This window comes from Erythrobacter sp. BLCC-B19 (assembly GCF_028621955.1).
Classification (GTDB): domain Bacteria; phylum Pseudomonadota; class Alphaproteobacteria; order Sphingomonadales; family Sphingomonadaceae; genus Erythrobacter.
This window is the reverse complement of the sequence record NZ_CP117516.1, coordinates 227,946-458,631: the sequence shown is the minus strand read 5'-3', so window position 1 is coordinate 458,631 and position 230,686 is coordinate 227,946. Positions and strand designations below refer to the sequence as shown.

General features: G+C 64.6%; 191 protein-coding genes and 2 tRNA genes (2 of these 193 only partly in view). 102 read left to right on the top strand and 91 right to left on the bottom strand.

Translation table 11 applies throughout. The features are described from left to right. Together PS060_RS01925 and PS060_RS01920 are read right to left on the bottom strand one after the other, a co-directional pair. Window positions 1–311: the 5' portion of an HlyD family secretion protein gene (locus PS060_RS01925; protein WP_273985076.1), read on the bottom strand. The gene continues 745 nt to the left of window position 1, outside the view; the window shows 311 of its 1,056 coding nt (coding positions 1–311); it begins with the start codon at window positions 309–311; the stop codon falls past the left edge of the window. 2 nt (window positions 312–313) lie between these two features. Beyond that, complete coding sequence (locus tag PS060_RS01920) at window positions 314–2,041, bottom strand: ABC transporter transmembrane domain-containing protein (RefSeq protein ID WP_273985074.1); 1,728 nt, start codon at window positions 2,039–2,041, stop codon at window positions 314–316. Window positions 2,042–2,312: 271 nt separating this feature from the next. Between PS060_RS01920 and PS060_RS01915 the strand changes: the two genes are divergently transcribed. From PS060_RS01915 to PS060_RS01900, 4 genes are read left to right on the top strand one after another with little or no spacing between them, the layout of a single operon-like run. Then, window positions 2,313–3,449, top strand: coding sequence for an FAD-dependent oxidoreductase (locus PS060_RS01915; RefSeq protein ID WP_273985072.1), 1,137 nt, complete (start codon window positions 2,313–2,315; stop codon window positions 3,447–3,449). 51 nt (window positions 3,450–3,500) lie between these two features. Further along, a complete protein-coding gene (locus PS060_RS01910) occupies window positions 3,501–5,642 on the top strand; it encodes an FAD-dependent oxidoreductase (protein WP_273985071.1) in 2,142 nt (713 codons plus the stop codon). A 4-nt stretch (window positions 5,643–5,646) separates the two neighbouring features. Beyond that, the gene (locus PS060_RS01905; RefSeq protein WP_273985070.1) at window positions 5,647–6,921 is read left to right on the top strand and encodes a NupC/NupG family nucleoside CNT transporter; all 1,275 of its coding nucleotides are present in this window, start codon (window positions 5,647–5,649) and stop codon (window positions 6,919–6,921) included. Window positions 6,922–6,927: 6 nt separating this feature from the next. Further along, the gene (locus PS060_RS01900; RefSeq protein WP_273985069.1) at window positions 6,928–7,533 is read left to right on the top strand and encodes a CDP-alcohol phosphatidyltransferase family protein; all 606 of its coding nucleotides are present in this window, start codon (window positions 6,928–6,930) and stop codon (window positions 7,531–7,533) included. On the opposite strand, the gene PS060_RS01895 is transcribed toward PS060_RS01900, so the two are convergent. Continuing rightward, window positions 7,523–8,386: a DUF1499 domain-containing protein gene (locus PS060_RS01895; protein WP_273985067.1), complete on the bottom strand. Its 864-nt coding sequence runs from the start codon at window positions 8,384–8,386 to the stop codon at window positions 7,523–7,525. The two genes, PS060_RS01900 and PS060_RS01895, sit on opposite strands and share 11 nt — an antisense overlap. A 174-nt stretch (window positions 8,387–8,560) precedes the next feature. Between PS060_RS01895 and PS060_RS01890 the strand changes: the two genes are divergently transcribed. Further along, window positions 8,561–9,058, top strand: a complete 498-nt coding sequence (locus PS060_RS01890; RefSeq protein ID WP_273985065.1) for a c-type cytochrome — start codon at window positions 8,561–8,563, stop codon at window positions 9,056–9,058. Between the two features lie 85 nt (window positions 9,059–9,143). On the opposite strand, the gene PS060_RS01885 is transcribed toward PS060_RS01890, so the two are convergent. Both PS060_RS01885 and PS060_RS01880 read right to left on the bottom strand, forming a co-directional pair. Beyond that, complete coding sequence (locus PS060_RS01885) at window positions 9,144–10,667, bottom strand: tryptophan halogenase family protein (RefSeq protein WP_273985064.1); 1,524 nt, start codon at window positions 10,665–10,667, stop codon at window positions 9,144–9,146. A 23-nt stretch (window positions 10,668–10,690) separates the two neighbouring features. Next, window positions 10,691–11,425 carry a DUF6445 family protein gene (locus PS060_RS01880; protein ID WP_273985063.1) on the bottom strand — a complete coding sequence of 245 codons (735 nt, stop codon included), beginning with the start codon at window positions 11,423–11,425 and terminating at the stop codon, window positions 10,691–10,693. A gap of 372 nt (window positions 11,426–11,797) precedes the next feature. Between PS060_RS01880 and PS060_RS01875 the strand changes: the two genes are divergently transcribed. Further along, the gene (locus PS060_RS01875) at window positions 11,798–14,614 is read left to right on the top strand and encodes a TonB-dependent receptor (RefSeq protein WP_273985062.1); all 2,817 of its coding nucleotides are present in this window, start codon (window positions 11,798–11,800) and stop codon (window positions 14,612–14,614) included. Window positions 14,615–14,807: 193 nt separating this feature from the next. On the opposite strand, the gene PS060_RS01870 is transcribed toward PS060_RS01875, so the two are convergent. Genes PS060_RS01870 through PS060_RS01855 form a run of 4 tightly spaced genes read right to left on the bottom strand, consistent with a single transcriptional unit; the run spans window position 14,808 to window position 20,857 of the window. Beyond that, on the bottom strand, window positions 14,808–16,331 hold the full coding sequence (locus PS060_RS01870) for a tryptophan halogenase family protein (protein WP_273985060.1): 1,524 nt from the start codon (window positions 16,329–16,331) through the stop codon (window positions 14,808–14,810). Beyond that, window positions 16,328–17,362 carry a LacI family DNA-binding transcriptional regulator gene (locus PS060_RS01865; RefSeq protein ID WP_273985059.1) on the bottom strand — a complete coding sequence of 345 codons (1,035 nt, stop codon included), beginning with the start codon at window positions 17,360–17,362 and terminating at the stop codon, window positions 16,328–16,330. The genes PS060_RS01870 and PS060_RS01865 overlap by 4 nt, the downstream gene beginning before the upstream one ends. 7 nt (window positions 17,363–17,369) lie before the next feature. Beyond that, complete coding sequence (locus tag PS060_RS01860; RefSeq protein WP_273985058.1) at window positions 17,370–19,025, bottom strand: alpha-amylase family glycosyl hydrolase; 1,656 nt, start codon at window positions 19,023–19,025, stop codon at window positions 17,370–17,372. After that, window positions 19,025–20,857: an alpha-amylase family glycosyl hydrolase gene (locus PS060_RS01855; protein WP_273985057.1), complete on the bottom strand. Its 1,833-nt coding sequence runs from the start codon at window positions 20,855–20,857 to the stop codon at window positions 19,025–19,027. The genes PS060_RS01860 and PS060_RS01855 overlap by 1 nt, the downstream gene beginning before the upstream one ends. Window positions 20,858–21,169: 312 nt before the next feature. Here PS060_RS01855 and PS060_RS01850 point away from each other — a divergent pair, with 312 nt between their 5' ends. The 5 genes from PS060_RS01850 (at window position 21,170) to PS060_RS01830 (ending at window position 27,602) form a co-directional block, all read left to right on the top strand. Further along, a complete protein-coding gene (locus PS060_RS01850) occupies window positions 21,170–22,747 on the top strand; it encodes an MFS transporter (protein ID WP_273985056.1) in 1,578 nt (525 codons plus the stop codon). After that, window positions 22,744–24,114, top strand: coding sequence for an alpha-amylase family glycosyl hydrolase (locus PS060_RS01845; protein ID WP_273985054.1), 1,371 nt, complete (start codon window positions 22,744–22,746; stop codon window positions 24,112–24,114). The genes PS060_RS01850 and PS060_RS01845 overlap by 4 nt, the downstream gene beginning before the upstream one ends. Before the next feature lie 38 nt (window positions 24,115–24,152). Continuing rightward, the gene (locus PS060_RS01840) at window positions 24,153–26,225 is read left to right on the top strand and encodes a glycoside hydrolase family 97 protein (protein ID WP_273985053.1); all 2,073 of its coding nucleotides are present in this window, start codon (window positions 24,153–24,155) and stop codon (window positions 26,223–26,225) included. Window positions 26,226–26,450: 225 nt separating this feature from the next. Further along, the gene (locus PS060_RS01835) at window positions 26,451–27,077 is read left to right on the top strand and encodes a cytochrome b/b6 domain-containing protein (protein WP_273985052.1); all 627 of its coding nucleotides are present in this window, start codon (window positions 26,451–26,453) and stop codon (window positions 27,075–27,077) included. A gap of 9 nt (window positions 27,078–27,086) precedes the next feature. Next, window positions 27,087–27,602, top strand: a complete 516-nt coding sequence (locus PS060_RS01830) for a helix-turn-helix transcriptional regulator (RefSeq protein ID WP_273985050.1) — start codon at window positions 27,087–27,089, stop codon at window positions 27,600–27,602. A gap of 313 nt (window positions 27,603–27,915) precedes the next feature. On the opposite strand, the gene hemA is transcribed toward PS060_RS01830, so the two are convergent. From hemA to bchF, 14 genes are all read right to left on the bottom strand, one after another. After that, complete coding sequence (hemA, locus tag PS060_RS01825) at window positions 27,916–29,136, bottom strand: 5-aminolevulinate synthase (protein ID WP_273986984.1); 1,221 nt, start codon at window positions 29,134–29,136, stop codon at window positions 27,916–27,918. Between the two features lie 29 nt (window positions 29,137–29,165). After that, window positions 29,166–29,960: a putative photosynthetic complex assembly protein PuhE gene (gene puhE, locus PS060_RS01820; RefSeq protein WP_273985049.1), complete on the bottom strand. Its 795-nt coding sequence runs from the start codon at window positions 29,958–29,960 to the stop codon at window positions 29,166–29,168. Beyond that, window positions 29,954–31,015 carry a magnesium-protoporphyrin IX monomethyl ester (oxidative) cyclase gene (gene acsF / locus PS060_RS01815; protein ID WP_273985047.1) on the bottom strand — a complete coding sequence of 354 codons (1,062 nt, stop codon included), beginning with the start codon at window positions 31,013–31,015 and terminating at the stop codon, window positions 29,954–29,956. The genes puhE and acsF overlap by 7 nt, the downstream gene beginning before the upstream one ends. Then, window positions 31,012–31,314: a hypothetical protein gene (locus PS060_RS01810; protein WP_273985046.1), complete on the bottom strand. Its 303-nt coding sequence runs from the start codon at window positions 31,312–31,314 to the stop codon at window positions 31,012–31,014. The genes acsF and PS060_RS01810 overlap by 4 nt, the downstream gene beginning before the upstream one ends. Window position 31,315: 1 nt before the next feature. Next, entirely contained in the window at window positions 31,316–31,813 is a 498-nt protein-coding gene (puhC, locus tag PS060_RS01805) for a photosynthetic complex assembly protein PuhC (protein WP_273985045.1), read from the bottom strand. Next, entirely contained in the window at window positions 31,810–32,586 is a 777-nt protein-coding gene (gene puhB / locus PS060_RS01800; RefSeq protein ID WP_273985044.1) for a photosynthetic complex putative assembly protein PuhB, read from the bottom strand. Before puhB ends, puhC begins: the two co-directional genes overlap by 4 nt. Further along, window positions 32,577–33,383, bottom strand: coding sequence for a photosynthetic reaction center subunit H (puhA, locus tag PS060_RS01795; RefSeq protein WP_273985043.1), 807 nt, complete (start codon window positions 33,381–33,383; stop codon window positions 32,577–32,579). The genes puhB and puhA overlap by 10 nt, the downstream gene beginning before the upstream one ends. 79 nt (window positions 33,384–33,462) lie before the next feature. After that, a complete protein-coding gene (locus PS060_RS01790; RefSeq protein WP_273985042.1) occupies window positions 33,463–34,908 on the bottom strand; it encodes an MFS transporter in 1,446 nt (481 codons plus the stop codon). Further along, window positions 34,905–35,609 (bottom strand): magnesium protoporphyrin IX methyltransferase, encoded by a 705-nt coding sequence (bchM, locus tag PS060_RS01785; RefSeq protein WP_273985041.1) that lies wholly within the window; start codon window positions 35,607–35,609, stop codon window positions 34,905–34,907. The genes PS060_RS01790 and bchM overlap by 4 nt, the downstream gene beginning before the upstream one ends. Then, entirely contained in the window at window positions 35,609–36,505 is an 897-nt protein-coding gene (gene bchL, locus PS060_RS01780) for a ferredoxin:protochlorophyllide reductase (ATP-dependent) iron-sulfur ATP-binding protein (RefSeq protein ID WP_273985040.1), read from the bottom strand. The genes bchM and bchL overlap by 1 nt, the downstream gene beginning before the upstream one ends. A gap of 17 nt (window positions 36,506–36,522) precedes the next feature. Next, on the bottom strand, window positions 36,523–40,164 hold the full coding sequence (locus PS060_RS01775; RefSeq protein ID WP_273985039.1) for a magnesium chelatase subunit H: 3,642 nt from the start codon (window positions 40,162–40,164) through the stop codon (window positions 36,523–36,525). Then, window positions 40,154–41,734 carry a ferredoxin:protochlorophyllide reductase (ATP-dependent) subunit B gene (bchB, locus tag PS060_RS01770; RefSeq protein ID WP_273985038.1) on the bottom strand — a complete coding sequence of 527 codons (1,581 nt, stop codon included), beginning with the start codon at window positions 41,732–41,734 and terminating at the stop codon, window positions 40,154–40,156. The genes PS060_RS01775 and bchB overlap by 11 nt, the downstream gene beginning before the upstream one ends. 4 nt (window positions 41,735–41,738) lie before the next feature. Then, window positions 41,739–43,043 carry a ferredoxin:protochlorophyllide reductase (ATP-dependent) subunit N gene (locus PS060_RS01765; RefSeq protein ID WP_273985037.1) on the bottom strand — a complete coding sequence of 435 codons (1,305 nt, stop codon included), beginning with the start codon at window positions 43,041–43,043 and terminating at the stop codon, window positions 41,739–41,741. Beyond that, entirely contained in the window at window positions 43,040–43,588 is a 549-nt protein-coding gene (gene bchF / locus PS060_RS01760) for a 2-vinyl bacteriochlorophyllide hydratase (protein ID WP_273985036.1), read from the bottom strand. The genes PS060_RS01765 and bchF overlap by 4 nt, the downstream gene beginning before the upstream one ends. 364 nt (window positions 43,589–43,952) lie before the next feature. Between bchF and PS060_RS01755 the strand changes: the two genes are divergently transcribed. From PS060_RS01755 to PS060_RS01725, 7 genes are all read left to right on the top strand, one after another. Next, window positions 43,953–44,723 (top strand): cobalamin B12-binding domain-containing protein, encoded by a 771-nt coding sequence (locus PS060_RS01755; RefSeq protein ID WP_273985035.1) that lies wholly within the window; start codon window positions 43,953–43,955, stop codon window positions 44,721–44,723. Window positions 44,724–44,735: 12 nt separating this feature from the next. Next, a complete protein-coding gene (gene ppsR / locus PS060_RS01750; protein ID WP_273985034.1) occupies window positions 44,736–46,157 on the top strand; it encodes a transcriptional regulator PpsR in 1,422 nt (473 codons plus the stop codon). A 287-nt stretch (window positions 46,158–46,444) separates the two neighbouring features. Further along, window positions 46,445–47,371: a chlorophyll synthase ChlG gene (gene chlG / locus PS060_RS01745; protein WP_273985033.1), complete on the top strand. Its 927-nt coding sequence runs from the start codon at window positions 46,445–46,447 to the stop codon at window positions 47,369–47,371. Beyond that, the gene (locus tag PS060_RS01740) at window positions 47,371–48,729 is read left to right on the top strand and encodes a BCD family MFS transporter (protein WP_273985032.1); all 1,359 of its coding nucleotides are present in this window, start codon (window positions 47,371–47,373) and stop codon (window positions 48,727–48,729) included. Before chlG ends, PS060_RS01740 begins: the two co-directional genes overlap by 1 nt. Next, window positions 48,726–49,919, top strand: a complete 1,194-nt coding sequence (locus tag PS060_RS01735) for a geranylgeranyl diphosphate reductase (protein ID WP_273985031.1) — start codon at window positions 48,726–48,728, stop codon at window positions 49,917–49,919. Before PS060_RS01740 ends, PS060_RS01735 begins: the two co-directional genes overlap by 4 nt. 68 nt (window positions 49,920–49,987) lie before the next feature. Then, a complete protein-coding gene (locus PS060_RS01730; protein WP_273985030.1) occupies window positions 49,988–50,470 on the top strand; it encodes a TspO/MBR family protein in 483 nt (160 codons plus the stop codon). A 42-nt stretch (window positions 50,471–50,512) separates the two neighbouring features. Next, entirely contained in the window at window positions 50,513–50,803 is a 291-nt protein-coding gene (locus PS060_RS01725) for a hypothetical protein (RefSeq protein ID WP_273985028.1), read from the top strand. Between the two features lie 129 nt (window positions 50,804–50,932). Here the strand turns inward: PS060_RS01725 and pufM are convergent, their stop codons facing one another. From pufM to PS060_RS01680, 9 genes are all read right to left on the bottom strand, one after another. Continuing rightward, window positions 50,933–51,910, bottom strand: a complete 978-nt coding sequence (gene pufM / locus PS060_RS01720) for a photosynthetic reaction center subunit M (RefSeq protein WP_273985027.1) — start codon at window positions 51,908–51,910, stop codon at window positions 50,933–50,935. Window positions 51,911–51,924: 14 nt separating this feature from the next. Continuing rightward, the gene (gene pufL / locus PS060_RS01715) at window positions 51,925–52,749 is read right to left on the bottom strand and encodes a photosynthetic reaction center subunit L (RefSeq protein WP_273985026.1); all 825 of its coding nucleotides are present in this window, start codon (window positions 52,747–52,749) and stop codon (window positions 51,925–51,927) included. 99 nt (window positions 52,750–52,848) lie between these two features. Next, on the bottom strand, window positions 52,849–53,034 hold the full coding sequence (gene pufA, locus PS060_RS01710; protein WP_086608772.1) for a light-harvesting antenna LH1, alpha subunit: 186 nt from the start codon (window positions 53,032–53,034) through the stop codon (window positions 52,849–52,851). Window positions 53,035–53,129: 95 nt separating this feature from the next. Next, a complete protein-coding gene (gene pufB, locus PS060_RS01705) occupies window positions 53,130–53,276 on the bottom strand; it encodes a light-harvesting antenna LH1, beta subunit (protein ID WP_273985025.1) in 147 nt (48 codons plus the stop codon). 177 nt (window positions 53,277–53,453) lie between these two features. Further along, window positions 53,454–54,899: a chlorophyllide a reductase subunit Z gene (gene bchZ, locus PS060_RS01700; RefSeq protein ID WP_273985024.1), complete on the bottom strand. Its 1,446-nt coding sequence runs from the start codon at window positions 54,897–54,899 to the stop codon at window positions 53,454–53,456. After that, window positions 54,896–56,425, bottom strand: a complete 1,530-nt coding sequence (gene bchY / locus PS060_RS01695; protein WP_273985023.1) for a chlorophyllide a reductase subunit Y — start codon at window positions 56,423–56,425, stop codon at window positions 54,896–54,898. The genes bchZ and bchY overlap by 4 nt, the downstream gene beginning before the upstream one ends. Beyond that, window positions 56,422–57,417, bottom strand: coding sequence for a chlorophyllide a reductase iron protein subunit X (locus tag PS060_RS01690; protein ID WP_443112398.1), 996 nt, complete (start codon window positions 57,415–57,417; stop codon window positions 56,422–56,424). The genes bchY and PS060_RS01690 overlap by 4 nt, the downstream gene beginning before the upstream one ends. Beyond that, complete coding sequence (gene bchC / locus PS060_RS01685; protein WP_273985019.1) at window positions 57,411–58,358, bottom strand: chlorophyll synthesis pathway protein BchC; 948 nt, start codon at window positions 58,356–58,358, stop codon at window positions 57,411–57,413. The genes PS060_RS01690 and bchC overlap by 7 nt, the downstream gene beginning before the upstream one ends. Window positions 58,359–58,485: 127 nt before the next feature. Then, window positions 58,486–59,610 carry a methyltransferase gene (locus PS060_RS01680; RefSeq protein ID WP_273985018.1) on the bottom strand — a complete coding sequence of 375 codons (1,125 nt, stop codon included), beginning with the start codon at window positions 59,608–59,610 and terminating at the stop codon, window positions 58,486–58,488. 95 nt (window positions 59,611–59,705) lie between these two features. Here PS060_RS01680 and crtD point away from each other — a divergent pair, with 95 nt between their 5' ends. Both crtD and PS060_RS01670 read left to right on the top strand, forming a co-directional pair. Then, the gene (crtD, locus tag PS060_RS01675; protein ID WP_273985017.1) at window positions 59,706–61,283 is read left to right on the top strand and encodes a 1-hydroxycarotenoid 3,4-desaturase CrtD; all 1,578 of its coding nucleotides are present in this window, start codon (window positions 59,706–59,708) and stop codon (window positions 61,281–61,283) included. A 23-nt stretch (window positions 61,284–61,306) separates the two neighbouring features. Next, the gene (locus PS060_RS01670; protein WP_273985016.1) at window positions 61,307–62,122 is read left to right on the top strand and encodes a hydroxyneurosporene dehydrogenase; all 816 of its coding nucleotides are present in this window, start codon (window positions 61,307–61,309) and stop codon (window positions 62,120–62,122) included. A 13-nt stretch (window positions 62,123–62,135) separates the two neighbouring features. On the opposite strand, the gene PS060_RS01665 is transcribed toward PS060_RS01670, so the two are convergent. The 6 genes from PS060_RS01665 to PS060_RS01640 all read right to left on the bottom strand — a co-directional run bounded on the left by PS060_RS01665 (window position 62,136) and on the right by PS060_RS01640 (window position 68,426). Next, complete coding sequence (locus tag PS060_RS01665; RefSeq protein ID WP_273985014.1) at window positions 62,136–62,780, bottom strand: hypothetical protein; 645 nt, start codon at window positions 62,778–62,780, stop codon at window positions 62,136–62,138. A gap of 166 nt (window positions 62,781–62,946) precedes the next feature. Then, window positions 62,947–63,111: a hypothetical protein gene (locus tag PS060_RS01660; protein WP_273985012.1), complete on the bottom strand. Its 165-nt coding sequence runs from the start codon at window positions 63,109–63,111 to the stop codon at window positions 62,947–62,949. Between the two features lie 12 nt (window positions 63,112–63,123). Continuing rightward, entirely contained in the window at window positions 63,124–63,996 is an 873-nt protein-coding gene (gene bchO, locus PS060_RS01655) for an alpha/beta fold hydrolase BchO (protein WP_273985011.1), read from the bottom strand. Beyond that, on the bottom strand, window positions 63,993–65,690 hold the full coding sequence (locus tag PS060_RS01650; protein ID WP_273985010.1) for a magnesium chelatase subunit D: 1,698 nt from the start codon (window positions 65,688–65,690) through the stop codon (window positions 63,993–63,995). The genes bchO and PS060_RS01650 overlap by 4 nt, the downstream gene beginning before the upstream one ends. Beyond that, on the bottom strand, window positions 65,687–66,688 hold the full coding sequence (gene bchI / locus PS060_RS01645; RefSeq protein ID WP_273985008.1) for a magnesium chelatase ATPase subunit I: 1,002 nt from the start codon (window positions 66,686–66,688) through the stop codon (window positions 65,687–65,689). Before bchI ends, PS060_RS01650 begins: the two co-directional genes overlap by 4 nt. Before the next feature lie 70 nt (window positions 66,689–66,758). Next, window positions 66,759–68,426: an ABC transporter permease gene (locus PS060_RS01640; protein WP_273985007.1), complete on the bottom strand. Its 1,668-nt coding sequence runs from the start codon at window positions 68,424–68,426 to the stop codon at window positions 66,759–66,761. A 23-nt stretch (window positions 68,427–68,449) separates the two neighbouring features. Here PS060_RS01640 and PS060_RS01635 point away from each other — a divergent pair, with 23 nt between their 5' ends. The 3 genes from PS060_RS01635 to PS060_RS01625 all read left to right on the top strand — a co-directional run bounded on the left by PS060_RS01635 (window position 68,450) and on the right by PS060_RS01625 (window position 71,536). Continuing rightward, window positions 68,450–69,472, top strand: a complete 1,023-nt coding sequence (locus tag PS060_RS01635) for an ABC transporter ATP-binding protein (RefSeq protein ID WP_273985006.1) — start codon at window positions 68,450–68,452, stop codon at window positions 69,470–69,472. 63 nt (window positions 69,473–69,535) lie between these two features. Next, window positions 69,536–70,588, top strand: coding sequence for a Fe(3+) ABC transporter substrate-binding protein (locus PS060_RS01630; protein ID WP_273985004.1), 1,053 nt, complete (start codon window positions 69,536–69,538; stop codon window positions 70,586–70,588). A 132-nt stretch (window positions 70,589–70,720) separates the two neighbouring features. After that, entirely contained in the window at window positions 70,721–71,536 is an 816-nt protein-coding gene (locus PS060_RS01625; RefSeq protein WP_066525084.1) for a ferredoxin--NADP reductase, read from the top strand. A gap of 207 nt (window positions 71,537–71,743) precedes the next feature. Here the strand turns inward: PS060_RS01625 and PS060_RS01620 are convergent, their stop codons facing one another. Continuing rightward, complete coding sequence (locus tag PS060_RS01620; protein WP_273985003.1) at window positions 71,744–72,214, bottom strand: hypothetical protein; 471 nt, start codon at window positions 72,212–72,214, stop codon at window positions 71,744–71,746. Between the two features lie 160 nt (window positions 72,215–72,374). On the opposite strand from PS060_RS01620, the gene PS060_RS01615 reads away from it, so the two are divergent. The 5 genes from PS060_RS01615 to PS060_RS01595 all read left to right on the top strand — a co-directional run bounded on the left by PS060_RS01615 (window position 72,375) and on the right by PS060_RS01595 (window position 76,446). Beyond that, window positions 72,375–73,517: an acyl-CoA dehydrogenase family protein gene (locus PS060_RS01615; protein ID WP_273985001.1), complete on the top strand. Its 1,143-nt coding sequence runs from the start codon at window positions 72,375–72,377 to the stop codon at window positions 73,515–73,517. A 1-nt stretch (window position 73,518) separates the two neighbouring features. Next, window positions 73,519–74,259, top strand: coding sequence for an SDR family NAD(P)-dependent oxidoreductase (locus PS060_RS01610; protein ID WP_273984999.1), 741 nt, complete (start codon window positions 73,519–73,521; stop codon window positions 74,257–74,259). Between the two features lie 107 nt (window positions 74,260–74,366). After that, the gene (locus PS060_RS01605) at window positions 74,367–75,041 is read left to right on the top strand and encodes a response regulator transcription factor (protein ID WP_273984998.1); all 675 of its coding nucleotides are present in this window, start codon (window positions 74,367–74,369) and stop codon (window positions 75,039–75,041) included. Window positions 75,042–75,460: 419 nt separating this feature from the next. After that, the gene (locus PS060_RS01600; protein WP_273984996.1) at window positions 75,461–75,895 is read left to right on the top strand and encodes a DUF4442 domain-containing protein; all 435 of its coding nucleotides are present in this window, start codon (window positions 75,461–75,463) and stop codon (window positions 75,893–75,895) included. Further along, window positions 75,892–76,446, top strand: coding sequence for a TetR/AcrR family transcriptional regulator (locus PS060_RS01595; protein ID WP_273984994.1), 555 nt, complete (start codon window positions 75,892–75,894; stop codon window positions 76,444–76,446). The genes PS060_RS01600 and PS060_RS01595 overlap by 4 nt, the downstream gene beginning before the upstream one ends. Window positions 76,447–76,661: 215 nt before the next feature. Here the strand turns inward: PS060_RS01595 and PS060_RS01590 are convergent, their stop codons facing one another. After that, window positions 76,662–79,391 carry a TonB-dependent receptor domain-containing protein gene (locus tag PS060_RS01590; protein ID WP_273984993.1) on the bottom strand — a complete coding sequence of 910 codons (2,730 nt, stop codon included), beginning with the start codon at window positions 79,389–79,391 and terminating at the stop codon, window positions 76,662–76,664. 100 nt (window positions 79,392–79,491) lie between these two features. Then, on the bottom strand, window positions 79,492–81,057 hold the full coding sequence (locus PS060_RS01585) for a hypothetical protein (protein WP_273984992.1): 1,566 nt from the start codon (window positions 81,055–81,057) through the stop codon (window positions 79,492–79,494). Between the two features lie 311 nt (window positions 81,058–81,368). Between PS060_RS01585 and PS060_RS01580 the strand changes: the two genes are divergently transcribed. The 11 genes from PS060_RS01580 to PS060_RS01530 all read left to right on the top strand — a co-directional run bounded on the left by PS060_RS01580 (window position 81,369) and on the right by PS060_RS01530 (window position 93,722). Next, window positions 81,369–81,770: a tetratricopeptide repeat protein gene (locus tag PS060_RS01580; protein WP_273984991.1), complete on the top strand. Its 402-nt coding sequence runs from the start codon at window positions 81,369–81,371 to the stop codon at window positions 81,768–81,770. Between the two features lie 203 nt (window positions 81,771–81,973). After that, complete coding sequence (locus tag PS060_RS01575; protein ID WP_273984990.1) at window positions 81,974–82,588, top strand: lytic transglycosylase domain-containing protein; 615 nt, start codon at window positions 81,974–81,976, stop codon at window positions 82,586–82,588. Window positions 82,589–82,624: 36 nt separating this feature from the next. Further along, window positions 82,625–82,936, top strand: a complete 312-nt coding sequence (locus PS060_RS01570; protein ID WP_273984989.1) for a TrbC/VirB2 family protein — start codon at window positions 82,625–82,627, stop codon at window positions 82,934–82,936. Window positions 82,937–82,940: 4 nt separating this feature from the next. Further along, entirely contained in the window at window positions 82,941–83,225 is a 285-nt protein-coding gene (locus PS060_RS01565; RefSeq protein WP_264392494.1) for a type IV secretion system protein VirB3, read from the top strand. Beyond that, the gene (locus tag PS060_RS01560; RefSeq protein ID WP_273984988.1) at window positions 83,215–85,638 is read left to right on the top strand and encodes a VirB4 family type IV secretion/conjugal transfer ATPase; all 2,424 of its coding nucleotides are present in this window, start codon (window positions 83,215–83,217) and stop codon (window positions 85,636–85,638) included. Before PS060_RS01565 ends, PS060_RS01560 begins: the two co-directional genes overlap by 11 nt. Beyond that, window positions 85,635–86,837, top strand: a complete 1,203-nt coding sequence (locus PS060_RS01555) for a type IV secretion system protein (protein WP_273984987.1) — start codon at window positions 85,635–85,637, stop codon at window positions 86,835–86,837. The genes PS060_RS01560 and PS060_RS01555 overlap by 4 nt, the downstream gene beginning before the upstream one ends. Beyond that, entirely contained in the window at window positions 86,834–87,649 is an 816-nt protein-coding gene (locus PS060_RS01550; RefSeq protein WP_273984986.1) for a TrbG/VirB9 family P-type conjugative transfer protein, read from the top strand. The genes PS060_RS01555 and PS060_RS01550 overlap by 4 nt, the downstream gene beginning before the upstream one ends. Window positions 87,650–87,701: 52 nt before the next feature. Then, window positions 87,702–88,841, top strand: coding sequence for a TrbI/VirB10 family protein (locus PS060_RS01545; protein ID WP_273984985.1), 1,140 nt, complete (start codon window positions 87,702–87,704; stop codon window positions 88,839–88,841). Between the two features lie 4 nt (window positions 88,842–88,845). After that, the gene (gene virB11 / locus PS060_RS01540) at window positions 88,846–89,856 is read left to right on the top strand and encodes a P-type DNA transfer ATPase VirB11 (RefSeq protein WP_273984984.1); all 1,011 of its coding nucleotides are present in this window, start codon (window positions 88,846–88,848) and stop codon (window positions 89,854–89,856) included. A 123-nt stretch (window positions 89,857–89,979) separates the two neighbouring features. Next, window positions 89,980–92,184 carry an RNA degradosome polyphosphate kinase gene (locus PS060_RS01535; RefSeq protein WP_443112397.1) on the top strand — a complete coding sequence of 735 codons (2,205 nt, stop codon included), beginning with the start codon at window positions 89,980–89,982 and terminating at the stop codon, window positions 92,182–92,184. Then, window positions 92,181–93,722 carry a Ppx/GppA family phosphatase gene (locus tag PS060_RS01530; protein WP_273984983.1) on the top strand — a complete coding sequence of 514 codons (1,542 nt, stop codon included), beginning with the start codon at window positions 92,181–92,183 and terminating at the stop codon, window positions 93,720–93,722. Before PS060_RS01535 ends, PS060_RS01530 begins: the two co-directional genes overlap by 4 nt. A gap of 39 nt (window positions 93,723–93,761) precedes the next feature. Here the strand turns inward: PS060_RS01530 and PS060_RS01525 are convergent, their stop codons facing one another. Further along, window positions 93,762–94,640 carry a queuosine precursor transporter gene (locus PS060_RS01525; protein ID WP_273984982.1) on the bottom strand — a complete coding sequence of 293 codons (879 nt, stop codon included), beginning with the start codon at window positions 94,638–94,640 and terminating at the stop codon, window positions 93,762–93,764. A gap of 61 nt (window positions 94,641–94,701) precedes the next feature. Here PS060_RS01525 and PS060_RS01520 point away from each other — a divergent pair. The 3 genes from PS060_RS01520 (at window position 94,702) to PS060_RS01510 (ending at window position 97,431) form a co-directional block, all read left to right on the top strand. Further along, window positions 94,702–94,778: transfer RNA gene (locus tag PS060_RS01520), tRNA-Arg, on the top strand. A 305-nt stretch (window positions 94,779–95,083) separates the two neighbouring features. Beyond that, window positions 95,084–96,277, top strand: coding sequence for a toll/interleukin-1 receptor domain-containing protein (locus PS060_RS01515; protein WP_273984981.1), 1,194 nt, complete (start codon window positions 95,084–95,086; stop codon window positions 96,275–96,277). Further along, window positions 96,265–97,431, top strand: coding sequence for a tetratricopeptide repeat protein (locus tag PS060_RS01510; RefSeq protein WP_273984980.1), 1,167 nt, complete (start codon window positions 96,265–96,267; stop codon window positions 97,429–97,431). Before PS060_RS01515 ends, PS060_RS01510 begins: the two co-directional genes overlap by 13 nt. Here PS060_RS01510 and PS060_RS01505 read toward each other — a convergent pair. The 3 genes from PS060_RS01505 to PS060_RS01495 form a co-directional block, all read right to left on the bottom strand. Then, entirely contained in the window at window positions 97,418–99,121 is a 1,704-nt protein-coding gene (locus tag PS060_RS01505; RefSeq protein ID WP_273984979.1) for a RyR domain-containing protein, read from the bottom strand. The genes PS060_RS01510 and PS060_RS01505 overlap by 14 nt on opposite strands. Before the next feature lie 75 nt (window positions 99,122–99,196). After that, window positions 99,197–101,467, bottom strand: coding sequence for a hypothetical protein (locus PS060_RS01500; RefSeq protein ID WP_273984978.1), 2,271 nt, complete (start codon window positions 101,465–101,467; stop codon window positions 99,197–99,199). 168 nt (window positions 101,468–101,635) lie between these two features. Next, window positions 101,636–103,198, bottom strand: coding sequence for an aldehyde dehydrogenase (NADP(+)) (locus tag PS060_RS01495; protein ID WP_273984977.1), 1,563 nt, complete (start codon window positions 103,196–103,198; stop codon window positions 101,636–101,638). 123 nt (window positions 103,199–103,321) lie between these two features. Here PS060_RS01495 and PS060_RS01490 point away from each other — a divergent pair, with 123 nt between their 5' ends. From PS060_RS01490 to PS060_RS01480, 3 genes are read left to right on the top strand one after another with little or no spacing between them, the layout of a single operon-like run. Then, entirely contained in the window at window positions 103,322–104,725 is a 1,404-nt protein-coding gene (locus PS060_RS01490) for a sugar porter family MFS transporter (protein WP_443112428.1), read from the top strand. 25 nt (window positions 104,726–104,750) lie between these two features. Continuing rightward, window positions 104,751–106,274, top strand: coding sequence for a tryptophan halogenase family protein (locus tag PS060_RS01485; RefSeq protein WP_443112396.1), 1,524 nt, complete (start codon window positions 104,751–104,753; stop codon window positions 106,272–106,274). Continuing rightward, on the top strand, window positions 106,271–107,740 hold the full coding sequence (locus tag PS060_RS01480) for a tryptophan 7-halogenase (RefSeq protein WP_273984975.1): 1,470 nt from the start codon (window positions 106,271–106,273) through the stop codon (window positions 107,738–107,740). The genes PS060_RS01485 and PS060_RS01480 overlap by 4 nt, the downstream gene beginning before the upstream one ends. Here the strand turns inward: PS060_RS01480 and PS060_RS01475 are convergent. Genes PS060_RS01475 through PS060_RS01465 form a run of 3 tightly spaced genes read right to left on the bottom strand, consistent with a single transcriptional unit; the run spans window position 107,718 to window position 111,825 of the window. After that, entirely contained in the window at window positions 107,718–108,734 is a 1,017-nt protein-coding gene (locus tag PS060_RS01475) for a cupin-like domain-containing protein (RefSeq protein WP_273984974.1), read from the bottom strand. The genes PS060_RS01480 and PS060_RS01475 overlap by 23 nt on opposite strands. Beyond that, window positions 108,731–110,269 carry a tryptophan halogenase family protein gene (locus PS060_RS01470; RefSeq protein WP_273984973.1) on the bottom strand — a complete coding sequence of 513 codons (1,539 nt, stop codon included), beginning with the start codon at window positions 110,267–110,269 and terminating at the stop codon, window positions 108,731–108,733. The genes PS060_RS01475 and PS060_RS01470 overlap by 4 nt, the downstream gene beginning before the upstream one ends. Then, window positions 110,266–111,825 carry a tryptophan halogenase family protein gene (locus PS060_RS01465; protein ID WP_273984972.1) on the bottom strand — a complete coding sequence of 520 codons (1,560 nt, stop codon included), beginning with the start codon at window positions 111,823–111,825 and terminating at the stop codon, window positions 110,266–110,268. Before PS060_RS01465 ends, PS060_RS01470 begins: the two co-directional genes overlap by 4 nt. 290 nt (window positions 111,826–112,115) lie before the next feature. On the opposite strand from PS060_RS01465, the gene PS060_RS01460 reads away from it, so the two are divergent. After that, the gene (locus PS060_RS01460; RefSeq protein WP_273984971.1) at window positions 112,116–115,424 is read left to right on the top strand and encodes a TonB-dependent receptor; all 3,309 of its coding nucleotides are present in this window, start codon (window positions 112,116–112,118) and stop codon (window positions 115,422–115,424) included. A 152-nt stretch (window positions 115,425–115,576) separates the two neighbouring features. Here PS060_RS01460 and PS060_RS01455 read toward each other — a convergent pair whose 3' ends face one another. Both PS060_RS01455 and PS060_RS01450 read right to left on the bottom strand, forming a co-directional pair. Continuing rightward, a complete protein-coding gene (locus tag PS060_RS01455; protein WP_273984970.1) occupies window positions 115,577–116,782 on the bottom strand; it encodes an endo-1,4-beta-xylanase in 1,206 nt (401 codons plus the stop codon). Then, window positions 116,779–119,187 carry a glycoside hydrolase family 3 N-terminal domain-containing protein gene (locus tag PS060_RS01450; RefSeq protein WP_443112395.1) on the bottom strand — a complete coding sequence of 803 codons (2,409 nt, stop codon included), beginning with the start codon at window positions 119,185–119,187 and terminating at the stop codon, window positions 116,779–116,781. Before PS060_RS01450 ends, PS060_RS01455 begins: the two co-directional genes overlap by 4 nt. Before the next feature lie 188 nt (window positions 119,188–119,375). On the opposite strand from PS060_RS01450, the gene PS060_RS01445 reads away from it, so the two are divergent. Genes PS060_RS01445 through PS060_RS01435 form a run of 3 tightly spaced genes read left to right on the top strand, consistent with a single transcriptional unit; the run spans window position 119,376 to window position 123,255 of the window. Next, on the top strand, window positions 119,376–120,491 hold the full coding sequence (locus tag PS060_RS01445) for a LacI family DNA-binding transcriptional regulator (protein ID WP_273984969.1): 1,116 nt from the start codon (window positions 119,376–119,378) through the stop codon (window positions 120,489–120,491). After that, entirely contained in the window at window positions 120,488–122,272 is a 1,785-nt protein-coding gene (locus PS060_RS01440) for an IlvD/Edd family dehydratase (protein ID WP_273984968.1), read from the top strand. Before PS060_RS01445 ends, PS060_RS01440 begins: the two co-directional genes overlap by 4 nt. After that, a complete protein-coding gene (locus PS060_RS01435) occupies window positions 122,272–123,255 on the top strand; it encodes a family 43 glycosylhydrolase (protein WP_273984967.1) in 984 nt (327 codons plus the stop codon). Before PS060_RS01440 ends, PS060_RS01435 begins: the two co-directional genes overlap by 1 nt. On the opposite strand, the gene PS060_RS01430 is transcribed toward PS060_RS01435, so the two are convergent. The 6 genes from PS060_RS01430 to PS060_RS01405 form a co-directional block, all read right to left on the bottom strand. Continuing rightward, complete coding sequence (locus PS060_RS01430) at window positions 123,252–124,100, bottom strand: aldose 1-epimerase (RefSeq protein ID WP_273984966.1); 849 nt, start codon at window positions 124,098–124,100, stop codon at window positions 123,252–123,254. The two genes, PS060_RS01435 and PS060_RS01430, sit on opposite strands and share 4 nt — an antisense overlap. A 23-nt stretch (window positions 124,101–124,123) precedes the next feature. Beyond that, window positions 124,124–125,452: a glycoside hydrolase 5 family protein gene (locus PS060_RS01425; RefSeq protein WP_273984965.1), complete on the bottom strand. Its 1,329-nt coding sequence runs from the start codon at window positions 125,450–125,452 to the stop codon at window positions 124,124–124,126. Next, window positions 125,449–127,362 carry a sialate O-acetylesterase gene (locus PS060_RS01420; protein WP_273984964.1) on the bottom strand — a complete coding sequence of 638 codons (1,914 nt, stop codon included), beginning with the start codon at window positions 127,360–127,362 and terminating at the stop codon, window positions 125,449–125,451. Before PS060_RS01420 ends, PS060_RS01425 begins: the two co-directional genes overlap by 4 nt. Next, window positions 127,362–128,240, bottom strand: coding sequence for an SMP-30/gluconolactonase/LRE family protein (locus PS060_RS01415; RefSeq protein ID WP_273984963.1), 879 nt, complete (start codon window positions 128,238–128,240; stop codon window positions 127,362–127,364). The genes PS060_RS01420 and PS060_RS01415 overlap by 1 nt, the downstream gene beginning before the upstream one ends. Further along, the gene (locus tag PS060_RS01410; RefSeq protein WP_273986978.1) at window positions 128,237–128,995 is read right to left on the bottom strand and encodes an SDR family NAD(P)-dependent oxidoreductase; all 759 of its coding nucleotides are present in this window, start codon (window positions 128,993–128,995) and stop codon (window positions 128,237–128,239) included. Before PS060_RS01410 ends, PS060_RS01415 begins: the two co-directional genes overlap by 4 nt. Before the next feature lie 102 nt (window positions 128,996–129,097). Continuing rightward, window positions 129,098–130,222: a fumarylacetoacetate hydrolase family protein gene (locus tag PS060_RS01405; protein ID WP_273984962.1), complete on the bottom strand. Its 1,125-nt coding sequence runs from the start codon at window positions 130,220–130,222 to the stop codon at window positions 129,098–129,100. Between the two features lie 94 nt (window positions 130,223–130,316). Between PS060_RS01405 and PS060_RS01400 the strand changes: the two genes are divergently transcribed. Beyond that, a complete protein-coding gene (locus tag PS060_RS01400) occupies window positions 130,317–131,966 on the top strand; it encodes a glycoside hydrolase family 43 protein (RefSeq protein WP_273984961.1) in 1,650 nt (549 codons plus the stop codon). 15 nt (window positions 131,967–131,981) lie between these two features. Here the strand turns inward: PS060_RS01400 and PS060_RS01395 are convergent, their stop codons facing one another. From PS060_RS01395 to leuC, 11 genes are all read right to left on the bottom strand, one after another. Then, on the bottom strand, window positions 131,982–134,138 hold the full coding sequence (locus PS060_RS01395) for a glycoside hydrolase family 5 protein (protein ID WP_273984960.1): 2,157 nt from the start codon (window positions 134,136–134,138) through the stop codon (window positions 131,982–131,984). A 58-nt stretch (window positions 134,139–134,196) separates the two neighbouring features. Continuing rightward, window positions 134,197–136,725 (bottom strand): glycoside hydrolase family 3 protein, encoded by a 2,529-nt coding sequence (locus PS060_RS01390; RefSeq protein WP_273984959.1) that lies wholly within the window; start codon window positions 136,723–136,725, stop codon window positions 134,197–134,199. Between the two features lie 251 nt (window positions 136,726–136,976). Next, on the bottom strand, window positions 136,977–137,759 hold the full coding sequence (locus PS060_RS01385; protein ID WP_273984958.1) for an NUDIX hydrolase: 783 nt from the start codon (window positions 137,757–137,759) through the stop codon (window positions 136,977–136,979). A gap of 556 nt (window positions 137,760–138,315) precedes the next feature. Beyond that, complete coding sequence (gene grxD / locus PS060_RS01380) at window positions 138,316–138,642, bottom strand: Grx4 family monothiol glutaredoxin (RefSeq protein ID WP_273984957.1); 327 nt, start codon at window positions 138,640–138,642, stop codon at window positions 138,316–138,318. A 38-nt stretch (window positions 138,643–138,680) separates the two neighbouring features. After that, on the bottom strand, window positions 138,681–138,914 hold the full coding sequence (locus tag PS060_RS01375) for a BolA family transcriptional regulator (protein ID WP_273984956.1): 234 nt from the start codon (window positions 138,912–138,914) through the stop codon (window positions 138,681–138,683). A gap of 3 nt (window positions 138,915–138,917) precedes the next feature. Further along, entirely contained in the window at window positions 138,918–139,241 is a 324-nt protein-coding gene (locus PS060_RS01370; RefSeq protein WP_273984955.1) for a DUF1476 domain-containing protein, read from the bottom strand. A gap of 89 nt (window positions 139,242–139,330) precedes the next feature. Next, window positions 139,331–140,329 (bottom strand): NADPH:quinone oxidoreductase family protein, encoded by a 999-nt coding sequence (locus tag PS060_RS01365; RefSeq protein ID WP_273984954.1) that lies wholly within the window; start codon window positions 140,327–140,329, stop codon window positions 139,331–139,333. Window positions 140,330–140,354: 25 nt separating this feature from the next. Then, window positions 140,355–140,957, bottom strand: a complete 603-nt coding sequence (gene leuD / locus PS060_RS01360) for a 3-isopropylmalate dehydratase small subunit (RefSeq protein ID WP_273984953.1) — start codon at window positions 140,955–140,957, stop codon at window positions 140,355–140,357. Between the two features lie 25 nt (window positions 140,958–140,982). After that, complete coding sequence (locus PS060_RS01355) at window positions 140,983–141,162, bottom strand: isopropylmalate isomerase (protein WP_273984952.1); 180 nt, start codon at window positions 141,160–141,162, stop codon at window positions 140,983–140,985. A gap of 27 nt (window positions 141,163–141,189) precedes the next feature. Beyond that, window positions 141,190–141,948 (bottom strand): hypothetical protein, encoded by a 759-nt coding sequence (locus PS060_RS01350; protein WP_273984951.1) that lies wholly within the window; start codon window positions 141,946–141,948, stop codon window positions 141,190–141,192. Beyond that, window positions 141,948–143,378, bottom strand: coding sequence for a 3-isopropylmalate dehydratase large subunit (gene leuC, locus PS060_RS01345; protein ID WP_273984950.1), 1,431 nt, complete (start codon window positions 143,376–143,378; stop codon window positions 141,948–141,950). The genes PS060_RS01350 and leuC overlap by 1 nt, the downstream gene beginning before the upstream one ends. Window positions 143,379–143,508: 130 nt before the next feature. Here leuC and PS060_RS01340 point away from each other — a divergent pair, with 130 nt between their 5' ends. Genes PS060_RS01340 through PS060_RS01330 form a run of 3 tightly spaced genes read left to right on the top strand, consistent with a single transcriptional unit; the run spans window position 143,509 to window position 145,471 of the window. Then, window positions 143,509–143,925: an acyl-CoA thioesterase gene (locus PS060_RS01340; protein WP_273984949.1), complete on the top strand. Its 417-nt coding sequence runs from the start codon at window positions 143,509–143,511 to the stop codon at window positions 143,923–143,925. A gap of 49 nt (window positions 143,926–143,974) precedes the next feature. Further along, window positions 143,975–144,799 carry a hypothetical protein gene (locus tag PS060_RS01335; protein WP_273984948.1) on the top strand — a complete coding sequence of 275 codons (825 nt, stop codon included), beginning with the start codon at window positions 143,975–143,977 and terminating at the stop codon, window positions 144,797–144,799. Window positions 144,800–144,811: 12 nt separating this feature from the next. Beyond that, window positions 144,812–145,471 (top strand): HAD family hydrolase, encoded by a 660-nt coding sequence (locus PS060_RS01330; protein ID WP_273984947.1) that lies wholly within the window; start codon window positions 144,812–144,814, stop codon window positions 145,469–145,471. Here the strand turns inward: PS060_RS01330 and PS060_RS01325 are convergent. Continuing rightward, window positions 145,468–147,516, bottom strand: coding sequence for a GMC family oxidoreductase N-terminal domain-containing protein (locus PS060_RS01325; RefSeq protein ID WP_273984946.1), 2,049 nt, complete (start codon window positions 147,514–147,516; stop codon window positions 145,468–145,470). The genes PS060_RS01330 and PS060_RS01325 overlap by 4 nt on opposite strands. On the opposite strand from PS060_RS01325, the gene PS060_RS01320 reads away from it, so the two are divergent. Both PS060_RS01320 and PS060_RS01315 read left to right on the top strand, forming a co-directional pair. Then, window positions 147,515–148,468 carry a fatty acid desaturase gene (locus tag PS060_RS01320; RefSeq protein WP_273984945.1) on the top strand — a complete coding sequence of 318 codons (954 nt, stop codon included), beginning with the start codon at window positions 147,515–147,517 and terminating at the stop codon, window positions 148,466–148,468. The genes PS060_RS01325 and PS060_RS01320 overlap by 2 nt on opposite strands. Continuing rightward, complete coding sequence (locus PS060_RS01315) at window positions 148,465–149,001, top strand: sterol desaturase family protein (RefSeq protein WP_273984944.1); 537 nt, start codon at window positions 148,465–148,467, stop codon at window positions 148,999–149,001. Before PS060_RS01320 ends, PS060_RS01315 begins: the two co-directional genes overlap by 4 nt. 108 nt (window positions 149,002–149,109) lie before the next feature. On the opposite strand, the gene PS060_RS01310 is transcribed toward PS060_RS01315, so the two are convergent. From PS060_RS01310 to PS060_RS01260, 11 genes are all read right to left on the bottom strand, one after another. Next, window positions 149,110–149,520, bottom strand: a complete 411-nt coding sequence (locus PS060_RS01310; RefSeq protein WP_273984943.1) for a SufE family protein — start codon at window positions 149,518–149,520, stop codon at window positions 149,110–149,112. A 42-nt stretch (window positions 149,521–149,562) separates the two neighbouring features. After that, window positions 149,563–149,739, bottom strand: coding sequence for a hypothetical protein (locus PS060_RS01305; RefSeq protein ID WP_273984942.1), 177 nt, complete (start codon window positions 149,737–149,739; stop codon window positions 149,563–149,565). Further along, window positions 149,736–149,987: a hypothetical protein gene (locus tag PS060_RS01300; protein WP_273984941.1), complete on the bottom strand. Its 252-nt coding sequence runs from the start codon at window positions 149,985–149,987 to the stop codon at window positions 149,736–149,738. The genes PS060_RS01305 and PS060_RS01300 overlap by 4 nt, the downstream gene beginning before the upstream one ends. After that, window positions 149,984–150,304: a hypothetical protein gene (locus PS060_RS01295; RefSeq protein ID WP_273984940.1), complete on the bottom strand. Its 321-nt coding sequence runs from the start codon at window positions 150,302–150,304 to the stop codon at window positions 149,984–149,986. The genes PS060_RS01300 and PS060_RS01295 overlap by 4 nt, the downstream gene beginning before the upstream one ends. Next, on the bottom strand, window positions 150,304–150,660 hold the full coding sequence (locus PS060_RS01290) for a hypothetical protein (RefSeq protein WP_273984939.1): 357 nt from the start codon (window positions 150,658–150,660) through the stop codon (window positions 150,304–150,306). The genes PS060_RS01295 and PS060_RS01290 overlap by 1 nt, the downstream gene beginning before the upstream one ends. Next, window positions 150,660–150,971 carry a hypothetical protein gene (locus PS060_RS01285; RefSeq protein ID WP_273984938.1) on the bottom strand — a complete coding sequence of 104 codons (312 nt, stop codon included), beginning with the start codon at window positions 150,969–150,971 and terminating at the stop codon, window positions 150,660–150,662. The genes PS060_RS01290 and PS060_RS01285 overlap by 1 nt, the downstream gene beginning before the upstream one ends. Beyond that, window positions 150,971–151,285, bottom strand: a complete 315-nt coding sequence (locus PS060_RS01280; protein ID WP_273984937.1) for a hypothetical protein — start codon at window positions 151,283–151,285, stop codon at window positions 150,971–150,973. The genes PS060_RS01285 and PS060_RS01280 overlap by 1 nt, the downstream gene beginning before the upstream one ends. 30 nt (window positions 151,286–151,315) lie before the next feature. Then, the gene (gene pspC, locus PS060_RS01275; protein WP_273984936.1) at window positions 151,316–151,693 is read right to left on the bottom strand and encodes an envelope stress response membrane protein PspC; all 378 of its coding nucleotides are present in this window, start codon (window positions 151,691–151,693) and stop codon (window positions 151,316–151,318) included. After that, window positions 151,690–152,001 carry an envelope stress response membrane protein PspB gene (gene pspB / locus PS060_RS01270; protein WP_273984935.1) on the bottom strand — a complete coding sequence of 104 codons (312 nt, stop codon included), beginning with the start codon at window positions 151,999–152,001 and terminating at the stop codon, window positions 151,690–151,692. Before pspB ends, pspC begins: the two co-directional genes overlap by 4 nt. A 3-nt stretch (window positions 152,002–152,004) precedes the next feature. Next, window positions 152,005–152,736: a phage shock protein PspA gene (pspA, locus tag PS060_RS01265; RefSeq protein ID WP_443112394.1), complete on the bottom strand. Its 732-nt coding sequence runs from the start codon at window positions 152,734–152,736 to the stop codon at window positions 152,005–152,007. 241 nt (window positions 152,737–152,977) lie between these two features. Next, window positions 152,978–153,163 (bottom strand): hypothetical protein, encoded by a 186-nt coding sequence (locus tag PS060_RS01260; protein WP_273984934.1) that lies wholly within the window; start codon window positions 153,161–153,163, stop codon window positions 152,978–152,980. Window positions 153,164–153,321: 158 nt separating this feature from the next. Between PS060_RS01260 and pspF the strand changes: the two genes are divergently transcribed. The 9 genes from pspF (at window position 153,322) to rbfA (ending at window position 162,150) form a co-directional block, all read left to right on the top strand. Further along, window positions 153,322–154,365: a phage shock protein operon transcriptional activator gene (gene pspF, locus PS060_RS01255; RefSeq protein WP_273984933.1), complete on the top strand. Its 1,044-nt coding sequence runs from the start codon at window positions 153,322–153,324 to the stop codon at window positions 154,363–154,365. A gap of 432 nt (window positions 154,366–154,797) precedes the next feature. Then, window positions 154,798–155,094: a hypothetical protein gene (locus PS060_RS01250; RefSeq protein WP_273984932.1), complete on the top strand. Its 297-nt coding sequence runs from the start codon at window positions 154,798–154,800 to the stop codon at window positions 155,092–155,094. A gap of 75 nt (window positions 155,095–155,169) precedes the next feature. Continuing rightward, entirely contained in the window at window positions 155,170–155,589 is a 420-nt protein-coding gene (locus PS060_RS01245; protein ID WP_273984931.1) for a PilZ domain-containing protein, read from the top strand. Between the two features lie 157 nt (window positions 155,590–155,746). Continuing rightward, entirely contained in the window at window positions 155,747–156,328 is a 582-nt protein-coding gene (rimP, locus tag PS060_RS01240; protein ID WP_273984930.1) for a ribosome maturation protein RimP, read from the top strand. Continuing rightward, the gene (gene nusA / locus PS060_RS01235; protein WP_273984929.1) at window positions 156,328–157,956 is read left to right on the top strand and encodes a transcription termination factor NusA; all 1,629 of its coding nucleotides are present in this window, start codon (window positions 156,328–156,330) and stop codon (window positions 157,954–157,956) included. Before rimP ends, nusA begins: the two co-directional genes overlap by 1 nt. Then, on the top strand, window positions 157,937–158,716 hold the full coding sequence (locus PS060_RS01230) for a DUF448 domain-containing protein (protein WP_273984928.1): 780 nt from the start codon (window positions 157,937–157,939) through the stop codon (window positions 158,714–158,716). Before nusA ends, PS060_RS01230 begins: the two co-directional genes overlap by 20 nt. A gap of 9 nt (window positions 158,717–158,725) precedes the next feature. Then, window positions 158,726–161,287 (top strand): translation initiation factor IF-2, encoded by a 2,562-nt coding sequence (gene infB, locus PS060_RS01225; RefSeq protein ID WP_273984927.1) that lies wholly within the window; start codon window positions 158,726–158,728, stop codon window positions 161,285–161,287. A gap of 21 nt (window positions 161,288–161,308) precedes the next feature. Then, window positions 161,309–161,752, top strand: a complete 444-nt coding sequence (locus PS060_RS01220) for a PaaI family thioesterase (protein WP_273984926.1) — start codon at window positions 161,309–161,311, stop codon at window positions 161,750–161,752. Continuing rightward, the gene (rbfA, locus tag PS060_RS01215; protein ID WP_273984925.1) at window positions 161,752–162,150 is read left to right on the top strand and encodes a 30S ribosome-binding factor RbfA; all 399 of its coding nucleotides are present in this window, start codon (window positions 161,752–161,754) and stop codon (window positions 162,148–162,150) included. Before PS060_RS01220 ends, rbfA begins: the two co-directional genes overlap by 1 nt. A gap of 40 nt (window positions 162,151–162,190) precedes the next feature. Here the strand turns inward: rbfA and PS060_RS01210 are convergent, their stop codons facing one another. Next, a complete protein-coding gene (locus PS060_RS01210; RefSeq protein ID WP_273984924.1) occupies window positions 162,191–162,742 on the bottom strand; it encodes a YceI family protein in 552 nt (183 codons plus the stop codon). A gap of 114 nt (window positions 162,743–162,856) precedes the next feature. Between PS060_RS01210 and PS060_RS01205 the strand changes: the two genes are divergently transcribed. The 5 genes from PS060_RS01205 to PS060_RS01185 all read left to right on the top strand — a co-directional run bounded on the left by PS060_RS01205 (window position 162,857) and on the right by PS060_RS01185 (window position 167,906). Then, on the top strand, window positions 162,857–163,432 hold the full coding sequence (locus PS060_RS01205; RefSeq protein WP_273984923.1) for a thymidine kinase: 576 nt from the start codon (window positions 162,857–162,859) through the stop codon (window positions 163,430–163,432). Continuing rightward, the gene (gene truB / locus PS060_RS01200; protein ID WP_273984922.1) at window positions 163,429–164,403 is read left to right on the top strand and encodes a tRNA pseudouridine(55) synthase TruB; all 975 of its coding nucleotides are present in this window, start codon (window positions 163,429–163,431) and stop codon (window positions 164,401–164,403) included. Before PS060_RS01205 ends, truB begins: the two co-directional genes overlap by 4 nt. A 12-nt stretch (window positions 164,404–164,415) precedes the next feature. Continuing rightward, window positions 164,416–164,685 (top strand): 30S ribosomal protein S15, encoded by a 270-nt coding sequence (gene rpsO / locus PS060_RS01195; protein ID WP_066524809.1) that lies wholly within the window; start codon window positions 164,416–164,418, stop codon window positions 164,683–164,685. 177 nt (window positions 164,686–164,862) lie between these two features. After that, complete coding sequence (pnp, locus tag PS060_RS01190; RefSeq protein WP_273984921.1) at window positions 164,863–167,151, top strand: polyribonucleotide nucleotidyltransferase; 2,289 nt, start codon at window positions 164,863–164,865, stop codon at window positions 167,149–167,151. A 74-nt stretch (window positions 167,152–167,225) separates the two neighbouring features. Beyond that, window positions 167,226–167,906 (top strand): spermidine synthase, encoded by a 681-nt coding sequence (locus tag PS060_RS01185; protein ID WP_273984920.1) that lies wholly within the window; start codon window positions 167,226–167,228, stop codon window positions 167,904–167,906. On the opposite strand, the gene PS060_RS01180 is transcribed toward PS060_RS01185, so the two are convergent. Both PS060_RS01180 and PS060_RS01175 read right to left on the bottom strand, forming a co-directional pair. After that, entirely contained in the window at window positions 167,894–168,859 is a 966-nt protein-coding gene (locus PS060_RS01180; protein ID WP_273984919.1) for a DUF481 domain-containing protein, read from the bottom strand. The genes PS060_RS01185 and PS060_RS01180 overlap by 13 nt on opposite strands. Window positions 168,860–168,966: 107 nt before the next feature. Beyond that, window positions 168,967–169,671 carry a GcrA family cell cycle regulator gene (locus tag PS060_RS01175; RefSeq protein ID WP_273984918.1) on the bottom strand — a complete coding sequence of 235 codons (705 nt, stop codon included), beginning with the start codon at window positions 169,669–169,671 and terminating at the stop codon, window positions 168,967–168,969. Between the two features lie 140 nt (window positions 169,672–169,811). Between PS060_RS01175 and PS060_RS01170 the strand changes: the two genes are divergently transcribed. Continuing rightward, on the top strand, window positions 169,812–170,660 hold the full coding sequence (locus tag PS060_RS01170; protein WP_273984917.1) for an ABC transporter permease: 849 nt from the start codon (window positions 169,812–169,814) through the stop codon (window positions 170,658–170,660). Here PS060_RS01170 and PS060_RS01165 read toward each other — a convergent pair. Next, the gene (locus tag PS060_RS01165) at window positions 170,650–171,273 is read right to left on the bottom strand and encodes a hypothetical protein (protein ID WP_273984916.1); all 624 of its coding nucleotides are present in this window, start codon (window positions 171,271–171,273) and stop codon (window positions 170,650–170,652) included. The genes PS060_RS01170 and PS060_RS01165 overlap by 11 nt on opposite strands. A 26-nt stretch (window positions 171,274–171,299) precedes the next feature. After that, window positions 171,300–171,680: a heat shock protein HspQ gene (gene hspQ / locus PS060_RS01160; RefSeq protein WP_273984915.1), complete on the bottom strand. Its 381-nt coding sequence runs from the start codon at window positions 171,678–171,680 to the stop codon at window positions 171,300–171,302. 179 nt (window positions 171,681–171,859) lie between these two features. Between hspQ and PS060_RS01155 the strand changes: the two genes are divergently transcribed. Together PS060_RS01155 and PS060_RS01150 are read left to right on the top strand one after the other, a co-directional pair. Beyond that, a tRNA-Ser gene (locus PS060_RS01155) sits at window positions 171,860–171,949 on the top strand. Between the two features lie 159 nt (window positions 171,950–172,108). After that, window positions 172,109–173,422, top strand: a complete 1,314-nt coding sequence (locus PS060_RS01150) for a tyrosine-type recombinase/integrase (RefSeq protein ID WP_273984914.1) — start codon at window positions 172,109–172,111, stop codon at window positions 173,420–173,422. Window positions 173,423–173,427: 5 nt separating this feature from the next. Here PS060_RS01150 and PS060_RS01145 read toward each other — a convergent pair whose 3' ends face one another. Continuing rightward, window positions 173,428–174,204 carry a helix-turn-helix transcriptional regulator gene (locus PS060_RS01145; protein ID WP_273984913.1) on the bottom strand — a complete coding sequence of 259 codons (777 nt, stop codon included), beginning with the start codon at window positions 174,202–174,204 and terminating at the stop codon, window positions 173,428–173,430. A gap of 46 nt (window positions 174,205–174,250) precedes the next feature. Here PS060_RS01145 and PS060_RS17020 point away from each other — a divergent pair, with 46 nt between their 5' ends. From PS060_RS17020 to PS060_RS01120, 6 genes are all read left to right on the top strand, one after another. Beyond that, complete coding sequence (locus PS060_RS17020; protein WP_443112393.1) at window positions 174,251–174,823, top strand: transposase; 573 nt, start codon at window positions 174,251–174,253, stop codon at window positions 174,821–174,823. A 495-nt stretch (window positions 174,824–175,318) separates the two neighbouring features. After that, a complete protein-coding gene (locus tag PS060_RS01140; protein WP_273984912.1) occupies window positions 175,319–176,383 on the top strand; it encodes a hypothetical protein in 1,065 nt (354 codons plus the stop codon). Window positions 176,384–176,518: 135 nt separating this feature from the next. Continuing rightward, window positions 176,519–176,959, top strand: a complete 441-nt coding sequence (locus PS060_RS01135; protein ID WP_273984911.1) for a hypothetical protein — start codon at window positions 176,519–176,521, stop codon at window positions 176,957–176,959. After that, complete coding sequence (locus PS060_RS01130; RefSeq protein WP_273984910.1) at window positions 176,956–179,616, top strand: relaxase/mobilization nuclease domain-containing protein; 2,661 nt, start codon at window positions 176,956–176,958, stop codon at window positions 179,614–179,616. The genes PS060_RS01135 and PS060_RS01130 overlap by 4 nt, the downstream gene beginning before the upstream one ends. 589 nt (window positions 179,617–180,205) lie before the next feature. Beyond that, window positions 180,206–181,150 (top strand): DNA N-6-adenine-methyltransferase, encoded by a 945-nt coding sequence (locus PS060_RS01125; protein ID WP_273984909.1) that lies wholly within the window; start codon window positions 180,206–180,208, stop codon window positions 181,148–181,150. A gap of 139 nt (window positions 181,151–181,289) precedes the next feature. Continuing rightward, on the top strand, window positions 181,290–182,027 hold the full coding sequence (locus PS060_RS01120) for a hypothetical protein (RefSeq protein ID WP_273984908.1): 738 nt from the start codon (window positions 181,290–181,292) through the stop codon (window positions 182,025–182,027). 143 nt (window positions 182,028–182,170) lie between these two features. On the opposite strand, the gene PS060_RS01115 is transcribed toward PS060_RS01120, so the two are convergent. Then, window positions 182,171–182,383 carry a hypothetical protein gene (locus tag PS060_RS01115; protein ID WP_273984907.1) on the bottom strand — a complete coding sequence of 71 codons (213 nt, stop codon included), beginning with the start codon at window positions 182,381–182,383 and terminating at the stop codon, window positions 182,171–182,173. On the opposite strand from PS060_RS01115, the gene PS060_RS01110 reads away from it, so the two are divergent. The 5 genes from PS060_RS01110 to PS060_RS01090 all read left to right on the top strand — a co-directional run bounded on the left by PS060_RS01110 (window position 182,374) and on the right by PS060_RS01090 (window position 186,770). Next, window positions 182,374–183,294, top strand: a complete 921-nt coding sequence (locus PS060_RS01110; protein ID WP_273984906.1) for a 3'-5' exonuclease — start codon at window positions 182,374–182,376, stop codon at window positions 183,292–183,294. The two genes, PS060_RS01115 and PS060_RS01110, sit on opposite strands and share 10 nt — an antisense overlap. Before the next feature lie 83 nt (window positions 183,295–183,377). After that, the gene (locus tag PS060_RS01105) at window positions 183,378–184,283 is read left to right on the top strand and encodes a hypothetical protein (RefSeq protein ID WP_273984905.1); all 906 of its coding nucleotides are present in this window, start codon (window positions 183,378–183,380) and stop codon (window positions 184,281–184,283) included. A gap of 213 nt (window positions 184,284–184,496) precedes the next feature. Next, window positions 184,497–185,258, top strand: a complete 762-nt coding sequence (locus tag PS060_RS01100) for a hypothetical protein (RefSeq protein ID WP_273984904.1) — start codon at window positions 184,497–184,499, stop codon at window positions 185,256–185,258. Beyond that, window positions 185,251–186,051, top strand: a complete 801-nt coding sequence (locus PS060_RS01095) for a hypothetical protein (RefSeq protein WP_273984903.1) — start codon at window positions 185,251–185,253, stop codon at window positions 186,049–186,051. The genes PS060_RS01100 and PS060_RS01095 overlap by 8 nt, the downstream gene beginning before the upstream one ends. Window positions 186,052–186,218: 167 nt before the next feature. Continuing rightward, a complete protein-coding gene (locus PS060_RS01090; protein WP_273984902.1) occupies window positions 186,219–186,770 on the top strand; it encodes a hypothetical protein in 552 nt (183 codons plus the stop codon). 312 nt (window positions 186,771–187,082) lie between these two features. On the opposite strand, the gene PS060_RS01085 is transcribed toward PS060_RS01090, so the two are convergent. Further along, window positions 187,083–187,685 carry a hypothetical protein gene (locus PS060_RS01085; protein WP_273984901.1) on the bottom strand — a complete coding sequence of 201 codons (603 nt, stop codon included), beginning with the start codon at window positions 187,683–187,685 and terminating at the stop codon, window positions 187,083–187,085. A gap of 449 nt (window positions 187,686–188,134) precedes the next feature. On the opposite strand from PS060_RS01085, the gene PS060_RS01080 reads away from it, so the two are divergent. Next, window positions 188,135–188,788, top strand: coding sequence for a recombinase family protein (locus PS060_RS01080; RefSeq protein WP_273984900.1), 654 nt, complete (start codon window positions 188,135–188,137; stop codon window positions 188,786–188,788). Between the two features lie 309 nt (window positions 188,789–189,097). Here PS060_RS01080 and PS060_RS01075 read toward each other — a convergent pair whose 3' ends face one another. After that, on the bottom strand, window positions 189,098–189,757 hold the full coding sequence (locus PS060_RS01075) for a hypothetical protein (RefSeq protein ID WP_273984899.1): 660 nt from the start codon (window positions 189,755–189,757) through the stop codon (window positions 189,098–189,100). 147 nt (window positions 189,758–189,904) lie between these two features. Here PS060_RS01075 and PS060_RS01070 point away from each other — a divergent pair, with 147 nt between their 5' ends. The 3 genes from PS060_RS01070 (at window position 189,905) to PS060_RS01060 (ending at window position 195,668) form a co-directional block, all read left to right on the top strand. Next, window positions 189,905–193,978 carry a HigA family addiction module antitoxin gene (locus PS060_RS01070; RefSeq protein WP_273984898.1) on the top strand — a complete coding sequence of 1,358 codons (4,074 nt, stop codon included), beginning with the start codon at window positions 189,905–189,907 and terminating at the stop codon, window positions 193,976–193,978. Next, entirely contained in the window at window positions 193,978–195,003 is a 1,026-nt protein-coding gene (locus PS060_RS01065) for a hypothetical protein (protein WP_273984897.1), read from the top strand. Before PS060_RS01070 ends, PS060_RS01065 begins: the two co-directional genes overlap by 1 nt. Window positions 195,004–195,233: 230 nt before the next feature. Further along, window positions 195,234–195,668 carry a hypothetical protein gene (locus tag PS060_RS01060; protein ID WP_273984896.1) on the top strand — a complete coding sequence of 145 codons (435 nt, stop codon included), beginning with the start codon at window positions 195,234–195,236 and terminating at the stop codon, window positions 195,666–195,668. A 215-nt stretch (window positions 195,669–195,883) separates the two neighbouring features. Here the strand turns inward: PS060_RS01060 and PS060_RS01055 are convergent, their stop codons facing one another. The 3 genes from PS060_RS01055 to PS060_RS01045 form a co-directional block, all read right to left on the bottom strand. Next, window positions 195,884–198,586 carry a DEAD/DEAH box helicase gene (locus PS060_RS01055; RefSeq protein WP_273984895.1) on the bottom strand — a complete coding sequence of 901 codons (2,703 nt, stop codon included), beginning with the start codon at window positions 198,584–198,586 and terminating at the stop codon, window positions 195,884–195,886. Continuing rightward, window positions 198,549–205,742, bottom strand: a complete 7,194-nt coding sequence (locus PS060_RS01050) for a sacsin N-terminal ATP-binding-like domain-containing protein (protein ID WP_273984894.1) — start codon at window positions 205,740–205,742, stop codon at window positions 198,549–198,551. The genes PS060_RS01055 and PS060_RS01050 overlap by 38 nt, the downstream gene beginning before the upstream one ends. An 88-nt stretch (window positions 205,743–205,830) precedes the next feature. After that, window positions 205,831–206,604 (bottom strand): hypothetical protein, encoded by a 774-nt coding sequence (locus tag PS060_RS01045; protein WP_273984893.1) that lies wholly within the window; start codon window positions 206,602–206,604, stop codon window positions 205,831–205,833. 176 nt (window positions 206,605–206,780) lie between these two features. Here PS060_RS01045 and PS060_RS01040 point away from each other — a divergent pair, with 176 nt between their 5' ends. From PS060_RS01040 to PS060_RS00970, 15 genes are all read left to right on the top strand, one after another. Continuing rightward, a complete protein-coding gene (locus PS060_RS01040) occupies window positions 206,781–207,491 on the top strand; it encodes a HEPN domain-containing protein (RefSeq protein WP_273984892.1) in 711 nt (236 codons plus the stop codon). 40 nt (window positions 207,492–207,531) lie between these two features. Continuing rightward, window positions 207,532–209,013, top strand: a complete 1,482-nt coding sequence (locus tag PS060_RS01035) for a DUF2779 domain-containing protein (protein WP_273984891.1) — start codon at window positions 207,532–207,534, stop codon at window positions 209,011–209,013. A 175-nt stretch (window positions 209,014–209,188) separates the two neighbouring features. Next, entirely contained in the window at window positions 209,189–212,470 is a 3,282-nt protein-coding gene (locus PS060_RS01030; protein WP_273984890.1) for an AAA family ATPase, read from the top strand. Then, window positions 212,467–213,210 carry a PGN_0703 family putative restriction endonuclease gene (locus PS060_RS01025; RefSeq protein ID WP_273984889.1) on the top strand — a complete coding sequence of 248 codons (744 nt, stop codon included), beginning with the start codon at window positions 212,467–212,469 and terminating at the stop codon, window positions 213,208–213,210. Before PS060_RS01030 ends, PS060_RS01025 begins: the two co-directional genes overlap by 4 nt. Further along, window positions 213,207–214,535: an McrC family protein gene (locus tag PS060_RS01020; RefSeq protein ID WP_273984888.1), complete on the top strand. Its 1,329-nt coding sequence runs from the start codon at window positions 213,207–213,209 to the stop codon at window positions 214,533–214,535. Before PS060_RS01025 ends, PS060_RS01020 begins: the two co-directional genes overlap by 4 nt. A gap of 7 nt (window positions 214,536–214,542) precedes the next feature. Then, window positions 214,543–215,520 carry a helix-turn-helix transcriptional regulator gene (locus tag PS060_RS01015; protein WP_273984887.1) on the top strand — a complete coding sequence of 326 codons (978 nt, stop codon included), beginning with the start codon at window positions 214,543–214,545 and terminating at the stop codon, window positions 215,518–215,520. A 69-nt stretch (window positions 215,521–215,589) separates the two neighbouring features. Next, window positions 215,590–220,704: a DEAD/DEAH box helicase gene (locus PS060_RS01010; protein ID WP_273984886.1), complete on the top strand. Its 5,115-nt coding sequence runs from the start codon at window positions 215,590–215,592 to the stop codon at window positions 220,702–220,704. Beyond that, a complete protein-coding gene (locus tag PS060_RS01005; protein WP_273984885.1) occupies window positions 220,701–223,502 on the top strand; it encodes a DEAD/DEAH box helicase in 2,802 nt (933 codons plus the stop codon). The genes PS060_RS01010 and PS060_RS01005 overlap by 4 nt, the downstream gene beginning before the upstream one ends. Further along, window positions 223,502–226,957 (top strand): Eco57I restriction-modification methylase domain-containing protein, encoded by a 3,456-nt coding sequence (locus PS060_RS01000; protein WP_273984884.1) that lies wholly within the window; start codon window positions 223,502–223,504, stop codon window positions 226,955–226,957. Before PS060_RS01005 ends, PS060_RS01000 begins: the two co-directional genes overlap by 1 nt. Window positions 226,958–227,037: 80 nt before the next feature. Then, window positions 227,038–227,349: a hypothetical protein gene (locus tag PS060_RS00995; protein WP_273984883.1), complete on the top strand. Its 312-nt coding sequence runs from the start codon at window positions 227,038–227,040 to the stop codon at window positions 227,347–227,349. Continuing rightward, on the top strand, window positions 227,346–228,119 hold the full coding sequence (locus PS060_RS00990) for a PD-(D/E)XK nuclease family protein (protein WP_273984882.1): 774 nt from the start codon (window positions 227,346–227,348) through the stop codon (window positions 228,117–228,119). The genes PS060_RS00995 and PS060_RS00990 overlap by 4 nt, the downstream gene beginning before the upstream one ends. Further along, window positions 228,116–228,730: a hypothetical protein gene (locus PS060_RS00985; protein ID WP_273984881.1), complete on the top strand. Its 615-nt coding sequence runs from the start codon at window positions 228,116–228,118 to the stop codon at window positions 228,728–228,730. The genes PS060_RS00990 and PS060_RS00985 overlap by 4 nt, the downstream gene beginning before the upstream one ends. Before the next feature lie 67 nt (window positions 228,731–228,797). Continuing rightward, window positions 228,798–229,130 carry a hypothetical protein gene (locus PS060_RS00980; protein WP_273984880.1) on the top strand — a complete coding sequence of 111 codons (333 nt, stop codon included), beginning with the start codon at window positions 228,798–228,800 and terminating at the stop codon, window positions 229,128–229,130. Window position 229,131: 1 nt separating this feature from the next. Further along, window positions 229,132–230,316, top strand: coding sequence for an ImmA/IrrE family metallo-endopeptidase (locus PS060_RS00975; RefSeq protein WP_273984879.1), 1,185 nt, complete (start codon window positions 229,132–229,134; stop codon window positions 230,314–230,316). 171 nt (window positions 230,317–230,487) lie between these two features. Beyond that, window positions 230,488–230,686, top strand: partial view of an Abi family protein gene (locus tag PS060_RS00970; protein ID WP_273984878.1) — the start only. 716 nt of this gene lie beyond the right edge of the window; only the first 199 of its 915 coding nucleotides appear in the window; the start codon lies at window positions 230,488–230,490; its stop codon lies off the right edge, out of view.

Genomic DNA, 230,686 nt, shown 5'->3' with positions numbered 1-230,686 from the left:
AGCAGATTGGGGTCGATGTCGGCGATGCGGACGATGGGATCGCCCTTCTTCACCGAAGAGCCATCGCGGACATACCATTCCTCGATCCGGCCCGGCACCAGCGCGTTGATATCCTGCCGCCGCTCGTTCGGGCTCAATGTCGTCACCACGCCCCGGCCCGAGGTGGTCTGCACCCAGGGCACATAGAGCAGAAAGGCAACCGCGATGACGATCGCGGCCAGCAGCATCACGAACACCGCCCGCATCACCCGCGGCGTCTTGATCGACGCCAGCGTGGTGAAATGCGCCATGTCTTCCTTGCGCGTTGCCATGATCATTCGCCTCCCGTGGTGAGCAGGCGGCCGGCAGTGGCGGCGGCGAACTGGTCGAAGTTGGTGAACACGCGCTGGCGGCTGGCCTCAAGATAGAGGAAGCGGTCGAAGCCCAGATCGGTGCGGCGGTTGGAGAAGTAGATCACGGTCGTATAGGCCTGCGCGCGCAGTTCGTTGACCGCGCGGGCGATGGGTTCGGGATCGAGCAGGTCGAACAGGCGGCTGAGCACCAGAATGCGCGGGCGTTCGAGCAGCGCATTGGCGAGCTTCAGCTGCTGCAATTCGACCGCCGAGAGCGGATAGCCGGTCGAGGCGAGCGGGGTGTCGAGACCCTTGTCGAGCGTGGCGATCATGTCGGCAAGGCCAACCGTTTCCAGCGCGCCGATCATCCGCTGCGGGGCAGTGTCGGGGCAGGACAGGGCGAGATATTCGCGGATCGTCATTTCCACCGTGCTCGGGCGGTCGAGCACGTGGACATTCTTGCGCAGGTGGTGCGGCTCGATCGCCTTCATGTCGATGCCGCCCAGCGTCGCGATCCCGCCTTCGGGCAAGACATGGAGCTTCAGCAGGTTGGTGAACAATCGCTGGATGCCGTGCTGGCTGGCGGCGGCCATGATGATCGAGCCGCTCGGGATTTCGAGATCGAACTGCACCTCCTCGTGCCGGGCGCGCCCACGCACGCCCTTCATCACGATGGTGTGATCCGGCCCGTCGAAGGGATCGGCGCCCTTGGGCTGTTCCTGCTCGACATCGTAGAACTGCGAGATTTCCTCGACCGCGGCGAACAAGTCGTAGAAATAGCCGAGGTAGCTGCCGAGCTGCGCAACCCCGGCAAAGGCGGCCGACAGCACCAGCTCGGCCGCGACCAGCTGGCCCAGCGTCAGCTGGTTCTGGATCACCAGCCACCCGCCCAGCCCCAGCAGCGCCGCGCTGGCGGCAGCATACATCAGCAGGAAGGCGATGGTCTGCGAGAACAGGTGGCGGAAGTGCCGCTTGCGATCCTTGATGTAGGAGGCGGTGTAATCGTCGGTCTTGTCGAGCGCGTAGTCGATCCGGCGCTGCGACTTGAAGAAGCCGTTCGAGCTGCCGAGCGTATCCAGCCACGCCGCCGTCGCGTGCTTGGCATGGCTGAGGTCGACCCCGGTGCGCAGCGCGCGGCTGCCCCATGCCAGCCAGACCACCCAGATCAGCGCGATCATCACCAGCGTGAAGCCGAGGAAATAGGGGTGATAGAGGCTCACCAGCACGAACCCGACCGCGATCTGCAACAGCACGGTAAAGCCGCCGATGAACAGGATCGGGATTGCGGTCTGGACATAGACCACATCGAAATAGCGGTTGAACAGCGCGCCCTTCTTGGCGTCGGAGAAGAAAGGGTTCTGGGCATAGACCGCGATCAGCGAAATCTCGGCCACCATGCGCGCGTAGAAACGGCGGGCGAACAGCTCCATGAGGTGGACGCGCAAGGCGTAGATCATGCTGGAGATGAACAGGAGGCCGAACAATGTCAGCGCCAGCACCACCAGCGGCGCGGTGAGTGCGGTGTTGGCGATGGTGTTGATCAGCATCTGCACCGAAATCGGTGTCGCCAGCGAAAGCAGGCTGATGCCGATGCCATAGACCGCCGCGAGCCAGTAGAAATTCGCCTCGGGCTTCAGGATGTCGAAGAAAATCCTGAAGAATTTCACGAGGCTGATCTGCGACCCGTAACTCTGGCCTTCGCCTGCCATGACAGCCTTTCCGTTGCCAAACCTGTGTTTGCGCGGTTCGCCCCCTTCGGCCGGATGCCGGAGGTGGGAGCCGCTTTGCATTGTGTGCAACATTGCCGCGCCGCAAGCGATTAATCATCCAGCGGCCCTGCGGTTCCAGCGCCGGAAGAATACCTGCAACTTCTTGAAGATGCATAGCTATCAGAAGCTATTGCGAGGCAATGTCGTGTTGCAGCCCCGTTAGCGCGCAAAGCTTGCGGATAGCTGAACCAACCGCGATGATGCGCCTCCCATGGCACCGCGCAGCGCAGAAAATGCAACCGACACCCGAACGCTGCTGCTGGTCGGCGGCGGGCACGCCCATGTTGCGGTGCTGGCCGACTGGGCAAGGGCAGGGCCGCCGCCGGGGGTGCGCACGCTGCTGCTCACTCCTGACCGGCACCTGCGCTATTCCGGAATGGTGCCCGGCTGGCTGGCAGGGCAGCACGGCCCGCGAGAAGGGCGGGTCGATCTGGCAGCGCTCGCCGCCCGTGCCGATGTGACCTTGATCGCCGACCGCTGCGCTGCGCTCGATCCCGAGGCGCGGGTGGTGACGACCGCCAGCGGCGCGCGGATCGCTTTCGACCATGCCAGTGTCGATACCGGCGGGATCGGGCGCGCCGCCGCGGTGCTGGGGGATGACCCGCGCCTCATCGACGTGCGCCCGATCGGCGCCTTTGTCGATCAGGTCGCGGCCCGGCGTGCGGGGCTTGCCCGTGTGGTCGTGGTCGGCGGCGGAGCGGCAGGCGTGGAGCTGGCCTTCGCCCTTCGCAACCTTGCCGGCGCAGCGGTGCGGCCCGACGTCAGGCTGGTGACGGGCACGGGCGGGCTGCTCCCCGGCTTTGCCGCCAGCGTCCAGCGCCGCGCGGCGGCAGCGCTTGTGCGGCAGGGCATTGTCCAGATAGCGGGGCCAGCCCGCTTCGCGCATGGCGCGTTGATGGCGGGCGGGCAGAGCCTCGAACCTGCCGATGCCATCATCGCCGCAATCGGCAGCGCAGCGCCGCAATGGGCGCGGGCAAGCGGACTGGCGGTCGATCCTGACGGCTTCATCGCCGTCGATGCGCGCCAGCAATCGCTCTCCCACCCGCATATCTTCGCGGTCGGCGACGTCGCTGCCCGCCGCGATCGCCCGCTCGCCCATGCGGGCGTTCATGCGGTGATGACGGGGCCGGTGCTCGCTGCGAACCTGCGCAGCGTGCTGACAGGCCGCGCCCCCGCGCGTGCCTATCGCCCGCGCCGCCACAGCCTTTACCTGCTCAACACCGGCGATGGCTCTGCAATCCTCAGCTATGGCCCGCTCGCAGCGCAAGGGGCATGGGTGCTTGCCCTCAAGCATCGGATCGACAAAGGCTGGATTGCGCAATACGCTGCTGTCACAGGCACAGTGTAACCAGCCGCCGTGCCGGGGCGAATGGCCTGCCAAAAGGGATCGGGACTGCTCGTGAAAAAGCTCGCCATCATCGCCGTTCTGGCCGCGCTGGTCATCGCCTATTTTGCGCTTGGCCTGGGCCAATATCTCTCGATTGCGGGGATCAAGGCGGTCGCTGCGCAGGCTGCCGCGATCCAGCAGGACAATCCGCTGGCGGTGGCGGCGGGGTTCTTTGCGATCTATGTCGCGGTCACCGGCGCATCGCTGCCGGGCGCTGCGATCCTGACGCTGGCGGCAGGCGCGCTGTTCGGGGTGCTGTGGGGGACTGTAATCGTCTCCTTCGCCTCGACCATCGGCGCGACCCTGGCCTTCCTGTCCTCGCGCTATGTGCTGCGCGACAGCATCGAGGCGCGGTTCGGCGAGCGGCTGAAGGCGATCAACGCCGGGCTTGAGCGTGACGGGGCGTTCTATCTGTTCAGCTTGCGGATGATCCCGGCCTTCCCGTTCTTCATGGTCAATCTGGTGATGGGCCTCACCCGCATCCGCACGCTGACCTTCGTGTGGGTCAGCCAGTTGGGGATGCTGCTGGGAACGGCGGCCTATGTGAATGCGGGCACGCAGCTTGCCCGGATCGAAAGCACCAGCGGGCTGCTGTCGCCCACGCTGATCGGCAGCTTCGTGGCGCTCGGCATCGTGCCGTGGATCGCCAAGGGCATCATCGGGGTAATCAAGCGCCGCCGGGTCTATGCCGGGTTCAAGCGGCCCGCAAAGTTCGATCGCAACATGGTGGTGATCGGCGCAGGCTCGGCGGGGCTGGTCTCGGCGCTGATCGCGGCGACGGTGAAGGCCAAGGTGACGCTGGTCGAGGCGCATCAGATGGGCGGCGATTGCCTCAACACCGGCTGCGTGCCGTCCAAGGCGATCATCAAGAGCGCCAAGATCGCGCACCAGATGCGCCATGCCGACAAGTATGGCCTTGCCGCCACCGCTCCGCAAGTGCCGCTCAAGGCGGTGATGGCGCGGGTGCTGGAGGCGATCAAGACCATCGAGCCGCACGACAGCGTCGAACGCTACACCGGCCTCGGCGTCGATGTGGTCGAGGGCTATGCGCGGATCATCGACCCCTGGACGGTCGAAATCGCCCGCAATGATGGCGGCACCCAGCGGCTGACGACGCGCTCCATCGTGATCGCGTCGGGCGCAGAGCCGGTGGTGCCCGACATTCCGGGGATCGAGGCCAGCGGCTATGTCACCAGCGAGACGCTGTGGACCACCTTCGCGCAGATGGACGAAGCCCCGCGCCGGATTGCGGTGCTGGGCGGCGGGCCGATCGGGTGCGAATTGTCGCAGGCCTTTGCGCGGCTCGGCAGTGAGGTCACGCAGATCGAGCGCGGCGCGCGGGTGCTGGCGCGCGAGGACGACGATGTCAGCGCGCTCGCGCGGGCGGCGCTCGAAGAATCGGGCGTGCGGGTGCTGACGGGGCACAAGGCGCTGCGGATCGAAGACCGCACGCTGATTGCCGAGGCTGGCGGGCAGGAGGTGCGCGTGCCCTTTGACGCGCTGATCGTGGCGGTGGGCCGCAAGGCGCGGCTGACGGGCTTCGGGCTGGAAGATTTGGGCGTGGACACGGCCAAGACCGTGGTGACCGACGAATTCCTCGCCACCAAGTTCCCCAATATCTTTGCCGCAGGCGATGTCGCCGGGCCGTATCAGTTCACCCACACCGCCAGCCATCAGGCGTGGTATGCGAGCGTCAACGCGCTGTTCGGCACCTTCCGCAAGTTCAAGGCCGATTACCGCGTGATCCCCGCCGTCACCTTCCTCGATCCCGAAGTCGCGCGCGTCGGCCTTAACGAGCGCGAGGCGGCAGAGCAGGGCATCGCGGTCGAAGTCACCCGCTATGACCTCGACGATCTCGACCGCGCGATCGCCGAGAGCGAGACCAAGGGCTTCGTCAAGATCCTCACCCCGGCAGGCGGCAAGGACACGGTGCTGGGCGTGACCATTGTGGGCGCGGGTGCGGGCGAATTGCTCGCCGAATATGTGCTGGCGATGAAGCACGGGCTGGGCCTCAACAAGATCCTCGGCACGATCCACGCCTATCCCACGATGGTGGAGGCCAACAAGTTTGCCGCGGGCAACTGGAAGAAGGCGCACAAGCCCGAAGGCCTGCTGCGCTGGGTCGAGCGCTATCACGGTTGGATGCGCGGCTGACGCGATGGAGCTGTTCGACCAGTTGCGCGGCGCGATCGGCATTGCCGCCTTGATGCTGGCGGCATGGGCGATCAGCGAGAACCGCAAGGGCCATCCCGGCTGGCGCTGGATGGCAGGCGCGCTCGCCTTGCAGGGGTTGCTGGCGCTGCTGATCGTGCGCGTACCCATTGTGTGGGAGGCGGTCGGCCTCGTGAACAATGCGGTGAGCGCGGTTGAGGCAGCGACGCTCAAGGGCTCGGCCTATATGTTCGGCTATCTCGGCGGGGCGGAGCTGCCCTTTGCGCTGAAGCCGGGCGCGCAGCCGCCGCTGGTGATCGCCTTCCAGATCCTGCCGCTGGTGATCGTGTTTTCCGCCCTGTCGGCGCTGCTGTGGCACTGGGGCGTGCTGCGCTGGATGGTGAACGGCCTCAGCTTCCTGCTGCGCCGCAGCCTTGGCGTGTCGGGCGTGGTCGGCCTGTCGGGCGGGGCGAGCGTGTTTCTCGGCGTGGTCGAGGCGCCGCTGGTGACCCGCGCCTATTTCGCCCGCGTCTCGCGTAGCGAGCTGTTCCAGATCATGACCCTGACGATGGCGACCATCTCGGGCGCGATCCTGATCCTCTATGCGACCACCCTCAAGGCGACCGTCCCCGATGCGGTCGGCCACATGATTGCCGCCTCGCTGATCTCGCTTCCCGCCGCGCTGCTGATCGCGCGGCTGATGGTGCCCCCGGCGCAGGGCGACAGTGCGACCGAGGTGGAGCAGGAAGACCCCGGCCTTCGCTACGAAGGCGCGATCGATGCCATCGTCAAGGGCACGATGGACGGGATGCAGCTGTTCCTTGCGGTGATAGCGGTGATCATCACCGTCTTCGCGCTGGTGGCGCTGGTCGACGGGATGCTCGCCGCGCTGGTGCCCTCCGTGGAGGGCGCACCGCTCACGCTCAAGCGGATGCTGGGCTGGGGGCTTGCGCCCGTCATGTGGCTGCTGGGCGTCCCCTGGGGCGAGGCGCAGGCGGCAGGCGCACTGATGGGCACCAAGGCGGTGCTCAACGAATATGTCGCCTATCTCGAACTCGCCGCGCTGCCCGCAGGCACGCTGGGGCCGCGCGCGACGCTGATCGTCACCTATGCCCTGTGCGGGGTGGCGAACCTTGCCAGCGTCGGCCTGCTGGTCTCGACCATCGGCACCCTGTGCCCCGAACGCCGGGCCGAGGCCGCGGGGCTGGGGATGAAGAGCTGGATCAGCGGCAACCTCGCCAGCGCCATGACGGGGGCGTGGATCGGGCTGGTGACATGGTGAGACGCCATGCTTGATGCCCGCCTGCGCCCCCTGATCGACCCGCCGCTCAACCGCGCAGGCGCGGCGCTGGCGCGGGCGGGCGTGACCGCCAATGCGCTGACCTTCACCGGGCTTGCGCTGGGGCTGACGGGCGCGGGGGCGATTGCGCTGGGCCACATCGGCTGGGGGCTGGCGCTGATCATCGCCAACCGGCTGCTCGACGGGCTCGACGGAGCGGTGGCACGGGCGCGCGGGCCATCCGACCTTGGCGGCTATTTCGATATTGTCGCGGATTTCGCTTTTTATGTCGCGGTGCCGCTCGGTTTCGGCATCCTCAATCCCGCCAACACGCTGCCTGCGCTGGTGCTGGTCGCCAGTTTCGTGCTGACCGGGGTGAGCTTCCTCGCCTTCGCGGTGATCGCCGCCAAGCGCGGGGCGAGCACCGAGGCGCATGGGCGCAAGAGCTTCTTCTATTCCACGGGGCTGGCCGAAGGCGCCGAGACCATCGCCGTGTTCATCGCCATGTGCCTGTGGCCCGCATCGTTCGGCTGGATCGCCTATGCCTATGCGGGCCTGTGCGTGCTGACCGTGTTCCAGCGCAGCGCGATGGCGGCGCGCGACTTTAGCGGCTAGCCGTTCCCAGCAAGGTTTCGGTGCGGTTGCGCAGATCGTTGATGCGCGCGGTGTTGGCGCCGATGTCGCTCACGCCCACCCGGCTGACCGAGCGGAAGTCGATCTGCGTCTCGCCGACGCGCGCCACGATATCGTCCTTGAAACCGAACCAGAAGGTCTCGGCCACGCCCTCGACCGTGCCGGCGGCTTCGTCGGTGCGGATGTCGGTAAGGCCCATCGCCGTCATCGCCGCCTTGACCGCAACGATGCCTTCCGCCTTGCCTGCGCCGCCGAGCGGCAGCGGGGCCGGGCGGTCGGGCTTGGCGGTGATGATCTGGGCGAGGCTCTTGACCTTCAGCTCGTCCGAGACCCGCTCCTTGTACGGCTCGATCTGGCCAAGCGGGGTCTGATAATCATTGACCGGATTGGCCCCGCTCTTGGTGCGTTCGGCCATGACTTGGGCGGAAAAGACCGGCGGGTTGCCGGTGTCGGTGGCAATGTCGCTGATCGGGTTTTCGCCCGCCTTGCCGCCAGCGCTCATGAACATCACCAGCGCCGCGCCCGGCACCGCAAGCCCGAGGATTGCTGCCGCGATCGGCGCATTGGTGCGCGGCTTGGCCCGCGCGGCGAGGATCAGCGAGACAAGCGCTGCAAGTGCAGTGACCCCCAGCACGATCATGCCGCCTGTAAAGGTCAGGGTGAGCAGGCCGAACTGCCAGCTCCAGATGCCGAGCTTGGTGCCGAAGGCGGCGATCACGAAGAACACCGGCAGGAAGGCCAGCAGGGCGAGGACGAGTTTGGTGTGCTTGGGCAAGGTCATCATGCGCCAAGCATAGCGTCCGGTCTCGTCATGGCAATCATTGCAGACGCACATTGCAGGCTGAGGCAATTTCGGCGGAAACCCTTTTGGGTCATCTGCGTTGGAAGGGTTGGCGGAGTTGGGGAGAGGGCGGCGCAAATGCATGAAGTCCCGCTTTCCACGCCCCAGAATCTCGGTTATGGCCCGCTGGGATGCGGGAGGAACAAGTTGTTCAGAGGACAAACGACTATGAAGCGTAATTTCCTGATGGGCGCGGCCGCGCTGGCGGCACTCGCTACTCTTTCGGCGTGCGGTGGCAAGAAGGCTGAAGAGCCGGCGGCTCCGGCTGCGACCGAAACCGCGGCTGCCGAACCGGCGGCTGCCGAGACCCCGGCTGCGGCGGCTGACGCCGGTGCCAAGGTCGAATATGCCAGCTTCACCACCGATGTCGCTGCGGGCGAAAAGGTGTTCGCGCTGTGCCGTTCGTGCCACGTCCTCGACGAAGGCGTGAACCGCGTCGGCCCGTCGCTCTACAACGTCGTCGGCCGCAAGTCGGGCTCGGTTGCAGGCTTCGCCTATTCGGACGCCAACAAGGCGAGCGGCGTGACCTGGACCGAGGAAGTCCTGTTCGAATACCTCAAGGACCCCAAGGGCTTCATGCCGGGCACCAAGATGGCGTTCCCGGGCGTCAAGGGCGATCAGGATCGCGCGAACCTGGTGGCCTATCTCGCCAGCACCAAGAAGTAAGCTTCACCGCCTTCGGGCGTGAACGGGGCGGCGCAAGGGTTTCCTTGCGCCGCCCTTTTCTCTTGCCGCGTCTCTAGGCCGCGCGTCAGGCAGCCAGCAGGCGTTCGTCGACCGGGCAGTGGCGGGCGAGATATTGCTCGTGGGTCGGAAGGCTGGCGACGGCGCGGGTGATCAGCGTCTTGAGGTTGGCAAGGAATTCATTGAGCTGCGCGGGCGCGATCTGATCGGCCATCGGGTCGTAATCGGCTGGCATCACGCCTTGCCCCAGCATCACCTGCACCCAGCTCGCATCGCGGAACAGATCATCGACATCGCGCCCAACCCTGCCTGACGCGGCGAACAGCGCGATCTTGGCCGTGAGGCTGTCGGGCACGTCCATGTGCTTGCAATAGCGCCAGAATTCCGAGTCCTCGCGCGCGGTCTGATGGTAATGCAGGATCAGGAAGTCGCGGATCTGGGCAAATTCCGCCGCGCAGCGCCGGTTGTATTCATCGCGCATCGCCGAAGGCTCGCCGCGGCGCGGGAAGAGCTGGATCAGCCGGCTGACATGGGACTGGATGAGGTGGATCGAGGTCGATTCGAGCGGTTCGAGAAAGCCGCTCGAAAGGCCGATGGCGACGCAATTGTGCGCCCAGAACGCCTGCCGCCGCCCGGTGGTAAAGCGGATCGGCCGCGGATCGCCCAGCGCCTTGGTGTCGAGCCCCGCCATCAGCACATCGGCCGCCGCGTCGTCGGTGGTAAAGCCTGAGGAATAGACGTGCCCGTTGCCCGTGCGGTGCTGGAGCGGGATGCGCCACTGCCAGCCGGCATCCCTCGCGGTAGCGCGGGTGTAGGGGACAAGGGTCGGCAGCCGCTCGGAGGGCACCGCCAGCGCGCGGTCGCAGGGGAGCCATTTCGACCAGTCGTCGTAGCCCACCCCCAGCGTCTCGCCCAGCAGCAGGCTGCGAAAGCCCGTGCAGTCGATGAAGAAATCGCCCGCGACCACTGTGCCGCCCTTGAGGGTGATCGCGGTGATATCTCCGCTTTCCCCATCGCGCGCGACGCTTTCGACGATCCCCTCGGTGCGCGTCACCCCGCGCCCTTCGGCATAGGCGCGCAGGAACAAGGCGTAGCGGCTGGCGTCGAAGTGGTAGGCATAGGCCAGCCCCGTCATCGCGGTGTTGCCCACCCGGTCGAGCTTGCCGAAGCGCGCCTGATCCGCCGCCAGCTGGTGCAGCGAGAAATCCCACAGCCCCTTGGGATCGCCCGCATCCCCGGCATGGCGCCGCCAATAGTGGTGGAAGGCGACATTGCCGAGGGTCATCCCCGTGTCGCCGAAGGTGTGGAGATAGCGGCTGCCCTTGCGCCCCCAGTCGACGAACTCGATCCCGAGCTTGAAGGTGCCCGAGGTCGCGCGCAGGAATTCGTTCTCGTCGAGGCCGAGGATCGCGTTCAGCCGGATGATCTGCGGGATCGTCGCCTCGCCCACGCCGACCGTGCCGATCGCCTCGCTCTCGACCAGTTCGATGCTGAGTCGCTCGCCCAGCAGGCGGGCAAAGGCCGCCGCCGTGATCCACCCCGCGGTGCCGCCGCCGACGATTACCAGCTTCCTGACTTCTGGCCGCTCCATCCTCTGTGTCCCTTGTCTGCGCGCTATCCCGCCGCCGGGCGGAAGAAGGCATTGATCGTCAGCCGCCCCGCGCGCGGATCGGCGCTCAGTGGCGTGTGGTTGTCGATCACCCCGCTATGCAGGATGTTCCCGCGGTAGAACACCGCCTGGTTGAAGTGCCCCGGCACCACATGGGTGCGCGCGAAATGCGGCGCGCCATCGGTGGTGTAGGCCGCGGGCGGCAGGCCGGTCTTGGCGACATCGGCCTGCAAGGCGCTGGCATAGCGCGGGAAATCGGCCGCTGTCAGCGCCTCCAGCCCGGTGCTCTGATGGCGGAAGAACGCCGTGCCGCCGTGACCGGTGGTGTGGAGGTAGAGCATCATCGCGATCTGGGTCGGATCGGTGCCGTCGACATGGGGCAGGCGCTGGATCGGGAGGAGATCGGCGGGCGGCGTGGTGACGAGCGAATACCACGCCTGCATCTCCCACGGGCGGCCATAGGGGCCGAACCACTGGTCGAGCAGCGGCGCAAGCTGGGCCAGCCACATCCGGCACACCCCCGGATCAAGCGGGGCACGCTCGCCCGGATATTGCGGCGTGATTTTTGCAAATTTTTGCAAAACCGCAGCGGAGATTGCGGTCTCCGGAGATTCGAGGAAGCCATCGACATTCACAAGCGTATGATTGTGCGATGAAAACCGCTCGACCCGCGCAGAAGCGAGCGCAATTTCCCACCCCGCAAGGGGCGCGTGAGGGGGCGAGGCGGGGGTGGCGGCCATGAACGGGAGCCTATCAAATCGCGTTCCACAGTCCACGAGGATTACATAGTGCGTTGTTTATAAGCGTGAAAAAATCCGGCGCTCGGGATTCGAGGGAGCGATCCGGACTGTGGCGCTGCTGGCGCGCCTGACAACGCACGCGGGCAGGGGAAAACTGTGTCAATCCAGCCACAATCTGGTGCACAAGTCGCGGCAAGGCGTTCGTCCTTGCGGCAATCGTGTCACTCAAGGCATTGAAGTATATCAAAAATGTTGCGGAATGTCGATCCCTCGACGGTTCTGTCATTTGCCCGTTTACCTGAGGTTCAGGTTGGTCTATGAAAAAACCTGCAAAAGCGCACGCTCAGGGGCGCTTGCAGGAGGGGACTTCTGATGAAAACGAACGGGATCAATGCAAGCGCGCGTCTGCTCTGCGGGGCCGCTACCTTTCTGGCGCTCGCGGTAACCGGCGCGCCGGTGATGGCGCAGGACGCGGAAGAGCCGGCCGCGGTCGAGGGTGAGGCCGAAGGTGAGGCGATTGTCGTCACCGGTATCCGCCAGTCGATCCAGTCCTCGCTCGATGCCAAGCGCGAAGCCACCTCGATCGTCGAAGTGATCACCGCCGAAGACCTCGGCCTGCTGCCCGACCTGTCGATCGCCGACACCCTCGCCCGCCTGCCCGGCGTGACCGCCCAGCGCGTGCGCGGCCGTTCGCAGCAGGTCTCGATCCGCGGCCTCGGCCCGGACTTCTCGCTCTCGCTGCTCAATGGCCGCGAAATCGTCTCGGCGGGCAACAACCGCGGGATCGAGTTCGACCAGTTCCCGTCCGAACTGATTGGCACGGGCGTGGTCTACAAGACCGGTGACGCCCAGCTCGCCGCCATCGGCATTGCCGGCGCGGTCGACCTGCGCACCGTCAAGCCGCTCGATTCGAACAAGCGTCAGCTGACCGTCTCGGGCACCTACACCATCAATGACAGCGGTTCGCTGAACCCCGATTTCGCCGCCGATGGCTACCGCTTCTTCGGCAGCTACATCGACCAGAACGAAGCCGGCACGGTCGGCTGGTCGCTCGGCGTCACTGTGCAGTCGGTGCCGACCCAGTTCATCAGCCGCGAGCTGAAGACCCAGGACAACCGCGACAACAACGACCGCACCAACCTCGTCGGGCAGGTGCGCCGTGATGCCAATGGCGTGTTCTACCCCGCCGACAACCCGCGTCAGGGCGTGGTCAGCCGCAGCTTCGAGCGCACCTCGGTTGCCGGGAGCCTCCAGTTCGAGCCGACCGACCGCTTCCAGCTGACCCTCGACGGCTTCTACACCGACACCAGCGACAGCGGCATCTTCCGCGGCAGCGAAACCCCGATCGCCTCGTGGAGCGGCGCGACCTTCCAGGGCGCGACCGGCACCCGCGATTCCTTCGCCACCAGCGCGACCTATTCGGGCGTCGTGCCGATCCTGCGCACCGACACCGAAGGCAGCGAGGCTGAAATCTTCGCGCTCGGCGGCAACCTTGAATGGCAGGCGACCGACAACCTCGGCTTCGTGCTCGACTACGGTTACTCGACGCTCGATCGCAACGACATCGACTACGAAAGCTACGCCGGCACCGGCCGCGCGCGTTCGGGGCCGCAAGACCGCATGGTCTTCACCTTTGCGCCTGATGGGCAGTATTCGATCGACACCCAGCTCGATTACACCAACCCGGCCAACGTGCTGCTCACCGATCCGGGCGGGTGGGGCCAGGTCGGCTTCATCAAGCAGCCGCAGATCAATGACGAGCTGCACCAGCTGCGCGCGGAAACCTATTGGCAGTTCGATGGCGGCTTCATCGACCGCATCACGATGGGCTGGCTCTACACCGACCGGTCGAAGGACTTCGACTCGAACGAAAGCTTCCTGCGTCCCACCGCCGCCTTCGGCAACGGGCTGCGGGTGCCCACCAATGCCATCGTCGGCACGACCAACACCAAGAACCTCGGCTTCGATATGCTGGCCTACAACCCGGCCAGCTTCCTGACCGATGGCACCTATCTGGTCGAGAAGGCCACCTTTGACACCCAGTGGGTGGTCGAAGAGCAGATCCACAACTTCTACATCCAGGCCGATATCGACGGTGATCTGGGTTCGGTGCCGGTGCGCGGCAATATCGGCCTGCGTTATGCCGATACCGAACAGGGTTCGACCGGCACCATCGCGGGCGGGGTCAACTCGGTCAGCACCAGCTATGACAACTGGCTGCCGAGCATGAACCTCTCCTTCGAGATCATGCCCGACACCTTCATCCGCATCGCTGCGGCCAAGACGGTGACCCGCGCACGTCTCGATCAGATGACGGCGAACCAGAACATCGGCTTCAACCCGCTGGCCTGTGCCGATACCAACGCCGACCAGCGCCCCGATGTGCTGCTGCCCGGCTTCAACCCGCCCGCGCAGGTGTGCTTCAACCTCAGCGGCGGCAACCCGCTGCTGCAGCCCTACCGGTCGACCTCCTACGACATCTCGTTCGAGAAGTACTTCTCGCCGGGCACCGCGATCATCATCGCCGGTTTCCACAAGGATCTGTCGGACTGGATCATCGACTTCAGCGCGATTGCCGACATCTCGCAGTCGATCCGCAACTTCGGTGCCGGGTCGATCCTGCAGGGCAATCCCGACGCCGGGATCGGGATCATCAACGGGCCGGTCAACTTCTCGGATGGCACGATCACCGGGGTCGAAGGCACGGTGCGCCTCAACTTCGGCGATTTCAGCGATACGCTGGACGGGTTCGGCGGCTTTGCCAGCGTGACCTATGCCGATGCGCAGGTGCTCAACCAGAACAGCGTTCCGATCGACATTCCGGGCTATTCGGATGTCACCTGGTCGGGCGACGTGTTCTACGAAAAGTACGGCTTCCGCGCCAAGCTGGCAGCCCGCTATCGCAGCGGCTTCCTGTCGGAAGTGCAGAACTTCGACGGCTCGCTCTCGGGCGCGCGGGCGCAGCCTGAAACGATCCTCGACGCGCAGATCGGTTACACCTTCGAAAAGGAAGGCAGCTTCCTCAACGGGGTGCAGGTGCTCGCCGAAGTGTTCAACCTGACCAACGAGCCGTTCGTGACCGAAAACGTTCTCCAGAACGCGGCCGGAACCGCGGTGGTCGGCACCTTCCCGAGCCGCCACGAGCTCTACGGTCGGACGTTCCAGTTCACGATCCGCAAGAGCTTCTAAGCCACACGCCCTCGGGTCGCATTGAGGGTTGCAGGAAGGGCTCGCCAGTCATGGCGGGCCCTTTCTCTTTGGCGGCCGAAAGCGTGCCGGGGTTTACGCAAGTCTTAGCAGGTTTTGCGCAGGCGGCAGCGGGCCGTGCCCGCGCGCATCCGATGTTCCACGTGGAACAACGCGGCTTGTGCGGCAGTGCGGATCAGGCCGTGATCGGCGGGGCGGGGCAGTGGCGGGCGATGAACTCGCCGTGGCTCGGCATGGCGGCAACCGCTTCGTTCATCGCCTGGCGGATCTGGGCGAGCCGCTGTGCCACCGGCACCTGGGGCCGCATATCGGCAAACGGCGGGGCGCGCTCGGGGACGATCCCCTGACCCAGATAGACCGCGATCCAGCTGGGATTGGCGAACAGCTCGTGGCTCTCGGCCACCAGCGTGCCGTGGGCGCGGAAGTGGTCGATCTTGTATTGCAAGCTGTCGGGGATCGGCATGGCGGCGCAATAGCGCCACAGCTCGGAATCGTCCCGCTCGCAGGCCTTGTAATGGAGGATCAGGAAGTCCCGGATCAGCTCGTATTCCCTTGATGTCTGGGCATTATATTCGCGCACCAGCAGCGGCGACATGGCGGCATCGGGCAGCAGCGCGATGAGGCGCAGGATGCCGTATTGGATGAGGTGGAGGCTGGTCGATTCCAGCGGCTCCATGAACCCCGCCGACAGCCCGATGGCGACGCAGTTCTTCTTCCAGAATTCGCGCCGCTTGCCGGTCACGAAGCGCAAGGGACGCGGGTCAGCCAGCGCCTTGCCGTCGAGATTGGCGAGCAGCGTGGCGGAGGCCTCGTCCTCGGAGATGAACTGCGAGCAGTGCACATAGCCGTTGCCGGTGCGGTGCTGCAGCGGGATGCGCCACTGCCACCCCGCCGCGCGCGCGGTCGAGCGGGTATAGGGGGTGAACTCGCGGCGCTCGCAGGGAACGGCCACGGCACGATCACACGGGAGCCAGTGCTGCCAGTTGTCATAGCCCGCGTGCAGCGCCTCCTCGATCAGAAGCCCGCGGAAGCCGCTGCAATCAATGAAGAATTCGCCGCCAATTTGCGTGCCGCTGTCGAGCGTGACGCTCTCGATGAACCCGTCTTCGCCGCGCAGCGCGACGTCCACCACCTTGCCCTCGATCCGCCGCACGCCCCGGGCTTCGGCGAACCGCCGCAGGTAGGCGGCATAGAGCCCGGCGTCAAAGTGGTAGGCATAGTCGAAGGTCGACTGGATCAGCCGCCGGTCGGGCGAGGGGTGGGCGAACTTGCCCGCCTTCGCCATCGCCCAGCACATCGAAAAGTCGTCAATCGGGCCTTCCACCCGCTCCGCGAGATATTCGCGCATCCAGTGGTGATAGAAGGGAACCTGATCAAATTCAGCGCCATACTGGCCGAAGGGGTGGAAATAGCGGTGCCCCAGTTTGCCCCAGTCGACGAATTCGATCCCCAGCTTGAAGGACCCTTGCGTCTCGCGCACGAAGGTCGCCTCGTCGATGCCGAGCCGCTGGTTGAAATTGCGGATCGGCGGGATCGTCGCCTCGCCCACGCCGACCGTGCCGATCGCCTCGCTCTCGATCAGCGTGATGGCGCAGGCCTCGCCGACCGCATGGGCGAGCGCGGCTGCCGTCATCCATCCTGCGCTGCCGCCACCGACAATGACGATGCTTTTGAGCGGGTTGGCGGGCGTTGCTGTCATCCCCCGCAGCTTTCGCGGATCAGCAGGCTGGTTTCAAGCCGCTGCGAAATCGCCGGACCATCGCCCTTGTCGATCAGCTTCGACACCAGCATCCGGCCTGCCAAATTGGCGTCCTGATCGATGGTGGTGAGCTGCGGGGTGACGAGGCGGGCGGCCGGAATATTGTCGTATCCCACCACCGAGACGTCCTCGGGCACCCGCATCCCCGAGCGCGTCAGCGCCCGGATCGCGCCGATGGCGATAAGGTCGGACGCGGCGAACACCGCGTCGAAGCGCAAGCCCCGCGCAACCGCGCTGCGCACCGCGGCCTCGCCCGAATGGACTTCGAAATGGGCGGGCACGATCAGGTCGTCGTCGAAGGCGATGCCCGCCTGATCGAGCGCCTGACGATAGCCGCGGAAGCGCTGTTCGGCCTCGGGCGCTTCGGTGTCGCCAAGGAACAGGATGCGCCGCCGCCCGAGGCGCGCGAGGTGCGCGGTTGCGCGCCTGCCGCCTGCGAGGTTGTCCGATCCAATCACGCAATACTGCGCGTCGGGGAACTCCGCGCCCCACACCACGAAGCGGTTGTCGCGCGCGGCCAGCGCATTGAATTCGTGGTGCAATGATGACTGGCCAATGAAGATCACGCCCGTCGCCCGGCTGGTGCTCATAGCGTAATCGAGATCGCCGCCCGCGCGGGGGGAGAGGTGGCTGATGATCAGGTCAGCGTTGCGTTCCCGCGCAGCCTCGGCGATGCCGGCCAGCAGTTCGAGGAAGAAGGGGTCGGACACCCGGCTGTCGCGCGCCTGCGGGGCGGGGACGACCACGGCAAGGGTCGCATCGGCGCCGATCGGGCCGCTCGGCATCGAAGCGCGGAACTCGTAGTCATGCGCGCGCGCGATCTGCCAGATCTGCTGCTTGGTGCGCCGCTTGACCGAGGGGCTGTCGTTCAGCGCGCGGCTGACCGTCGAGATCGACACCCCCGCCTCGCGCGCAATATCCTCAAGCGTCGCGCTGCGCCGGGATTGCGGGGAAGAAGGGTCGTCGGCCATCGGTTCCTCAGCTGCCCGTGACAACCGCCCAATAGCCGGTGCCGGGAGCCAGATCGTGCGGCAGATCGTCGGCTGTGTCGACAGCGCTGGTGGTGGCAATCACCCGCGCATTGCCGAGCGCGGCAGGCGGGGCAAAATGGCTGGGCGCATCGCCGAGGTTATAGACACACAGCACATCGCCGCTCTCGTGATGGCGCAGGAAGGCGAGAACCTCCTCCGGGCTGTCGAGCAGCGTGATCCCGCCCACGGCCAGCGCCGGATGACGGCGACGCAGCGCCAAGAGGTCGCGGGCATAGGCGAGGGTCGAGGCGGGGTCGGCTGCCTGCGCGTCAGCCGCAAAGTCGATATGCGCCGGGTCAAGCTTCAGCCAGGTGCGGTTGGCGGTCGAAAAGCCTGCCTGCGGAGCGTTCGCCGCCCACGGCATCGGGGTGCGCGCGCCATCGCGGCCCAGCGTATGCGGCCAGTTGGTGATCGCCTCGGGGTCCTGCAGATCCTCGAAGGCGACATGACCCTGCGGCAGGCCCAGTTCCTCGCCCTGGTAGATGATCGGGTTGCCGCGCAGCGCCAGCAGCACCAGCAGGTTGAGCCGCGCCATCCGGCCCATGTCGCCATCCAGCGTCCAACGGGTGATCGCGCGCGGGGCATCGTGGTTGCTGAACGCCCACGACGGCCAGCCTTCGCCCGGCGTATCGTCCCACTGCGACAGGCTCGCCCGCACCAGCGGCGCGGTCAGGCGCGGGGCGTAGAGGAAGTCGAAATTATAGGCGCTGTCCAGCCGCTTGCCGCCCTCGGTAAACGCCTTCATTTCCGCCAGCGGCTCCGGCCCGCCGACTTCGGCGACGGTAAACCGGCCGGGGAATTCGTCGATCGTCTGCCGGATGCGTTCGAGGAAGGCGACGATATCGGGGTGCGACTGGTTGAATTGCTTGACCTGCATATCGAAGGGCCGGGTGACCAGTTCCATCGGCACACCCGAGGGCGGATTGTCGCGCAGCTCGGGGTCATGCATCGAGAAGTTCAGCGCATCGAGGCGGAACCCGTCAACACCCCGACCCAGCCAGAAGCGCGCGACATCGAGCAGCGCGTTCTGCACGTCCGGGTTATGGACGTTCAAATCGGGCTGCGAGGTCAGGAAGTTGTGCAGGTAATACTGCTTCCTCGGCCCATCCCATTGCCATGCCGATCCGCCGAACACCGACTGCCAGTTCGACGGGGGCGAGCCGTCGGGCTTGGCATCGGCCCAGACATACCAGTCGGCCTTGGGATTGGTGCGATCGCTGCGGCTTTCCCGGAACCAGGCGTGTTCATCCGAGGTGTGCGAATAGACCTGATCGATGATGACCTTGAGGCCGAGGCTGTGGGCCTTGGCGATGATCCGGTCGAAATCGGCAAAGGTGCCGAAGCTCGGGTCGATCCCGCAGTAATCGGCCACATCATAGCCGAAATCCTTCATCGGCGAGGTGAAGAAGGGGCTGATCCAGATGCCGTCCACGCCAAGGTCGGCGATGTAATCAAGGCCGTCGGCGATCCCTGCAAGGTCGCCGATCCCGTCGCCATTGGTGTCGCGGAACGAGCGCGGATAGATCTGATAGATCACCGCGCCGCGCCACCACGCCAGCGGGTGAGCGGTCTCGGCGGCGGTGCTGGCAAGAGCGGTTGCCATTAGTCGTCAGTCTCCAGAATGCAGGCGGCAAAGCCGAAGGCGGGCAAGCTGACCGTGACCGATCCGGGCGCTGCGAGCGCGGCGGGGCACTGCCCCACCAGCCCGCTCACCCGGCGCGCGCGGTAGCTGACCTCAACGGCCTGAGAAAGTGGCTTATCGCCGGTGTTGAACAGCGCCAGCACGCGCTGTCCGGTTTCGGGATCGTGGCGTTCCACCGCGAGCAGGCCGGGGGCGGCTTCCTCGAAGGCGCGCACCGTGCTGAGGCCGCGCCGCAGGGCGGGGCTGGCCGTGCGCGCCTGCGCGAGATCGGCGATCAGGCGGTAGAGCGGGTGGCTGGTGTCGAAATTGTCCTCAGCCGTGGTCGCGTCCGAGCCGATCAGATTGTTGTCGTTGTAGAAATCGACCTTCGATGGGAACATATCCTCGCGCGCCAGCTGGTCGTTGCCGTCGGAGATGAAGCCCTGTTCGTCGCCGTAGTAGATCGTCGGCACCCCGCGCAGCAGGAACATCATCGCATGGCCGAGCTTGACGCGCGCGAGCAGCGCCTTCTCGTCGGCATTGCCGCTCATCTGCGCCACGAACATCGAAAAGCGCCCGAAATCATGGTTGCCGAGGAAGGTCGGCAGGCCCAGCGCGGTCTTTGCGCCGCCGGGATAGATCGCATCCTGTTGCAGGAATTCGGCCATCAGCCGGGGCGGGCTCTTGCCGCTGGCAACCATCTGTGCGGCCTTGGCGAAGCCCATGTCGAGCGCATAGGGCAGCTGGCTCTCGGCCATCACCTGCGCGGCGAGGGTGGCGGTGGGTTCTTCGTAGGCGATCTCGCCGAAGATGTGGAAGTGATCGATCCCCTTGGCCTTGGCGCGGGCCAGGATCGCCGGGGTGAAGGCGCGCCAGAATTCGGGGTTCACGTGCTTGGCGGTGTCGATGCGGTAGCCGTCGATCCCGTAATCGTCGATCCACTGGCCGAAGATATCGATCATCCCTTCGACAACCCGCGGGTGCTCGGTCGCAAGGTCATCAAGCCCCGAGAAATCGCCATAGACGCTGCTTTCGCCGATCCAGTGCGAATTGCCGCGGTTGTGGTAGAGCGTCACGTCATTGAGCCAGGCGGGCACCTTCACGTCCTTTTCCGCCTCGGACACCACCGGGGTGTAGGCGAAGGCGGGATCGGTGAGCTTGGCCCAATTTGCCGGATCGGGGTTGTCATCCCCGGTGAAGCCGTCGTTCACGGCCTTCCCGTCGCGGCGCGAAAAGGGGTATTCGCCCTTGCTGCGATAGCGATAGCCGGTCGCCTCACCTTCGGCATAGTCGATCACATCGGCGGTGTGGTTGATGATGATGTCCATATAGACCTTCATCCCGCGCGCGTGGGCGGCATCGACGAAGGCCTTGAATTCAGCATTGGTGCCGAAATGCGGGTCGACGCTGGTGAAATCGGTCACCCAATAGCCGTGATAGCCCGCGCTCTCCTCGCCCGGCTTGCCCTGCACCGGCTTGTTCTTGAAGATCGGCGCGAACCAGATCGCGGTGACGCCCATGCCCTCGATATAGTCGAGCTTCGCGGTCAACCCCTTGAGGTCGCCGCCGTGGTAGAAGCCCTTGTGCGCGGGATCGAAGCCGTGCTGGAGCGGGCCGCCTTTCAGGCCGCCGCGATCATTTGCCGGATCACCATTGGCGAATCGGTCGGGCAGGACGAAATAGATGATCTCGTCTTCGAGCTGCCGCTCGGCAATCGGGGCGGGCTTGGCGGGCGGCTCGGGCGCGACTGGCCCTCCTGCCAAAGCGGTTCCTGCCCACAGCACAGCCGCAAGGCTCACGAAGATTCGCGTCATGATTTAGGTTCCCTCCAGCGTCAGTTGTGACACCATGGGAAAATTTTTGCAAATCTTTGTGATGGGCCATGCGACCAACCGTTTTGTCCGTCAAATCTCGAAAAAACCGATATAAATTTTGAGCCGCTACCTCGATATCGGGAAATTTTGACGCGGTAGCTGAAAGTTTCTTGCAAATTTTTGCAAGGCGTCCAGACTATGCGGCGGCCGCGCAAGCCATGAATGGACGCCAGATCCAGAGGGCTTAGCGCTTGGCAGCGCCGCGTCACGCCCGCGAGGCCGGGCGGCGGACGGGAGAGGGATGATACAAGCATGACGCATAGCGGCCAAAAGCCGAGCCTTGGCGCCGGCCAGATCTGGAACATGAGCTTCGGCTTTCTCGGAATCCAGATCGGCTTCGATCTCCAGAACGGCAATGTCAGCCGCATCTTCCAGACCTTGGGCGCCGAGGTCGATGAGCTGGCGATTCTGTGGATTGCCGCGCCGATGACCGGGCTGATCGTGCAGCCGATCATCGGCCACTTGTCCGACAAGACCTGGATGCGCTTTGGCAGCGGCTATGCGCGCCGCCGCCCCTATTTCCTCGTCGGCGCGCTGCTGGCGAGCCTTGCGCTGTTCATCATGCCCAATTCGCCTGCCCTCTGGATCGCGGCCGGCACGCTGTGGCTGATGGACGCCTCGCTCAATATCACGATGGAGCCGTTCCGCGCCTTCGTGGGCGACAATCTGCCCGATCGCCAGCGCACCATGGGCTATGCGATGCAGAGCTTCTTCATCGGTGCGGGTGCGGTGATTGCTGGCGCTTTGCCGTGGGTGATGACCAACTGGCTCGGCCTTTCCAATGTCGCGCCAGAAGGGCAGATCCCGCAGACGGTGCATTGGGCCTTCTACCTCGGCGGCGCGGCGCTGCTGGCCGCTGTCGCCTGGACGGTGCTGACAACGCGGGAGTATTCGCCCGAAGACCTCGCCCGGTTCGAGGACGCGCGCCGCGACGCGCTGGGCGCAGCCGGCACCGTGCCTGCCGCCACGCCGCGCAGCGCCGCACAATTCCGCGCCGGCGGGATCGGCTGGATCGCGGCAGGCGCAGTTCTTGCGGTATTCGTGATGGTCGCCCGCGGCGATCCCCGCCCGGCATTTCTGGGCGGAATCGAACTCGCCAAGGATCTCTATGTGCTCGCGGCATTGCTCGCCGGGTTCGGGGTGATCCAGCTGATCGCGGCGGCCTTGCGCGGGCAGGGCCGGGACGACAGCGGCTTCATGGAGGTCGTGTCCGATCTCTTCGCCATGCCCAAGACCATGCGCCAGCTGGCAGTGGTGCAGTTCTTCAGCTGGTTCGCGATGTTCGCGATGTGGATCTACGGAACGCCTGCGATTGCCGAATACCACTTCGCCTCGCCCGACCCTGCGACCCGCGGCTATCAGGATGCGGCCGACTGGTGGAGCCTGCTGGGATCGGTGCGCAACGGCCTTGCCGCTCTTGCCGCGCTCGGGTTCATTGTGGTTGCAGCGCGCTTCCACCGCTGCCGCCTGCACGCGGTCAACCTGCTGCTGGGCGCGGCGGGCTTTGCCGGGATGCTGCTGATCCGCGACCCGGGGCTGCTGTGGATCCCGATGGTCGGCATCGGCATCGCCTGGGCCTCGATCGTGTCGCTGCCCTATGCCATCCTGGCGGGCTGCGTTCCCGCGGAAAAGATGGGCATTTACATGGGGGTGTTCAACGTCTTCATCGTCGTGCCGCAGCTTCTGGCGGCAACGCTGCTGGGCTTTCTCGTGACCAACCTGTTCGGCGGCGCGCCGATCTATGCGATGGCGATTGCGGCGGTCAGCTTCGTGCTGGCGGCGGGCGCGACGCTGCTTGTCAGCGATGGTGAGGCGGCGGGGCAAGCATGATGCGCCTTGCCGCTGTGTTGCTCGCAACCACGCTCGCCGCCGCCGCCCCTGCGCTGGCCGCGCCTGACTACGCCCCGCGCGATGTGGTCGAGGTCAAGAACGCCGCGTGGACAGCGGATGCGGTGATCTACCAGATCAACACGCGCCAGTTCACGCCCGAGGGCACCTTTACCGCCGCGCAAAGGCAACTGCCGCGGCTCGCGCAGATGGGGGTCGACATCATCTGGCTGATGCCGATTCATCCCATCGGCGAGGCGAACCGCAAAGGCTCGCTCGGCAGCCCCTATGCCGTGCGCGACTATCGGGCGGTCAATCCCGAGCTGGGCACCGAGGCCGATTTCCGCGCCTTCGTGGACGAGGCGCATCGGTTGGGGCTGAAGGTGATCCTCGATTGGGTCGCCAACCATTCGGCCACGGACAACCCGCTCACGCAAAGCCATCCCGAATGGTACAGCCGCACGCCCGAGGGCGCGTTGATGAGCCCGGTCGGCACCGACTGGTCGGATGTTGCCGATTTCGATTACAGCCAGCCCGGCCTTCGCCGCTACATGACCGAGAGCCTCGCTTTCTGGGTGCGCGAATACGGGATCGATGGCTACCGCGCCGATGTGGCCGGATACGTCCCGACCGATTTCTGGGAGACGGCACGGGCCGAGCTGGACGCGATCAAGCCGGTCTTCATGCTGGCCGAATGGGAACAGCGCGATCTCCACGCCCGCGCCTTCGATGCGACCTATGGCTGGGGTTGGAAGGAGGCGATGCAGCGTCTCGTGAAGGACGGTAGCGGGGCGGGCGCAATGCGCGATTACTACGCCAAGCAGACCGAAACCTGGCCCCATGCGGCGATGCGCATAGTCTATACCGAGAACCACGACCAGAATTCGTGGGACGGGCCAGCGGCTGCGATCTACGGCCCGGCCTATGAGGCGGCGATTGCGCTGTCCTTCGTGGGTGGCGGGATGCCGCTGATCTATAACGGGCAGGAAGCGGGCAATAACCGGCAGCTCCAGTTCTTCGATCGCGACCCGATCGTCTGGAAGGAAGGCGAGCATTCGGCGCTGTTCCAGACGCTGATCGCGCTCAAGTCCAGCCACCCGGCGCTCCACAACGGGCGTTTCGGCGCGGGGATGATCGAGGTGCCGACAAGCGCCACCGCCGACGTCTATGCCTTCACCCGCGGCACGGGGGGCGAGCGGGTTTTCGCGGTGTTCAACCTCTCGCCCCGGCCGCAAGCTGTCACTTTCGCGCAGGCGCGCCACCACGGTGCCTACAACGACGCGCTGACCGGTGCCCCCGTCACCTTTGCAGGCGGCGAGACGCTCGAACTGCCCGCCTGGGGCTACCGGATCTACACGCAGACCAAGTGAAGCGGGCCGCCCCGATCGGCCTGCAAGGAGAGGGACGCATGACCAAGCACTGGAAACCGCTCGCGGCGCTCGCCGTGATCATGTGGGCTGCCGCGCCCGCTGCCGCCGAGACCCTGACGCTCGCTTCGCCCGATGGGCGGATTACCGTCACCGTCAAGGATGATGGCGGGCTGGCGACCTATGCGATCGCCTATGATGGCAAGCAGGTGATCGCCCCCTCCAAGCTCGGGATGCTGTTTGCCGAACATCACGGCTTCGAACGCGGTCTGGCCATCGCCGGATCGGCGCGCGCTGCCAAGGATACGACCTGGGAACAGCCCTGGGGCGAGCGCCGGTTGGTGCGCGACCAGCACAATGAACTCGCCGTCACCTTCAAGCCTGCCGACGGCCCCGACCGGCAGCTGGTGGTTCGCTTCCGCGCCTTCGACACCGGGATCGGCTTCCGATACGAGCTGCCCGAGCAAGCCGCGCTTGCAGGTGATGTCGCCATCACCGAAGAGCTGACCCAGTTCGGCGTCGGCGAGACAACCACGATGTGGTACACCCCGTCGGACGAGTTCAACCGCTACGAATACCTCACCCGCACCGCGCCTGCCGGCGAGGTCGACGATGCGCACACCCCCGCGACCTTCCGCAACGCCGACGGCATCTACTTCAGCATCCATGAAGCCGCGCTGGTCGACTATTCATCCATGTCGCTCGACCAGCTGCGTCCCGGCAATTTTGAGTCGAAGCTGCGCAATTGGACGGGCGGGCCCAAGGTCAAGACCAGGGCGCCCTTCACTTCGCCGTGGCGCACCATTCAGGTCGCGCCCAATGCCGTGGGCCTCATCAATTCCGACATCATCCTCAACCTCAACGAACCCAACAAACTGGGCGATGTGTCGTGGGTGGAGCCGGGCAAATATGTCGGCATCTGGTGGGCCATGCACATCAACGACCGCACCTGGGGCCGCGACCGGATCCACGGCGCGACAACGCAGGAAACCAAGCGCTACATCGATTTCGCCGCCAAGCACGGCTTTGCCGGCGTGCTGGTCGAAGGCTGGAACATCGGCTGGGACGGCGACTGGTACAATAATGGCGACCTGTTCGATTTCACCAAACCCATGCCCGATTACGACATCGAGGAACTGGGCAAATACGCACTCTCCAAGGGCGTGCGGATCATTGGCCACCACGAAACCTCGGCCAACATCACCAATTACGAAAACCAGTTGGGCGCGGCGATGGACCTCATGCAGAAGGTCGGCGTGCGGCAGGTCAAGACCGGCTATGTCGCCGACGCGGGCGATGCGGTGCGGATCGACGAGAACGGCATCCGCCGCTACGAATGGCACGACAGCCAGTTCATGGTGCGCCATCATCTCAAGGTCGTGACCGAGGCCGCCAAGCGCCAGATTGCGATCAACGCGCACGAGCCGGTCAAGGACACAGGGCTCCGCCGCACCTATCCCAACTGGATCGCCCGCGAAGGCGCGCGGGGGATGGAGTACAACGCCTGGGGCACGCCGCCCAACCCGCCCGAGCACGAGGCGATGCTGGCCTTCACCCGGATGCTGGCCGGCCCGATGGACTTCACCCCCGGCATCTTCGATCTGAAGCCCAACGAGCGCGCGCCCTTGCGCCCCGATATGCCGCGCGGCGATCCGTCGAACCGCCCGGAGACGACGCTCGCCAAGCAGCTTGCACTTTACGTGGTGCTCTATTCCCCGATCCAGATGGCCGCCGACCTTCCGGAGAATTACGAGGCGCGGATGGATGCCTTCCAGTTCATCAAGGATGTCGAAACCGACTGGGAAGAATCGATCGCGCTCGCAGGCGAGATCGGCGATTACGTCGCCTTCGCGCGCCAGGGGCGCAAGTCGAAGGAATGGTTCCTCGGCGCGGTGACGGATGAAACGGCGCGTGATCTGTCGGTGCCGCTGAGCTTCCTCGAAACGGGCCGGAAATACCGCGCCCAGATCTACCGCGACGGGCCGGATGCCGACTGGAAGACCAACCCCTATGCGATGGTTATCGAGGAGAAGACCGTCACCGGCGGCGACACCTTCGCCGTGCGGATGGCGCCGGGCGGCGGATTTGCGGTGCGGTTCATTCCGGTGGGGTAAAGGCAAGGCGTGGAATGTGATGGGGGGATGGCAGGCCGTCCGCCCCAGCAAACGGCTTCTGCCGGTCGGCAAACAATGCCTAAGCAGCCGCTTAGGCAGCCCCGGATAAGCAGATCGCCAATCGCGCCGCCGACCTTTCAGCGCCATTTGCGGCGGGTCAGCGGCTTGCTTTGTCGTCCCCCTTGATCAGGGCGGTCGCTGGCACCTTTTTGCAAAGGAAGCGCCATGACCGAAACGACCACGCCCGCCCGCCGCCGCTGGGATCCGATTGTCCGGATCACCCATTGGTCGATCGCCCTTGCCGTGCTGGCCAATGCGGTCGTCACCGAAGAAGGCTCCGGCCCGCATATATGGGTCGGCTATGGCCTGGCCGCGATCCTTGGCCTGCGGCTGTTGTGGGGTCTGGTCGGCCCTGCCGAGGCGCGCTTTAGTGCCTTCTGGCCCAGCCCGCGCAAGGCACTTGCCCACCTGCGCGATATCCGGACTGGCAAAGTGGTGCACCACACCTCGCATAATCCGCTCGGCGCGATGATGGTGTACGCGATCTGGGGTTGCCTGCTCACCATCATCGGCACCGGCATTGCCATGGCCGGGCCGCCTCCATGGAATGGCGCATCCGAGGCTGCCGAGTACCGCACCACGGCGGACGCTTCCAAAAGCCAGGAGGAAGCGGACGAAGAGGAAGGCGAGGAGGACGAAGGTGGGGAGGAAGAAGGCCCGCTCGGCGAAATCCACGAGACGGCTGCCAATCTGCTATATGTGCTGATCCTGCTCCACATCGGCGGGGTGATCTTCGAGACACGGCGCAGCGGCAAGCAGGTTCTTGTAGCGATGGCCCCGATCGGACGATAGGCACACAGCATGAATACAAGAGTGCGCAGCATCGAACGCAAGGCCACCGGGATCAGCATCCTTGTGGCCTTGCAGGCTTTGGCGTGTAGCTTCTTTCTCGCCGATCTTGTGGGCGACGTGGTGGCCGAAGGGATCGGCTGGCACCTTGTGATCGAAGGCATGGCGGCCATTGCCCTGTTGGCCGCGGTCGTGCTGGGGGCGTTGCAGGTGCGAAGCCTGATCGCCGCAGCCCGGCGCGACGAGACCGCGGTTGCGGCAGCGAAAGGCGCTCTTGCCGATCTGATTGCCTTGCGCTTCGCGGAATGGAAGCTCACCGCCGCCGAAGCTGACGTGGCACTCTTCGCGCTCAAGGGCTGCGATATTGCCGAGATCGCAGGATTGCGCGGCTCGGCGGCGGGCACGGTTCGCGCACAGCTTGCCCGCGTCTACGCCAAGGCGCAGGTCGATTCCCAATCAGGCCTGATCGCGCAGTTTCTCGAAGAGCTGATCGCCTTGCCCGATCGGGAGCCCAAGGGATCGGCCTGAAGCGGTCAAGCCGCCTGCCGCCCACGCGCCGCCAGTCGCACACCCTTTCGGTTTGCCGCTAGGGGACGCTTCGCGCTCTTTCCGACGCGGGGCAAAGGCACGCAATTGCGGGACGCTCCTTCACATCGTCATGGCTGGAGGGGGGCTGTGCCCGCCCGCTGAAGAGCGAAACCGCGGCGACAGACTGCCAACTTTGAATTCTTCGTCCGTGTCCCGCAATGCCCAACGCAAAGAGGGCGGCCGCCACCCCCATGGCGTCCGCCCTCACTCCCGTCCAAGGGAGAGCCGGTAGTCCTGTCAGTGAAGGGGTGCGTTAAGCAGCCTTTTCCATCCGGGCGAGCTCGCAATGCGACCAGATCTCGCTCAATGCCTTGATCAGCCGGTCGATGTCGCCATCCGAATGCACCGGCGAGGGCGTGACCCGCAGCCGTTCCGTGCCGACGGGGACGGTCGGGTAGTTGATCGGCTGCACATAGATGCCGTGGTTGTCCATCAGCCAGTCGCTGATCATCTTGCACTTCTTGGCGTCGCCAACCATCACCGGGATGATGTGGCTCGGGTTGTCGAGGTGCGGGATGCCCATGATGTCGAGGCTGCGGCGCACCTGCGCCACGCGCTTCTGCTGAAGCTCGCGCTCGGCGCTGCTGGTCTTGAGGTGGCGGATGCTTGCCGCCGCGCCCGCCGCGATGGCAGGGGGCAGGGCGGTCGAGAAGATGAAGCCGCTGGCAAAGCTGCGCACGAAATCGACGAGGTTGGCGCTCGCCGCAATATAGCCGCCCATCACCCCGAAGGCCTTGCCGAGCGTCCCTTCGATCACGGTAATCCGGTCCATCAGGCCTTCGCGCTCGGCGATCCCGCCGCCGCGCGGGCCGTAGAGGCCGACCGCATGGACTTCGTCGATATAGCTCATCGCGCCGTGCTTTTCGCACACGTCGAGGATGTCGGAGATGGGTGCGATGTCGCCGTCCATCGAATAGACGCTCTCAAAGGCGACCAGCTTGGGCACTTCGGGGCCATACATGGAGAGCAGTTCGTCGAGGTGCTCCGCGTCATTGTGGCGCCACACCTTGTAGGGCGCGCGGCTGTGGCGGATGCCTTCGATCATCGAGGCGTGGTTCAGCGCATCCGAGAACACGACGCAGCCCGGGATCTTGCTCGCCAGCGTGCCGAGGCCCGCCCAGTTCGAGACGTATCCGCTGGTAAACAGCAGGGCGGCTTCCTTGTTGTGGAGGTCGGCGAGCTCGGCTTCGAGTTCCACATGGTAGTGATTGGTGCCCGAGATATTGCGCGTGCCGCCCGCGCCCGCACCGCATTCGTCGAGGCAATTGTGCATCGCTTCGAGCACATCGGGGTGCTGGCCCATGCCGAGATAGTCGTTCGAGCACCACACCGTCACCGCCTGCGTCTCGTCGGCGATGAAGCGGGTGGCGTGGGGGAAGCGGCCGCGGTGGCGCTTGATATCGGTGAACACCCGGTAGCGGCCATCGGCGCGCACGGCGTCCAGCTCGCCGGCAAAAAAGGCTTCGAAATCCATGCGCATTCCCTCTGTCGTATTCATTGTCTTCAATCTCTTTGCGGTTCAGCCGCCGCGCGGCGCTTCGGCAAGGCCCAGCCCCACAGCATCCCGTCCCGGAAGGGCAGGGCCAGAAACAGGTGTTCGAGAACGCCCAGCAGCGCGAGCGTGGTGATCAGGCTTGCGCCAACCATTTCCGCGCTCCCCACCGGGGCGGCGAGCGCCAGCGCGGCTGCCCAGATCGTCACGCCCGTCAGCATCGCGACCGACATGATCAGCAGCCGCGTCATCCGGTTGGGGCCGAAATAGGTTTTCAGATAGGCGAGTTGCTCCGGCAGCATCTCGGCGGTCGAATTGGGGACGCCGACGAAAAGGTTGATCTTCGAAATGAGCCGCATGGCGAACATCAGCACGAATACTGTCGCACCGATCTGATTGGGTGCATTCCATGACAGTGAAATCAGCAGCAGCGCCGTCACCGCCAGCGCGACCTCGTGATGCATCACGGTCGCAGCGGCCTGCCGAAAGCGGGCGACGCCGCTGAGCCGCCGATCGGCTGGCCCCCGGCGCGGGCCGGCTGAAGCGCCGGTCAGGAAGGACAGCTCGTGCCAACCCCACACCATCAGTGCGCCGATGAAGGACAGGTATACCGCCCAGACCTCGGCCGAAAGCGAGGAGCCAAGGATCACCAGCAGCCCGGCGATGCCCGCGGCGCTGCCGATCATCAGGCTGCGGCTGAAGGTGGCGCGTTCACGGTTGTCGGCCCAGGCAATCAGCCCGGTCGCGACAAACCAGATCGCCACCGTCACGATGAACGGCACAATATGGCCACTCCAGCTTACCATGCCGGTTGCAACCGGATCGAACGGGGGAGGGTGTTCGCCTTGGGGCGCTGGAGGTACATCCGCGCAAAGGCAAGCCCTGCGCCCGCCATGCCTGATGCACGCGCGATCATCCCGCCGATTCCGCCACGCGCCTTGCCGTCTTCGATGCGGGCGGCGGCGAGCCGCAGCTTTTCCATCTGGCGGCGGAAAGCGGGGCTGTCGATATCGAGTTCGACCGGGAAGACCTGCCGGGCGATCTGGTTGCAGATCGCGAAGACCTTGTAATCATACTCGGTCGGATCGACGCCCAATGCGGCGTGGAACACCGGCCGGTTGTGATCGCGCACATACATGGTCGCGTAAACCGAGAGCAGGAAGAAGCGCACCCACAGCTTGTTGGCGCCTTCGAGCAGCTTGGGGTCCGCGCGCAGCAGCATGGCAAAGGCCTCGCCGTGGCGGAACTCGTCGTTGCACCATTCCTCGAACCAGTCGAAGATCGGGTGGAACTTGTGCTGCGGGTTGCGCGCAAGGTGGCGGAAGATCGTGATGTAGCGCGCATAGCCGATCTTCTCCGACAGGTAGACCGCGTAGAAGATGAACTTCGGCTTGAAGTAGGTGTATTTCTTGGTCTTGGTCAGATAGCCCAAGTCCACCCCGATCCCTGCATCCTTGAGGCTTTCGTTGATGAAGCCGGCATGGCGGCTTTCATCGCGCGCGAGCAGGCGGAAGAGCTGCTTCACGTCCGGGTTCTTGGTGCGCCGCGCGATCTCGGCATAGAGCACGCAGCCCGAGAACTCGCTGGTCATCGAGCTCACCATGAAATCGGTGAATTCCCGCCGCAGCGCCGGCTCCAGCCCCTCGATCACGCCCTTGAAGCTGTCATTGTGCTTGAAGTGGAGCTTGTTGGGATCGCCCACCATGTCGGCGATCAGCTGGTCCCATTCGGCGCGCACGGGGGTGACGTCGATCGCATCCAGCGCGTCGTAATCGGTAGTGTAGAAACGCGGGGTCAGCATCGTGTCCTGCGTCGCGATCGCCATCGCCTCTTCGCTGGTCATCGGCTTGTAGGCGTTCATTTGATCCTCCCGGCGTTGAAGCTGACTTCGTAGAGTTCGCTGAGGTCGAAATAGGCGGCGAGCTTGGTGAGGCTGCGCTTCAGCGGGCTGGCGCGGGTCACGGTGGCGCGGCGCTCGAACACCTCGCGGGTGCCGAAAGGGATCGCGATGGGGGCGCCGTGGACGCGCACCTTGTCACCCGGTTCGATGGCGATGTCGCCGTCCAGTTCGACATGGGCGTGGAAGTGCTCCGAACTCTGTTCGACCGTGACGGTGCACGGCGTCTCGAAACTGGTGGTGGCAAGGAAAGCGAGAGCCATGTCAGCGCGCGTCCTTGTCCGTGGTTCTGGCCGGCAGCAGATCGGCATAGACGGCCTGGTTCATCGACCCAAAGGCGGTGATCTCGATGTTCACCCCGGTTTCGGGATCGCGCAGCGTCAGCTCGCCGTTTTCCCAGCGCGTCAGAGTAAAGGGCACCTCGGGGCCGATGTTGCGGATGCGGCGCTGGTGGACGAGGCTGCGCACGCTGGCGCGAATGAAGCCCCCTTCACCCTGGCCGTGGCGGGCCAGCACTTCACCGGTTACGCCGTCCTCGATCCGCACGGTGCCATCGGCCTCGTCGAAGAACTTGAGGGTGCGCTCTTGCGCCGGCTCGACCCCGGCAGCAGCGCGCGCCTCGGTCGGGACGGACTGGCGCGGGAGAAAGCCCAGCGTCACCGAGGCGGTGAGCAGCACCGAAATCGCGATCATCCCGCCCATCAGGTAAAGCGGCACCTTGTGGACGGTGACTTCGTCCTTCTCGTACTCGCGAACGATCATGCCGGTGCTCCTTCCAGACCCGCATCGCCGAGGTGGCGGGACGGGGCGATGCGGCCGGATGAACCGGCAACCTGAGGCTCGGTGTGGCCGGAAGCCGGGGTGGCTTCCTTGATCTCAGTCAAATTCCGGGCGATCGCGCCATATTGCGCACGGGTGGCGGCGATCAGCTGGGCGAGGCTCGCCGCTTCGGGCACCGCGCGCAGCATCGGCTGCGGACGGGCGTAGTGCCAGGGGCGGACATGAGGCCACAAAAGCGCGACGCCGAGCATCCGTTCACCCGCCAGATCGAAGGCGATATCGCCGAAGCCGCTCTTGCCGTGGAGGCGCAGATTGGCGGCGGTGACCTGCTTCAGCGGCACGTTGATCCGCGTCTCGATCGCCATGCCGATGCGCATGATCAGGCGCGTGTCGGTGAGGATGTAGAGCGTGCTGCGCGCGCTCGCCCAGGCGAGGGCATAAAGCAGCGCGACCAGCACCACGCCGAGGCCAGCCGCGACGATGGCGGCGGTCTCGTTGCCGATCGCAACCGCGATCACGGCCAGCGCAGCCATGTAGAACCCGAGCTTGTGGGCATGGAACGCCGTGCGGGCCAAGAGGCCGATGGCCGGACGGCCCTTCCACAGCACCTTCTCGTTCGCGGCGGGCGTGCCCATCCGGTCACCGAAGGCCTTGGGCCCGTCATTCTCGAGTGCGGCATGATCGAGCCCGTCAGGCAGCGGCGTTGCCGCCGCTGCCACAGGGTTCGTCAGGCCGGCGGGATCGTTCAGATCCATGCCTCTGCCCTTTCCGGTGTTGCATACATATAGCCGCCGCCAAAGTAGGCCTGGATGCGGTCTTCCTCGAAGCGTGTGATGACCCCAGCGGTCTCGAGCGCAGGCACATCCTCGAACTGTGCGGCGGTGATCGCGTCGATCTCGACATACTTGGGCTCGTCGCTGGTGATCGGCAGGATCGCCGCCAGCAGGCTGTTGCCATGCACCACGGCAACCATCATCGGGGCGAGCACCTTCTTGCCGCTAGTGGTCTCGACTTCGAGATAGCGGATGATGTGCTCGGCCTGATCGACCCAGATGTCGCTGACCTTGCCGGCGGTGACGCCATCGGCAGCCACCACCGGATAGCCGATCAGCTGCGGATCATTGGGCGAAACGATGAGCTCGTGGCTATCGCCGATCGGCACGATGCGCGGGCGACCGTCGAAGGTGACATCGGGATACTTGGCGCGGTTGGCATAGGCAGCCGGGCCCATGCCGTCCTTCATCGGATCGCCGGTCGGCACCCAGGGGGCACCAGCCGCCTTGAAGGCCTGCACACCGGCAACCTTCACATCATCGCGCGCGACGTCTTCAGGCGTGTAGGTGCCGCGGCCGTTGGGCAGGTTGAAGGTCTTCTTGCCAGCATCGAACAGGCTACCGGGGTGAACCCTGCCGGTTTCCTCATCCTCAAGCGGGTAGCCTTCGCGGCGGCTTTCGCGGTTGAGGTAGAAGACCAGTGCGACAAAAAAGCCGAAAAACAGCAGGAAAGCGAGTTCGGCAGCATCGAATGAGCCGACGATATAGGCAGCGTTCATTTCATATTCCTCTCATGGAACGGCCCGGCTGAGGCGAAGCCGGGGCAATGGGACGGGATGGTCAGGCGGGCACGGGTAATCATGTCGGAAACTCCGCAAGTCCGAACGGCCGCGCGAGGGGATCCCCTTCCCCCGAGGCAGGATGGCGCTGGTAGCCCACGAGAGGCCCGATGGCGGCGAGGCCGGCCAGAAGCAGCGCGATTTCGAGAACATAGACCGAGGCATAGCCGGTGGCGCGCATCGCCATGCTGGCAGCCGGCGCGTCGCTCTGGATCAGCGCCGCGACCCCGTCGCGCAGCAGGCCGCCGACCGCGATGCCGAGGCCTGCGCAGCTCGCCTGCACCGCGCCCCAGGCGCCCAGCGCCAGGCCCGTGGCCTCGCCATCGGCAAGGTTCATCGCCTCCATCAGCGTGCCGACCGAGAACAGCCCGAGCCCGAGCCCGATCCCCAGTGCCCCGGCATAGAGCATCAGCGCGGCCGAAAAGGGGCCGGCGAACAGCACCAGCAGGAAGGCGTTGATGCCAATTACCATGCCCGTACCGGCGAGCCGCAGCGGATCCCAGCCGCGCCCGAGCATCGCGCCGGACACGGTGAAGCCGATCAGCGAACCCAGCGCCCACGCCCCGGTCAATCCGGTGGTCGCCCCGACCGAGAGCTGCAGGATTTCCCCGCCATAGGGTTCGAGCAGCGCGTCCTGCATGGCAAAGCCCGCCGCGCCGATCCCGATCGCGGTGAGCAGGCGCGCGTTGCGGCCGCTCCTCACGAAATCGCGCCACAGCTGCGAGAAGGTCGGCGCGCCCGGCTCCACGCCCTTGGTGATCGCCGGGTTGCGGGCTTCCTGCTTCCAGATCGCGGCGGTGTTGAGCACCACGGTCAGCACCGCGCAGCCCTGGATCACCTGCACCAGCTTGGTCGAGGAGAAATCTGCCAGCACTCCGCCGATGACGAAGGCGGCGAACATCATGCCGATCAGCAGCGTAACGTAATGCAGCGCCACCGCGCGCGGGCGCTTGTCCTTGGGGGCAAGGTCGGTGACCAGCGCGAGGCCCGCAGTCTGGGTCATGTGGAAGCCCACGCCAGTCAGCAGGAAGGCTGCCGCCGCCGCCGCCAGCCCGAGCGTGAAGCGCCCCTCGACGTCGAGCAGCAGTAGCGCGAAGGGCATGATCGCGAGGCCGCCGAACTGCATCATCGAGCCAAACCAGATGTAGGGCACCCGCCGCCAGCCGAGCACCGAGCGGTGGGTGTCGGACTTGTAGCCCATCAGCGCGCGGAAGGGCGCAGCCAGCAGCGGCACCGCGATCAGCAGCGCTACCAGCCAGGTGGGCGTGCCCAGCTCGACCACCATCACCCGGTTCAAGGTGCCATTGAGCAGCACCGTCGCCATCCCGACGCTGACCTGAAACAGCGACAGCCGCAGCAGGCGCGGCAGGGGCAGATCATCGCTCGCCGCGTCCGCGAAGGGCAGCAGCCGGAACACCATCTCGGCAAAGCTCTTTGGAGCAGGGGGGCGAGCGGGGCGGTTCATCCGTGTCTCACCAGCTCCAGCGCCTGTGAGGTGTAGAACCCGCTCGAAATGCGCTGCGTGCGTCCGATGCTCCAGCCGCCCAAGCGGGCGAGGCGTTCGCGCAGATCGTCTTCGGCGGTCGGCACGATCGCCGGGCTGCGGTCCGATTTGGGGAAGAACTTGCCCACTTCATGCATCGCGCTCAGCAACCGCGTGCGCGGCGCGAAGGTGAACAGGATCGATCCGGTGGTGCGGCTGGCGAGCTGGGTCAGCGCATCGACGAGGTCTTCGGGCTGATAGTGGATCAGCGAATCCATCGCCACCACATGGGCAAAGGTGCCCAGCTCCGGATCGAGCATATCGCCCGAGCGCCAGTGGATCCGGCCATGACCGATGAACGACGGCGTGCGCTGGCGCGCGACCTCGACGAGGCCCGCCGCGACATCGATCCCCGTCACTTCCGCGCCCCGGCAGGCCGCCGCCACCGCCAGCGATCCGGTGCCGCAGCCGGCATCGAGGATCTTGGTGCGCCTGAGGTCGTTCGGCAGCCAGCCCAAAAGCGTTTCCCGCATCGCATCGCGACCGGCGCGCACCGTGGCGCGGATGCCGGAGACCTTGGTGTCCGAGGTGAGATCGATCCACGCCTGACGGGCGGTGCTGTCGAAATAAGTCGCCAGCGCCTCGCGGCGGGTGTCGTAATCGGATGAAGCCTGGCTCGCCATCACTCGAACCCCAGGAAGTCGAAAATGTCGCGGTCCTTCATCGGCTGGGCCACCGAAGGCTCGACACCGGCCCACAGCATGGCCGCAAGCCGCAGATATTCGTTCTGCGCGGCGATCACCTCGGGATCATCGCCCATCTCGAACAAGGTGCACTTCTTGAGGCGCGAGCGACGGATCGCGTCGACATCCTTGAAGTGGGCGAGGCGCTGCATCCCGATCTTGTCGCAGAAGCGGTCGATCTCGTCGGTCTCGCGGCTGCGATTGGCGACCACGCCGGCAAGGCGCACGTCATAATTCTTGGACTTCGCCCCGATGGCCGCGACGATGCGGTTCATGGCGAAGATGGAGTCGAAATCATTCGCCGCTACCACGATCGCGCGTTCGGCGTGCTGGAGGGGCGCTGCAAACCCGCCGCACACCACATCGCCCAGCACGTCGAAGATCACCACGTCGGTCTCTTCGAGAAGATGGTGCTGTTTCAGCAGCTTGACCGTCTGCCCCACGACATAGCCACCGCAGCCCGTACCTGCCGGCGGCCCGCCCGCCTCGACGCACATCACGCCGTTATAGCCTTCGAACATATAGTCCTCAGGCCGCAGTTCCTCGGAATGGAACTCGACCGTCTCGAGCACGTCGATCACCGTCGGCATCAGCTTCTTGGTGAGCGTGAAGGTGCTGTCATGCTTGGGATCGCAGCCGATCTGGAGCACGCGGTGGCCAAGCTTGGAAAAGGCGGCCGAAAGGTTCGACGAGGTGGTCGACTTCCCGATTCCGCCCTTGCCGTAGACGGCGAAAACCTTGGCGCCCTTGATCTTGTCGGCCGGGTCGAGCGCGACCTGCACCGATCCCTCGCCATCGGGCGGCGTGAAGCTGGAGCGGGGGTTGTGCAGGTTCATGTTGGTTTATCCCTTGGTCATTCTGCCGGGAACACGCCTTCGAGGCGGTCCTCCAGCTCGTCATTGGCTTCGCGCAGGGCGGCGAGCGTCGCTTCGTCGGGTGCCCAGAGGTTGCGGTCGCAGGCTTCGAGCAGCCGTCCTGCCACGCGGCCTGCGCTCTTGGGATTGAGCTCGGACAAACGTCGGCGCATTTCGGCATCGAGCACGAAGGTCTCGGAAATCTTCTGATAGACCCAGGGTGCGACCTGACCGGTGGTGGCCGACCAGCCGAGCGTGCTGGTGACATGGCCCTCGATCTGGCGCACGCCTTCATAGCCGTGCTGAAGCAGGCCTTCGAACCACTTGGGATTGAGGGTGCGGGTGCGCGCCTCAAGATCGATCTGTTCGGCGAGGGTGCGCACCTTGGTCGAGCCGCGGGTCGCATCGAGGATATAGACCGGGGTCTCCGCGCCCTTGGCCCGCGCGACCGAACGGGTCACGCCGCCCAGACCATCGACATATTGGTCGACGTCGTTGATCCCGAGTTCGATGCTTTCGAGGTTCTGGTAAGTGAAATCGACCGTGCCCAAAGCGCTTTGCAGCAATTCGCGCTGCTGCACGGGCTTGCCGCCGACGCCATAGGCAAAGCCCTTGTTGCTCTCGAAGGCGTTGGCGAGTTCATCGGGATCGGCCCAGACGCCGCCCTCGATCATCTGGTTGACGTTGGCGCCGTAAGCCCCTTCGGCATTGGAGAAGACCCGCAGGGCTGCGGTTTCGAGATCGCAGCCGTGCTTTTCCATCTGCGCCAACGTGTGCTTGCGCACGAAGTTCGCTTCCGGCGCTTCATCGGCAGCGCTGGCGAGCAGTGCGGCCTCGGCGAGCATCCGGGTCTGCATCGGCAAGAGGTCGCGGAAGATGCCCGAGAGGGTCATCACCACGTCGATGCGCGGGCGGCCCAATTGTTCGAGCGGGATCAGCTCCGCGCCCGCAAGCCGCCCATAGGTGTCGCGGCGCGGGCGCGCGCCCATCAGCGTCATCGCCTGTGCGATCTGAACACCTTCGGACTTCATGTTGTCGGTGCCCCACAGCACCATCGCGATGCTTTCGGGGAAGGGCTGACCGCTCTCGACATGGCGCGCGATCAGACGTTCGGCCTGTTCGCTGCCCATGCGGCAGGCGAAGGACGAGGGCAGCAGGAAGGGGTCGAAGCCATGGATGTTGCGCCCCGTGGGCAGCACATCGGGGTTCACCACCACATCGCCGCCCGGCGCAGGCGGGACGTAACCACCATCGAGCGCATGGATCAGCGCGGCCATTTCGTCCGAGGAATCGAGCAGCGCGGCGAGCCGTGCGCGGTCCGGCGTCGGGCCGTCATGGCTGCCCGCTTCCATCATCGCATCGAGCATATCCTCGCGCTCCGCACCTGCCGGATTGCGGCCAAAGACGTGGAGCCCGTGCGGGATCAGTGCCTGCTCCATCTCGTAGAGACGCGCGGGCAGTTCGCCGATGTCGGCATAGGTGATGTCGAGCGCCTCGCACTGATCGGCGATCAGCGCAGCCAGATCGGCGCGCTCGCCCGCATGGTCGGCATCGTCAATGGTTGCCCGCCAGCGCTCGACGCTCGCCTTCAGCTCGCTGAGGCCTTTGTACAAGCCCGCCTGCGCCAGCGGCGGGGTGAGGTAGCTGATCAGCGTTGCGCCCGAACGGCGCTTGGCCAGCATCCCTTCCGACGGGTTGTTGGCGGCGTAGAGGTAGAAATTCGGCGTGTCGCCGATCAGGCGGTCGGGCCAGCACTTGCCGCTCATGCCCGCCTGCTTGCCCGGCATGAATTCGAGCGCGCCGTGGGTGCCGAAATGGAGCACGGCGTGGGCGCCGAAATCCTCGCGGATATAGCGGTAGAAGGCGCTGAAGGCGTGGGTCGGGGCGAAAGTGCCCTCGAACAGCAGCCGCATCGGATCGCCTTCATAGCCGAAGCCGGGCTGGACGCCGACGAACACGTTCCCGAAGTGCGCGCCTTGCACGAGGATGTGCCCGCCGTCTGCCAGCTGCTTGCCGGGGGCAGAGCCCCAGGCGGCTTCGATTTCGGCGAGATGCCTCTCGCGCTGCACGTGTTCGTCGGCAGGGATGCGGTGGGCGACGTTGGCATCGGTGCCGAACCGTTCGCGGTTGCCTTCGAGCAAGGCCGCGCGCATCGCATCGAGGCTTTCGGGGACATCGACGCTGTAGCCCTCGGCGGCGAGGCGCTGGAGCGTGGCAAACAGCGATTCGTGCACAGCCATGAAGGCCGCAGTGCCGGTCGCGCCGGCGTTGGGCGGGAAGTTGAAGACGACAATCGCGAGCTTGCGCGATGCGCGTTCGGCGCGGCGCAGCTGAATGAGCTTGAGCGTCTTGGCGGCCAGCGCCTCGGCTCTTTCGGGGCAGGCCTGCATCGGGCGCGCCTTGTGCGAGGGTGCGCGCGCGCAGCGGCGATCACAGCCCGAGCAGCCTTCGCCCGAAGCACCTGCGCGCCCACCGAAGACGTGCGGAACGGTCGAACCGTCAAGCTCGGGCAGCGCGACCATCATCGTCGCTTCAAGCGGCAGCAATCCCTGCGGACGGTGCGCCCAATCTTCGATCGACTGGAATTCGATCGCGTGGGCGGCAAGATAGGGCAGATCAAGATCGCCCAGCACCTCGCGTGCGGCCTGCGCATCGCTATAGGCCGGGCCGCCGACCAGCGAAAAACCGGTGAGATTGACGATCGCGTCGACCGTCGGCTTGCCATCGGGGCCGATGAAGAATTGCTCGATCGCGGGCCGCGCGTCGAGCCCGCTGGCGAACACCGGCACGACCTTGAGGCCGACCGCCTCGAAGGCGGCAATCGCGCCGTCGTAATGCGCGCAGTCGCGGCCGAGAAGGTAGGAGCGCAGCAGGATCAGCCCGACCGTGCCCTCGCGCCCCTTGCCTGCCGGAAGCAGACGCAGGCTTGCCGAGATGCGCTGCTGGGTGGCGGGGTGATAAACCCCCGTTTCGGGATATTCGAGCGGGGCATCCGCCTTGGTAATGCCGCGGCGATAGAGCCTTTCGCCGGCCGCGTAACGATCGATCAGCGCGCGCACCATCGCGATCACGTTCTCGTCCGAGCCTGCCAGCCAATATTGCAGCGTCAGGAAATAGGCGCGCACGTCCTGCGCGGTGCCGGGGATGAACTTGAGCAGCTTGGGCAGGCGGCGCAGCATCTTCATCTGCCCCGCGCCCGAATTGGGCTTGCCGTCCTTGCCCGAGCTTCCGCGCAGCTTCTTGAGCAGTGCAAGCGGGCCTTTCGCCGGGGCATCCATCCGGTAGCCGCCCATCTTGGTCAGCTTCACCACCTCGCCTGCGCTCATCAGGCACACCATCGCATCGCATTCCTCGCGCCGCGCTTCGAGTGCGGGCAGGATCATGCGGATGTGATCGTCGAGGAACAGCATCGTCGCGATGACGATGTCGGCCGAGGCGATGGCGGATTTGACCGCCTCGAGATCCTCGGCGTTGCTGCCCCACTCGCTCGCGGCATACAGGCTGAGGTCGATGCCCTCTTTCGCCAGCGCTTCCTCGGCCCGGCTAACCGCGCCCTTGAGGTGATTGTCGAGCGTGACGATCACCACCCGGACGGGCGCGCGCGGGTCCACCGAGGAGGCCGAGGCGACACTACCGTGCATAATGCGCCTTGGCGTCGTAGAGCGTTTCGAGGTCGATCTGGCGGCGCCCTTCGGCAGCCGCGAAATTCTCGGTGTTGCGGCGGGCCTTGCCGCGCACGAAGAAGGGGATCTTCTTGAGTTCCCGCTCGGCCTCGGCGGTCCACAGCGTGCCGCCTTCCTCCGCCATCGCAGGGGCCGGGATGTCCGCGACCGGCGCTTCCGAGACGGTGTCCGCAGGCGCAGCCGGAGCCTTGCGCGGCGAGTGCGCCGCGTGGTGCGATGCGCCTGCCTCGTCCGAGAACTCGAAATCCTCGCGGAACATGGTGAGGAGGTGCTCTTCAAGACCCATCACCAGCGGGTGAACCCAGGTGTCGAAGATCACGTTGGCGCCCTCGAACCCCATCTGCGGCGAGTGGCGGGCGGGGAAATCCTGCACGTGCACCGGCGCGGAAATCACCGCGCAGGGCAGGCCGAGGCGCTTGGCGATGTGCCGTTCCATTTGCGTACCGAGCACCAGTTCCGGGCAGGCCGCCGCAATCGCATCCTCGACCGCGAGGTGATCGTCGGTGATCAGCGGCTCGACCCCGCAGCGCGCGGCCTCGGCTCTGATTTCGCGGGCGAATTCGCGGTTGTAGCAGCCCAGACCGCAGACCTCGAAGCCCAGTTCCTCGCGCGCGATACGGGCGGCAGCGACAGCATGGGTCGCATCGCCGAAGATGAAGACGCGCTTGGAGGTGAGGTAGGTCGAATCGACCGACCGCGACCACCACGGCATCCGGGAAGAGGTGTCGCCGAGGGCAGGCGTGGGATCTGCACCTGCCAGCTCGGCGACGTCGGCAATGAAAGAGCGAGTGGCTCCCACGCCGATAGGGATGGTCCGGACCGCGGGTTGCGCGAAAGTGCGCTCAAGCCAGCGGGCGGCCTCATCTGCGATTTCAGGGTAGAGGACGATGTTGAAGTCGGCATGGCCGATCGTCTTGATGTCCTCAGGGGTGGCACCCAGCGGGGCGACGAGGTTGACCTCGACATCCAGTGCGCTGAGAATCTTCTTGATCTCGACCAGATCATCGCGGTGGCGGAAGCCAAGCGCGGTGGGGCCGAGGATGTTGACGCGCGCCTTGCGGCCTTCACGCGGCGCGCGGGTCACCGAGGTGTCAGCGAGGTGGCGCACGATCTGATAGAAGGTTTCGGCCGCGCCCCAGTTTTCCTTGCGCTGGTAGCTGGGCAGTTCGAGCGGGATCGCCGGGATCGGCAGGCCCATCGCTTCGGCAAGCCCGGCCGGGTCGTCCTGGATCAGCTCTGCCGTGCAGGATGCGCCGACGATGATCGCCTGCGGATTGAACCGCGCCACCGCCTCGCGCGCCGCGTCCTGGAAGATCTGCGCGGTATCCTTGCCAAGGTCACGCGCCTCGAAGGTGGTGTAGGTCACCGGCGGACGCTTGGCGCGCCGCTCGATCATCGTGAACAGCAGGTCGGCATAGGTATCGCCCTGCGGCGCATGGAGCACGTAGTGGAGCTTCTCCATCGCGGTCGCCACGCGCATCGCGCCGACGTGGGGCGGGCCTTCATATGTCCAGACGGCGAGCTGCATGGCGCTATACCTCCAAAAGGTCGCGCCGCCGCAGCGGACGGGCAAAGAGTTCAGCGAGATCGGCGGCCTGATCGAAGCCGTGGATCGGCGAGAAGACGAGTTCGATCGCCCATTTGGTGGTGAGCCCCTCGCCTTCGAGCGGGTTGGCAAGGCCGAGGCCGCAGACAGTGATGTCGGGCCGGTCGGCGCGGACGCGGTCAAGCTGGCGCTCGACGTGCTGGCCTTCGGAAAGGCGCACGTTCGGGCCGAAGCTCTCCAGTTCACGGGAGAGGTGCGCGCGGTGGAGATAGGGCGTGCCGACCTCAACCAGCTCCATGCCCAATTCGTCCTGAAGGTAGCGGGCGAGCGGCACTTCGAGCTGCGAATCCGGCAGGAAGCTGATGCGCTTGCCTTCGAGCTGCGGGCGCAGCTTCGATAGCGCGATCCGCGCGCGCTCACGACCGGGCGCGAGCACTTGTTCGGTCAGGGCGGGATCGACGCCGAAGGTGCGCGCGGCGGCACGCAGCCAGTCCGAGGTGCCCTCGACACCGAAGGGGAACAGTGCCTCGATCCGCTTCGCGCCGCGGCCTTCCAGCGCCATCGCGGTCTCGCCGAGGAAGGGCTGGGCCAGCAGGTAGCGGGTGTTCGGGCCGACGCTCGGCAGGTCGCGGGCGTTCCTCGCGGGCAGGCAGCCCACCTTGCTGATGCCGAGATCGGCGAAAAGGCGCAGGAACTGGTCTTCGACGATGTCGGGCAAGCTGCCGACGATCAGCAGCTCGGCCGGGGCATCGGCGGGGAGGGCCGGCATCACCGGCACCAGTGCGGCAAGGCAGGCGTCCTCGCCCTGCGTGAAGGTCGTCTCGATCCCGCTGCCCGAATAGTTGAGAATACGGACGCGCGGCATGTGCACTGCGCCCAGACGCTGGGCGGCCTTGGCGAGATCAAGCTTGATCACTTCCGACGGGCACGAGCCGACGAGGAACAGCGTCTTGATGTCGGGGCGGCGTTCCAGCAGGCGGTTCACCACCCGGTCAAGCTCGTCCTGCGCATCGACCATGCCGGCGAGGTCACGCTCTTCCATGATCGCGGTGGCAAAGCGCGGCTCGGCGAAGATCATCACGCCCGCGGCCGATTGCAGCAGGTGCGCGCAGGTGCGCGAGCCGACCACGAGGAAGAAGGCGTCCTGCATCTTGCGGTGCAGCCAGATGATGCCGGTGAGCCCGCAGAACACCTCGCGCTGGCCGCGTTCGCGCAGCACCGGGCGCTGGGCTTCGGCCGCGGGGCGGGCGAGCTCGGCGGCGCAGCCATCGAGGAGGGTGGCCGCGCTCATGCCGTCACCGCCTGCGGGGTCTGCGCGCCTTCAAGCCGCGCCATCCGCAGCTTCCACAGGAACTGGCCTGCATTGATCACGTAAGCCGCGTAACCCGCCAGCGCGACCAGCAGGCGTTGCTCGGTCGACCCGATCCCGGCGAACAGCATGACGAGGTAGAGGCTGTGCAGCGCCAGCACCAGCATCGAGAACACGTCTTCCCAGAAGAAGGCAGGGGCGAACAGCCATTTGCCGAACACCACCTTCTCCCAGATCGAGCCGGTGATCATGATGGTATAGAGCACAAGCGTCTTGACCACGATCGACACGTCGGCGGCGAAAGCGCCTTCGCCGGTCGCAAGCGCGCGGATCACCAGGCCGAGGCTGACGAGAAAGACAAGGAACTGCACCGGGGCGAGCACGCCCTGAACGAGCGTCCATACGGATTCGTCGCGCCGCTGGCGTTCCTGCGCGGTGTAGAGCGCGCGGGCGCTGGTTCTCTCGTGGCCCGCCCCTTTCACCGTGGTTCCAGGTTCGACCGGGGATGCGTGATCCGTCCGTGTCATATGTTGGGTTAGCCTTTTCTCTCAGACTCGGAGATTACGCCCGTTCCAACATAGGTGTCAACTTAATTGGACGTTTAGTTTTGTTGACGTTTAGGCGCTGAGCGATATCGTCGTTTGCGCCCGCTCCGAAAAGAGCGTAGATAGGATTCTCTGGCTTCTTGGGATCGGGGTCGGAGCTGTCTTGTCGGGGCAGAGACTACCTCCTGCGGAAGGTTCGTCCGCACGACCTGGGAGGGTTTGACGAATGGCAGATTCCAAGGCTTCAGGGATGTTTGGCTCGGGTTCTGCCCGGTTGCGCGAAGTTATGTCCGCACCGCTTGAGGCCGTCCGCCGACGAACCGCAGGCGCTGATCAGCACGATTCGGTGAACAGCGTCATCGAGAACGAGATTATCCCCCGTCTGCTGATGGCCCATGTGAGCGTCGAGCAGCGTGCCAAGACACGCCTGTTCCGCACGATTTCGTCCGAAGAGGTCTCCCGCTTTGCCCTGCTGCCCTTGCAGCTCGAAGCCGCCAATCTGCTGCAAGAGGTCGAGGGTTTCATCGCCAAAGGGGCCACGGTCGAGACGATCTGTCTCGATCTGCTTGCGCCTGCTGCCCGCAAGCTGGGCGAAATGTGGGAAAGCGACGAGTGCGATTTCCTCGATGTTACAATGGGCTTGTGGCGCCTGCAGGAAGTGATGCGCGAGGTGGCGGCGCGATCGCCTGCCGATTTTGGCGGGCTTGCGACGCCGAACAGCGCGCTGTTCTCCCCGATGCCGGGCGATCATCACAATTTCGGCACGCTGATGATCGAGGAAGTCTTCGCCCGCAACGGCTGGCGCAGCGAGGCGCTGGTGAAGCCGGAGCGGCGCGAATTGCTCGACCGATTGGCCCGCCAGCCCTTCGACCTGCTAGGATTGACGCTCGCCCGTGATTGTCCTAGCTCCGCCTTGGCTAATCTCATCAAGGCTGTGCGAAACGTATCGGCCAATCCCCACATCATCGTGCTGGTCGGCGGACGAATGCTCAACGAAAACCCGGGAATTGCGGTCGAAGTCGGAGCAGATGGCACGGGAGCAGATGCGCTGGCCGCGCTTGATCTTGCCAATTCGCTGGTGAAAGCCGCCTCTGCCCGCAGCCTTAACCTCGGGTAGGTTCAGGCGCAGATGCTCACCCGCAAACACAGCATCGAAGGCAAGCACCCGTTCGGGCGCGCAGCCGAGCTGTTCGACACGCTTGATGCTGATGCGGCGATGAAGCTGGCGATGGTCGCAGGCGACATCACGCTGGTGCTCGACGATACCGGCACGATCCTTGATGCCGCCTTCGATCCGCGCGATTTTCCAAGCTTTACCAATTTCGTAGGCACCAATTGGATCGAGACGGTCACTGACGATTCCCGCCCCAAGGTGATGGAAATGCTGGCCGCTGCCCGGCGCGGTGAGGTGCAGCACTGGCGTCAGGTCAACCACCCTTCGCATGATGGCGATGTGCCGGTGCGTTACGCCGTGCTGACCGTCAATGGCGGAGAGCACCGCATCGCCTTTGGCCGCGATCTGCGCGAAGCGGGCCGACTCCAGCAGCGACTTTTGCAAGTGCAACAATCGCTTGAGCGCGATTACCTGAGGATGCGCCAGCTCGAAGCGCGCTACCGGATGCTGTTCGAACGGTCGACCGAGCCGGTGATGATCGTCGAAGCCGGTACGCTCAGGATTCGTGAGGCGAACCCGGCGGCGCATGGGCTGATGGGCGCGCGCATCGGCGGATTGCCGGGCAAGAAGCTGCTGACGTTCATCGACAAGAACTCGCATGACGCGGTGCAAGCGCTGGTCGGTGCCGCCCTGGTTTCGGACACGGTCAGTCCAGGCCGCATCCGCATCGCTCGCGGTGCGCGCGAAGTGATGGCGTCGGTCAGCGGGTTCACGCAGGATCGCGGCCAGTTCCTGCTGGTGCGCCTTGTGCCCGCCAGTGACCGTCCGGTGTCCGATTTCTCCCCCGTGCTGACACTGGTTGACCAGATGCCGGACGCCTTCGTGGTGGCGGACAGCAACCTTGAAATCGTCACCGCCAATGCGGCCTTTGTCGAGATGCTGCAGGCCGCCAGCGTCGACCAGCTGCGCGGCCGGCACCTGTCGGAATCGATCGGCCGTCCGGGGATCGACCTTGATCTGATCGAGGGCCAGATCGACCAGCACGGTTCGGCGCGCAATGTCGCGACGGTGCTGCGGGTGGGCCATGATATTGAGGGTGAACCGGTTGAATTGTCAGCCGTTCGCACCTCGGGCGAGAATGGCTATTACGCCTTCGTGATCCGCCCGATCGGCCGCCGTCTGCGGGATTTGCCGCCCGGATCGCAGGACTTGCCGCGCTCGGTCGAACAGCTGACCGACCTTGTCGGCCGCATGAGCCTCAAGGACATCGTGCGCGAAAGCACCGACCTGATCGAGCGGCTCTGCATCGAAGCGGCCCTGAGCTACACCTCGGACAACCGCGCTTCGGCGGCCGAGATCCTCGGCCTGTCGCGCCAGAGCCTTTATTCCAAGCTCCACCGTTACGGGCTCGGCAACCTGACAGGCGACGGCGAGTAGGCCATTTCGGGCCACGGCCTGGTGCCGGGCAGCGCTGCCTAAATCTTCGCACGCCCCGACAAAACCCCGTTACGACGCGCCAACGCGCGGTAACGGCTGCATTGCAGGCGGGTGCCGACGATGACCTGCCACCCCGTCACCATTGCCAACTGTCAACATCGCGATTTCGACCGCTTTTGACACAATCCTGTCGTGCGCGACAAATCTGAACAGCGAATTCGGATATCCCCAGAATTAAAGTGTCAAAACAATTTGACGCTATGACCTGTCAGGCATAGCCTCAATTCATGGAGCACTCGGTTTCTTCGACTCGCGCCGTGCCCACTCCGGCACCCCGCCCGGCAGGCACGCCGGGGCCGCGCGATGTGCTCGAACTGCTGAAGCCGATCACCTGGTTCCCGCCGATGTGGGCCTTCATGTGCGGGGCGGTCTCGTCCGGTGCCGGGCTTGAGGGGCGCTGGTGGTTCGTCGCGGGCGGCGTGATGCTGGCAGGGCCGCTGGTGTGCGGCACCTCACAGGCCGTGAATGACTGGTTCGACCGCCATGTCGACGCCATCAACGAACCCCACCGCCCGATCCCGTCAGGCCGCATCCCGGGCCGCTGGGGGCTTTATATTGCCATTATCGCCAGCCTGATTTCGGCGGGCGTCGCGTGGCTGCTCGGCCCGGTCGTGTTTGTTGCAGGACTGGTCGGCCTTGCCTTTGCCTGGGCCTATTCCGCCCCGCCGCTGCGCTTCAAGGCGAATGGCTGGCTGGGGCCGCTGGTATGCGGGCTGACCTATGAGGGGCTGAGCTGGTTCACCGGCGCTGCGGTGATGCTGGGCGCGATGCCCTCGGCCGAGGTGATTGCGGTGCTGGTGCTCTATTCGCTCGGCGCGCACGGGATCATGGTGCTCAATGACTTCAAGGCGGTCGAAGGCGACCGCCAGACCGGGCTGACCTCGCTGCCGGTGGTGCTGGGCGTGGGCGCTGCGGCGCGGCTGGCCTGTGTGACCATGGCGGCGGCGCAGGTGGTGGTGATCGCCTTGCTCGCCATCTGGGGCTTTGCGCTCTCGGCGTTGATCGTCGCCGGTGTGCTTGCCGCGCAGATTGCCGCGATGCCGCGCCTGATCCGCAATCCGGCCAAGCAGGCGCCGTGGTACAATGGTGTCGGCGTGACGCTCTATGTGCTCGGGATGCTGGCGGCCGCGCTGGGCCTAGGGGGATATATCTGATGCACGCCCCGCTTGCCTCGCCCGCGGTTCAGACCAAGGGCTTCGGCTGGCTGGCGATCGTGCGGATCGGGCTGGTGCAGGCGGCGATCGGCGCGCTGGTGATGCTGACCACGGCGGTGCTCAACCGCCTGATGGTGGTCGAGTTCGAGCTTGCCGCGACCATCCCTGCCGGGCTCGTCGCGTGGCATTACGGGGTGCAGCTGGCCCGCCCCTTGTGGGGCCATGGTTCCGACAAGGGGGCCAAGCGCGTGCCGTGGATCATCGGCGGCATTGCGGTGCTGGCCACCGGCGCGCTGCTGGCAACGCAGGCCACGCTGATGATGGACAGCGCCTTTCCCGCCGCCCTTGCGCTCGCCATTTTCGCCTATGCGCTGGTCGGCGTGGGGGTGGGCGCAGGCGGCACCTCGGCGCTCGCCCTGCTTGCCAGCGGGGTCGCGCCCGAGCGGCGCGCGCCCGCTGCGGCGGTCACATGGATCATGATGGTCGGCGGCATCGTCGCCTCGGCGATCACGGTCGGCACGCTGCTCAAACCCTATTCGCCCGAGCGCCTGATCGAGGTCGCTGCCGGGCTGGCGGCGATCATGCTGGCGCTGACCGTGGCGGCGACATGGCGGCTGGAGCGGCAGGCCGGGCAGTTTCGCGAAGATGCGGCCGACGCGCCGCCGCCCGATTTCCGCGCCGCGCTGGCCGAAATCTGGCGCGAGCCGGCGGCGCGGCGCTTCACCGTGTTCATCTTCGTCTCGATGATCGCCTTCTCGATGCAGGACTTGATCCTTGAACCCTTTGCCGGGCTGATCTTTCACCTCTCGCCGGGGGATTCGACCAAGACGGTCGGCCAGTTCCACCAGGGCGGCATCCTGATCGGCATGATTGTCGCCGGGATCGGCGGGAGCGCCTTTTCAGCAAAGTCCGCAGGCGGCCTCAGGCCGTGGGTGGTGGGTGGTTGCCTTGCCTCGGGTGCGGCGCTGGGCGCGCTCGGGCTGGCGGCGATCAATGGCCCGCCATGGCCGCTGGGGATCAACCTGTTTGTGTTGGGCTTCGGCAACGGCGTGTTTGCGGTCGCTGCAATCGGATCGATGATGGGCCTCGCCGGCGCGGGCGAGCGGACGCGGGAGGGCGTGCGCATGGGCGTCTGGGGGGCGGCGCAGGCGATTGCCTTCGGACTGGGCGGCTTGCTCGGCGCGGTCGGGCTCGATCTGGCGCGGGGGCTGGTGCGCGGCGACGGCGCGGCCTTCCAGCTGGTGTTCGCGGTCGAGGCCGCAGCTTTCGTGCTTGCGGCGCTGCTGGCGGTCAAGGCGACCGGCGCAGCGGCGATCCGGACAAGTGCGGGGCAGGGAAAGAGGGAGCAGTTCGCATGAACCAGACAATCTATGATGCGGTGGTGATCGGCGGCGGCCCTTCGGGGGCGACGGCCGCGACAGACCTTGCGCTTGCCGGTCATTCGGTGCTGCTGATCGAGCGCGGGGGGCGGATCAAGCCCTGTGGCGGGGCGGTGCCGCCGCGCCTGCTCGCCGATTTCGACATTCCGCAATCGCTGCTGGTGGCCAAGGCGCGCTCGGCCCGGATGATCGCGCCTTCAGGCCGCGCGGTCGATATGCCGGTGGGCGAGATCGGCTATGTCGGCATGGTCGACCGCGAGGAATTCGATGAATGGCTGCGGGAACGTGCGCGCCATTCCGGAGCGGAGCGCCTCACCGCGACCTTCGAGAAGATTGAGCGTGACGACCAGCGCCACCCGCTCGTCACCTTCCGGCGCACGCGCGGCGGGCCGATCGAAAGCGTGCGCGCCCGTGTGGTGATCGGCGCGGATGGCGCGCGCTCGGCGGTGGCCAAGCAATGCCTGCCGGGCGCGGAGCGCATCCCTTGCGTCTTCGCCTATCACGAGATCATCAAGTCGCCGCCGAAGAACACCGACCAGTTCGATGCCTCGCGCTGCGATGTCTATTACCAGGGCCGCCTCTCGCCCGATTTCTACGCTTGGGTCTTCCCCCACGGGGACGTCGCGAGCATCGGGGTAGGCAGCGCCAACAAGGGCTTCTCGCTGAGGGGCGCGATTGCCACGATGCGCGACGATCTCGGGCTCGACCGCTGCGAGACCGTGCGCCGCGAAGGTGCGCCGATCCCGCTGAAACCCCTGAAGCGCTGGGACAATGGCGCGGATGTGATCGTTGCGGGCGATGCCGCAGGGATTGTGGCGCCTGCCTCGGGCGAGGGGATCTATTACGCGATGGTCGGCGGGCGGATGGTGGGCGAGGCGGCTGCCGCCTTCCTCAAGACCGGTGAGGCCAAGCAGCTCCGGCTTGCCCGCAAGCGCTTCATGAAGGAGCACGGGCGGGTGTTCTGGGTGCTGGGGGTGATGCAGTACTTCTGGTATTCCTCCGACAAGCGCCGCGAGCGCTTCGTCACCATGTGCGACGACAAGGATGTGCAGGAGCTGACCTGGCAGGCCTATATGCACAAGAAGCTGGTGCGCGCCAAACCGATGGCGCACGTCAAGATCTTCCTCAAGGACACCGCGCACCTGCTCGGCCTGCGCCCAGCGCACTAGGTTTGCGGCAGGGGTCAGCGGACGCGAGGCCATTGCAGGCGGACGCCATGAACACTAGGCTCGCGTTCATGAAGCCGACCATCATCATTCCGGTCGTCGTCGCGACCATTGCCGCGCTGTGCGTGGCGGCGCTGGGGGCGACGGTGACCGACCTCGGCCCGTGGTATCAAGGGCTGGCCAAGCCCGGCTGGAACCCGCCCGATGTGGTCTTCCCGATGGGCTGGACGCTGATCTATGCGCTGATCACGGTCGCGGGCATCACCGCCTGGCGCGCCGCGCGCACCGCGGCGGAGGCGGAATGGGTGATCGGGCTGTTTGCGCTCAACGGCTTTCTCAACATCAGCTGGTCGATCCTGTTCTTCCGCCTGCAGCGCCCGGACTGGGCGTTTTTCGAGGTGATCGTGCTGTGGCTCTCGATCCTCGCGATGATCCTCTATTGCGGGCGCTTCTCGAAGAAGGCTGCGCTGCTGCTGGTGCCCTATCTGGTCTGGGTGGGATTTGCCGGTGCGCTGAACTGGGCGGTGGTCGAGCTCAACGCGCCCTTCGGCTGAGGCCGGAGAGGCGAGGGCGGGGCGGTAGAGGAGGGCGCACACATGGCCGGTCAAGGCCTTGCCGAAATGCTGTTCGAATATGGCTATGCCGCCGACGTCATGCTGGGCGTGCTGGCGATCGAGGGCGCTTGGCTGGTTCTCGCGAGGCGCTGGAGCCTGCTGGCGGTGCTCGGCCTGCTCGGGCCTGCCGCGCTGATCGTGCTCGGGCTGCGCGCGGCGATGACGGGGGCGGACTGGTGGTGGATCGCGCTGCCGCTCGCCCTGTCCTTCCCGCTGCATCTGATGGACTTGCGCAGCCGCTTGGCAGCCGCCCCGGCGGACACTTCCGGCTGATCGGACCGCGCCGCGACAAAGGGATCTCGGAAAAGCAAAACCCGGCCGGACCACTGAGGGTTCGGCCGGGTTTTGCTCTGTACCCTTGGGTGGAAGGTGCCGGGCCGCAGCCCGGCAGCCTCGCCCGATTTACTGGCCCGAAGCCGCGCCGATCGCGCCGCTCGGATCGTAGTTCTCGGTCGTCGGAGCGTAGTGATGCTCCTGCGCCCACAGGTACCAGTTGTCGACCACGGTGCCGGTCAGCAGGATGCCGATGCCGCCCGTGAGGGTGGTCAGCACCGCAAACCACCAGGCCCAGCGGTGGATCGATTCGAAGGTGGCATTGAAGCCCATCACCCAGCGCCAGAAGATCGCGCCGCGTTCTGCCGCCGTGCCGCGGTCGGTGATCTGTTCGATCTCGCGCTCGCCGCCGTAACGGCCGAGTGCCAGGATCGTCGCCCCGTGCATCGCGAACAGCACCGCCGACCCGTAAAGGAAGACGATCGAGAGCGCATGGAACGGATTGTAGAACAGGTTCCCGTAGACCAGCGAGAAGTTGTTGGTCCAGTTGAGGTGCTCGAAGATGCCGTAAGGCACCGCCTGCGACCAGTCGCCCAGCAGCATCGGGCGAATGAAGCCCAGCACCAGGAACAGCCAGATGGCAGAAGCAAAGGCCCAGGGAATGTGCATCCCCATGCCCAGCGCCTTGGCCCGCATATAGGTGCGCACCCACCAGCACAGCACCGAGATGGTCAGGAACGCGCCGGTCATGATGAACCAGCCGCCCTCGGCCAGCGGAACGAACGGGCTGAACCCGTATTCCGGCCCCGGAGGCTTCAGCGAGAGCCAGAAGAACTCGCGCATGAAGGCAATCGGGCTCCAGTTGACGCTCGGATCAGCGGCCATGTTGAGGCCGATGATGACGATCGCTGCCCCGCCGAAAGCCAGGCTGATGAGCCCCAGCAGGCCAAGATAGACCGGCCCGATCTGGGCCTGCCCAAGCTTGCCCATCCAGTAGGAGTGGGACGTGAACGGCAGGCGGTCTTCGCTGCCGTCGAGGTGCGGGACGCCCATTTCGGGCGGCCCTTGCACTTGCACCTGTGTGAAGATGTTCTGATATGTCGCCATGGTTCAGGTGCTCCTTACGACCAGATCGGGATCTTCTTCCAGAAATCCCAGAATTCGATCCAGCTGCCGACATACAGAGTGCCGGAGATGACGATGCAGATGGCGCTCCAGAACGCTGCATTGAGCGCCAGGAACAGACCCACCCGGTGAATGCCGAGCGTGCCGACCGAATAGCCGATGAAGTCACGGAAATAGGTGTCTTCGTATTCGGGCGATTTGACGTCGGTGCCCCCCGTGGTGTTCACCGCCGACAGCACTAGACCGCCATGCAGCGCGAGCGCGAGACAGTTCGTAAAGAAGAACGTGATCGCGAGCATGTGCACGGGGTTGTAGTGGAAGTTGCCGAAGGCGTAGCCCACGCCCGAAACCCACTCGAGGTGAGTCCAGATGCCATAGGGGAAGCCATTGCCCCACGCGCCCATCCACAAGGGACGGATCACATTGAGGGTCACATAGGCAAAAACCGCCACGCTGAAGGCGATCGGCACGTGGTAGGACATGCCGAGCTTGCGGGAGATTTCCGCCTGCCGCATCACCCACGAAACGAAGGCGATGACAGCGCAGCCGGTGATGATCTGCCAGTAACCGCCCTTGGCAAGGGGGGCGAGCGACAGGCCATATTCGACCGGCGGTGGGTTGATCGAGATCAGCCACGGGTTGAGGGTCGGACCCTGGGTTGCGGCGGCGAAGATCAGCATGGTGCCCAGAAGGGCGCTGATTGCCGTCGTTACTCCAAAGAATCCGACATAAAACGGCCCGACCCAGAAGTCGAAAAGGTCGCCGCCGATCAATGTGCCACCGCGGACGCGGTATTTCCGCTCGAAACTAAGGAGCGCCATAGGTCCATCCTCCCCGCCACTGGGGCGGGTGCTATAGGTTGCTTTCCGAGTGTTAGGAGGCAGGCAGGCGAACCTGCCCCCTCACATTTTCGAGCAGGTCTATCCCTGCGCCGGGGCTTCCGGCGAAGTGACAGCAGCCGCAGCCGGCGCAGCGCCATCTTCCAACCAGTTATAGTTGGTGGTGCTGAGCAGGATGAAGTGGATGGTGAACGCCAGAACGGCGAGACCAACGTGCAGCGCCACGAGGGTGCGGCGGATATCAAAGTAGAACCAAAGTCTCCACATGGTGAATTCCTTCGAATGTTTCGCGTAAAAGGCAGAGGTGTCAGCCGAAGCCTGCGGGGATTACCCGTGGCGCTCGCCTGAAATCCGGCCTTCGATCAGAGCGGCAGCCAGGGCTTGTTGGCCCAGACCAGCGCATGGGCGACGAGCGCGATCACCACATAGATGGTGAAGGTGCCCATGAAGCCCTTGTGGATTTCCTGAGCCTCTTCAGGGGTCAGGTGAGTCCCGATGCGTTCATTCATTGGGTTGTCTCCGTTCAGTTGGGTGAGATTGGAAGCCCGAAGGCCTCCGTCGGCATCCCCGCGTGATCCCCCACGTGGATTGGAGAGCCCCCTGTGGAAGGGGGGCATGGGCTTGTGCCGATGCGGAAGGCTTCCGCAGCAGCGACAAACGGGTGTGAAGGGCAGGGCGCATCGTCATCATGCTCCCGTTCCTTCGAGCAGAGCTTCCGCAAGGCAGTCTGCTGTAACTGTGGTCTCGCCGCGCTGGCGCGCGGTCCGCTCGGCCGCGTCGCGCAGACGCTTGGCGGCGGAAATGCGGATCAGCACCGGCTGGGCTTCGACAAGCTGGTCGAGCCTGGTCTTGGCGTCATTGTCCCAGGTCAACTGGGCCTCGCTGCGCACCGGGGTCGCATCGACCTTGTCCATTTCGGTGCCCAGAGGGAGGATGTGGAACAGCGCATCGAACAGCGCATTGCACACTTCCTGCACCAGATAGGTCGCGCCCGAATAGCCCATGAAGGGCGTGCCGGTGTGGCGGCGGATCGCCGCGCCGGGGAAGCTTGCCGGGATATACATCCCCCGCGCGCCGCACTCGGCCATGTACATCCGCTCATTATAGCTGCCGAACACCACCAGCGGCGGATTGGCGCGGATCGCGGCGCGAACCTCGTCGTTTTTCGGCTTCACCCCCGCACAGCGCGAGAAGGCAAAGGCGCAGGGCAGGCCCATGTCGTCTTCGAGGAAGTGGCGGATGCCGCGCGCATAGGTTTCGTTGGCGACGATGCCGAAGCTCGCGGTGCCGAAGAAATCCTGCGTGACCGAGCGCCACAGATCCCACAGCGGCTTGATGGTTGTGTGCTTCTCGCGCTCGATGAAGGGCTCGGGGTCGAGCCCGAGCTCGGCGGCGAGTGCGCGCAGGAACTTGGTGGTCTGGCTGAGGCCGATGGGAGCCTGGAAATAGGGTCGCTCGAGCGTCTCGCACAGGTTGCGGCCGAACTCGCGGTAGAGGCAGACATTGGCATCCGCGTTCGCCAGCTTGGCGATGTCGGCCAGGTGGGTGCCCAAGGGGAAGACCACGCCGACCTCGGCGCCGATGCCTTCGACCAGACGCCGGATCTCGGCCAGATCGCTGGGCATGTTGAACATGCCATAGGACGGGCCGATGATGTTGACGACCGGCTTCTCGCCCTCGCGCCGTTCGCGCTTGGCGGGCATCTTCTTGGGGCCGAATTCGGTCCACAGCCAGGTCAGCGCGCGGTCTGCCGACTGCCACTGGTCCTCGTCGATGGTGCGCGGCAGGAAGCGCTTGATGTTGGTGCCTTCGGGCGTGACGCCGCCGCCGATCATCTCGGCTATCGAGCCCGTCACCACCACGGCGGGCAGTTCGGGATCGAGCGTTTTCCAAGCGCGCTTCATCGCGCCTTCGGTGCCGGTCTTGCCCAGCTCTTCCTCGCCAAGGCCAGTGACGACGATGGGCAGTTCGTGCGGGGGCAGGGCGTCGGTGTAGTGGAGGACCGAGGTGACCGGCAGGTTCTCGCAGCCCACCGGGCCGTCGATGATCACCTGCAACCCCTTCACCGCGGTGAAGACGTAGGTGGCGCCCCAGTAGCCGCCGGCGCGGTCGTGATCGAGGACGAGCGTCATGTGCCGATCGCCTCCGATGCCTTGCGCGCGGCCTCGTTGAGGGCGGCGTATTTCTTGCGGAACTTGGGACGGTCGACGGGGAGGTCTTCCCACACGCCCGCGGCGTGTTCGGTGCCGACGCCTTCGAAGAAGTCGCGCATCGCATCGAAGCGCGCCTTGTTGCCCATCGCGGCGTTGATCACCGTGGCGAGGCTGCCTGCGCCCGCCGGGCCCATCAGCGGGCGGGCCGAGATGAGGTTGGTGAAGTAGAGCGCCGGGATCGCCTTTGCCTTGGCGTGCTGCACCACCGGCGTGGTGCCGATGGCGAGATCGGGGCGGTATTCCTCGATCGCGGCGATATCCTGTTCGAGGCTGGCGCGGAACTGCACCTGCACGCCGCGCGCTTCGAGCCATTCGCGGTCTGCATCCGACCACTTTGTGCGCGGGCAGGCGCTGCCGACATAGCGGACATCCGCGCCGCTTTCGACCAGCAGGCGGGCGACCAGAAGCTCGGAGCCTTCATAGCCCGACAGCGTGATCCGGCCCTTGATCGGCATATTGGCAAGCGCGCCCTTGCAGGCGGCGACCATCGCGTTCTTGACCCCGTCGACCTTGGCTTGGGGCAGGCCCATCACATCGCCGAGCGATTGGAGCCAGGCGGCGGTGCCATCAGCGCCCACCGGGGCCGAGCCGATCACCGGGCGGCCTGCGGCTTCGAATTCGCGGATCGAGGCGGTGTAAAAGGGGTGGATCGCGGCGACGACGGCGCAATCCAATGCGGCATAAAGCTCGCGCCATTCGCGGGTCGGGACCACGGGGCCGGCAGCAAGGCCGAGAGGTGCCAGCATCTGGCCGATCACCACCGGGTCGGCCGGGAACATCTCGCCCAGCAGGGCGACCGAAGGCAGGTCGGAGCGTTCGCGCGGGGCCGCAACCGGCCCGCTCATCACTTCCTCGCGGGCATATTGGAGCATTGCGCCCGCCAGCACGTCCTTGGCTTCGGCGTGGGTGGGGATGCCGAAGCCCGGCACATCGATGCCGATGATCCGCACGCCGTTGATCTGCTTGCCCAGGAGCCGCAGCGGCACGCCGCTCGCGGTGGGGACGCACAGGTTGGTGACCACGATCGCGTCGTAATTCTCGGGATCGGCGAGGCCTTCGACCGCTTCCTTGATGTCCTCGAACAGCTTGCCGGTGACCAGCGTTTCCGAGGAGAAGGGCACATAGCCCACCGTCCGCCGCGCGCCGTAGAAGTGCGAGGTGAAGGTCAGGCCATAGACGCAGCAGGCCGAGCCCGAGAGCACGGTCGCAGTGCGCCGCATTCTCAGGCCCACCCGGAGTGACCCAAACGCGGGGCACATGGACTGGGGTTGGTCATGCGGGCCGACGGGGTAGTCGGCCGCATATTGATCGAGGATCTCGCTCTTGCCGGCGGCGCGGGCGGCCTCGTTCATGGTGTCCTTGGACGCGCAGGCGCCCGCACCGGGATCGAGATCGATCCGGTCGGCGGAGCGCTGGGGCGCGTCAAAGGCGTTATGGTCGCTCATGCCTCGTCGTAGATCACTTCGAGGCTGGGGCGGGATTCGAACACGCCGCCGCGCATGTCGGCCTGCGTCGCGGGGACGAGCTCGACATTGCCGCCCACCACATCGGCGCTGAACAGGCCTAGCAGGCCGTCCTGATCGAGCGGATTGGGCCGCAGCGGCGGGGCGGTGGCGACATTCTCGGCCAGCGTTTCGAACAGGCTGCCCCATTCGCCGCCGGGGATGCCGATGATCTGATAGTTCGCGCTCTTGCGGCGGATGTCTTCATTGGCGGGGATCGCGGTCAGCACCGGAATGCCCACGGCCTTGGCAAAGGCATAGGCCTCGCCCGTGCCGTCGTCCTTGTTGACGATCATGCCCGCGACGCCGACGTTCCCGCCCATCTTGCGGAAATATTCGACCGCTTGGCAGACGTTGTTCGCCACATAGAGCGATTGCAGGTCGTTCGAGCCGACCACGATCACCTTTTGGCACATGTCCCGCGCGATCGGCAGGCCGAAGCCGCCGCACACCACGTCGCCGAGGAAATCGAGCAGGACGTAATCGAAGCCCCAATCGTGGAAGCCCAGTTTTTCGAGCGTTTCGAACCCGTGGATGATCCCGCGACCGCCGCAACCGCGGCCGACTTCGGGGCCGCCGAGCTCCATCGCGAAGACGCCGTCGCGCTGGAAGCACACATCCTCGATGCGCACTTCCTCGCCCGCCAATTTCTTGCGGCTCGAGGTTTCGATGATCGAAGGGGTCGCCTTGCCGCCGAACAGCAGGCTGGTGGTGTCAGACTTGGGATCGCAGCCGATCAGCAGCACGCGCTTGCCCTGCTGGGCCATCATGTAGCTGAGGTTGGCGAGGGCGAAGCTCTTGCCGCTGCCGCCCTTGCCGTAGATCGCGATGATCTGGGTTTCGGACTTGACCTCTCCGGTGTGGACCGGATCGGGCTCGTGACTTGCCTCGTCGCGAAGGTGGGCGGCCTGGGTATCAAGCACGGACATCAGCATTCGCTCCAATCGAGAACCATCTTCAGACAATCGGGATCGCTGAAGGCTTGGGGGTAGGCGTCGAGCGCCTCTCCGGCAGGGCGCCGGTTGGTGACCAGACCCTTGAGGTCGAGCCGCCCGCATTCGATCAGCGCCCGCGTTTCGGCGAGGTCGCCCGGCTGCCATTCGGCGGCGACGCGGAAGTGCGCCTCGCGCATGAAGGCGGCCGGAAAGGCGAAGCTGACACGTTCGGAATAGAAGCCCGCCAGAACGATCTCGCCGCCCTTGGAAAGGCGCATGATGAGATCGTCGATCAGGCCAGCATCGCCGCTGGCGTCATAGATCGCGTGGTAATCGCGGCGCTCGTCAGCAGCCGGGTCGATGACATTGTAGCCGACAGCGCCCGAACGGCGGGCGGGGTTTACTTCCCACACCGCGGGCGCCGTGCCGCCGAGCGCCAGTGTCAGGCGGGCGAGCAGGCGGCCCAGCACGCCGTGGCCGATGATGAGATCGGGCAGCGCCTCGCGCCGGGCAAAGCCACCCTTTATAGCGTGGAGTGCCGTCGCCGCGAGCGCGCAGAGCACCCCGGCTTCGCCCAGGTGTTCGGGGATCGGCAGCGCCCGCGCCGACGGAACGATGACCCGCTGGGCGGTGCCGCCAAACAGACCGCGTGCGTCGGTGTAGCAATTGGCACCGGGGACAAACACCCAGTCGCCGATCCGCGCCGCAGCATCCGGCCCGGCATCGATGATGCGACCGACCGATTCGTAACCGGGAACGAGCGGGTAGCCGAGGCCCGGGAAGGGCGGCATCCGGCCGGTGAACAGCAGCTTTTCGGTGCCGGTGCTGATCCCGCTGTAGGCGATTTCGACGACAACGTCCGAGGCCTCCACCGGCTTCATCTCAAGCGCCCGGAGAGCGATGCGCTCCGGTGCTTCGAGTATGACGGCCAGCGTATTCATTTCCTCGGTCTCCCCTGAGGTGGAATTCGAGGCGCGAACGCCGAGTCGAATGCCCCGCAGCTACGTTCTCCCAACTGTGTGCTACGCCTTACGTTCCCAACTGTCAAACTAACTGGACAAATTAAACTCAGGCCTGGGCCATGACGATGCTTGCGTTGACCGGTTGTGCGGTTGCGACGAGCCGAGCATCGGCGAAACCGGCGGTGCGGCACATGGCGACGATCTCGGCCGGGCTGCGCGGGCGGCCTGATCCCATCGCCCACAGATAGAGGCCGAAGAACGCCTCCCCCATCGCTTCTGCGCCGGGGATGCGCGCCATCGGCTCGGCAATCAGCAGGCGGCTGCCGGGGGCGAGGCTCGCGCGAACATTGGCGAGCAGGGCGGCGGCGGGGGCGTCGTCGTGATCGTGGAGAATCCGGATCAGCGACACCATGTCGTAGCCTTGCGGTATCGAATCGCTGAAGAAATTTCCCGGATGAGGCGTCACCCGATCAGCGCCGAGGGCATTGGCAACCAAGCCCGCGCCGGTCTCCACAACTTCCGGCAGATCGAACAGGCCAAGTTGCAGATGCGGCCAGGCGGTGCCGATGTGCCGCAGAAAGGCACCATACCCGCCGCCGACATCGCACAGCCGCCTCACGCCCCGAAAGCTGACGGTCGCCAGCACTTCATCGGCGACGAAATGCTGCGAGGCGGCCATTAGCTGCGAATATTCCGCCGTATCCTCACCGCGCTCGGTCACGCCCTGCAACGCGCCGGCGTATGTCCAGAAGCGCGAGAGGGCGGTCGGCTCGGCGCGGTCTGCCTTCAGCAACGCGAGCGGATCGGCGAGATCGGCATAGAGCAGGCGGTGATGGCGCACCATTGCCTGAACACCGGGATTTGTTGCAAAAACAGCGCCTTGCTCCCCCAGCATCCAGTGGTCGGGGGCGGGCTCTTCTGACAGCATCAGCGGGCGGCCGGCGCGCAGGAGCGTAAGCGCCGCGCTCTCGGACAGGCCCATCCGCTCAGCGATCACGCGCGCGCCGAGTGGCCCGTCCTTGAGGACATCGAACAGCCCGCTTTCGACATAGGCGCGCAAGACCTGCGAATAGGCAAAGCCTGCGAGCAGATCGAACGCGCCGGCCGCGCGGCGCGTGGCGATCCAGCGGATCAGCGGCAGGCGCGCGGCCCAGTGCTGGAATCTTGCTGAGGAAAAGACGCGGTTGCGCCGCGCCACATAGCCGAGCCTGAAGGCGGCCCAGCGGTTCACTTTGCGGATGCTTTACAGGCCATGTGTCTAAATCATTGGACAGCGCAGCGCGTAAGGTCAATGATAATCGCGGGATCGACGGGAGCGAGGGCCGGATGAACGCGCGAGTCGCCGTGATCGGAGCAGGCATAGGCGGGCTGACCAGCGCCGCGCTGCTGGCTGCCCGCGGCGCCGAGGTCACGGTGCTCGAAAAGGAGCCCTGGGTCGGCGGCAAGGCGCGGCGTGTTCTCGTCGACGGGGCCGAGATCGACGGCGGGCCGACGGTCTTCACCTATCGCCGCGTGTTCGAGGAAATCTTCGCCGCCTGCGGCGCGGACTTCGCGGATCATGTCACCGTCCGCAAGGCCGAGGTGCTGGCCCGCCACTGGTGGGACGATGCCTCGGGCCATCTCGATCTGTTTGCCGACCACGAGGCCAGCGTCGATGCCGTCGGCCGCTTTGCCGGGGCCGATGCCGCGCGCGGCTATGCAGCGTTTGCGGCGGAGGCGGAGCGGATCTTTGCCGTGCTCGAAGACCCCTTCCTCCACGGCGACAAGGCCAGCACCCCGCTGCCGATGATGTGGCGCATGGGGCTGACCAAGTTGCCCCAGATGCTGGCAATGCGGCCCTTCGACGGGATGTGGAACGCGCTGGGCGAGCATTTCAGCGACCCGCGCCTCCAGCAATTGTTCGGGCGCTATGCCACCTATTGCGGCTCCTCGCCCTATCGCGCGCCTGCCACGCTGATGCTGATCGCTCACCTTGAGGCGCGCGGGGTGTGGCTGATCGAGGGCGGGATCCATGCACTCGCCAAGGCGCTCGCCACGCTTGCGACACGGCAGGGGGCGCGGGTGCGCACCGGGGTGGCGGTGACAGAGGTGCTCACCGAGAATGGCCGCACCAGCGGCGTGTTGCTGGCGAGCGGCGAAGTGATCCCTGCCGACATCGTGATCTGCAACGGTGATCCCTCGGCGCTTGCCACCGGACGTTTCGGCGCGGCGGCGCGGCGCGCGGTGCCTGCGATCCCGAGGCCCAAGCGCTCGCTCTCGGCGCTGGTCTGGTACGCCCACACGCGCACGCAAGGGGCCGAGCTGAGCCATCACAACGTCTTCTTCTCGCGCGATTACGCTGCCGAGTTCCGCGACATCGCCGCTGGCCGCACCCCGGCCGAGCCGACCGTCTATGTCTGCGCCATTGATCGCGGCGCCGACCATCACGCCCCGCCGAACGTCCCTGCCTTGGGGGCACGCGAGCGGCTCCAGATCATCGTCAACGCCCCCGCCGATGGAGACGTTCACGCCTATACCCCTGAGGAGAGAGAGCGATGCACAAGAGCCATGATGGCGACACTCGGACGCTGCGGCCTCCGGCTGGAGGAACCGCTGGTGCACCAGCTCATGACCCCGCAGGACTGGGAAGGGCTGTTCCCGGCCACGGGCGGCGCCCTTTATGGCAGAGCGTCGCACGGCTGGGCGGCCTCCTTCCAGAGGCAAGGGCCGAAGACCCGTCTGCCCGGTCTCTACTGCACGGGCGGGGCGACCCATCCGGCAGCCGGCGTCCCTATGGCAGCCTTGTCCGGGCAGCTGGCCGCGAGGACAATCGCGAAGGACCTCGCTTCGATGAGGACATCCCGCCCGGCGGTTACAGCTGGTGGTATGTCGACGCGATCAGCGACGACGGGCAGCACGGGCTGACGATCATCGCCTTTCTGGGCAGCGTGTTCTCGCCCTATTACAAGCGCAGCGGCAGGGGCGATCCGCTCGATCATGCCTGCCTCAACGTCGCGCTTTATGGCCCGCAGCACCGCTGGGTGATGACCGAGCGCGGGAAGAACGCGGTGCAGCGCGATGCCTCCAACCTTGCCATTGGCCCCTCCAACGTGCGCTGGGAGAATGGGGCGCTCACCATCGACATCGTCGAGGGCGACACGCGGCTGTTCGTGCCGTGGCAGCGCAAGGTGACCGGCAGGGTGCGGGTGTTCCCCGAAATGCTCAACACCGCCGCCTTCGCGCTCGACCCCAAGGAACGCCACATCTGGCACTGCCTTGCCCCGTGCGCCCGGATCGAGGTGGAGATGACTGCGCCCGCCTGCCGCTGGCAGGGCAAGGCCTATCTCGATCACAACCGCGGTGCCGAGCCGCTCGAGACCGGCTTCAACACCTGGCACTGGTCGCGCGCGCATCTCAAGTCAGGCGCGCTGGTGTGTTACGAAGGCGAGCGCGGGGACGGGTCGCTCTTCGCCAGCGCGCTCCGGTTCGACCGTCACGGCGTGCCCGAGCCGGTCGAACTGCCCCCGATCGCGCAACTGCCCGACAGCAAATGGGGCATCACCCGCCGCACCCGCTCCGACATTGGCGTGGCTGAAGTGCGCCGGACGTGGGAGGACACCCCGTTCTATGCCCGCTCCGAACTCGCCTCGCGCTTCATGGGCGAGGAAGTGGTGGCGGTGCAGGAAAGCCTCGACATGCGGCGCTTTTCCTCGCGACTGGTGCAGTTCATGCTCCCCTACCGGATGCCGCGAAGGGCGCGGTAGGGCGCGGAGGCCTTCAGATCTGGGCGTCTTCGATAACGAAGCGGGTTTCGCCGTCTGCATCGCCCTCCACCCGGCGGAACAGGATATGCCGGGCTGAGGCAGCCGAACTATCGGGCTGAGAGAGCAGCGCCTTGGCCGAATGTGCCTGCGCGCCAGCATCCTCACTCACAGCCTGCGTGTGCCAAGTCCCGGCCGCCTCGTAGATCAGCGAGAAGGGGGCATCGCTCGGCATCCGGGCCATGAAGGTCAAGGCCATGTCGTCGAGCATGTAGCCGTAGAGCTTCAGAATACGCGGGTTGGTGAGCGTGAAAGGGTGGCCGTTGCGGGCCGTGCTGTTGTGCCACTTGCACAGCGGCATCAGATAGCACTCCGACCCGCGCTCGACCGAGCCGTCGCTGTTCGGCGTCATGTGGCCGCCGACATCGAATTTTGGGTGCGACCCCTCGGGCGTGGTGACCTTTACATAGCAGTTTCCGTCGATCCCGTTGCGGATCAGCAACTGCCGCCATGAGGCACCATCGATCTCGGGATCATGCGAGCTGCCGGAGATGTTGTAGAGCGTGCCGTGATAATCGACGACCTCCGCGTGCGTCGACAGCAGCTTGGCGGATTGGTGGCGATCGACGAACGCGGCGAGTTGATCGGCAACGGTTTGCATAAGCCCCCTTTCATGCTCTGCCGAAACACCGGGCGCCGCTGTTCTCTTCCACTTTCGCGAGTCGGCCACCGGATGGGCAAGATCAGCAAGGTCGCCGCGCCGGGCCAAATGCGTCAACCGGCAAATGCGCGCCTGGCGATCCTGTGCCGACAGCAGGTGCCTTGGATCAGGGCGCGGGCGGCGGCGCGCCGTCGCGTTCCGCTGCTTCCTTGGCCGCCTTCTCCGCGCGGGTCTGTTTCAGCATCCGGTCCATCTTCCAATATTGCCAGACGCCGAAGGTGATCGCGCCGCCATAGAACAGCACGATCTCGATCCAGCCGAAATTGCTCATGGGCGCTGACTCCTATCCGTGGCCCGCAAGGAAGGCCGCGATATGGGCGGTGGCCTGCTCAGGGGCTTCTTCATGCGCCAAATGGCCGAGCGCGGGAAGCAGTTCCAGCCGCGCGTCCGGCAACCATCCGGCAGCATCGCGCGCCCAGTCGGGCGGGATCGCGGGATCCTTCGCGCCGTGGAGAAGCAGGACGGGGTTGCGCACCTCACCCATCCGCAGGCGCAAGGCCGGCAAGTCCCAGTTCGCCATCATCGCCAGCGCGCCGCCCGCATGGCCGGGGTGCTTGAGCAGCCGGGCGTAACAGGCCAGCCCCGCGCGATCGATCCGCGAATGGGTCGAACGCCACAGAAACCGCTCCGCCCCGCCGACAAGGTCGATGCTGCCGGTGAAGATGCGCGGCACCAGCGGGTTGACGAACAGCGTCTTGGCGATCGCAGGGAAGATCTGCGCCATCGCGCCGGGGAAGGGGCGCAGCGCCGCGCTGAGGCCGACGATCGGCCCCTGAAAGCCGTGGTCGAGCGCCAGTTGCAGCGCAATCGCCGCGCCTGCCGAATGGCCAATAATCGCGGCGGGCCTGACCTCCAGCGCCGCCAGAAGCCCGGCCACTTCGCGCGCCATCGCCGGCAGGCTCATCGCAAAGGCATCATGTCCGGCGGTGAAAGCGTGTCGGGGCAAGTCGCAGGCGATCACATCATGGCGCTGTGCCAGCAGCGGCATCAGACCGCGCCATGAATGGACCGAGGCGCCCGTGCCGTGGAGCAGCAGCAGCGGCGGCCCGGAACCCATCCGCTGGACGTGCCAGCGCGCCGCACCGGCCGCAACGAAGTGGCTCGCCTCGCGGTGCGGCCAGATCAGTCCCTCGCGGCTCCAGTCGAGCGCGCTCATGCCGCCTTGCCGAGCGGCTGGACGGCGTTGATCGCGGCTTGCAGCATCCGCGCATCGGCGCGGGGGAGGGCGAGGAAGCGCCCGCCAAGGGCAGCGGCAAGGCTCGCACCTTCAGGGCCGGGGCGCGCGGAAATGTCGATCACGAGCGAATCAATGCCTCTTGCCGCGATGGCCTTGGCGGCAGCTTCGGCATCGGCGGCGGCCTGCGGGCGTCCGGGGGAGCCGTCGGCGGCGATATTGGCTCTGCCATCGGTGAGGATCACCAGCGCGGCGCTTCTCCCCTTGGCGATCACCGCCTCTGCCACTTCGCGCGCGGCATTGAGGCCGAGCGCGAGCGGCGTGCCGCCCCCGCCGGGCAGTTCGGCGAGGGTGCGGCGTGCGCGGGTGAGGGATCTGGTGGGGGGCAGGATAAGCTCGGCGGTTGTGCCGCGAAAGGCCACCAGCGCGACCTCCGAGCGGGTGACATAGGCCTGCGCCAGCATCAGCTCGACCGCGCCCTTGGCCTCGGCGAGCCGTGCCGCCGCCGCTGATCCGCTGGCATCGACCGCAAAAATAGTGACCCGCGCCGCGCGTTCCTCGAAGCGGCGGATGCGCAGGTCTTCCTTGCGCATGATGATTGCGGAGGTGTCCCGGCTGCCCGCTTCGCGGCGGCGCACGGGCTGCCAGGGCACCGCGGCCCTGAGCGAATCGATCAGCGCCAGCTTGGCCCCGCCGCGCGGCATTCCGGGGCGCGCGCCGAGCGGCTTGCCACGCGTCGCTGCCTTGCGCTTCTGCCCGGTGCCGCTCGACGATGCGCGGCGCGGGGCTTTCCCTTGCGCGAGCTGTTCGAGCAGCCCCGCCGGGATCGCGGCGCGGGCCGCCTCGACGAGAATTTCGGAGAGATCGGGTTCTGGCTGCTGGCGGTCGGTGTTGGATTGGTCCTCGGGCGAGCCATCAGGGGGCGGGGCGGGCGGCTCCTCGGGGGGCGGGGTCTCGGGCGCTTCCTGCGGGGGCAGGCGGGTGGCGCGCGGGGCGAGCACAAGCCGCACCGCGCCCGCGTGATCCGATGTGTTCGTAACCGCGCGTCCGGCCAGTGCTGCCAGCCCCCGTGCGGCCTCGCCTGTGTGGATAAGCGCGCGCAAGGAATCGACGCCCAGCGCCTCCGCAGTCGCGGCAAGGGCACGCAAGGCGGAATCGTCCAGCGGGGCGACATCGGCCAGCGCCATCGCCGCAGGGGCCAGTGCCACATCCTGCCAGCGGCGCGAATGGCTGAGGTCGCAGGGGAAGGCGAGGCGTTCGGTCAGGCTGGCAGGGGGCGCGTCGTCGGGCTCTGCCGCATCATCGAGCAGGACGAGCGCGGTCTGTCCCTCGTCCAGCGCCTGCGCGAGCCGCCCGGCGATGCTGCCGTCCATTCGCTCGGCCATCCCGGCGATCAATGCCCCCCCGCGCGCCTCCTCAATCAGCCCGGTCTGACGCACCGGCCGTCCGGCCGCGAGGCTGCTGGCAAGGTCGATCCCGCCCAGCAGCCGCTCGTCATCGACATGGCCGGGTAGACGGCGCAGCGGCATGGCCTCGGTTAGCGCGGCGACCAGCGCCTCTCGGGCGGGGCTGGAGCCGCGCAGGGTCAGACCCTTGAAGACCTCTGGCGCGAGAACGAAGAGCCGCGCCGCCAGCACCGCATCATCCAGCGGGTCGGCGAGGTCGGGGGAGGTCATCCGAACAGCTCGGCAATCGCCCGGGTGATGCGCGTGGTGGAACCGGTCTCGTCAAGCACATCGCGGCGCAGGCGGTGGCGCAGGGCGGAAGGTGCAATGGCGATGAGGTGCTTGCGGGTGACGCTCTTCGCCCCCTCCAGCGCTGCCAGAGCGCGGGCGGCGCGCATCAGGGTAAGCTCGCCGCGCAGGCCATCGGCGCCCACGGCAAGGCACAATTCGGCGGCATCGCGCAGCACGTCCTCACCCGGAGTAAGCTTGGGTAGCCTGGCCTTGCCCTTGGCGACGCGCTTGAGGATCGCCTCGTCCGCTTCGGCCCAGCGGGCGGCGAAGCCTTCGGGGTCAGCCTCGTTCTCGGCGACCAGCTTCATGATCGCGATGCGGGTGTCGATATCCTTGGGGGTGCGCACTTCGACCGACAGGCCGAAGCGGTCGAGCAGCTGCGGGCGCAGTTCGCCCTCTTCCGGGTTGCCACTACCGATCAGCACGAACTTGGCCGGGTGGCGCACCGACAGCCCCTCACGCTCGACCACGTTCTCGCCCGAGGCGGCGACATCAAGCAGCAGGTCGACCAGATGGTCTTCGAGGAGGTTGATCTCGTCGATATAGAGGAAGCCGCGATGGGCCTTGGCGAGCAAGCCGGGTTCGAACGCCTTCTCGCCGCTTCGCAGCGCGCGTTCCAGATCGAGGCTGCCGATCACCCGGTCCTCGGTCGCGCCCAGAGGCATATCGACAAAGGGCACCGGGCGCTTGACCAGCTTGCCCTGTCCGCAGACCTCGGGATAGCGGGCCTGATCTTCCTTCGAGGCGCCATAGGGGCAGCCGTCCGCCGCCATGATCGGCGGCAGCAATCCGGCCAGCGCACGGGCAGCGGTGGACTTGCCCGTCCCCCGGTCGCCGAACACCATCACGCCGCCGATGCTCGGGTCGACCGCTGCAATCAGCAGCGCCTGTTTCATCTCGTCCTGACCGACGATCGCTGAGAAGGGGAAGCGTGCCATGTGCCGAGCCTTGTGAACCTTCGGAGAGGTTTGGACAAGGCCAAGTGACAAGGCGGCCTGACAGTTTTTTCTAGCGCTTCCCTAAACGGTTCAGCACCAGCACCGGCAGCAGACCCGCTGCGAGCAGGATCAAGGCCGGAATTGCCGCTTCGACCAGCCGCTCGTCACCCGCGAGGCGGTAGGTGCGGGTGGCGAGGGTTTCGAGGTTGAAGGGGCGCAGAATCAGCGTGGCGGGCAGTTCGCGCAAGGTATCGATGAAGACCAGCGCGGCGGCACCGGCAAGACTGGGGGCGAGCAGCGGGGCGTAGATGCGGGCGAGCACCCGCGATGGCCCTGCACCGAGGCTCCGCGCCGCCGCGTCGAGGCCGGGCGGAATGCGCGCCAAACCGCCGCTGACGCTGTTATAGGCGACCGTCATGAACCGCACGCCCAGCGCATAGACCAGCACTGCGCTCGTCCCCGTCAGCAGCAGTCCGCCCTGCCAGCCGAGGCTGTCCCGGGCGAAGCGGGTCAGGGTGACATCGAAGGCCCCCAGTGGTGCAAGCAGCCCTACCGCCAGCAGGGCGCCGGGCAGGGCATAGCCCAAGGTCGCCAGCCGGATCGCGCTCGCCGTAAGGCGCGAGGTTGATCGCGCGCGGGCGAAGGCAAGCACCAGGGCGGCCGCCACGCACAGGCTTGCAGCGACAAGACCAAGCCACAAGCTGCCGCGCAGATAGGTCACAAGATCGCCTGCCGCCGCTTGCGCGGTCGGGGTCAGGGCAAGACTGACAAGATAGCCCGCCGGGATCACGAAGCCGAGCAGAACGGGGGAAAGGCAAGCGATGAAGGCCAGCGCCTTGCCGCCGGAGGTGAGGCGCACCAGCGGCTCGTCCCTGTCGCGCGCAGCCAGCCCGTCCCGGCTGTCGCTCCGCCCGCGCCGGGTGTGCGCTTCCCAGGCAACCAGCGCGATGACGAAGACCAGCATGACCGCCGCCAGCTTGAGCGCGCTCGCCTTGTCACCCATCGCCAGCCAGCTGCGGAAAATCCCGGTCGAGAAAGTGGGGATGGCGAAATATTCGGCGACGCCGAAATCGGCGAGCACTTCCATCAGCACCAGTGCCAGGCCTCCGGCGGTGGCTGGCCGGGCAGCGGGAAGCGCGACCTGCCAGAAGGCGCGTGCCGGGGCCGCACCGAGACTGCGCGCGGCACGGAACTGGGTGCGGCTCTGGGTCGCAAAGGCCGTGCGGGCGAGCAGATAGACGTAAGGGTAGAGGACGAAGCCCAGTATGAAGGCTCCGCCAGGCAGCGAGCGGATCTCGGGGAACCAGTATTCCCCCGCGCTCCATCCGGTCGCCGCGCGCAAGGCCGTCTGCACGGGCCCGGCATAGTCGAGCATCCCGGCGTAGATATAGGCGGACAGGTAAGCGGGCAGCGCCAATGGCAGCACCAGCGCCCAGCTCAGAACGCGGCGGCCGGGAAAGCGGGTGGCAGCGATCAGCCATGCGGTGCCGGTGCCGGTCACCACCGCGATGGTGCCGGTCAGCAGCATCAGCAGACCAGTGTTCGCGATGTAGGTCGGCAGCACTGTTTGCGCGAGCGCACCGATCGCCGCGCCGCTGCCGCCGCCCAGCGATGCCCACACGATCGCTGCAATCGGCAATCCCGCCAGCACCGCCAGCCCCATCGCCGCCACCAGCCAGCCGCGCCCATCGGAAGCGCCGCTTGCAGGAAGCCCCGCAATTTGCCTAAGGCGGCTCACCGGTAATCCTGCGGACAGCGCCATTGAGCCTCGAATTTCGTCATATTGCCCATGCTTACGGTGCAGTGCGGGCGCTGGAGGATGTGAGCTTCACCGCGCCCGCGGGGGAGATCACCTGTCTGCTTGGCGCGTCGGGTTGCGGGAAGTCAACACTGCTTGGCCTGGCAGCGGGACTCTTGCGCGTGCAAGCGGGCGAGATCGCGCTGGGTGGTGAGGTGCTGGCAGACCCCGCGCACAACCCCCCGCCCGAGGCGCGCCCGGTGGGCCTGGTGTTTCAGGACGGTGCGCTGTTCCCGCACATGACGCTCGCCGCCAATGTCGCTTTCGGCCTGCCCAAATCCCGACGTGACGAGGCGGATGGCTGGCTTGCCAAGGTCGGTCTGGCAGGCATGGGCACGCGCTATCCGCACGAGCTTTCAGGCGGCCAGCAGCAGCGCGCCGCGCTCGCCCGCGCGATGGCGCCGGGGCCGCAGGTGCTGTTGATGGACGAGCCCTTCGCCAGCGTCGATATCGTCCTGCGCCGCGCCCTGCGCCGTGAATGCCGCATCCTGCTGCGCGAGGCGGGATCGACCGTGATCCTCGTCACCCACGATCCGGCCGAAGCGCTCGACATCGGCGACCGGATCGCGGTGATGGAGGCCGGCCGCATCGTCCAGTTCGGCACGCCTCTGGAGTTGCACGAAGCCCCCGCTACCGCCGCGGTCGGCGCGATTTTCAGCGGCGCGCAGGTGGTGCCGGGGATGGTGGCAGAGGGCGGGCTCGATACGCCTTTCGGCCTGTGGCCGTTCGAAAGCCTTGGGCACGAACTGCCTGAGGATGCCAGCCAGCTCGATCTGCTGGTGCAGGCCGACCGGCTGGTGCCGGTCGGCGATGTGCGCGGCGGAAGGGTGCGCGACATTCACCCGATGGGCCCGCGCAACCGCGTGCTGCTCGATGGTGCCGAAGGGGCGGCAATCACGGTTGAGACAGTGCTCTCGGTCGATCCGGGCAAGACCTACAGCGTGATCCCCGATCCCGAGAGCGTGCGCGCCTTCAGACGCGCATAGGACTTGCGCTGGCAAGGATTATATTGCAAGTCATTCGCAAGAACTCACGGAAAGCTCTCTCCCATGAAGACCCTCGCGCTGGCGCTCGCCGCCGCATCCAGCTTTGTCGCTCTCTCTGCCTGCGCCGATCAGACCGACGGTGCCAAGGACAAGTCTGCCTGCGTGGCCCCGGCGGGCGACGTCAATGTCTACACCGCGCGCCACTATGACACCGACCTTGCGCTCTACGAGGATTTCACCTGTTCGACCGGCATCAAGGTCAACCGTATCGAGGCTGACGCCGACGCCCTGCTCGAACGCATCGCCGCCGAGGGCGAGTTCAGCCCGGCCGATCTGCTCATCACCGTCGATGCGGGTCGTCTGTGGCGCGCCGAACAGTCGGGCGTGCTCGCCCCGGTCGATTCGAAGGTTCTCAGCGAGCGCATCCCGGCTGAATTGCGCGACCCCGGCAATCGCTGGTTCGCGCTGACCACGCGGGCGCGGATCGTCATCTACAACAAGGCCAAGGGAAAGCCCGAGGGGCTGGCAAACTACGCCGACCTCGCCAAGCCCGAATTCAAGGGCCGCATCTGTATGCGCTCCTCTTCCAGTGTCTATAACATCGCGCTGCTTGCCAGCATGATCGCGCATGATGGCGAGGCTGCGGCGAGCGCCTGGGCCAAGGGTGTCGTCGCCAATTTCAAGCGCGCGCCGCAGGGCAATGATATGTCGAACATCGAGGCGGTCGCGGCCGGCGAGTGCGACATTTCGTTGGTCAACACCTATTACCTCGCGCGCTTTGACACGCCCGAGAAGCGCAAGGTTCTGGATGCGGTCGGGGTGATCTTCCCCAATCAGGCGACCACGGGCACCCACGTCAACATGAGCGGGGCAGGGGTCGTGAAGACCGCGCCCAACCGCGAAAATGCGGTCAAGTTCCTCGAATATCTGACTAGCGAGAGCGCGCAGCAATATCTGGCGAACGGCAACAACGAATACCCGGCCGTCAAGGGCATCGCGCCCACCTCGGCGGTCGAGGCGCTTGGGCCGTTCAAGGCTGATCCGCTGCCCGCTGCCACCATCGGCCAGAACGAGGCGCGCGCGGTCGAATTGTTCAACGCGGCCGGTTGGAACTGATTTGCGCCGCATCAAGGCCCGCTTTCACGCCCTATCGCTAATCTAGCTTGAAGCGCCGGGCGGAAACGTCCATTTGCGCCGCCAATCTGGCCGCCCCTTCCGGGCGGCGCACACCTGTATTCGAGGCACCTTGTGACCCAAACCGCTCTGACCCGCGACCAGTTCACCGAAAGCGCGGCGCTCTCGGTCGAGACCATCACCGATGTCCACCACTGGTGCGACGGGCTGTTCAGCCTCAAGATGACCCGCCCGGCGAGCTTCCGCTTCCGTTCGGGCGAGTTCGTGATGATCGGTCTGCCCGGCGACAACGGCAAGCCGCTGCTGCGCGCCTATTCGGTCGCCTCGCCCTCCTACGCCGAGGAGCTCGAATTCCTGTCGATCAAGGTGCAGGACGGCCCGCTGACCTCGCGGCTCCAGCACATTCAGGTCGGCGATCCGATCTACCTCGGCAAGAAGCCGACCGGCACCCTCGTCACCGACGCGCTGCTGCCGGGCAAGCGGCTGTTCATGCTCTCGACCGGCACCGGCCTTGCGCCGTTCATGAGCCTCGTGCGCGATCCCGAGGTCTACCAGATGTTCGAGGAAGTGATCGTGGTGCACTCGGTGCGCAACGTGAACGAGCTCGCCTATCGCGAGTTGCTGGAATCGAAGCTCGAAGGCGACCCGCTGCTCGAGGACGAAGACCGCGCGCGGATGATCTACGTGCCCACCGTCACCCGCGAACCCTTCCGCACCCAGGGCCGCATCCAGGCGCTGATCGACGATGGGCGTCTGTTCGAGCAGTCGAAGGGCCCGCAACGGTTTGTGCCCGAGGAAGACCGCGTGATGCTGTGCGGCAGCATGGCGATGATCAAGGACCACGCCGCCGATCTGGAACGCCGCGGCTTCGAGGAAGGCGCGAACAACAAGCCGGGGCAGTTCGTCATCGAGCGGGCGTTTGTGGGGTAACCCACTCCCGTCGCCCCGTGCTTGACACGGGGTTTGGCTACCTTTCGACCGGACATTGCGAAGAAGAAGCCTAGCCCCGGATCAAGTCCGGGGTGACGAAGAATTGTAAGCTCCAACCTCACCCCGTCACCCCCGCGAAAGCTGGGGCCTAGAGCCTCACAGGGCAGCGCTTGCCGATCTTGGTCCTCGCTTTCGACTTCGACGTGCCTACTTGGCAGGGAACGCAATTTGCCAAAGGTAGGCGGCGATCAATGACGCTACGATACCTGTAAGAAGTCCGTAGAATCTCTCTCGCCAAATCCGTCCTGAGGTCGGAACGTCAAATAGCTTTTTTAGTGTCGCAGTGTCTAAATCTGCAACCTGACGAAGTGCGTTCAATTCCTCTTGAGCTTCGGTTTTTTTGCTTTCAAGCTCTCTTATGGTCTCTAGAGCGCTCGCAAGTGTCTTCTTATTTTGGTCTGCTTCCAATTTAAGTTCGTCTAGTGCGCTTAGGCCTTCAAGCAGGTTTTGCTTAGCCACTTCGATTTTAGCGAGCCGCTCGTCGATAGTGCCGCCCGGGTTTGCGCGTAGTTCACTAAACACGGATTTTGGCCAAAGAGAGCCAAAAAGCAGGCTAAAAATCCTGTCTAGAAGACGGAAGTAGTCGTTCAGAAAGCTAACGATTACAGGTTCTACCATCTTTGGCACCGTATGCGGTTAAATTCACAGAGTTCATACACGCCCTATGCGTCAGGGCTAGGCACACGAGCAACCCCACCCCCAATTTCGCACTTGACCCCCGCGCCCCCGCACGGTTCACTCATGGCAAATCAAAACCCATCTGCCGGAGAGAACCCCCATGCTCGCGACCTCCTATCGCACCGCCTATAACGAAGACCACGAGGCCTTCCGCGACACTGTCCGCAAGGTCTTCGCGGAACATCTTGCCCCGCACATGGACGAGCATGAGGCGAACGGCATCGTCCCGCGCGACGTGTGGAAAAAGATGGGCGATGCCGGGATGCTGTGCATGACGGTGAAGGAGGAGAACGGCGGGCTCGGCCTCGATTTCGGGTTCAACTGCGTGCTGACCGAGGAGCTCAGCTACCTCGGCTCTTCGGCGGGCTTCACGCTCCAGAACGATATCACCGCCAACTACTTCGAGCGCCTCGGCAACGAAGAACAGCGCGCCAAGTATCTCCCCGGCATGGTCAGCGGCGACATCATCACCGCGATTGCCATGACCGAGCCGGGCGCAGGCTCCGACCTTCAGGGCATCCGCACCACGGCGAAGAAGGACGGCAATCACCTCGTCATCAACGGCTCGAAGACCTACATCACCAACGGCCAGAACGCCGATTGCGTGATCGTTGTCGCCAAGACCGATCCCGAGAAGGGCGCGAAGGGGATCAGCCTCGTGCTGGTCGACGCCGACACCCCCGGCTTCGAGCGCGGGCGCAATCTCGACAAGATCGGGCAGCACGCCGCCGATACCTCGGAGCTGTTCTTCAACGATTGCCGCGTGCCGATGACCAATATCCTCGGCGCGGAAGGCATGGGCTTTGTGCACCTGATGGAAGAGCTGCCGCAGGAGCGCCTCGGCATCGCGGTCGGCGCGCAGGCGGCGGCGCAGCGGGCGTTTGACGAGGCGGTGAAGTTCACCAAGGATCGCAAGGCTTTTGGCAAGACCGTGTTCGAGTTCCAGAACACCAAGTTCACGCTCGCCGACCTCAAAGCCAAGCTGCAGGTGGGCTGGGCGCACTTGGACTGGGCGATCCGCAAGCATCTCGCGGGCGAGCTCACCACCGACGAGGCCTCCGCGGCCAAGCTGTGGCACACCGACCTCCAGTGGGAATGCTGCGACACCGCACTGCAACTCCACGGCGGGGCGGGCTACATGAACGAATATGCCATCGCCCGCCTTTGGCGCGATGCGCGCGTGACGCGGATCTTCGGCGGGACCAACGAGATCATGAAGGAAGTGATCTCGCGGAGTATCTGACGTGGCAGGCGAACTCGACTTCACCGGCCAGCGCGTCCTCGTCATCGGCGGGTCGAGCGGGATCGGCAACGGCATCGCGCACGGCTTCCGCGCGCGCGGCGCGAGCGTGACCGTCACCGGCACGCGCCCCGATTTCGGCGACTATCTCGAGGCCGAGGACAGCGACTTCACCGGCCTCGATTACCGCCAGCTCGACCTCACCGACCGTGACGCGGCGGGGCGGTTGGCGGAGGGCTTCGGGCCGCTCGACGTGCTGGTGCTGTGTCAGGGCACGGTGCGCTACGGGCGGCAGGAGTTCACCCGCGAGGGGTGGGATCAGGTGGTCGACATCAACCTCAATTCGGTGATGGACGCCGCCCGCGCCTTCCACCCTGCCTTGGCGGAAACGCAGGGGAGGATCATCATCGTCTCCTCGGTCGCCGCGTTCAAATCGACCATCGGCACCCCCGCCTATGCGGCATCGAAGGCGGGCGCCGCGAGCCTTACCAAGACGCTGGGCGAGGCATGGGCGCGCGACGGCATCCGGGTCAACGGCATCGCGCCGGGGCTGGTGCCGACCAAGCTCACTTCCGTCACCACTGATCACCCCGAACGTCTCGAAGCGAGCCTCAAGCGCATCCCCCTGCGCCGCATGGGCACGCCCGAGGACATGGCGGGGGCCGCGCTGTTTCTCGCCTCACCCTTGAGCGCCTACATCACCGGGCAGACGCTGGTGGTCGATGGCGGGCTGACGCTCGCCTGACCCTGTTCCCCCCAGCGCATTCCCGATTGTTACACCCAACTGAAAAGCAGTCACAATCGCGTCACACACCTGCGCCAATCCCGCCATGAAAGCGGGGCACGCAGCAGATGGATGTCGTCAATATCTTCCTCACCGGAGAACTCGGCGAAAGCCTTGAGGACTTCGTGCATGATCAGCGGCGCTTCACCTTCGACCGATTGGGGCCGGACGGGCCGCGGCGGCTGGTCGAAGGGCCGATGTGGGCCTTCATCGACTGGGTCATGCCCGAACTCGCAGGCCTCGAAATGTGCCGCCGGTTGCGTGCCGATCCGCGCACGATGGACGCCCATGTCACCATGGTGCTGGAGGCCGACGATGCCGAGGATCGCCGCCGTGCGCTGCGCGCCGGGGCGGATGATTACGTGATCGGCCCGCTCACCCGCACCGCCGTGCTCGACCGGGTGCTGGCGCTGCAATCGCGCGGGAGTGAGCGCCACGCGACCCAGAAGTTCGAACTCGGCGCGCTGGTGATCGACATGGCCGCGCTTCAGGCTCGCTGGGCGGGTGAGCCGATTACCCTGCGCCCCAACGAGTTCCGCCTGCTGCGTTTCCTCGCCGAGAACCCCAACAAGGTTCTCACCCGCGAGGATTTGATCGCCGGTCTCGGCAAGCGCGAACCCCCGATCGACGAGCGCACGGTCGACGTGTGGATCGGCCGGCTCCGGCGCGCGATCAAGGCGGCGGGCGGCGGCAACCCGCTGCGCACCGTCCGGTCGCTGGGGTATGTCTTCGATCTGGGGTGAGCGCCCGGCGCGGCGCGACGGCTTGCGCAAATAAGCGTTACAAAGTTGACACCGTGTCAACTTACCAACATCAGTAATTTCATATAATAAACAATAATCTAAACCCGATTTGCGCAAGCGGACGGACACGGACGCGCGGCGCAAAGAACGCACCTATGGTGGCAAACGGCCTCGCAGGCCGGGCAGAACAATGGGAAAGAGCCGGGCGCGACGATAATGGCTGGCGCGGGTGTAGGAAATTGGCCGTAACCGCCGGGCGCAGGCCAAAGACGGGCGTTTGAGAAGCGACCCCGAGGCGGACATTCCAGCAATCGAATGAGCGCTCAAATCAGCCCTGCCATCGCTTGACAGGCAGCCCCGGACTTGCGACCAATAATTATCCAATGGATAAATTGAGGTACGCAATGACAATCTTCGAAATGATCCGTGCGCAGCTTGCCAAGACCGTTCCCTTTGCCACCCACGTCGGCGTCGAGATCGTCGAAGTCGCCAACGGCAAGGCAACGGCGCGCCTCCCGCAAACGTCGACCAGCGTGAACCACATCGCCTCGCAGCACGCAGGCGCGCTATTCACTCTGGGAGAAGCGGCGTCGGGCGCGGCGATGGCGGGTGCCTTTGCCACCCGTCTTGCAACGATCAGGCCCGTGGCTGGCTCGGCCCAGATCAAATACACCCGCGTTGCCAAGGGAACGATTACGGCCATGAGCGCCATCGATCAGGATGTGGACGCGCTGTCCGCGAAACTGGACGCCGAGAGCAAGATCGCCTTTGATATCCGCGTGACGATGACGGACGAGGCGGGCGAGGAGGTAGCCAACATGACAGTGGCCTGGCACCTGAAAAAGCTGGGATGACCGGGCGGGCGACCTACCGCCATGGGGATGTGCGCGCCGAGTGCCTCGCGATCACTCTTCAGCTGCTGGAGGAGGTGGGCGAACAGGGGCTCTCGATGCGCAACATCGCCCAGAAGATGGGGGTCGCCCACCGCACGCTTCATCATCACTTCCAAGACCGCGAAGGTCTGCTGCGCGAATTGAGTGCCAACGGCTTCAAGATGCTCGCCGAACGGCTTTCGGCAAGCCTTTCGCCACCGCGATTCATGGAAACCTATTTGCGCTTCGGACTGGAATATCCGCAGCTTTATGCGCTGATGATGCGCCAGCGGGCCGACGCGGGTTTAGGCTGTGAACGGCTCCAGATCGCCCGGCAGCAGGTGATTGCGCTGGCACTGGCGGCCCTGGCCGATGGCGAGGCCGATCCCGATCAAGCCCGCCGGAGGGTCATGCGCTCATGGATGCTGCTGCACGGCGGCCTGTCACTCAACGCTTCGGGCACCTTGATGCCGCGCGATAGCGAGGCGTTTGTGGCCGAGATGATGCAGATCGCCTCCCAACGGGCCGAATGATCGGGTGACCTGCATGAGGGCAGCGTAACGGCCTACTGGTCTGTGAAACACCGCTAGGCGACGGCGTTCCGGTGTCCCAAACCCGCACTTCCGCTCCCCATCCACCTTCCGCGATCCACGCAGAGAGCCTGCGCCCCCAGAACCGGACGCTTCAACAAAAAAGGCCGCCCGGTGAGGGGCGGCCTTCTCAGGTTGTGACTGTGGGAGACAGCTGATCAGAACTCCGCCTTCACCCCGAAGGCGAAGCTGGTGCCGACCTGGAAGGTGTTGAGTTCGGCGCGGTTGCCGTTCACTTCCTGGAACTCGAAATTGTCGCGCCCGAAGATGTTGCGCGCCTCGAAGCTCAGTTCGAGCGGCAACCCGCCCAGCTTCACTTCCGACCGCGCGACGATGTCGACGGTCAGGCCCGGGTCTTCCACCACATCGGGCAGCGCCCCGCCGCGCAGGGTCACGCGCTCGCTCGCGTAGTTCAGCAGCACGGTGAACTGCTGCACCTTGTCGAGATCCTCGATCCCGAGCGAGAGGTTGGCGACGTGGTCCGACTGGCCGACCAGCGGCGCGCCGTCGTCGAACAGCTGGCTGGCGAGCTGCCCGGTTGCGCCGGGGATCGGGGCCAGATCGGTCGCACCAACGCTGATTTCCGACTGGGTGTAGGTGTAGTTGGCGATGATCAGGAACTGCTTGGTCTCGAAGAAGCCGCCCCAATCCGCCAGATCGATACCGTATGACCCATCCAGCTCCACCCCGTAGAGTTCGGCGGTAGGGGCGTTGGCGTAGCTCGTCTCGATGATGCCCGGCGCGGTGATCAGGAAGTTTTCGATCGGGTTGTCGATCTTCTTGAAGAAGCCCGCAAGGCTCACCTTCTTGGGCCCGCCGAGGTAATATTCGGCGCGCGCTTCGACGTTGATCAGCTCGCTGTCCTGCAGGAACGGGTTGCCGCGGAAACGGCGGTTCGATTCCGGATCGAAATAGGTCTGCTCCACCAGCTCGCGGAACTGCGGGCGGGCGATGGTCTGTGAGGCCGAGAGGCGCAGCTGCAGATCGTCGATCGCTTCCCAGGTGATCGTTGCCGAGGGCAGGAAATAGTCGTTGGCGATGCGGGTCGGGTTGGCAAGGTTGCCGCCGCCGAAGGTGAGATCGGGGGCGGCGACCTGAAGCCCGTCTTCGTAACGCACGCCCGCCTCGATGCTGAGGCGGTCGGTCGGGCGGTAGCGCGCCAGACCATAGCCCGCGTGCACGGTCAGCGCCGCGTCGAACACCGGGAAGGGGGTGGGGTCGGAGACGGTGACGTTGAAGAAGCCGTTGCCATTGGCATCGGTCGCCAGCGTCGCGCCGTTGATGATCAACCCCGGCTGACGCAGGCCGAGCGCGCGCAGCAGCGTGGTGAATTCGGCCGAGGAGCCGATCAGCGGGCGGATGATGAAGCTCAATGAGCGCCGGGTGGTGTCCGAATAGGCATAGCCTGCCGTCAGCGAGAGCGTGTCGGTAACATCGAAGGTCACGTCCGCGCCGCCGTACCACAGCTCTTCGGTGAGGTCTTCGAAGCCCACCTGAATCCGCTCGGTGCCGCCCACCAGCGCGCCGACATCGACCACGAACTTGTCGCCGAAGGGATCGCCGGGGATGTTGGTGCGGATATAGGGGACGATGGCGTTATAGGGCGCCTCGCGGTCGGTGCGGGCATAGCCGCCGCGCAGGTCGAGCTCGAAGGCATCGAAGTTGAATTCGGCGACGATCTGCGAATCCATCAGCTGGCGTTCGAACCAGCCGGTCTGCTGGGTCTGGAAATCGAACGGGCGCGCGACGTCGGTGAAGGCGTCGGTGCCGGTGGCGAGACGCGCGGTCTTGAGCGTGTCGCGGATGTAGAGGTTGGTCCAGCGGATGGTGTGCTCGCCGATGTCGAGCCCGAGCCCGATCAGCCCGTTCACCAGCACCTTGTTGTCGGTGATGAAATTCTTCGAATCGAACAGGATCTGCCCCGCCTGCGCATCGCCGAACTGCTGGCTGATGACCGAACGGTTGCGCCAGGTGTTGGTGATCCCGGCGGTCGCGATGATGCCGAGGTAGTTGCCGTCACCCACTTCGAAGGAGGTGCCCCCGGTGATGTTCGCGGCAAAATTGATCGGCAGGTGATCGTTCTTCTGGAGCGTCACCAGGTTGAGCGGCATGATCTGTCCGGCCAGCTGGCGCTGCTGCGCGGCGGTGAGGTCGTTGATCCGCGTCCCGCTGGCGATCGCGTCCTGCAAAACCGTGGGGAAATCGCGGTTGCCGTTGTCGAAGCCGAACATATCCCAGTCCGACCCGAAATAGGTAAGGCCGTTCTCGAAGGTCGTCTCGGTATCGCCGCTGCCGGTGAAGCCGACAGTGAGGAAGGTCTCGGTCGGGATCGCCTTGGTGGTGAGGTTGATCACCCCGCCGCCGAATTCACCCGGGAAGTTGGCCGAATAGGTCTTCTGCACCAGCGACGAGGCGATCACGCTGGTCGGGAAGATGTCGAGCGGGACGACGCGGCTCAGCGGTTCGGGGCTGGGGAGCGGCAGGCCGTTGAGGAGGGCAAGCGAATAGCGATCGCCCAAGCCCCGCACGAAGACGCGGCCATTGCCCACCAGCGAGAGGCCGCTGACGCGGGCGAGGGCGCCGGCGATGTCGCCTTCCCCGGTGCGGGCGATGTCGGCTTCCGACAGAACGCTCAATACCTGGCCCGAGGTGCGCGCCGGATCGCGGCTGCGGCGGCCGGTGACGATGATCCCACCGCCGGGCAGCGAGATGTCGGTCTCCTGCAGCTCTTCGGCGGGCGGCTCGCCTTCGGGCGCGTCCGCGGGCGAGGCCTCGACAGGCTGCGCCTCGGTCTCCTCGGGCGGCGTTTCCTGCGCGTGGAGCACCGACGGCACAGTCAGCGCGGTGGTGAGAAGCAGCAGGCCTGCCAGGCGCTTGCCGTAGGGCATAGGTGAGGACCCCCTCAAGAAATGGTCAGTCGGAATGTGAAAGAGGGGGGAGGCGCGGCGATGAAGCAGCGTCTCCCCCCTGAGGTGCCAAGATCGCCGCTTAGGCCGGATAGACCGGGAGCGACGTGCAGGAACCGGTGGCGCTGCCGAAGTTCTGGATCGTCGAGTTGCACGTCCAGTTGCCGAAGATGCTGGTCAAGGCCGCGCTGTTCTGGATCGCGCCGATGAAGGTGCGGGTCGGGAAGAAGGTCGACCGGGTGTTGGCGTTGAAGGCGGTGCGCCCCGTCTCGCCCGCGCCGTTGATCACATTGCTGGTGAGCGTGATGGCGAAGGCGAAGTTGTTGTTGGTGCCGCCATTGATGCGGGCTGCCACATCGGCATTGGTGTTGCCGCCGCCGCCGCGGATCGGATCGACCGCCGGGCAATCGCCGACCACCGAATCCACGCCGATGATCGCCGCCAGCGTCGGGGCTTCGTCGATCTGGAAGCAGTGGTTGGTGCCGGCATTGATCACGCCGTTGGTGAGGCCGAGCGCCGCACCGCCGCGCGCCTGGATCACCTGCGGCGCACCGTCGCGCATGGCGAAGGTGAAGTTGTTCACCTGGAAGCGGGTCTGGGGAAGCGCGGTGGAGGGCGTGCGGTCAGCCACGTTGGGCGAATCGAGTTCGATCGCGCGGTCACCCGTGGTCGAACGCTGCACCGCGATCACGGTGTCGAGGTTGACGATCGCGCCGGTGTCGACGTCGAGCGAATCGTCCGATGCGCCGATGATCGCGAAGTTGCGGGCGTTGAACCCGCCACCGAAGAATTCGACGCCGTCATCCGAGCTGTTGAACGAGACGAGGTTCTCGATCACCGTCCCCGAACCCGCGCCGCCGGTGGTCAGCGACTGGAGTTCGTTGTTGGGCGCCAGTTCGAAGCCCGAGAAGCGGATCTGGTTGAACCGGAACGAGCCGGAGGTGTCGGCCGCATTCGCGCCGCCGAACGGGGTTGCGACCGCCGCGCCTTCGAGACGGCCTTCGCAGGTCGGGTTGGCGGTCGGGTTGGCGGTGGTGTTGAACACGCCGGTCGAGCAGTCGGAGATCGGCGCACGGCCGAGCAGCACGACGCCGCCCCACTGCTGCTGGCTGTTGTCGTTGGCGACCCCGATGATGTTGTCGCGGCTGGTCCAGATGATCGGGCGATCGGCGGTGCCGTTCGACTGGATCGCGTTGCCGCGGTTCACGACGAGGTAGGAATCCTGCTGCGCGAACAGGATCACGCCCGGTTCGATCGTCAGGGTGACAGTGGTCCCGGTGCTGGCAAAGCCGCGATCCGCGCCCACTTCGACGCGGCCATCGATCTGGTAGATCAAGCCGCGGATGTAGGGGAGGGTGTCGCTCGAGGTGAAGCGCGCGGGCAGTTCGCACACCCGGTAGGTGCCGGTCGGGCCGCCGAGGGTGCCGTTGTCGATCAGGCCGCCTGCGGTGGTGATGGTCGGGCAGCCGGCAGCCGGGGTCACCAGTGCCTGGGTCGGGGTCGGCGTGGGGGTCGGGGTCGGGGTGGGTGTCGGGTTGTTGATGATGATGTCGCCGCCAGTGCCCGGCGAGACGATTTCATCCGCGCCGCAACCGGCCAGAGCAACCAGGCTGCAACCCAGAATCAGAGTGCGATGAATGTTTTTCACGAGCGATGGTCCCCTCAAGAGCCGAGAATCGAAGTGGGCGCGTGACGTTGTGCGCTGAGGGGGCGCTAGGGTTGCGGCGTGTCAGAATTCTTGCAGCATTACAGTGATGTTGCAGTCCGGTGATTATGACCGAAGAAAGACAAATATGACAAAGCGGCTGGCGCGCTCCCATGGCGCGATGTCACAAATAAAGACAGCAATTACAGTCTGATAATCTTCTAGATTACAGAAAAATTACAATGTTACGGAATTGTTGCATCGGTGCCGGGGCTGGGTCATCATCCGACACGTTCTTGGAGGAGGCTTTGCCGATGTCGTTTACCGCTATTGCTCTCGCGCTGTTTGTCGCGACCCCGCAGGCCGGTGCTCCCGTGGCTCTTCTGGCCGAAGCGCCCGAGCTTGCCGCCGCACCGCTCGTGGCGGGCCAATCCGATCAGGCCTTGGCGACATTGCAGAAGGCGAGCGCTGCCGACCCGCAGGATGCAGCCGTGCTGATCAATCTCGGCATCGCCTATGCGCAGGCGGGCGAAGATACCAAGGCGCGCGCGGCCTTCGAAGCGGCCGTGGCCTGTGACGATGTGGTCGAGCTTGAAACCGCCGATGGCGAGTTCACCGATTCGCGGCGGCTGGGGCGCAAGGCGCTCAAGATGCTGGCGCGCGGTGAGTTCCGGGCTGCGCCGGCGCGGGCAGAACAGCTGACGCTGCGCGACTGAGACGCTGCCAAACCCGGACTTGGGGCAAGTTTCGGGTGAGATCGGGTGGGCCGCACAGACCGTGCGCCCGCCCGATTTGCTGTCTGGTTTCGGCGCGCATCTCAGCCCGTTTCGCGAGGGTGTCACTTGCCCGTCATATAGGATAGACAAAGGGGGACATTCTGGAGGGCCGAGACATGATTCTCGCCGCGGCTTGCCGCGTCATGATTGTTGCGCTTGCTATCGGGGGGGCGACCCAGGCGCGGGCCGATGTGCTCGAACTGGGGGCAGATGGCGCGCGCTGGGTGGCAGGGCCGCTGGCGCAGCAACCGCCGGCCGTCGCCGATCCGGCTGTCACCCCTGCCGCGCTGACCGATTTCGACGCCGAGGTTGCCTTGCCCGAACACGCGGTCGCCTATCCCAACCAGTCGGCTTCGGTGATTCCGCTGCGCTATCAGGCCAAGATCGCCGAGCTTTCGGCGCGCTTCGACCTCTCGCCGAGCCTGCTTGAAGCGCTGGTGTGGCAGGAAAGCCGCTGGAACGAGAATGCGCGCTCGCCCGTGGGGGCGCAGGGGTTGGCGCAGTTGATGCCGGGGACGGCGCGTTATCTCGGAGTCGATCCCAACGATCCTTTCGCCAATCTCGAAGGCGGGGCGCGGTACCTGCGTGAACAGCTCGACCGGTTCGAGGGCGATCTGGAAAAGGCGCTGGCGGCCTATAATGCCGGGCCGGGCCGGGTCGAACGGGCTGGGGGCATCCCCAATATCCAAGAGACAAAGCAATATGTTGCCGCCATCATGGGGCGGCTTGCCAACCATTCGCGCGTCGCGGGGCAGTGACCTTTGCACGCGCCACTTGAAAGCTTGATCTGAACAATGACGTCGCTTTTTTCTCTGCCTGCCCGTCTTGCTGCCGCGCTTGCGCTGGTTTCTGCCCATTCGGCTGCCTATGCCCAAGCCGCCGATCCGGCGGGCTCCGGCCCGATCAACAATGCGCTGCTGTGGCTGCAAGGCACGTTGCTGGGCACGGTCGCCACGACCATCGCTGTCATGGCGGTCGCCGCAATCGGCTTCATGATGCTCACCGGCCGGATGAACTGGCGCTTCGGCGCGACCGTCATCATCGGCGTGTTCATCCTGTTCGGCGCGACCACGATTGTCGCCGGTATCCAGTCGGCGGCGGGCTAGACTCATGAGCGACCTCGTCCGCCACCCCGTCCACCGCGCGCTGACCCGCCCGCAGATGTTCGCCGGCGTGACGATGAATTTTTTCATCATCAACCTGATGGTGACGACGATCGCTTTCCTGATCCTCAAGAGCTGGTGGATCCTGCCGGTTCCGGCGGTGATGCACGTGATCGGCTATTTCGCGTCGCTGCGCGAACCGCGCATTTTCGACCTGTGGATCACCAAGGTTTCCAAGTGCCCGCGGGTGCCCAATTTCAAGCGTTGGGGGTGCAATTCCTATGCCCCGTAAATGGATCGGCGCTGCCGCGTGGAGCGCGAAGGAAGCCAAGGTCGGCGACCGCCTGCCCTATGCCCGGCTGATTGACGAGAACACTGTGCTGCTGCGCGATGGCTCGGTGATGAGCGCGATCCAGGTGCCCGGCCTCTTGTTCGAGACCGAGGACAGCGATGCCCTCAACTCCCACGCCGCCACGCGCGAGGTGATGCTGCGCAGCACGCTCGATGCGCGCTTCGTGATGTATCACCACGTCATCCGCCGCCGGGTAGAGGTGGAGCTGGATGCGGAATTCCCCGATCCCCTCAGCCGCCATATCGACGCGCGCTGGAAGCAGCGGCTGGCGGGCGGATCGCTGTTCATCAACGACCAGTTCGTCACCCTGATCCGCCGCCCCGCGCGCGGCAAGACGGGGCTGCCCGAGCGGCTTTCCAAGATGTTCAGCCGCGCCGGGGCTGACGAGCTTGAGGCAGACCCGAAGGATCTGCGCAGCCTCAAGGCCGCGATCACCGGCATCGTCGCGAGCTTGCAGAACTACGGCGCGGCGGTGCTGGGGGACTATCAGGCCCCCGGCTCCAGCGGCACCAATTCGGAGATGCTCGAGCTGCTCTCCGCGCTGTATAACGGCGAAATGCGCCCGGTGCGCCGTCCGTCCGAAGACACCGATATCGGCCACATGCTCCCCTATCGCCGTGCTTCCTTCGGGCTTGATGCGATGGAGCTGCGCGGGTCAGCCGCGCCTGATTTCGCCGCGATCCTCGGCCTCAAGGACTATCCCGAGGCGACCTCGCCCGGCCTGCTCGACAACCTGTTGCGCCTGCCGTTCGAGATGGTCGTCACCGAAAGCTACGCGCCCAACGAGCGCACCACCGCCAAGGAACGGATCGACCTTGCCCTGCGCCGTTCGCGCTCGGTCGATGAAGAAGCCGCCGCCGAGCGCGCCGACATGCTCGCCGCGCGCGATGCGCTGGGTAACGGGGCGGTCGGCTTTGGCGACCATCATCTGACCGTGCTGGTGCGCGAAAGCACCCTGCCGCGGCTCGACGACGCGATGGCCGCCTGCGCGGCGGCGCTGGCCGATACGGGCGCGATCGCGGTGCGCGAGGACACCAATCTCGAACCTGCCTTCTGGGCGCAGTTCCCCGGCAACGAGGAGTATATCGTGCGCCGCGCGCTGATCTCCTCGGCCAACATGGCGGGCTTCGGGAGCTTCCACGGCTTTGCGCTGGGGCAGGCGTCCGGCAACCACTGGGGCGATGCCGTGACGCTGCTGGAAACGACCAGCGCCACGCCGTTCTTCTTCAACTTCCACCACGGCGATCTCGGCAATTTCTCGGTCATCGGGCCGTCGGGCTCGGGCAAGACCGTGGTGATGAACTTCCTCGCCGCCCAAGCCCAGAAGTTCAAACCGCGCACCATCCTGTTCGACAAGGATCGCGGGGCGGAGCTGTTCATTCGCGGGATCGGCGGGCGCTACAGCCGCATTGCGCCGGGCGATCCGACCGGTTTCAACCCGCTCTCGCTGCCCGATACCCCCGCCAACCGCGCCTTCCTGCGCGACTGGCTCGCCGTACTGCTGAAGGCCGATGGGCCGGAGGAGTTTTCGACCATCTCGGCGGCGGTCGATGCGACCTATGCCAACGACCCCGCGCTGCGGCGTCTGCGGCACTTCAAGGAGCTGCTCTCGGGCACCCGCCGCCCGCAGCCCGGCGACTTGGCTGACCGGCTGGCGGCGTGGATCGCGGAGGGCGAGCACAGCTGGCTGTTCGATAACGAGCGCGACCGGCTCGACCTGGGCGAGCGGGTGCTCGGCTTCGACATGACCGCGCTGCTCGAAAACCCGCGCCTGCGCACGCCGACGATGATGTACCTGTTCCACCGCATCGACGAGCGGCTGGACGGGCAGCCGACCATGATCCTGATCGATGAAGGCTGGAAGGCGCTGGACGACGAGGTCTTCGCCGCGCGCATCCGCGACTGGCTGAAGACGCTGCGCAAGCGCAACGCGCTGGTCGGCTTCGCCACCCAGTCCGCGCGCGACGCGCTCGACAGCCGCATCTCCACCGCGCTGGTCGAACAGACCGCGACCATGGTGTTCATGCCCAACAGCCGCGCTCGCCCTGAGGATTACTGCGACGGCTTCGGCCTCACCGCGCATGAATTCGCGCTGATCCGCTCGCTTCCGGCGCATTCGCGCTGCTTCCTCGTGCGCCAGCCCGATGCGAGCGTTGTCGTCCGCCTCGACCTGTCGGGTGCGCCCGAGGTGCTCACCATCCTGTCGGGCCGCGAAAGCGCGGTGCGCCGCCTCGATCTGCTGCGCGAGGCGGTGGGCGATGCGCCTGCCGCATGGTTCCCGGCGCTCACCGGCAGGGCGTGGCCGGATGGCGCGCAGGCTGAAGACGATCCCATGTGGCAGGCCGCCGAATGAGCACGGCCTGCGACCTTGCCGCGCAGGCGATGGGCACCGGGGTTTCCTCGGCGCTTACCGCGGTCGATTGCATCGCCAGCACCATGAGCGAGCAGGCCTTCAACCGCCTGTTCGGCACCGAGGGGCAGCTCGCGCTCGCGCTGACCATCGTGCTGGGGCTCTATGTCGCAGGCTTCGGCATTTCGCTGATGCTGGGCCGGTCGAACCTCGGTGTGCGCGCGCTGATCCCGAAGATGATGACGCTGGGGCTGGTGCTGACTTTCGCCACCTCCTACGTCGCCTTCTCGACGATCTTCTACAACATCTTCGTCGGCGGGCCGGACGAGATTGCGGGCTACCTCACCGGATCGGGCGGGGAGAGCGCGACCGCCGTGTTCGCGCAGAAGCTCGACGTGGTGTTCCTCGCGGTTCAACAGGCGAGCGGGGATACCAAGGATATCAGCGCGTTCTCGCCGCCCGGCATGATGTGGCTGGGGGCGATGCTGCTGCTCTTGGGCACGGTCGGCCTGCTGGTGACGGCGCGCATCGCACTGGCGCTGCTGCTGGCAGTGGGGCCGATCTTCGTGGTGCTGGCGCTGTTCGAAGGCACACGCGGGCTGTTCACTGGCTGGCTCAAGGGGCTGACGATGATGGCGCTCGCCCCGCTGTTTGCAGTGCTGGGGGGCACGATCATGCTGGAGATGGCAGTGCCGGTGCTGGCCGCGCTGGTGGCGGTGCCGGGCAAGATCGACCAGCAGGCGGCAATGGCGTTCTTCCTGATCGGTGCGGTGCATCTGGCGCTGATGCTGATGGCGCTCAAGGTGGCGGGCACGATGGTGTCGGGCTGGACGGTGTTCGGCCTCGTCCCCTCCAGAGAGCGCGCCCGCACCGATGATGGCCCGCGCCCCGTGCCGGTGCCGCAGCCGGTCGGCACCGCGCCGCGCAATGTCAATGTCGCTCCGCCTGCAACCGGCCTTGCCGCTGCCAGAGCGGTCATGGCCACGCCGCCCAGCGTGGTGGTCGCCAATGATACCGGGCCGCAAGGCAGCGCCCCGCGCGAGACCCGTGTCTTTGCAACGGGCGATCCAGGCGGCGGGCAAGCCGCGCTGCTCAACGCGGGCACATCGCGCACCCGCGGGATCGGTAACCGCTTCCGCACCGCATCGACCACCAAGCCTGCCCCTGCCCCCAAAGCCCCCCCTCCGGAGACCTACCAATGACCCGCGCCGTGCTGCTCGCCGCGCTCGCTCTCAGCCTCGCCGCGCCGCTCGCCGCGCAGGACAACCGCTTGCAGACGCTTGTCTATGACGAAAACGCCGTGGTCACGGTCGAGGGCAAGGTGAAGGTGCAGACCACGATCAAGTTCGCGCCCGACGAAGTGATCGAGAATGTCGCGATCGGGGATTCGATGGCCTGGCAGGTGCAGCCCAACAAGGCGCAGACGATCCTGTTCATCAAGCCGCTGGAGCCGGCCGCGCGCACCAACATGACTGTGGTGACGGACAAGCGCACCTATCTGTTCGATCTGGTGGCGAGCCCGAAGAATGGCGCGCTTTACGTCCTCCAGTTCCGCTATCCCGAGCTGGAAAAGGCTGCCGAGGAAGCGCGCCTTGCCGCCATTGCCGAGGCTGAGGCCGAGGCTGCGCGGGCGGCGGCTGATCCGGTCGCGGTCGCTGCCGCCGATACATCTGCGGGCGTGACCGACCCGGCCGAACTCAACTTTGCATGGGCCAGTGCAGGCACGCCCGCCCTGCTGCCCACCCGTGTGTTCGACGATGGCGCGGGCGTGTTTCTGGCATGGCCTTCGGGCACGGCGATCCCGGCGATCCTCATCACCAATGACGAGGGCGAGGAAGGGCCAGTCAACTTCACCGTGCGCGGCGAGACCGTCGTGGTTGATGGGGTGCCGCAGCGCATCATCCTGCGATCGGGCCGCGATACGGCATCGCTCACCAATCTCGGCCCGGCGCGCGGCTCGGCCCGGCAGGCCGAATTGAGTGCCCCGCGCAAGAAGGGCAAGAAGGGGTCGTGATGATGACAATTGCGCCCCTCGCCACCACGATTACCGCCAAGGAGAGCATCTGATGCGTCTGGCCATGCGTTTGCCGCCGAAGAAGGGCGAGGGCGGCGAGAGCGTCGATCCGCGCACCCGCGAATCCGCCGAAATCATCGACCTTGCCAGCCGTGCGGCCTTCCCCGCTGTTACCGACCGCAAGGCCAAGGGTGACGGGCTGGGGCTTGCCGCCGGGGTGGCGATTGTCGGCCTGCTGGGGGCGGTGACCTTTTGGGCGATGAATTCTGCGCGCACGCCTGATCCGCAGGGGATCGGCAATCCCGCCGTGACCCCGCCTGCTGCTGTTGCTGCCGCGCCCGTGCAGCCTGCCGCTGTGCCAGGGCAAGCGCAGCCGAACGGCGCGCCGGTGGTGCTCCAGCCCGATCCCGCGCCCGCGCCGGTCTATGCGGCCAATCCGAACATGATGCCGGTGCCCGCGGCCAACCCCTATGCCTCGCCGAGCCTCGTGTTCGACAACAGCACGGGCCGCAGCCTGCGCGTGGCAGAAGCGCCGGTGGGCGCACCGGCGGCGGGCACGGCGAGCGATGCGGCGACCGGCGGCAGCGCCTCGGCCTTTGCCAGCCGCGTTGGCGGCGTGGGCGGCGCGCCCGCGCAGGCCCGCCCGATGACTGCGCCCTCGACCACCGTGACCGAGGGCACGCTGATCCCCGCGGTGCTCGAAACCGCCATCAACACCGACGTGCCCGGTTATGTCCGCGCGGTGGTGAGTCAGGACGTCAAGAGCTTCGACGGCAAGCGTGTGCTGATCCCGCGCTCCTCGCGCCTGATCGGGCAGTATCAGGCCGGGGTCGAGCAGGGCCAGCGCCGCGCCTATGTGATCTGGACGCGGCTGATCCGGCCCGATGGCGTGTCGGTCAACATCGCCTCGCCTGCGGTGGGCTTCGATGGGACGACGGGGCTGGAGGGTGACGTCAACAGCCACTTCCTCAAGCGCTTCGGATCGGGCCTGCTCTTGTCGGTCGTCGGCGGTCTCAGCGCGGTGGCGACCGGGGGCGTGGGCGGGTTGATCCTCGGCACCGGGGCGCAGGGTGCGGCCAATTCGGCGGTGCAATCGCAAGGGCAGATCAGCCCCACGATCCGCGTGCCGATGGGCGAGCCGATCAAGATCTTCGTCGCGCGCGATCTCGATTTCAGCAAGGTCGGCAACTGACCCCATGAGCGCGGATATCCACCGGCTGGGGGAAGGGGAGGGGAGCGCTGTGCCGCTGTCCTCCGAACGCAGCGTCTATCTCGACGCCTATCTCGCGCCCTTCCGCCGCTGGCTCGACCGGGACACCGTAACCGAGATCATGGTCAACCGTCCGGGCGAGGTGTGGATCGAGGATGCCGCCAGCCCCGGGATGCAGCGGATCGAGACCCCCGAGATCGACGATAGGCTGGTGCAGCGTCTGGCTGAACAGGTTGCCCGCGTCAGCCATCAGGGGATCAACCGCGAGCATCCCCTGCTCGGCGCGACCCTGCCGGATGGCGCGCGCGTGCAGTTCTGCGGACCGCCGGCTGCGAGGCGGCATTGGGTGATGGCGATCCGCCGCCACCGCCGGCTCGATCTGCCTCTGGATGCCTATGACACCGGGCCGCTGGCGGGCGAAATGCTATTCGACCTGCCCGATCCGCAGACCCAGCCCATCGCCTATCTGCGTGCCGCGATCCGGGCACGACGCACGATCCTGATCTCGGGCGGCACCAGCACTGGCAAGACGACGTTCCTCAACGCCATGCTCGGCGAAATCCCGCCCGAAGAGCGCGTGGTGCTGGTCGAGGATACGCCTGAGCTGAAGTTCCCCGGCGCCAATGCGGTGGGCCTCGTGGCGGTGAAGGGCGAGTTGGGCGAGGCCAAGGTTACCGCCAACGAACTGCTCCAGGCTGCTCTGCGCCTGCGTCCCGACCGCATCGTGCTGGGCGAATTGCGCGGGGCCGAGAGTGTCAGCTTCCTGCGCGCGATCAACACCGGGCATCCCGGCAGCTTCTCGACCATCCACGCCAACTCCCTGCGCGGCGCGCTGGAGCAATTGGCGCTGATGGTGATGCAGACCGGGATCGGCCTCACCCGGCAGGACACCATCGCTTACGCCGCAAGCGTGATCGACGTGATCGTGCAACTGGGGCGCGATGCCAATGGCAAGCGCGGGATCACCAGCATTGCGGAGAGCCGCAGTCTGGTGTGAGACGGCGTGCCTGACATTGGTGTGACAAGCAGCGCTTCCTGATTTACACCGCTCGCGCAAGCGAACAGATGCGCTGTGCACACGCGCTCGCAGACCGGCGACGCATGGCAGAACGGGAAAGCGATGAGTACGTCACCGATGGGGAGCAACGAGGCGTCAGCCAGCGCCGGGCAGATGCCGCTGGCTGAGCTTGGACCGGACGAATCGCCCTATTTCAATCGCGAGCTTTCGTGGCTCCAGTTCAACCAGCGGGTGCTGGCCGAGGCCGACAACCTTGCCTACCCGCTGCTGGAACGGCTGCGGTTCCTGTCGATTTCGGGCAGCAATCTCGATGAATTCATGATGATCCGCGTCGCGGGCCTTGTCGGGCAGGTGCAGCGCGGCCTCGCGACGCCTTCCATCGACGGACGCAGCCCCAGCCAGCAACTCGCCGCGATCCGCGAAAAGCTCGCCGAGCTTTCGCAGCGCCAGCAGGCGATCTGGCGCACGGTGCAGACGGGGCTCGCCGAGGCCGGCATCCATATCGCCGACGAACAGCGCGTCAGCCCGGCGGCGCACAAGTGGCTGAAGGACTACTTCCTCACCGAAATCCTGCCGATCATCACGCCGCAGGCGCTCGATCCGGCCCACCCGTTCCCCTTCGTCCAGAACGAGGGCATGGGCCTGCTGTTCACCCTGACCCGCGATGCGACCCGCGAACAGCTGATCGAAATGGTGCTGATCCCGAGCGCGCTGCCGCGCTTCGTGCGGGTGCCCGATGCGGTGACGGGCGAGAGCGGGGCGCTCTATATCTCGATCGCGCGGCTGATCCAGCGCTATGCCGAGGCGCTGTTCCCCGGCTTCACGATCCAAGGCGACGGGTTGTTCCGGGTGCTGCGCGACAGCGACATCGAAATCGAGGAAGAGGCCGAAGACCTCGTTCGCACCTTCCGCAGCGCGATCCAGCGCCGCCGCAGGGGGCAGGTGATCCAGCTCGAAATCGAGGAGGATTTCGATCCCGCCGCCGAAGCCCTGCTGCTCGAACAGCTGGGCATCAACGAGGCCGCGCTGATCAAGACCGATGGCATGATCGGCATCGACGGCCTTGCTGAGATCGTCGCCGAAGACCGGCCCGACCTGAAGTTCGACGCCTATTCCCCGCGCTTTCCCGAACGCATCCGCGAACATGACGGCGATGCCTTCTCGGCGATCCGCGAGAAGGACATCATCATTCACCACCCCTATGAAAGCTTCGAGGTGGTGGTCGATTTCCTGCGGCAGGCGGCCGCCGACCCGGATGTGGTGGCAATCAAGCAGACGCTCTACCGCGCGGGCAGCCAGTCGGCGGTGATCAATGCGCTGATCGAGGCGGCCGAGGCGGGCAAATCGGTGACCGCCGTGGTCGAACTCAAGGCCCGCTTCGACGAGGAACAGAACCTCAAGTGGGCGAGCAAGCTCGAACGCGCAGGGGTGCAGGTGATCTATGGCTTCACCGACTGGAAGACCCACGCCAAGGTCGCGATGGTGGTGCGGCGCGAGGCCGACGGCAGCTTCCGCACCTATTGCCACCTCGGCACCGGCAATTACCACCCCGTCACCGCGCGGGTGTATACCGACCTCAGCTTCTTCACCGCCGATCCCAAGCTGGGGCGCGATATCGCCAAGATGTTCAACTTCATCACCGGCTATGTCGAACCCCACGCGCTCGAACGGATGCACATTGCGCCGATTGATTTGCGGCAGGAAATCTATGCCCGGATCGATACCGAGATCGCCCATGCGCAGGCCGGAAAGCCGGCTGCGATCTGGCTCAAGTGCAACCAGCTGACCGATGAAGGCGTGATCGACCGGCTCTACGCCGCCAGCAATGCCGGCGTGCAGATCGAACTGGTGGTGCGCGGCATCTGCTGCCTGAGGCCCGGCATTGCGGGGCTTTCGGAGAATATCCGCGTGAAGTCGGTGATCGGCCGCTTTCTCGAACACAGCCGCATCTATGCCTTCGCCAATGGCCACCCCATGCCATCTGCCCATGCGTCGGTGTTCATCGCGTCTGCCGACATGATGAGCCGCAATCTCGATCGCCGGGTGGAAACGTTGATTCCGATATTGAACCGCACGGTGCACGATCAGGTGCTCCAGCAGGTGCTGCTCGCCAATATGCTTGATACCGAACAGAGCTGGTGGGCGCATCCGGATGGCAGCTATTCGCGGGTTGAGCTTGAGCCGGGCGCGAAGCCCTTCAATTGCCACCGCTATTTTATGACCAACCCCTCGCTGTCCGGACGGGGCGGGGCGCTCGAGGCGGGCGCGGTGCCCAAACTCAGCTTGCGCCGGGGGGCGGTGGCATGATCTGGAAATGGCGCCGCGAGGCGCGCAGCAGCGGGCTTGGCCACACCAGCGCCGAGCGCGCGATCATCGACATTGGCTCCAACACCGTGCGCCTTGTCGTCTATGGCGGCACGATGCGTGCACCCACCGTGGTGCTGAACGAGAAGGTCACCGCCAAGCTCGGCCGCGAGATTGCCGCGACCGGCAGGCTGGCGGACGAGGCGATGGCACTGGCGCTCAGGGGGCTGAAGCGCTTTGCGCTGCTGCTCGCCGATCTCGGGATCAAGGATATCGAAACCGTCGCCACCGCCGCAGTGCGCGACGCTGCCAACGGGCCGGACTTCGTTGCCCAATTGCGCGCCATCGGCCTCAACCCGCGGGTGATCTCGGGCGAGGAGGAAGCCCTCCTGTCCGCGCATGGCGTGATCGGTGCCTTCCCGGATGCGCGCGGGATCGTGGCCGATCTGGGCGGCGGGAGCCTTGAGCTGGTGCGCGTCGCCAATGGTCGCACCGACAGCGCCAGCTCGCTGCCGCTGGGCACGCTGCGCTTGCCCGATCACCGGGGCAAGAACCCCAAGACGGCCAACACCGAGATGCGGAAGTCGCTCGACAAGGCGATCCGCAAGGGGGGCTGGGACTTGTCGGCAACGCCCGCGGCCAGCAACGGCGCGCTTTATCTTGTCGGCGGCACGTGGCGGGCGATGGCGGTCTACGCCATGGCGCTGCGCGGCTGGCCGCTGAGCGATCCGCATGGCTTTGCGATTGATGCCGCGGCTGCGCAGGATCTCGCCGTAGCGCTTGCCGCCAGCGAGAGCGAGGCGCTCAAGGGACGCGAGCGCATATCCTCGATGCGCGCCGAAAAGCTGCCCGATGCCGCCGTGCTGCTGCAAGCGCTGCTGGCGCGGCTGGCGCCCGAACAGGTGGTGTTTTCCAGCTGGGGTCTGCGCGAAGGGCTGCTCTATGACCGCCTGCCTGAACACACCCGGTTGCAAGACCCGCTGCTTGCCGGTGTCGCCACCTTTGCGAGCCAGCGCGCTGCCGAGCCGACGCTGGCAACCCGCATGGCCGCATGGACGCTCGATGCTGCGCCTGCGCGCGAGCACGGTTCGGAACGGCTGCGGATGGCGGCGACCATGCTCGCGCTCGCGGGGATGCAGATCGAGCCCAACATCCGTCTGCCGCAAGCCATCAACTGGGCGCTGCACAAGCGCTGGGTCGGGATCGACGGCAAGGGTCGGGCGATGCTGGCGGCGGCGATTGCGGCCAATGGCAACCAGCTGACCCTCCCCGCAGAGGTGCGCGCACTGGCCTCGCCCGAAGCGCTGGAGGAGGCGGTGCGCTGGGGTCTGGCGCTCCGGCTCGCGCGGCGGCTGGGGGGGCAATCATTGCGCTCGCTCGAAGTCAGCCAGCTGGCGATCGACGATACCGGCCTGGTGCTGCGCCTTGCCACCAGCCATGCGGCGCTGTTCGGTCAGCCGACCGAAAAGGACATGAAGCTGCTCGCCGGCCGGTTGGGGCTGCCCTGGCGGGTCGAGATCGTCGATGAAATCGTGATGTAAGTGGACAGGGCAGTGCGGCCGTCATCTGGCGGCCTGCCCTTACGCCTGCTTCTCGCTCCCAAAGGGCGAGAAGTCGGTATCGATGTCGAACAGGTCGACGCCTTCTGCCGCCTTCAGCCGGTTCACGACGACATAGGTGACCGGCGTCAGCACCGCTTCCCACACGACCTTGAGCGCCCAGTTGGTGACCATGACAGTCAGCACCGCCTCGGTCGTCCAGATGCCGTAGAAGGCGACGGGGTAGAAAATCAGGCTGTCGACGCCCTGTCCCACAAAGGTCGATCCGATGGTGCGCGTCCACAGGGCGCGGCCCTTGGTCCAGACCTTCATCTTGGCCATCACGAAGGAATTGACGAACTCGCCCGCCCAGAAGGCGGTGATCGAGGCGACCACGATGCGCCAGGTGCTGCCGAATACGCTGTCATAGGTCATCTGGCAGATCGCCCCGCCGGGGATCGCCGGATCGGCGGTGGTGGTCGGCGGACGCTCCCCGCCAAAGCCGCTGGCGGCGCATTCCCACCCGCCGAACGGGGGCAGAGCGGTGACGACATAGGACATGAAGGCAAGGAACAGCATCGCCGCCGTCCCCACCCAGATCACCCGCCGCGCCCTGGCAAAGCCGTAAATCTCGGTCAGCACGTCGCCGATCACGTAGCCCAGCGGGAAGAACAGAATTCCCGCGCCATAGATGAACACGCCGTCGGGCGCGGGCCACCAGCCTTCGGGCCAGAATGGCACATCGACAAAGGTCAGCTTGGCCGCGCCGATGATGTTCGACAGCAGCAAGATGGCGACGAAGGCGGCCATCACCAGATCGTAATAGCGGAAGGTGACGGGCGGCTTGCTGGTGGCGATGATCCCGTCGGTCGGGTCACGATCAAAGGCGGCAGCGGGATCGGCGGGCGCGGTGTTTTCCATCGCGGCGAGGGTTAGCGTGATTTGCGCCAAGCGCAAAGCGCGCTAATGACGCACCCGGCGCGCGCCCGTAGCTCATCTGGATAGAGCGCGAGACTTCTAATCTTGAGGCAGCAGGTTCGAGTCCTGCCGGGCGCGCCAAATCGTCCCCCCAACAAGGGGACGACGATTTGGCGAGCCCCAAAGGAGCGAACCTCGTTCGGAAACGGAGCAGCCACAGGCTGCGGAGTTGAACGCGTTGCAAAGCGACGCGGACAGTCCTGCCGGGCGCGCCGCGCCCCTTCATCCGAGGGGATTGCGCCACGTATAATCCCTTGCTCCGTTAGCCGAATCCGTTAGCCTTCCCCCAAGCAGATTCCGGGGGCAGAATCGGTGGCCGGCATTTTCCTCTCCTATTCGCGGGCAGATCGTGCGGGGGACAACCGCACGCGCTTGGCGTGTGCGCCATGACCCAGCAGGGGGAACGCCTCAAGCCGATCGGCTTCTGGAGCTATGCGCGGCAGGATGACGAAGCATCGGATGGGCGCCTCAGCCGCCTGAGGGCGCAATTGTCCAGCGAGTTGCAGCAGATGTATGGCCGTGACCGCGTCCAGCTTTGGCAGGATGTGGCGGCGATCCCTCCGGGCACCGAGTGGGAGACCGCTATCGACGAGGCAATCGCCCAATCGACCTTTCTGATCCCGCTGATCACCCCGGCTTTCGTCGAGAGCGAGTATTGCTGCAAGGAAGTTGCGAAATTCCTGGAGCGTGAGGCGCAGATCAACGCAGCCTATCCCGAACTCAAGGGGCAGCGCCGGATATTCCCGATCGTCTATATTGATGCCGACCAAAGCGACCCTTTCGATCCGGCCACGATTGCCTGTCTGAGCAAGCTGCAATTCGTCGACTTTCGCAAGCTGCGTGAGGATGACGATCCTCAGCAGATCCGCAAGGCATTGGTGCGTTTGTCAGGCGAGATCGCCCGACTGTTGAAAGTCAAGGTTCGCCGCGCGTTGACCGCAGAGGAGCTTGCGCAGATCCGGCTCGACGAACAGGCAGCGCTGCGTGAAGCGGAGCGGTTCGAAGCCGAGCGCGCGGCCGAAATGCAGCGTGCGCGCGAAGAGCAGCGGCAGCGCCACGCCGCGCAGCAAGCCGCCAGAGCCGAGAAGCAGCGTCAGCGCGCCGACCGCCTCGCGGGCCTGCGCGCCTACTTCGACACCCACCGCAACAATTTTCTGGGGTTGGCCATGACCATTGTGACCGCCGCGATCATTCTGGCAGTTGTCCAGATCACCGCCGATCCCGTCCCAGCGACAGGTTCGCCGACCCTGGACGATCTCGAAACGCCTTATGGTGTCGCCGGCACGCCCAGCGAAGAATTGCCCGGCGCATGGCTGATCGGGACCTGGGCGATCAAGAATGAGGCTGTCACGTGGTGCAGCCATGACATCATCGTGAGCCGCGGGATGGCGGACGATCAGCTTTTTTTCGAGTTTCCAGCTGACGAAAGTCGCAATGGCGGTGATACGATCGTCAGCGCGCGCGGCAATACGCTTGAGACCTCCGGGTACACTTACACGCGGCTTCTCAACGGCAATGTCGAGATGCAAGGCAAGAAAGACAGAAAAAACAGGGCGGAGCTGATCAAATGCGCTTCCTGATCCTTGTCCTTGCGGCGGTTCTGGCCGCGATGGCCCCTTCCCAGGCTTCGGCACAGGCCGAGGACTGCGAGAACACCAAAACCTGTTCCACCCTCGCCCCGAAGAAATCCCCAGCGACTAAACCGCGCCAGGAAAGGCCGCCCAGCCGGTGTGACCGGATGTGGAGCGACACGCGGCAGGACGCCAGTATAACGACCCTGACCAGCTTCTATTTCGAATGCAGTGAGCACAACAAAGCCGACGATGCCCTGGTGCAGGCCGTTGCGATGCGCTGCGATGCTCTCTGGGATGCGGCCACGGCGGATGGCACGGTTTCTGCGCTGCGTGACTTTGTCAGGGAATGTCCCGATCACCAGAAGGCCTACGTAGCCAACGCGAGCATCAAGATTGATGATGAGAATCGGAAAGTGCTCGAAGCCCAGTGTGAAGGGCAATGGCAGCAACTCCAGTTCACCGTCACGCTCGACAATATGCGGCTGTTCCTGAGCCATTGCGATGGCACCAAGAACTCCAAGATCGCCCGCATTTACGCCAGCGAAATGGAAACGCGCCCGCTGTTCTTCCAAAAGGTTCCGCCGCCCAGCAGTGCAGTGCCGCGCTCTGGGCTGTCAGGCTTCAACTTCGCCTATGCCGACAAGTGCGACCGGGGCGAGGGCGGGGCGTGTGCGGCGCTCGCGCACGCCTTCCGAGAAGGCAGCCGCGCGCCCAAGAACAATCTGTGGGCCTTTGCGCTGATGGTGCGGGCGTGCAGCAACAATTACCCCGATGCCTGCGGGACGGTGGCCGATCATCTCAAGTATCCCGATGTCGTGCAGGGCGTGGTGGTGCGCGATTTCGCCCGCGCGGCGATCATTGCCCGCTTTGGCTGCGACCGGGGCGGGCTCTACGCCTGCCTCGAATATGCCAAAGCCTATGAATTCGGGCTGGGCGTGGGCCGCAACATCAATTCGGCCGTCGCACTGTATGAGCGCAGCTGTGCCTTTGGCCAGTCCAATGGCATCGCTTTTGGTTGCTATTATGCGGCGCGGATCTGGCAGGAGGGGCGTGAGGGGGTCGAGCCTGACCCGGTGCGCGCCCAGCGGTTGGTTGACGCCGGACTTCAGCTCGATCCGGAAAACAGTTACCTGAACGATCTCAGCGCTAAGTTCGACTGACGCGGTCTCTGGCTCCGGCGCAGGCGAAGGCCACCGCGGCGCGGTCCTTTTCGCGCGCGGTCTCGTCCAGTTCGGCCCATGGCCGCAGATCGGGATGGAGGCGGCGGTCATTGTCGCGCGGGCCATCACCGGCAGGCGCCCAGCCGGCCAGCAGCCGCTCGGCACACCAGCGCTTGTGTTCAGCCTCGGCCAGCGCTTCGACGAGTGCCTCGCCGGCAAGGCCGCTGGTGGCGGCATCCCACAGCTTGATTGCGCGGTGATCGGCAGCCGCGCGGTTGGCGGCGATGTAGGTCTCGGGAAGATCCTGCCACCGCCCACTGGCCGGCACCGTGCCGCCGCCGCCGAATTCGCGATCATAGGCGAGGTGGATTTCAGCGGCCGCCCGGTCAGCCTCGCGCTGGCACAGCGCCTCGAGCGTGATGCCCACGCCGGGGGTGATCGGCGGGAGAAAGGCGAGCGCGGCGGTATCGAAGAGCGGGGTGATCGCCCGCGCCGTGTCGAGGATCGCCTGCACCGGCGGCACCGCCGAGTGCGCCTGTCGCAAGGCCGCGGCGAGCACGAAGGCCTGCGCTACGGTCTCGTCTGCCTCCCCGTAATCGACAAGGTGGCAGGTGACCTGCGTATCGGCAATTGCGGCCTCGGGGCTGATCATCTGCGCAGCAGGGGCGTCCGCGCCAGCGCCATAGGCCGCTGCCGCGTGACAGGTGAGGCCGAGGAGCGGTTCGGGCAGGGTGACGGCATCCGGGCTTCCCACCCACAGGATGCGCGGCGCGCCAAGCCGGGCCGACCAGAACTGCCTGAGCGCGATCTCGGCCGCCCATACCAGCGCATCGCTCATCCCCCACAGGCACAACGTCACCCGGCTCTGCCGCTGCGCCAACGCGCGCTCGGCCAGTCCCGGTCCGGCGAGGGCCGCGCGAATTGCGGCGGCCCCCAGCGCGTGAGGCCGCAACCTCTGGCGTGCGCCGAGCATCAGGTCGGGCGATTGCAACATCGCGTGCTGGAGCGCGGCGGATTCGACCCTGAGGTTGATCTCGGCGACGTCGAGCGCGACCGGCGAGGCTCTGAGGCGGATAGCCTCGGCGATGTTGTCGGCTTCGCTCGGCTGCCATACGGCCAGCGCCCCGGCATGGCGGGCAAGGGCATCTTCCGGCGCCATTCCGATCACGCCGCTTGCAGCAAGCATAGCCCAGCGGTCATCATCCTCGGCATCGAGCGACGGGTCGACGAGGACAACGACAGCGCCCGCCATGCTGGTATTGCGTGCGAGCGCATCGGCGCTTGCGTCGGCACCGATGACAAGGCTGTGACCGCGCGCCCGGTGCCTTGCCAGCCAGCGCGCCAGCCACAGCAGCAACCGCTGGCGCATCAGCCAGAACAGGCTGATGAGCGGGATCAGCGGCCCCGTCAGCCGCGCGATGGCCTGCGGCAGGGTCAGCGTGTCAACCTGAGCGAGCAGGCCTTGCGGGACAAGGTAGAGGAACGGCGCATAGGCGTAATCGGTCGCCTGCCAGAGCGTCAAAGGCGTGCCGGCTGCGCGGTGCAATCCGGCGGTGTGCCACCACGCGCAGACTGCCGTCACAAGGATCAACCCGCCCATCAGCGCGAGCCGCGGCCAGCGCAGCGGTGCAAAGGCGCTGCGGACGCACCAGCGGGCAAGGCGAGCAGCGCGGTTGGGTGCGGTCGTCATGGTTCGGCTTTCAGTGGTAATGCATCGCGGCGCGGTTATCCATCGCCATCACCGCCGCCGTCGGCCCCATCGGCCCTATCCCAGTACGATCGGCCGGGCGGCATAGGCAAAGCGCCAGTCGGCGAGGTCTTCGTCGAGCACGGCCTGGGTATCGAGCAGCACGTCGAGAAGCGGCTCGAACAGCGGAGGCTGGCCGGCGCAGGCTTGCTGCTTGCAGCCCTCTGCCACCGCTTCGATCTGGCGGGCTCGGCGGGACAGAGCCTTGAGCGCGGTCGCGGTATCTTTCGATCGCATCGCGAAGCGCTCGAAATCGCCCTGGAAGCGGATGCCGGCTGCCGCAGCGGCAAGGGCGGGCAGCACCGCGCCCGAAAAGGCCGCAACATAGCCGATCACATTCTTGAGCGTGTAAAGCAGCGAAGGGTCTGCAATCAGCCCCAGCTTGTAGCCTGCCCACAGCACCATGAACCCGACACTGAAACCGGCGGCCCACTGGATCGCCCGGAGGCTGAAGGTGTCGAGCCGATGATTGAGCGCTTCGAGCCGCTGGTGGTTGATGTCGTGATAGACGTGCTGATCGTCGATCACCGCCTGCGCGGCGCGGGCAAGCGCGGCAATCCGCGGCGGGGTGATCGCCGCGTGCCGGCTGCCGCCTTCCTCGTCGCCGGGGAGTTCGGGCAGAGCGGCGATGGCATTGGCAAAATGCGGCGCCCATACTGTGCGCGGGCCGTGGTGCCCCTCATGCGCGGTGTGCGCGTCATCCGGTGCCGCCTCGATCGGACGACGGCCCGAGAAACCGACCCACGCGAGCAATTGCCCGCTGCGCTGGCTCTCGGCGATCAGGCGTGCATCCATCCAGCGCTGGTGGGTGTCCTGTGATCGGGGGAACAGCCGCGCAAGTCCCCGCCGCCGCGCAGGCTGGCCGACCGGATCATCGGCACGGGTCTTGAGATAGGTATAGGTGGCGGTGCCGACGAGGTAGAGCTCAAGCATCACCAGCGCCGGCTTTGCCCACGGCGGAGACTCCAGCAAAAAGGCGGAAAGCACCGCGCAGGTCACGGCCAGCGGCGCGAGCATGAAGATCCATACATAGGCCGAGCGGTACTGGTTGCTCAGCCGGGTGGCGAGCGCGTCGGCGTGTTCGGCATGGTCGAGCAGCGGCGCGGCATTGGCGGTGCCCGGCGTGTCCCGCGCGATGCCGAAGCCGAAGGGGTAAAGCAGCACGCTGCGCCAGATGCCGAGCCCCCGGTCACCGCCCCTGTCGCGCCGGGCGATTTGCAGTGGCCAGCTCCGCAACGGGACGGGCGAGGCACCGGCCGCCTCTTGCTCGGCCGATCGGGCCCGAACCGCCCGGCGCGGCCAGCGCAGCATCAGGTAGAGCATGAGCGCATAGGCACGATAGGTGTCGCCCGGCACCGGCGGTTCGCCCATGCGGGCTGCCGCACTGGTGCTCCAGCGCCGGGTGGGACGTTCCTCGAGGAACCGCGCAATGCAAGTGGCCCGGGCCGGGGAATGGCCCAGCATCACCTGCCGGGCTGCATGAGCGACAGCCAGCCCCGGCCCGGCATCGCCAGGTTCATCGCCATTGCGCTCGCTCGCCAGGGGCAGGGCGCGCACCACATCGCTCGCGGTGCCTGCGTCGCGGCACTGATCGGGCATCAGGCTGCGCACGGCCCCTTGTGCACGGGGCACAATCCACACCACCGGCACGCCGCTCTGCAAGGCTTCGGTGACGACATCGGCCGTCCCGCCGCGACCGCGAGGGGGATGCCCGTCCCACAGCGCGATCATCAGATCAGCGCGTCGCACCAGCATCTGCCCGATGGTGGCGAAGCGGCGCGATTGCCATGCATCGTCGGCCACCTTGACCCCGCTCGGCTGCCAGTCCGCCAGTTCGAGCACGCGCGCGGCTTTGTCAGCCAGCTCACCGATCCCTGCCACCGCACCCGCAATCTCGTCGGGCGCGAGTTCGGTTTGCTTGCCCGCCTGCCGTTCCGCATTGCGCTTGTCGAGCGCGGCGCGCGCGGCCGCTTGCGCCACGGGAATGGCAAAAGGCAGGATCGCTTCGAGCTGCCACCCTTGCGCCGCGCGTTCCGGCAGGACCGCGGCGCGCGCGCCAATCTGGTCGGCCCCCGGAGCGAGAGCCGACACGAAGCGCAGCGATACGGCCCGCGGTTGGTCGAGCGGACTGTCGGCCTGCTCATCCTTCAGGGTGCCGGCGACCTCAGCCAGCACGCTGTCCACCGCGGCGATCAGCGCCGGGTGATCGCCTGCCGGGATATCCTGATGACCGGTAATCGCGACTGTAAAGACCAGCGGCGGCAGCGGCGCATGATCGGAGGCGCTCATGGGCGGCCGCCCAGCACTTGCGCCACACGGAACCCGACCCAAGGATGCTGCCTCACCACAAAGCCCCTCGTACGCCGCGCCCGCCCCCTGCGGCCGCACGATTCGCGTGCGAGGCATTGTGCGGTGTCACCGGGTCGTGGGCAACCCGTGGCTAACGGGTCGTCGCGCTCAGGTGTGCCAAGCGCCATCGACCCGCCGCAGCACGCTGCTCGGCCCGTCGAGGAGCCCCTTGGGCAGCAGCGCAGCGGGCATATCCTGATAGCTGACGGGCCGCAAAAAGCGGTCGATCGCCAGCGTGCCCACCGATGTGCTGCGTCCATCCGAGGTCGCGGGAAACGGCCCGCCGTGCACCATCGCGTGGGTCACTTCGACACCGGTCGGCCAGGCATTGGCAATGATCCGTCCGGCACGGTTTTCAAGGATCGGGATCAGCGCGCGTGCCGCCTCGTAATCTGCGGGCGCCATGTGGAGGGTGGCGGTGAGCTGGCCCTCCATCTCGGCAAGGATCGCGGCAACTTCCTCGAGATCAGCGCAGGTGACGATGATCGAAGAGGGGCCGAACACTTCGTGCCCCAATGCCGGGTTGGCGCGGAAGTCCGCCCCGCTGACCGCGAAGACCTGCGCCTGGGCGCAATGGGCCGCCCCCTCGGCCCCGGTGCCCACCAGTGCCGCGCCGTGATCGGCGATGGCATTGATGCCCTTGGCAAAGGCGCTCTTGATCCCCTGTGTCAGCATGGTCTGCGCGGGGATCGCAGCGAGCGCCTCGCCCACTTTCGCGATGAAGCGTTCGGTCGCTTCGCTCTTCACGGTCAGGAGAATACCCGGATTGGTGCAGAACTGCCCGGCGCCCAGCGACAGCGAGCCGACATAGGCCGCCGCGAGCGCCTCGGCGGCTTCCGCCATGCGGGTGGGCATCAGCACCACCGGATTGACGCTGCTCATTTCGGCATAGACCGGGATCGGCACCGGGCGCGCGGCGGCATGGCCCATCAGGGCAAGGCCGCCAGCGCGCGAGCCGGTAAAGCCGACCGCGGCGATACGCGGGTCTTTCACCAAGGCCTCGCCCAGTGCATTGTCAGTGCCGTTCACCAGGCTGAACACGCCGTCTGGCAGCCCCGCCTCACGCACGCTCTCGAGGATCGCGCCGGCGACCAGCTCGGAGGTGCCGGGGTGCGCGGGGTGGCCCTTGACCACCACACAGCATCCCGCCGCAAGCGCCGAGGCGGTGTCCCCGCCAGCGACCGAGAAGGCCAGCGGGAAGTTCGATGCGCCGAACACGGCCACGGGGCCGACGGGGATCTTGCGCATCCTGAGGTCAGCCTTGGGCAGCGGCGCACGGTCTGGTTGCGCGTGGTCGATCCTGAGGCCTTGCCACGCTCCATTCTCGACCTCTTCGGCGAACAGGCGCAACTGGCCCACGGTGCGACCGCGCTCGCCATTGAGGCGCGCCTCGGGCAAGCCGCTTTCCAGCATGGCGCGCTGGGTCAGGCTGTCGCCCAGAGCGTCGATCTTGTCAGCCATCAGCCGCAGGAAGGCGGCGCGCTCTGACAGGGGGAGGGCGGCATAGACCGGTTGCGCCGCCGCTGCTGCCGCGCAGGCGTCCGCGACGTCCTCGCCGCTGGCCTGAGCAAACGGCGGTTCGAGCGTCGCCCCGCTCGCCGCCTCGACCGCGGTGAAATGCGCGGCCCCATCGCGCCATGCGCCCGCCACAAGGTTTCTGCCCGTCAACATTGCCACTCTCCTGAACTGTGCGAATCCGAACTGTGAAAACGCCGCTTGCCAAGCCGCGTTTTTCGGTCAAAGGTAGCGCTACCATAAATGGTGCGGGTTGCAACCACGCAGCCGGGGAGAGGGATCTTGGACAACACACGGGGCGGCGCCAACATGGCGCTGATTTCCGCGATCGTCGCGGTGGCGACCATTGGCGGATTGCTGTTCGGCTATGATAGCGGTGCGGTTAACGGGACGCAGGCGGGGCTCAAGCAGGCCTTCGCGCTCGATGATGCGGGGTTGGGCTTCACCGTCGGCTCGCTGCTGATCGGCTGCGCGGCGGGCGCGTTTCTGGCTGGACGGCTGGCCGATGCACTGGGCCGCAAGCGCGTGATGGTGATCGCAGCGCTGCTGTTCCTCGTCGGTGCGATCGTGCAAGGCGAAACCGACAGCCACACGCTGTTCGTGATCGCGCGCTTTGCAGGCGGCATGGCGGTGGGTGCGGCCTCGGTGCTCTCGCCGCTGTACATCTCGGAAGTGGCCCCGGCCAAGATCCGCGGAAGGCTGACCACGGTGCAGCAGGTGATGATCATCACCGGGCTGACGGCGGCCTTTCTCGTCAACTATTTCCTCGCACAGGCGGCAGGGGATTCGCTGGGCGACGTGGCCGGGATGCCGGCCTGGCGCTGGATGTATCTGGCGCAGGCCGCGCCCGCAGCGGTGTTTCTGGTGGCTTTGCTCTTCATTCCGGAAAGCCCGCGCTATCTCGTCAACCGGGGCCGCGAGGACGAAGCGCGCAAGGTGCTGACCCGCCTGTTCGGCGCGGAGGAGGCAGACCGCAAGGTCGGCGAAATCCGCGATTCCTTCGCGGGCGACCACCGTCCGCGCCTGTCCGATGTGCTGGCGAAGGGCACGATCTTCCGCCCGATCGTGTGGGCGGGCATCTTGCTTGCGACCTTCCAGCAATTCGTCGGGATCAACGTGATCTTCTACTACGGCGAGACGCTGTGGCGGCTGGCGGGGGTTTCGGAGGAGGTGGCGCTCGAACGCAACATCATCTCCGGCCTTGCCTCGATTGCGGCGGTGTTTGCGGCCCTGTTGCTGATCGACCGGATCGGGCGCAAGCCGCTGCTGCTGATCGGCTCGGCAGGGATGGCGGCGACGCTCGGGGCGATGACTTACGCCTTCTCTGGTGCAGGCAGCGATGCGGCGGGCAACCTCGTTCTCAGCGAAAGCGCAGGCTGGATCGCGCTGATCGCTGCCAATCTCTACGTCATCTTCTTCAACTTCAGTTGGGGGCCGGTGATGTGGGTAATGCTGGGCGAGATGTTCCCCAACCAGATGCGCGGATCGGCGCTCGCGGTGGCGGGGCTTGCGCAGTGGGGCGCAAACTATGCCGTGGTGCAGACCTTCCCCGGCATGGCGAGCGGCCTTGGTCTTGCGCCGACCTACCTGTTCTACACCATCAGCGCCGCGATCAGCTTTGTGCTCGTGAGCAAGTTCATCACCGAAACCAAGGGCAAGGAGCTGGAGGAGATGGTCGGCTGACGCGCCCGGTGGTAGCTTGGAGGGTATGATGGGAGAGGCACCTCAGCCGTTGCGCGTTGTCGTCCTTGGTGGCGGCACGGCCGGATGGATGACGGCGGCGGGGATCGCAAAGCTGCTCCCCGGGATCGCCTCGGTCGCGCTGGTCGAAAGCGAGGAGATCGGCATTGTCGGGGTGGGGGAGGCCACGCTGCCCCACATCCGCGGTTTCGTCGAAAAGCTCGGGATCGACGAGGCGGCGTTCATGAAGGCCACCCATGCGACCTACAAGCTGGGGATCGACTTCCGCGATTTCGGGCGGATCGGGGAAAGCTACATCCACCCCTTCGGCTCCTTCGGCGAGGAGGTGCAGGGGGTGGGCTTTCACCACTGGTGGCTGGAACTGGCGCGGCATGGGCTGGCGCGGGATATCGGGGACTATTCGCTGGCGGTCGCCGCTGCCAAGGCCAACCGCTTCCGCCCGCCCGCGACGGGCGATGGTCTCGCCTCGACCTATGGCTATGCCTACCAGTTCGACGCAACCTTGTTTGGCCCCTTCATGCGGGATTTTGCCCGAGAGGTGGGGGTCGAACGGCACGAGGGGCGCGTTGTCAGTGTCGAGCGCGACGCGCAGAGTGGCGATGTGGTCGCCCTGGTGCTGGCCGATGGGCGGCGGATCATGGGCGATCTGTTCGTCGATTGCTCGGGCTTCCGCTCGATCCTGCTCGGGCAGGAATTGGGCGAGGCGTGGGAGGACTGGACGCACTGGCTGCCCTGCGACCGCGCCGCCGCCATGCCCTGCACCCACGCCACGCCAGACCTGCGCCCCTACACCACCGCCACCGCCATGCCCGCCGGATGGCGCTGGCAGATCCCGCTCCAGCACCGCATGGGCAACGGCTATGTCTTCTCCTCGGCGCACATCTCCGAGGAGCAGGCCTGCGAGGCGATCATCGCGAGCGCGGAGGGGAGGCCACTGGCCGATCCGCGCATCCTCAAGTTTCGCCCCGGCAGGCGCGCGCGATCGTGGAGCCACAATGTCATCGGCGTCGGGCTGGCGAGCGGATTTCTCGAACCGCTTGAATCGACCTCGATCTATCTGGCGCAAATGGCGATCACCTATTTGATCGAGCTGTTTCCGGTGGGCGGCACCATCGACCCGCGCGACCGGGATGAATTCAACCGGCTGGTCGACATGGAATATGACCGGGTGCGCGACTTCCTGATCCTCCACTACCACGCCACCACCCGCGACGATTCCGAGTTCTGGAACCATGTGCGCACGATGCAGGTGCCAGACAGTTTGGCGGGCAAGCTCGAGCTGTGGCGCAAGGCGGCGCGGATCGAGAAATACTCCGATGGCCTGTTCTACGATGCCAGCTGGATTGCGGTCTATCTCGGGCAAGGGATGCTGCCGGAGGCGCATGATCCCCGCACCGCGATGATCGCGCCGGATGCGCTCGCCCGCGCCACCGAACGTCTGCGGATGGCGGTGACGGGCGAGGTCGCGACCATGCCCGGCCACCGTGATTTCCTGATGCGCGAGGCCGCGCGGCTCGCAGAGGCGGCATGAGCGCTGCGCGCGAGCCCTTGCGCCGCGTGGCGGTGGTCGGCGGCGGGCCGGTCGGCATTCTTGCCGCGATCGCGCTGCGCCGCGCATTGCCTGGGTGCGAGGTGGTGGTCGTGGGCACCCCGACCAGCCCCGCCGCCTTCGCCGACACCTCGGCGACCGCCTTGCCCTTCACCAACAAGCTGCACGACCGGTTGGGCCTCGCCGAGAGTGACGTCGTGCGCGAGGCGGGTGGTTCCTATCGCCTTGTCACGCGGTTTGCCGGATGGGGCGGAGCGGGGCAGGCGGGCACGCTGGCCTATGGCGAGGTGCTCGATCCAGCCTTGAAGACCGCTTTCGCGCGCGACTGGGGCCGGGTGCGATTGCCGGGCGAGGGCGCGCCGGCCGCTGGCAGCCTTGCCGAGGCGCTTGCCGAGCAGGGCCGCTTCGCCCCGCCGCCTCCGGGCGAGCTGACACCGATTTCAGCGGTCGATTACGCCCTGCGCTGGCACCCCGCGGCCTACCGCGCACTGCTGATCCGGCACGCCGAGGCACTGGGCGTCGGCTACGTGCAAGGCACGCTTGATCGGGTGGAGATGGGCTCCGGTGAGGATGTCGCCGCGATCGGCCTTGCCGGGCAGGGGATGATCGCGGCTGATCTTTTCCTCGATTGCAGCGGACCGCAAGCGAGCCTTCTTGCCGCGCATCCCGCTTTCGCTTTCACCGACTGGTCGGCAAGCCTGCCGACGCGCCACATCTACCGCGCCTCGCCCGCAGCGCCCGTGCTGGCGCTTGAAGACCGTCTGACGCTCACCGAGGCAGGCTGGGTGAGCGAGGTTGCAGGGCGCGACGGGGTGCATCGGATGCTGGGCACACCAGCGCCCTTGCCAGTGGAGGCGGTGACGGCGCTGCTCGGGGCCGTGCCCAACGCCGTGATCGCTCTGACACCGGGGCGCGCTGCGGCGCCTTGGCTCGGCAATGTCGTTGCGCTGGGCGATGCTGCGGCGCGGTTCGAGCCGCTTGGGCCGTACCACCTCGATTTGGCGCATCGCCAGTTGGCGCTGCTGCTGGAGATGCTGCCGGGGCGCGCGATCACGCCCCATGAGCGGGCCGAATACAACCGCCGCTCGGTGCTGATGATGGAAGGCGTGCACGAGCTTCTGGCGTTCCACTTTGCCGGAATCGCAGCGCAGCGCATCTTTGGCGCGAGGGAACTGCCGGGGCGCGTCGGGGAGGTGATCGACCAGTTCCTGCGGCGCGGGCGCATCCCGTTCCGCGAGGAAGCACCGCTGCTTTCGCAGGAGCAGTTCGCGCTGCTGGTCGCGCTCGGTTGGAGCCCGGGACTGCCGCCTGTCGCGCTGTGCGCCGGTGCCGCAGACGAGGCGCACGCCCGGTCGGTCTTTGCCAATGATGTCCGCGCTGCACTCGCCTTTGCCCCGCCTTACGCGCAGTGGCTTGCACAGGCTGTCAGTTCAGCACCTGCCGGATGAAATCGCGCATCGCCGCGAAATTTTCGCGCGTTGGCGGGCCGAGTATTCCCCGCGCGCTCTCCGGCAAATGCGCGCCCGGATCGCCCGCGGCACCAAACACATAGTAATCGAGCAAGCCTCGCCACACCGCCCGCTGGTCTTCGGGCATATGCCGGAAGGCGTACATCGCGTGCATCAGCGCGTCATAGGGGCTGCCGATCCCCGCAGGGTTGCCCGGCGCCCACCAGTAATTGACGAGGATGCTGACCGGTTCGAGCGAATCCACCCCGTGCCACCAGCCATAGGGGATGTAGATCGCATCCCCCGGCAGCAGCGTTGCAGCCTGCGCCACCTGCGCTGCTGCGGCAAAGTCGGGAAAGCGGGCAAGATCGGGCGCGTGTGGATCAACCATGCTGACCGGCACGCCGGCCGGGGTCAGTTCGAATGGGCCGGGATAGAGCGCGGCGGTCTGATCGGGCGGGTAGATCGTGAAGCGCCGCCGCCCGGCGACACAGCACGCGACATTGGCCTTGGCATCCCAATGCGTGCCGACCTTGATGCGGTTGCCGATCCAGATCCGCGCGGGCACGTCGGGCAGCAACGCCAGCGGGTTCTCACGCGCGAAGGCGGGGAGCAGGTCGGCAATCATCTCCGATTGCACTGCCATCGCCGGCGGATCGGGCATCTGCGCTGCCGCCAGCAGATCGCGCAGGAAGGTCTCGAGCCGCCCCTGGCCGCGCACGAAATTGAGGTTGGCAAGATCCGGGGTGTAGAAAAACCGCCCCTGTTCGGACGGCGCAGCGGCGATCGCTCTGACGGGACGGCTGGTGGGTTCGCGGGTGAGATAGGCGATCATCGCCGCATCCCCCGCCTTGGCCGCCGCCACCGCAGGCCAATCGGCCACCAGCCCGCGCAACACCACCGGGCGGCCCTCGGCCTGAAGCGCGGCGAAGCCTGCCGCATCGAGCGGGCCGTGCAGTTCGCGGATCGGGGCAGGCGCGGGCAGGGTGGTCATGCGGTCAGGTGCTCGGCGGGCGCGATTGCCCCGCCGCCCGCTTTGAGGAATTCGTCCTGCATCGGCAAGCCCGCCGCGGCCTGCGCGATAACGGCGCGGATATGGCCAAGCCGCTGGCGGGTCTCGGCATCGTCCAGCATCCACGCCGCCGGATGATGCGCGCGCGGTGTCACGCCCTGGCTCAGCATAACGGAAAGCCAGCTATCCTCGGTGAACAGCTCGTTGTTCTCGCGGATGATCCGGCCCGAGGAACGGAACATTGCGAGCTTCTCGGCGAGGCCGTCAGGCGCTTCGAGGTTGCGGCAATAACGCCAGAACTCGGAATCATCGCGCTCGCTGGCGCGGTAGTGGAGCACCAGAAAGTCGCGAATGTTAAGGTATTCGCGCTCCGTCTCGGCGTTGAAGCGGTCGCGCTCCACGGCGCTGAAGCCGGTGTCGGGGAAGAGCGCAAGGAGCCGCGCAATGCCCGACTGCACCAGATGGATCGAGGTCGATTCGAGCGGTTCGAGGAAGCCTGCCGCAAGGCCGAGCGCCACCACGTTCTTCTCCCACGCCCGCGCCCGGTGCCCGGCCTTGAACGCCAAGTGATTGGGATCGGCGAGCGGCGTGCCGTCGAGGTTCGCCAGCAGCAGATCGGTCGCCGCCTGCCGGTCGATATGGGCAGACGAAAACACATGGCCGTTGCCGATCCGGTGCTGGAGCGGGATGCGCCATTGCCAGCCGGCCTGCCGCGCGGTGGAGCGGGTCAGCGGCTCGTTGCGGCCACCCAAGGTGCAAGGAATCGCGACCGCCGAATCGCACGGGAGCCACTTCGACCAGTCGGTAAAGGGCACGCCCAGCGCCTGCCCTAGCAGAAGCGAGCGGAAGCCCGAGCAGTCGATGAACAACTCGCCCGTCACCTGCCGCCCATCCTCCAGCGTCACGTTGGTGACGAAGCCGCTTTCCCCGTCCTGTTCCACCGCAACGATGCGGCCTTCGACCCGCACCGCGCCCGCATTCTCGGCGTAACCACGCAGGAAGCGGGCATAGCGGCCCGCATCGAACTGGAAGGCGTAGGACAGCTTCGATAGCGGCGATTTGGGCTGGTCGGGGCGCGGCCAGCCAAAACGGCCCATCTTGGCCGCGACCGCCGCGATCGAATAGTCGTCGATCCGCGCGGTCTCCCCCAGATTGGCGCCGCGCAGGAAAAAGTGCTGGAACTCGATCCCCAGCATATCGAGTCCGAAGCTGCCGAAAGGGTGGACATAGGCATGGCCAACCCGCAGCCAATCGACGAATTCGATGCCCAGTTTGTAGGTCGCGCGGGTCTCGCGCATGAACTGCATCTCGTCCAACCCGAGCAGGCGGTTGAAACCGATGATCTGCGGGATCGTCGCCTCGCCGACGCCGACCGTGCCGATTGCCTCACTCTCGACAAGCGTAACCGATAGGCCGGGCATCTGGCCCAGCACGCGCACCATTGCGGCGGCCGTCATCCACCCGGCGGTGCCGCCGCCGACGATGACGATTTTCGTGACGGGCGAAGGCGCGCTCATGCGGTCACCGGCTGCGGCGCATCGTGCCAGCTGCCTGACTGGCGCAGGAAGTCCTCGTGGGTCGGCAGCCGTGCGGCGACATCGGCATAGGCCGCGCGCATCTGCGCCATGGCGGCGGCGACCTTGTCGGGATCGAGCGTGTCGGCGATGGGGTCGTGGCTCTCGGGCCAGATGTTTTGCCCCAGCATCACCGCCACCCAGCTGGGCTGAGCGAAGAGCTCTGCATTCTCGCGGAACACGCGGCCCCGACGCTGCCACAGCGCGATCTTGTGGGCGAGGCTTTCGGGGATGTCCATGTTCTTGACATAGCGCCAGAATTCCGAGTCTTCGCGCTGCGTCGCCTTGTAGTGCAGGATCACGAAATCGCGCACGTCCTCATACAGGGCGTGCATCCCGCGGTTGTATTCCTCACGCTCCAGCGGGTTGATCGGGCTGTCGGGAAACAGCGCGAACAGGCGTTGCAGGCCGTTCTGGATCAGGTGGATCGAGGTCGATTCGAGCGGTTCGATGAAGCCTGACGACAGCCCCAGCGCGACGACATTGTGGTTCCACGCCTTGCGCCGCATCCCGGTGAGGAACCTCAAGGCACGCGGTTCGGCCAGAGGTTCGCTCTCAAGATTGGCGAGCAGGATGTCGCGCGCCTCGTCCTCGCCCATGAAGGCGCTGGAGAAGACGTGCCCGTTGCCGGTGCGGTGCTGCAAGGGGATGCGCCATTGCCAGCCTGCGGTGTGCGCCGCGGCGCGGGTGAAGGGATCGGGCGGGCCGGGCGAGCGGGTCGGCACGGCGAGCGCACGGTCCATCGGCAGCCAGCGGCTCCAGTCCTCGTAGCCGGTGCCCAACGCGCCTTCGATCAGCAGCCCACGAAAGCCCGAGCAGTCAATGAAGAGGTCGCCCGCGACGGTGGTGCCATTGGCAAGCGTGACGCTGGCGACATCGCCACTTTCGCCGTCGCGGGTGACGGCGGTGATCTCGCCCTCGATCCGGGTCACGCCCTGCCGGGTCGCAAGTCGGCGCAGATAGGCGGCATAGAGCCCCGCGTCGAAGTGATAGGCATAGGCGATCTCGCGCACCACCGACTGCGCGCCTGCCGCCGGACGCGCGAACTTGCCGCTTTGGGCTGCGGCGGTGCACATCGAATAGGCGCCGATGTCGCCTGCGCTCACCGTGCCGCCACGTCCATGCTCGCGCAGCCAGAGCTGGTGGAAGGCGATGCCGTGGAGGTCTTGCCCATAGGTGCCGAAGGGGTGGAAGTAGCGGTCGCCCTGCCGCCCCCAATTGACGAACTCGATCCCGAGCTTTGCCGTGCCACGCGTTTCGCGCAGGAATTCGGCTTCCGGGATGTCGAGCATCGCGTTGAAGCTGCGGATCGGCGGAATGGTCGCCTCGCCCACGCCGACCGTCCCGATGGCGTCGGATTCGATCAGGGTGACGGTGCGCTGGCCATCATTGAAAAAGCGCGACAGCGCGGCAGCCGCCATCCATCCGGCGGTGCCTCCGCCGACGATCACGACCCGCGCAAGGCGGTTCGCGTTACCGATACCATTGATCCCTCTCATCCTCCCGCAATCCTATCCTGTCCGGGCATTGTTGGCAAATTGCCACAGTATCCCTGCAAAAATGCGAAGACCTATTGTCAATCGGCTCAGCCACCGATAAGCCATGCTTCCACAAGAGGGCAAGCTATCTACGTATAAATGATAGCGCTAACATGGGGAGGGATCAAATGCGCAGCTCGATGCAGCACGATGGCGTCTGGAATCGGCGCCGGGATTCATGGTTCAAGAGCGTGCTGCGGGCGGGGGCGTCTGCGCTGGTTGTCGGAAGCGCCGTTTCTGCCGGAGCGGCAATGGCGCAGGATGAAGCTCAGGCCGCCGAGGAATCAGCCGCCGCGCAGGATCAGGAAGAGCCGGCCGATGTCGGCAGCGAGATCGTCGTCAGCGGCTTGCGTGCGAGCCTCGCCAATGCCCAGAACCTCAAGAAGAACGCCGACACCGTGGTCGACGCGATCACCGCGCAGGACATCGGCGCGCTGCCCGACCGGTCGGTGACCGAAGCGCTCCAGCGCGTCCCCGGCATTGCCATCAACCGTTTCGCCGGGTCGAACGATCCCGACCACTTCTCGGTCGAAGGCTCGGGCGTGGTGATCCGCGGCCTCAATTTCGTGCGCTCGGAATTCAACGGCCGCACCGCCTTTTCTGCCGGTGTGGGCGGGCAAGCGCTGAACTTTGCCGACGTGCCGGCCGAATTGCTGGGTTCGGTGGTGATCAGCAAGAACGCCACCGCCGAGACGATCGAAGGCGGCCTGGCCGGGACGGTCAACCTCAACACCCGCAAGCCGTTCGACAACAACGGCCTCAAGATCGCCTTCAGCGGCGAGGCCAACTACGGCGATTTCCGCAAGGAATGGACGCCGACCCTGTCGGGCCTGATCAGCAACACCTGGGACACCGACAAGGGCCGCTTCGGCCTGCTGCTGAGCGCGTCCTATTCGCGGATCAAGAGCCGCGCCGACGGTCTTCAGGTCGCCAACTACCAGACCCGCGACGGGCGTCTGGTGAATGCGTCCAACACCGATGGCGTGCTGGTGTGCCGCAACCCGCTGCCGGGCACGACCGACACCTCGACCCTGCCGCCGGGCGGATCGCTTTGCGGCAATTTCGGAACCGCGGGCGCGGATGGCTTTGCCGATTACGCCGCCAGCCGCGTGGCCCCGGTGGGCGGCCAGTTCCGCACCCAGGAATTCGACCGCGAGCGCAACGGGATCGCGGCATCGGCGCAGTTCGAATCGGTCGATGGCAAGACCGTCATCACCGCCGAATTCATTCGCTCCGCCTCGACCAACAAGTGGGGCGAGTACACCTACGAGACGGCCCCGGATCAGGCCGAATACACCACCTACCCGATCGGCTGTCTGCAAAACTCCGATGGCCCCAACCGCATCAATCCCGGCGGGGGCTTGGGCGATCCGACCTCGCGCGCGCAGTGCCCGGTGGGCGGGTTTACCGACTTCATCTATGACGACACCGGGCTGTTCCAGTCGGGCTATATCGTCAACACCAGCAATGGCTGGCGCGGTGATCCGGGTGCCTCGCCCTTCGTGCCGATTGGCGGGCTTCAGCAATCGCTCGCGCGCCGTCAGGTCAATGACGAGATCGTCAACCAGGACTTCTCGCTCAACCTCAAGACCGAGCTGACCGATCGCCTGTCGCTGCGGCTCGACGCGCAATATGCCAAGTCGCGCAAGCAGAACCTCGACTTCAGCGTGTTCGGATCCCTGTTCGCCGATCAGGAGCTCGACATCTCGGGCGATCTGCCGGTGATCGTGCCGCGCAAGCCGCAGTTCCTCGGCTACAACTGGTCTACCCCGGGCACCGCATTGGCTGGTGCGACGGACGAGCAGTATTTCAACGATCCGCGCTTCCAGTTCTGGCGCGCGGCGATGGATCACATCGAGGATTCGAGCGGCAAGCAATATGCCTTCCAGGCCGACATGGCCTATGAGTTCGATGATGATGCCTTCCTGCGCAAGGCCAAGTGGGGCGCGCGCTATCAGGATCGCGACCAGACGGTGCGTTACACCACCTACAACTGGGGGATGCTGAGCGAGGTGTGGTCCGGTTCGCGCCCGACCAATTTCGCCGATACGCCCGCAGGGCTGTCCGAGCGTTATGAATTCCCCAATTTCTTCCGCGGGCAGGTTCCCGGGCCTCCGGGCGCGTTCTATTACACCGGCGATCTGATCGGCGACTATGAAGGCGCGATTGCCGACTTCCAGTCGGTGCAGGCCATTTCGCGCACGCTCGGCAGCTCGCCCTCGTGGGTGCCGCTGGCCGGACGGCAGGGGGCGATCCCCGGAACGCCATATCTGCGCGAGGATATCCAGCCGCTGACCCAGCAGGATGCGGCGGCCTATCTCCAGCTCGAATTCGGTGCCGATGACCTGTTCGGTTCCTCGCTCCGCCTGTCGGGCAATATCGGCGTGCGCTATGTCGACACGCGGGTGCGCTCCGAAGGCTTCCTCGGCGTGCCGAGCCGGCAGGCGCTGGGCATTCAGGATCCGTTCTTCAACGTGCTTGATCCGGTTACCGGAGCGATCATCACGCCGGGTCGCTGCGAGGCGGGCGTGCCCGATGGTGCGCCTCCCGGCACGCCGCCCACCACGCCGGGCGGGGTCTGCAACCTTGGTCCGCAAGGCTATGCCGATCTCCAGCGGTTCGCGGGCAACGGCACCGCCGATGGGGGCTTGCGCAGCGTGGCGGACACGAATTACGATTTCTGGCTGCCGAGCCTCAACCTGAAGCTTGGCGTCACCAGCGACGTGATCGTCCGGTTTGCCGCATCCAAGGTGCTGACCCGGCCCGACAACGCGCTCATTCGCAACTTCCTGACGATCGGTCTGGAGGGCAGCGAATTGACCGCGACTGCCGGCAACCCGGATCTGCGCCCGGCCACGGCCTGGCAGTTCGATGCGACGGTCGAATGGTATTTCGATACGGTCGGATCGCTCACCTTCAACGCCTTCTACAAGGACGTGAAGGACTTCTTCTTCCAGGACATCTTCACCCGGGAAATCACCAGCAATGGTGTGACCAAGACCGTTCTGGTGCGCGGCCCCGACAATTTCGAGGAAAACGGCAAGATCAAGGGTTTCGAGGTCGCCTATCAGCAGACCTATGATTTCCTGCCCAAGCCATTGGACGGTCTGGGGATCGCGGCCAACTATACCTTCATCGAGAGCAAGGGGCTTCCCAACAGCTTCCTCAACACGGGCGAGCCGGTGGACGAATCCACTGTCCCGCCGGGTAACCTGCCGCTCGAACAGCTCTCCAAGCACAACGTCAACGCGACGGTGTTCTACGAGAAGGGGCCGATCAGCCTGCGGGCCGCCTATAACTGGCGTTCGCGGTTCCTGCTGACGCCGGCGGACGTGATCTTCCCGTTCTATTCGATCTTCAATGAATCGACTGGGCAGCTGGATGCGTCGATGTTCTTCAACATCACCGACAATATCCGGGTGGGTGTGCAGGGGGTGAACCTGCTCAACGAAGTGACCCGCACCACGCAGGCCTATACCGGCGACCCCGATGTTCTTGCCCCGCGTTCGTTCTTCATGAACGACCGGCGCTTCTCGTTCATCCTGCGGGGGAACTTCTAACTTACGACCCCTTGCGAGGGCTTCCCCAGGGAAAGGGCTCTCCGGCACAAGCCGGGGGGCCCTTTTCTCATGCGCGCTGCGGGCGCGGGCGGGCAAAAAAATGGCCCGGGACAGTGCCCGGGCCGCAGGGGGTGCTGCCGGAGGAAAGAGCGTTAGCCGGCAGCGCTGAGAACGTTGGCGATCGCGCTGCGCAGCGGCTTGGCGCGATACTGGGAATCATAGGGCGTGCCGCGCACCTCCTGCCCGTCGGCGCGCTTGGCGGGATCAAAGCCCTGCAACCAGTTGAACCGGTCGACCATGCCCCAGGCGAGCACATCATCGAGATGGGCGGCGTAATCGAACATCACCTCGAAATAGCGCCGCGCAAAGTCCGCCACCTTTGCGTCGCGGCTGGCGATATTGGCGGGCAGCGCCTTGTCCTTCACGTCGAACTCGGTGACGAGCAGGCGGTAGCCCATGCCGGTGACCTCATCCAGAAACCGCCGCCACGCCGCTTCGGCATAGGGGCCATTGCCGGTCGCCGGATCAATCGCGAAAATCTCGATATGCGACTGGATGCCCAGCGCATCGACGGGGGTGCCGCGCTTCCTGAAGCCTTCGAGCAGGCGCAGCACATCATCGCAGTGGCGCGCGTGCTGCGGCTCCCAGCTCATGTAATCATTATACACTAGCTGCGCATCCGGCAGTTCGGCCCGCGCGGTGTGGAAGGCGAGGTCGAGCACCGCCTCGGGGCTGCCCATCGCGCGGCTCATGCTGGTTTCGATGGGGGCGTTGCGATCATGGTCGATCGCTTCGTTGACCACATCATAGGAGGTGATCACGCCCTTGTAGCGGCGGGTGACGGTCTGGATATGCTCGGTCAGCAGCCGCTCGGCCTCGCGCACGGGATTGGCGCCATAGTCATAGGTGTTGAGCCAGTTCGGGAACCATTGCGGGCGGTGCCACAGCAGGGTGTGTCCGCGCACCGCCAGGGCATTGGCCTGCGCCCAGCGGACAATCTCGTCCATCCGGTCGAAGGTATAGACCGTGGGGCTGGGGCGGACGGCCTGCCACTTCATCTCGTTTTCGGGGACGACAAGCCCGCATTCGGCCCGGATGATGTCGGTATAGGCGCTGTTCTGGATCGAGCCCCCATTGCTGTTGCCGGGGGTCGAAGCGATGGCGCTGCCGAACTTGCGGCGTCCCCGCAGGGCGAGTGTGTTGAGGCCGGGTTGAGGCGCACCGCCTCCGCCCGAAGGCGGGGCAGGCGGGGTGCTGACCGGGGCAGGCGAGGCCGATCCGCCGCCGCAGCCGACCAGCGGCAGTGCGGCCAGCGTGGTTCCGATCGCGCCCAATGCGTCGCGGCGAGAGACGGTCATGGGCGCACCTCCAGCTTCACACTCTGCACCTCAGCGGAATTGGCGCCGGTCATCAGCGTGAAGGTGCCGGGCTCGGTCACCTGCTTCATGTCGGTGTTCCACAGCATGAAAGCGCGCGGGGCGATCGTGATCGCGACATTGCGCGTCTCGCCGGGTTTGAGAGTCACGCGCTGGAAGCCCACCAGCTCCTTGACCGGGCGCGTCACCGAACTGATGTCGTCGCGCAGATAGACCTGCACCACCTCGTCACCGCTGCGCGCGCCGGTGTTGGTAACGGGCACCGTCACCGTCACGCCTTCGCCCGGCTTGATCGTCGCTTGGGACAGCTGCGGCGCGCCCAGCTGGAAGGTGGTGTAGCTCAGCCCCCAGCCGAAGGGGTAGAGCGGCGTCACCTCGTCGAACAGATACCCGCGCCGCGCGCTGGGCTTGTGGTTGTAGAACAGCGGCAGCTGGCCCGCATTGCGCGCGACCGAGACCGGCAGCTTGCCGCCCGGATTGACCTTGCCGAGCAACGCATCGGCAATCGCATGGCCCTGCTGTTCGCCCGCATACCACGTTTCAAGGATGGCATCGGCCTCTGCGGCGATGGTCGGGTAGCTAGGCGGGCGGCCGTTCACGAGAACAACCACCACCGGCTTGCCGAGCGCCTTCATCGCCCGGAACAGATCGTTCTGTTCGCCCACCAGATCAAGGCTGGTGCGGTCGCCAAGGTGATTGGCGGCCCAACCTTCGCGGCTGGTCTTTTCGGTGTCGCCGATGAACAGGACGATGGTGTCCGCGGCTTTGGCGACCTCGACCGCTTCGGCGATGCGGCGGCGGTTTTCGGCCGGGTCGGCGAGCTCGACCGGATCGTCCCACCAGTCGCTATCGCCCTTGACGATTTCGACGCCCAGCGCGTGGACGATGTTCGCGCGGTTCCCCACGGCAGCGCGCAGGCCGGCAAGCGGCGTGACGCTGGCGCGCGGTTCGCCGTAATAGCCGCCCAGCCGCGCCACGTCCGCATTGGGGCCGATCACCGCAATGGTGGGCTTTGTGCCGCCCGCCTTGTCCGGCACCGCCAGCGGCAAGGCGCCATTGTTCTTGAGCAGCACCAGCGACTTTTCCGCCGCCAGCCGGGCGAGCGCCACGCCTTCGGCCCCGTTCGACGTCTGCGCCTTGGCGAGATCGGGCCAGGGGTTGTCGAACAGCCCGGCGTTGAACTTCATGGTCAAGAGCCGCCGCACGGCATTGTCGAGAGCCGCCTGCGGCACCCGGCCTTCACGCACGCTGGCGGCGAGATCCTTGAACCCCGCGCCTTCAGGCAGATCGACATCCACCCCGGCGAGCAGCGCCAGCTCGCCTGCACCGGCATTGTCGGGGGCGATGTGGTGGAGGCGGGCCATGTCCTCGATGGCGTAATAGTCCGATACGACCGCGCCCTGATACCCCCACTCGCCCCGCAGCACGCCTTCCAGCAGCCAGCGGTTGGCGTGGCTGGGGATGCCGTCGATCTCGTTATAGCTCGCCATCACCGCGTCGATTTTCGTGCGGCGCACGACCTGTTCGAAGGGGGGGAAGAACATTTCGCGCAAGGTGCGCTCGCTGATCGGGGCGGGGCCGACATTGGTGCCGCTTTCGGGCTGGCCGTGGCCGGTCATGTGCTTGAGCGTGGCCATCACCTTGCCCGGTGCGAGCTTGCGGGCGGTGCCGCTGCCCATCAGCCCCTCGACCGAGGCGACGCCCATCTCGCCGACAAGGAAGGGGTCTTCGCCGAAGGTTTCCTCGATCCGCCCCCAGCGCGGATCGCGGGCGACATCGACCACGGGGGAGAGCACCATGTGCACCCCGCGTGCGCGCGTTTCATCGGCGATGAGGGCGTTGATGTCGCGCACCAGTGCCGGGTCCCAGGTCGAGGCAAGGCCGATCGCCTGCGGAAAGGCGGTCGCGTCCTTGGCCGCAAGGCCGTGGAGCGATTCCTCGTGGAACAGGATCGGGATGCCGAGGCGGGTATTCTCCATTGCCCAGCGCTGCGCGTCGATCACGTATTGGATGCTGTCCTCAATCGAGCGGCGCGACACGGCGCGCGGAGACGATGGGCCCGAACGGTCCGAGGGGCGGGCGATCTGGCCGATCCCTTGCGGGAACACCGCGCTGGCCTTGGCCGGATCGAACACGTCACCGGCGCTCTGGATCTTGGGCTTGGAGTCCCAGATGGTGAGGATCTGCGCGACCTTTTCCTCCAGCGTCATGCGCGCCAGCAGGTCTTCGACGCGCTGTTCGACGGGGAGCGCTGCGTTCCAGTACGGCGCGTCCTTCATCGCGCGTTCGACCGCCACGGGCTGCGCCTGCGTTGCCGGTGCAACTGCCATCCCGAACGCCGCCAGACACACGCCCGCCGCCAGCGCAGCCCGCTTGATCCCTCTCATAAGTTGTCCCTCTCCTGACACGGCGGCTTGACTGGCCGCTGTAGTGTGGTAGCGCTACCATGATGAGGGGGCGAGGGCTTGTCAACGGCTTTGCGATCAGGTTTGCGCCAAGGCGGGTGGGGCCGGGCCATGATAGCGCTCATCATGCCGCTTGCTGACACTCGGGCGCACGCAGTATGGCGCTCGCCATGAGCACAAAGCCCGAACCCTCCGCCACGCCCAGCCGCAAGCGCGCCGCCCGGCGCTCGAACGCCGCGCCCACGATCACCGATGTCGCGCGCGAGGCGCAATGCTCGCCGATGACGGTGAGCCGCGTCATCAACGGCGAGGAGAACGTGCGCGAGGACACCAAGCAGAAGGTCTTGGGCGCGATCGCCAAGCTCAACTACGTCCCCAACCGCGCGGCGCGTTCGCTCGCGGCGGGATCGCAGCTGCGCATCGCCCTGCTGTTCGACAACCCCTCGGCCTCCTACCTCAGCGAATTCCTGATGGGCGCGCTCGAGGAAGCCAGCCGCCGCGACATCTATCTGGTGGTGCAGGCCTGCGAGAATGTCGCCGAGGCGCAGAAGGTCATCAGGAAACTGCTCGATGGCGGGATCGAGGGCTACATTCTCCCCCCGCCGCTGTGCGACGACCAGAGCGTGCTCGACCTGATCCGCTCCTCGGGCGGGATCGCGGTCGCGGTCGGCCCGGGCCGGGCGACCGGCAGCCACGGGGCCGTGCTGATCGACGAATTCCAGGCCGCCTATGACATGACGAGGCACATCATCAGCCTCGGGCACGAACGCATCGGCTTCATCATCGGCAACCCCGAACAGGTGGCGAGCGGCCAGCGGCTCGAAGGCTATCGCAAGGCGATGACCGATGCGGGCCTTGCCATTGACGAGCGCCTGATTGCCCAGGGGCAGTTCACCTACCGGTCGGGCATGGTCGCGGCCGAGCGCTTGCTGGGTGCCGCCCATCGCCCGACCGCGATCTTCGCCTCGAATGACGACATGGCCGCAGCGACGGTCGCGATGGCGCATCGGCGGCATCTCGATGTGCCGGGCGACATCACCGTGTGCGGCTTCGACGATACCGAGCTGGCGAGTTCGATCTGGCCCGAACTGACCACGATCCGCCAGCCGATCCGCGAAATGACCGCCGAGGCCGTCGCCATGATCGCGCGCGTCCACAAGCAGAAGCCACGCGCCAGCAAGGTGAAGCCTGAGCAGCTGACGCTCGCCTACCAGCTGATCCGCCGCAATTCCGATGCGGGGCCAAGCCTCGCTGCCTCTTTCAGTCCACCCCCCGGGAGCCCATGACAGACACGACGCCACCCCGCCGCCTGCGTTCACGCGACTGGTTCGACAACCGCGAACGCATGGACATGACCGCGCTCTATCTCGAACGCTTCATGAATTACGGGGTGACGCCCGAGGAACTGCAAAGCGGCAAGCCGATCATCGGCATCGCCCAGTCCGGCAGCGACCTTTCCCCCTGCAACCGCATCCATGTGGATCTGGCGAAACGCACGCGCGACGGGATCCGCGATGCGGGCGGCATACCAATCGAATTTCCCGTCCACCCGATTTTCGAGAACTGCCGCAGGCCGACCGCCGCGCTGGATCGCAACCTGCTCTATCTGGGGCTGGTGGAGCTGCTGAACGGATATCCGCTCGATGGCGTGGTGCTGACCACGGGCTGCGACAAGACCACGCCTTCGCAGATCATGGCTGCCTCTACGGTCGATATTCCCGCTATCGTCCTGTCAGGTGGCCCGATGCTCGACGGCTGGCATGAAGGCGAGCTGGTCGGCTCGGGCACCGTCATCTGGCGCAGCCGCCGCAAACTGGCGGCAGGCGAGATCGACGAGGAGGAATTCCTCAACCGCGCCACCTCCAGCGCGCCCTCTGCCGGGCATTGCAATTCGATGGGCACGGCGAGCACCATGAACGCCGTCGCCGAGGCGCTGGGCCTCTCGCTGACGGGATGCGCCGCGATCCCCGCGCCCTATCGCGAGCGCGGGCAGATGGCCTATCGCACCGGACGGCGGATCGTCGAGATGGTGCTGGAAGACCTCAAGCCCTCCGACATTCTCACCCGCGAGGCGTTCGAGAACGCGATTGCCACCGTCAGCGTGATCGGCGGTTCCTCCAACGCCCAGCCGCATATCATGGCGATGGCCGCGCACGCGGGGGTGCCGCTCGAGACCGAGGTGTGGCAAGCGCATGGCTATGACCTGCCGCTGCTGGTCAATATGCAGCCCGCCGGGCAATATCTGGGCGAGCGCTTCCACCGCGCAGGGGGCGTGCCTGCCGCTATGTGGGAATTGCTGAACGCGGGCCGCCTCAATGGCGACGTGCTGACCTGCACCGGCAAGACCATGGCCGAGAACCTTGGCGGTGCCGAAAGCCCCGACCGCGAGATGATCCGCCCCTTTGCCGATCCGCTGATCGACAAGGCCGGGTTCATGGTGCTGTCGGGCAACCTGTTCGATTTCGCGATCCTCAAGACATCCGTGATCGGCCCCGCCTTCCGCGCGCGTTACCTGTCACGCCCCGGTGCCGAGGGCGTGTTCGAGGCCCGCGCGATCGTGTTTGACGGGTCGGACGATTACCATCACCGCATCAACGATCCGGCCTTGAACATCGACGAGGACTGCATCCTCGTGATCCGCGGATCGGGGGTGATCGGCTGGCCGGGGAGCGCCGAGGTGGTCAATATGCAGCCGCCCGACGCGATGATCCGCGCCGGCAAGCCGTGGCTGCCCACACTGGGCGACGGGCGGCAATCGGGGACGAGCGACAGCCCCTCGATCCTCAACGTCAGCCCCGAAAGCGCGGTCGGCGGCGGCCTCGGCTGGCTGCGCACGGGGGACATCATCCGCGTCGATCTCAATGCGCGCACCTGCGATGCGCTGGTGGACGAGGCGGAGATTGCACGGCGGAAGGCCGAGGAAACGATTCCGCCGGTGCCCGAAAGCCAGACCCCGTGGGAGGAGCTCTACCGCGAGAAGACCGGGCAGCTGGCAGAAGGGGGCGTGATGGACTTCGCGCTCAAGTATCGCGGGACGGCGCGGAAATTGCCGCGGCATAACCACTGATGCGGTGGTTCGCTCTACCTGTGCTGCTGGCGGTCACCCCGCTGGCGGCAGAGGAACCCGCGCCCGGCGCCAACCCCATCATCCGCGACCGTTTCACCGCCGACCCCGCACCGCTGGCGCTGGGTGACAGGCTGTGGCTCTACACCGGCCACGACGAGGCGGGCGAGGGCGAGATGTTCAACATGAAGGAGTGGCTCGCCTATTCGACCACCGACATGAAGACCTGGCGCTTCCACGGCCCGATCATGCAGGTCGCCGACTTCAAGTGGACCCAGAAGGACGCCTGGGCCGCGCAGGTGATCGAGAAGTACGGCAAGTACTGGCTCTACGCCGCGGTCGAGCATGACGCGACCAAGCCCGGCAAGGCCATCGCGGTCGCCGTTTCCGACCGGCCCGAAGGCCCGTTCACCGATGCCAAGGGCTCCGCGCTCGTCAGCAACGACATGACCCCCAAGGGCACGCATAGCTGGGAGGATATCGACCCCACCGTCTTCACCGACGACGACGGCACCACCTGGATCGCGTGGGGCAACCGCCAGTGCTACATCGCAAAACTGGGCAAGGACATGGTCAGCATCGACGGCCCGATCCGCGAGATCACTCCGCCGCATTTCGAGGAAGGGCCGTGGCTCCACAAGCGGGGCGGGCTCTACTATCTGACCTATGCATCATTGGATCGCAGCGACCACACCGACGAGCGCGTGTCCTATGCCACCGCGACCGCGCTGGACGGGCCTTGGATCTACCGGGGCGAGCTGACCGGATCGGGCGAGGGCAGCTTCACCATCCACCCCGGCATCGCCCAGTTCAAGGGCCAGTGGTATCTGTTCCTCCACAACGCCGCTCTCACCATCGGCACGCAGAAAGGCGCGCTCGGGCGGCGGGCGGTGACGGTCGAGCACCTCGCCTATGATGCGGACGGGTTGATGCGCCGCGTCACGCAGACGGCCGCCGGTGTGACTGCCCCGCCGCCCGCGCCCTAACTGACACCGATCCGCAGCGTCAGGCGCACCGTCTCCCCTGGCGCGGCCAGCGGCATTGTGCCGGTGTTGGCTGCGTCAGGCGCGTGGTTGACAGGTTCGAGGCACAGGATCGCGGCATCGCCGGGCGCATAGAGGTGGAGCGCGCTCGCCCCCTCGGCGGAGAGCGTGATCGTGCCGCACGCATCCGCCACCTGAGCTGCGCCGTTCCAGCCGGTGTAGCAGTGGTCGATCAGGGTATTCGGCAGGCCCGCTCCTTGGGCGAAATCGGCGAAGTGGGCCGGGGGCAGGCTTTCACCGCTGGGGATCATGTCGCCATCCACCGCCACAATCGCTGCGGCGCCGAACGTCACCCGGCTGCCTGCGCGGCGGCGCAGATAGGGGTGCAGGCCCAGCCCGGCGGGCATCAACCGGTCGGAGCCGTTGGTCAGCGCAAGCGTTATCCGGCAGCCGTCATCGTCCAGCACCACCGCTTGCCGCGCCTCATAGGCCCAGGGCCATGTTCCGGGCGTTTGGCCATCATGGCGATGCACCATCATGCAGCTGCTCTGATCCTGCGCCTCGATTGCCCATTGCGCCTGCCAGCCGTGGCCGTGGATCGCGTGCCGCTCGGGCGGGAAATTGGGCGTGAGTGCGACCACCGCGCCCTCCCACCCGAAGCGCGCGCCCGCGATGCGGTTGCACCACGGCACCATCGGGAAACACGCCGCATCAAGCGGGCCGCCACCATCGCCTGCCATCGGGCGCAGCACCGGCACGCCGCCGTGATCGAGCGTGGCGATCAGCCCGCCCGCCTCGGGCAGCAGGCGCGCACGCCAACTGCCATGGTGCAATTCGATACCGGCCATGGTGACAAAGAACCTCGCGAAAATCAGACGGTCAGCGCCAGCGCCACATGATCGCGGATTAGCGCGTGCAGGCCCGCGTCACTGTCGAACACGCCGTACCAACCCTGCGGCTCGTGCGGCGGGTCGCCCATATAGGCGCGGTCACCGTCCTTGAAGCGATAATCGGCATGGGCCGCGCGCGCCTCGCCGTTCCATGCCCAGAAATTGCTCCCCGCAACCACGCCGCCTTGACGCCAGCTGGCTTCGACAGCGGAATAGATGGTGCGGTAATAGGCCGCGCGGAAGGTTGCAGGGCTGGCCGGATCATGCGCCTCGCCGTCGCGCGGGAAGCCGAACTCCTCGATCACAAGCGGCTTGCCGAGGCGCTCCGCAACCGCGATGTGGTCGGCGATGTAGGCCTCGACCTTGCGGCGGCCTTCGGGCCAGGTGCCCGCGAGATCATCGCCCTTCACCCAGCCCCAGTTGAGCGGCCAGATATGCGCCGTGACATAGTCGACCGCCGCATGGGCCTCGGCGACCAGCGCAGCATCGCCATTGGTGGCTTGCGTGCCTTCCTGCCCAAGACTGACGAGCTGATGCGGCGCGCTTGCGCGGATCAGCGCGGTGGTATCGGCGATCCACGCCAGATAGGCCGCACGGTTCGCGGCGATGGCGGCATTGCTGCCGCCGGGGCGCGGTTCATTGGCGAGCTGCCAGGCCATGATCGCCGGGTCCTGCGCATAGAGCCTGCCGGTCACGCTGTTGCGCCGCACCAGCAGGCTGCGGACATGATCGCGGTAGAGCGCCATGGCCTCAGGATTGGCATAGGTGCGGGCGGTCGCATCGGCAAAGGCGGGCCAGGGGTGGGCCGGATCGCCCATGTCGATGAAGCGGCCGGTCGCCCGCCACAGCAGGGTTTGCAGGCCGCCCGACCACTCCCAGAAGTTCGAGAGCACCACCACCGCCGTCATTCCGCGCGCGGCGATTTCAGCGAGCGCGAAGTCGAGCCCCTCCAGCAGCGCGGCATTAGCGCCGCCGTCGGCGCGGGTGAAGCCGGGCTTGATCGCATTCCTGAGCGGGCCTTCCTCGGCTGCCGCCATGATGCGCAGGTTGTTGATCCCGAGCGCCTGCAACCGATCGAGCTCGCGGATCAATCGCGCCCGGTCGCCAAATGCCGCGTCCGCGCCGAGCCATGCCGCATACCACAGGTTCGCGCCGGTGATGCGGTAGGGCTTGCCGAAGCGCAGCAACTGCGTGCCCTTGCGCGTGACGAAATCGGGGGAGGGCGCTTGCGCAGCGGCGGCATCCCCCAGCGTCAGTGTCCCGGCCGCGCCCGCCGCCCAAGCGACGGCCTCGCGCCGTGTCAGGATCACGGGTCGATCCCCAGTTCGAAGCCCGGCACCGGCATCCCCTCGCCATCGACGAGGTTCACCACCGGCGCATCGGCCCAGGCATAGCGCACGCGGGTGGGCGCCATGCCCTCCGGCACGGGGAGGATCAGGCGGTTGCCTTGCACATCGGCGAGCACGAAGCGGCAGGTGCCGGGGCCAGCCTCGCACAGCTCGACCCCGAGCGGGTAAGGCCCGCCCTCGACCTTTAGCGCGCCCGCGATTCCCGAGAGGTCAACCCGCACCTGTGCGCCCTCGCGCACGGCACGTTCGGGCGCGGGCATCGCGCGGCCATGGAAGGCAGCGGCAAGGCGCTTGCCGAGGTCGTTCTTGTTGGCGGGGTGGATGTCGGTCGGCTCGCCGATGTCGATTGCGGTGACCAGCGCGGCGTTGGCATCGGCGGCGACACCGCGGCGCTGATCGTCGCGCAGCTGCGCCCAGCCGGATTCGCCCGGCACCGAACGGCGCTCGCCAAAGTCGGCAAGCTGCACCACCAGCATCCGCGTCTGCGGCCCGAACTGGCGGCGCCATCCGGCAAACAGCTGCGCGAGCTTGGCATCGTAGCGTCCCTGCCCGATATCCGCCTCGCCCTGATACCACGCCACACCGGCAAGCGTCATGCGGCCCAGCGGCGCAATCATGGCATTGTGCATCACGCCCAGCCCGGCATTGGCATCCCACGGCGCGCGGGGGGGAATGTCGCTCACCTGGGTGGTGGCATACTGCCAATCGGCCCCAAGCGGGATGCGCGCGCCATTGGCCGCGGTGAAGGCGAGGCGATCCGGCCCGGCGAAGAAGCCGCCGGTGTCCCACATATTGTTCGCGGCAATCAGGATCTCGTTGCGCCCTGGCTTCAGGTGTTGAGGCGGCACCCGGTAGGTGCGCTCCACGCCCCAGCCGAAGGTGTAGCCCACCGGATGCCCGTTGACGAAGGTGAGATCCATGTCGTCAATCGCCCCGATCGCAAGCTGGCCTTCGCCCCTTGCCTGTTCGGGTGTGAGCGTGATGGTCTGCCGCAGCCACACATTGGCGCGGGGGCGGGTGTCGAGCCCGGTGCCTTTCCATTCGTTCCAGAACGAGAATTGCGGGATCGGCTTCCAGTCGAGCGCCTGCGGGGTCTTCCACGGTTCGCGCCCGCCATCCTGCGCGCGCCACCAGTCGAACCACTGCGGCACGAAGGCCTGGGTGGCGGCATAGGGATCGCGGTTGTAGAGCGCGAGGAGATCGGTCTCGGCCTTGCCGTGCATCGCGGCCGCCGCCTCCGGATCATACCACGCGCGCGCGGCGCTGCCGCCCCAGTTGGCGTGGATCAGGCCGATGGGCGTCGAAGGGTCTTTCCTACGCAGCGCTTTTGCCATGTAGAAGCAGGCGGCGGAAAAGGGGGCGACACTCTCGGGCGTGGCGGCCTGCCATGCCACCGGCGCTGCAAAGGTGGTCTGCGGCACCGGTGCGGTGGTCTTGGGCACCATCAGCAGCCGGATGCCGTCATCGCTCGCCTGACGCAGCTGGTTCCAGACATCGAGCGCGCGTTCGACCGGCAATTCCATGTTGGACTGCCCGCCGCACAGAAAGACATTTCCGATCAGGATGTTGCGATAGGTTGTTGAACCGCTGGCAGCGCTGACGGTGAGATTGGCCGGCGCGCGGCTGTTGGACTGGGCGGGCAGGGTGACGAAGAATGCCCCTTCAGCGTCGGTTTGCACGGATGTTGACAGGGTATTGAGCGTCACTGTCACCCGTGTCGCCGGATTTGCGCGCCCGGAGAGCATCAGCGGCGCGCCGCCCTGAAGCACCATATTATCGCCAAATCCGGCGTCCAGAACCGGGTTGGAGAAGGCCGGGCTGGCGGCATGAATGGCAAGAACGCCGGCCAAGGCTCTGAAAAGCGGGCGCATCAGGCGAGCCTCGCGCGGGTCTGCGCAAACCCTGCGACGGGCGCTTCGAAGGCAAACAGGCTGCCGGCCAGCGGCCGTTCGACCATGTCCTGTTGGGTCATGTTCTTGGTCGCCGTGGTGACATAGGCGGTGGTGAGGCGTGTCCCTCCGAACGCCAGCTTGGTGACATCGCGCGCCGGAATCGGGATGGTCGCCACCAGCGCGCCCTCGGGCGAGAAGCGGGCGACGCAGCCGCCGAAATAGAGTGCCGTCCAGACATGGCCCTCGGCATCGACCACCGGGCCATCGGGGTAGGCCTCGGGGAAGTGCGCGGCGGTGTCGACAAACACGCGCGCCTCGCCAACGCCCGCCTCGGTCAGATCGGCGACGAAGATCTTTTGTGCTGTCGTATCAGTGAAATAGATGCGCGTGCCCGCGGCGTCGACCGCCGGGCCATTGGTGATCGCGATCCCGCTCGGCCCGGCGGGGCGCACGCGCCCGCGGTCGAAGACGTAGAACCGGCCCGATGGGGCGGCCTCGGAATCGTCCATCGAGCCGAACCAGACGCGCCCTTGGGGATCGGTGCAGGCATCGTTCAAGCGGTTGCCGGCAGGCTCGCCCGGAACCTCGCAGAGCTTTGTAAACACGCTGGTTTCGGGCGCGAAGGTGTAGAGCCCGTCCTTGCAGCCGCACAGCAGCAAGCCGCCTTCGGCCGGGATCGCCCAGCCGATCGGCGCGGGCGCATCGACATAGGCGTTGCTCGTGTTGGAGGGGTCAAAGTGCCACAGCCGCTGGCGCTTGATGTCGACAAACCATACAATCCCGCGCGCGGCATCCCACAAGACGCCCTCGCCCAGCAGGCAATCGGCTGCGAGCACCGGGGTGACGGCAGGGCTCATCGCCATCCGGCATCCACCCAGTAATTGTGGCCGGTGCAGAAACGCGCATCGTCCGAGGCCAGGAACAGCGCCATCGCGGCGATGTCAGCCGGTTGAATCCGGCCATCAAGGCATTGCGATTCCACGATTTCGGCTTCGCCCTCGGGGGTGTACCAGCGCATCTGGCGCGGGGTCTGGACATTGCCGGGGAGGATCGCGTTGACGCGGATATTGTCGCGCCCCAGTTCACGCGCGAGGCTGCGGGTCAGCCCCTCGATCGCGGCCTTGGCGGTCTGGTAGATCACCAGATCCTTGAGGCCCAGGTGCCAGCTGATCGAGCCCATGTTGACAATCGCCCCGCCGCCGCCCGCGCGCATCGTCGGGATGACAGCCTGCGCGGCGAAGAACTGGTGCTTGAGATTGACCGCCATCCGCTCGTCCCAATAGGCCGGGGTGACGGTATCGAGCGCATGGCGATCATCGCTCGCGGCATTGTTGATCAGCACATCGCAGCCGCCGAGATCGTCCAGCAAGCTCTTGATAACGTCAACATATCCATCGGCATCGGTAATGTCGCAGGAGCGATAGCGGGGCGGGCAGTCCGCATCCGAGAGGCGTTCGACCAGCGCAAGGCTGGGCGCGTCCTGAATGTCGACAAAGCCGACCGCGGCGCCTTGCCGGGTGAAGGCCTCGACCATCGCCTCGCCGATCCCTGAGGCCCCGCCACTGACGATCACCCGCTTGCCCGTCAGGCTCGGATAGATCGCGCTGTGCACCCCTGCGCTGCTCGATTGCGCGTCCAATTGCTGTCCCCATCCCTTCTTGGCGCCCGGTCTGATCCCGCTCCGGTGCGCCCGTGTCAGATATCGCTCTGCGTGTCAGATTGCGTCAATCAGTCCGCGCTGCGCCAGATTGCGGGCGAAGGCGGCAAAGCCCATCGTCCAGGCGGGCGCATCGCGCGAGGTGGTCACGGTGTTGGTCAGCGTCCCCAGCCGACCTGAACGGATCGTCACCACATCGCCGACCTTGTGCGTGAAACCGGCGCCCGGCGTGTCGCGATCCTGTGTCGGCGCGAACAGCGTGCCGCAGAACAGCACGAAGCCATCGGGGTAGTGATGTTCCGAGAGGCACTGCGCCACCAGATCGAGCGGATCGCGGCTGATCTGGCGCATATCGTTGCGCCCTTCGAGCCGGTAGCCTTCCGGCCCTTCGATGGTGAGTTCGATCTCGGCCCCGCGCACATCGTCGAGCGTGAAGCCTTCGTCGAACAGGCGGATGAACGGGCCGATGGCGCAGCTTGCCGTGTTGTCCTTGGCCTTGGACAGCAGCAGCGCCGAGCGGCCTTCGAAATCGCGCAGGTTCACATCATTGCCAAGGCACGCGCCCACGACCTCGCCATGCGCATCGCACACCAGCACGACTTCGGGTTCGGGATTGTTCCAGTGCGAATCCGACCGCACCCCGACAGGCGCACCGGTGCCGACCGCGGAGAGCACCGGCGCCTTGGAGAAGATTTCGGCATCCGGCCCGATCGCGACTTCAAGGTATTGCGACCACATCCCTTCCTCGATCAGCGCCGCCTTCAATTGCGCCGCCGCTGCGCTGCCGGGGACGACCGAGCGGATGCCGCTGCCGACCTTGTCTTCGAGCTGCGCGCGGATCGCGGCTGCTGCGCTGGCATCGCCGCGGGCGCGTTCCTCGATCACGCGTTCGATGGCGGAAAGGGCGAAGGTCACGCCGCTCGCCTTGATGCATTGCAGGTCGATGGGGGCGAGCAGGCGCCAGCCTTCGGGCAGGCCATCCTCGGCCGGACCGATCAGCGCGCCACCTGCAAAGGACCGCCGCGCCACGGCGCCGGAGACCGTGCTGGCAACGCAGGTGAGGTCGTGAAGCTGGCCGCCGACAATGCCGATCACGCACGGCCCATCGGGCGAAAGCGCCCGGCCGATGAAGTGCCCATCGCGGAAATCCGCGGGCAGGCTTTCGATAATGCTTTCGGCCATTTCTGGCTCTTGCCCTCCTCGCTGATAGCGCTACCATAAGCACACAATCGCGGGCCGACAAGCCCCCAAAGCGAGCGATTATCGGGAGAGGTGAATGATGTCAGGACAGATGGCAGGATGGGTCGGGGCGCTCGCGCTGCTGGGGGCAACCGCGGTTGAAGCCGAGGACAATGTCGCCGCCTTCGACTGGCTCGCCTACGAGGGCGAGGAGGCCGCAACGCCGGTGCCGCCGGGCCATTATCGCAACCCGGTGCTGCCCGGCTTTCACCCCGATCCCTCGATCGTCAGGGTGGGGCGCGATTTCTACACCGTCACATCGACCTTCAGCTGGTTTCCGGGCCTGCCGATCCTGCACTCGACCGACCTTGTGAACTGGCGGCTGATCGGCAACGCCATCGACCGCCCCGGCCAGCTCGATTTCAGCGGGATCGGCACCAATCGCGGGCTGTTTGCGCCCGCGATCACGCATCACGAGGGGCGGTTCTGGATCGTCAACACCTGCATCGAATGTGGCGGCAATTTCGTCATCACCACCGATGATCCGGCGGGGCCGTGGAGCGATCCGGTGTGGCTCGATTTCGGCGGGATCGATCCTTCGCTGTTCTTCGATGCCGATGGCCGTGCGTGGATCGTCTATAACGACGCGCCTCCGGGCGAGCCGGAATACGAGGGCCACCGCGCGCTGTGGCTCCAGCAGTTCGATCCTGTGGCGATGCGGGTGCGGCCCGAGCGCACCCTGCTGGTCGACAAGGGCGTTGACCCTGCCACCAAACCGATCTGGGCCGAAGGGCCGCATATCTACAGGATCGGCGACTGGTACTATCTGTTGACCGCCGAAGGCGGCACGGCTGACCAGCATTCGCAGACCATCTACCGCTCGCGCGCGGTGACTGGCCCCTATCTGCCGGGGCCGTTCAACCCGATCCTCACCCAGCGCGATCTGCCGCCCGGTCGGCCCGACCGGATCGAGGCGACGGGTCATGCCGATATCGTGCAGCTGAAGGATGGCAGCTGGTGGGGCGTGTTCCTCGCCACGCGGCCCTTTGCCGGGCAATCGACGCTGCTGGGGCGTGAGACGTTCCTGTTGCCGGTGACATGGGTCGACGGCTGGCCGCGCTTCCTTGACCGCCAGCAGCCGGTGCCGCTGGTGGCAACGGCTCCGGCGCTGCCCGCCTCGACCGGGGCGCAATGGGACAGCTGGCGCGAGGAATTTGCCGCGCCGCCTTCCAACGAATGGCTCGCCTTGCGCACGCCGGGAGGCGCGCCGCAATGGCAGGTTGAGGGCGGGGCGCTGCACCTCGCTGCCGGATCGGCGGCCGCCGGAAGCCTTGGCCGCCCTGCCTTCACCGGGCGGCGGCTGCGGCACCACAAGGCCGAATTCACCACCCGCCTTGCCTTTACCCCCGAACGGCGCGGGGATTTTGCCGGACTGCTCGCCTTCATGGACGAGACGCACTTCCTCGCCGCAGGCAAGGAGCAGGGGCGGATCGTGGTGCGGCTGCGCACCTCGGCCAGCGATTGGGCAGGGGGCCGCGAGGTCGCCGCTGCGCCGCTTGGCAGCGATGGCCCGGTCGAATTGAAGCTCGCGCTCGACGGCGGCAGTGCGCGGGTGTTCTGGCGTACGGAAGGCGGGGGCGCGTGGCAGGCGGTCGGCGGGACGATCAATGTCGAACCGCTCGCCTCGGTTCACGCCGGGCTGTTCACCGGGCTGGTGGTCGGCCCCTATGCCTTCTCGCCGGGATAGGGGCCGCGCGCCAAATCAGTTGGTCTTGAAGATATAGACCGGCCCGATTTCGACATTCTGCACCGCGCCTGCAAAGTGCAGCGTCACGGTCGCATCGCCTGCGCCAAAGCCGCGGGTGGCGGTGAAGGGCAGGTTCACCATCTGCCAGCGATCGCCGATCTTGAAGGCCTTGTCGCCAAAGCCCTCGTAAGGCGGGGTGGCGCTCTGCATCCGGGCGAAGATCAGACCCTTGCCGTCATCCGTCCCCGCGCTGATCGTGCGCGCGACGACTGCGACCATGAAGGTCTCGCCCTCCTTGACCTCGGGCAGGATCGGGATCGCGGTGGTCAGATCCCAGCGGTTCTCGCCGACCTTGGTGGTGGTGAAGCGGGTCGCCTTCTGGAGCCAGATTTCGGGAACATCGATCCCCTGCCAGCTGCCGCCCGCCCCGCCATGCGCCCAGGCGCGGTTGGTGGGATCATTGACCAGCTGCCCGGCGCTGCGCAAGGAATCGGGCATCTCGATGCTGGCGGGATCCTTGAGGCTGGGGGCGGGCTTGGCGGCGGCGCTGGCGGTCGGGGTCTGGATGCTCGATGCGCCCTTCACCACGATCGCCTGGCCGATCTCCACCACCTGCTTGGCGCCCGCCAGTTGCAGCGTCACGATGGCGTCGGCCTTGCGGATGCGCTTGTCGGCCCGCGCGGTGACCTCGTGCCATTCCCAATCCGGCCCGACCAGCACATTGGTATCGCCAAACCCGCCATAGGGCGCGGCGTTCTCCTGAAAGCGCACGCCAAGGATGCCCTTGCCGTCCGACCGCTCGGTGCTGACCACGCGGGCATAGAAGCCGACCGTCACCTGCTCGCCGGCGCTGATGTCATCGAGCAGCGGGATATTGGTGGCGACCGTATAGGGGAACGCCCCCTTGGCCTTCACATTGAACACCCGCGCCGCGCCGCCGCCGGGGATGTCCGCCGCCTGCCGTCCGCTGGTCTCCAACTCGGGGCCATAGCTCGCCCAGTCGATTCGGGTTGGATCATTGATGAGATCGCCCGGAATCTGCGCATCGAGCGCGGCGAGTTCTGCTGACAGGTTCGCCTTGCCCGAAGATTTCGCCGCAGGCGCCGCTGCGACCGGCTTGGCCGGAGCGGGCGGGGCGGTGGTATCATCCTTCAGTCCGATCGCACCGCGCAGGCCCGGCAGCCACGCGCCCTGCTTGTGATCGAAGAAGGGGAAAGTGTTGGTATAGGCCCACATGCACATCCCGATCCCGGTCGGCTTGAACGCCTCGGCCACGGTGCGGTGATAGGCCACGCGGTCGGCCAGCGGGATGTGGAGATCATAGGCCCCGACCTCGCCCATGAAGGGGGTCTTGCCGGTGCGCGCGATATAGGTCTGGATGCTGGCCACATCCTTGGCCAGCTGCGCGCGGTCTGCCTCGGTCGGGAAGCTGCGGCCCACCGGGGGCATATCGGGCTTGGTCCATTCCGCCCCCTGATGGGTGTAGGCGAAGGGATCGTAATAGTGGAAGGTCGGATGGATGTTCGGGTCTTCGGGCAGCGGGAGCGTTTCGAGCGATGTGATCCCGCTCCAGTTCTCGCCGCCGATGATCACCGCGCGGGTGGGGTGGAGCTTCCTCACCTCGGCCAGCGCCGGGGCAAGGGTCTGCAAGAGGTTCGCGTGGGTGAAGTTCTTGTGCGGCTCGTTCTCCAGCTCGAACCACAGCTTGGCTTCAGGATAGCCCTTGAAGGTTTCCGCAATCTGCTTCCACACGCCCCCGTGCCATGCGGCAACGCCCAGAGGATCATCATGGATCGGGTCGAAGTGGTGGCTGTTGAGGATGACGTTCAAGTCCTCGGCCAGCGCCCAGTCGACGATCTGCTGGACGCGCGCCATCCATTGAGGGTCGATGGTGTAGGGCGGCTTGTCGGAGGACTTGTTGTGCCAGCGCACCGGCAGGCGGATGGTCTTGAAGCCCGCCTCGGCGATCCGCTTCAGATCCTCCTGACGCACCGGCACCCCGCCCCATGCGCCCTCGGTCTGCGGTTCGAGTGTGTTGCCGAGGTTGATGCAGGTGCCCACCGGTAGCGCGGGCGTGGCCGCAGGCGCAGCGGCGGCGGGCGGGGCTGCGGCGATCTGTCCCAGCATCATCCCGGCCAACGGCAGCAGCGCGGCAAAAGCCTTGCGGTTCATGTCTCTCTCCCTGTTTGCGGCTCTGGCGGCCGGATGTTGGTGTGTGACCCGCGCCGGATCAGTGGCACGGTAGAATTTGTTCGGCATCGCTGCCGAGACGGACTTCGGCGATGGCGAAGTCGGCCTTGCCTTGCGTTTCGAGCACGAAGGGACGGTTGAGGCTCGCCATGTCCGCCCCCTTTTCGCGCAGGCACTTGAGCGGCAGGCCATAGCGCACATAGCCCTCGGTGGCGGAGAGGGTGATCGCGGTGTAGCCTTCGCTCCCCGGCCCGCGCGCACCGATCCGGGCGGAATCGGGTGCGTCCCAGACCCGCATGGTGACCAGCACCATGACATCGCCATTGGTCTCGCGCGCGACATCGACACTCTCGAACGAGCCGAGCTGCACGCTCGCCGTGCCGCGTTGCACCGCGATCCGGCGCGCGCCCTCCTGCACCTTGAAGTTTTCCGCCGTCACCCGCGCCCGGCCGCCCAGCGCGTCGGCCGGAACCGTGGTAACGCGGGTTTCGACCTCGTCCCCGGTGCCCGCCACCCACAGCGACCAGCGCGCGGCGGGGGTGCCAGCGCTGAACCAGTTGCGGCTGTCCGCGCCGAGCAGGTTTGCGTCGAGTTCGGGAAGGGCGGTGAAGCTGCCCTTGGGCGCCGCGTAATCAAGACCGTAGCCGAAGGGGAACAGCGTCCCTTCCGCAATCTGCGCGGCGCGCGGCCAGGCGGCGGGGAGCTTGCCGCTGAAGTCGAAGCGGGGCTTGCCGGCTGCGTCCCCCACCAGCACATCGGCCACGCCCCCGCCCTCGCTGCCCGGCAGCCAGGCGACCACGAAAGCATCGGCCGCATTGAGCGCCGGGTTCACATACAACGGCCGTCCAGTGATCATCACCGCGACGACCGGAATCCCTTGCGCCTTCAGCTTCTTCATGGTCGCAAACGGCCCGGTCAGTTCGGGATCGAGCAGCAAGGCCGCGCGGTCGCCCTGAAACTCGGCATAGGGGGTCTCGCCGAACACCACCACGGCGGCATCGGGCTTCTGGGTGAAGCTGCCGTCGGGCGACAGCACCGCACTGCCGCCGCCGGCCTCGACTGCCTGCTTCAACCCGCCCCAGATCGAGGTCGCGCCGGGGAACTGGGCGTTGGTGAGGCCCGTCCCCTGCCAGCTCAACGTCCACCCGCCCGATTGGCGCGCAATGTCATCCGCGCCGTCACCTGCGACCAGCAGCCGCTGGCCCGGTGCGAGCGGCAGCACGCCTTCGTTCTTGAGCAGCACCAGCGACTTCCTCACCGCTTCGCGCGCGATGGCGCGATGTTCGGGGGCGCCGAGCAGTTCATAGCGGCCGGAGTAGGGGCGCTCGGACGGCTTGCCCGCGGTGAACAGCCCAAGCCGAGCCTTCACCCGCAGGATACGCGCCACGCCCTCGTCGATCCGGCTCATCGGGATTGCCCCCGATTTCGCGCGGGCGAGCAAGTCGTTGTATATCGGCTTCCACGTATCGGGGGCCATGTACATATCGACGCCAGCCATCAGCGCCTGCGGGCACGCCTCGTTGGTGCAGCCCGCCACCTGCCCGTGCGCGTTCCAGTCCGACACGACAAATCCGCCGAAATCCATTCGCTCCTTGAGCACGCCGGTCACCAGCGAGTGGTTGCCGGTCATCTTGACGCCCTGCCAGCTCGAAAAGCTGACCATCACGGTCGCCACACCCTCGGCAATCGCCGGGCCATAAGGCTTCCCGTGAATATCGCGCAGCGCCGCCTCGCTGATCGAGCTGTCGCCCTGATCCACGCCCCTGTCGGTGCCGCCATCGGCGAGGAAATGCTTGGTCGAGGCGATCACCCACGGCCCGGCGAGGAGGTTGTCGCCCGTGGGCGGCCCCTGAAGCCCGCGCACCATCGCGCCGACATAGGATGCGACCAGATCAGGGTCGGACGAATATCCCTCATACGCCCGGCCCCAGCGGAAATCCTGCGGCACGGCCACTGTCGGCGCGAAAGTCCACTCCTGCCCGGTGACGCGGATCTCCTTGGCGGTCGCCGCGCCGATCCGCTCGATGAGCGCCGCATCGCGCATCGCGCCAAGCCCGATATTGTGCGGGAAGATGGTCGCCCCGATGATGTTGGAATGGCCGTGCACCGCGTCCGTGCCCCAGATCATCGGGATGCCGACCCCGCCGTCCGAACGATCAACCGAGGCGAGGTAGAATTCGTCTGCCGCCTTCAGCCAATCGGGCGCGGGCGAGAGGTCATTGCCATTGGGCCCGCTATTGCCGCCGACCAGCAGCGAGCCCAGCTTGTATGTGCGGAAGTCCTCCGGCGTGACGCAGCACAGGTCGGCCTGCACCAATTGCCCCACCTTCTCCTCGATCGTCATGCGCCCGATCAGATCGGCGATCATCGCCTCGTGTTCGGGGCGGACGGGGACGGGGTATTGGTAGGCGGGCCAGAGCGCCGGGTTGGCTGTGCCGGCCGGGAGGGGAGCCGCTTGCGATGCAGCCGCCGTTGATGTCTCGTCTGCCTGCGCCAGCGAGGCGATGCTCGCGGCGGCAAGCAATCCTGCGATGCGGCAAGCGCGCGCGGCGCCCGATTGGCCTGTCATGTCCCTCTCCCGTGGCGGTGATCTCCGCCATTCCCAGCGCCTTTGCTAACGCTAACATGGATGTTGGAAAATCTCCGATCCAAAGTCAATCATGCGACGCGCCTACATCCGGTGGCCATCGGGAATCACCGGGATAAGAGAATTGAAATGAATAGGGAAAATTTCAGAAAATAGCTATGCAGTCAGCTGTCCAGCAGCAATGATAGCGATACCATAATGGCGCCGAGACGATTCGCATCGCAACCGGGCGGTCAGCCGCGTGCGACGGTGTCGAGCGGTTCGCCCGTGATCGGGTAGCCCGCATCGGCGAGGATCGTCAGCCAGCTTGTCCCGTTACGCTCTTCGACCTGCGGCATGATGGTGCGCACCGGGATCGCCTCGGCCTGCGCCTTCGCTTCGGCGTGGCTGGCGAACAGGGCAAGGCGTTCGAGATTGCGGCGGGTCGGGAAGATCAGCTTGATGTCGCCCCGCTCCGCCGCATCGAGTGCGCCTTGCGCCGTGGTCCAGAACAGGTGGGTGTTTTCCGACTGGTCGATCGACACCTCGACCGCACCGGTGCCAAGGTCGGCGAGGTAGAAGCGGGTGTCATAGACGCGCGGGATGCGCTCGTTCTTGGGATACCAGCGCGCAAAGGGCGTGATCTGCGCAAGATCGAGCTGCCAGCCGAAGGCCTCCAGCACCGGGGCAAGCGCGCCGTTTTCTGCCAGCATCGCGCGCGCCGCCTCGGCGCTTTGCGCGGTGATGTCGCCCACAAGGCCGAGCGCCAGGCCGGTTTCCTCCAGCGTCTCACGCACGGCGGCGATCTGGTGCGCGGCCTCATCCGGGGCGAGACCAGTCGCCGCGGCGACCTGCTCGCCGAGCGCGAAGTCCTCAGGATCGACCCGCCCGCCGGGAAACACTGCCATGCCGCCCGCAAAGCGCAACTCGCGCGAGCGCACGGTCATCAGCACCTCCGGCGGGCCGCCGTCGGTGGCGTTGCGGAAGATAATGATGGTCGCGGCAGGAATGCCGTCGGGCGCTGAATCGCTGGTCATTGCGGCAAAGGATGGCCTCGCGGCAGCCGCTTGCCAAGAGCCAAGGCGCGTGCCTGCCGGGTTTGCTGGTGCGCCGCCACGCGATGGCGTGCAGTGATGTCGGGATGCTTTACAACTGCTTGCAGGCTCCGCTCCAAGGGATAGCGAAAAATGGCGGAATTCCGGGGTTTTTTGAGTTTGGCACGGCACCTGCATAGTATGGAGCGGTCCCAATGGTCTTGAACGCGCGGTGCGACCCCTCCTGGTCTCCGGGTTGCGCCAACCGCGAAAATGAAAAACGCCCCGCACTGGTCCTGCGGGGCGTTTTTTGTTTGCGCCTCAGGCGCCGGCGCAGCGCGTCCGCGCTGCTTGGCTTTCCTACGGGGGCCCGGCCCCTGCGGGGCCACCCCTTCGGGCGCGCGGTCGCGCTTGCGGCCCTGCGGGCCGTTCAGCGCTTTATCGAAAGCTGGCGCTGGTATCGGTTGCGCAGCAACCGCAAGGGCGACCGCCCGCCCGCAGCGACGCGCCCGAAGGGCGTGTGAGCGAGGATTTCGCAGCCCGGAGGGGCTGCGGAAAATCAAACAGACTTTACGCCGCTTTCATCCAGCAGCGTTTGCAATTCGCCCGCTTCGAACATCTCCATCATGATGTCGCTGCCGCCGACGAATTCGCCCTTCACGTAAAGCTGCGGGATCGTCGGCCAGTCGGAGAAGCTCTTGATGCCCTGGCGGATTTCCATGTCCTGCAGCACGTCGACGCTCTCGTAAGCCACGCCGCAATGATCGAGGATCGCCACTGCGCGGCTGGAAAAGCCGCATTGCGGGAAGAGCGGGGTGCCCTTCATGAACAGCACCACATCATTGCTGGTGACGAGATCGGAAATGCGCGCGTTGACGTCGGACATGATGGCAGGACCCTTGGATGGGAAGATTGTTCGAGAGGTTACTTGGGAACCACGGTGGTGACTTGCAAGGCGTGCAGCACGCCGCCCATCCGCCCGCCCAGTGCATTATAGACCAGCTTGTGCTGCGCCACGCGGCTGAGACCGGCGAATTGCGGCGCGGTGACGGTTGCCGCCCAGTGGTCATCATCGCCGGCAAGGTCGGTCAGTTCGACCACCGCGCCGGGCAGGGCGGCCAGGATCGCGTCCTCGATCTCGCGCGCGCTCATCGGCATGGCTTACACCTCGCCGAGCAGCTGGCGGCGGGCCTCGATGCTCATTTCTTCGAGCTTGGCGCGGATGTCGGCTTCGGTCACGTCGATCTGCGCGGCGGTGATGTCGCCCAGCAGCTTGCGCACGACATCCTCGTCGCCCGATTCCTCGAACTCGGCCTGCACCACCGCCTTGCGATAGGCGTCGGTTTCCTCGGGCGTGAGGCCCATCAGGCCAGCGGCCCATTCGCCCAGCAGGCGATTGCGGCGGGCGAGGATGCGGAAAGCGGTTTCGCCTTCCAGCGCGAAATGGGCTTCCTCGGCGCGCTCGCGATCCTTGAAGTCGGTCATCTATTCTGTGTCCCTTCGGATACGATCCAAGGGGAGCGATAGAGGCGGGCGCGCGCGGCTTCAAGCGCGAAGCCGCGCGTAGCCCCGTGTTAGTCCATCGTCACCACCAGCTTGCCCACCGCCTCGCGCGCTTCGAGCCTGGCGATGGCCTCGCCCGCGCGGGCGAGGGGGAAGGTTTCGCTCACCAGCGGGTCGATCTTGCCGGCCTTCATCAGGTCGAACAGCTCGTTCACCTGCGCATGGAAGCCCTTGGGATCGCGCGCGGTGTAGGCGCCCCAGAACACGCCGCAGATGTCACAGGACTTCAGCAGGGTGAGGTTCAATGGCATCTTGGCGATCCCGGCGGGGAAGCCCACCACCAGGAAGCGGCCCTCCCACGCGATGGCGCGCAGCGCAGGCTCGGAATATTGCCCGCCGACGATGTCATAGACGATATTCGCGCCCTCCGGCCCGCAGGCCTTCTTGAAGGCGTCAGCGAGCGCCTTGGAGGCATCCTTGTCCATCGCCTCGCGCGGGTAGATCACGACTTCGTCCGCCCCGGCCTTGCGGGCAACTTCGCCCTTGGCTTCCGACGACACGGCGGCCACCACGCGCGCGCCGAAAGCCTTGCTGAGTTCGATCGCCGAAAGCCCGACGCCGCCCGCCGCGCCGAGGATCAGCACGGTGTCGCCCGCCTTGATGTGGCCGCGATCCTTCAATCCGTGGATGGTGGTGCCGTAGGTCATCAGCAGGCTGGCCGCCTTCTCGAACGGCACGCCATCGGGCACCTTGAACATCCGGCCCGCGGGCACGACGACCTTTTCGGCCAAGCCCCCATTGCCGATCCCGGCGAGCACGCGGTCACCGACCGCATAGCCTTCGACACCCTCGCCGACCGCTTCGATCACACCCGAAATCTCGCCGCCGGGCGAAAAGGGGCGGGCGGGCTTGAACTGGTACATATCGCGGATGATCAGCCCATCGGGATAGTTGATCGCGCAGGCCTTGACCGCGACGAGCACCTCGCCCGCGCCGGGGACGGGGGTTTCGACCTCGTCCAAAGTCAGGGTTTCCGGCCCGCCGGTCTGGTGGGTGCGAATGGCTTTCATTGTGTCCTCTCCCAATTGATATGTGTCAGGCAGCCGCCGTGCCGCGCATCAGCCACGGCTGGGCGGCAGTGCGCTGCGCCTCATAGCCGCCGATCGCCTCGCCCCGCGCCATCGTCAGGCCGACTTCATCGAGGCCGTTCAGCAGGCAGTGCTTGCGGAAGGGGTCGATGTCGAAGGTGAAGCGATCCTGATAGGGGGTGGTGACGGTCTGGGCTTCGAGATCGACGGTGATCTCAAGCCCCTCGCGCGCCACTTCGAGCAGCCGGTCGACCGCGTCCTGCGGCAGCACCACGGGCAGGATCCCGTTCTTGACCGCATTTCCCGAATGGATGTCGGAAAAACTGGGCGCGATGACCACGCGGATCCCGAGATCGAGCATCGCCCAGGCGGCGTGCTCGCGGCTCGATCCGCAGCCGTAATTGTCGCCCGCAATCAGGATCGGCGCGCCCTGGTAGGCGGGATCGTCGAAGACATTGCCGGGTTCCGCCCGCAGCGCTTCGAACGCGCCCGCACCCAGCCCCTCGCGGCTGATGGTCTTGAGCCACTTGGCCGGGATGATGATGTCGGTGTCGACATTCTTGAGGCCAAGCGGAATGGCGCGGCCATCGACGCGGGTAAGGGGCTGCATCGGCGTATCCTGTCTGTCAGACGTTCTAATCGGTTTGGGGCGGCTCGCCCGAAGGGATCGCGGGCGGCGGCGGCGGCTCGTCGGCGGGCTTCTTCTTGCGCTTGTTCGTGTAGAGCAGCGCAGCGGCAATCGCCGCCGATCCGATGGCACCCGCAGCAGCAAGCGCGGCGTTGCGGGCGGTGTTGTTCTTGGGCTTGTCGGTCATGGTTTCCAGATGGCCCCGCTTGCCGCTTTACGCAAGCACCGAGCGGCGATTGGCCGGTGATGTGAGGCCGGTGCCAGCGGCGACAAGCTTCTCGCGAAGATTGCGGCGCGCAGCTGCTCCGCCGGCAATGACCTGCTCGGTCTCGTCCGGCAGCAGCAGGGTTAGCGCAACAAGCCGGATGTCCGCGTCCGGCGCGAGCGTGCAGCGCGACGGACGGCCGGGCACCTCGATCCCCACCAGCGCGCCGACGCTGCCGCGCGGGGTGATCCAGCGCGGCGGCGTGTTGCCGGTCGCGGGAAGTTCCATCGAGATGACGCCATACATTTCGAGCACACCGTTGATTCCGCCGAAATCGGCGACGTTTTGGGCGAAGTTCTCGATCAGCTGAAACTGCCAGCTGCGCTTCAAGTCCTCGAAACGCGCGCCCGCAAGGTCGGGGCATTCGATAAAGACCTCGCAGCCGAAGCCGGGCGCTGCAAGGTCGGTGCCGACGAACAGGTCGCTGAGCCCGTCTGATGCGATGATCAGACTGTCCGCTGGCCGGATCACGCAATAGGCCTGACGGGTGGTGGGCCATGCCGGGCCGCCGTTGAATTGCGGGCTGAGGAGATAGGTGATCACATCCTCATCGACCGGGCCAAGCGCCGACCACGCCTTGCGGCGAGCAGCGGCAAAGGCGGCGTAGCGCGGATCGTCGGCCGCGATGCCCTGCGCCAGCACCGGCTTTGCAAGGCCCGCCACAGTTGCCGCAAGGCTGCCTGCGATGATGCTCCGGCGAGTCGGCATCACACCAATTCGCGCACGTCCGCCAGCCTGCCCGTCACCGCCGCCGCCGCCGCCATCGCAGGCGAGACGAGGTGCGTGCGCGCGCCCGGCCCCTGCCGCCCCACAAAGTTGCGGTTGCTGGTCGAGGCGCAGCGCTCGCCCGCAGGCACCTTGTCGGGGTTCATGCCGAGACAGGCCGAACAGCCCGGCTCGCGCCATTCGAAGCCTGCTTCGGTGAAGATCCGGTCGAGCCCTTCTTCCTCGGCCATGGCCTTCACCAGTCCCGATCCGGGGACGACGATCGCCCAGCGCACATTCTCGGCCTTGCGACGCCCCTTGAGGATCGCGGCGGCGGCGCGCAGGTCTTCGATGCGGCTGTTGGTGCAGCTGCCGATGAAGACGTTCTCGATGGGAACTTGCGTCATCGGGGTGCCGGGGGTGAGGCCCATGTAGTCGAGCGACTTCTGCGCCGCGATGCGCTTGCTTTCGTCAGCGAAGTCTTCCGGGTGCGGCACGAGCCCGCCAATCGGCACCACGTCCTCGGGGGAAGTGCCCCAGGTGACGCTGGGTTCGACATCGGCAGCGTTGATCGTCACCGACTTGGCGAAGAGAGCGCCGTCATCGGTGTGGAGCGTGCGCCAATACGCGACTGCCGCGTCCCATTCCGCGCCCTTGGGGGCCATCGGGCGGCCCTTGAGATAGGCGAAGGTGACATCGTCCGGCGCGATCAGCCCGGCGCGCGCGCCTGCCTCGATGCTCATGTTGCAGACAGTGAGGCGCTCCTCGACCGTCATCGCCTCGAACACCTTGCCGCGGTATTCGATCACATAGCCCGATCCGCCCGCCGCGCCGATGCGGCCGATGATGTGGAGGATCAGATCCTTGGCGCTGACGCCGGGGCCGAGGTCGCCCTCCACCCGCACTTCCATCGGCTTCGATTGCTGGAGCAGCAGGGTCTGGGTCGCCAGCACGTGCTCGACCTCGCTCGTCCCGATCCCGAAGGCAAGCGCCCCCAGGCCGCCGTGGCAGGCGGTGTGCGAATCGCCGCAGACGATGGTGGTGCCGGGGAGCGAGAAGCCCTGTTCCGGCCCTACGACATGGACGATCCCCTGCTCCTTGGCGGTGGCGGGGATGTAGCGGATGCCAAAAGCGGGCGCGTTCACTTCGAGCGCGGCGAGCTGGGCGGCGCTTTCGGGATCGGCGATGGGCACCGGCTTGCCGCTTGCGTCGACCCGTGCGGTCGTCGGGAGGTTGTGATCGGGCACCGCCAGCGTCAGTTCCGGACGGCGCACCGGGCGCCCGGCCACCTTCAGCGCCTCGAACGCCTGCGGGCTGGTGACTTCGTGGACCAGATGCCGGTCGATATAGATCAGCGCCGTGCCATCGTCGCGCGTCTCGACGACGTGCGCATCCCAGATCTTTTCGTAGAGGGTGCGGGGGCGGCTGGCCATGGGCAGGGGTCCGTTGATTGGGGGCGAGAGTGATGCCCCTTAGTCACGATTGCCGAGCCGTGGCAAGATTGCGGCGATTTCCCGACCGCCGGTAATGGAATTTGTCATAATCTTGCGCTAGCTTACAATCATGTCAGCAAACGAATCTCCCGCCGTGCCCTTTTTCCACCCGATTACCGTCGCGGCGGAGGACATCGACTTCATGGGTCACGTCAACAACGCGCGCTATCTCAACTGGGTGCAGGATGCGGTGCTGGCGCATTGGCGCGGGATTGCGCCGGCCGAGGATGTGGCGAGCAAGGCGTGGGTCGCGCTGAAGCACGAGATCACCTATCGCAAGCCCGCCTTCCTCGACGATGCCGTGATCGCGCAGACCGTGCTCGAACGCTTCAACGGCGCGCGCGCCTTCTATTCTACGCTGATCAAGCGCGGCGAGGAAGTGCTGGCCGAGGTGCAATCGAGCTGGTGCTGCATCGATGCCGAAACCCTTCGCCCGGCGCGCATCGGCGAACATCTGCGCGCGTTCTTCTTCCCTCAGGGCGAGTGACGCGATAGGCTCGCTCCTGTCCCATCGTCGGGACGGGAGGGACGCAATCGTGACATATTTCAAAACCTTCGCTGTTCTGACCGGCGCGATCGTCGCTCTCGCGGCGCCGCTGGCCGCGCAGGAAGCGCCTGCGTCCGCGACTGCCATGACCGAGGCAGAGGAGGCGGGGTTGCAGCTGGCGGTCGACCTTGGGTGGAAGGTCTATGCCTATGATCAGGCCGCCTGGCACGGCACCGATGCCGCGCTCGAAGACCTGTCCGATGCGGACAAGCGCGGCATTGCGGGCTGGATCGTCAATGATGTGGCCGATGGCTGGGAGACGGTGTTCTTCCGCCGCGCGGGCGATGGTTACGAAGCGGTATGGGCCGGGGTCTATGACGGGAAAAAGGTGATCCGCCGCCGCAGCTTTGCTCCCGGTGAGCGGGTGCTGAGCGCGGCCGAGACGGCGATGGTCACCGCAACGCTGCTCGCCCGCAGCCAGCCGGTTGAGGTTTGCGCCAAGGCACCGCCCAATGTCGTGGTCTTTCCCACCGGCAAGCCCGATGGGGGGCTCTACGCCTATCTGCTGACCCCGCAGGTGAAGACCGGCGAAATCCCCTTCGGCGGGCATCACCGCTTCGAGGTCGTGGACGGCGCGATCAAGGCCAGTCGCAAGTTCACCAATTCGTGCCTGACGATGCCGGTCGCCAACGAAAAGGGCAAACGGCCCGAAGCGCTGAGTATCTCGCACCTGCTCGACCCGGTGCCCACCGAAATCCACGTCTTTTCGGTCTATGCGGCGAGCCTGCCGGTTTTCGTCATGACGACCCAAAATGGCCGGATCTGGGCGGTCGAGGTGTCCGGCGGCCAGCCGCGCATCCGCGTCATTCAATAGGCGCGCCCCGCGATGCGTGATCCTGCCGCCATCATCTTCGATTTCGACGGCGTGATTGCCGATAGCGAGATGCTCGCCAATCTTGTGCTGGCCGAGGAGCTGACCCGGCTCGGCCTGCCGACCAGCCTTGAGCAATCCTACGCCCGCTATGTCGGCACGCGCTGGGATGAGATGATTGCGCTGATCGAGGAGCAGCTGGCCCGCCCGGTGCCAGCAGATTGGGGTGCGCACTTGTCGGACACCATGATGGCACGCTTTCGCCGCGATCTGGCCGAGGTGCCGGGGGCGGGTGACTTTATCCGCGCGCTGGGACAGCGCCCGCGCGGTATCGCTTCCTCCAGCAGCCCGGCGCGGCTGGCGATCAGTCTGGAGGTGCTCGGGCTGGCGGCGCATTTCGAAGGCCGGGTGTTCAGCGCCGAACTTGTGGAGCGCGGCAAGCCTGCGCCCGATATCTTCCTGCTCGCCGCCGACCGCCTGAACGTCGCGCCGGAAACCTGCCTCGTCATCGAGGACAGCCCGTCGGGCGTGCGCGGGGCGAAGGCGGCGGGGATGCAGGTGATCGGCTTGCTCGCGGGCGCGCATATCCAGCCCGGCCATGACGCCAAGCTGCGCGCGGCAGGGGCGGATCACATTGCCGCCTCGTGGGACGAGGTCGCCGCGCTCGCGCTCTAGCCGAACACCCGCTGTCCGTGGGTCACGCGGTCGGCCATCGCCATTGTCGTCAGCTGGGCGTTCACCCGGATGCAGCTCGGCATGACGCTGGCATCGCAGACGAGCACATTGGTGGTGCCGTGGACGCGTTGGTCGATGCCCACCACGCCCTTGGCCGGATCGGCGTTGATCCCGTTGCCGCCGTGGGGGTGGCTTGACGAGAGCACCACATCATCCGGCTCACGGATCGCGGCGGCAAGCTGCGCATCGAGCGCTTGCGGCGTGATCCCGGCGCGGATCGTGTCGCCCTTCAGCAGCGCCGGATAGACCTCCAGCGCCCCGCCTGCGAGGTGCACCTTGGTCAGCAACGCCAGCGCGCGGCGCAGGACGGCAAGGTCGGTCTCCTGAAGCTTGAAGCTCAGCTTGCCGTCCTTGATCGTGCCCCGCCGGTCCGCCGGAAACAGCACCCCTGCCGAGGCGAGGCGGTTGTAGTTCAGCATCCGGGCGAAGTGATCGCCGAACCATCCCGGCACCAGCGTCGCCATGCTCATGGGCGGCTGGAAATGGCTCTCGATCAGGAAGTCGCCGCGGTCGATATAGGTCGCCATCTGGTCTTCGTCCCATGCCATGACGGGGGCGGGCATGAGGGCAGGGACAGGGCAGGCGATGTTGAGCGAGATGTCCTTGCCGGTGCCCCTGATCCCGCTGGCTGACAGGATATTGGTTGAAGCGATGGTGCCCGCCGCGACCACCACGCCCTTGGTCACCGCGATCCACTTGGCGCGGCCATCGGGCAGTTGCACCTGCACGCTGCTCGCCACGCGGCGGCCATCACCCGCGCGCGGCCCCCAGCCGATCTGGAGCACCTGCGCGTGCGGCAGGATCTTCGCCTTGCGCGGGGCGGAAAGCGCCGCGTGATGCAGGAAGCTCTCGGGCATGGCGCGCTTGCGGCCATAGGGGCACCCGGTGTTGCAATAGCCGCAGGAGAGGCAGGCGTTGGCCTCGTGCTTGGACCCCCAGTTCTTGCGGAACCAACCCGACGTGGCGCGCGCGTCCATCGGGTCGGTGGAGGCGGCGCGATAGGCGTCCCACCCCGCCAGCATCCGCGTGCCGTTGTTCTGGCCCAGCCGCCGGTCGATTTCGTGGATGCCGAGCCGCGCCTCGATCCGCGCATAGGAGGCGTCCAGCGCGCTTTCATCCACCGGCGCGCCGAGGCCCGCCCAGGTCGCGAGCACATCATTGGCGTCCGGGTGCGTCTCCCCATCGGCCTTGAGGCGCAGGCAGATGCCGTTGTTGATGACGGTCGACCCGCCCACGGTGCGGCCCTGAAAGACGATGATGTCGCGGTCGCGCGTGGTCTGGATCGCACCGTCCTTGTAGAGCGTGGAGGACATCTGCAATTCGTGCGGGGTGATGACAGAGCTGGGATTGTGCCGCCCGGCCTCCACCACCAGCACTTCATAGCCCTGATCGGCAAGGTTCGCCGCCGCGACCGCGCCGCCTGCGCCTGATCCGATCACCACCACCTCGACGCTATCGGGGATCGCGTCATGGCCGATGAAGACGGACGGCGGCAGATCATTGGCGGTGTATTCGGCAATCGCCGGATCGTCGGGCGTGCCTGCGCGGGTGCGGTGGCGGGGGAGAGTGAAGCCGATCGCGGCGAACACCGGATTGGCGGCGTTGGCATCTTCCTGCGCCGCCTGATCCGGCGAGGGCGCGGGCAGCCAGTGGCCATAATAGCCCGCGTAAACGATCCCCCGGATACGGGCCATGTCCTGAAACAGATCGACACGCGAATTCTTCAGTCGCCGCTCGATCCGGGCGATCCGCCAGCTGCGCGGGGCGAAGTGCCACAGCGGCCCGCCCAGCACCACCCAGGCGGCGAGCACCGAAAGCCCGGTCTCGAACGGCTTTTGCCCCTCGATATTGGCGAACATGGTCTGGAGATTGTCGACCACCTGCTGCGGCGTGATCGCCATGTCGGCAGGCTCGACGAACAGCGTCTCGGCCAGACGGCGCCAGATCGCGGCGATGAACGGATTGAACGGCTTGGCTGAAGACATGATGCGGCGATCCCCCTTGCTGCCGGTCTATCCTGCCACAGTCTCAGGCGCTTGTATTCCCGCGCCGATCTTCGCCTGCAAGTGTGCGCTGCGCAAACGCAATTGCCTTGGCGCTTGCGAGGTCTATACGCATCCCCATGGCCAGCCGCAGCGTATCCTTGGGGACATGAACCCGCACTTCGCCTTGCCCCATCCCCGCGTCCAGCGCGCCGCCGGTCTTGCGCTGGCGCTGGCGATTGCCGGGAGCTGGCTGGCGATCCATGCCTATGCGATGTTCGTGTTCGAGCTGTCGTGGAACAACTGGCCGATGGCGCTGGTGATGGCGGGGGTGCAGTGCTGGCTGTCGGTCGGCGTGTTCATCGTCTGCCACGATGCGATGCACGGCACGCTCGCCCCCGGCCACCCGCGCCTCAATGCAGGCATCGGCACTGTGTTGCTGGCGCTTTATGCGGGCTTTGGCTGGAAGCATCTGCGTGACGCGCACCTGACCCACCACAAGCTTGCAGGCCATGCGGGCGATCCCGATTTCGATGAGCACAATCCGAGCGACTTCCTGCGCTGGTATGCGACCTTCTTCCGGCGCTATTTCGGATGGCGTTCGATCATCTTCGTGCACACCGTGGTCGGGATCTACTGGCTGGTGCTGGATATTCCGATGATCCAGATCGTGGTGCTTTACGGCCTTCCGGCGCTCGCGTCCTCGCTCCAGCTGTTCTACTTCGGCACCTTCCGCACCCACCGGCACCAGCCGGGCGCGGCGAGGGGCGGGTTTGCCGACCACCACAATGCCCGTTCGGACAATTTCGGCACGCTCGCAAGCCTCGCCACCTGCTTCCATTTCGGCTATCATCTCGAACACCACCGCCGTCCTGATGTGCCGTGGTGGGCGCTTCCTGCGGCGCACCGTGCCGGGGTGGGGCGCGCCCAAGCGACTGAAAAGGTGCCTGCATGAGCTGGCTCGAAATATTCCTCACCGTCATGTCCTCGCTGATCGGGATGGAGCTGTTCGCGTGGGTGGCGCACAAGTACATCATGCATGGCTGGGGCTGGGGCTGGCACCGCGACCATCACGAGCCGCACGACAACGTCTTCGAGAAGAACGATCTGTTCGCGGTCGTGTTCGGCACGATCAACGCTGCGATGTATATCTACGGCTCGCTCTACTGGGACTGGCTGTGGTGGTTCGCGGTCGGGATCACGCTCTACGGGGTGATCTACACGCTGGTGCATGACGGGCTGGTGCATCAGCGCTACTGGAAGTGGGTGCCGCGCAAGGGCTACGCCAAGCGGCTGGTGCAGGCGCACAAGCTCCACCATGCGACCATCGGCAAGGAAGGCGGGGTCAGCTTCGGCTTCGTCTTCGCGCGCGATCCGGCGAAGCTCAAGGCAGAGCTGAAAGCGCAAAAGGAAGCCGGGATTGCCGTGGTGCGCGATGCGGCGGGCGCGGGCGCTGACGAGTTCGAGGTCGTGGGCCGCAACATCTGACGCGCGGCCAAACCTGTTTTTGACCGATCCTGACCGGTTTTAAACGCTTCGAGGCCGGGCCTCCCCTGCCTGCGGGCGGAGTTTCACGTGAAACATCGCCGCCGGCCTTCACCCCGCCGCGAGCCGGGCGGCGTGTTCCTTTACCAGCGCGATCATGTTCGGCACGCCCTGGGTGCGGTTGCTCGACAGCTGGTTCTTGAGGTCAAACGGAGCGAGCGCGCCCATCACATCCATCGCGGCGACTTCGGCGGCGGGCTTGTCCTGCACGGCGGCGATGACGAGCGCGACAATGCCCTTGGTGATCGCGGCATTGCTGTCGGCAAGGAAGTGCAGCTTCGCGGCATCGGTGCCCGCGGGATAGACCCACACCGCCGCAGAGCACCCGCGCACCAGCGTTGCGTCGGTCTTGAGGGCATCGGGCATGGGTTCCAGCCCCCGACCCAGCTCGATCAGCAGGCCATAGCGATCATCGCCGTCGAGGAACTCATATTCTTCGAGAATGTCGGAAAGGGTGCGCATGGCCCGCCTTTAGACAGCGCGCGGCAACAAGGCAAAGGGGGCTTATCCGCTCAGTCCGCCGGGGCGGGTGAGGGCGTAATAGATCACGTAGAACCAGCTGAAGAAGCCGTGGATGATCGCCCAGATGATCGACTTGTTGACGCTCCAGCTGATCGCGACCGCGATCGCCGTGCCAAGGCTGATGCCGGCCTGTGCGGCGGTGGTGCGGTGATTGCTCACAGTTCCACTCCGCTGGCGATGGCTTCAAGCTTGCGGATCCGTTCCTTGAGATCGGCCAGCTCGATCCGCGCGGTGCCGAGGCCTGATCCGGTCTCTTCGGGCGATTGCGGGCCGTGGCGGTCAAGCTCCCGGCGCTTGAGGTCAAGCCAGCCCTGCCAGCCGCGCAGCATGGCTGCCGCGATCACCACAAGGCCGATCAGGCTGGCACTGGTCTGCACCAGCACGGGATCGAGAAGGGGCGTCATCATTCGCTCAGGTCCTTCCTCAAACTTGGCGCGGCGGCGGGCAGGGCACGCAGCGCTTCGATTTCGGCCGCGATCTGCGCCGTGACGCGCACATCGCCGCTGTTGGCATCGGTGGTGATCCGTTCGATCACCCGCAGCCGGTCTTCGATCATCTGCTGGCGCTCGGCGATCAGGCGGATGTCCTCGGGCGCAGCGCCGCCGTTTGGTTGATGGCGAAGTCGCTTGGCCTGCATAACCTTCTCGACGATGCCGTTGAGGCTCATCCCCGTGATCAGCGCCAGCGCGATGATGGTCATGGAGATGACGATCATCTCGCCCATCACGCCTTCCCCTTGTCCTTGAGCCCCTCCAGCGCACGATCACGCAGGGCGTCGATTTCGGCGCCGAGGTGATAGCCGCCGTCGGTGACGATCCGTTCGACATTGGCGAGCCGATCCTTGATCGCGCCCAGTTCGGCGCGCAGCTGGGCGTTTTCCTGGGTCAGCAGCACCACCCGCTCGGCGGTCTGCTTGTCAGAGCCGGGCTTCAGCGACTGGCCCCACATCCCTTCGAGCGGGTAGCCGTTCTTGATCTTCATCCGGGTGGTCTGGAACGAGGCAGCGATGCCTGCCGCGCCCAAGGTGAAGGCCCCGGCGATGATCCAGCCGAGATAGGGAAGGAAGTCAGCGGGTTCCATTACACGCGATCCTTGGTCAGCGAGGGCGTTTCACGCAGCGCCTCGATTTCGGCGGAGAGCGAATAGCCGCGGTCGGTGACGATCTTTTCCAGCACGATCATGCGGTCCTGCATGGCGTCGAGCTTGTCGTGCAGCGCCTTGTTCTCGGCCTTGAGCCGCTGGGTCTCGGCGGTGTCGGGCTTGACGGTCTTGCCGCCCCACTCGTCCTCGAGCGGGTAGCCGTGCTTGGCGCGGATCCAGTTGTTGGCGAGCCAGCCGAGCGTGCAAATCAGCACGATGCCAGCAATGAAACCGGGGCCATCATGAAACATCACACACGCTCCTTGTTCTTGTCGAGGCCGAGCGGCACGCCCGGGCCTGCTTCATCCACCCGGCGCGTGTCGCGCAGGGCTTCGATCTGGGTGGCAATATCGTAGCCGCGGTCGGTGACGATGCGTTCGAGCACCTGCACCCGGTCTTCCAGGCGTTGAATCTTGGCGGCGTATTGTGCTGCCTTTTCAGCGGTCTGTTCGGCGGTGGCGCCGATCTGCATTTCGGCCATCTTCTGCTGGTGCTTGGTCCACAGTGCGATCACCGGGATCATCAGCGCGATGATGGGAATGAGAACTCCGAGATTGAAAGACATGATGGGCTTCCCTGTTGCGTGGTGGCAGGCCTAGCGCAGCCGCTCGATCTCGGCGGTCAGGCGCGGGTTGCTGCTCACGTAGTGGGCTTCGACAGCGGCCAGGCGGCGGTCGATGTCGCGGAAGTTGGCGCGGATTTCGCGGGCGGTGCGCTTGGGGCTCTGGCGGATGCCCTGCCAGTACTTCTGCTCGCTTTCATCGCGGTAGAGGTAGGGCGGCTTCTTGTTGAGCAGGAACCCGGCGACGAAGTAGACCAGCAGCGAAGCGCCGCCCGTCGGCCACATCGAAAGGAACGCGATCATCCGGATCCAGAAGACATTGACCCCGGTGTAATCGGCGATCCCGGCGCACACCCCCATCAGCTTGGCATTGTGCTTGTCGCGGTAAAGCGTGGTGCGAGGGCTGTTCACAGGCGGGTTCCTTTCTTCTCGGCCATCAGCGCTTCGAGTTCGCGCAGCTGCTGGTTGTCTTTCTCCTGGTCGGCGATCAGGCGGCGGGCGGGGGTGAAGCTCGGGTCGTCCGAGGCGACCAGGCGTTCGACCGTATCCATGCGTTCATCGAGCCGGCGGGCGAGGTTGTAGAGCTCTTCGAGCAGTGCCTCGTCGTCGGTGGTGATGGTGGCGGCGGTCTTCCACTTGGTCATGTAATGCATGATCACCCAGGGCAGGCCGATGAACAGCATCCCGACGATGATGATGGGCAGGAACACGTCTTCCATGGCTTATTCTCCCGTTCCGTCGGTCTTGCCGAGCGCCTTCTTCATGGCGGCGAGTTCATCGTCGATCGCGTCCGACCCGGCGAGCGCGGCGATTTCATCGGCGAGGCTCGGGGTCTTGTTTTCGGCGATCTGGAGCGCATCGGCGCGGCCTTCGGCGTAATCGACGCGGCGTTCGAGCTGGTCGAAGCGCGCCAGCGCCTCGTCGGTGCGCTCGGTGCTCATCAGCGTGCGCAGCTTGACGCGGTTTTCCGCACTTTCGAGACGCGCGGCGATCGCGGTCTGGCGGCTGCGGGCTTCGCGCAGGCGGTGCTGCAGCTTGGCGATATCTTCCTCGTAGGCGCGCAGGGCATCATCGAGCACGGCGATCTCGCTCTTGAGCTGATCGGCCATGTCGCCAGCCTTCTTCTTTTCGACCAGCGCGGCACGGGCGAGGTCTTCGCGATCCTTGGAGAGCGCGAGCTGCGCCTTCTCGGCCCAGTCGGCCTGGAGCCGGTCAAGCTTGACGCAGTGGCGGTGCATTTCCTTCTGGTCGGCAATGGTTCGCGCGGCGCTCGCGCGGACTTCGACCAGGGTTTCCTCCATTTCGAGGATGATCATGCGGATCATCTTCGACGGATCATCCGCCTTGTCGAGCATATCGTTGAAGTTGGCGGCAATGATGTCGCGGGTGCGGCTGAAAATGCCCATGAAGGCTACTCCATCGAGAAACGAATTGACCCGGTCGAGAGGAGCCATGTGCTCCTCGCGGGCGGGGTTGGTGTGGGACCGAGATTGCGTCGGAGTGGGGCTCTGACGCAAGGCCTCGATTTCCGCGTCCAGCCGCGACAGCCGCGTGGGCGACAGCAGGCTGGAGGGTTGGGCCGGAGCTGCGCCGGCGGCGGCATTGCGGGTGGGCTCCGCAATCCGGCCAGCGTCGGCGGGGGGGACATCCCGCAGGGGGCGCTCCGGCCCGAGGGGGTCAAGGGGCTCGACCACCTTAAGCAATCTCGATCACGTGGCCGGATTCGGCCGAGGGGTGAGCGACCGGAGCGGCGTTGGCGGCGCCCGGCTGGATCTGCGAGGACAGCGCGATCATCATCACCATCGCGGCGATGCTGGCAAACGCGGCGTGCCCGAGCTTCGAGTTCCAGAAGCTGTGCTGGCTGGCTGCAGAGTGGATCATAGTGGGCCTCCCAAGTGGTGTCGGTGGTCTTGCCAACTATTTTGCATGGCCCGTGCCAAACTGCCGGAATGGCGGAAATCAGCCATTTTTGCGTGCCAGCGCGGCGAGGTCGTTGGTCTCTATTGCCAAGCATTGGGGATTTTCACTATAGTTTGGACATGAAGCACGAGAGCCAGTTCATCGGCCAATCCGGAGCGTTCCTCGACGCGGTCGAACGCGCCTCCCGCGCCGCAGCGATGAACCGCCCCGTGCTTGTCATTGGCGAACGCGGCACGGGTAAAGAACTGATCGCCGAACGCCTTCACCGCCTGTCGAGCCGCTGGGACGAGCCGCTGGTGACGATGAACTGCGCGGCGCTGCCCGAAACCCTGATTGAAGCCGAGCTGTTCGGCCACGAGGCTGGCGCCTTCACCGGTGCGACCAAGGCCCGTGCAGGGCGGTTTGAGGAGGCCGACCGGGGCACGCTGTTCCTCGACGAGCTGGGCACCCTTTCGATGGGCGCGCAGGAGCGGCTGCTGCGTGCGGTCGAGTATGGCGAGGTCACCCGCATCGGCGCATCGCGCCCGATCCGCGTCGATGTGCGCATCGTCGCCGCCACCAACGACGATCTGCCCGCGCTGGCGGCGAGCGGCGATTTCCGGGCCGACCTGCTCGACCGGCTGAGCTTCGAAGTCATCACCCTCCCGCCGCTGCGTGTGCGCGAGGGCGACATCGGGGTGCTGGCCGAACATTTCGGCCGCCGCATGGCAGCCGAGCTCGACTGGGATCGCTGGCCGGGCTTCGCGCCGCACGTCATGGACGCGCTCGAAGATCATCCCTGGCCCGGCAACGTCCGCGAATTGCGCAATGTCATCGAGCGCGCCGTCTATCGCTGGGACGTGCCGGATATGCCGATCGCGCACGTCCAGTTCGATCCCTTCGACAGTCCGTGGCGGCCGCGCCCTCCAGAGCATCGCCGCAGCAGCGCGCCCGCGCCTGCTGCTGCGGGTGTGTCTTCAGGCACGCCAGCTGTCGCTGCGCCCAATCTCGATGCCATCGAAGATCTGCGCGCCGCTGTCGACGCGCATGAGCGCGCGATTCTGGCCCATGCGCTTGGCAAGCACCGCTGGAACCAGCGGCAGACCGCCCGCGCGCTCGGCCTGACCTATGATCAGCTGCGCCACTGCATCCGCAAGCATGGCTTGATGGAAGGCGAGGACTGATAACGTTACTAACCGAATGGCAAGCCTTTCGGCCTAGAGCGGTGGAGATCATCTCATCGGGCCATTTCATGCGAGCGGAAACCTCCATCGCTGTCGTCCCTGTCCCACAGCCGCACCGGGCTGGTGGGCGCGCAGTTTGCCAAATGTCTGGACGGCAAAGCTGAAATGCGCCCCGACCTCCCCCCAGGCCCGCGCCATTCTTTGCCAGAGCTGTGCCGTTCGCCTATATTCAGTCCGGGTCAGCATTCTCGCCTAACCGAATCGCCCGGCGATCATCCTGCCGGGGCCGGTGCTGCGAGACATTCGCGGGAACGGGGTATGGTGGACCCTAAGCCTGGGCCGACCAACGATCCCCCCGTGCCAGCGGTGGGGCGGCGTTCGGCCCCGCGTTTGCGGCTTAGCCTTCCAGCACAGCTGATTGCCGTCGACAGGGTGCACACCTGCATCCTCCTCAACCTGTCGCGCACCGGCGCGCAGGTCGCCATTCTCGATGCGATGCGCGAGGGCGAGGGCGCGATCCTGCGCTGCGGAGTGATCGACCACTTCGGGCTGATCAGCCGCAGCGAGTTCGGCCTCAACGCAATGGTCTTCGACGAGGCGCTGACGGACGCGATCGTGCTGGAAACGCGGCGCTATCACGAAAACTTCGAGGAGCGCGAAAGGCGCGCCCTGATCGAAACCGCGCGCCGCTGGGTGACAGGCGACACGAGCGACGATCGCTCGCTTTGACCGGGCGACCCCCGTAATTCCCCGAGGGATTCTGCGCAGGCGCCGTTATCCTGCGCTGGCGTAGCCTGCCGGATCATGGGATCCGAACCCTCTTCGCGTGATCTTTCGCCCGCCGGCAGCGCCGATCAAGAGTTCGTTGCTGGTCGCCGTTCGGCGGCGCGCTTGCGGCTGGCGATCCCGGCGCGGTTCGTTTCGATCTATTCGCAACAGCCCTGCATCCTGCTCGACCTGTCTATCACCGGCGCGCGCATGGCCTTGGCGCAGCCGGCGGCGTGCGGGCAATCCGGCTATCTCGCTGTCAGCCGGATGGAGATTTTCGGCATGGTCGTCCGCGCCGAGCGCGGCCCGGATATGGCTGTCAACGCCATGACCTTCGACGATCCGATCCCGCGTGATGCGGTGCTCGCGATCCGCAGCTTTGCCGAAGGTTTCGAGGAACGCGAGCACCGTGCCTTGCGCGATCAGGTGCGGCGCTGGGTGACGGGGGAGCGCTGAGCCTGTCATCGGCGCGGAGCGCAAGGCGCTTGCCAAACCGGGCAAAGCCGCCTAATGCGACGCCCAATCCCGACATTGTCGACACAAGGTTTGGATGCTGGCGCCGCAAGGGGCCGGCCCCAATCCTGCTGGCAATGTTCCGCATCCGAGGACTTACGTGACCGATATCGCCCGCCTGACCCAGCTGATCGAACCCGAAGCCACTGCGCTCGGGTTTGAATTGGTGCGCGTGGCGTTTCTGCCGTCCGAGGCAGGCGACGGCGGCATGGCGCTCCAGATCATGGCGGAAGACCCGGCCACCGGGCAGTTGGTGATCGACCAGTGTGCCGCGCTCTCGCGCCGCGTTTCGGACGTGATCGACGCGGCCGAAGAAGCGGGCGAGGAGCTTATCGAAGGCGCGTATCACCTCGAAGTCTCCAGCCCCGGCATTGACCGTCCCCTGACCCGCGACAAGGACTTCGTGAACTGGGCCGGGCACGAAGTCCGGATCGTGATGGACAAGGGCTTCGCCGGTCAGCGCGTCAACAAGGGCGTGCTCGGCGGGCTTGAGGGTGATATGGTGCTGGTCAAGGAAGTGAAGGCGGGCGAAGTGGCTCTCCCGCGCGACCAGATCCACAGCGCCAAGCTCGTCCTCACCGACGCACTTATCGCCGCCACCCGCCCGCTCGATACCAGCGGTGTGGACGAACTTATCGAAGACCAAGATTCCTCTGACACAGAAGAAAAGGCAGACGACTGATGGCCAGCGCCATTTCCGCCAACAAGGCTGAGCTTCTCGCAATCGCCAACGCGGTCGCTTCGGAAAAGATGATCGACAAGGCGATCGTCATCGAGGCGATGGAAGAAGCGATCCAGAAATCCGCGCGCAACCGCTATGGCGCGGAAAACGACATCCGCGCCAAGCTCGATCCGCTGACCGGCGATCTGACGCTGTGGCGCGTGGTCGAGGTGGTCGACGTGGTCGAGGACTACTTCAAGCAGGTCGATCTGAAGCAGGCCGAAAAGCTCCAGCCCGGTGCCAAGGTCGGTGACTTCATCGTCGATCCGCTGCCCCCGGTCGATCTCGGCCGCATCGACGCGCAGTCGGCCAAGCAGGTGATCTTCCAGAAGGTCCGCGATGCCGAGCGCGAGCGTCAGTTCGAGGAATTCAAGGACCGTCAGGGCGAAGTCATCACCGGCGTGATCAAGTCGGTCGAGTTCGGCCACGTGATCGTCAACCTCGGCCGCGCCGAAGGCGTGATCCGCCGCGACCAGCAGATCCCTCGCGAAGCCGCCCGCGTGGGCGAGCGTGTCCGTGCGCTCATCACCAAGGTGGAGCGCAACAATCGCGGCCCGCAGATCTTCCTCAGCCGCGCGCACCCCGACTTCATGAAGAAGCTGTTCGCGCAGGAAGTGCCCGAAATCTACGACAACATCATCGAGATCAAGGCCGCCGCCCGCGATCCGGGCAGCCGCGCCAAGATCGGCGTGATCAGCCGCGACAGCTCGATCGACCCGGTCGGCGCCTGTGTCGGCATGAAGGGCAGCCGCGTGCAGGCGGTGGTGCAGGAACTGCAGGGCGAGAAGATCGACATCATCCCCTGGAGCGAAGACACCGCGACCTTCGTCGTCAACGCGCTCCAGCCCGCCACGGTCAGCCGCGTCGTGCTTGACGAAGATGATGGCCGCATCGAAGTGGTGGTGCCCGACGATCAGCTGTCGCTGGCCATCGGCCGCCGCGGCCAGAACGTGCGTCTGGCGAGCCAGCTCACCGGCCACCAGATCGACATCATGACCGAGGAAGAGGCTTCCGAGAAGCGCTCCAAGGAATTCGCCGAGCGTTCGAAGATGTTCGAGGAAGAGCTCGACGTCGACGAAACCCTCTCGCAGCTGCTGGTGGCCGAAGGCTTCGCCGAGCTGGAAGAAGTCGCTTACGTCGACCTCGCCGAACTCGCGAGCATCGAAGGCTTCGACGAGGAACTGGCCGAGGAACTCCAGAGCCGTGCTCTCGAAGCGCTCGAGCGTCAGGAAGCCGCGCACCGCGAAGTGCGTCGTGGCCTCGGCGTCGAGGATGCCCTCGCCGAAATCCCGCACCTTACCGAAGCGATGCTTGTCACGCTCGGCAAGGCGGGGATCAAGACCCTCGACGATCTGGCCGATCTCGCCACCGACGAGCTGATCGCCAAGAAGCGCGAAGCGCCGCGCCGCCGGAACAACACCGACGGCCCGCCGCAGCGTCGTCCGCAGCGCGAAACCGACAAGGGCGGCGTGCTGGGCGAATATGGCCTCAGCGAAGAGCAGGGCAACGAGATCATCATGGCCGCGCGTGCGCACTGGTTCGAAGATGAACCTTCCGAGGAGGCCGCCCATGCGGACTCCACCCAATGAGCGCCTGACGTCCGACATCGCTGAGCCGTCGCTTTCCGCTGCTGCGGGGAGCGAGCGGCGCTGTATCCTCTCCGGGGAGACCTCGGCGCGGGATGGGCTGGTGCGTCTGGCGATTTCGCCGGACGGGTTGGTGCTGCCCGACGCTGCGGCCAAGGCGCCGGGGCGTGGTGCGTGGATCGGCGTAACCCGCGCGGAGCTTGAACAAGCGCTGGTCGAGGGCCACCTGAAAAAAGCGCTGATGCGCGCCTTCAAGGGAGCGCCGCTCTCGATCCCCGATGATCTTCCCGCAAAGGTTGAGGCGGCGCTGGCGCGGCACCTTGGCGACCGGCTGGGGCTGGAACTGCGCTCGGGCAATATCGTGCTGGGTTCGGCCCGGATCGAGGAACAGGCCCGCGGTGGCCGGATTGCCGTTCTGCTCCACGCCTCCGATTCGAGTGCGGATGGTCGGCGCAAGCTCGATCAGGCCTGGCGGGTCGGCACGGATGCCGAAGGCACAGGCGCGCGCGGCCAAGTCTTGCCCCTAGACCGCACCGCGCTGTCTGTGGCATTGGGCCGCGACAACGTGGTCCACCTGGGGGTTGCCGGCCATCCCGGCGATATGCGCGCGGCAGCCCGTGTGCTTCAGGCGGTCAATCGGCTGGTGCATTTTGCCGGGCATGACGGGACGAACGCGACGCAAGAGACAGGCCGGGGCACACCCGGCAACGCCGACCTGCTGCATGGCGGGCCTGCGACTATTGATGAATACGTGAAGGACTGACGAGCGATAATGAGCGACGACAACGACAACCAGCGCATCCGCAAACCCCTGGGCCTCAAGCGCTCGGTGGATGCGGGCGAGGTCAAGCAGACCTTCAGTCACGGCCGCACCAACAAGGTGGTGGTCGAGGTGAAGCGTCGCCGCGTGCTCGGCAAGCCGGGCGAAGCGGCTCCGCCGCCCCCGCCGCCGCCACCTCCGCCGCCGCCGGTTGCCGAGGCTCCCCGCCCGGCTGCCCCGCCGCCGCGCCCTGCGCGTCCGGCGCCCGCGGGCGAAACTCCGCAGGAGCGCGTCAAGCGCCTCCAACTTGAGGCCGAAGAAGAGCGCCTGCGCCTTGCCGAGGAAGCCCGCAAGCGCGAGGAAGCCGAGGCCCGCGAGCGTGAGGAAGAAGAGCGCCGCCGTGCGGAAGAAAACCGCCGCGCCGAAGAAGAGGCCGAGCGTCAGCGCGCGGCAGCTGCCAGCGCCCCGTCAGAACCTGAAGCCGCCGCTGCACCTGAAGCCCCGGCTGTCGCCCCTGAGGCCGCACCTGCGACCCCGGCTGCCAAGGCCGATGCGGCCGTTCCTGCCGCACGCCGCTTCACGCCCGTCGAGCGCCCGGAGCCCAAGCGCCCCGCCGCGGTCGAAGCCAAGCCCAAGAAGAAGGACGACAAGCGCGCGGCCCCTGCCGATGAAGGCAAGGACAACCGCCGTTCGGGCAAGCTCACCGTCACCCGCGCGCTCAACGAGGACGAAGGCCGCCGCGCCCGCAGCCTCGCCGCATTGAAGCGTGCCCGCGAGAAGGAACGCCGCGGGCAGGGCGGGCCGTCGAAGCCGCGCGAAAAGCAGGTGCGCGATGTGGTCGTCCCCGAAGCGATCACCGTCAGCGAGCTTGCCAACCGCATGGCCGAGAAGGGCGCCGACCTCGTGAAGGCGCTGTTCAACATGGGCATGATGGTCACGGTCAACCAGACCATCGATCAGGACACCGCCGAGCTGCTGGTCGAGGAGTTCGGCCACAACATCACCCGCGTCTCGGCGAGCGATGTCGACATCGACACCAGCGCTGACGAGGATCCCATCGAAACGCAGGTTCCGCGTCCGCCGGTGGTCACGATCATGGGCCACGTCGACCACGGCAAGACCAGCCTGCTCGATGCCCTGCGCGGCACCGATGTCGTGAAGGGCGAGGCCGGCGGCATCACCCAGCATATCGGCGCCTACCAGATCACGACGAAGGACAAGCAGAAGATTACCTTCCTCGACACCCCCGGTCACGCCGCCTTCACCGAAATGCGGATGCGCGGGGCGAATGTCACCGACATCGTCATTCTGGTGGTCGCGGGCGATGACGGGCTGATGCCGCAGACCATCGAGGCGATCAATCACACCAAGGCGGCCGGCGTGCCGATGATCGTGGCGATCACCAAGTCGGACAAGGCGGAATTCAACCCGCAGAAGATCCGCGAACGTCTGCTCGAACACGAAATCGTGGTCGAAGCCATGTCGGGCGATGTGCAAGATGTGGAAGTCTCCGCCAAAACCGGTGCAGGGCTCGACAAGCTGATCGAAGCGATCGGGCTTCAGGCCGAACTGCTCGAACTCAAGGCCAGGCCCGACCGCGATGCCGAGGCGACCGTGATCGAAGCCCAGCTCGACAAGGGCCGCGGGCCGGTTGCGACCGTGCTCGTCACCCGCGGGACGCTCAAGCGCGGCGACACCTTTGTGGTCGGCACGCAGAGCGGCAAGGTGCGCGCGATCGTCGACGACAAGGGCCAGCAGCTCAAGGAAGCCGGCCCCTCGATGCCGGTCGAAGTCCTCGGCCTTGGCGGGGTGCCGTCTGCCGGCGACAACCTCACCGTGGTCGAGAACGAGCAGCGTGCCCGCGAAGTTGCCAAGTACCGTCAGGAACTCGCGACCGAAAAGCGCACGGCGCTGGCGCCGACCAATTTCGACACGATGTTCAACAACCTCGCCTCCAACGTCATCGAATTCCCGGTGGTGGTGAAGGCGGACGTGCAAGGCTCGGTCGAAGCGATCGTCAACGCGCTCCACAACCTCTCGAACGACGAGATCAAGGTGCGCGTCTTGAACGCGGGCGTCGGCGCGATCACCGAAAGCGACGTGCTGCTGGCGGGTGCATCGAAGGCGCCGATCATCGGCTTCAACGTCCGCCCCAACGCCAAGGCGCGCGACCTGGTGAAGCGCGACGGGGTGCGGATGATGTATTATGACGTCATCTACCACCTCACCGATGCGATCGCCAAGGAGATGGCGGGCGAGCTCGGGCCGGAGCGGATCGAAACCGTGGTCGGCCGCGCAGAGGTCAAGCAGGTCTTCCCGGCGGGCAAGAAGGACAAGGCGGCAGGGCTCCTGGTTCTGGAAGGCGCGATCCGCAAGGGTCTGTTCGCGCGTCTCACTCGTCAGGACGTCATCGTCTCGGCCACCAAGATCGCCTCGCTGCGGCGCTTCAAGGACGACGTGGACGAAGTGCGCGCCGGTCTCGAATGCGGCGTGGTGCTGGAAGACACCAACGACATCAAGCCGGGCGACAACCTCGAAGTCTTCTCGGTCGAGGAGCGTGAGCGGACGCTGTGAGCCGCCTAGAGGAGGTGTCGCATGGGAGAGTATGAACCGGGAGAGGGCTCATGGGTCCAATCCCCCCATACCGCGCTGCTGGGTTCCGAGTTCGTCAGATTCGACGAGGCGACCCAGACGGCGACCATGCGCTTCACCGTCAAGCGCGAGGTTTGCACCTGGCGCGGGGGCGTGCAGGGCGGGCTGGTGGCCGGTTATCTCGATGATGTGATGGGCTATGCCTATGTCGCGGCCACGGGCGGCGTCATGGCGCCGCTTAACCTCGACATTTCCATGAGCCTCATCCGTCTGATCCCCGAGGGCGCGACCATCATCGGCACCGGCCGGGTGGTGAAGGCGGGCCAGCGCGTGGTGTTCCTTGAAGGCGAGTTGCGGGGCGAGGACGGGACGATCTACGCCCGTTCCACCAGCACCGCGATCCCGACCCCGCGCCCGACGCCCGAAGTCACGGGGCTTGAGCGCTGATGGCCAAGCAACCCTTCACCGCCGAACAGCAATCCGTGCGCGTCCTCAAGGTCGGGGAGCGGGTGCGGCATATCCTGTCGGAACTGCTCGCGCGCGGCGAGGTGCATGACGATGTGGTGAGCGCTTCGCACATTTCGGTGACGGAAGTGCGCATGACCCCCGATCTGCGCCATGCGACCGCTTACGTGAAGCCGCTGCTTGGCGCAGCCGATGACGATATCGTCCACGCCTTGCGCCAGAACACCGCCTTCCTCCAGCGTGAGGTCGCCCAGCGATTGGGCCTCAAATTCGCGCCCAAGCTCAAGTTCCGCAAGGACGAGAGCTTTGCCGAAGCCGACCGGATCGAGGCGCTGCTGCGCGACCCCAAGGTGCTGCGCGATCTTGAGGACGAGGAATAAGCCTCGTCACTGCGCTCCTCGCAATCACGAAAATCGGACGCTAGCGCGGCACCATCCGCGCTTTCAGGGTGATGTCGACCTTGTTGCCGACGATCAGCTGATAGGCCTTCATCCCGAAGTCCCGACGGTCGATCGTCGTCGTGCCGGTAAAGCTGACCGGCTTGCCCGCCTGCGCAATCGGATCGGCGGTGAAGGTCACCACGAGGCTCGCCGGACGGGTGACGCCGCGCGCGGTGAGCTCGCCCGAGACGGTGCCCTTTGTCGGGCTGGCGAGCTTCAAGGATCGGCCGACGAAGCGGATCGTCGGGTATTTTTCGACCCAGAAGAACTTCTCGCCGCGCAGACGTTCCAGCGTGACGCTGTCGGGCGCTTCGATTGCGGTCGCATCGAAGGTGACGTCGATCAGCGCCTTCTCGGGCGCGCCGGGAACGATGGTGACCGCGCCTTCCATCCGCGGGAAGCGCGCCGTCTTGCTGGCCAGCCCGAAGAACGGCACCTTGGCTGCAACATTGCTCGCGGAGGCATCGAGCGTGTAGCGCAGCGGCGCGCTCGCCGCCTGGGCAAGCGCCGACAGCCCCAGCAGGGCCAGCAAAACAAGGCGGAGAAGGGCGGGGCGCATCATCATTGCAATACCACTACGCATGACCTGCGCAAAAGGTTCAAACCGGCGCTCGCTCCAAAGACGCTGAAAGGATAGGGACGGGCGATGGCCAAGCTCTATTTCTACTATGCCAGCATGAACGCAGGCAAATCCTCGCACCTGTTGCAGGCCGATTTCAATTATCGCGAGCGGGGGATGCGCACCATGCTGTGGACCGCCGCGCTCGACAGTCGTTCGGGCGGGCTGGTGAAGAGCCGCATCGGGCTGGAGAGCGAGGCGCACAAATTCCATCCCGACACCGATCTTTGGTCGACCATCAGCGCCGCGCACAAGGTGGAGCCGCTCGATTGCGTGCTGGTGGATGAGGCGCAGTTCCTTGGGCCTGAGCAGGTGTGGCAATTGGCGCGGCTGGCGGACGAGGGCGGTATTCCGGTGCTGTGCTATGGCTTGCGCACGGATTTTCAGGGGGAACTGTTCCCCGGATCGGCGGTGCTGCTGGGGATTGCGGATGCCTTGGTGGAACTCAAGGCCGTGTGCCATTGCGGGCGCAAAGCGACGATGAACCTGCGGGTCGATGCCAGCGGTGCGGCGGTCCGCCAAGGCCAGCAGACCGAGATCGGCGGGAATGACCGCTATGTCGCGCTGTGCCGCAAGCATTTCTCCGAGGCTCTCAGGGGATGAGTGGGCCGCTGTCAGGCTGGCTGATCCTCGACAAGCCGCGCGGCATGGGTTCGACGCAGGGCGTTGGCGCGGTCAAGCGGGTGCTGCGCCAGAACGGCTATGCCAAGACCAAGGTCGGCCACGGCGGGACGCTCGATCCGCTCGCCGAGGGCGTGCTGCCGATCGCGCTCGGTGAGGCGACCAAGCTTGCCGGGCGGATGCTGGATGCGAGCAAGATCTACGAGTTCACCGTGCAGTTCGGGCAGGAGACCGACACGCTCGACACCGAAGGGCCGGTGATCGCCACCAGCGATGTGCGCCCGACGCTGGCGCAAGTGGAGGCGATGCTGCCGCGGTTTACGGGGCCGATCGAGCAGGTGCCGCCGGCCTACTCCGCGCTCAAGGTCGATGGCCAGCGCGCCTATGATCTGGCGCGCAGCGGGCAGGCGGTGGAGCTGAAGTCCCGCAGCGTGACCATTCACGCTCTCACCGTTCGCCCTGAGCCTGTCGAAGGGCTGCACTTTTCTTCCGAAGTGAAGAGCAGGGCTTCGACAAGCTCAGGGCGAACGGAACTGGAAAGCATTACCCTGGAAGCCCACGTCTCCAAGGGCACCTATATCCGCTCCCTCGCGCGCGACATCGCGCACGCTCTTGGCACCTGCGGCCATGTCACCTATCTGAGGCGCATCAAGGCAGGCCCGTTCCATGAAGCCCAAGCGATTTCGCTGGACAAACTGGAGCAAACCGCTAAGGGCGCAGGCCTTGAACACCTCCTCCTGCCGTTGGAGGCAGGGCTGGACGACATCCCGGCCCTAAGCCTCGACCAGACAAGCGCGCAGGCGGTCCGACAGGGCCGGGTGCTGTCTGGAATGCCCCAATCATCCGGGCTCTACCTTGCGAAACTGGGCTGCGTCCCGGTCGCGCTGATGGAAATATCGGATGGGACGGCCACGGTCGTCAGGGGTTTCAACTGTCCCGATGTCGCTGAGTAGAAAGAGAATATTATGTCGGTGACCGCCGAAAAGAAGCAGGAAGTTATTGCCTCGAACGCCCGTGATCCCAAGGACACCGGCAGCCCGGAAGTTCAGGTCGCGATCCTCACCGAGCGCATCCGCAACCTCACCGAGCACTTCAAGGATCACCACAAGGACAACCACTCGCGTCGTGGCCTGCTGATGATGGTCAACAAGCGTCGCACGCTGCTGGCCTATCTCAAGAAGAAGGATGTCGAGCGCTACAACGCGCTGATCCAGAAGCTGGGCCTGCGTAAGTAAGAGTTTAGCGGGAAGGGCGGCTCAAAGGGCCGCCTTTCTTGCATTTGGGGCTAGCGGGCATCCGGCCTGCACCGCCCCGGGGCCAGACCAGTGCCCCGCACCGGACCGGGACGGTTCTTTCCCCGGCACATGAGGCCCCGCCCGGCAATATGGCCGCGCGGGTCAGAAGGAAAATCAATGTTCGACACGAAAACCGTATCGCTGGAGTGGGGCGGAAAGACCCTCACTCTGGAAACCGGGCGCATTGCCCGTCAGGCCGATGGCGCCGTTCTGGCCACCTATGGCGAAACCGTGGTGCTGTGCGCCGTGACCGCCGCCAAGAGCGTCAAGGAAGGGCAGGACTTCTTCCCGCTCACCGTCCACTATCAGGAAAAGTTCTCGGCTGCCGGCCGTATCCCCGGCGGCTTCTTCAAGCGTGAACGCGGCGCGACCGAGAAGGAAACGCTCACCAGCCGCCTGATCGACCGTCCGATCCGTCCGCTGTTCCCCGAAGGCTTCTACAACGAGATCAACGTGATCGCGCAGGTCCTGTCGTTCGACGGCGAGACCGAAGCGGACATCGTTGCCATGATCGCCGCGTCGGCTGCGCTGACCATCTCGGGCGTGCCCTTCATGGGCCCGATCGGCGCCGCGCGCGTCGGCTATGTCGATGGCGAATACACGCTGAACCCGAAGCAGGACAAGGCGCTCGCTGAAGGCCGTCTCGACCTCGTGGTCGCCGCGACCGACAAGGCCGTGATGATGGTCGAATCCGAAGCCAAGGAACTGACCGAGGAAGAAATGCTCGGCGCTGTCATGTTCGCGCATGACGAGATCCGCAAGGTGATCGGCGCGATCGTCGAGCTGGCCGAGAAGGCCGCCAAGGATCCGTGGGACATCGACGTCAGCGACAACACCGCCGACATCAAGGCGAAGCTCAAGGAACTGGTCGGCGCCGATATCGCCGCAGCCTACAAGCTCACCGACAAGTCGGCGCGTTCGAACGCGCTGAACGAGGCGCGGGCCAAGGCCAAGGCGGCGTTTGCCGACGAAACCCCGCAGACCCAGATGGTCGCGATCAAGACCATGAAGAAGGTCGAAGCGGACATCGTGCGCACCGCCATCCTCAAGGAAGGTTCGCGCATCGATGGTCGCAAGCTCGATCAGGTGCGTCCGATCGAAGCGATCGTCGGCTTCCTGCCGCGCACCCACGGCTCGTCGCTGTTCACCCGCGGCGAGACTCAGGCGATCTGCACCACCACCTTGGGCACCAAGGACAGCGAGCAGATGATCGACGGGCTCGAAGGCCTCAGCTATTCCAGCTTCATGCTTCACTACAACTTCCCGCCCTATTCGGTCGGTGAAGTGGGCCGCTTCGGCGCGCCGGGTCGCCGCGAAGTCGGTCACGGCAAGCTCGCCTGGCGCGCGCTGAACCCCGTGCTGCCGAGCAAGGAAGACTTCCCCTACACGATCCGCGTTCTCAGCGACATCACCGAGTCGAACGGCTCGTCCTCGATGGCGACCGTGTGCGGCGGCTGTCTGTCGATGATGGACGCAGGCGTGCCGGTGAAGGCGCCTGTCAGCGGCATCGCGATGGGCCTGATCCTCGAAGGTGACGAATTCGCCGTCCTCTCGGACATTCTGGGCGATGAAGACCACCTCGGCGACATGGACTTCAAGGTTGCCGGGACCGCCGAAGGCATCACCACGATGCAGATGGACATCAAGGTCGCCGGCATCACGCAGGAGATCATGGCCAAGGCGCTCGAGCAGGCCAAGGCCGGCCGTCAGCACATCCTCGGCGAAATGGCCAAGGCGCTGACCGGTGCCCGCACCGAAGTCAGCAAGCACGCGCCGCGCATCGAGACGATCCAGATCGACAAGTCGAAGATCCGTGACGTCATCGGCACCGGCGGCAAGGTGATCCGCGAGATCGTCGCCGAAACCGGCGCCAAGGTCGACATCGACGATGAAGGCGTAATCAAGATCTCGTCTTCGAACCTCGACGAGATCGAAGCGGCGAAGAAGTGGATCCTCGGCATCGTCGAGGAAGCCGAAGTCGGCAAGATCTACAACGGCAAGGTCGTGAACATCGTCGATTTCGGCGCTTTCGTGAACTTCATGGGCGGCAAGGACGGTCTCGTCCACGTCTCGGAAATGCGCAACGAGCGGGTCGAGAAGCCCACCGATGTCGTCTCCGAAGGCATGGAAGTGAAGGTCAAGGTCCTCGAGATCGACCAGCGCGGCAAGGTTCGCCTGTCGATGCGCGTCGTCGACCAGGAAACCGGTGAAGAGCTGGAAGACACCCGTCCGCCCCGCGAACCGCGCGAACCGCGCGGTGATCGTGGCGACCGCGGCGATCGTCGTGGCCCGCGTGGCGGCGGCGACCGTGGGCGCGGCGGTGATCGCGGCGGTCGCGGTGGTGACCGCGGCGGGCGCGAGCGTGACAGCGGCCCGGCGGGTCTGCCTGACTTCCTGAAGGACTAATCGCCTCAAACGAGGTATGAACAAGAGGCCGCCCGGAGCGATCCGGGCGGCCTTGCTTTTGGATTTTGAAGACCATGCTCCAGCGCGAACTGATCGACACCGCCCAGATCGAGGATGGCGTCCTCCTCGAACTCTATACCCATGCCGGTCACTTCATGATCGTGATGGGCCGCAACGAGCTGATGAGCACGCGGATGCGGTTCTCGGAAGAGCAGCTGGCCGATCTCACCATCGACCGGCTGGGCAAGGACAATGCGCGTATCCTGATCGGCGGCTACGGGATGGGCTTCACCTACCGGGCAGCGGCGGCCAAGCTGGGGCAGAAGGCGCAGATCGTGGTCGCGGAGATTTCCGAGGCGATCATCGATTGGGCCAAGGGGCCGATGGCCGCGCTGACGGGCGAGGGTCTGTCGGACCCGCGGCTCGACCTCAAGATCTGCGATGTCGCTGCGCTGATCGACGATGCCAATGACGGCACCTGCGCCAAGTTCGATGCTATCCTGCTCGATGTCGACAACGGTCCCGACGGGATCGTGCGCGATGCCAACAACCGCATCTATTCGCGCACCGGGCTTGCCAAGGCGAGAGACGCGCTGAAGCCGGGCGGCATCCTCGCGGTGTGGTCAGCCGGGCCAGACCCTGCCTTCCGCAAGCGGCTCTATGATACGGGGCTGACGGTGACCGAATGGAACGTTCGATCGCGCCCGAACAATAAGGGCGCGCATCACATCATCTGGTTCGCTCAGAAATCATAGATCAGCGTCACGCGGCTGAGCGTGTCAGTCTGCACCGCGCCGGGGGCCGGGTTGCTGTCATATTCGACCGCATAGGAAAACCGCGCCTTCAGCTTGCGCGCGATGGCCGCGTCGAGGCCGGTGATGATGTCGATCGAGGTATTGCGCGAATCGATGATCGCAATCGCCGATCCGCCTGTTTCTGCCACCGCATTGGTATCTTGCGTCAGCTTCAGGCGTTCGGTCAGGTTCCAGTCGAAATCGATCCCCACCAGTCCGGCAATGCGGCTTTCGCTGCGGCCGTCGGTGAATTCGGTCACGCGGTAGGCCGGTCCCGCTTTCAGCGAAAGCTGCACCGCGTCGGATTTGAGCGCCTGGTATCCCATCCCGCCCGAGATCGCGTAGCGCGCATCAAAGCCCTGAAACTGGTCGCGTTCATACTGCGCGAGGGCATAGACATAGAAATTGTCTGAGACATTCACGTTGGGTTCGTAACGCGCCAGATATTGCTCGCGCGTGGTCACGCCGCTGTTGCGCTGGTAATCGACCCGGCCGGTGAAGCGATGGCGCCAGTCGATCCCCTGTCGGTCGAGCGTCAGGCTGGCGGTTAGCCCGGTGTTGTTGGTGTTGCCGGTGGCGCGGAAGCCCCCCAATTCACCCTTGCCGCTCCAGTTTTCGAACAGCCCGGCGGTGCGGATCTGCTCTTCCTTCGCCTTGGCTTCTGCCTCGTGCTTGGCCACCATCTTCGCCTCGAAAACAGCGACGATGGCGTTGATCTCGTCGATGTCGGCAGGGTTGGTGGCGCGGGCAAGATCGGCGACGACGCGCACTTTGGCTTCATCGCCCGTGGCTATCGCAGCATCGATCATGGCCCGCACGGGTTCGGGCAGCTCGGCGTGGGCAGGGGCAGACGTCGCAAACCCCGCCAAAATGGCTGCAAGGATGATGCGCCGCCATTTGCTCGTGCCTGCCATGTTAGCGCTCCCTTTGCCTCCTTACCCCATAGCGGGCAGGGCGGAGCGAGGGCAAGGCCTGTCCACAGAGCGCCTCGCCAACTCCGCCCGGTGCTCCTCCGCGAGCCTTAACGCACGCGCGGGCCGCCGAAGGGCAGCGGCGGCGGCGGGCGGCGCACGCCGCGCGGGAGCTGCGCCTGATAGGCACGTCCGCAATGCTCGACGCAATAGGGGAAACCGGGGTTCACCGGCTCGCCACAGAAGTGGAAATCGGGCTCGCCGGGATGGCCCATCGGCCAGCGGCAGACCTTGTCCGACAGATCGAGCAGGCTGGTCTTGCCGGCGATCTCGGGGCTGGGCTTGGCCGGCACGAGGCGGCGCGGCGGTGCGGGCGGGATCGGCGCCTGCTGATCGCCCGGGCCTTGCCTGAGGAAACCGCCGGGGCCGACCGAGACGATCTTGGGCAGGTTCTCAGCGGGCATCGGCTGCGAAGGCGCTGCGCTCTCGCCAGCGGGCTCGGCGCGCGGGGCGGGCGCAGGGCTGCGCGGGGCGGGACGTTCGGAAGCCTCGACCGGCGCAGCGGCACGTTCGGCAGGTTCGGCGCGCGGTTCGACCGGGCGCGGAGCGGGCGCGGGCTTCTTGGCCGGAGCGGCCGCCTTCTTCTTCTCGTTGGCCTTCACCGGAGACGGGCGCGCCTTCAGGCCGAGGCGGTGCGCCTTGCCGATCACTGCGTTGCGGCTGACGCCCCCCAGCTCGGTGGCGATCTCGCTGGCGGTTGCGCCGCCTTCCCACATCTTCTTGAGCGTTGCGATGCGCTCGTCGGTCCAACTCATATGTTCTACCTGTTCTGTGTGTCCGGCCCCGGGCCGGATGGCGGTGTGCTTGTCAGGGGCGCATCAGCGGCCTAGGCACCATCGCCATGGCCGACAACGCATCTGCAAACCCTTTGCCCAATGCCGCTCCCGTGAATGAAATGACGGCTGATGACAAGACCGGCGGGAGCATCCGATTCTCCCCGCGCGCAGTCCCGACTATCACCGGGATCAATCGCGTTGGGCTTTCGGCCCTCTATATGAAGGAGGTGCGCCGGTTTCTCAAGGTGCAGACGCAGACGATCTGGGCGCCGGCCTTCACGACGCTGCTGTTTCTCGTGATTTTTACCGTCGCGCTGGGGCGGGAAGGGCGAACGGTGCTGGGGGTGCCTTTTGCGACCTTCGTGGCGCCGGGGCTGATCGTGATGGCGATGATGCAAAACGCCTTCGCCAATTCAAGCTTCTCGCTGCTGTCGGGCAAGATGCAGGGGACGATCATCGACCTCCTGATGCCGCCGCTGTCGTCGGGCGAGTTGATGGCAGGGATTCTTGCCGCCGCCGTGACACGGGCGATTGCTGTGGGTTTCACAGTCGCGCTGGCCATGGCGCTGTGGCCGGGCGTGTCGCTGGGTGTGGCGCATCCCTGGGCGGTGGTGTGGTTTGGGCTGATGGGATCGCTGATGCTGGCGACAGTGGGCCTTGCGACCTCGATCTGGGCCGAAAAGTTCGATCACAACGCCGCCGTCACCAACTTCATCATCGCCCCGCTCTCGCTGCTGTCGGGGACCTTCTACGTGATCGAGAACCTCCACGGCGCGTTCCAGACCATCAGCCGGTTGAACCCGTTCTTTTACGTGATCTCGGGCTTTCGCTATGGCTTTCTCGGGCAGAGCGACATCGGCGGGGCGGATCATGTGCTGGCAGCGGCGGCAGGTCTGCTGGCGCTCAACCTGGCGCTGGCGGCGGGGGTCTATGCCGTGCTGCGCAGTGGGTGGAAGCTCAAGAGCTGACCACGCCCGCAGCGCCGGTCGCATTCGTGCCGCGGGCTGGCCTTGCGGCGATCCGGTCGAGCGCTGTCTGTGCTCCGATGACATCGGCGACGAGACCGATCGTGAAGAAATCGGTCTGCCGGTCACCGTCGCTGTCGCGCCCGATCTTCACCGCAAGGTTGAGTGTGCCTGATCCATCGCGCAATTCGCGACGCTCGACGAGGCCGATCCGGTCGGCCGGCAGCGTCGTGACCGCAAGCTCCCGCCCGAGGCTGAGCTTGAGCGCCCGCCTGTCGGTCACGACATAGAGCACCCGTCCGCGCTCGACCAGAGGCACAAAGGGGCGCGAGAGCATCCACAGGCCCACAGCAATGAAGGGCAGGCCGAACAGCGGGAAGGCAATGCCGACCAGGCCGATCTCGGACACTGAGATCGCGCCGGCCGCCAGCACGGTCCACATCACCGAAAAGGCCGTCCAGGGAATGGCAAAGACATAGGTCAGGAACAACCGGCGCTCGATCCGGCCAAGCTGCCAGCCATGCCATTGCACCGCCTCGTCGGGATGCAGTTCGCGCTCCAGCGCCAGCCGTAGCCGGGCCATATGCGCATTGTCGGATTGCCCCGCGTCGACCATTCCCCCAGTATAACCGGGGAAGGTTGTCAATGTGTGAGCGACGCCCGCATCCGGTAGCGGCCATCCTTGAAGCTGTCGAACAGCTGGCGCACCGTCGGGTGATCGACCGGCCCGCCCTGCGGATCGGCGATGAGGTTGCCCTGGCTCACATAGGCGACATAGGAGCTGTCGTCGTTCTCGGCGAGCAGGTGATAGAACGGCTGATCGCGCCGTGGGCGGATGTCCTCGGGGATCGACTGATACCATTCTTCCGAGTTGGCGAAGACCGGATCAATGTCGAACACCACACCCCTGAAGGCGAACAGGCGGTGGCGAACGACGTCGCCAATGCCGAAGCGTGCACGGGTCTGACGCGGGGCGATGATGGTGCGGCCAGCCTGGCTCGAAAAGAACTCTGCGCGTTCCATTGCGCCAATATGGACCTTTGCCGACGCAAAACAAGCACCGCATTTGTGCGGCTGCGAGATATGCCCGCATTTTGTGGTGATCCGGGTCTTGGCAAGCCGCGCGCCTTGGGCTAACGGGCGCGCTTCCTGTTGCCCGCCGCCTGCGACCAAGCGGCCTTCAAACGCGCAACAGGCCTCGCGGAGAGGTGGCAGAGTGGTCGAATGCGCCGCACTCGAAATGCGGTTTACCGGCAACGGTAACGTGGGTTCGAATCCCACCCTCTCCGCCACCGGGCTTTCCAATCAGGTCCAAACGCATCCAAAGAGTGTAGCAAGCCCTTTACAATACAGGGTTTTGGCGTCCAATCCGTTCCAGCTCAATCCTTCCCTAGCCAGATGCATCTCGGGGTAGATTGGGGGTAAGGAACTCTAGCGATTGGGGGTATTGGATGCTTACGGACAAAGGCGTTCGCGCTGCCGCACCGAAGGACAAAGCGTACAAGGTATCCGACAGCGGCGGGCTCTTCCTGCATGTCTCGCCGAAGAATCATAAATCGTGGCGCTTTAAGTATCGGCTGGATGGCAAAGAACAGCTCCTTACCCTGGGGACCTATCCAGAGGTCTCGCTCGCCGAGGCACGGGAGAAGCGCAACGATGCACGCAAGCTGCTGCGGGAGGGCCGCGACCCTCGAGTTTCTGCCAAGCGGGCCAAGTTGGTTGGCGATAGCGGCACCTTCCAAACCTTTGAACAGGCAGCCCGCGAATGGCACACGGTCCAGAAGCCCAGGTGGAAACCAGTTCACGCCGATGACGTGATCACTAGCCTTGAGCGGGATATCTTCCCGCATCTGGGAACAATGCCGATGGACGTCATCGACAAACCTCTCCTGCTTTCGGTCCTGAGAAAGATCGAGGCGCGTGGCTCGATCGAGACGGCCCGGCGGGTAAAACAGCGGGTGGCTGCCATTTATCGCTATGTGAACGCGCATGGCGCTGGTCTCGAGAACCCGGCGAACGACTTGAATGACGCGCTGGCGCCCCTCCCGCCCTCCAAGCGTTATCCGGCGCTGCTGGACGTGGGCGCTATTCGAAAAATGCTTGGAGACATCGACCGGGCTGGTGCCTCTCCAGTCACCCGCCTCGCAGGCCGGTTCCTTGCGCTCACAGCCCAGCGCCCTGGGATGGTCCGACACTTGGAATGGGGCGAAATCAGCGGTGTGGACTGGAGCAATCCGTCGTCGGATGTCAGCGAAGCGCTCTGGACGGTGCCTGCAGAGAAGATCAAACAGGAGCTGCACCTCCGCAGCGACGAGGCGTTCGACCACAAGATCCCGCTGGCGTGGCAGGCCGTCGAAACACTGCGCGCTGTTCGCCTTCTGACCGGCAAGGCGCCTTTCGTGTTCCCCAATGCCCGTTCCGGCACTGTAGCTATGACCGAGAATGCGATTGGTTACCTCTACAACCGCGAGGGCTATAAAGGACGCCATGTGCCGCATGGCTGGCGCTCGAGCTTTTCAACCATCATGAACGAGCAGGCCGAACGCGAGTTGGGTGCTGACGTTCGACTGCTTGCCGACCGCCTGATCATCGACCTGATGCTGGCCCATACGCCCGCAGGCATGAGCGCCACCGAATTGCGCTACAACCGGGCGCGCTATATGGATCGCAGACGCGAGTTGGCCAAGCGGTGGGCGAATATGATCATGGAAGGCGCACTACCGGCCACTGAAATCCTGGACAGCCCCCGTCGCAAACGCCGCTAGCTTCCCTATCCTCCGCCCTGGGCTGCTTTTTCTTCGATCCATGCGAGCACCGCGCTTTTGCGCCAGACGGCCCGACCACCAAGGACGATGTTATTTGGAAAACCGTCGCTTTTGATTTTGGTGTAGATCGTGCTTCGCTTGAACTTGATCAGCGCCTCGACCTCCGGAAGAGTCAGCAACTCATCACCGACCGCGAGGGACCGCGACAAGCTGACTTCCGTGTCGCCTTGGGAGCTTTGCCCGTGCGTTTCGAGAGCAGTCTTCGCCCGGCGAGCAGCCACTGCCCTCGCTGCACGCAGTTGCGGATCAAGCGCGGCCTCGAGATCGCGACTGTTAAGGCGACCGGATGACTCCAAACCAGCAAGCCACTCGTCAAAACCAGCGCTGTCGACGAATATCCGGTGTGTTGGCCGTGCGTCGGGCTTGGCCCACAGCTCGAGGTTGAAAGCCCCAGTTGCCATCCTCGGCAGGGGATCATCGGTCTCCCACATGCTTGCCGTGATCGCGACAACCTCGCCGCCGCCTAGCGGCCGCGCGAAGGTCGCAATTCTTTCTCTTAGGAACTGCCCCGTCAAAAACGCGGCATCCATATTTACCAGATGGCGGCAGGCGTCGTTCTCGCCTTCGTCTTCAGGCGCGGCGAAGATTTCCGGAAGCTCGTGCGGATTGAAGCCCTGTCGGACGCGGACCAGGTCGCCGAAAGCTTTGACCAGGGATATGCGACCCGCTGATGTCGCAAAGGCTTGCTCAGCGTAGGGCGACCATGGCGTGATAAATGTCATTCGAACCTATAGCGATTATGAGCTCGCGAGGAGCTTATCGTCACAGATGACGTCCGCTTTCAAGAGTATCCTGTGGTTGCCCAATCGGTGCGCGATTAGGTTTCGTGGACAAAGCTTGACTGGGGTCTCGCTCGATCAGGGTTGTCTTTTGAAGTCAGCCTCGGGCGGGCGGATCGGCCCTGCCTACAAAGAATGGGATGTGGCCGGGCCAATTCTGCCGCCTGAGCAGGGTCGGGGACATCGCCCGGCGCAGGATAACTGCCCCTATTTTGAAGGCATGATGTGGATCGCGCGGACCGGCGCACAGTCGCGGCATGTGCCCGACGAATATGGCAAGTGGAACAGCGTGTTCCGACGCTATCGGCGATGGGGCACGGCCGGCGTGTTCCATACCATGCTCGAAACGCTGGCCGAGCTGGTGGGCAGGGATACTGCCGCCGACACGATCCATCGTACCGTGGTCCGGGCACATGATTGTGCTGTCAGCAAAAAAGGGGACTCAGCAAATCGAGGCGCTTGGCCGATAGCGCGGCGGCTTTACTACCAAGCTCCACGCAAGGTGCGATGCCAGAGGTCTCCCGCCCGGCTTCGCACTGACACCGGGGCAGGTGCCCGATGAGCGGGCTTTGCTTCGCTGTTCCGCATGATAACCGACCGGATCGAGGCCTTCCTAGCTGATCGGAGATACGATGCGGATGCGATCCGCGAGGAGATTTAGGCCGCAGTCCTCGAGTTCGTAAGCCCGACCAAGGTCAACCGGCGCGACTCCGTCCCGCACGACCGCGCCAAACACAAATGGCGCAACCTGATCGAGCGCCGGTTCAACAAAATCAAGAACTGGCGGCGCATCGGGACCCGCTACGACAAAACCAAGGACTCCGACCTCAGCTTCGTTGCTCTCGCATCAGTCGAACTGTGGATGCCCTCTGGCTACGAAGCCTAGCTATCACGGCCCCTTGAGCGGGGCATCAGCAAGCGCCATTTCTGCCGCTGACGCCGATTCTGATCGTCGACAAAACCCCCATCAAAGAAAACTTTTAAAAAAATGTGCCCAACATTTCTCCAAATGCCGGACCCCATTCTATAACTAGTCTTCGACCAAAGGAGGCTAGTTATGAGACCTGAAAATACTGCCGAGAGTGATACTACAAAATCGTGTCTCGACACTCAAAAGGTAAAGCGCAGGCGGCGCCCGCAGACAAGTGCCGAGAAGGCTGCGCGCCAGGAGAAGCGCCTGCGCGATCAGTACGGTAACAGCCTCCTCGACCCGGACGAGCCGTCGCTGCACGGGCTGAACGCCGCTGCCATCCTGTGTGCCCTCACCCTGCTACGGCAGGCGTATCGCAAGGGGAGCGGGGGCAAGCCCAAGAGCATCGCCGACAAGGTTGCACGCATTTGTACATTGTCGGCCGACCACCGAGGGCTTCTCCTGAAGTGGCTCACCTGGGCCAAACCGCGGCGGTGGGTTCTGCAGGAGGAAAGGCGCTCTGCGGTCGTCGCTTGGAGTAGTTCACGCCCCGACAACGCCGTCGTCTGGACAGCCGCCTTGGATGGGCAATGGCGTGCGCAAATTCAGGGCGTGGCGGCATCGCAAGAGGCTGAGGCAGCCCCAAGGAAGCCGTCATTCACGTCCAGTCATTCGCGCGAGACACATCATCCCAGTGCTCATCACCTTCCGCAGGCAGGCGTGGATCTGCCGCGCTCAGAACCGATACCGGCAGCCCGACTTGCTGAGGCGGCGGGCCCCTCACTGGAAAAGAACGATTCCGCACACCTTTCGGGGCTGTCGGCGCCTTCAGGGGGCGAGTCCGTTCGAACTGTCACTTCGGAGCCACCTAAAGTTCCAGCAGCGCCAAGCCAGTCGCCGCGGGTGCACAGCCTTGCGTCACCGGCGATGGCGAGTGACTCCTTGCCTTCAAACACGAGGCGCGAAATGTTTGAAGGAAAGGCAATAATCATCCCAGATTTCCCAACCTTCTTTTTTAAGTCAGGTGCGCACAAGGCCAATGCATTACTCAATGCTATCAAGCCGGGCAGTTTCAATGAACGGGCGTTTCGATCTGCGATAGACGCTCTTGTCGATCATAGTGAAGAGCTGGACGAATTTTGCAATCGCGGTCCTCAACAGCGAAAGCTTATAGACGGTATCTTCACTCAGATCGGAGTGAAGCTTCCATGAAAAGTTTCATAAAAAGGGGCCTAAGCATTTTGCAGGAAGGGCGTGTGTGCCACACACTTGGCGCCATCGTGTCGCTTGCGCTTCGTGACGGCGTTGTAATTGCTGCCTTCGGCAAGTTGAAGATGGAGGATATGCATGTCCTCGTCTGACAGCAAAAAGGTGACAAAAAAGCCGCGTGTTGCCGTTTATTTCAGCGAGGAAGAATATGCCGAGCTTGTTCGTAAAGCGGGCGGCCGGAGCCTCTCCGAAATGTGCCGCGAGCGTATCTTGTTGAGCGCGAACTACCGCGATCCGCTGTTCGATGTCTGCGCGAAAATGAATGCCAGCGCTGCGCAAATGAAGCGTCTGCGGGAGGTGCTGAAGCGGTGGAATGAAGAGAAGTGGGACGTCCTTCTGGGCGGACCTGACGTGCGCCATATCGAGGTCGATCCGCAGTTCCTTGAAGACGTAAACGAGGCGTTCCGGATCATCGGGAAGTCCCTTAAGCTCGCCGAAAAGGCGTCTCAGGCGATCTCATCCAGAGTGCAGAGCGATCGCGTAATCCAGCTAACAAAGTCGGGGAAACCCCGCCCATGATCATCAAAATGTGGCGCTATCAGGCGCGCGCCAAGAAGGTGGCTGGCGGTGCGACGGCGCAAAATCTGGCGTTCGGCACCTCGCTGTCTTCTGGTCGCTACATCTTTGGAATTGGTGAGGGCAATTCGGATGTTCAAATAGGCGATCTGGTGAGGCCCGTTGGCGATTATGTCGCAGACTTTGATCGCGCGCCAGATCGCGTTGCTGGGCGCTATGCCTACAACCTCACAGCAGAGGAACCCGAGGCGCAGATCGACGAGCTTGCCAGCCACGCGGCGAGTGCCGGGCTCGAGCGGTTCTGGCACCTGGTAGTGAGCCACCGGCCCGGAGAAGAACTGACCGACGAGGAGAGGGAGGCAATCCGGCGGATCATCGCCAGGGTGCTGTGCGTGGAGGAGTGCCCCATGATCTGGGCCACCCACCAGGACACCGATCACCTGCATGACCATGGCCTCATCGTATCCTTCCTTGCGGATACGAATGAGCCGGTCGCCTTCGGCGAGGGATGGTGGAAGGAGAAGGCCCAGATCGCGATCGCCATTTGCGAGTATCGTCTTGACCTCGCGCCAGAGCCGAACCGCCGCTACGTCGCTGACGACACGGGTGTCTATCACCTCCTGACCCAGACGAAGGTGGCCGACGCGGAGGGCAAGCTGCTGCTTGATCGCAAGGCCATGCGCACCATGCAGCGCGATCATGGCGAAGCGGTCCTCAAAAATGAGGCGCCCGCTGGCTTTGAACCGGGTCAGCCTTGGACAATCAACCGATCCGCCCAGATGCTTGCAAAACCCTGCATCGAGAAAGCCAAGTCGTGGCAGGAAGTCCACAAACGTTTGGCTGGGATCGGCTATCGCTATGTGAAGGTTGGCAACACGGGGGTGCTTGAGGCGGTCACCGTTGCGGGGCGCTGGAGTGAATGCGAAGGCCTGCGCTGCGGAGCGGGTGATGCCTACGCCAACGCTGCTCTGGGAAAACTATCGAAGCGGCTAAAGGCTGACTACGTCCCGCCTGCTCCTGACCTTGCAGTGCGGGCCTTCGTTACGCCCTCCTACAATGCGCCCGAAAAGGCCGATGCGGCTGACCAGGCAGCCCGGAAGGAGGAGCTCTCCGAATACAAGGCGCTCATCGAAGGGCTCGAGACAGAATATAAGGTCAGATACAACAAGAAGCTCGTCGCCGAGAAAGGTGATGGTGCCAATGCGGCCCGTAAGCGGCGCAAGGCAGCGCATCAGGCCGAATTGGCTGCTGTCAAAGCGCAGCGGCAGAATGTCGTCACGCCATCCAAGATCACGGCCGCCCGAGGGCCCAAGGCCTGTACGCAGCCAAAGCCCGAGGTATCTGCGCTATTGTGGGGCGAGCCACGGCAAGCGGGCGAGACAACCGATGTTGGCAATCGTCCGCGCGACCATCTGGATGACCACTATCATGTCGTGCCAGGGAAGGATGAGACCCGTTACTATCTGGACGGGCGGCTCGCCATTATCGAGCGTGCGCGCACGATCCAGCTTCTGATCGCTGCACGACAGGCACGAATTCATGCCGTCCAATTGGCGCAGTCCCGCTTCAGGAAACTTCGCCTGGTCGCCCGCCAGAAGCTGCGCCAGTCTCTGGCCCGCATTGCCGCAGAACTTGATATCGAACTCTTGCCGCAGCGCCTCGCTGATGCGGTGATGGACCATCGCACGAAAGTCGCAAATCAGCCGGGTTCTGGGATCGTGGAACGTGCTCGCACGTGGTCCAGGCACCGGGACAGGCTGGTGTTGTGGAGATCGAAAACCCGCCAGGACCGTAAGCGCCGGGCGCAAGACGCCCTGTCATTTGATCGGGAAGCCATCCGTGATTTTCGCAGGCGGAATGATGCCGAGTTGAATGCCCCCTGGCAACCTAACCCTCCGCCGGACGTCAGTTTTGCCGCACTGCGCACGCTCGACCGGATCGACCGAAACCAACTTCATCTGGTCCGTTCCCGCTACAATGTCGACGGCGCCCGTTTTCTCGACGATTCTTCGCTGCGCGCGTCCTACCGCGGGCGGGAGCGTCAGATCATCCTGCCCGTCGTTCAATCTCGCCTTGAGGCGATCGAGGCTGTGCAGATCGAGCAACGGCGTTGGATTGCCGCAGCTGTTCTTTCGGAGCGTGTGAAATTGAGCGATGGCAACCTGAGCGCCAGCCAAAAGGGAGACAAGTGGGCTGAGACGTTCTGGGATGCGCAGAAGGACGATCCCAGCTTTCAGCGCCTGCTGGCGGTGTCCCGGATTCGTCCTGATCGCTTTGCCTTCAACCTTGATGAGCGACCAGAGGTGCGTGCGTGGAGGGCAGTGCGTGCTCGCGGCGATGAGCGGCTGATCGGTGCAATGGCCGAAGAATTCTTCGCCGCATCCGTGCGGCATGGAAACAAGGTCGCGACAGACGCCCGTGATCGCAACGTCGCCGCGCCGCCAAAGGCTGCTGATGTTGCGTGGTCTTATCGCCACGAGCTGTTCGAAGCGATGAGCTATGACGAGGCCGAGGCCCTGCGCCGCACCAAAGGGAGCTTCGCCGAGACCTATCAGGGCCATGCTTACCGCAAGTCGGGCGAACCCAATCGAGACTGGCACAAGCGGACCCGGGCTTATGCACGAAACTTCGGGCCGAACGGGGGACGTTACAGTAGATAAGAGTTTGATTTTCAGAAGGATGTTTTGGGCTAAGGTGCCTTGCCGTGAGTGCCTGCCGCAATAAATCCAGCGAAGCCAGCGAAGCCAGCGAAGACAGCGAATGTCGCATTTTTCGCCGACAAGATGGAAGGAGACGACCTCTGCCGACCGGCGCGCTGCTCATAGTGAGCAGGCGCAACGAGCCTTGCGCATGGCAGTCATCATGCCTGTATCGCCTCCGATGGAGAAGAGTGGTTCATTCACCAAGTCAGTATTTGGCGAAATGGTGCTTTTTGTACATAGACACAATTCAGACTAAGAAATCACAGGCGATCCGGGGTTGCTCTCTTCTTTTAGAGAAGGTTGCTCCATAAATAATGTTCAACTTTTATTTAAAAAAGGACCTTGAAGGTTTTCGACTCGGGAGCCATAGAGTCCTTTGAACGTGTCCGCATGTCCGGCTGCGCGCTGGATGGATCGATCCTGTGCTGGGCGTTCCGGTCGAGAGTGGGAGATGTCCCACGGCTTCGGCACCCCTAACTTTGACCGATGGGAGAGGTGCGCCTTGCGCGCATCTCGACGCCTCGGTTTTCGACAAAAGGCCGGACCCATGCCCCCCAAGAGTATTGCTAAATCAGGAATATACTGTCCCGTTCAAACGAGAGATATCGGCCGCCCGCCGTTTGATCTCCTTGCCGAGGTCACGCGAGCTCGTATCGCAGAAGCGCTGACGCCCGAAGTGCTTGCTTCCTACGCTGGCTGTGCTGCGGCCGACATCCGAGACATCGAAGGGGGAATAGGCCGCGTGGAGCATCTCGCGAGGGTGATGGACACACTGAAAATCGACCTAACCGGGATCAAGCAGGGTGTCATGCTGCACGATCGATTGGTTGCAACCCGCGAGGCGAAGAAATGGACGATTGAGAAGCTGGCTGAGCGCTCGGGGCTCGCGATCCCAGTTGTCGCCGATCTCGAAAGGGGCGTTGGCCTCGTGGCGGATCTACTTGTTGTCTTGAGGATCCTGGCTCCTGTATATGGTCGTCGGTCAAGTCCATTGGCCAAAGGTGCGTCTGACAAGGACTCCCGCTTCACACCGAAGCATGTTGTCGACGCGATTGAGGTCGCATTCGGCAAGGTGACCTTTGATCCATGCGCACATGCCCGCAGCCCGATGCAGGCGGCACACCAGATCAGACATTCAGTCGGCGGAGATGGGCTTGCAACGCCTTGGGAAGGGCACCTTGTCTTCGTGAACCCGCCCTATAGCCAAGCGTCCAAATGGCTCAAGAAGGTCAATGTCGAGTGGCAGGCAGGAAGGGTCGGTATCCTCCTGTGCCTCAGCAATGCGAAAACCGATTCTGCTGACTTTCACGATGCCTTGCAGCGCGGTGCCTCGGTCTTTCTCTTCAAGGGGCGTCTAAAGTACCTGAAACCGGATGGCACCAGCGAGCCATCCCCGCAGGCGTCAATGATGATCGCGCTCGGCACAACTCAAGCTCAGCGCGAAGCATTTGCGCAATTGGTCGATGGCGCGTGGTTGGAACTTCGCGCATAGGGGACTGATATACGGAAGGTTTTAATGGCTAAGGCACATTGCCCTGAGTGCCCCCACATCAAGATCTGCGAAGACTGCGAACTCAGCGAAGACTGCGAATGTCGCATTTTTCGCCAACAAAATGGAAGGAGATGATCGCGTGCGTGACAAAACTACCCAGGCCGACATTGATGCAGCTGCCGATCAGCTCCTCAAGGAGCATGGCTATGACATCGACAAGGTCATATCCAATCAGGTCGCCGTCCGCATCGGCATGTCCAAGGCCAATGGTGCCTTAGGCGAAGCGGTAGCGGACTGGAAAGAGCGCAGGATCGCCGAAGGCGTGCCTTACGTGACCAAGGCTCCGCCAGAGATGGATGCCGTCCTCGACGTGACATTCGAGACTTTCCGCCGTCTCGCCAAAGGTCTGGTTGGCAAGTACCGCGCCGAGGATGCCGAAGCCCATGAGCGGGACGCAGGCAAGTGGTCTGAACGCTTCGATGATCTTGAGGCACGCTACAACGAACTTCGTGGCCGATTTGACGACGCAGAACGCGCCCGTCTGACTTTGGCCGAAGAGAACTCCCGGCTTGTAGCGGAACTTGCACAGGCACAGGCCGGACTCGGCAAGGCGGAAGCTGCCCGCGATGAGGCCAGAGAATTCAACAATCGGCTTTTGGCCAACCTTGGCCAAGGGTCTGCATCGTCCGATGGTGCCGAACAGGCGCAAACCGAGCCGGATGCTCAGACCGCGTCTCCGAAGCGGGGACGCGGTCGACCAAGGAAGGATCCCAACGTACCGTCGAAGGGTTCTTCGTCAAAGCCTCAGGCTGACGACTTTTTGCCCGGGCATGATTGGGAGCAGACATCTGCCGCGGGCAGCAAGGGTGAAGATTGAGCGGCCTTCCTCGCCCAATCGAGGCGCTCGGAAGTGGCTCTTTTTTTGCCGCCAAAGAGGAAAAGCCGCGCCTGCGCGCAGCCCGATAGGCTGAGCCCGCAACACCTTACGGATGCGCTTGTCAGAGCGCCCCTTTTTTGTCGCTACAGCTGGAAAAGAGGCCAGCGCTCCCGTGCGCGCGCCAAAGCATAGCGGGCCATGCCTGCCGGCAGGACCACCAAAGCCGATATGATAGTGAAGGAGATTTGCCGGGTGAAACCGGCATAGGAGAGGAAAAGAAGCTGTGAGCGTAACGGCTCGGCCTTCGCCTCGCCGGTTTCACCAATACCATTGGAGAAACCGTAGCATGAAGTCATCACATCATCATCTCGATCCGGTCGGCGAGGCCCTCGCCGACAGGCTTGCCGAATACCCCGACTACCGGATCCTGCGCGCGCTTCCGCCGCCATACGCGTCAATGCCGGCAAATGGTTCGCCGCCAGTAGGGCGCTGCATTGCCCTACTCGATGTGGAAACGACCTCGCTCGATGCGGCGACGGGAAGCATCATAGAGCTCGCGATCAAACTCTGTTGGGTCGACGGGGACGGCAACCTGCTCGGCCATTTCCCGATTTTCAGCTGGCTGCAGGATCCCGGCCATCCGCTTGATGAGAACATCGCGCAATTGACGGGCCTCACCGATGCAGATCTCGCCGGGAAGGCGATCGATGATGAAGCGGTCAGCCGCCTGCTGGACCGAGCAGATCTGCTCGTTGCCCATAATGCGCGGTTTGACCTCGCCTGGATATTGCAGCGCTGGCCCGATCTTTGGGAGAAACCATGGGCATGCTCGTGCAGCGAAATTCCGTGGCAGTCGCTCGGGCTCGAAGGTCGCTCCCAGCATCATTTGCTCCTGCAGCATGGTGCCTTCACCACCGCGCACCGTGCTCCGGCTGATGTGTGGGCGCTCTTCTGGTTGCTGCAGCAATCGCGCTCAGATCCTGAAAGGGGCCAGGGGGATGCTGCCTCAGCCGAGCGCACACACCTTCAGCGCATGCTTGCGGCCAGTGACCGCGAGACGATCAGGGTGGACGCCGTGAACGCCCCCTATGCGAAGAAAAACCTGCTTCAGGCCCGCGGTTATTCCTGGGATCCTCACCTTTTGCGAAAGGTCTGGTGGCGGGAGATCCTGCCCGAAGCGGTCGAAGCTGAACAGCTGTGGTTCCAGCGAGAAGGCCTGCCTGCGCCGCGGCTGATGCCGATCACCGCGCGTGAGCGGCATCGCTGAATAACCCCCTCAATCCCATCACCATCACACCCTCAGAAGGCCCGCCAGTTTGGCGGGCCTTCTGCGTTTCAAGGAGAATAGAAATGAACGAATTCAATGACACCAACAGAGTCATCGGCATGGCTGCCGATCCGGTTTCGACCGTTGCCGAAGGCGCATTGGCAGCAGCGCTTGAGCGTGATGCGGCCATGTTTGTCTCTCGGGCAAAGGGCAATGGGCCTGAGCAGCACCGGCCGCTCCGCCTCGTCATCGCCGATTTCGAGTTCGCCTACGACCGAATTCGCTATGCCGGCTATGCCAGTAGCGAGGGCAGCGACGCTCGTTACGATATCCGCTGGCCGTTCCACCGCGTCGCCTGCGGGAGCTGGATGATCCTGCGTTTAGATGCGGGGTCCGAGGCTCCGATGGTCGAGGAATTCACCTGCATTGCAAATGACCAGGCCGACGAACTTGAGATCGCCACGCGTCTGTTCGGCACGCTTGAGCGTTATGCTGATGCCCCGTTGGTCACATGGGGCGGCGAGGGGAAGGATCTCGCCGTCTTGCGCCGGGTCGCGAGCGAGGCGGGCATGTTGCTGCCGCCGCAAATTGCCGACCCGCATCCTCATACCCGCCTGCGCCTTGACCTGTGCAAGGCCGTGTCAGGCGGCGCCCGCTTTCCGCACCTGCCCGAATATGCCGCCGGGTCCGGTATTCCAGCCAAGCCCACGCCGGCCAAGGAGGTGGGGCCACTGGTGGAGATCGGAGATTGGGGCAAGGTGCGTGATCAGTGCCTGGCCGATGTGCTGGCCGCCAGCGTGATCGGCCTGCGGCATCTGGTCTCGCACGGCGTGATCGCCTGCGATCTTCCCAAGTCCTTTGCCGCATTGGCCGATGCGGCAGGCCGGGCCGAACCGGCGAGCCCCTTCATCCGCAACAGCTTTGCGCCGTGGGCGTGTCAGATGCTCGCGGCAGGACGGCTGAGGGGCGTCGTATACCGGGCTGCGTAGCGCCGAAGTTGCGCGCCTCGCCGCCTGATTTCGGCCCAGCCCCCGACAAGGAGAACCTCATGACCTCACCATGACCGCAGCTGCCCGGCGTTCTGCGCGCGCCGGGAGTCGATGTAGGATGCGCAGATTCTCATGCCTGTCCGAACGGCAGGCCATCCGCCGCAGGTCCCATCCGGACCCTGCGGCTTTTTTGTATCTGAAGGAAATCTATAGATGACCAAGTCAACCAAGCCTCCCCGCCGCGGTGCGGGGAGCAAAAGCCGCAGCCTGGTGCCGGTAGCACCGCGCTTCACGACCATTGCCTTGCCCGAACGGCTGATCCTGGGCGATCACGCCATCGACCCCGAACAAGTCACGCAGATCCCTGAGCGCCGGCCTTATGGGGAAGGGCCATGGCGTGATGAGCCCGACAGGATCGCCTGGCGCGATCCCGCGACCGGCTATTCCTGTCTGATCCTGCGGCAATCCGATGGCACACTTTCAGGCTATGTCGCTGTCACCCCATCGCACCCGCTGTGGTGCTATGAGCGGGACGCGATTCCGTCTGACCTTGGCATCTCGCCGCACCGGGGGCTCGATTATTCGGCGTTGTGCAATCAGGACGGGCCGCCGATGCTTCAGATCTGCCACGTGCATCACCACGCGCGGTCACGCCAGCACGTTCCTACCACGGCAGACAGTGACGCCAGCGGCGGCCGCGATGCATGGTGGTTCGGGTTCAATACGAACAAGCCGGGGGACCTTCTGCCCCACGGCTACGCGCGCAACGATCACAACAGGGAGGCAGGGCAAAAGGTCTACCGCGACCTGGCCTATGTCGCCGGAGAGGTTGTCGACCTTGCAGCTCGGCTGAAGGCGCTCGAGGATCAAACGGCCAGCCTTGGTGGTGACGCAGTTGCCGGGGCGGGTGTGCCGCTTGTCCTTGATGCCAAGCCCAAGGCACTGCTCCCGAGAAACGGAGGCGGCCATGACTGATTTCGCACCTGATCCCCGCGGCTATGCTGCCCGGCGCAATGAGCACCATCCGTGGGGCTATTGGGCTCGCCAGGATCCCGCAATCGATGGTCTCATCGACGAGGATGGGACTGTGTGGCCCAGTCTGCGCCACTACTTCTGGCAAGCCCGCCTCGGAATGCCAAGCCTCGGCTCCTATAAGGTCGACGACGGCTGCGAGCTGCTGCTGAGCATTCTGCACGCCTTGATGAACAGGATGACGGGCTTCGAGGCCGCGGTCGCCGACCTGTTCGGCGGGGGCTGGCAGAGCCAGCGCCACTACATGGCATGGCTGCAAGGCCAGGGAATGATCAAGGACCGGGAGGTGACCGTCGAGGGGCGGGCGGCGGCGCGAATGCTGGCCGCAACACGGTCGGTCAATGCCCCCGATCTTGCCCCGCTCGACTTTCCGACGCTGGCCGGCATGAACGGGCTCGACGGCGGCAGAACCCGAAAAGAGCGCGAACAGGTCATGGCGGCACAGGAGGCGCTGGGCAGGGCACTACGGTATCGGTTCGTGCGCGAACCGGTCGCAGGCAAGGCCGGGATCAAGCTGATCGGGCACGAAATGGGGGACGCCATCCCGCTCACGCGGGTGCTGTGGGCGTTGTCGTTCCCCGATGATTATGCCCGCGACCGGCTGTTTGGCTGGCTGGCGCACCATCTCGACCGCTGGCAAGCCTGGGGTGAGATGGCGGCCGAGGGCGGATCACGGGCACTTACCGAGCATCTGCTGCTGCTCCGCTTTGCGGACGAGAGGATCGATCTCGGCTGACCATTGGAAAGGGGGTGTTGCCGCTCCGGCAGTATCCTCTTCCAGCACATCGAACGCCGTCGCCTTCATCGTCGGCGGCAAAACCACCCATCATCCCGCACCAGCAGGCGGCGTCTCCACACAGGCGCCGCCTGTCTGCGTTTGCGGCTCAAGGAAACACGAACAACATGAAGCCCATGCCTCATCCCCAAACCCTGATATCCCTCTCGATCATCCGCACCCACCCCGAAACCGACCCGCGCTCGGCCATCAGCTCGCTCGCGCTGTTCACGGTGCACCGGCGTTCTCGCCTCGATGTCGCCTTCGCGCTTGAGCATCATTTCTTCGATCCCGAGGATGATGCCGCTGACATCCTTGCGGGTGCTGCTCGCTCCATCCCCGCCGATGCTATCGTGCTGATCAGGCAGGCGCGCCAGGCACCGGTGAATATAGCTGGCCCGTCGACCGATGCTGTCTTCCTCGCTCAGGCGCTCGACACCAATACCGTAATCGGCTTCGATGCCGACGAGCACGAGCTGGCCGAAGCCGGCATATTGATCGGGCTGGACATGCCCGGGCGCGGATCAACGCCGCTGCGCTGGCGTCGCCGGGCGCCGCTCCATGCGCAGGCCATGTGGGTGATCTATGCCGCCTCGTTCTGTTCCGCCAAGGAGCAGCGGGCATTGTTCTCTGCACACCTCGCATGGTGCGCGCTCCAGCGAGCGAGGATCTGCGTCTGATCTGAAGGGATCGGAACGCTGGCTGACGAACGTTTGATGCCGCCATGCTTAGGTTCTTCTTACCCCACAAAACCCAGCGACAAAGGCGGGAAGGTGTACCCCACCAACGCGCGGTTGAAGGCGGACGTGTCCAACTGCATCGATTGCTTCTAAGGCTCTACCCGGCGCCGCTCGCCCCCTTGGTTATCTCCGTCCAATCGATGGAGCATCAGAACCTGAAGTAGCCGAAATGAGGGCAGCTTGGTGCCCATCAAACCAGCAGCGGGCCACACCATTGCAGCGTGACCATAAACGGCCAAATGCTTCGCAGAGTCATTCGTCTCCGGGGATGAATGCGTAGTCGCTGCCGTTCGCAAGAGCGGCGATCATTGCATTCATCACTTTCTGCCCGAAGCTATGCTCCGCTTCGGCAAAGGCATCCATCTTTTCGCCAAGTGCCTTCTTACCCTCCAGTAGGCCAATCAGGCTCATGCGGACGCGGCGGGCATATCCACCTTTTTCGACCCAACCCAAAAAGGCCGAGCGCAACTCTGAACTCTGAAATCTGTGTCTGATGACGACAACTTTCCTATCGGGGAGCAGGCACACTGTCACAGTCACAGCATTCTTGTGGCCAGGACTTTTGGCAATGATCACGTCAACTACGTTTTCGAAGTAGTCTTTCTTCGTGATGGAGCTGAGGATGCCGTCAAGAGCCGGCCCTTCGGTTTGCTCGCAGGCCTTGCGCCATTGCGCCCATTGGTGTTGGTGCTCTCCGATAAGGACTGCGATCGAGAGAAACTTATCCAACTCGAAAGCTCTGAAGTGATAAAGAACTTCCTCCCCGCCGTCAGGATGCCGTGCTGTGAACGAGAGCCTGTATTCGTCGTTCTGGTCATATCTCCAATAACAGTTGCCCGTAGCATTTTTTAGCATACCAATTCCTTCATTTCATGCAATGACCTCAATAATGAACAGATATAGCAATATTATAGTTTAATAAAATATGCAACAAATAATTACGTTTCGCATTCATGTCGTCGTTATAATAAAATTTTTTGGCGCACCTCTTGATAAGCATATAGTCGCCAGTTGTCATGTTTGCTGAGGCTTCGAAATTTCGTTGTGCCTATCTCGCTTGGAAATTGCGTCCCATCAATTCACCCAATGTATCTTCGACTGCCTTGGCGCTTTTTAGTAAGAGTGTCAGAAGCAAATTGATGCACGTGACGTGTGGAAAATGCTTATTTGAACGCCGAAATTTGGCTTGAAAGGGGAGGGTTCTGAGACGGGAGACTTCTTGCCCGATTGCCGCATTTAATCAGGCGTTTATGCGCCCCCATCGGGCGTCAGAGGGCCGGAATGGCTCAGGAAGGAGGGCCAAAATGGCCGAACACGTCTCAATGGTCGGATACACCCGCGTATCGAAAGCCGATGGCAGTCAGGTCCATCACCTGCAGCACGATGCGCTCATCGCCGCGGGCGTTGATCCCAAGCGGATCTACAAGGACAGCATGTCGGGTACCCGGGATAGCAGGCCGGGGCTGGATGCATGCCTCACCGCGTTGGCCCCCGGGGACACGTTGGTGATCTGGAAACTCGACCGGCTTGGCCGCAGCCTGCGCCACTTGGTCAACACCGTCGGCGAGCTGACCGCTCGCGGCATCGGTCTCAAGGTGCTCACCGGCGAAGGGGCGATGATCGACACGACCACGGCCAGCGGCCGCCTGATGTTCGGGATATTCGCGGCGCTGGCCGAATTCGAGCGTGAGCTGATTGTCGAGCGCACGAGGGCTGGCATCGCTGCGGCGAGGGCAAGAGGCCAGCACTGCGGACGTCGACCCAAGCTGACCCCAAAGGAGATCCGTCTGCTCCATAAGGCCATGGGCGATCGCCGGAAACGCGTCATCGATGTCATCAAAGAGTTCGGCATCTCGAGGGCGACGGCGTATCGCTATATTGGCCCGAATGGCGAACTTCGTGAATTTGCCAAGCGCACGCTGAAGATGCAGGGGGAGGGGCGGGGGAAGCGGTCGTAGGCAAGCGAGGCCTGGTGCTGGATATGGATGACGGGCTTTGGGACGTTTCTGCCGTTCACTCGCGACTTGTCGACCGGCAGGTCCGGCCAACAGCGGTCACTCTGGATTTGCCAGACCATGACAGTCGGATGACAGAGATTTGGTCGTTTGCGGACTGGTAGCTTTCGGGCAACCGTCTCAACAGCAGACACCTCCCCCGCAACAATAATTGGAAGCTTGTCCGCGCGAAACCGCTTCAGCGCTACTCACCCCGTGAATTTAGGGGGTTCAACGTGGAAATCGTGTTCGAGCGCTTTTCCGATGGCTTGTTCAGAACTTGCGGAGTTTAGCGATCCTCGAAAGATCGCCGACTTTCACCACGAGCGGATCGCGCTCTTCATATGCAACCGCGAGGTTGTGGCCGTCGGCTTCGAGGTGAGTGTCCACGTTTTCCACGCCGAGCGCGCCTTTGTTGCCGATGACGACGCGGAACTCTTCTTGCCACGCGAATGCTGCTGGCTTGATGAAAGCCAAGCGTTCGGGAAGTGCCCAATCCGCGCCGGGTTCATGGTCCAACCCTCGATAGTCGATGGGGCCGGCGAATACGTTCGCGTGATCAAGTTGCGAGCGCAAACGCACATGGCGACGAATGCGGCCCACAAAGCCAAGGGAATGCTGGATTTCAACGCAGAAGGGGCTGTTGAACCTCGCGGCCAACTCCTCTGAGAGCTTGTTGCTCATGCAATAGACGTAGATATCGTTGACCTTCACCACCGAGACGAACGCCATGTTGTTTTGGAAGGTCCGATCACCCTGATTGATCGTCACGCCACCCTCGGGCTTGTAGCGCAAAAGTCCGTCGCTCGGATCGCGGCGCACTTCTTTGTCCTCAAAGACATGATAGGTGCCAAGCGTGCAAAAGCGGACGCGGCCATGCTCGATCAGATCGCGCGCATGCTCTTCCTCGCTAAAATACCTGAAGATCGCCATGGGCTAACTATCGGACATTTCGATTTTGTCCGCCAAACAAATTTCCCACCGCCACCCGCACCGGCAGCGGCAGGGCTTACGGCCACGAAAGGCAATCATGTAGCGTGTAGCTTTACACTTTACAATTTTTGTGGTACGATGCGCTGCATGACTGAACATCCTTCTCCGCAACACCCCGGCACTTACGTTCGAGAAAACATCATCCCCAAGGGCATGAATGTCACCGCCGCCGCCAAGAAACTCGATGTCAGCCGCGTCACCTTGTCCAATTTCCTTAACGGCAAGTCCGATCTCTCACAGGAGATGGCTGCGCGCCTCGAAGTCGCGTTCGGCGAGCCCGCCCGAAAATTGCTCGACCTGCAAAGTGCGTGGGACGCGGCGCAGCCGAGACGTGCAGACCTCACGCCCAAAATAAGCTCTTACGTTCCGCCGTTCCTACAGATCGAGGCTTCGAAGATCGAAGCATGGGGCGGATCGGGCATCATGCCGCGCCAGCGGCTCGCCGTGTTTCTGCGCACGCTTGTAAACTCGACGGGGTCCGGGCTTACGAAGGTCGACTTCCCTGGTAACGATGATAGCGAGCGCCCTGGCTGGGACGGCGAAGTCGAAGCGGAGGGCGCGACGCCGTGGGTTCCGCAGGGCCGTTCGGGTTGGGAGTTCGGCGTCAATCAGAACCCGAAAAGCAAGGCAGACGGCGATTTTGCCAAAAGCGTGAAAGGCGTTGATGCCACCAAGCGCAATGAAATGACGTTCATCTTCGTCACACCGCGCAGGTGGGCGGGCAAAGACGAGTGGGTGAAAGCACGCAAAAAGGAGAAGCAATGGAAGGACGTTCGGGCCTACGATGCGAGCGACCTTGAGCAATGGCTTGAGCAATCCATTCCCGGTCAGACGTGGTTCGCCAACGAAACCGAGCAGGATGCGCATGGCGCGATCGCGCTCGATGAGGTTTGGAAAATTTGGGCGGCCGACTGCGAGCCGCAATTAAAGCATTCGCTGTTTGACGACGCGCTTACCGCTTACCGTTCGACCTTGAAACGCGCCGTCACGTCTAACCAATGCAAGCCAATCATCATTTCAGCGGACTCGCGCGACGAGGCCCTTGCGTTTCTTAGCGCCGGGTTCGCCGCCGACGATCCGGATCTCGGAAGCTTCCGAGATCGTGTGATCGTATTTCGCGAGACAGGCACGCTCAGCAAGCTTGCTGCGCAGGTCTCGAACTTCATTCCTGTGATTTTGTCGCGCGAAGTCGAAAAAGAGTTCGCGCCCTACCGCGCTTCGATGCCTTCCTTCATCGTCTATCCGCGCAACGCCACCACCTCCGATCCGGACATCACGCTCGAAACGCTGAACTACGAGGCGTTTGAGAAAGCGCTTGGGGATATGGGGATCGGCCACGAGCGCGTGCAAACGCTCAGCCGGGAGACGGGCCGTTCGCTGACCGTGCTTCGCCGTCGGCTCTCGCAACTGCCAGCCATTCGGAAGCCGGATTGGGCGGAAGACAAGAAGATCGCCGCGCAGATCGCGCCCTTCCTTCTCGCTGGTGCGTGGAAGGCCGATAACAAGGCCGATCAGGCAATGCTTGAAGCGCTTTCGGATGATATCGATTTTGATGAACTCGAACGCCGTCTCAATGACCTGCTGCCGCTGGAAAGCGCTCCCGTGTGGCGGGTCGGCGCGTACCGCGGTGTCGTCTCCAAAATCGACGCGCTTTTCGCCATCAAGGACGTAATCCTTGAAGCCGATCTTGAGCGGTTCTTCACCGTCGCAAGCTTGGTACTGGAAGAACCCGATCCGGCGCTTGAATTGCCTGAAGACAAACAATGGGCGGCGGGCATCTATGGCAAGTCGCGTGAAATCTCCGGTGCGCTGCGAGATGGCATCGCGGAGTCCTTGGTGCTGCTTTCTGTGTACGGCGCTGAACTGTTCAAGGGACGTTTGAACTTCAACAGCGAATGGCGCGCTGAAAAGCTCGTGCGGGAAATCTTGGAGCCGCTCACGCTTCACACGTTGGAATCGCAGTCGAGCGATCTTCCTCTCTATTCCGAGGCGGCCCCGGAACCGTTTCTTTCGATCATCGAAACTGACCTAAAGACCGAGGAACCAGCTTCGCTCGCGCTGATGAAGCCTATGTCTAATGCGATTTTCGGCCGGTCGCACCGGACAGGCCTGCTGTGGGCACTCGAGAATCTCGCGTGGTCGGCGCGACTCTTCATGCGTACCGTCCTCGTTCTCGGCAGGTTGGCCGAGCGGGCTATCGACGATAATTTGGTCAACAAGCCGTCATCGAGTTTGTCGGCGATCTTTTGCTCTTGGATGCCGCAAACGAGCGCCGATCTCGAAGCGCGGAAAAAGGCTCTGTCAAAACTCGCGGAAACCTTTCCCTCGGTTGCTTGGCCGATATTGATCGAACAGTTCGAGCAAGGTTCTCGTGTCGGGCATTTCAGCCACAAGCCGCGGTGGCGGCCCGACGGACACGGCTATGGGAATGTGGTCACACGAAAGGAAGGTAACGAGTTTGCCATTCATGCGCTGCATACGGCACTCGCATGGCCGAACCACATGCTCTCAACTATCAGCGACTTGGTGCAGAATCTCGATGGCCTCGACGACTCGTTGAGACCGAAAGTTTGGGATGTCGTTGACGATTGGATCAAGGACGCCAACGATGCGGATCGTGCCGCCCTTCGCGAGAAGATCAGGGTTTCTACGTTTACGAGACGCGCGTTACGGCGGCGGAAGCTGGAACCCGAACGCGGCGTAGATGAACGCGCACGCGCCGCATACGAAGCTCTTGAGCCTATCGACCCTGTGCTGCGTCACTCTTGGCTGTTCAAACAAGCTTGGGTGGATGAATCCGCAGACGAGATTGCCGCCGACGAGCCCGACTACGAGAAGCGCGAAGAACGCATTTCCCAGCTTCGCCAGTCGGCCATCGAAGAAGTGCTCGCGTATGGCGGTATCAGTGAAGTTTTTCGTCTCGCTGAATCAGGACAGGCGCAACATACTGCGGGGTGGTATTTGTCGAAGGCTATTACTGACCTCGCTTCCCTCAAAGCAGCACTTCTAGAAATCGCCGACGGTCGACCCGTTAGCGGGGGTAAGGCATCCTTCATTGGTGGCGCACTTAACGAGGCTACCAGTCGCAAGCTGGGATTGCTCGAACGTTTAATTGCTGACCAACCCGATGAAGTCATGCTTTCGATCCTGCTCATCGCTCCGTTCGAGCAATCCACTTGGGATGTGGTGGAAACGCTGAGCGACGATCTGCAATCTTGCTATTGGCAGGACATCGCGCCCGGCTGGAACCGAACCGACGACGATGTGCGATATGCCGTCAGGAAGCTTGTCGAAGCGGGCCGACCGCGTGCCGCCTTCAACTTCGCTCAATTCGACCTCAAGAAATTGCGCGCCCAAGACGTGTTTGACCTGCTCAAGGCGATCGCGGGTGGTTCGAATGAGACGTCGAAAACCTATTTGCTCGACCCGCACCATCTCCGCGATGCCTTCAAGCTGTTGAACGCGAGCGGTCAGATGGACACCGATGAGATGGCAGGCCTCGAGTTCCAGTTCGTCGACATTTTCGACGAAGACAATGAGGTTGGGCTCGTGAACCTTGAGCGCCGGATCGAAGCGCACCCGGAGCTGTTCGTTGAGGCCGTCAAGTATAGCTTTATCCGCGATGACGACGGGGAAGACGCGTCCGAACCGGAACTGACAGAGACGCAACGCTCGAACAGGGCGAGCTCGTGCTACAGAATGCTGGACCGCCTCCGCCAAACTCCTGGCCATGATGATGGCGGAGCGCTCGTCGCGGATCGTATCGTCTCTTGGGTGGAGCAGGTTCGCGCCGGGTGCACAGCGATTGCAAGGGGCGACATCGGAGATCAGATGATTGGCAAGCTCTTGTCGCACGCGCCGAAAGCGGAGGACGGCATTTGGCCCTGCCTTCCGGTTCGCGATGCGCTCGAGCAGGTCATGAACGAGCATTTGTCTCGCGGCCTTACCATCGCGATGCGTAACTCGCGGGGGGTGCACTGGCGGGGAGAAGGCGGGGCTCAGGAGCGTAGTATCGCCGCCAAATACGCTGGCTGGGCGCAGTCGATGGAATACACGCATCCTCGCGTCGCAGCGATTCTGCGCGGTCTTGAAGCGAGCTACCTGCGTGAAGCTGATTGGGAAGACAACGAAGCGAAGATCACGCGCCGGATGCGTTACTGATGACAGGCAACGATCCAACCTCAGCCTCCGAAGTCATCACGCGCACGACGATTCATGATATGCCGCGGGATGCGACTTTCAAGCAAGTGCGGACGAGAATTTCGGACGCCGGACGCCGCCGCCTTCTTAGCTGGGGCATGGATTTCGACAGCCGTGCGATGACTCTAGGCACGAAGATCGAGGAGCATTGGGAACCTCAGGTCAAGGAGATGTGGGCGGCCAATCAAGAGCACATTCGGCAGAGCTTAATCGCGCAGTTTGGCGAGCAAGCCATCGATCAAAAGGTTGAGAATTTTCTCTGCATCGGTGCCAAGCCGATGTCGGTGATTGCCTATCACAACCGCTTTTTTGAGCAGGTGCGGCGCTCCTTCGTGATGCTGGACTATTACCCCGCTCTCGTCGGCGCATGCGCTTTGGGAGAGCGCATTCTCAATCACCTGATTTTGGACATGCGCGACTTTTTCAAAGGAACACCCGAATACAAGCAGGTCTACCGGAAGGACTCGTTCGACAAGTGGGAGGTACCCATCGACACGCTTGAGGCTTGGGGCATTCTGCTACCCGAAGCAGCGGCCGAGTTCCGTGCGCTCAAAGTTCTTCGGCATCGCTCGATTCACTTCAACGTCGGCACTTACTCAACGCTTCGCGCAGACGCGCTAGCCGCTGTTATCCATGTGAGCACAATCATCGAACAGCAGTTCGGGAGTTTTGCGGTGCGACCGTGGTTCATCTCCGGCACCAAGGGACATGTCTTCATCAAAAAGGGATGGGAAACTCACCCCTTCATACTGACCTACTTCGTGCCAAATTGCCCATTTGTCGGGCCGCTTTTCGGCATGGCCCCAGTTCAGAACGGGGCTTGGAATATTTTCGACAAAGCCGATTACGGCGACGGCGCATGGACTGATGAAGAGTTCGCGCGAGAGTATAATGAGCGCGACCCGAAACAAGTCGTCACGGGCCGGTCTCAGGAGCGTTCGTACCTAGCCTCCGCAACGCTGGTTCATCGTCGAGGAGAGGAATGACATCTTTCGACTTCGACCGCGTTGGCCGCTACGTTTCGGAAAGGAGCGGGAAGACGCTAAGCTCGCCCCCCGTTCCGGGGTGGAGAGGCTAATGAGTGGTTTGATCGATGCACTCCCCCGAACAAAGCCGCACCAAGACATCGAACATCAGAACCCGATGAATAATGACAGGTCAGCAGCGCACCGCCTAAGGTCGAGGCAGCGGCAAATCGCCGAATACCCAGCGAAAAATGAGATTCAGGAAAATCGATGAAGATTCAATCGACATGATTAAGCGCCTAATCGCCGAAAACGCGGTCGGCCGGGCGGACGCCGTTAAGAATCCAAAGGGCTCGGCGCGCGGTAAATACAACCGCCGCAAGCAATCGCTCGCGCATGCGCTGCAGCAAATGCGCATCGCCATTGATGATCTGACCGAGCAGAAGGGCACATTGTACAAGCGCGACGAGGTCGAGACGCTCCAGGCCGCGATCAACGAGTTGATCGAGAAGACCGGCTTGATCGCGCCCAGCCAGGAACCGGCTTTACAAGAGGAACTTGACGGGTTCATGGACATGCTCACCAATGCGAAGCCGTGGATGCCCCCGTCGAGAAAGCAAATGGAGGCGCTGTTCTCCGAACTCGGCCTCACTTATGTTCCCGACGAGGACGATGCCGGGGATTAGGATGGCGCCCCAGCTGCCTGATCCCCACCCTGGCGAGCCATGGATGATCGGTTTTGGGGAACACAACGGTTGGCCGCGAACGACCGACCGTAGCCGCGATGCTGATGGACCGCTTCGACCGGCGCGAACGGCAGCTTCAATCATTACCGGAGGTTCATCGGGAACGGAGTATCGTCCGACTTTGGTCGCCAATTGCCGGTCTCTTCTTCTGGCTTCTAAAAGCTCTCCGGGAGAAGCATCATTTCGTTTCGCAGTCCGGGTCGGCTCATCATCTCGGCGACTTCTGTCAGCCGCTCTGCCATTGATGCGAGCAGTTCGGTTTGAAGTGCCCGCAATTTTTCGCCACCGGCAAAGGGCGGGGCGAAAAGATCGCTGCGTCCTAAGCCATTCAGTAACTTGAGAAGCTCCCAGTCGCGGAGCACCTGGATTGTCCCCGTTTCATCCTTGAACGCTGCGATGACGATCCGCGTGATCGACTGGTCCTGGCCAGTGACCTGGTCTTCGACGGACGCAATCAACAGGGGGCGATCTAGCCGAGCGCAAGTGGCGAGGCATGCTTCGGTTCGTTCTCCCTCTTTGAGAGCCCGATCAAAGAGTACGTGACCGATGCCGAGAAGACGTGTTGGTCCTTCCGACGCGCCTAACTTCGCATGACGGTCAAACATCAACCCCTTGTAGCGTGGCTGCATAGCATAGTCTTCATCGACCCAGGGTTCGGGCGCAATCACTTCGAACCCTTCGTCACGGCGCAACACTCGACGGCCTTGATGTTCCATCGTCATGATGAAGAAGCGTTCGAGGTCCGGTAGATCGACCTGTGGTAGATTGCGGCCAACCGAAGCAAAGTCGAAGCGCGCCACGTTGCCGAGCATAGATTTGACCTTTCGGACCAGATCCTCTCCGCCGATAGTTGCGCTCTCGCGATTGAACCACTCATCAAGACTTTCGCGAGGACGTGCTTGCCCCTCTGCAAACAGCTGTTCGAAGGTGCCAGGCGCCGTCATGCCGATCACCAGCTGGCTGATGTCTTCCCGCTCATCCATCGCCACGTCGAGCGTACGCTGAATGCGTTCAAGCTTGGTATTGAGCAGGTCCCAAATGCGGGCTTCGACCGTGTCGGGGTTGCGCAGAATATAAACCTGAACAGGCCGGGTTTGGCCATAGCGCGACAATCGCCCCACTCGCTGATGCAGCCGCATCGGATTCCAAGGCATGTCGACATGGATTAGGGTGGCGCAGCGCTCCTGCAAGTCGATCCCCTCGCCGGCCGCTTCTGTTGACACCAGGAAGCGCACTTTACCGCCGTTGAACGCCTCGGCGGCCGCATCGCGCGCCCAGCTTCTCGGGCCCCGCGTGCTGTCTTCGCGAGCGAGGTCGTCGAGCCGCTCGTCGCCATTGATGAATGCGCAGCAACCATGTCCGAAGCGAGCGTGGAGCGCATCTACCACCATAGCCTGCGTAGCCTTGTACTCGGTGAAGAGCAGCACGGGTTCGCTCGGCGGGAGTTCACTTTCGATCAGCTCAACAAGTCGGTCGATTTTGCGTTCCTGTCGGATCGGCTCTGCCAGTTCGAGCAGCTCTTCGAGGCGGGCGACTTCATCGTCCATCAATTCGGCCAACATTCGGCCCCATGCATCTTCGTCGGCGCGCGCGCGGTCATCGAGTGTATCGTCCCCATCGCCTTCGGAAATTGTCGCAGCGGGTGGGCGCATAGACTCAGCCAACTCCGCCAGTCGTGCACGCCGCTTTGCGAGCGCATTACGAATTGCAGCAATTGAGCTGGCCGCCAGCTTCTGCAGAGCGATCAAGAGCAGCATTCGTTGAGATTGCGCGCGCGCTCCAAGAGTGGAGGCATAAGCACGGCCATCGATAATGAAGGCGCTCAGCGTGTCATAGAACGCCCGCTCCTCTGGGCTGAAGCTATACTCGCGCGAGCTCACCGTGATCGGGGTGAATAGACGCTTGCCATTTAGATCTGTGACTGTCGCCTTGTTGTTCCTGATCATGTAGTCTGGGAGCCGTGCAAGCTGCTCATCAGGATCGCGATCAGGTCCGAAGACTTCGCGGTCGAGCAGGCTCAGAAGGGACAGAAAACCATGATCCTTGCCCCGATGGGGGGTGCCCGTGAATAGTAAGAGAGATCCAATCCGGCGCCGCTCTTCCATGGCGCGTAGCAATTGAAATGAGAGAGTCTCGCCGGTCCGTTCGTCGGTATTCAGGTGGTGAGCTTCATCTACCACGACCGCGTCCCAGGCATCGGCGGCAAGAAATCGGCTTGTGTCTTCCCGGTCTTCGGTAATTTCCCGACGCAGAGTGTGGATCGAAGCGACGACCATGTTCGCTGTATCCCAGAAATCAACCTGCCCGGTATCAACAGCCCGGTCATATACCTGCAGCCGGATGTCGAACATGGTCCGCATGCGCTTCTGCCACTGCGGTACCAGCTTGGCGGGGGCAAGGATGAGTAAGCGGCGCACTTGCGCGCGGGCGACCAACGGCATGAGCACGAGCCCGGCCTCGATCGTCTTTCCGAGGCCAACATCGTCGGCGACCAGCCAGCGGAAAGGGTAGCTACGGTTAACCCGGTGGCAGACCCAGAGCTGGTGCGGCAGGAGCTGCACACGCGAGCGGGAAAACACCCCCCACTGATCGTTGACCGAACGGATCGCCAGTGCGCTGGCTCGCAGCAGTGCATCAGCGCTTGGGTCGAGCGTGCCAGTCGAAAGCGCCTGTTCCAGCGATCGTACTGGCGACAGTTGCTCGCGCGGGACCTGCTGAATTGCAGGCCCAAACCGGACGAGTATGAATTCACCCATGTCGGCTAGAACGTGACCAGTTCCGTGGCGCGGGTGGCTTACCGGTGTGTTCTGGGAAAAGGGCTCAGGCATCATCGTCCTTGTCTTCGTCGAGATCGTCACCAGACCAGCCTTCGCCCACGGCATTGTATAGAATGTTGTTCAATCTGTCGCGGTGCTTGGCCAAGGTGATGATGTGCAGAGGCAAGTCCCCATCGCCATTGAAGCGAGCTTCGTCTCCAATGCGACAGTGAACGGCGTCGTGCAGGTTGCGTCCGGCATCTACGCCGTGATCGAAGGATCCCGTGCCGAGCCGCTGCATTAACCTTCGGACCCGGTCCGCCGTGCTCCAGCCATATGGCAACACTATTTCGGCCTGAGCCTGTGAATAGATCCCCTTCCGCGCCAGTTCGCGCAAAACCCAGTTCGCTCCTATCCCCAGCGACCGGGTCAGAGGGGGAGCGAAAATGCCCATGCGTCCGGCCGCAGGCGAGGAGCCTGGGCGCAATTGATTCCCGAGACTGACCGGGCCCTCCTGCTGGATTATCGCAGGCAGTTTCCTAAACAACTTGCGATAATCATCGAGGTGACGGGCGATCAGGCATAGATCTGTTAGGCAGCGGCGCCAGATCATATAGTCTTCGCGAGCGTCTGGTTCGCTCCAAGCCCGAAGGCGGTCCACGAAGGGCTCAAGGTTGTCGGCAGCTGGATTAATCGTTGAGAGGCGGTGCCACCAGCCCTCGGTCATCGCATTCGTTACGAAGCTCCGGGACTGGTCTGGTTTGATACGCCCAAGGGTCTGGAATGTCGCCAGCGCAAGAAGGGTAAACCAGGCTTCAGCGCTGTCCTCTTGTAGATCGTCGAACGAAAAGCCATCCTCTGGATAAACACTGCGCTCATACGCAGGAATCAGCACTGCGCGTTCCCTCTTCCACCAATCTGCAATTTCCAGAAGGGCAGTCTCGGCGTCAGTAGGCGTTCGCAGCACCGCACCAGGAGCGGCTGAGGGTGAAGTGCCATAGTAGCCAAGCTTGGCAAGCAGGCGCATACGCGCCTCATATTCAAGTGTTTGTAGCAGCGGGTAGTCGGCCAATGCGGCCCCAGTGGGAAGCCACGTCGCGGCTTCGGTCAACACATTCACGGTGCGCTGATCAGCATCAACAAGGTAACAAAGTAGCGCCCGTTGCCTTTCCTGCGAGGCTGTTGCACTCCTTGCCCACCCCTTCCATACGGCTTCATTGTGGCCTGCCTGCTCGCGTGCGAACATGGCTAGCTTCAACCCGTCTTGGCTGTAGTCTAAAGCCAATCTACCTGCGGCTGATGCGAAGTCGGCGCGCGCTCGCTCGTCTGGATCGTCGCTTTGCGGGAATGCCAGCAAGCGGATTGGCTGCCATGAACCGTCTTGTGCCTTCCAGTTCCGCTCCCGCAGAATGCTACGCAACGCTTCGTCTTCTTCCTTGGATGCTGCTGCCCGGAGCTCCTCATCAATCGCTGGGGACAACAACTCTGCGAGAGCGGGATCGATGCCGATTTCGGGAGCGACAAGTTCGATGAGTTTAGGAAGATCCAGCGCCTTTCCTCGTGGCAAATCGAGCCTGCCCAGCAAATCTGCCGTGTCCTTGCTGATCATGCTCTCGCGCCATGGATCAAGTGCAGACCACTCCTGCAACAGTCGGTGAACTTCCCGGAAGGCAAGCGCTCCGTCGAGCCGCCACGAAATATCAGCCGCGCGAGCGGTTCCACCAAAGGCCAGCGGAACAACTGGGCACTGCGCCATTAGCAGGGCCAGTCCGCGGCCTTGGCCATGAAGCTCACGTTGAGGCTCACCTGACTCAAGATCGGGGACGAACAACCCGATCAGGGCTTGCCAGAAGGCATCCTTGCTGTCCGGAGCTATGCCCAGCTTGCTGGCCAGATCGTCCCAGTTCGTTTCGCTGGCTTCATGCAGTGCGATGAGTCGTTCGGCCAACCGCTGGCCAAGTCGTGCAAAAAGCGCTTCGTTCTCTTGGGCTGAGCCGGAAAAGTGACTGCGACCAGGATCGACCGGAAATGGTCCTTCCATCAGCCATGCGCCCTTCCGGGCAACGCCTACAAGCGGGACCAAATGCCAGAACTGGGCGACATCCCTAAGCAAAGCGTAGGGTCCATTGCGTCCGATAGCGACGAATAGTCGAAAGCCTTCGGCGAGGTCGAAGCGCAGTGCCTGCCGTCCGCGATCGAGGGCTACACCTGCCACGCCGCTAATCAACTCGCGGACATCATTGCCGAAACAGGCCGGCTCCTGAGTTCCGTCGATCAGTTTGATTTCGCCGCTGCGCCCCAAGGCGGCGAGCAAGGGCGCGGCGTCGCAGAAAGCCTCCCACGCTGCTTCAGCTTCCGGACGGTGGTCAGCAGCGATTGGGATGTCGATCAACGTCGCCTTGCGGCCGCGGTCGTTATAGGGTCCGGCCTCGGCTTCTCCTTCCTCCCAAGCGATTGGCAACATGCCGCCAGCAATACGCAAGGTCACCCCGGCGCTTGCAAGTCCCACACTGTCCGACAGCATATGCACTGTCTTGAAGCCCAGCCCGAAGCGGCCGGTGATAGCATCTCCCTCTTTGGCGGAATGACTGACTGCGAGCATGTGTGCCAAATCGCGTTCATGCCCTTCGCGCTCAGCCTTTTGTCTGTCAGGTCCGGGCTGGTTGATGGGTCTTCCCCAGTGGATGAGGCGGATACGATCAAGCCTGCCATCCTCTTCCCGTTTTGCTTCAACCTGAACTCGGACTTTACCCTTGTCGTCCCATTGCACCTGTGCATCGACCGCGTTCTGATATAGTTCAAAGAGGACGCGGTCAGGTCGATAACCCATCTCCTTGATCTTGGTGCGCATGGCCTCGAGCAATTCGGCCGCGCCTTGCGGAGATTGTGCCGCCTCCCACAGCCCATCGCGCGCTGCTTCCGGGTCGGAGTATTTTGCGCGGTGATAGGCTGCAACAGCTTGGCGGATCACGTTGCCAGTTCGGATACCTTCCAACCTATCATGCAGCACCTCGCGCAATTCGTGGCGGGCATCCTCGAGCGAAACCTGATCACTGCCGAGATACCTGTCCAGCAGATCCAGTAGAGCCTGGCGCTGCTGGGGCCACGCCAGCAGCAAAGCGGGCGCGAAGTCATGCACGAATTGACGGAGCAAGGCTTTGGCCTCGTCGGCGCTGTTTGGATCGACATGCCCGAGCACAAGCTCCCACACGACTACTCGGGAATCGATGTCTTGCCGGGTTCGTTCGCGCTGTCGGCATTGGATCAGTAAGGCATCGCCGCGGCCGGATAGCGGAGCCTTGAATAGTGTGCCCGCGATCGAGCGTACCCAAGCCATCCCGCCGTCAGGAAAGCGGACTTCAAACCGCAGTTCTTCCAGTCGTTTAGGAAGCGCCGTTGGGTCGAGATCCAAGGCGGCGGGCACTTGGTCAAGGTCGTAGGCAATACGGTCGAAGGCTAATTGTCCCTGCCACAGGCTTGCCAGCTCGCGTGTTTCCTCACCTCGGCCTGTCATCGCCAGAGCAAGCAGAATGCCATCTCCGACATCGTGCTTTACCAATGGGCCGAACGCGCGCTCTAGCGCTTGTGCCAGAGGCATTTGGCTATCAAGTTCGGCGTCCGTAAGAGCTGAGACATCTGGGACATCGACACAAGCAGCATAGCGGCGCTCCAGTAGGGCTTCAGATGCAAGAGCCGCGGCATCATGGGTCACCGTATCGGCTCTCACGAAGTTGTCATTGCCGTTCGGAACCAAAAGGTCGGCCGGTAGGTGGCCATTGGTCATCTTCAGCTCGGCGATATTGGCCTTGAAACCGGCAAGATGTAGCCGGCGGGCGACCTGTTCATTTGCGCCCCTTTCAGCCAGCCCAGCCAGGGCATTCATTTGTGTCAGGACCGTCGCAGGTTCTGGCCTTGGCAGGGTTCCCGCCAGTGCAATTAGGTCGGTATCGGGGAAGTCCTCTGTCAGCGCGGATGCGAGCAATGTCCAAATACCGCTGCCCATTGCATGCATTCCGAGCCCATCCCCGGCACGGGCGATGCGGCGCAGATCCTCAAGGTGGAGTGCTGCATCAAGGCACAGACCTCCCACGTGCGCCTCAGCGAGGGATTGAAAGGCTAACGCAAACGAGCTTTGCCGGTCCGGCATTATGCCCGCCAAGCGCTCGCGAACTGTCTCGTCGCGCAAGGAAGCGGGTAGTTGATTGGAACAAAGCAAGCCATCGTTCGTGCCGATAAGCTCAGCCCAGACATTTTCGGCCGGTGTGGGCAGCTCAAGTACTTGCGCAGGCTGCCATGCCTTCCCGTTTGCGCCGATCCATGCGGTATCGCGCAAGGCGTCGGTTAGGTCGGCCCCAATGTTGCCGGTGGCCTTGATCGCCTCACAGATTTCAGCGGTCAGCTTGTCTGGATCGGGCGCCGCCAGTGCCGTACGAATGATTGCATTCGGACCCCATTTGTCGATCAACCGGTTCTGCCGGGCGCTAGCGGCTTGGTCGGGCCATAGATCCGCCAGTCTCGCAAAGCTGGCGAGGCTCGCGGGCACCTGCGCGCGTTGACCCAGAAATAGGGCAGTCGCCGGATGGAGAGTGTCATCGTGAACGCTGCGATTGAGCGGCAGGTGCCTCAATACGGCATCGTCGATAGTTGACTGCAGCAGAGCTTGGGCAGTCGCCGCGTCAATCGGCGGCAGGGTTCCCTGACAGCGAGCGTCGTCCAGCCAGTGCCCCAACAATGTAATATCTAGAGGCTTGAGGCCAACTTTGTCGCGGACCTTGTGAAGCTCTTTCGCAGTGGCTGAAGAGATAAAACGCGCTTGACGGTCCGGGCACAAGCGATCGACGAGCTGATCAAGCGCCTCGCTGAAGCCGGTCAACTCTATGAGCTCAACGTCACCACCTAATTCCGTATCCTGCGTGATGAGGCGCCGCAGATCGTCGACCGACGCATGGTCGCGCAAAAACTCGGCCAATTCTCCGCATCTCGCAGGATCACCATAGCGTTGCGCCCGCTGCACTACGGCTACCAGGCTCTCTTTGCGGTTGGTCGACGCGCAACCCTCAATTCCTCCGTCACGCAAATCCAATCGGTAAATGGCAGGGGCAGCAACCGCCTCGGCGAGGAGGTCCAGTTTCGGGTTGGGTCCAGCATCGAAAAGCAGGCCATTGTTCTGTAGGGTCAGAACGGTTTCAAGTGACAGGCGTTCAGCCGCCGAGTTCTGCATCTGGTGAGCAGGAATGACCTTAAGGTATCGCCCAGTTTCATTCCGCGCGAGCTCTTCAAACCGGGGGCCGTTGCGCAATACTTGGCCGACCATGGTAGCAGCTTGAAGGCCTGCTTGCCCGCCTTGGATAAGCTGAGGTTCAAGAGCGCTTAGCAACGCGACTGCCTTGCTGAGGCTTATTGTAGGCTGGAGGGGGACCGGACCATCCAACCAGATCGACTTTACCGGCAGGGCAGCGGCGGCCAATGCTGCAATAACGGGACGGCTATCGATCGAAGGCGGAAGGAAAAGAAGTTGCTCTGGGGGCAGATGCCGAACCACCGCTTTGAGGCGATCTGCTGCTGCAAAACTCTGATCTACACCCGAGCACGCCAACCGGAATTGATCGGCAAGGGCCTCGCGGGTCAGGGGGCCAGCTTGACCTTCCAAGAGCGCGCCAATGGTTTCGGCTACTGGTCCCTTTGTAAATGCGGCAGGCCCGACTTTACGGACAATTTCCGCGAGCTCACTGTCGGGCCAAGTCGGCGCGGTTTCAGCCAATACCGTGCCAAAGCACAGCGTCAGCCCCCGAGAAGTGCACCAAGCCTCGAGGCTTGGAATTGCCTCCTTAAGCCGCGGAAGTGTCGTCGTTGTGCCTACCGGTACAGGGCGTAACCCATCTGCTTGGACTACCTGCCATGCGGGTGTGCTGCTGCCTGCCCAGCAGCGAGCGAGAGCCCTTCCTCTGCAAGCATCGGCGGCATTCTTCATCCACCACCATCTGTCATCGCGAGCGGTTAGGGCATGAACCAATGCATAGCGTTCCTGATCGCTGTCTAGGGCAGCGAAGCCATCAGCCAAGGCATCCAGAATGAGCGGTAGGGTTGCCTCGCGTCGTAACGTTTCATTCCAGAGGGATTCGATGGTCCCATCTTCAGAGTTGATTGAGCGGCGGTCGCTAGACACGAAGAAATGTCCGTGCAGCAACAGTTCGATAATCTCACTGCCTACTGGCAATTCCAGATCGAGCAGCGGCTCGCCCACAGGCAGATAGACGACATCGCGAATTCTAAGCCTTGGGCGATTATCGCTAGCCATACGGCGGCAAACTATTACCGCCCCGTGCGGTTCAGCATCAGCACGCACTGGCTCGTCGTAAAGATCGAACGTAGTCGGCCAGTCGCCCCGCTCCTTGAGGCTGATTGCATGCCCGGAAGTGAGACGCGTTTCGCGGCCACAAAAGTGGATCAGCCCTTGAGGCCCATTGAAGCTGCCAGTCAGCCTACGATCTGCGACGGCTGTGTTGGGGGAAGACAGGGCGGTAAAGGCACCCTGTCGTTCATAGCGTTTCGTGTTGCCTTGAGGCTGAACAATATCAAGCACCGAGATGTTGCGCAGACAGCACAGCACCGACGACAGTTCTTCACTGTTTATCAGCTCGTCAATCGCACTTTCTGGCGTCCATTCAGCTCTAGTGAGTGACAATCCTCCGCCCGGCGTCAAGATCTTGCTGCGCAGCGGTACGGCTATCACCATGCCGCCATCCATTTCGTTCGCCTTGGCCCAGTCATCGAGCAAAGCGACATCAACGGCTTCGACATATCGCCACGCCTCGCCAGCGTTCCTCGCGGCGGGAATCTCCTCAAGCGGGTTGAGTATCTGTAATCGAGGCTCGGCGGCCGGCCCATTTGGTCCGACGAGACGGGCCTGAGCCAAGAAGGCATCGCAAAGATGAAATATAGCCTTCTGGCCCAAGCCGAAGCGTCCGACCGAGGCAGCATCACCGCCCTTGGTGCCGCCGCTTGATCGATTCAGTGCGTCAAAGTGAGCATTGGTTACCGGCCCGTCGTTTGCAATGATAAGTCCGGGGGCTTGAAGCAGTGGATTACGGGCATCGTTGAACCCGCTGTGGCCACATATGACGATCCTTCTCGCTTTCGCATCATCGGCGTTCTGAATGAGCTCTTTGAACACTGGGAAGCCCGACCTGTAGCGGTCCCGCAACAAGTTCTTGAGCTCTGTGACGATCGCAGTCTGAGGGGTCTGATAGGCGGTCATACTTTATTGATTCCAAGACGAATGGATAGCCAGTGGGCTGAGACTGTTGCTGCTACGAATGCAGCCTCCCGCACCGACTGGTTGGGCATTAGGTGGACGCAGGTTGGACTTCACACGCCCGATCAAAGGGCTCGAGCCCTTCAAACTCCACTTCTGCGCAATACCCGCGCCAGAGCGGGCTGTTAGGATCATCGGCTGATGCGAAGCTGACTGACGCGAAATGGCCGCGTCCGCTCATCTGGGCGACGTTCCTTGCGATCTCGTCTCGGTAGGCGGGAGGCTGCGCTTTGAGCTCAGGAAATCGGGCTGCGCGTACGACGACCCATTCAGGCCCTTGTGCCATGTCGGCGACGAACCAGATGTTTGGATCGACCTGCGGATTTGAGTTCGATGACATGATCTCATAGCCGCGCCCTTTCAGGGCGTTTCGAACCACCTGAACCGCAAAGTCGAGCAACTCCCAGTCGGTCATGGCGACTTGTTCTTCGGACACCAGTGTCGAAGGATCGACGGGTTTCCCGTCGCGCAAATCGATCAGGCCCCAGCCCGGCCTGTCAGGTTCCCACCCTCTCAAGGTACGGCGCATCGGCATAAGACAGGGATAGCCGTTCCAGCCTTCGGCCACCGACATCAGACCTTCGCGGCTTCCGGGCACTTCGGCCCGCTCATCGACATCCTCGAAGCGGATGAAGAACACTTGGTTGCCGAGCCGGAAAGAAAGGTGCTCAAGAAAGGGCGGGCGAGGTTCTACCTTGAGCCAGCTGTGCAGCCCGTCCTCAAAGAAGCTCTGAATGTGGCTACCGACCGCGTGCCACATTGCGAGGAAATCGCGCGAAGGGTCGGCCATCGTAATTTCGTGCATCAGGGATAATCTCCCAAGAATCGGCCAAGGACAGCTGAGGGAAGACTATCGATCATAACTGCGACAAATCCGGTCGCTCGCCTTTTTCTGCGTTCCATCATTCAGGCAACGCTAATTGGAAGCGTCTGGGAAAACGAGATAAATATTGTCGGGAAATGTCTTATGGCGCAATGATTATGGCGATGCCTACATTCGATCCCCTCCACCCCGAACTCCTCAAAGACAAGCAGCGCGCCTTGCGTGATGGCTTTGCCTTGCCTTTGACCCTGCGGGTGCACCGCGCGCTAAGCTGGTTGCTCAGAGCGCATCGCGAGGAGGAAGACCTCGATACCCGGTTCATTCACCTGTGGATCGGCTTCAACGCCGCCTATGCCGGTGATCTCGAGCGCGCGCTTGAGGACGACGAAGGGGAGGGTCGCCGTCCCGGCGCTGCGACCGAACGCGAACGCTTTGATGGCTTTTTCTGCGATCTCGTAAGGCTGGATACCGGCGGCCGTCTCTACAAGGCGCTTTGGACGCGCTTCCCGCAGGAAATCCGGATTTTGCTCGACAACCGCTATGTCTTCGCACCTTTCTGGAAACACCATGGTGGTCTTCCGGGCGGGGCAGGGTGGGAAATCACGTTCGAGGCGGCCAAGCGCGCCGCCAATGTAGCACTGGCGGCGGGTGACACGCCGGTGGTGCTCTCGATCCTGTTCGACCGGCTCTATGTCTTGCGCAACCAGCTGCTCCACGGCGGCGCCACCTGGAACAGCGCCGCCAACCGGTCGCAGGTGCGCGATGGCGCCGCGATCCTTGGTCACCTGCTGCCTCTGTTCATCGACCTCATGATGGACAACCCCGACGAGGACTGGGCGATGCCGATGTATCCGGTAATCGAGGAGTGAACGACCAATTCTGTCGTGATGAGGTTGTAGGAAACGCGGCATGACGCAGACTCGCAAAGCCACACGCCGTTTCGGCCTCTCCAAATCCAAGATCACGGCCTTCGAGCAGTGCCCCAAGAAGCTATGGCTCGCGACGCATCGGCCGGAATTGGCCGAGCAGGACGAGGGCGCTGAGGCGCGCTTTGCGACCGGCAATGCCGTGGGCGAGATCGCCTGCGCGCTCCACCGAGGCGGGGTGATGGTCGATCCCCCGTCGCTCTCCGAAGCTCTGGCCAAGACGTCCTCGCTCATTTCAGGCGGGCACCCCGGCCCGATCTTCGAGGCGACCTTCGAACATGACGGCGTGCTGGTGCGGGTCGATGTGCTGGAGAAGCTCGAAGGCGGGGGCTGGGCGGCGGCCGAGGTCAAGAGCTCGGGCAAGGTCAAGGACTACCACCGCGGCGATCTCGCCACGCAGGTCTGGGTGATGCGTGAGGCGGGGATCGAGCTGAAGCGAGCCGCCATCCGTCATATCGACACCAGCTTCGTCCTGTCTCGCGAAGGCGACTATGCCGGGTTGTTCACCGATGCGGACCTGCTCGGCGAGCTGGAAGGCACTATTGCCACTCGCCCGGCGCTGGTGGCCGAGGCACGCGCCACACTGTCCGGCCACGAGCCCGAACGCGAAATGGGAGATCATTGCAGCGCGCCCTTCGCCTGTGAATTCGTCGCTTATTGCAGCCGAGGCTTGCCGCAGGGTCCCGAATGGCCGGTGACCGTGCTCCCCTACGGCGGCGGCAAGCGCTGGCTGGAGCGCGGGGTCGAGGACTTACTCGATCTGGCCGAATCCGACCTGAACGACCGCCACGCCCGCATCCTGGCCGCCACCCGTGACGGCATCCCATTCCACGACGCCGAAGGGGCGCGCAAGGCCATGGCCGGGTGGGGTTGGCCGCGCGCATGGCTCGATTTCGAGACTGTCGCTCCGGCCGTCCCGCGCTGGGTGGGCACGCGGCCGTATCAGCAGATCCCGTTCCAGTTTTCGCTCCACCTCGAACGGCGCGGCGGGCGCATGACGCATCACGAGTTCCTGAGCTGCGATGGATCCGACCCGCGCCGTGCCTGTGCTGAGGCGCTGGTCGAGCAAATTCCCGAAGGTGCCACGATCATCGCCTACAACGCCGCTTTCGAGCGCAGCGTGCTGCGCGATCTGGCCAAGTCCTTTCCAGACCTCGCCCCGCGCCTTGAAGCGATGGCCGAGGCCACGGTCGATCTCCTGCCTATCGCCCGCAACCACTGGTATCACCGCGATCAGCGCGGCAGCTGGTCGATCAAGGCGGTGCTCCCTACCATCGCCTCGGAGCTGGATTATGGTGCGCTCGAAGTAAAGGATGGGGGCGACGCGCAGGCGGCTTGGTTTGAGGCCGCCGATCCGGCCTGCGATCCGGGACGGCGTGAGGCGCTGGAAGAGGCACTCAGGGCCTATTGCGCGAGGGATACCTGGGCGATGGTTGCCGTCGCGCGGGCCTTGGCTGGCAACTGACGGCGCGGGGACAATGATTGCCATGGCCTAGGATGGTATTTGGGGGTGAACCGAGAGCGGGGAAGCAATTTCCCGTGTGAAGGGCTTGGTTTTTCGAGCATTATCATTTCAATGACCGAATCTGTCGTATCGCCGTGCGACATTGGGTCATGTGCAGAATAACAGGGACAAACGAGTGAGAGAGGCTGAATTCAAGGCTTGGCTGGTCGCGCAAGGATATGCGCCAACGTCCATCGCCACGTGGCTTTCAGACGGGCGCAAGGTCGATGGCGCCTACGGTCTCGACGAGCAATTCGATCGAGATGGCGGGGCTTCGATTCTTGCGGAGATGGCTTACTCGCGGTCCGACGACGCTGCGGGAAGGCGCAACCCGAGCGCAATTGATCTGAACGGTTCGTTCTACGCCAATCTCGCCGCCTGCCGTGCGGCGGCCCGGGCCTATTTCCGATTCCGCAATTCTGAGGCGCGTCCCCAGGGCCGGTTCGGCGAACTCGACCGCGAGGCGGTTCTTGAAGCCGTGGGTGCATGTGACGCCGTAGGCGATGTCGCCCAGTACGTTGCGGCTCTCGAACTCGGGCAGCCGACCAGATACTGGCTCGTTCTCGACGGCAAGCGCTATCCCAGCAAGGCGATCGTGCGCGACGCCTTGGCGAGGCGCGGTAGCGAGTGGCTTCCGGGCGGCGGGGATTGCAAGACTGCGCTCGAGCGCCTCGGCTTTGTCGTTATCGATTGGCCCGAGCTCAACCGCGCCCGCGATGCATTCCTTCGCCAGATGCCGGACTTCACTGACTTCCGCGCGTCTTCGGGTGCGTACTGGGATGTGGAGCGCGCCTACAAGAACGGTCTGATCGAGCAGGCCAAGGCAATCGTTGCACGGCAGGATGATGACCGCGCGATTGGCGAAAGTCTTTACCGGCTGCTCTCGGTGGGCGGTTCGGGCCTGCCCCTCAGCTGGCGAACCTTGTCCGAGGTGCAGAACGCCGATCCGGCGCTGCGTGACCGCTTCTACACGGCGCTCGGCCTGCTCGCGCGCAGCGATGCTCCGTTGGACGAGGCCATTCCGGCTGCAGCGCGTGAACTCGAGGTTTTGCGTGAGGCTGGCATTGCAGGACTGCGCCGGGGCGAGGTGCTGTCCATTCCGATCACGGTTTGGGCAACACTCCACCCCGATCAGGCGAGTTGGTTCAAGATCGCCAAGATCGACGAGATGGGGCGGAGGCTGTTCGGCCGCAGGCTGTTCCCGCAAACCGAATTCCGCGAAGCTGATCTTGCCGAATGGCTGCAATTGATGCGGGCGCTGTTCGGGCTGCTCGACAAGGAATTCGGGTGGCACCCGCAGGATATGTTCGATGTGCAGGGGTTCATCTGGGTGGTCGGCAATCCGGATGCTCCCCGCGAACTTGATCCGGTGCCGACATGGTTGGTCACCTCGCTGTGGGGGCAAGAAGACGGGTTGCCGCGCTTTGTCGAGCGCGGTGAATGGAGCCTGCTCACCGATACCGGCAGCGCCAACAACCGCCGCGTGCGTGAAATGCAGGTCGGCGACCGGATCTTCCTGAAGGACTTCGTGCCGCGCGCCCGCGATCTGCCGTTCGATGCCGGAACGGGGATCGTCACTGCGCTGCGCTTTCGCGCTGAGGGCACTATCACCGAGGTAAGTGACGATGGCCTCAGGGTCGGCGTTGACTGGCAAGCCTGGCCGGAGCCTCGCACCTGGTTCTTCTACACCAACAATGACGCTGTCTGGCGTCTGCGTGACCCCGGCGACAGCGTCTATGCCGATCAGCTGCGCCGGTTCTTGCTGGACGGCGAGCCGCAAGATCACGCCCTGTTTCTGAATGATCCCTTCTGGCGCGACCGACTGTTCGGGGCCGGATCAAGCGACGAGATGCCGACGATGCAACCGACCAACCTCATCCTTTACGGCCCGCCCGGAACCGGCAAGACCTATCGCACGGCGCAGGAGGCGGTTCGCCTGTGCGGTGAAGCCGTCCCCGAGGATCGCGACGCGCTGATGCAGCGTTACGAGGAGCTCTCCAAGGAGGGCCGCATTCGCTTCGTCACCTTCCACCAGAGCTTTTCCTACGAAGAGTTCGTTGAAGGCCTGCGCCCTGAAACCGCGCCTAGCGATGGGCAGGAAGGCCAAGTTGGCGGCTTTCGCCTCGAGCCGCGCCCTGGGATTTTCCGGGAGCTCTGTGCGGTGGCCGGTGAAGCCGCAAAGGGAGCGGCCGAGACAGGAGGCGCGTTCGATTTCGCTGGTCGGAACTTTTGGAAAATGGGCCTTGGCCAGATTGGCGTCGAGGACAGCGTCTATGATGCCTGCATCGCTGGAGACTATGTAGCGCTGGGTTGGGGCGGCGATGTCGACTGGTCAGATGCCCGGTTCGCGAGCCTCGAAGCCATTCGAGAGGAGTGGGCCAGCTCCCCTCGGGAAAATGAGCAGCCCAGCAATGTGACGCAGCTTCATCCGTTCAGGAACACGATGAAGGTCGGCGACATTGTCATCGTCCCCTTTGGCAACAAGGCGTTCCGAGCGGTCGGCGAGGTGGTCGGCGAGTATTACTTCGCGCAGGACGGCGACCCGACCTACTATCACCGGCGGCGCGTTCGCTGGCTCAAGGTGCTGGACGAAGCCCTCCCTCTCGACACCATCATCGAAGGGGACTTCATGCAGCGCACGTTCTATTCGATTGCCGCGGGGCGGGTGAACAGGGAGGCCTTGGCCAGGCTGGTCCGTCCCGTAGAAAGCGAAGGACAGTCGCCTGTCACTCGAGGCGCTGCGCAGCAGTTCGTCCTTATCATCGACGAAATCAACCGGGCCAATGTCTCCAAGGTGTTCGGCGAGCTCATCACTCTGATTGAGCCGGACAAGCGGCTCGGCATGCGCAATGCGCTCAAGGTGCGCCTGCCCTATTCGAAGCGGGAATTCGGCGTGCCGGCCAACCTCCACATCATCGGCACCATGAACACCGCCGATCGTTCGATTGCGCTGCTCGATACGGCGCTGCGCCGGCGGTTCCGCTTCGAGGAAATGGCGCCTGATACGTCAATTCCGGCGTTCATCGCTGCGGAGGACTCGACTGGGCTGCCGCTCGGCGACGTCCTCAACACCATGAATCGGCGGATTGAATACCTCGTCGACCGCGATCACCGGATCGGGCATGCCTTCTTCATCGACTGCAAGACCAAGGCTGATGCCGACGCTGTGATGCGCGACAAGGTCATCCCGCTGCTGCAGGAATACTTCTTCGACGACTGGAACCGGCTCGCGGCTGTGCTCGGCGAGAAGGACAAGGGCGGCAACTTCCTCACCTGCGATATCATCGAGGATCCGATGGGTGAGGGCGGTGAGCCGCTCAAGAGCTGGCGGGTGCGCTCGCACTTCGATGAGGGTGCATACACCCGGCTCATCTCTGCACGGGCAGCATCAGCCTCCGATCTGGAGAACGAAGCTTGAGCGGGCCGCAGCCGATCTTCCTGCCCGGCGTGCCCGAGGACAAGGTCTGCGAGGTCTATGGCCGCGCTGCCGGTAACGAAATCGCCAGTGGCAAGTTCGCCAGTCCGCAGAGCAGCGCGGCGCTGGCGGCGAATGGCTTCGGGTGGTTCCTTGACCGGCCTGCTGATTGCCCGTTGTTCCCACCCGTCGCGGACCTTGGCGGCCCTGTCACTGCCGTAGAGATTGAGCGCGAATTGCGCTTCCCATGGAGCGGCGGACGCCACCCCTGGCTCGATGCGGTGGTTTGGACCGACACGCATGTGATCGGTGTCGAGTCCAAGCGCTATGAGCCGTACCGCGACAGCAAGGTTGCCGAGCTGGCCGAGGCCTATGATCGCGACGTCTGGGGCGACGGGATGCAGGGCTGGTGCGCCATGCGCGACCTGCTGCGGGCGGAGCCGCGGCGCTATAAGCATCTCGATGCAGCGCAGCTGGTGAAGCACGCTCTGGGTCTTGCGACCGAAGCCAGGCGCTCAGGTCATCTGTCGGTGTTGGTCTATCTCTACGCGGAGCCGCAGGACGCCTGCCGCAATCCGCCAGAAGCCTTCCTCGCTCATCGACGCGAGATTGAAGATTTCCATGCCATCGTTGCTGGGAACCGGGTTCGCTTTGCTGCCTGCTCGTGGTGCGGGTGGCTGGCCTGCTTCACCGGAGAGGCGGCTGATCACGCCCGCGCGGTTCATGAGGCCTTCGCCCCGTGACGCACCTCACAATCCATGAATGGGGTCATGCCAAGTTCGGTGAGCGCGGCCTGACCCGCGAGCAAGCCCATGCGCTTCATGCGGCGGCTTGCGAGCACCCGCTGGCGCATGATGATGCGACCAACATCCTCGTCCTCGGGCGCGACCGGATCATGGCGCGCCAGATGGTGGGGATGGTCTCAGCCAAGGGATGCAGCCTCGAAATCCTTCCCAAGGTCGATCCTGACACTGCGCTGGGGGAGCCCGAGGGCAAGGTCCGCGATCGGCTCGTACGCATGCTCGACGTGGCGCTCGGCCTCAACCTCGACATCGGGGCTGAAGCGGCGATCGCCCGGCAGAAGAATACGCTGCTGGAAATCCTGATCGACGCCTTTGCCACCCGCCTCCTCGCGGAGGTGCGGCGCGGGCTTCCGCGGGCCTATATCCAGTGCGAGGAGGATCTGCCTGCGCTGCGCGGCCGGCTCGATATCACCCGCCAGTTCACACGCAATGCGGTGCGCCCCGACCGGCTTGCTTGTCGCTTCGATCAGCTGGAGGCCGATACCCCGCTGATGCGGATTATGGCAGCGGCCACTGTGTTCCTTGCCCGTCACACGCGCTCGCTCGGCACCCGGCGCAAGCTTGACGAGCTGCGCCATGCGCTGGATGACATCCCGCAGATGCCGATCGCGCGGCTGCCATGGCAAGCGGTGCGGATTGATCGCACCAACCGCCGCTGGGAGGCGCTGTTCGGGCTCGCCCGGCTGTTGCTCCAGCGTGACTGGCAGGCGACCCACCATGCGGCCAAGGCCCCCGAGGGCCTGACGCTGCTGTTCCCGATGAACGACCTGTTCGAGAAATACATCGCGGTGCTGCTGCGCCGGGCGCTCGCGGGTAGCGGGATCGAGGTGATCGATCAGGGCGGCCACCGGGCGTGCCTTGGTACCTACACCGGCGCGCATATCGACAGCGGCGAGGTGTTCCGCACCAAGCCCGATATCATGCTGCGCCGTGGCAGGGAGGTCGTCGCCATCATCGATACCAAGTGGAAGAAGCTGAGCCTCGACCCGCTCGACCGCAAGCACGGGGTGAGCCAGGCCGATGTCTATCAGCTTATGGCATATGCCCGGCTCTACCGCACGGCTGAGCTCATGCTGCTTTATCCAGGAAAACCGGGCGAGCCGGCGGGACAGCGCCAGCAGTTCGGCATCGCGGGCGGTGCCGAGTGCCTGCGGATCGCCACGGCCGATGTGTCGCTCGAGCAGCCCGAATTGCAGGCTTCGCTTGCCTGCCTCGCGCAGAAAATTCTGACGGAGCGCCCGCCGCTCGTAGCGGCGGCAGGGTAGGGCGATCGTGGCACGCAACGCAAAACTCGACCGGTTGCTGACACTGGTCAAGGCGCTTGGGGAAAGCGCCGAAGGTCTCACCCTCGACGAGATGGCAGAGGTCATCGGCGCCAACCGCCGCACGGCCGAGCGGCTGCGCGATCTCATTCTCGTCCACTTCGACCTCGAGGAAAGTGTTGACGACCGCCACAAGCGCTTCCGCATCCCCGGCGCACTACCGTCACCGTTCACGCAGCCCAATGTCGCCGAGATCGCAGCCCTGCAGTCGCTCGCCGATACGGCACGCAAGGCGGGATCGGCGCAGGCCACGCTGCTCGAGAGCCTGCTGGGCAAGGTGCAGGCGGGCCTGAGGCGCGAGGTCAAAAGCCGCATGGCACCAGACCTCGACCCGCTGGTCCGGCTTCAGCGTCATCATGTCCCCGCCGGACCGATGATCGAGCATGCGCCGGAGACCGTGGCGCAGGTCCAGGGCGCTATGATGGCGGGGATGTGCCTCGAATTCGATTACCTCGCCGACGGCGCGACGGAGCCGAAGTGGCGGCGCGTGATCCCGCTCGGCCTCATCCACGGGCCTGCGACCTATCTGATCGGCAAGATACCCGGCCGCGATCTTGAGCCTGCGCCATACCGTCTTGATCGCATCACCGAAGCGCGGGTCAGCAATCAGCCCGGAGCAGCCAGCGAAGACTGGGATCTTGATGCGTGGATAGGAGCAAGCTTCGGCATCTGGCGCGAACAGGGCCATGATATCGTCTTGCGTGTCGCGCCTGAGAGCGCCGAGCGGGCGCGGCGCTGGCGTTTCCACCCCCAGCAGGTGATCGAGCAGGACGGCGAGGAGCTGGTGGTGCGGTTCTATTCCGGTGGCCTGCGTGAGATCGCCGAACACCTCTTCACTTGGGGCGGAGAGGTGCGGATCGAAGGGCCGGAGGAACTGCGTGAAATGATGCGCGAAAGGCTTTCGGCAGCGGGCCGGGCCGTGGTCTAGTTATCCCAGATTAGCCGCTGCAATTCGAGGAATGGCGGCTATGATGGTCAAAGTACTCAAGGGGTTGTCATGAACGTTTTCGAACTCGATGCTGATCTGATCGCCAGATACGAGAAGTTCGCGCGTTCGTTCACCTCGATCCGCGCTGAAGATCTGCGCAGCCAGATCGATGCTGTCTACGAGGGGGGCAAATTCTGGCCCGAGCCTCTGATCGGGCTCAACCCGGAGTTCAAGCGCGGGCGCTCAGTCGCCGAACTTGCCCGGCAAGGGGTGGTCGATCGCGATCTCGAGACCGTATTCTCGCTCGGTTCTCCCCGCACGCCAATCAGTTTGCACCTTCATCAGGAGCAGGCGCTGATGAAGGCGCTGCAGAACCGCAATTACATCGTCACAACGGGTACAGGCTCGGGCAAATCGCTTTGTTTCTTCGTCCCTATCATCAACCGCATCCTTGAGGCGCGGCGGGCGGGCGAGCCGCGCCGGACAAGAGCGATCATCATCTATCCGATGAACGCGCTGGCCAATTCTCAGCGCGAGGAGCTCGAGAAATTCATCGAGCACTGCGGTCTGGATGCCAGCCTGAAGCCGACCTTCGAGCGCTACACCGGTCAGGAGAAGGAAAGCGATCGAGAAAAGGTCGCGGCCAATCCGCCTGACATCATCCTGACCAACTTCATGATGCTCGAGCTGCTCATGACGCGGCAAGATGAGGTCGACCGGAAGGTCATCGAGAACATGAAGGGGCTGGAGTTCCTCGTGCTCGACGAGCTTCACACCTATCGCGGGAGGCAGGGTGCCGATGTCGCCATGCTCGTTCGCCGGGTGCGCGAGCGCATGGGATCCGACAAGATGTTGTGTATCGGCACATCGGCCACCATGGCGTCAGGTGAGGAGGATGCCGGGCGGCAGGCTGTCTCGAAGGTGGGGAGTATCCTGTTCGGAAGCCCGGTTCTGTCCGATGATGTGATCACCGAAAGCCTTGTGCGGCGCACCGAAGGAACGCCTTCTGATGGCGCTCTGAGGGCGGCTGTTCTCGAACCGGCCCGGGCGGCGAACTTCGAAGAATTCGCGCGTGATCCGCTCGCCTGCTGGATCGAGATGAATATCGGCCTTGCTGGCGGCGAAGTTCTCAAGCGCGCCACCCCGCAGACACTGACCGAGGCAGCCGCGGCTCTTGCTGAAGCCACACAACTTGACGCAGCGCAGTGCCGCGTTGCTCTGGCCGACCGTCTGATCGCGATGAATGAATGTCGCAACGACCGCGATCAGGCGTTCATGGCTTTCAAGCTCCATCGGTTCCTGTCGGGCGCCGGAACGGCGCACACAACGCTTGCGCCTGCTGGCAGCCGCCGCGTGTCATTGGTGGGCGAGAAGTTCGACCGGGAGGAGACCGACGCGCGGCTCTATCCCGTTTATTTCTGCCGAGAGTGCGGCCAGGAAGTCCACAGCGTGTCAATTGACAATTGGGGGAGCGTCATCGCTCGCCCGATCGACTTCGCTCCGCGCCCTGACGGCACAGTCGAAGACATCGAGCACGGCTTCCTCGTTCCCGATGCGAGCGGCGATCTGAACTTTGCGGGCGATATCGAGGATTACCCCGATAGCTGGCAGGAGACCACCGCAACTGGGCAGCTCCGTCTCAAAAGCTCCCACCGCGGCAAGCATGATGGCCGCCCGATGTACCTTGGCCGGGATGGGCGGCATGATCCAGACGGCCTGCGGGGCTGGTTCTTCCCCGGCCAATATCGCTTCTGCCCGCATTGCAAGAGTCAACCAGCGTCGCAAGCGCGCGACATCAACAAGCTGGCGGGGCTGTCGGCAGAGGGCAGAAGCTCGGCAACTACCCTCATCACAACAGCAGCCCTCGACTGGATGCAACGGGCCGGACAACCGGCCGAGTTCCATCGCCGCAAGCTGCTGGGGTTCACCGACAATCGGCAGGACGCGGCGCTCCAGTCAGGCCACTTCAACGACTTCATCTTCGTCACGCTTTTGCGCGGGGCGATGCTGCAGGCGGTGAGGGCAGCAGGCGAAGAGGGGCTTTCTCACGAGGAGTTCGGAAACGCACTGCGCAAGGCGCTCGGCTTCGATCCCGATGTCCGTGAGCGCCGGATGGAATGGATGGCAGATCCCGACCCTGTCAGTTTCTCTGCGATCGACGAAGCCAAGAAGTCGATCAATCGGGTGCTGGCACACCGACTCTGGAATGACCTCCGCAGGGGCTGGCGGTTCACCAACCCGAACCTTGACCAGCTCGATCTGATCAAGATCGTCTATCCCGGAATCCGTATGCTGGCGGAGGATCAGGCCACATGCTCGGGTGCTCATCGTGAGCGGAAGAGCGAAACCGAAGAGCGCGGCTTTTCGATCTTGGCGCAAGTTCCGGCGGACAGGCGCGAGAAGATGTTCCGCCTTCTGTTTGACCAAATGCGCAAAGGCTTGGCGATCGCGGTTGACGCGCTCGATCCAAACGAGCTTGAAGCCGTGGCGAGCAAGTCGCGGCAGTTCCTGAAGGACCCTTGGGCCATTTCGCAGGAGGAACAGAATCAAGATCTTATCGCGCAGACGGCGCTGGTCGTGGGCACGCAAGGCAACAAGAATGACCGTATCGTTCGCGTTTCGGCGCGCGGGGGTCTGGCCAAGGAAATAGCGGCCGTGGTGGGTGGCCTCCCGCTTGCTGATCGTGAGCCGCTGATTGAGGCGATGCTGCTGGCGGCGGCTCGTCATCAGATGGCGCGCGAGTTTGCGGCCGGTGCGCTTCTTGGTTGGAGGCTTGCCCCCGGTGCCCTGAAGCTTGTGCCTGGTGAGGGGCAACCAGAAAAAGGCCAAGACAATCGCTTCTTTGCCGAGCTTTACTCCGATGTTGCGGTCCGGCTCGCTGCACCTGGAGGCCTGCCCCTGGCATTCGAGGCGCGCGAGCACACGGCACAGGTCGAATCCTTGCTCCGCGAAATGCGCGAATGCCGCTTCCGCTTCGGGGACAGCGACAAAGATCGCATGGCTGAGATTGCCGCAGATCCCAAAGTGCTTGCCGAGAAGCGTGATTTCCTGCCGCTGCTCTATTGTTCGCCGACAATGGAGTTGGGGGTCGATATCTCTCAGCTCAATGTCGTCTATCTTCGCAATGCGCCGCCGACACCGGCCAATTATGCCCAGCGTGCAGGCCGCGCTGGCCGAAGCGGCCAAGCCGCACTGGTGGTGACCTACTGCGCGGCGCAAAGCCCGCATGACCAGTATTACTTTGAGCGACGGACCGACCTTGTTGCAGGGATCGTCAAGGCGCCCGCAATTGACCTGGTGAATCCCGACCTTCTCGCCGCCCACGTGAACGCAGAATGGCTTGCTGCCGCCAAGGAAGGGCTTGGCAAATCGATCCCCGAAAACCTCGACATGGACGACGAGGCCTTGCCAGTCTGTTCACGTCTGACTGCTGCATTTGCGACGGCAACAGGTGATACAGAAGCGCGCGAGCGGGCCGTCCGGATCGTTCTCTCGGCGCTTCCGCCGGAAGGTTCTTCGGTGGTCGGCAGTCCGGAGGAATTCGTAGCGGTACGCTGGGACGGCGCAAGCTTGAAAATTGATCAGGCCTTCAAGCGCTGGCGCACTCTCTATCGATCAGCGGCCGAAGATCGGCGTTCGGCATCGGCCATAGAAGACCGTCCCGGTATCTCAGCGCAAGAGCGCAGAGATGCTCGTACGCGCTATATCGCAGCCAGTAAGCAGACGGAGTTGCTTGAAAAAGGGGTGTCGTCGGCGAGTTCCGACTTTTACACCTATCGCTATCTCTCTACTGAAGGCTTCCTGCCAGGCTATAACTTCCCTCGCCTTCCTCTGTATGCCTTCGTCGACAGCGAACGTGGCTCGGCGGTGCTTCAGCGGCCGCGGTTTCTTGCCATTGCCGAGTTCGGACCCAACAGCCTTGTATATCACGAGGGCAAGGCATTCAGCTGCAATCGCGCCAAGCTGCCCGCAGGCACCCGGGACAATGACAACAAGCTGGTGACGGCGACCATGCGCTGCTGTCATGCGTGCGGTGCCGCACATCGCAGCGAGACAGTCGAACGTTGCGTCGTCTGCCATGAGCCGCTCAGCGAGGAGGGGCGGCTATCGAAGCTCTACCGGATCGAGAATGTCGATGCCTCTCCGCGATCGCGGATCACGGCCAATGACGAGGACCGCCAGCGCCGTGGTTTCGACCTGAGGACAATCTTCGAGTGGGATAAGGCACGAGAAGAAAACCTGTTGCTGAAGTCGCAGGATGGTCCGCTGGCTGCCCTGAGCTATGGTCCGCAAACGAAGCTCTCGCGCGTCAACCTTGGCTTGAGGCGACGCGCCCATAAGGAGCACATAGGCTTCGATGTTGACACGATTACAGGCCGCTGGCTCAAGAATGAAGCGCAGGGCGAGGACGAGGGATACGTCGACAGCGGTGCCAAGCGTCAGACTATCGTACCGGTCGTTGAAGACACGAAGAACGCACTTCTCTTACGCTTCATATCTCCTGTCGAGCTCGACAACAGTCAGATGGCGACCATCCAGCACGCGTTGGTCCGCGCCATCGAAACCGAGCATGTGCTTGAGGCTGGGGAGCTGCTCGGCGAACCCCTGCCTACCAGGGATAATCGCAAGGCGACCCTCTTCTACGAAGCCTCGGAAGGCGGCGCGGGCGTGCTTAAGCGATTGATGGACGGGCCAGAGCATTGGCAGCGTCTGGCCGAGGTTGCGCTCGATCTGATGCATTATCGTATCGAGGACGGCCGGCTCGTCGAGAAGGACGATGCCTGTGTGGCTGGCTGCTACCGCTGTGTGCTGTCCTACTACAACCAGCCCGACCATGAGATGATCGATCGCCGGGACGAAGTGGTGCGTGACACGCTTCTGAGGCTCGCCGCTTGCGAGAGAGACTGGCCTGCCAGCGGCCCGGTGGGAGCCGATCCTCATTCCACGCCCTGGCTCGCGGCCTTCGCCAGTTGGGGCTTCCCGGCGCCTTCGAGCGAGACCATTGCCGGGGTTGAATACGAAATGGTCTGGCCAGGCCACATGGTGATGGCTGTGGCGCAAACACCGTCAGGTGCGCTTGTTGATCGCTGCGCAGAGCTGGGCCGAGAATTGATTGTTCTACCAGATGGGCCCGGGCCAATCCCGCCTTCAGATCTGGCCAATGCACTGGGAGTTCCCGCATGACATCCGTATCGCTTGCTCCTGGCCAGCTCCAGATCGGCGACCTGGTGCATGCGCGCGGCCGCGAGTGGATCGTGCTCGCGAAGCCTTCGGATGGCCTCCTGCGGGTTCGACCTCTGTCGGGTTCCGAGGAGGACGCGATCCTCATCGCCCCTAAACTGGAGCGTCAGCCCGTACGCGAAGCGAGCTTTGCTCTACCTGGATCGGATCAGCTGGACACGCAGGATGCCGCCCGGCTTTTGACAGACGCCTTGCGCCTTTCGCTGCGTCGGGGTGCCGGGCCATTCCGTAGCGCGGCCCATCTCGGCGTTGAACCGCGGGCCTATCAGCTTGTGCCGCTGCTTATGGCTTTGCGGCTTGAGGTGAAGCGCATGCTGATCGCCGACGACGTCGGGATTGGGAAGACGATCGAAGCTGGCATGATCCTGCGCGAGATGCTCGACCGAGGGGAGATCGACAGCTTCACAGTCCTGTGTCCGCCGCATCTGGTTGATCAATGGGTGGGGGAGCTTGCCGAGAAGTTCGACATTGACGCCGTCGCTGTCACCTCCGCCCGCGCGCGCTCATTGGAGCAGGGCATCGCTCTTGGCGACACGATCTTCGGCGTTCACCCCTTCACGGTGGTGAGCCTTGACTACATGAAGGCCGATAGTCGCCGCGAAGGCTTTGCGCAGGCCTGCCCGAAGTTGGTGATCGTCGATGAGGCGCATAGCTGCGTCGGCGGCAGCGAAAAGGGGACGCAGCAGCGCTTCTCTCTCCTGCAGCGGCTTGCTGAAGATCAGACGCGCCACATGCTCCTGCTGACCGCAACACCCCACAGCGGCAATCAGGATGCCTATGCTCGCCTCTTGAGCCTGCTCCATCCCGATCTGTCGGGCGCTCCCGATACGCTCGATCCCAACGCGCTAGAGCGTTACCGTCGGCGGCTTGCCCAGCACTTTGTCCAGCGGCGCAGGCCGGACATTGCCGGGCAATGGGGCGAGGGCGGGGCCTTTGCTGTCCCGATGAAGGCAGATGCGCCCTACAGTTTGACAGGCGATTTTCAGACCTTTCAGGAGGATGTGCTGGAATATTGCCTCGGCGTGGCAACCCGGGCCGATGGCGCACAGGCGCGCCGCCTTGCTTTCTGGGGCACGCTCGCGCTGATGCGCTGCGTGGGCTCTTCGCCCGCTGCTGCCTTGAGTGCCTTGCGCAATCGCCTGGTCGGCATGGCGGAGGAGGCTCTGCTTGCACCAGCACTGTTCGATGACGACGATGATGAATTCGCCGACACCGACGTGGAACCCGCGACCGCCGCAGACACCGAGGAAACAGCTGAGCTGCGCAAGCTCGTAGCGCAGGCCGAAAGCCTCGCTGCCCGCTTTGCCGATGATCCCAAGTTCCGCGAACTGGTCGTGCAGGTCAAGGATCTCACCGGAAGCAAGGAGGCGCGTCCCGTCATCTTCTGCCGCTTCATTGCCACCGCAGAAGCCGTCGCCGAAGCGCTCAGGGCCAAGTTCAAATCGCACACGGTCGAGGTAGTGACCGGACGTCTTACCCCCGAAGAACGCCGCGAGCGGGTCGAGGCGATGATCGATCACCCCAACCGCATCCTCGTTGCCACCGATTGCCTGTCCGAAGGGATCAACCTGCAATCGCTGTTCAATGCCGTGATCCACTACGATCTCAACTGGAACCCGACCCGCCACCAGCAGCGCGACGGCCGCGTTGATCGCTTTGGTCAGAAGGCCAAAGCAGTCTGGTCGGTGATGATCTTCGGTGAGAACTCCATCCCTGACGGAGCTGTGATCAAAGTGATCCAAGAAAAGATGAAGCGGATCGAGAAGGAAACCGGCGTTGTCGTGCCGGTGCCAGAAGACTCCGTCAGCGTCTCAAACGCTCTCATGCAGGCCATGCTGCTCCATTCGAGCAAGCCACGCGCGCAAGGCATGTTCGATTTCGGCGATGCCGAGGCCAAGCTTGAAACCCAGTGGCGCAATGCCGAGGAAAACGCCAAACGCAGCCAGACCCGCTATGCGCAGACGGCGCTGAAGCCCGATGAAGTGCTGCCCGAATGGCACAAGCTACGTGGTCTTCTCGGCGGCCCGCAGGAGGTCGAACGCTTCACCCGCCGTGCGCTCGCCCGGATCGACACGCCGCTCGGCCAGCAAGGCAATCACTGGCGCGTGCGCTACGATGATTTGCCCCAGCAGCTGCGCGAGAAGCTCGCCGCCCGCAATCTCACCGGCACCCGCGCCATCGGCTTTGGCGACAAGCTCCCGCCTGATGTCGCACAAGTCGGCCGGACCCATCCGCTGGTAGCAACCCTCGCCGAGACCATGGCCGAGGGCGCACTCGATCCGGGCGGGGTCGAGGGCAAGGCGACCCTTGGCCGGGCGGGGGTATGGATGACCCGCGGCGTGGACAAGCTCACCACGCTGCTGGTGCTGCGCCTGCGCTTCAAACTCGTCACCAGCGGCCGGCGCACCTTGCTGGCGGAAGAAGCGACTGGGCTGGCCTTCGCCCCCAACGCCGAAACCGCCTTCGCCGCCGGGGCTGATGCGCTTGCCCTGCTCGAGCACGAGGCCACCCGCAGCATCGAGCCGCCAGCCAACCAGCGCCAGATCGACAACGCACTCGGCCGCCTCGGTGACTACCAATCCGCCATCGCCGCCTATGCCGCCGAACGCGCCGCCGCCCTCTCGCACGACCATGAACGCGTGAAGGCCGCTACAAGAGGCGAGGGCGTCACCACCACGGTCTTGCCCGTCCTCCCCGCCGATATCATCGGGCTCTATGTTCTCGTGCCGGAGGCCAACTGATGGCGCGCCGTTCTTCCTCCACCGAGCTTGGCCTCGTCGCTCTCACCATCGAGGGCGGGCTGATTGCACCTGAGCAGGTGCAGAAGGTCATCGCCGCCGATCGCACTACAAAGACCGCCGACAGCTACGCCTGCCCCAAGGGCACCAGCCTTGGCGACGAGATCGCCCGCTATTTCCGTATCGCGCAGGCGCTGTGGCGCGATTACGACAAGGCCGAGGCCAAGACCACCGCCCGCACCGCCCAGTTTGCGCGCGATCTGATGACTCAGTGCCTCGGCTTCACCGATTGCGCCGGGCCCGTCGATCACCGTGAAGGCACCCGCCGCTATCGCCTTGCTATCGAGGCCAAGGGCGGACGCGTGCCGGTGGTCGTCGCTGCCCCGGTCGACCAAGGCGATGCCTTCGCCAAATCCCAGCCCGAATTCGGCGACGGGGAGGGCGGCCGCCTGCGCCGTTCGCCTGCTGCCCTGCTGCAAGACTGGCTCAACGCCACCGACCACGCCCTGTGGGGCCTCGTCTTCGCGGGCGATCGCGTGCGGCTCATGCGCGACAATGCCAGCCTCACCCGCCCGGCATGGATCGAGGCAAACCTCGCCGACATGTTCCGCGACGAGATGTTCGCGGACTTCACCGCCTTCTGGCTGCTCACCCACGCCACCCGCTTCGGCGCGAACGATGCTGCCCCCTCCGACTGCGCGCTCGAACAATGGCGCGAGGCGGGGCTCAAGCAGGGGGTTGAGGCCCGCAAGGACCTCTACGCCAACGTCGCCACTGCCTTGGAAGAACTCGGGCAGGGGTTGGTCGACGCCAACCCCGACCTGCGCGAGAAACTCGCCACCGGCGCGCTCCCCATGCAGGCGCTTTTCGAGGAACTGCTGCGCACCGTCTACCGTCTCATCTTCCTTGCCGTCGCTGAAGACCGCGACCTTCTCCACCCCCGCCGCACCCCGCGCGAAGCTCGCCAGCTCTACGCGGCCGGCTACAGCTTCACCTTCTGGCGCGAACGCAGCCGCCGCCGGGTGGCGCGCGACAAGCATCACGATGCGTGGGAGGCGATGAAGGTCACGCTCGCCGCCCTCGAACATGGCGAGGAAATGCTCGGCCTGCCTGCATTGGGCGGCCTCTTCGCCCAAAGCTCCACCCGCCACATAAACGCGGCCAAGCTGCCCAACCGCGCTTTCCTGTCAGCGCTGTTCTGCCTCGGCTTCATCATCCGCGATAAAGTCACCCACCGCATCAACTGGCGCGATCTCAAGACCGAGGAGCTGGGCAGCGTCTACGAAGGCCTCCTCGAAATCCGCCCCAGCCTCACCGCCTCGGGCCAGTTCCAGCTCGGCACCGGGCCCAAGGGCAACGACCGCAAGACCTCCGGCTCCTACTATACGCCCGACAGCCTCGTCGAATGCCTGCTCGATTCCGCGCTCGATCCCGTCCTCGAAAGGGCCGAGGCGAATGGCACAACGCCCGAGGAGAAGGTCGCCGCCATCCTCGATCTCAAGGTCATCGACCCGGCCTGCGGATCAGGCCATTTCCTCTTGGGCGCCGCCCGCCGCATGGCTGACCGGGTCGCCCGCCTGCGTAACGAGGACGCAGGCAAGGAGGAAACGCAGGCCGCCCTGCGCGATGTCGTCTCCCGCTGCATCCACGGGGTCGATCGCAACCCGATGGCGGTGGAACTCGCCAAGGTCGCGCTGTGGATCGAGTCCGTCTCGCCCGGCCAGCCCTTGGGCTTCCTCGATGCCAACATCCGCTGCGGCGACGCGCTGCTCGGCGTGTTCGACTTGGCCGTGCTCGAAGACGGCATCCCGGACGAGGCTTACAAGCCGCTCACCGGTGACAGCAAGGACGCGGCCAAGTTCTACCTCAAGGCCAACCGCGATGCGAAGAAGGGGCAGGGCACCTTCGATTTCGCAGGCGGCGGCGGGGTCATGCCATCCAAGCCCATCGCGGCGGGGCTGGGTCGGATCAAGTCCATGCCCGAGGATACGGTCGCGCAGGTCGACAAGAAGCGGCAGGCGTTCGAGGCGTGGAAGGCCGATCCCGCCCGCTACGCCACCGAAGTCGCCTGCGATCTCTACATCGCCGCCTTCCTGATGCCCAAGACCGAGGTGCCCGCGAGCCACCTGCGCCCCATGGTGCCGACCACCGCCGATGTGCGGCAGAGGCTGGCAGGAGGGAACGTCTATGGCCCGCTGGAGGGCGCGGCGCGTGAAGTTGCGCGGGCGGCGAGCGCGCTGCACTGGCCGCTTGAATTTCCGGATGTTCTAATAAGTAAGGGTGGCTTCGATGTGGTGCTTGGCAATCCGCCATATCTGAGCGCGCTCGAACAATCTCGATTGAGCATAGAGCGCGAGCGGGAGTATTGGAAACAGTCGATGGCCTCCGCTAAAGGAGCATTCGACCTATATGTTCTCTTTCTCGAACTTGGACTGAAGCTATCTCAAGAAGGTCGTTGTAGTCTTCTTACGCCGAACAAGTATCTATCTGCACCTTATGGTGAGGCTTTAAGGTCCATCATAAGCGAGCGGAATGCCCTGGAGTCGGTTGTCGATCAGTCGGCAGGGAGCCATTTCGATGACGCAAGTGTTTATCCTGTCATCACAAATTTCTGCTCACATGAGCGTGAGCACCCCGATAAGGTAATCAGCCGTTTACCGCATCAAGGTGGCTGGATCGAAATCACGCACCATACCAATGAACTTTTTAGCTTACCGAATTTGAATCTCGGCCCTTTGCTGTCAAGATCAGCCCCAGTCTTGTATAGAATAATCAGAAATTCTACGCCTGTGGCTGAAATTTATGAAGTTAATGCATCTACTACCGCTTCTGAAGCTGATGAGTTTACAGATGCTTTGCACAGTCAGGAAGATTTTGACCCGCAGGCAAATTGGAAGGTTTTGAATACCGGACTGATTGATCCATTCCGGGAGAAGTGGGGCATTCAGCCCTTAAGGCATGCAAAGAAGACGTATGAATACCCTCTGATGCGGAAACATAGCAATGTGATACCACCTCGAAGGAAGATGCATTATTCGTCATCAAAAATCGTGATTGCTAAACTGTCGAGCAGCCCAGAAGTATTCGTCGATGATCTTGGTCAGTATGCAGCCCTCAATGTAAATTTCGTATTTGCAGATCCTGATGCTGCTTATTTTCTCGCGGCCCAGATGAACTCCCCGGTCGGGGATTGGCTTTACCGGCAGCTGTTCGGTGCACTTTCTATGAGTGGCGGCTTCTTGCAGTATCAAGCGCCTCAAATCCGAGCATGGCCGATTCAGCCATTCGACCCGAACAACACATCACACCAGAAAGTCGTAAGCCTCGCTCGGCGCTATCAAGCGGGAGATTTGGCTACTTTCCCCGGTGAAATTATCGCTGAATGCTTCGGACTTAGCAGGACAGATTTCGAATTGATCAATGCAGAACTGGTCGCCAGCGGTATGAATGGTGATTGATGAGGGGGGAATCAAATTTGGCTCATTCAGAGTGCAGCCTAGCGCTCGGCTTGCTGGAGCTAACCTATACCAGCCATTCCATGGCACCCTTCGCCCGCGATCTCGGCTATGACGGCCCGCCCTTCGCCTGGGACGAAGCCCGCCGCGCCCAGCCCCGCGCCGAGCTCGACGCCTGGTATGCCCTCGCCTACGGCCTCACCCGCGACGAACTGCGCTACGTCCTCGATCCCAAGGACGTGATGGGCGAAGACTACCCCAGCGAAACCTTCCGCGTCCTCCAGAAGAACGAAATCGCGCGGCACGGCGAATACAAAACCCGCCGCCTCGTCCTCGCCGCCTACGACGAACTGACGGCGCAGGGGATGCGACCGAGAGTGGAGGGGTATCGGTGAGCGGGGGCAGGGCGCTGAAGCTGGAACCGCTCGCCGCGCGCCCGCTCCCGGCCTACGACCCCGCGCCCCTGCTGCGCGCCCATCGCCTGTTCGGCAACAACCGCCGGATCATCGCCAGCCCGTTGAATGACCGCCCCATCCAAGCGTGGAGTGAGGGCCTCGCAGCGATGCGCCGGGCTTTCGGGCTGGAGCGGGAAGGGCACTGCCTCACCACACACCCGCACCGCTGGGCATGGTTCCACGAACCGCAGATCACCGGCGGCTTCGTGCATTTCCTGACGGAAGGTGCACGGGCGCGAAGGCTCAGCCGGGCGGAGGCCTTTGTCCGGGCAGCGTTCCACCTTGCCGGTCGCTCGGCCGGTTTCCTCGACGAGCAGCGGATCGTGGATGCTACGGCTGCGGCGGAACATCCGGTCGAAGAAGGCGGGCGGATCGATGTTCTGGTTGAGCTCGAGCTGGAGGATGGCTCGATGGCTGGCGTCGTGATCGAGGCCAAGCTGGGCGCAGACCTCAGCCCGACGCAGCTGAAGAACTACCATCAGCACGCGCGCGCACTGGATGGCTGGCATGAGGATCGGTGGGCCCTGCTGATCTTGGCGCCGCAACCGGCCTGGCTGAGCCACGATGTGCTGGTTCGCAATCCGGAGTGGGCCGCGGAGAGCTGGTGGCGCTTCCTTCATCAGCTCGAACATTGCCTGTCGCCCGAGCACGATTGCGACGATTATCGCCGGTTCCGCCGAACCGTGTGGGAAGGAGCCTATGGAATATGACCGCTAAACCTGCGCCGTTCCATTATCGCGAGAGCCTGCAGGCGTACTTCGAGACTTCAGAAGTGCGGTTCCCGGTGGACCAGCTTCTGGCGAAGAAGATGAGCTTTGTCCCTCAGGCGTTTACCGTCGGTGAGGTCGCGGACTTCTATAAGGCCTGCCTGGCAGCGCGTCAGACCCAGATCGATTACGCTCAGACGCTGTTTGACCTTTGGCATCGTATCTGGCCGGACCTCGGGGCTGGTTGGGACCCGGCACCTTACGATCCGGGCGACAAGGAGCTAACCCTCGATCCTCAGGTTCGCTGGGAGCAGCAGTATTTTCAGCGGAGTTTTGACCTCAAACCGAAGCGTCTGAGAGCAAACCTGTGGCTCTTTCTGACCCCCAGTTCGCCGAGCGGATCGGAGATCGAACTCGGATGTACGCTGGTGCAGGGGACCAAGTGGCTGCTCAAGAAGGGTTCCATGCCGGATGGCTGGTCGTGGGACAAAGACAACGAAGGCTTTCAGTTTGCCGCCGACGTCGCAGTTTCCGATAACGGGCTCGATCTCGCCCCTTTCGCAGAGGCGGCGCATCGTGCGGTGAGCTTTATCGCAGATTTCGTTCGGCAATGATCCGTGAATAGGCAATCCACGGTGAAGTGAGCATGGAGGCGGTGCAGGCGATGATAAAGGGGGCCCAGTGAGCGAATATCCAATGCTCTTCGTCTCTGAGGCGCTCCTGAAGCAGATGCAGGCTGAATGTCACGAACTGCTGGATGAAGGCGTGCGCGATTTCGTCACGTTGGTGCAGCACCTGATCGGGCGTTGCGCATTGTCGCTGTACGATGTGCGGATGGAGGTAGAGGGCTGCTTCAATGCGGTGCGCGAGGAGCGGATTGCAGCAGGTCAAGACGTCTCCGGCATGACTTCGCCTGCGGAGGTGGCAGAAGCTGCAGCATGGCTTCAACGCTGGATCAGCCATCCATCCCATAACCATTTTCCGCGCGGAACGGCCTTGGAGAATTGGACCTGATATGAAAGAGCCCCGTCGCTTCGATGCTGAATTTTATGCAGCGGGAATTCAACTTGCTGCCTTCCACATTGAGCGAGGAATTCAGGACTTTCGTGGCGTCGTCATCGCAATCGCGCGTGATTTGGAACGGTCGCCCGAAGATCTACGTCCGTATCTGCGATCTTGGTATGAGGGGGCGCGATACGCATGTCTGGACCTTGGCATTGATACATCGCGATGCAGCAGCACTGACGAAGTTCAGGAGGCAGCGGCATCAATGTATGATTGGTTCACTGAGCCCGTCGAAGAGTTCAGCGAACCAGATCAACTAAGATTCGATTTGGGTACGCCCTCTGAAGACGAATTGCGCGCCCTTATGGGTCAGGCTCTGACGGCCCCCACGCCGGATGCGATTATGAGCTTCGTTGGTTTCGCCGACCGGATGAAGGGGTTTGGGCCATTCAATGTTCAGATGATCTACGCTCAGCGTCCGGGTGCTGGGAAGGTCGCTACTCGCCGTGAATGGGCGGACTGCGGGCGCACTGTGCGTCCGGGCGCAATTCCGATTATTGTTCTGCGCCCCATGGGGCCTATCGCTTATGTGTTCGAGGAATTGGATACCGACCCACCGATCGAGCGCGATCCGGCGAATGATGCCTTCGCCGCTACTGGTGCCTTGGCCTCCGGTCGTCTCGAGGGGTTGATCGCCAGTCTGGCGAAGCCGACAAAACGCCACCTGGCAGTCAGAGTGGACTTCAAACCGACAGGCGCAAATCTTGCTGGATGGATCGCGGGTCGTCCACTAAGGCCTGATGCGGTACCTTTCGTGGAAAAGGGCAAGAAAGCAGGAAGTTCCGTCTGGAACGTTTCTATCAATGAGAGACTGAGGCCAGCGGAGCAATTCGTGACCCTGCTTCACGAGCTCGGCCACCTTTTTTGCGGGCACCTTGGGGCGTTTGCCGACAATAATCTCGCGGTGGATGAGTTCGGATGGCCGGACCGGAGCTATCTTCCTCATGCGACGAAGGAGATTGAAGCTGAGCTTGTTGCTTGGTGGCTTGCCAATCGCGAGGGGCTAACCACGGGATCCCCTCATTACCTGCGTCCTTACCTTGAAAGAGCGGGCGCTGCCGTCGCGGAAGTCGATCTTGAACGAGTGACGCGGGCCGTGGCACGGATCCGGGGTTACCTTGGAGGGAAGCCCTGAGGAGACGGCGCACCCTGACCGGAACGGCAAACCGATGACATCGGTTATTGATTTGTTGGGATATCCAGCCTATTTCGAACTCAATCGAACCCGCCCGGCCTCTGTCCGCAAGGATATGCACACTGGGCGGGTCTTTTGTTTTCAGGCCCTTGTCGTTAAGCACTCACGGGCATGACGCGCGTTTTCAGCAAACCCTCGCTCAATCTCGATCAGCAGATCGCGCACCTGCGCGACAATGGCATGGCCATCCCTGATGAGGAGCGGGCACGGTATTGGCTGACGCACGTCAGCTATTACCGGCTGAGCGCCTATTGGCTCTATTTCGAGCGCCCGAAAGATGATCCTGGGCCGCGCTTCAATCCGGGCGCTG

Bases quoted from the DNA above. Each gene is read 5' to 3' on its own strand.
- PS060_RS01920 (WP_273985074.1), bottom strand. From the start codon at position 2,041: ATGGCAGGCGAAGGCCAGAGTTACGGGTCGCAGATCAGCCTCGTGAAA.
- PS060_RS01915 (WP_273985072.1), top strand. From the start codon at position 2,313: ATGGCACCGCGCAGCGCAGAAAATGCAACCGACACCCGAACGCTGCTG.
- PS060_RS01905 (WP_273985070.1), top strand. From the start codon at position 5,647: ATGGAGCTGTTCGACCAGTTGCGCGGCGCGATCGGCATTGCCGCCTTG.
- PS060_RS01900 (WP_273985069.1), top strand. From the start codon at position 6,928: ATGCTTGATGCCCGCCTGCGCCCCCTGATCGACCCGCCGCTCAACCGC.
- PS060_RS01895 (WP_273985067.1), bottom strand. From the start codon at position 8,386: ATGTGCGTCTGCAATGATTGCCATGACGAGACCGGACGCTATGCTTGG.
- PS060_RS01890 (WP_273985065.1), top strand. From the start codon at position 8,561: ATGAAGCGTAATTTCCTGATGGGCGCGGCCGCGCTGGCGGCACTCGCT.
- PS060_RS01885 (WP_273985064.1), bottom strand. From the start codon at position 10,667: ATGGAGCGGCCAGAAGTCAGGAAGCTGGTAATCGTCGGCGGCGGCACC.
- PS060_RS01880 (WP_273985063.1), bottom strand. From the start codon at position 11,425: ATGGCCGCCACCCCCGCCTCGCCCCCTCACGCGCCCCTTGCGGGGTGG.
- PS060_RS01875 (WP_273985062.1), top strand. From the start codon at position 11,798: ATGAAAACGAACGGGATCAATGCAAGCGCGCGTCTGCTCTGCGGGGCC.
- PS060_RS01870 (WP_273985060.1), bottom strand. From the start codon at position 16,331: ATGACAGCAACGCCCGCCAACCCGCTCAAAAGCATCGTCATTGTCGGT.
- PS060_RS01865 (WP_273985059.1), bottom strand. From the start codon at position 17,362: ATGGCCGACGACCCTTCTTCCCCGCAATCCCGGCGCAGCGCGACGCTT.
- PS060_RS01860 (WP_273985058.1), bottom strand. From the start codon at position 19,025: ATGGCAACCGCTCTTGCCAGCACCGCCGCCGAGACCGCTCACCCGCTG.
- PS060_RS01855 (WP_273985057.1), bottom strand. From the start codon at position 20,857: ATGACGCGAATCTTCGTGAGCCTTGCGGCTGTGCTGTGGGCAGGAACC.
- PS060_RS01850 (WP_273985056.1), top strand. From the start codon at position 21,170: ATGACGCATAGCGGCCAAAAGCCGAGCCTTGGCGCCGGCCAGATCTGG.
- PS060_RS01845 (WP_273985054.1), top strand. From the start codon at position 22,744: ATGATGCGCCTTGCCGCTGTGTTGCTCGCAACCACGCTCGCCGCCGCC.
- PS060_RS01840 (WP_273985053.1), top strand. From the start codon at position 24,153: ATGACCAAGCACTGGAAACCGCTCGCGGCGCTCGCCGTGATCATGTGG.
- PS060_RS01835 (WP_273985052.1), top strand. From the start codon at position 26,451: ATGACCGAAACGACCACGCCCGCCCGCCGCCGCTGGGATCCGATTGTC.
- PS060_RS01830 (WP_273985050.1), top strand. From the start codon at position 27,087: ATGAATACAAGAGTGCGCAGCATCGAACGCAAGGCCACCGGGATCAGC.
- hemA (WP_273986984.1), bottom strand. From the start codon at position 29,136: ATGGATTTCGAAGCCTTTTTTGCCGGCGAGCTGGACGCCGTGCGCGCC.
- puhE (WP_273985049.1), bottom strand. From the start codon at position 29,960: ATGGTAAGCTGGAGTGGCCATATTGTGCCGTTCATCGTGACGGTGGCG.
- acsF (WP_273985047.1), bottom strand. From the start codon at position 31,015: ATGAACGCCTACAAGCCGATGACCAGCGAAGAGGCGATGGCGATCGCG.
- PS060_RS01810 (WP_273985046.1), bottom strand. From the start codon at position 31,314: ATGGCTCTCGCTTTCCTTGCCACCACCAGTTTCGAGACGCCGTGCACC.
- puhC (WP_273985045.1), bottom strand. From the start codon at position 31,813: ATGATCGTTCGCGAGTACGAGAAGGACGAAGTCACCGTCCACAAGGTG.
- puhB (WP_273985044.1), bottom strand. From the start codon at position 32,586: ATGGATCTGAACGATCCCGCCGGCCTGACGAACCCTGTGGCAGCGGCG.
- puhA (WP_273985043.1), bottom strand. From the start codon at position 33,383: ATGAACGCTGCCTATATCGTCGGCTCATTCGATGCTGCCGAACTCGCT.
- PS060_RS01790 (WP_273985042.1), bottom strand. From the start codon at position 34,908: ATGAACCGCCCCGCTCGCCCCCCTGCTCCAAAGAGCTTTGCCGAGATG.
- bchM (WP_273985041.1), bottom strand. From the start codon at position 35,609: ATGGCGAGCCAGGCTTCATCCGATTACGACACCCGCCGCGAGGCGCTG.
- bchL (WP_273985040.1), bottom strand. From the start codon at position 36,505: ATGAACCTGCACAACCCCCGCTCCAGCTTCACGCCGCCCGATGGCGAG.
- PS060_RS01775 (WP_273985039.1), bottom strand. From the start codon at position 40,164: ATGCACGGTAGTGTCGCCTCGGCCTCCTCGGTGGACCCGCGCGCGCCC.
- bchB (WP_273985038.1), bottom strand. From the start codon at position 41,734: ATGCAGCTCGCCGTCTGGACATATGAAGGCCCGCCCCACGTCGGCGCG.
- PS060_RS01765 (WP_273985037.1), bottom strand. From the start codon at position 43,043: ATGAGCGCGGCCACCCTCCTCGATGGCTGCGCCGCCGAGCTCGCCCGC.
- bchF (WP_273985036.1), bottom strand. From the start codon at position 43,588: ATGACACGGACGGATCACGCATCCCCGGTCGAACCTGGAACCACGGTG.
- ppsR (WP_273985034.1), top strand. From the start codon at position 44,736: ATGCTCACCCGCAAACACAGCATCGAAGGCAAGCACCCGTTCGGGCGC.
- chlG (WP_273985033.1), top strand. From the start codon at position 46,445: ATGGAGCACTCGGTTTCTTCGACTCGCGCCGTGCCCACTCCGGCACCC.
- PS060_RS01740 (WP_273985032.1), top strand. From the start codon at position 47,371: ATGCACGCCCCGCTTGCCTCGCCCGCGGTTCAGACCAAGGGCTTCGGC.
- PS060_RS01735 (WP_273985031.1), top strand. From the start codon at position 48,726: ATGAACCAGACAATCTATGATGCGGTGGTGATCGGCGGCGGCCCTTCG.
- PS060_RS01730 (WP_273985030.1), top strand. From the start codon at position 49,988: ATGAAGCCGACCATCATCATTCCGGTCGTCGTCGCGACCATTGCCGCG.
- PS060_RS01725 (WP_273985028.1), top strand. From the start codon at position 50,513: ATGGCCGGTCAAGGCCTTGCCGAAATGCTGTTCGAATATGGCTATGCC.
- pufM (WP_273985027.1), bottom strand. From the start codon at position 51,910: ATGGCGACATATCAGAACATCTTCACACAGGTGCAAGTGCAAGGGCCG.
- pufL (WP_273985026.1), bottom strand. From the start codon at position 52,749: ATGGCGCTCCTTAGTTTCGAGCGGAAATACCGCGTCCGCGGTGGCACA.
- pufA (WP_086608772.1), bottom strand. From the start codon at position 53,034: ATGTGGAGACTTTGGTTCTACTTTGATATCCGCCGCACCCTCGTGGCG.
- pufB (WP_273985025.1), bottom strand. From the start codon at position 53,276: ATGAATGAACGCATCGGGACTCACCTGACCCCTGAAGAGGCTCAGGAA.
- bchZ (WP_273985024.1), bottom strand. From the start codon at position 54,899: ATGACGCTCGTCCTCGATCACGACCGCGCCGGCGGCTACTGGGGCGCC.
- bchY (WP_273985023.1), bottom strand. From the start codon at position 56,425: ATGAGCGACCATAACGCCTTTGACGCGCCCCAGCGCTCCGCCGACCGG.
- PS060_RS01690 (WP_443112398.1), bottom strand. From the start codon at position 57,417: ATGCTGATGTCCGTGCTTGATACCCAGGCCGCCCACCTTCGCGACGAG.
- bchC (WP_273985019.1), bottom strand. From the start codon at position 58,358: ATGAATACGCTGGCCGTCATACTCGAAGCACCGGAGCGCATCGCTCTC.
- crtD (WP_273985017.1), top strand. From the start codon at position 59,706: ATGAACGCGCGAGTCGCCGTGATCGGAGCAGGCATAGGCGGGCTGACC.
- PS060_RS01665 (WP_273985014.1), bottom strand. From the start codon at position 62,780: ATGCAAACCGTTGCCGATCAACTCGCCGCGTTCGTCGATCGCCACCAA.
- PS060_RS01660 (WP_273985012.1), bottom strand. From the start codon at position 63,111: ATGAGCAATTTCGGCTGGATCGAGATCGTGCTGTTCTATGGCGGCGCG.
- bchO (WP_273985011.1), bottom strand. From the start codon at position 63,996: ATGAGCGCGCTCGACTGGAGCCGCGAGGGACTGATCTGGCCGCACCGC.
- PS060_RS01650 (WP_273985010.1), bottom strand. From the start codon at position 65,690: ATGACCTCCCCCGACCTCGCCGACCCGCTGGATGATGCGGTGCTGGCG.
- bchI (WP_273985008.1), bottom strand. From the start codon at position 66,688: ATGGCACGCTTCCCCTTCTCAGCGATCGTCGGTCAGGACGAGATGAAA.
- PS060_RS01630 (WP_273985004.1), top strand. From the start codon at position 69,536: ATGAAGACCCTCGCGCTGGCGCTCGCCGCCGCATCCAGCTTTGTCGCT.
- PS060_RS01620 (WP_273985003.1), bottom strand. From the start codon at position 72,214: ATGGTAGAACCTGTAATCGTTAGCTTTCTGAACGACTACTTCCGTCTT.
- PS060_RS01615 (WP_273985001.1), top strand. From the start codon at position 72,375: ATGCTCGCGACCTCCTATCGCACCGCCTATAACGAAGACCACGAGGCC.
- PS060_RS01605 (WP_273984998.1), top strand. From the start codon at position 74,367: ATGGATGTCGTCAATATCTTCCTCACCGGAGAACTCGGCGAAAGCCTT.
- PS060_RS01600 (WP_273984996.1), top strand. From the start codon at position 75,461: ATGATCCGTGCGCAGCTTGCCAAGACCGTTCCCTTTGCCACCCACGTC.
- PS060_RS01595 (WP_273984994.1), top strand. From the start codon at position 75,892: ATGACCGGGCGGGCGACCTACCGCCATGGGGATGTGCGCGCCGAGTGC.
- PS060_RS01590 (WP_273984993.1), bottom strand. From the start codon at position 79,391: ATGCCCTACGGCAAGCGCCTGGCAGGCCTGCTGCTTCTCACCACCGCG.
- PS060_RS01580 (WP_273984991.1), top strand. From the start codon at position 81,369: ATGTCGTTTACCGCTATTGCTCTCGCGCTGTTTGTCGCGACCCCGCAG.
- PS060_RS01575 (WP_273984990.1), top strand. From the start codon at position 81,974: ATGATTGTTGCGCTTGCTATCGGGGGGGCGACCCAGGCGCGGGCCGAT.
- PS060_RS01570 (WP_273984989.1), top strand. From the start codon at position 82,625: ATGACGTCGCTTTTTTCTCTGCCTGCCCGTCTTGCTGCCGCGCTTGCG.
- PS060_RS01565 (WP_264392494.1), top strand. From the start codon at position 82,941: ATGAGCGACCTCGTCCGCCACCCCGTCCACCGCGCGCTGACCCGCCCG.
- PS060_RS01560 (WP_273984988.1), top strand. From the start codon at position 83,215: ATGCCCCGTAAATGGATCGGCGCTGCCGCGTGGAGCGCGAAGGAAGCC.
- PS060_RS01555 (WP_273984987.1), top strand. From the start codon at position 85,635: ATGAGCACGGCCTGCGACCTTGCCGCGCAGGCGATGGGCACCGGGGTT.
- PS060_RS01550 (WP_273984986.1), top strand. From the start codon at position 86,834: ATGACCCGCGCCGTGCTGCTCGCCGCGCTCGCTCTCAGCCTCGCCGCG.
- PS060_RS01545 (WP_273984985.1), top strand. From the start codon at position 87,702: ATGCGTCTGGCCATGCGTTTGCCGCCGAAGAAGGGCGAGGGCGGCGAG.
- virB11 (WP_273984984.1), top strand. From the start codon at position 88,846: ATGAGCGCGGATATCCACCGGCTGGGGGAAGGGGAGGGGAGCGCTGTG.
- PS060_RS01535 (WP_443112397.1), top strand. From the start codon at position 89,980: ATGAGTACGTCACCGATGGGGAGCAACGAGGCGTCAGCCAGCGCCGGG.
- PS060_RS01530 (WP_273984983.1), top strand. From the start codon at position 92,181: ATGATCTGGAAATGGCGCCGCGAGGCGCGCAGCAGCGGGCTTGGCCAC.
- PS060_RS01525 (WP_273984982.1), bottom strand. From the start codon at position 94,640: ATGGAAAACACCGCGCCCGCCGATCCCGCTGCCGCCTTTGATCGTGAC.
- PS060_RS01515 (WP_273984981.1), top strand. From the start codon at position 95,084: ATGACCCAGCAGGGGGAACGCCTCAAGCCGATCGGCTTCTGGAGCTAT.
- PS060_RS01510 (WP_273984980.1), top strand. From the start codon at position 96,265: ATGCGCTTCCTGATCCTTGTCCTTGCGGCGGTTCTGGCCGCGATGGCC.
- PS060_RS01505 (WP_273984979.1), bottom strand. From the start codon at position 99,121: ATGACGACCGCACCCAACCGCGCTGCTCGCCTTGCCCGCTGGTGCGTC.
- PS060_RS01500 (WP_273984978.1), bottom strand. From the start codon at position 101,467: ATGAGCGCCTCCGATCATGCGCCGCTGCCGCCGCTGGTCTTTACAGTC.
- PS060_RS01495 (WP_273984977.1), bottom strand. From the start codon at position 103,198: ATGTTGACGGGCAGAAACCTTGTGGCGGGCGCATGGCGCGATGGGGCC.
- PS060_RS01485 (WP_443112396.1), top strand. From the start codon at position 104,751: ATGATGGGAGAGGCACCTCAGCCGTTGCGCGTTGTCGTCCTTGGTGGC.
- PS060_RS01480 (WP_273984975.1), top strand. From the start codon at position 106,271: ATGAGCGCTGCGCGCGAGCCCTTGCGCCGCGTGGCGGTGGTCGGCGGC.
- PS060_RS01475 (WP_273984974.1), bottom strand. From the start codon at position 108,734: ATGACCACCCTGCCCGCGCCTGCCCCGATCCGCGAACTGCACGGCCCG.
- PS060_RS01470 (WP_273984973.1), bottom strand. From the start codon at position 110,269: ATGAGCGCGCCTTCGCCCGTCACGAAAATCGTCATCGTCGGCGGCGGC.
- PS060_RS01465 (WP_273984972.1), bottom strand. From the start codon at position 111,825: ATGAGAGGGATCAATGGTATCGGTAACGCGAACCGCCTTGCGCGGGTC.
- PS060_RS01460 (WP_273984971.1), top strand. From the start codon at position 112,116: ATGGCGCAGGATGAAGCTCAGGCCGCCGAGGAATCAGCCGCCGCGCAG.
- PS060_RS01455 (WP_273984970.1), bottom strand. From the start codon at position 116,782: ATGACCGTCTCTCGCCGCGACGCATTGGGCGCGATCGGAACCACGCTG.
- PS060_RS01450 (WP_443112395.1), bottom strand. From the start codon at position 119,187: ATGAGAGGGATCAAGCGGGCTGCGCTGGCGGCGGGCGTGTGTCTGGCG.
- PS060_RS01445 (WP_273984969.1), top strand. From the start codon at position 119,376: ATGAGCACAAAGCCCGAACCCTCCGCCACGCCCAGCCGCAAGCGCGCC.
- PS060_RS01440 (WP_273984968.1), top strand. From the start codon at position 120,488: ATGACAGACACGACGCCACCCCGCCGCCTGCGTTCACGCGACTGGTTC.
- PS060_RS01435 (WP_273984967.1), top strand. From the start codon at position 122,272: ATGCGGTGGTTCGCTCTACCTGTGCTGCTGGCGGTCACCCCGCTGGCG.
- PS060_RS01430 (WP_273984966.1), bottom strand. From the start codon at position 124,100: ATGGCCGGTATCGAATTGCACCATGGCAGTTGGCGTGCGCGCCTGCTG.
- PS060_RS01420 (WP_273984964.1), bottom strand. From the start codon at position 127,362: ATGCGCCCGCTTTTCAGAGCCTTGGCCGGCGTTCTTGCCATTCATGCC.
- PS060_RS01415 (WP_273984963.1), bottom strand. From the start codon at position 128,240: ATGAGCCCTGCCGTCACCCCGGTGCTCGCAGCCGATTGCCTGCTGGGC.
- PS060_RS01405 (WP_273984962.1), bottom strand. From the start codon at position 130,222: ATGGCCGAAAGCATTATCGAAAGCCTGCCCGCGGATTTCCGCGATGGG.
- PS060_RS01400 (WP_273984961.1), top strand. From the start codon at position 130,317: ATGATGTCAGGACAGATGGCAGGATGGGTCGGGGCGCTCGCGCTGCTG.
- PS060_RS01395 (WP_273984960.1), bottom strand. From the start codon at position 134,138: ATGAACCGCAAGGCTTTTGCCGCGCTGCTGCCGTTGGCCGGGATGATG.
- PS060_RS01390 (WP_273984959.1), bottom strand. From the start codon at position 136,725: ATGACAGGCCAATCGGGCGCCGCGCGCGCTTGCCGCATCGCAGGATTG.
- PS060_RS01385 (WP_273984958.1), bottom strand. From the start codon at position 137,759: ATGACCAGCGATTCAGCGCCCGACGGCATTCCTGCCGCGACCATCATT.
- grxD (WP_273984957.1), bottom strand. From the start codon at position 138,642: ATGTCCGACGTCAACGCGCGCATTTCCGATCTCGTCACCAGCAATGAT.
- PS060_RS01375 (WP_273984956.1), bottom strand. From the start codon at position 138,914: ATGCCGATGAGCGCGCGCGAGATCGAGGACGCGATCCTGGCCGCCCTG.
- PS060_RS01370 (WP_273984955.1), bottom strand. From the start codon at position 139,241: ATGACCGACTTCAAGGATCGCGAGCGCGCCGAGGAAGCCCATTTCGCG.
- PS060_RS01365 (WP_273984954.1), bottom strand. From the start codon at position 140,329: ATGAAAGCCATTCGCACCCACCAGACCGGCGGGCCGGAAACCCTGACT.
- leuD (WP_273984953.1), bottom strand. From the start codon at position 140,957: ATGCAGCCCCTTACCCGCGTCGATGGCCGCGCCATTCCGCTTGGCCTC.
- PS060_RS01355 (WP_273984952.1), bottom strand. From the start codon at position 141,162: ATGACCGACAAGCCCAAGAACAACACCGCCCGCAACGCCGCGCTTGCT.
- PS060_RS01350 (WP_273984951.1), bottom strand. From the start codon at position 141,948: ATGCCGACTCGCCGGAGCATCATCGCAGGCAGCCTTGCGGCAACTGTG.
- leuC (WP_273984950.1), bottom strand. From the start codon at position 143,378: ATGGCCAGCCGCCCCCGCACCCTCTACGAAAAGATCTGGGATGCGCAC.
- PS060_RS01340 (WP_273984949.1), top strand. From the start codon at position 143,509: ATGTCAGCAAACGAATCTCCCGCCGTGCCCTTTTTCCACCCGATTACC.
- PS060_RS01330 (WP_273984947.1), top strand. From the start codon at position 144,812: ATGCGTGATCCTGCCGCCATCATCTTCGATTTCGACGGCGTGATTGCC.
- PS060_RS01320 (WP_273984945.1), top strand. From the start codon at position 147,515: ATGATGCGGCGATCCCCCTTGCTGCCGGTCTATCCTGCCACAGTCTCA.
- PS060_RS01325 (WP_273984946.1), bottom strand. From the start codon at position 147,516: ATGTCTTCAGCCAAGCCGTTCAATCCGTTCATCGCCGCGATCTGGCGC.
- PS060_RS01315 (WP_273984944.1), top strand. From the start codon at position 148,465: ATGAGCTGGCTCGAAATATTCCTCACCGTCATGTCCTCGCTGATCGGG.
- PS060_RS01310 (WP_273984943.1), bottom strand. From the start codon at position 149,520: ATGCGCACCCTTTCCGACATTCTCGAAGAATATGAGTTCCTCGACGGC.
- PS060_RS01300 (WP_273984941.1), bottom strand. From the start codon at position 149,987: ATGATGACGCCCCTTCTCGATCCCGTGCTGGTGCAGACCAGTGCCAGC.
- PS060_RS01295 (WP_273984940.1), bottom strand. From the start codon at position 150,304: ATGGGCGAGATGATCGTCATCTCCATGACCATCATCGCGCTGGCGCTG.
- PS060_RS01290 (WP_273984939.1), bottom strand. From the start codon at position 150,660: ATGGAACCCGCTGACTTCCTTCCCTATCTCGGCTGGATCATCGCCGGG.
- PS060_RS01285 (WP_273984938.1), bottom strand. From the start codon at position 150,971: ATGTTTCATGATGGCCCCGGTTTCATTGCTGGCATCGTGCTGATTTGC.
- PS060_RS01280 (WP_273984937.1), bottom strand. From the start codon at position 151,285: ATGTCTTTCAATCTCGGAGTTCTCATTCCCATCATCGCGCTGATGATC.
- pspB (WP_273984935.1), bottom strand. From the start codon at position 152,001: ATGGAAGACGTGTTCCTGCCCATCATCATCGTCGGGATGCTGTTCATC.
- pspA (WP_443112394.1), bottom strand. From the start codon at position 152,736: ATGGCTCCTCTCGACCGGGTCAATTCGTTTCTCGATGGAGTAGCCTTC.
- PS060_RS01260 (WP_273984934.1), bottom strand. From the start codon at position 153,163: ATGATCCACTCTGCAGCCAGCCAGCACAGCTTCTGGAACTCGAAGCTC.
- pspF (WP_273984933.1), top strand. From the start codon at position 153,322: ATGAAGCACGAGAGCCAGTTCATCGGCCAATCCGGAGCGTTCCTCGAC.
- PS060_RS01245 (WP_273984931.1), top strand. From the start codon at position 155,170: ATGGGATCCGAACCCTCTTCGCGTGATCTTTCGCCCGCCGGCAGCGCC.
- nusA (WP_273984929.1), top strand. From the start codon at position 156,328: ATGGCCAGCGCCATTTCCGCCAACAAGGCTGAGCTTCTCGCAATCGCC.
- PS060_RS01230 (WP_273984928.1), top strand. From the start codon at position 157,937: ATGCGGACTCCACCCAATGAGCGCCTGACGTCCGACATCGCTGAGCCG.
- infB (WP_273984927.1), top strand. From the start codon at position 158,726: ATGAGCGACGACAACGACAACCAGCGCATCCGCAAACCCCTGGGCCTC.
- PS060_RS01220 (WP_273984926.1), top strand. From the start codon at position 161,309: ATGGGAGAGTATGAACCGGGAGAGGGCTCATGGGTCCAATCCCCCCAT.
- rbfA (WP_273984925.1), top strand. From the start codon at position 161,752: ATGGCCAAGCAACCCTTCACCGCCGAACAGCAATCCGTGCGCGTCCTC.
- PS060_RS01205 (WP_273984923.1), top strand. From the start codon at position 162,857: ATGGCCAAGCTCTATTTCTACTATGCCAGCATGAACGCAGGCAAATCC.
- truB (WP_273984922.1), top strand. From the start codon at position 163,429: ATGAGTGGGCCGCTGTCAGGCTGGCTGATCCTCGACAAGCCGCGCGGC.
- rpsO (WP_066524809.1), top strand. From the start codon at position 164,416: ATGTCGGTGACCGCCGAAAAGAAGCAGGAAGTTATTGCCTCGAACGCC.
- pnp (WP_273984921.1), top strand. From the start codon at position 164,863: ATGTTCGACACGAAAACCGTATCGCTGGAGTGGGGCGGAAAGACCCTC.
- PS060_RS01185 (WP_273984920.1), top strand. From the start codon at position 167,226: ATGCTCCAGCGCGAACTGATCGACACCGCCCAGATCGAGGATGGCGTC.
- PS060_RS01180 (WP_273984919.1), bottom strand. From the start codon at position 168,859: ATGGCAGGCACGAGCAAATGGCGGCGCATCATCCTTGCAGCCATTTTG.
- PS060_RS01175 (WP_273984918.1), bottom strand. From the start codon at position 169,671: ATGAGTTGGACCGACGAGCGCATCGCAACGCTCAAGAAGATGTGGGAA.
- PS060_RS01170 (WP_273984917.1), top strand. From the start codon at position 169,812: ATGACGGCTGATGACAAGACCGGCGGGAGCATCCGATTCTCCCCGCGC.
- PS060_RS01165 (WP_273984916.1), bottom strand. From the start codon at position 171,273: ATGGTCGACGCGGGGCAATCCGACAATGCGCATATGGCCCGGCTACGG.
- hspQ (WP_273984915.1), bottom strand. From the start codon at position 171,680: ATGGAACGCGCAGAGTTCTTTTCGAGCCAGGCTGGCCGCACCATCATC.
- PS060_RS01150 (WP_273984914.1), top strand. From the start codon at position 172,109: ATGCTTACGGACAAAGGCGTTCGCGCTGCCGCACCGAAGGACAAAGCG.
- PS060_RS01145 (WP_273984913.1), bottom strand. From the start codon at position 174,204: ATGACATTTATCACGCCATGGTCGCCCTACGCTGAGCAAGCCTTTGCG.
- PS060_RS17020 (WP_443112393.1), top strand. From the start codon at position 174,251: ATGACGTCCGCTTTCAAGAGTATCCTGTGGTTGCCCAATCGGTGCGCG.
- PS060_RS01140 (WP_273984912.1), top strand. From the start codon at position 175,319: ATGAGACCTGAAAATACTGCCGAGAGTGATACTACAAAATCGTGTCTC.
- PS060_RS01135 (WP_273984911.1), top strand. From the start codon at position 176,519: ATGTCCTCGTCTGACAGCAAAAAGGTGACAAAAAAGCCGCGTGTTGCC.
- PS060_RS01130 (WP_273984910.1), top strand. From the start codon at position 176,956: ATGATCATCAAAATGTGGCGCTATCAGGCGCGCGCCAAGAAGGTGGCT.
- PS060_RS01125 (WP_273984909.1), top strand. From the start codon at position 180,206: ATGCCCCCCAAGAGTATTGCTAAATCAGGAATATACTGTCCCGTTCAA.
- PS060_RS01110 (WP_273984906.1), top strand. From the start codon at position 182,374: ATGAAGTCATCACATCATCATCTCGATCCGGTCGGCGAGGCCCTCGCC.
- PS060_RS01115 (WP_273984907.1), bottom strand. From the start codon at position 182,383: ATGACTTCATGCTACGGTTTCTCCAATGGTATTGGTGAAACCGGCGAG.
- PS060_RS01105 (WP_273984905.1), top strand. From the start codon at position 183,378: ATGAACGAATTCAATGACACCAACAGAGTCATCGGCATGGCTGCCGAT.
- PS060_RS01100 (WP_273984904.1), top strand. From the start codon at position 184,497: ATGACCAAGTCAACCAAGCCTCCCCGCCGCGGTGCGGGGAGCAAAAGC.
- PS060_RS01095 (WP_273984903.1), top strand. From the start codon at position 185,251: ATGACTGATTTCGCACCTGATCCCCGCGGCTATGCTGCCCGGCGCAAT.
- PS060_RS01090 (WP_273984902.1), top strand. From the start codon at position 186,219: ATGAAGCCCATGCCTCATCCCCAAACCCTGATATCCCTCTCGATCATC.
- PS060_RS01085 (WP_273984901.1), bottom strand. From the start codon at position 187,685: ATGCTAAAAAATGCTACGGGCAACTGTTATTGGAGATATGACCAGAAC.
- PS060_RS01080 (WP_273984900.1), top strand. From the start codon at position 188,135: ATGGCCGAACACGTCTCAATGGTCGGATACACCCGCGTATCGAAAGCC.
- PS060_RS01075 (WP_273984899.1), bottom strand. From the start codon at position 189,757: ATGGCGATCTTCAGGTATTTTAGCGAGGAAGAGCATGCGCGCGATCTG.
- PS060_RS01070 (WP_273984898.1), top strand. From the start codon at position 189,905: ATGACTGAACATCCTTCTCCGCAACACCCCGGCACTTACGTTCGAGAA.
- PS060_RS01065 (WP_273984897.1), top strand. From the start codon at position 193,978: ATGACAGGCAACGATCCAACCTCAGCCTCCGAAGTCATCACGCGCACG.
- PS060_RS01060 (WP_273984896.1), top strand. From the start codon at position 195,234: ATGAGATTCAGGAAAATCGATGAAGATTCAATCGACATGATTAAGCGC.
- PS060_RS01050 (WP_273984894.1), bottom strand. From the start codon at position 205,742: ATGACCGCCTATCAGACCCCTCAGACTGCGATCGTCACAGAGCTCAAG.
- PS060_RS01045 (WP_273984893.1), bottom strand. From the start codon at position 206,604: ATGCACGAAATTACGATGGCCGACCCTTCGCGCGATTTCCTCGCAATG.
- PS060_RS01040 (WP_273984892.1), top strand. From the start codon at position 206,781: ATGGCGATGCCTACATTCGATCCCCTCCACCCCGAACTCCTCAAAGAC.
- PS060_RS01035 (WP_273984891.1), top strand. From the start codon at position 207,532: ATGACGCAGACTCGCAAAGCCACACGCCGTTTCGGCCTCTCCAAATCC.
- PS060_RS01010 (WP_273984886.1), top strand. From the start codon at position 215,590: ATGAACGTTTTCGAACTCGATGCTGATCTGATCGCCAGATACGAGAAG.
- PS060_RS01005 (WP_273984885.1), top strand. From the start codon at position 220,701: ATGACATCCGTATCGCTTGCTCCTGGCCAGCTCCAGATCGGCGACCTG.
- PS060_RS01000 (WP_273984884.1), top strand. From the start codon at position 223,502: ATGGCGCGCCGTTCTTCCTCCACCGAGCTTGGCCTCGTCGCTCTCACC.
- PS060_RS00995 (WP_273984883.1), top strand. From the start codon at position 227,038: ATGGCACCCTTCGCCCGCGATCTCGGCTATGACGGCCCGCCCTTCGCC.
- PS060_RS00985 (WP_273984881.1), top strand. From the start codon at position 228,116: ATGACCGCTAAACCTGCGCCGTTCCATTATCGCGAGAGCCTGCAGGCG.
- PS060_RS00975 (WP_273984879.1), top strand. From the start codon at position 229,132: ATGAAAGAGCCCCGTCGCTTCGATGCTGAATTTTATGCAGCGGGAATT.